Origin of the sequence: Schaalia sp. lx-260, assembly GCF_021083645.1 — a bacterium.
Lineage (GTDB): Bacteria > Actinomycetota > Actinomycetes > Actinomycetales > Actinomycetaceae > Pauljensenia.
The window spans coordinates 173014-403699 of the sequence record NZ_JAJNRQ010000002.1 but is presented as its reverse complement, the minus strand read 5'-3'; the positions used below and the strand labels follow the sequence as shown (position 1 = coordinate 403699).

Here is a 230686-nt window from a genome sequence, read left to right as displayed (position 1 = left end):
CGAGGTGGTATTACTGCTCTCGTTGGTCCAAATGGTGCAGGTAAATCAACGCTACTCACAATGATTGGGCGCCTTTTAGGTGTCGATGAGGGGGTCATTGAAGTTGCTGGCATGGATGTGACAACAACAAAATCAGCGGATCTTGCACGAATACTTTCTATTTTGCGTCAAGAAAATCATTTCGTATCTAGACTTACTGTGCGTCAGTTGGTTGGTTTTGGGCGTTTTCCGTATTCGCATGGTCGTCTCAGTGAGGCAGATGAAGCGATTATTTCACGCAGCATTGATTTCCTTGGTATGAGCGATCTTGAAGGGCGCTATCTTGATGAATTATCAGGTGGACAGCGTCAGCGCGCATATGTTGCAATGGTTTTATGTCAAGAAACTGAATATGTGCTCTTAGATGAGCCACTGAATAATCTTGATATCGCTCGTTGTGTGGATATGATGCGTCATCTGGCACGAGCCTGTGTTGAATTTGGGAGGACAATTGTGCTTGTCCTTCATGACATTAATTTTGCTGCGAGTTTTGCTGACCAGATTTGCGCAATGAAAAATGGGGAAGTGGCCTATATGGGCACTCCTGCACAGATTATGCGCGACGAAGTTTTGAGCGATATTTTTGAAACACCGATTCGTGTCATTGAGGGGCCGAGCGGTCCGGTTGCGTGTTACTGCTAAATTCTATTCCTCGGGAAAAGTGCCCCCGACAGGATTCGAACCTGCAACCTCGGGATTAGAAGGCCCTTGCTCTATCCATTGAGCTACGGAGGCGATATCACAGGCACTCTATCAGAATGATGTCCCGACCCCAAAGAATGATCATTTTCATGATATTTGTGAGTGCTACCTAGGGGTGGGCGATCCTACATCCTGTGTCTTTTATATATGACCTGCTTGCATATCACATAATTTCAATATGTGGACAGTTTCTGCCTTGAGAGCAGGGCACGTCATACTGGGTACATGACCGCTTTCGAGATGCTGATGATGTGCCGCCCCCAGTGCGGTTCCATGTGCTCTCGAATGTGTATGTGATCGACGTCCCAGTTCCCTTGTCGATCCAGCCGCAGATCAAAGCCTCAAAAATTTCTATCGGAATTAGGCATGCGGCTCCGTAAGAAACGGATACACAAAAATGACTTTGAAATTTTCCCCTGAAACTGTCTCTGCCGCTCATCAAACTTCCTTTGAAGAATTTTTGCAGGTATTAAATAACCTTCATTTAAGCCCAGCCCGCGTTGAAATTGATATTGATAACCGCCATGTCATTATTGATGGTATTCACCTGCTTTTATGCCACAAAGAATTTCAATTGCTAGCACACTTAGTTCTCCACAGTGACCGGGCTGTGTCGCGTGAAGAACTTTTTAACACTGTGTGGCAGGGCAGCGACTTGGATGCACAATCGCGCACAGTTGATGCGCATATTCGTCGTTTGCGTGCCAAGTTAAATGTGCCTGACCTCATTTCTACTGTTCGTGGCGAAGGATACCGTTTTAATTCTTCACCGGAAGTACGTGTGCAGATTTCACGCGCTCATGCTTTGGTGGCCTGAGGTTTTATTCGCTTCCTACGTTACTGATTTGTTGTCAAAAGTCGTATAACCCTAAGAAGACCGGTTCCTTATCATCTGATAATTCACTGATGGAAGTGACCTCGTGAAAACGTGCCGCAGACTTTTCCCATAGGTTTAGATCACTAAACGGTAAAAATCAGAATCAGCTTGCAACTCTTCGACATGCAAAGGGGATTCTTCCATACGTGCACGCAAAGCATGAATATCTGATTTATCGGATAAATCAATGCCTACAAGGGCAGGACCAGAATCACGATTATTCTTCTTGGTATATTCGAAATGCACAATATCGTCATGTGGTCCAAGCACACCTTCAAGGAACATGCGGAGCATACCTGGCTGCTGTGGGAATGTCACAAGGAAATAATGACGCAAACCTTCATGCCGCAATGAGCGTTCCATGATCTCCGCATAGCGCGTTAAGTCATTATTACCCCCGGATACGAGGCAGACGATTGCGCCGTCATGACGACCAAGTATCTTTTCACGTGCTTCAGCTGTTTTCAAAGAATGTAAAGTTGCTGTGGAGGTAAGAGCGCCTGCAGGTTCGGCAATCACACCATCAGATTGGTATAGCTCAAGCATTTCAGTACATACAGCACCTTCAGGGACAACAAGTATGTCATCGACTTGTGCCATAACTGTTGTAAAAGGAACTGTTCCTGCACAGCCAACAGCTGTACCATCAACGAAAGGATCAACGTGATCTAAACGTACAGGATGTCCAGCATTTAACGCAGCATACATACTTGCTGCTCCACTTGGTTCCACACCGATAACACGAACATCAGGACGCAAGTCGTGTAACGCGGTCACAATGCCAGCAAGCAGTCCGCCTCCCCCAACAGGGACGAGGACAGCAGCAGTATTTTCAGGCATTTGTTCAGCTAATTCAACACCGATTGTTCCTTGTCCTGCAACGGTCAATGGATCATCATACGGGTGAATGTAAGTGCGATCAGATACGCGAGCAGCTTCTTGTGCTAGAGCATTCGCTTTATCAAAAGTGCCATCGACTATTACTTGTTCTACCCACTTGCCTCCAATATCGGCTATGCGACGGCGTTTTTGTGTAGGTGTGTTTGAGGGCAGATAAATGGTGCCACGAACTTTCAGATGGGCACACGCGTAGGCAACTCCTTGAGCATGGTTACCCGCAGAGGCGCAGACGACTCCACGTTCACGTTCTGTAGGAGTAAGAACAGCCATACGCGCATAGGCCCCTCGTACTTTGAAAGAACGGCATTTTTGGAGGTCTTCACGTTTAAGATAGACATCAGTGCCAAGGGCGGCTGATAAACGTTCAGAACGTTCCACGGGGGTACGGCGCACAATTCCCTGAAGAATATTTGCGGCAGAGTCAATAAGTTCAGGACTCACGGGCAAAGTGTTCTTCGGGGCAGACATGTTTCCTCCTGACAAAATACGTGCTTTGGGATTGTAAACCTCGCAATATGGGCTGTGACGTGATGCCCGCAGCGTGGAAAGAAAAATCTGTTCCGCTGCGCATATGTGAGGCAAAAGAAAGTACTCGTATGAAGATGAAAAAGCGGATGAGTCTTAAAATAGGAGGGTGAATGCGAAACTAAAAGATCCTTTGGTGTGGATTGACTGTGAAATGACAGGGTTAGATGTCGAAAAGGATGCACTGATCGAAGTCGCAGTTGTTATCACGGATTCAGAGCTTAATATCCTTGATCCGGGGATTGATGTTCTTATTGCTCCGCCGTCTGAAGCTTTAGAACATATGAATGATTTTGTGCGTCACATGCACACGTCCTCAGGTTTGTTGAAAGATTTGGAGCGTGGTGTTTCTTTAGAAGAAGCATCTGCTCAAGTGCTTGAGTATGTGAAACGTTTTGTTCCCTTGGCGCGTAAAGCTTTACTTGCAGGTAATTCAGTGGGGACCGATAAGAAATTCCTTGAAGCCTATATGCCTGAACTTGTTGACTACCTGCACTATCGCATTATTGATGTGTCCTCTGTAAAGGAATTAGCGAAACGTTGGGCGCGGGTCGCATTTGATGAAGCGCCAACGAAACATGGAGGCCATCGCGCTCTTGCGGATATTTTAGAATCCATTCAGGAACTGAAATATTATCGTCGAATTTTGTTTCCTTCTCATGGAATATCGCGTGAGGATGCGCGGGAGGCATCTCGTGCAGTCGTTGCGGAAGGAATAGTTAGGTAGCTGGAAATGAACTGAATACGCTTGAACGTATTTACGGATTTTCTTTACTTAAAGACTCATAAGTGTGAGCACTATCAGCGTCTGTACTTCTCTTTATCCACAAGGTGCAGCTTTTTCTTTTCTTTATCCACAGTTTGCATGGAAAAACTAGGCATCAAGAGATTTTTTCGGCACTGTGGAGATATCGCTTCATAGGTGAGATTCATAGGAATCAATGAGGCGTGTATGCCACTGAAAGGAGAAAACAATGGCTGAGCACATGATGACATTACGTGGACGTGTGGGGACAGAACTGATATTGCATAAAGGAACACAAGGGCACAGGTTTATACGTTTCCGTTTAGCAGTCCCGCAATGGCGCATGAAAGATTCAGGTGAGTTTCAAGAAATAGGGACACGTTGGTATTCAGTGAAAGCATGGGACCAATTAGGGGACAATGCTTTACTTTCTTTACATAAAGGGCAAAAAATCATTGTTGTTGGTCGTCCTACGGCACAAGCTTGGCAAGATAAAGAGGGGAATATACATTCAGCTTTATCGGTGACAGCAATAACAATTGGGCATGATTTAACTGTAGGGACTAGTCGCTTTACCTCGCTGCATAGCAATGAAGTAAAGGAAGTAAACGCTCAGACGAAGGATTCTGCTTCACAGAATATTTCTAGAGAAAACAACACAAAAGAATCAGATATGGCATGTGAGTCGATACTTTCACATATGTGGGTTCCAGGCCCACTTGATTCTGAAAGTTCTATGGATCTGTCCTCACACAGTAATGAATATCCACAGCAACACGTGAATGACGATGAATGTTTTGAAGATTCTCAACAAAATATCCTCGTATAAAGGCTCCTAACAGACGCTGAAAGTGATTGATAGAAAGAAATGATGCGGCCTATTCCTTGGAAAATACCTGTGGTTTGTATTTAGGGGGAGGAAAAGTTTTTATGCGGTGGGATAGGCCACTTGATGAGCTTTGCTTGATCGTTCATTTGTCACCATGCTTTAGCATGGAAGTGTATATATAGACAATCTATTTCAACCCTGGATGGAGCACAGTGGCTGAGTATATCTACCAGATGATTAAGGCACGTAAAGCGCACGGCGATAAGGTCATTCTTGACGACGTGAGTATGTCGTTTTTCCCCGGTGCAAAAATCGGTATGGTCGGACCGAATGGTGCTGGTAAATCATCAATTTTGAAAATTATGGCGGGCCTTGATGAGCCTTCCAACGGTGAAGCACGCCTGACCCCTGGTTATACAGTTGGCATACTCATGCAAGAACCAGAACTCGACGACACCAAAACTGTTGTCGAAAATGTGCGCATGGGAGCTGCGGATACTTTCGCAAAACTTGAGCGTTTTAATGAAATATCCGCAGAAATGGCTAATCCAGATGCGGATTTTGATGCACTCATGGAAGAAATGGGCACGCTGCAAACAGAAATTGATGCCCTCAATGCATGGGATATTGATTCACAGCTGGAACAAGCGATGGACGCGCTCCGTTGCCCACCAGCAGATCAGCCGGTAAATGTTCTGTCAGGTGGTGAGCGACGTCGTGTGGCTTTATGTCGCTTGCTTATTGAGGCTCCGGATCTGCTCCTTCTTGACGAACCAACGAACCACCTAGATGCAGAATCTGTCTTATGGTTAGAAAAACACCTTGCAGATTATCCTGGTGCTGTTATAGCAGTCACTCACGACCGCTATTTCTTAGATCACGTGGCAGGATGGATCGCTGAAGTTGATCGAGGTCACCTGTATCCCTATGAAGGAAACTATTCCACCTATTTGGAGACAAAAGAAAAGCGTCTACAAGTTCAAGGACAAAAAGATGCGAAACTGCAAAAACGTCTGAAAGAAGAACTTGAGTGGGTTCGTTCTAACCCGAAGGGTCGCCAAGCCAAATCGAAAGCACGTTTGGAACGCTATGAAGAAATGGCAGCGGAAGCCGAACGTACTCGTAAACTGGACTTCGAAGAAATCCAGATTCCGCCAGGCCCCCGTTTAGGGAGTGTTGTCATTGAAGCAGAAAACCTGATGAAAGGTTTTGGTGAACGTACCCTCATTGACGGTTTATCTTTCTCTTTGCCACGTAACGGAATCGTTGGGGTGATTGGTCCAAATGGTGTCGGTAAAACCACCCTTTTCAAAACAATCGTTGGCTTAGAACCTTTAGATGGTGGCGACCTCACAGTTGGTGAGACAGTCAAAATCTCCTACGTAGACCAGAGCCGTGCAGGTATCGACCCTGAAAAAACCCTGTGGGAAGTTGTATCTGACGGTCTTGACTACATACAGGTTGGCAACGTGGAAATGCCTTCACGCGCATATGTGTCCGCATTTGGTTTCAAAGGTGCCGATCAGCAAAAGCCAGCTGGCGTACTTTCTGGCGGTGAGCGTAACCGTTTGAACCTTGCGCTTACACTCAAACAAGGTGGTAACTTGTTGCTTCTTGACGAACCAACAAACGACCTTGATGTGGAAACTCTTAGCTCCTTGGAAAATGCGCTTCTCCAATTCCCAGGCTGCGCCGTAGTTGTTACCCACGATCGCTGGTTCCTTGATCGCGTAGCGACACATATCCTTGCGTGGGAAGGAACAGAAGAAAATCCAGCTAACTGGTACTGGTTCGAAGGGAACTTTGAAGCATACGAGGCAAATAAGGTGGCGCGTTTAGGTGAAGCTGCTGCTAAACCTCATCGCGTAACACACCGCAAACTCACTCGTGGCTGAAATAAATCAATAGCGGCAGGAAACACAGCCGCACGTGAAACAGAATCCTCCGAGCAGGTAATGTGAATGAGTCATCACAGTTACCCGCTCGGAGGGTTTGTGCGTACAAGGGTGTATGTCCTCAATAGTTTTTCTGATAGCTGCATGTACGCACCGTATAGCTCCCATATAATGCGTACACCTAAGCTGATGTGCGTAAATAGTGGCAGTAATGATACGTGCAGGAATAAAAACTTACCGGCAACAAGCGAAAACTCGATGTCAGCTGCCTACACCTAAGCCATACCTACCGAGACCTGACCACGAGAATCCACACCAAAACCCCAACGATCAGATCCTTGATGTTCTTCTGTTGGAATACGCAACATACCTTGCTGCTCGGCCTCAGCGACTAAAATCCCCTCTCGAGTGAAAATACGTGTACGTGTCAAAGTCCGACCACTGTTCACGTTAAAACACGTTCCCTCATATAAAAGCCACTGATTCATATCCACATCACGATGAAACCACATGGAATGGTCAAGTGAAGCCGCAGACATTCCTGGAGTCATCCACGACAAGCCTAAAACACGCATTGCCGGCTCAAACATGACCTGATCGACAACGTAGGCTAAAAGCGCACGGTGAATATGCTGAGACAATGCAGGAGGCATTGAAGCCCGTGGACGCATCCACAAATGCTGAATATGGGCGCGGGCAGGATCCGACCCCGTGTACAGATTATTCTCCACATGGCGAACATCAAAAGAAGCTGTTTTCCCAAGGAAACGTCCGACAGGATGATCCATTGCGCGGAAAATTTCAATCGCAGAACGTAAACCTTCAGGCTCAGGCACCTTCGGGGCAGGTACAACAAACTCAAGACCATTTTCAGGAGGAGCAAAAGAAGCAGACATCGTCAATATCTCCCGCTCATCTTGGAAAGCACGCACAAAACGTGACGTAAAAGAACGCCCTTCACGTATCCGTTGCACCGCTAAAGTAAAAGCATTTTCAGGATTGCCACCACGCAAAAAAGACGCATGAAGTGAGTGTGCCACACGTGAAGGATGCTCCAAAGTTGCAGCGGCAGCAAGTAAAGCCTGAGCAACAACTTGCCCACCATAAACTCTGCGAACTTGAGGAAGCGAATATGCGGTAAAAGTATCATTTTCTACTTCACGCAAAGACAAAATCCGAAGAACAGAAGCAACAGGTTCTTCACTTGTCAAAGGCACAGGAATAGGTCGAGTCATACATATATTCTTCATGAGGCATCGTGGTTTTTCCTGAGAGCACGCACCAAATCACAAAGAACAACACAATGAATATGCAGATCACACACATAAAATAATGTGAACAGGTACACGTTGCTACATCTGAGATAACAGATCAAAGTTTTCGTTCTCACCTGCAAAAAGTCCTAGGATGAAAGCGGAAAATACCGAATACGCAAACTGCTATACAGCAGATAATTCGCTACGCTTTACCATGTAAACGCCCAGTGATAGTGTCTTGATCTGCGCGATGCAATAAACACAAAAAAGGGGAATCAGTGGACGCTCAGACTCCAGCAGCTCACGACATGGATTTACTGCGCCACCTAGCTGACCTCAATGGTATTGCAACACATTTTTGGGACTGGTACGGACAACGCAAAGACGTATCTGCAGATTCTCTGTTACGTGTCCTTCAATCTTTAGATTTACCTGTCACACCACAAGCTACCCGTGCTGATATCCACAATGCCCTCAAAGAAACAGAGGACCGTCACTGGCGTCGCTTGCTCCCAACAACTGTTGTCGCCCGTCAAGGTGAAAGCCGTGAATTCAATGTTCATGTTCCCGATGGATACTGGGTATATGTGGAATGGGTGAGCGAAGAAGGTGCTCGCGGCCACTGTCAGCAGCAAGACCGTTGGGTTCCTCCCCGTGAAGTAGACGGACAAGTGATAGGTCGAGCCACTTTTACTGTGCCCTCAGATATGCCGTTAGGGTGGCATCGCTTGGTCGCAACTGCTCAAGATAATCAGACCTGTGAAGCTACACTGATTGTGGTTCCTCAACGTCTGAATGTTCCTTTAGCTGATGGGCCACGTCGCTGGGGGGTAGCAGCTCAGTTGTATTCGATCCGTTCCCGTACCTCATGGGGGATGGGCGATACGGCAGATTTGGCTGATATTTTAGCTTTGTGCGGACAGCAGGGTGCAGATTTTTTGCTCATGAACCCTGTCCATGCGTGTGCGCCTATTACACCGATTGAGAATTCCCCCTACTTACCGGTGAGCCGCCGCTGGGTGAATCCTTTATATATTCATCCAGAATCTATTGAAGAATACGCGTTCCTTTCTGAATCGGACCGCGAGTATGTGCAGCAACTGCATGAGGAAACGAATAAGGCAACAGGAACGGCAGCCTATATTGATCGTGATGTAAGTTGGACAGGTAAATGCAAGGCGTTGGAGCGTATTTTTTATCAGCCACGCAGCATACATCGTGAGATTCAATTCCGTACTTTCGTTGAAAAATGCGGTGTGGATTTAGAAAACTTTGCACTGTGGTGCGCTCTGGTTGAAGACAAAGGCAGCCTAGAACTACCAGAAAATATGAGCAACGTTCATGCTCCTGCTGTAAAGGAAGCACGTCATTACTTCGCTGAGCGCGTCTTATTTTGGCAATGGTGTCAGTGGGTAGCTTCTGAGCAATTGTCCCATGCTCAGGCTCTGGCTCGTTCGCTAGGAATGAACGTGGGAGTCATGGCTGATTTAGCTGTGGGTGTACATCCGACAGGTTCAGATGTGTGGTCAATGCCGACGGTATTTGCACGTGGAATGAGTGTGGGTGCTCCGCCGGATATGTACTCCCAGCAAGGTCAAAATTGGTCGCAGCCACCGTGGTCTCCGCGTGGTTTAGCTGAGGCTGGTTATGCGCCGCTACGTGACATGTTACGTGCGGTTTTGGCACATGCTGGCGCGGTTCGTATTGATCATATTTTAGGTATGTTCCGTTTATGGTGGATTCCTGCTGGCCAAGAAGCAAGTGCCGGAACGTATGTTTATTACGATCATGAGGCCATGGTGGGTGTGCTTTTATTGGAAGCTCAGCGTGCAGGGGCACAGGTAATCGGTGAAGATTTAGGCACGGTAGAGCCATGGGTGCGTGATTATCTACGTGAGCGTGGTGTGCAGGGAACTTCCGTATTATGGTTTGAAAAAGACCAAGCGGGAGATCCTTTACATGCGCAGGAATATCGTACGGAATGTCTTGCTGCTGTAACCACTCATGATTTACCGCCCACTGCTGGTTATATTAATGGAATTCAAACGAGCTTACGTCATGAGCTTGGCTTGCTGGTTGATGATATTCAGACAGTGCGTCAAGCTGATAGGGACGAACAAGAACGTATGCGCCTACGCCTATATGAGTATGGCCTTTTAGATTCTGATTCAGCCCCAACTAACAATCACACGGATACCTGTGAGGTGGATACGCAGACTTTCGTTGAAGCTTTACATCGTTATGCGGCGCGTACTCCTGCACGTTTAGTGGTGGCTTCTTTAGTGGATGCGGTAGGGGATATGCGCCCACAGAATTTACCAGGAACATATCGGGAATATCCGAACTGGTGTGTCCCATTGTGTAACGAACAAGGTGAAGAAATAACAGTTGAATTGTTAGCACATAATGATCGTTTTCATTCGCTGTCTCGCGTGATGCGTCATGAACTCAATGATTGTTCTTGTGAAGCATCATCTGTGGGATGAGCTTTCCCTCTGAGGAAATACTCGTTTTCCTACTCGGTGATCCTCCAACAAAATATGCCCTGTAGCTTGTACAGGGCATAAATTTTAGTGCGCAGCGTATTTACTCTGGCACGGTAAAAAGTGGTGCACCAACCTCTATATTTGAATGAAAATTCTGTGCGGGCACAATATGAGGTGGCCCATGCAAAATGATAACGGGAACAGAAAGATCAAAACCCGCCTCATGGGCAACAGAAGTATCCCAGCGAATAAGTGGTTCACCTGCGGCTACACTATCTTTTTCTTCACGTAATGTCGTAAAGCCGTGGCCGTGGAGTTTGATCGTATCAATTCCTAAGTGAATGAGGATATCGGTTCCCTTCAGTGTTCTAAGAACAAAGGCATGCGGGAACACTTTGATAAGTGTGCCAGTTGCTGGCGCGCACAATTCATGTATGTGACCTGCACTCGGGCGGATAGCAACACCGGGACCAATGATTTCTCGCGCAAATACAGGATCAGGAACTTCCGATAAGGGCGCAAGAAGACCTGCGATAGGTGAATGCAAGCTAATGGTCACCTGAGTGCCTCAATTTCTGCTGTGATTTCTTCAGCTTCAGGGCCCATGACTACTTGAAGTGATTGACCAAGGCCAACGACACCGAAGGCTCCAGCTTTTTCGAGGGCGGATTCGTCCACACAATCGGTGTCTTTCACATCAACGCGGATACGCGTAATACATGCTTCAATGGTAGTGATGTTGTCCCATCCTCCAAGTGCTGAGAGGATTGATTCTGCCTGCGTCATAGGTGCCTCCTCGTCGTAGCGTGCTGATATTTCGCGCAACTTATGTGTTAACGATAGTCCTTTGAAGTATTCTATGTGTGGCTTTGGGCCTGTGAATATGCGGTTTTTATTACCGGTGACTATTCGGCAAGTCCAAGTAGAGTTAATGCTTGTGCCAAACCGTCCTCAGTGACCGGTGCGGTGACGTAATCAGCAGCTTCACGGACCTGCGTGGGAGCTTGACCCATTGCAACGCCGCAGCCTGCGACCTGCAAAGCCTCAATGTCATTATGCGAATCACCAATAGCCACACTGTGCTGGCGAGCAATACCTAAGTAATCGCATACCAGTCCCATTGATGCGCCTTTAGAAATATGAGAAGGCATAAATTCGGCAACTGTTGTATTACCTGCAGCTATCGACCCTGGGATATAACGGATTCCGTCAGGTAAATGATGAGTCAGAATATCCAGCAGGTTATCGCACGCTGGAATATAAGCGGTGCATTTCGTTATGGTATCGGGTGTGCCTTGGCGAATAAAAGGTGTAATCACCTCATTGTATTCGCGCCATCCGGCTGCTTCAGGTTTATCCATTGCATGTGTGAAAAAGTCGATGAAACCAGGGCTGGGATGCATAGCGTCAACACCTTGCCATAAGTACACGGCATTCAAGTTACTCAAAAGAGAATCAAGAGCTGTGATTTGTTGTGAGCTGAGGCGTTCATCTTGTAGGACTTGATCTGCGACACGTACATATGCGCCGCCTCCACCGATGAATCCTGAAAAACCTAAATCCCATAGACGAGGGTAAATCTCAGGCAGGGAACGCCCAGAGGACAAAAACAGGTGATGCCCTTTTTCTTGAGCTGAACGACAAGCATGAAGCGCTGAGGTAGGAATGCGCTGCTCATGCGTGATAAGTGTGCCATCAATGTCAACGAAAAGTGCAACGGGCCCTTCGGAAAGAAAAGAACGAAATGAGTGCAGAGCTGAGTTCATAACTTTTATCCTGCCATAGCTTACGGGGGACGTGTACCTATTTTTGAAGTAAGTGAAAGGAAAAGGCGCAGTATGTTGTAGGGGGGTATAGATAAGCAGTGGAAGCAAAATAGGCTTTGGTAACGAAGTGGTTACAGCGTGACAGATTGTGTGCGGCCTTTGACAGATCATGCATAACGAAAGGCGCTCTTTACCTGCCTGTCAATACCATCGTAGGTGGACATCACATGTGGGGGACAGCCCCCGACGGCAATGGAGCCACAACCTATTGGGTGGGTAAGGCTCTGGAGCTTCGGTGTATGCCCAGGCAACACATGACAGCCCGAAAACGGGATACAGTTTGAGGAGACTCACGAATGCGGAAAGTACGAGGCACAGGCGCAGTCGCTGCAGTCGGCGCAGTAGCTTTCGTTTTAGCAGGATGCTCATCTGCTAATAACACGCAGGCTTCCGGTGAGAGTAATGCCGCTAAGACATTTACAACACAGGAACTAACTGACGGAAAAACAGAATTCACTCGCGTAGTGAACCCTAACGGTGGTGCAACTTTAAGTTTCGCAACCGGTGGAAGCATGAAAGTGATTGAAGTTGTTGATGGCGACTACACTTACGCTTTCAAAGATATGAATGCAAATGGCACATTGGACCCCTTTGAGGACTGGCGCCTAGATGACAGCGCGCGCGCAGCTGATTTGGCTCCACAGTTGTCAAAAGAACAGCAAGCTGGTTTGATGCTGTTCTCATCTCATGAACGTGCTCCGGGCGATGGCTTGACCGATAAGCAGAAAGAATACTTATCAGGTTCGCATTTGCGTGCAGTTTTGAATGCAGGCACTTCTGATGCGAAGCAGAATGTTCAGTGGGTCAATGAAATGCAAGCTTATGTGGAAACACTGACCAGCGCACAAACCCCGTATGTTCCTGTGAACTACTCATCCGATCCTCGTTCTGATGCTTCCAAAGACAAGTCTTTCAGTGAGGTTGGTGAAATCTCGAAGTGGCCTTCCTCATTAGGTTTAGCGGCGACATTCTCACCTTCCACTGTGCTGGAATTCGCTAAGGCTGCCTCCGCTGAATACAAAGCATTAGGTATCGGCACTGCGCTTTCGCCTCAGATTGACTTGGCAACGGAACCTCGTTGGCTTCGTGTCTCTGGCACTTTCGGTGAAGACTCAACAATGGCTGGCGACATGGCTAAAGCATATGTTGAAGGCTTCCAGGGCACATTTAGTGCCGATGGTGCCAACCAAGGGTGGGGTAGTGAATCAGTCAATGCCATGATTAAGCACTGGCCAGGTGATGGTGTTGGTGAAAGCGGTCGTGAATCGCATACCAATGCTGGTAAATATGCTGTTTATCCAGGTGATAACGCACAAGAGCACCTCTCCGTCTTTAAGAAGGCTCTGGAATCTGCTGCGGTCATGACTTCCTACTCTGCTGCTGTGGCAGCTGATGGCAGCCCTGAATTTGCTGAGCTGAAAGGGACATCCTATGACTCAGGAAAACTCGATGCTCTCCGTAAAGATGCGAACTACCAAGGTGTTGTTGTCACCGACTGGGGTGTAACTAAGGCTTCCACGGATGCTGACCAGCCGCGTATCGCTACCGGTTGGGGCGTTGCAGATATGACTGTTGACGAACGTCACTTTGAAATCATTAAGAATGGCACCGACATGTTTGGTGGCAATAATGATGTGGCTCCGGTTCTTGCCGCTTACGACATGTGGCAGGAAAAGTTCGAGAAGGGCGAACTTGAGGTTGATGCAGCTACCCGTTGGGCACAGTCTGCGCAGCGCATTTTGACCATGGGATTTGCAAATGACGGATTCGACAATCCTTTCCTTGTCCTTGAGGATTCACAAGCCGTTGTTGGCTCACAGGATAAAGTCGAGGCCGGTCGTGAGGCACAGCTTAACTCCATCGTTATGCTGAAGAATGCTGATAACACCGTGAAATTTGATGCCCAGGCGGATTATTCCGATAAGGTCGTTTACATTCCTCAAACCGCTGACCTTGGCAGCCCAAGCCTCTTTGGTGAAGCTGAATACACTTACGGTCCTAGTGTTGATGTTGATGTGGCAAAGAAGTTCTTCAAAGATGTTGTCACTGATGAGGTGACCTTGGACGCTGATGGCAAGATCAGTGAATACAAGGTTCCGGACCTGTCCAATGTAGATATGGTTCTGGTTGGTATGCACTCTCCAACTTCAGGGAATAACTTCAGCAAGGCTGGCTGGGATCAAGAAAACAACACATGGTACCCATTGTCCTTGCAATACCGTCCCTACACCGCTGATGGGGAGCATGTTCGTACCCAGTCAATTTCTGGTGACACACTTGCTGACGGCTCAAAGGAAAACCGTTCCTACTTTGGTCACACTTCTCGTATTACTAATGCCGCTGATTTGGATGCGCTACTGCGTGCGCGTGAAGCCATCACAGCTTCAGGTAAGAACATTCCTCTGATCGCCGTTATCAAAGCAAATAACCCTGTGATCCCCGCAGAATTTGAAGAACAATCTGATGCGATCTTTGTAGGCTTTGGTACTGCTGATGAAGCACTCTTACGCGTCGCTCTTGGCTTGCACAAGCCTGCTGGCCGTCTGCCTATCCAGTTCCCCAAGGATATGGATACAGTAGAGGCAAATAAGGAAGACGTTCCTAAAGACGTGACTCCTTACACTGACTCTCAGGGCAACACATATGATTACGGTTTCGGTTTAGGCGCTGACAATAAGCCACTGAAGTAAAACCATCACACTGGGTAGGTGGCTGTATGAGTCACCTACCCAGGTTCCCACACAGGAACCCGGAAGGAAAAACATGAAAAACTCACTTCTTCGTATCACGCTGGCAGCCTCACTTGTTGTCACCATGGGCATTGGTCTTGCTGCATGTTCTAGCAGCTCCTCCACACAGTCAGGCGCCTCTGCATCAGCTGCAAGCGGTGAAGATTCAGCAACGAAAGCTGACCTGGAAAAGGCGCTGCAGACTGTGAAAGATACCTTGGCTTCTAAGCCTGAACTCACACAGATTTACTTGGCGAATGACGTGGATAAGCCCACCGAAAAATACGGAATGCTTGTTGTTCCTTACGCCTACTCAGATGCCACAGAAAAACTCACAACCTCTATTGTGGAAATTAATGGTGGCAAGTATGTGATTGGCGCAGTTGCTAAAGAATCACAAAAGACTTGGCAGATTGACCAAGATGGCAAAATCTCGGAGAAAACCAAGTAATAATCACAAAGACGTCTGCTCCTATCCGGGGGCAGATCTGTGGGGGACAGCTCAGAGCCGCCGATCGGTGGCTCTGAGCCACTACCATATTTTAACTTATACGAATTTTTAATCGAGGAGTTGGGCCGGTGGGCGCAGCAAGGATAAAAAAGCCGATGACAAATAAAAAGTTCTTGGCAATCTGGGTGCCGATTCTCGCAGTCTTTACTGTCTTTGTCATCATTGCTAATATAGCTATTGGTATTTTTGATAAGTGGATTGAAGGTGTCCTTGGTGCAGGAACCTATACAGTGAACAATAGTGAGCAAGGGAAAACATGGGATACTTCCTACTACACTGCTGACTATGCGAGCACTGAAGAACACGAAAAAGCTGCCGCTCAACTCATCGAAGATATAGCAGGTGAGGGTATTGTCCTGGCGAAGAACGTATCTTCAGCGTTACCGTTAAAAGCTGGAGCGCACGTAACCATGCTGGGTCGTGCAGCAGTAGACCCCATCTATGGCGGCTCCGGTTCTGGATCAGTGGACACAACCTCAGCTGTTAATGCGCGAGCAGGGCTTGAAAACTCTGGTTTCAGCGTGAATGAAGTGGCTTACCAAACCATTGCCGAATATGCGAAAGCCAACCGTCGCGCGGTAATCGAAATGGATAAACCAGAAATCTCCTCCTACAACATTGGGGAGCTTCCTGTTACGCAGTATGAAGCCATTCAATCCACTTTTGCTGACTATAAAGATGCGGCACTGGTGTACATCGGCCGTGGCGGTGGTGAAGGTGGTGACCTCACACGCGACATGAATGGCTGGGATGACAACTACACTCCAGGTCAGCACCAACTTGAGCTGAATAAAGACGAACTGGACCTACTTAACCTGGCAAAAGAACACTTTGACACGGTTGTTGTTGTCGTGAATGCTTCAACACCTATTGAAATGGCTCCTATACAAAATGACCCTGCAATTGACGCAGTTTTACTGATCGGTTCACCTGGCCTGTCAGGTTTTAACGCAGTGGGCAAAGTTTTGAGTGGTGAAATTAACCCATCTGGTCGTACAACTGATATCTGGGCAGCAGACTTTACGCAAGATCCGACATACGTGAACTTCGGTCACTTTGCTTATGATGATCTGAAAGTTTCCTATCCGTCCAATGTGCTGAGCTCTGTGGCTTCAAATGCGAAAGTATCTGATACTGCGCCTTTTGTGAATTATCAAGAAGGTATCTATGTTGGCTACCGCTACTGGGAAACTGCTGCCGCGGAACAATTCATCAACTACGATCAAGCGGTTGTTTACCCATTTGGTTACGGTCTGAGCTACACCAACTTTGACTGGAAAATTGTTGGCACTCACACAGAAAATACCGATGGCACTCTTTCAGTTGATGTGGAAGTAACGAATACAGGAAATATTCCTGGTAAAGAGGTCGTAGAACTGTACTACACCGCCCCATACACTCGTGGCGGAATTGAAAAACCTGAGGTCGTTCTTGGTGCTTTCGCTAAAACAGATCTGATCGCTGCCGGTTCCTCACAAACCGTTACACTGACTATGCGTGCAGAGGACATGGCCTCCTATGACTACAAGAACGCTCACGCATATGTTCTTGAAGCAGGAGAGTACACCCTGAGTGTACGCACCAATTCACATACTGTTGCTCCCGGTACTGAACCTGTGACCTACACGGTCAAGGACACTATCATTTACGATGACAAGAACCCTCGTTCACATGATAAAACTGCTGCAACAAATCGTTTTGATGATGTTTCTTCACAATTTACTGATGAGGCTTCACACAGCGGAAAGATCGTGAATATGTCACGTGCTGATTTCGCTGGTACTTTCCCTCAAGCACCTGAAGGCGACCTCCTGCACGCAAGCGAAGCTGCACGTCAAGGTTTTGCCGTGTGGGACCATAAAGCTGTTGCTGATTCCTCCAAAGCATCTATGCCGAAAACTGGAGCAAAAACCGATTTGACGTTAGTGGATTTGCGCGGTTTGTCCTATGAGGACCCAAAGTGGGATGAACTCCTTGATTCGCTGCATGTGTCAGATATGACAAGTATGTTGCTTAATGGGGCCTATACTTCAGCGGCTTTACCTTCGATTGCAAAACCAAAGGCGGTGGATCTTGACGGGCCAGCAGGCTTCTCGTCATTCATTAATTCCTCTGTTAATGGCCCTGCGTACCCTTCAGAATTCACGATTGCACAAACATGGAATGTGAAACTTGCACAGGATATGGGTGTGATGATGGGGAATGAATCCTTGTTGAAGAAGGTGTCCGGTTGGTATGCGCCTGCTATGAACCTGCACCGCAGTCCTTTTGCCGGCCGTAACTTTGAGTATTACTCAGAAGACCCATACTTGTCTGGTGCGATGGCTGCTGCAACCTCACAAGGCGCAGCAACGAAAGGTCTGTACACAACACTCAAACACTTTGCGTTAAATGACCAGGAAACTAACCGCAGTAATAACGGTGTCGCAGTTTGGGCGAATGAGCAAGCGATCCGCGAACTCTACCTCAAACCATTTGAAATGGCTATTAAAGAAGTCAAAATGCCCGTCACATACATTTCTGATAAGCAAGGGACACGCTCAGAAATGACCGTCGGTGCTACTGCTGTTATGAGCTCATATAACCGTATTGGTGCGACGTGGGCAGGCGGTAATAAGGCTTTAATGACTGATGTTTTACGTGGAGAATGGGGTTTTGAAGGCTTTGCGATCTCGGACTTTAACTTAAATAGCTATATGAGTCCGGACCAAAGTATTGAAGCTGGTACAGATTTGACTCTGGCTTTTGCTCCCTCCAAGAGTTTTGCAGATACTACCTCAGCTCATGCTGTCTCGAATATCCGTCACGCAACAAAGAACATCCTCTTTGCTGTAGTAAATTCAAATGCTATGGACGGACAAGCGCCGGGAGCAACCGTGTCATACACGCCCCCAACGTGGAAGTACATTCAGTGGGGTGTAACAGGTCTATGCGCAGTCATTATTGTGCTAGGTGCCTATGGCCTGTTGCGTCGCTGTCGTAAGCACAGCGCGGCGACAGTGAGCGTGGAAACAGCAGTACAGAACTAGTCTGACTGGCGCTCGGCATATCGCACTGTGAGGGTGAGGATCTATTAGGTCCTTGCCCTCACAGTTTTTGTTGGATGCACAAGAGGATCTTTGTGCATATACCTCGCATATATACCTTTGTGTCGTGCATATACACGTGATTACATCCGTAACGATGTAAAACATGGATGAAAAGTGACAAATTATGTCGTTGCAATGGCATAAGCGTGAATGTGCGGCTTGGATAGAAGTTGAAAGATCGCTGTTTTTATCAGCAGTGTCGGCAAAGGAGCCCTAGGAGGTAATCGTGAAGGCCACAGCTGAGACGCTCACACTTATTGAAGCTGCCGCTTTACTTTCCGGTACTTCAGAGTGGGATTCCCGAGCGCTTCCCAAACGAGGTATTCCTTCATTCGTTATGTCAGATGGGCCTCACGGGGTCAGGCGACAGCTAGGGTCAGGCGATCACTTAGGGATCGCTGCTGCTGAACCTGCCACATGTTTTCCTACAGCTGCAACAGTGGCCCATTCATGGGACCCGGAGCTTGCTGAGTCTATGGGTGAAGCATTAGGAGCAGAAGCGCGATCATTGGGAGTGGATGTTCTTTTAGGGCCAGGTCTTAATATTGCTCGTTCTCCTTTATGCGGGCGAAATTTTGAGTATTACTCTGAAGATCCCTATTTATCAGGGAAAATGGCTGCTGGTATGGTGAGGGGTATTCAATCGCAAGGAGTTGCCGCCACGCCGAAACATTTTGCGGTGAATTCACAGGAATTACGTCGTCAAGCTTCTGATTCTGTTCTTGATGAACGTACTATGCGTGAAATTTATTTAACCGCTTTTGAAATTATTGTCCGTGAATCGCATCCTCGTGCCCTCATGTCTTCCTACAATAAAATTAATGGGACATATGCGCATGAAAACGCTCATTTACTTACTGATATCCTCAGGAATGAATGGGGTTTTGATGGGATGGTTGTTTCCGACTGGGGTGGTTCTAATTCAGCTTCTGCAGCGGTAAGGGCTGGTGGGTCTTTAGAAATGCCGGCTCCGGGCCTTCATTCTGTGCGTGAAATCCTTGCAGCAGTTGAAGCCGGTGAGATAAGTGAAGCCGATGTGCGTGCTCGTGTTGCTGAAGTAATTGCTATTGCACGTTCGGCTCATTCGCATGAAGAACGTCCCACATATAATCGTGAGGCTCACCATGAGCTTGCCCGTCAAGTGGCACGCGAATCTATTGTTCTGATGCGAAATAACGGTATTTTGCCTCTGGCTTCCGGTACTCGTGTTGCGATTATTGGTGATATGGCACAAAATCCGCGTTATCAGGGTTCGGGTTCCTCGCAGATCAATCCGACTCAGCTGGAAAGCCTGTGTGATACAGCGACAAATGCTGATGTGCATGTTGTGGGTTATGCACAAGGATACGATCGTTTAGGCAAACCGCGGCCAGATCTTATAAGTGAAGCATGCGAATTAGCTGCTCGTGCTGATGTGGTTGTGCTGGCTTTAGGTTTAGATGAGCTTTCTGAGTCTGAAGGGCTTGATCGTCAACATCTGCAGATCCCGCAAGTTCAACGCACTTTGCTTGAATCTTTAGCGAGTATCAATGATCGTATTGTTGTTGTGCTTTCAGCAGGATCAGTTGTTGAAACCTCATGGCTGACATTTACTCAGGCATTGGTTCATACATGTTTATCAGGGCAAGCCGGCGCAAGTGCTGCATGGGATATTCTGATGGGGCATGCTGAGCCGTCAGGACGTCTATCGCAAACATGGCCATTGCGTTTAGAGGATCATCCGACTTGTGGTTTTGTCCCTTCACATGAACCTTTTTCTGTGTACCGTGAAGGTCCGTATGTGGGCTACCGTTATTTTGATACCGCTGAAGTTCCTGTTGCTTTCCCTTTTGGTTATGGCCTGTCGTATGCAACGTGGGAATACTCAGATATTGTTCTGGCATCTGAGGGCGTTCGTTTCACAGTGACGAATACATCTGATCGTGCAGGTGTGTGTGTTCCACAAATGTATGTTGCTCGTCCGGGGAAAGTATGGGGACCAAGGCGTGAACTGAAAGGCTTTGCGAAAGTCAGACTTGAAGCTGGCGAAAGCACAGAGGTTTTTATTCCTTTTGACCAGTACACATTCCGTCATTTTGATCGCGCTCACCACAAATGGCAGGTTGAAAGTGGCCGATGGACTGTGAGCATTGGGAATAATATTGCAGATTTGGTTTTGAACGCTACGTGGGATGTCGCATCACAAGATGACAATAGTGCTGAAGGGTATGAAGCGATTCCTGTGCCGTATCAAACAGGCCATGTACGTGACCTAAGCGATGCAGATGTGGCAAAGCTCCTAGGATATCCTGTGCCTCAGCATCAAAAAGCAACAGTGTTGACTGTAAATGATCCGCTGTCGAATATGGTTTATTCCCGTAGCTGGGTTGCGCGTTGTGCAGGCCGTATGCTTGAAAAGAAAAAAGCACAAGCGGATGCCACAGGAAAACCTGATCTGAATATTTTATTCCTGACAAATATGCCTTTTCGGGCAATGGGGAAAATGAGTAAGGGCCTGATTTCCACGCAAGCAGTTGATGCAATTGTGGAATGTGTTAATGGACGTACTTTCCGAGGACTTGGGCATTTAATTCGTGAAATCGTGAGAACACGCAGGCAAAATCGTCAGACTCAACGGGCCATTGATGAAGCTGTGACACGTAGCGAAGCTGGTCACGCATCTGCAGCCTCATGAATAAAATCCTGTGGCGCATTCGATGAATCAACGAATAATTTCATTGCTGTCAAAATTGTGTCACTTATTCTCTCAATGTCAGAACTTAAAAGTGAAAGAGATAAAAATGTTTCGCGGACTTGCTGAAAAATGGAATTCTTTTGCAGAAAAACACGTGACAAGTTCTCAATTTATCGTGTTTTTTATCCTTTCAAATGGGGTAACGCTTCTTCAGCTTATACTTATGCCCGTTTTTAAGTGGGTTTTCGGTAAAACGGCACTTGTAGATACAGCTTTCCAATTTTTACCTATCGGTATGAGTAATGGGGTTGTCGTTTACATGTTTGATTATGCGGCAGGTCCGGTAACTCCAGAAGGATTTGGCGGTGGCTTAGCCTATTTTCTTGCCGTGCAGATTACTTTACTTATTGCACAGGTTATTAACTTCTTTGCTCAACGAAATATTACTTTTAAGTCAAATTCATCCGTGTGGAAAGCAGCCATGTGGTACGCGATTGCATATGTGGCGATCACAATTTTAGCTGCAGCTTTACAAGTGGTGTATAAAGCCCCTATTTATTCTTTCTTCCAGAGCTCTTTCGGGATGGGAATGGGGCAGGTTATTGCTGACGTTCTCACGATGATTATTAACTCGGCGATTTCTTTCTGGGTATTCTTCCCGATTTTTAAGGTGATTTTTCGTCAGGTGCCAGAAGAATCTGCTGAAAAAATCAAAACACCTGTTGTGACAGCAGATTCTATGAGCTCCTGAATAAATCCTCTAACCTGCCCTCCTTCATATCATTAAATTTTAATGGTAGGGGAGGGCGCGCGTATTTCTTGAGGCCGTATCCTGTGTTTCTTATGAAAAAGAACGAATAGAGGTAAAGATATGCTGCAGAATAATGGAAAAATCCTGTATTTTAATACTTTCATCAGAAAAGTATCAGATGCTTGTGAGATCTTTTGATCGGCTCAATTCATATGAGGGTTATACGTAAACGAATGTTTCTATTGTCATTGTTGTCTAAGTCAGGCAGTATAAAGAGGTGACTATGCAAAAGAACGCTCAAATATCCGAGTACGATGATCGTCCTCTTTTAAGTGTGATTGTTCCTTCTTACAATTCTCAGGACTACTTAGGTCGTGCCATGCAGTCCTTAGTGGGGTATGGGGATGAAGTAGAGGTACTGATAGTCAATGACGGTTCAACTGATGAAACAGCACGTATCGCGGACCAATGGGCAGCGCAACACCCTGGCCGTGTTCGAGCAATTCATCAGAAAAATGCTGGACACGGTGGCGCCTTAAATGCTGGTATCGCTCATGCCCGTGGAACACATCTGAAAGTGGTTGATTCAGATGACTGGGTGGATCGTGCCGCTATGCAGGAAGTTTTACGTACACTTCGTACAGACAGGGAAAATGGTCAAATCCTTGATCTGCTGGTCACCAATTACGTCTATGAGAAGCAAGGACGTGCGCATAAAGCTGTTATTAAATTCCGTAATGTGCTTCCTCAGGGGCGTGTAATCACGTGGGATGATATGCGTCCATGTCGCTATGACCAATATTTGATGATGCATTCGTTGATATTACGAACAGATTTGGTTCGTGAGTCTGGTCTAATTTTGCCAGAACATACTTTCTATGTGGACTACCTGTATAGTCACACTCCTTTACCTCTGGTTCGTACAATTCGATACCTTGATGTGGATTTGTACCGTTATTTCATTGGACGCGATGATCAGTCAGTCAATGAATCTGTCATGATTACACGTATTGACCAGCTACTCCGTGTAAATCTCGCAATGGTTGAGGCAATGCCAAATCCTGCGGATGTACCTGCGAATCTCTACCGGTATATGGTGCATTATCTGAGGATTAACTGTGCGGCATGTACTGTGATGTTGCTGCTTTCTGGAACCCCAGAACATCTAGAAACGAAAGAACGTTTGTGGCGTGAATTAGCTGAGCGTAATCCGCAAGCATCTCGTGCCGTGCGGGCTGATTTACTGGGATGTCTTATTACCTTGCCAGGTCGGGCAGGGCAGCGAGTCATTACAGCTGGTTATAAGGTTGCCCGTTCTTTCATTGGTTTTAACTAGATTTTCGTTGGCTATGCGTCTGCGTGCTTTTATGTCCTTATTCTTGAATTGTTGATGGTAAGAGGACTGTCAAGGTAAACCAGTGGTTCTTGATATGAGTGGTGACTTCACCACCGTATTTATGTGCTGTCCATCGGATAGAACGAATACCGTATCCGTGTAGTGAGTTATCGTTTTTGACGGTGCGGAGGTCACCGGCTTCGTCAACTTCCACATGACCGTCGAACCAGTTATCGACTCGTAAAACAACCATCGTTCCCTGGGAATGTAAAGCGACATTAATCAGTCGTTGTTCGGGTGCTTCAACTCGCATTGATGCTTCAATAGCGTTATCCAGGGCATTACCGAAAAGGGTAGCAATATCCATAGCTGTCATATTTGATACTAAAGTGCCGTCAACAACTGCTGTAAAAGTAATATCGGAAGCAGCGCATGAATCTGCTTTCGATGTGAGGATCACATCAAGTACAGGGTTACCGCAATGGTATTGCTGTCGTAAAGCACCGACTGTACGTTCTAATTCACTGAGGTATACGTGAGTGCGGTCTGAATCTACTTCATCTCGAATTAAAGCAATTTGATGCTTCATATCATGGCGTACACGTGCAGCTGCCTCAATATTTGCTTTTGCCTGTAAGTACTGAGTGTGCTGAGCATGAAGAACAGCATTCATGGTAGCTAATTCGCTGGTAACTGTGATCTGACGTAAGCGTTCTTGTTGTGCGTATAGCAAAATAAAACCACAGAGATCAACAAGGGTGCGAATATAAAAGATTTCACTTCCTGCACGTCCAGAAAAAGGTGTTGTCACAGTTATAAAAGATAGATTTGACATTGCAAATGTTATTGCGGTGATAGCAATTGCTGACCATAGATCGACACCGAGCAATCGAGTGGGTTCTTCGCGGGGGAAATGGCGTTTTTCGCTGAACCATACGATAGTGATAACAACTGCGTGAATGAGAATACTGAGAAAAATAACAGAGGGGTGTGTGGGGGAGTCATCCCTTAGGGACCAGACCACTAGGTGCCAAGAAAAAGAAGCAACAAGTTCTGCGAAAACGAAAGCGCGGGTTGTAAGGTGCCCGATAAAAACCCAGTTTTCTCCAGTAGCCATCCAAATGATACATGCCATTGTGATAATGGCAGCCAACATGCCCGGTATCCATAGTTCAATAGGTGCTTTTCCGGCGATAAATTGTATGAATATTAATAAGGGAAGTCCAAGGAGTAATGCCGTGACAGTGTGGCGCCGAGGAATTCGGGTATCCCAGAAAAGTAATGCATACAATGCGCAGGCACTCCATTCAGCGCACGCTGTATAGAGACGCGGAATATCAGGCAGTTGTTGAAATATCATCGGATTCCTCCCGCGTACTGTGTAAGGGCTGTGAGGAAAGCTTTTTTCCGTGGACGTGAAATACGTAGTTCAATTCCGCCAGTCATAAAACAACTTTGGTCTTTTACTCCTTGAACGCGAGCCAAATTTACTAAATAGCATGAATTTGAGCGGAAAAAATCATGAGGGGTAAGCTGTGTTTCCATATCTTTGAGTGCGCCTACCATTGAAAGTTTTCCGTCAATTGTGTAAATGTCGAGACGATGTTTAATTGATTCAATGTAAATAATGTCTTTAATAGCGATACGTTGAATATTTGTTCCTGATTGGACGAGTAGTGAACTGGAAGCACGTTTACGGACTGTGGCAATACAGCGGGTAAGTTCTTGCTCAAAAGCAAACCAGGGCAGAGGTTTTAATAGGTAGGACAAAGCATTTACTTCATAGCCTCGAATAGCATATTGCGGTGCTGAGGTAATGAATACGAGGACAACTTGTTGATCCAGTGAACGAATGTGACGTGCTGCTGTAAGGCCATCCATATGTTCCATTTGAATGTCAAGGAAAATAATGTCGTATATCGGTTTGTATCCTGCGCTGATAGCGGCACCATCGTGGAAAGTCGAGACTTCACAGGCGATGTCGTACTCTTTTTGATAGCGGGCTACATAGTCACACAACAGGCGGCGTGATACTGCCTCATCTTCGACGATTCCAATACGAATCACGGAATTGCTGTCCTTTTCTTCTGCTATTCGATATGAGGAATTATCCCGCGAAATATATGCGAATGCCCACTGCTAGATGGGGTGAAGCAGGTCGCAGAAGAAGCATATTTTCCTGTGCTAGTAAGGGGAATAATATTTGAATCTTTTCAAGGACTTTCCAGGTTTATACCTTCATCTGTCATGTACTTGTGAGGCTGCTGCATAGTGCCTGTTGACGAGTGTGTGGGAAAGGGATGTGGTGAGTATGAAATGTTACTGAATAGGGGATGTCGCTGTGGGTGAATAATCCTTATTTCTGCTTGATATTTTGCGGTTTTCCTCGATCTTGTTCATTATATGGTCATTTTTTATTCATAATGTGGTATATGGATACTGTTTTCCTCAGCTTAAAAGGAGGTATCTTCATGACAGATTCGGCTATGCCGGTATCACCAGCGAAAAAACGTGAGACCTGGACAGGACAAACAGGTTTTCTTCTTGCTGCTATTGGTTCCGCAATTGGTCTGGGTAATATTTGGCGATTTCCTGGGGTTGCCTACGAAAACGGTGGCGGCGCTTTCCTTGTGCCCTACCTCGTAGCACTTTTACTGGTCGGTATTCCATTTCTTTGTTTGGACTACGCAATAGGCCATAAATTCCGTGGAACACCACCGTGGGCACTGCGCCGCATTGGAGCAGCCGGAGAATTTATCGGTTGGTTCCAAGTAATGATTTGTTTTGTCATTTTCACCTACTATGCTGCCGTTATCGCGTGGGCAGCTCAGTACGCTATTTACTCAGTGAATGAAGCGTGGGGAGATGACGCCAAATCTTTCTTTGTCAGTGACTACCTACAGGTTTCTTCCGCAGATAGCCTTTCTTTTTCTCCGGTGGCAGCGGTTGCTATCCCTCTTGCTCTCGTATGGATACTCGTATTGCTGATTGTGGGAATGGGTATCTCACGAGGTGTTGAGATGGCGAACCGTATTTTCTTGCCTTTGTTGGTCATCCTTTTCCTTGTTTTAGTGATACGCGCATTATTCCTGCCGGGAGCGTTAGAAGGACTCAACGCTTTCTTCACACCAAAATGGAGCGCATTATCTGACCCGCACGTGTGGCTAGCAGCATTCGCTCAGATTTTCTATTCACTGTCGATTGCTTTCGGCATCATGCTTACTTACGCTTCCTACCTGAAGCCGCGTTCTAACCTGACAGGTACGGGTTTGGTTGCAGGTTTCGCTAACTCCTCATTTGAAATCTTGGCAGGTATCGGTGTATTCAGTGCACTGGGTTTCATGGCCTACAAACAAGGTGTTGGAGTTTCTGAACTACAAGGTTTAAGTGGTCCTATTTTGTCTTTCGTGACATTCCCACAAATCATCTCCATGATGCCGGGCGGCCCATTATTTGGTGTTCTTTTCTTCACTTCCTTAGTTTTGGCGGGAGTCACATCTTTACTATCCTTACTGCAAGTGGTCAGTGGTGCTTTACAAGACAAATTTGGTTTTGCGCCAAAGACGGCCGCAATGATTATGGGTATTCCCGCAATGGTTGTTTCACTGGTCCTCTTTGGTACAACATCAGGTCTGAATACCTTGGATGTTGTTGATGCTTTTATTAACAATATCGGTGTAGTAGGTTCAGCAATTGTCATGACTCTTTTTGCAGCGCTCCTTGGAGGCCGTATGCGCGCACTACGCGAGCATTTGAATAAGGTTTCCTCTGTGAAAGTGCCAGCGATCTGGGATTTCCTCGTAGGTGTTCTTTGTCCCGTTGTTTTAGCTGTCATGATGTTTATGGCAATCGTGGATTACATTAGTCGTGGTTACGGTGAATACCCATCGTGGTATGTCCTCACATTTGGTTGGGGATGCGTGGCGCTCTGCGTTATTGCCTCGATCCTTTTCACTTTGGCACCGTGGAAACATCAGAAGCCAAAACATGCAGTAAATGACGGAGAAATGATGACTGAGGGGGTTTCACAATGACTGCTCCTGCTATTGTAATGATGGTAGTGACAATGCTTTTAGTATGGGGAGGTCTTGTTGCTTCTATCGTACTTTTGCGCGTCATTCCTTTACCTGAAGAAGATCATGATCTTTCTTGGGACTTCGAAGAATCTCAGGTTCCACGTGAGGTTACGTGCTAGGTTCTTGCCGCAAGACACCTTCTGCTCACTGATGGTGAAACTGCTGTGATTAACACTGTGCCTGCATCAGAATGACATGTAAATTCTGGTGCAGGCACAGGTCTATATTTATTCCTTATTTTTAGTACGAAAGGGACAATAAGTCAGTAAGGCCTTGAGACCACAGGTTTTATAATCCCCTTCGTTGGGGAAATAAAAAGAGGTTCCACGCCTTCCCTCATTCCCGCGGATGGGAAGAAGGCTAGCGTGGAGCCTCAAAAGGCTAGGCATTGCTAGGGTTAGTATCCGAGTTTGGCGTTGACGCCTGCCTGGACTTGGTCATATAGATTGGCCAGGTGGTGTTGGTGTTCATCCCCGTTGCCGAAACTTATATGTGTCATGGCACTTTCTTTAGACGCTTATTATGGCTTCAAGCGCAGTTTACATGTCTAATAACAGAAGTCTGGTTAGCACAAGTATTTGGGATAGGTGTTTAGATTTTCGTGAGTGTATAGGTCTGATCGCAGGCGGCGGCTAGTGTTAAGTCATGTGTTGCGATAATAACTGTGGCTCCTTTTGCTACCTGTTCTAAAAGTAGGTCTTGCACTAGTTGTCGGTTGGTGTCGTCTAGTGAGGCGGTCGGTTCGTCAGCGAATAGATAGTCTGCTTGTTTATAGATCGCGCGGGCAATAGCTACGCGGCGTTGCTCGCCACCGCTTAGTTCCACGATTTGTGATTCTAAACGGTCTGCAAGCCCCACTTGCTGGGCTGCTGCGTATGCTTCCTGCTGTGTATGACGCCATGGGAGTCCGTGTTTAAGCGTGATGTTGTAGGCAACGGTTTCACTGTCATCTAGTCCAGCGTCTTGCAGAATAAACGAAACTTTTTCCTTCCAGAATTTTCGGATTTTTCGTTCGTTCCATGCTTGCGCTTCAACTCCGTCAAATGAGATGGTTCCCGAATGCGTGGGAAGTATTAGAGCGAGAATATTAAGTAAAGTGGTTTTACCGACTCCTGATTCACCGACTATTGCCAAGCTGTTTCCTTTAGGGCATTGCAGGGAAACACCTTGAAATAGGGTGCGCGCCCCAATTTTCATTGATAGGTCATTAGCTTCTAACCCCATTATTAGTCCACCTTTCTAATGGCTAAGGAAAGCATGGCTTTACGTATAGTACGGCGATAAATGAAAAAAGAAATAAGAGCGAAAACTATCACAGTTGCTATAAGAAACGCAGGTTGGTTAACGCTTAGGGCATATGCAATTACTAGCGATAACGTGAGTGCGAGTACTAAACCAAGGAAGTCAGTTACCAGTGGAACTCGGAAGAGTATCGTCCAGCTGGCTCCGTTGAGATAACGGGGAAACAGAGCACGCCTGCGTCTGTTTGCATATATCAGGGCGGAAATAAAGATTGACGCGAGAAATGAAACAATTAGCGTACCCAACGTAAAGAGTGACACTTGATAGGCTAAGCGTTGATCTGAAGCATAAACGGCATTCTTATCGCGAATATTATCAAAGGTTAGATTCAACCCAATCTGCGAAGTAGACTTCAAAAGATTATCTGAATCAGTAAAAATTACCGCGCCGGTAGTCGCGTGACTCATCAACAAATCTCCGTTATGTACCTTACTTACCTGTGGTAACACGATGATAACGGGGTTTTCAGCGACCTGGAACAGTCCGGTGCCACGCACGCCGATAACCGCTTGGGATTCTTCTGGCAGGAAAACACGCAAATCCCCTGCCGATAATCCGAGGGAAGATAGCGTTTGTGCAGAAAGAGACGACGCGGGTACTTCACGTAAATCAGCGGTTTGATCAGCATAGAAAAGGTTGAAGGCATCTTCGTTATACACCACCACTGAATCAACGCCGATTCCGCTAATTGCGTTAGATTCTTCGGGATAGAGCTTCGCGTAGAAAATTTTATGCTCATTTTCTAACTGGGTAACGAGTTTAGCAAAGTCTTCTACATGAGCATTCCAATCCCGGTTCTCGTCTACAATACCTCCAAAGTTCGCAGTATATAGGTCAGAGTACTCACTAGCTTTTTGTGCAGCAACATAGTTTGACTGAGCAACCTGCGCAGCATAAAAAGTAAGCGGAATAGTTGTAAATACCAGTAGCAACACAGCCATACGTAGCAGGAAACTAACAATACTGAAGGAGAGAGGTAGTGGCTTACGCTGTGCGAACTCACTAATCTTCACTCTAGACAACACAGCAACAATAAGACTGAAAACCGCAATCAGTGCAGCAATAACGATCAGAATTATACCTGCAGTTACAAGCACAGGTAGAATGCGGCCACTAAAGAACGATATGACTATCGCTGTGCATATACTACTTAATGCGCAAGTGCTGAAAAGCGGGAAAATAAGATCCCACAAATCTCGCATAACAATCTGACGGTTGCTATAACCGTTAAGCATCCGCACTACTTGAGAGCGTCGTTTAGAAATAAACCAGCCGATAATAATGATTGAAGTAAGTAGTGCAGTGACCAACACTACTGCTATCACCCCTTGGTAAGCCAAAGGAAGTAGCAGTAATTCTAAACTCGAGTACTGTTCCCAAGTATGCACGGCACCATGAGAAGTTAACCATTGCTTAAAGCCAGCGATATTTTCTTTAGTTCCTTTCAGTGCATATACGCCTGAAGGTGGAATATCCGTAGCATTAGCAGAGGGTAGGAGGACTCCAGTTTTACTGGGATTCACCCAAGTGATAGAGCTTAGCTGAGTGGGCTGCGGAAACCCTCGAGCAATAATTTTTACAGTTTTAATGCCTGTAGTGCCAGATAGCTGAAAGATTTCCACCCACTGCCGTGAAGAAACCTCTTGGAGTTGCTCATCTACGGCAGCAGGTGGAATATCAGAAAGCTGGAAGTTAATGAAACCAACGTCTGAAGTGTTCAAGGGCAATACGCTTTCTTCCTGAATGGCTTGCAAAAAACCAATACAAGTAGCTAAGGCTCCCAGTACTACACCGCAGAAAACCACCAAACGTCGCATCATCGCATCACTTCCTCATCCATACTCACTTAACGAGTAGCCGACTGAGATGAAGTTCCAGCTTTAAAGGTCACGGAAGAACCAGGAGTGCGCCACAGCCAAGTTGAAGCAGTGTTACCTGCAGAGGCGTTGGAACGCTCATATTTCCCAGAACTCGTTCCAATGGATGTCCAGTGCCACCGTGAGCCATGATAGTAAGACGAGCTCGCGTTACCAGTTGCGTAATTTGTGCCGTAGTACCAATCGCCACCGAACAGATCTTCAGCGAATGCAGCCCCAGCGCTCATCCCAAGTAACATTGTTGCAGACGCAACAACTCCGATAGCTTTCTTTGGAAGCTTCATGATATTCTCCTGAGACTCCAATGCGTAAAGCCCCAATGCTTTACATATTTTCAATATATCGAATAGCTAAAGCGCATGCAACAGAAAATGTCAAATCGATGTAAGTTTTACTGAACGACGAATGAGTATCCGAGTTTGGCGTTGACTCGGGTTTGCACCATGTCGTAGTTGTATCCGGTGGCGTTTAGGTGAGCATGGTGTTCTTCACCGTTACTCCACGCACCGTTAATGACTTCACGGGCAAGGTCGTCCAGGTTCTTACCCACAAGCTTTAGAGTAGGAGCGGGCGTGGGGGTGGCTTGGCCGTTCATGTGGTCATACCAGCAGTGGTCTTACCCCATTTTTGTGTTACTGCACCGCAGATCTTGCATCGAGGATTCCCCATCTCTCAATTCAAGCCGACTCCAACACCGACTTAACCGCAAGAACAGCGGTCAAACAGCACAAAAACCAACACGAAATGTCCAAGCAAAAACTCGACACAAACTGAGTCCGACCCCCCCCCCCTTGGCCAATGAGCCAAAATACTCTATACGTGTCGATGAGAAAAGGAAAGCGATCCTAACTCATGTGCCTACATGTCGTGTCGCCCAGAAAGCAACAGCGGAGGCTGAAGCGACATTTAAGGAATCAACTCCGCCAGCCATCGGTATTTTCACGACCTCATCACATGCGGCAATGGTAGATTGTGCTAAACCATCACCTTCAGTTCCCATAACTAGAGCTAATCTCGCATGAGGATCACAGCACGCCGGAGAGGTAATAAAATCATCCAGAGATAAAGATTTTTCCGACAAAGCAAGTGCGGCAACAGTAAACCCAAGGGAATGTAATTCAGTGATAGTGGGATGGGGCCAATGTGTCAGCCGAGTCCATGGGACTTGGAACACCGTTCCCATAGACACGCGAACAGAACGACGGTACAGCGGATCTGCACATGAAGGTGTGACAAGAACAGCATCCATATTTAAGGCTGCAGCACTGCGGAAAATCGCTCCCACATTCGTATGATCGACAAGGTTTTCGAGGATCACAATACGTTGAGCAGGTTTTGTTGCAGTACGAAGGCCAGATGAGAGGAGTTCACTGACTGAGGGCAGTTCAGGTCGATGCATGGCAGCAAGCGCACCGCGATGCAGATGAAAACCTGTGAGCATTTCAAGTACGTTTTCTTCTGCAACAAAAACAGGAATATCGCCACCGTCTTTACTGCCAGTTGCTTTATATATGACTGGGGTGAGCGTCTCAATCCATCTATGTGCCATCAGGAATGAGCGAGGATGATGTCCTGCAGCGATAGCACGAGTAATGACATTTGTTGACTCAGCCATGTAAAGGCCGCGTTCTGGTTCAAGACGTGAACGTAATTTCACATCTGTCAGCGACGTGTAATCTGCCAGAAAATCTTGTATTTCCTGTGCGGAATTATGCAAAGAATCAGCATGAAGCGTAATAAACATGGCTTAGTAATGTGCAAGTGCGCGGTTCATCATGCCAGGCCATGATGGGCCTTGGAAAACAAAAGCAGTAAAGGCCTCCACGAGATCTGCGCCGCAGGCCAGCATGTCGAGAGCATCATCAGGGGTAAAAATGCCACCTGTACCAATGAGGATTTGGTCATCACTTAGATGCAAAGCAAGTAAGCGTACTACTTCAAGTGCTCGTTCTTTCAGTGGTTTTCCAGAAACACCGCCATCGCCTAAATCATGAGCAATTGTTGTATTTGTTGCAACAACACCTGCTAGGTGCATTTGCCGTGTGAGTTGGGCGATTGCGATGATGTCCTCGTCATCTAAGTCAGGCGCAATTTTGACGAATATTGGAATATCTCTTGTCGTTCCTTCAGTGCATCCATGCTGAGTTGCTTCCACAATGGGGCGTAAATGCTCAACAGCTTGGAGGTTACGTAGGCCGGGGGTATTGGGGGAGGAAACATTAACGACAATGAAATCAACCCATGGAGAAAGAATACGAGCACAGGTCTGGTAATCCTGAGCGGCATCTTCTTCAGGTGTTATTTTATTCTTGCCGATGTTCGCGCCAACAATTGCCTGACGTCCTTCGCGTGTGGAACGCAGTTCACGTAATCGTTGAGCAGCGGCATGTGCCCCTTCGTTATTAAAACCCATACGATTACGTAGGCCGTGATGGTCCATGAGGCGCCATAAACGTGGTGCTTCATTACCGGGTTGAGGCTGGGGAGTAATTGTTCCTATTTCAACGAAAGCAAATCCGAGAGCTGTCATACCAAGGACGGCTTGAGCATTCTTATCCATACCTGCTGCCAATCCCAAACGGCCAGAAACAATACGATTACCGATGGTAATAACACGGCCTGCTTGTCGTTTGTGTGTGGGCATATACCCTAATGTGGCACGCATAAGACGGCGGGTTGGTAATAATTTACCAGCATAACCAATTGCTCCAAGCCCATGATGATGAGCGTATTCAGGATCTGTTTTATGAATAAAAGTACGGAACAACCACGAATATGCAGCACTCAACATGTATATAAGAGTACCTGTCAAAAAGACATGTGACTATTTCGCCTCAAAGAACATATAGGTGTTGATATTTTAATCCCACCATATATTCCATATGCGCACCTCCTTGTGGTGAGAATGTGTATGGGTAGTGATTTCATCGGGAATATGCGAATACATGAAAACAGGAAAACCACTGTAAGCGCATATGTGAAACCATACATCGTCATATTTTTCTTGTTGTTTGTGGGTAAGTGAGGATAAAAATGACTGGGGTAAACACAGCGTCATAGAAGTGACATGCACACTTTCATCCGGCATGGGGGAATGAATAACGTAACCTCCAAGGAAAATATTGGTGTATTGCGCCGATACATTCAGTATTTTCCCAAGTGGGGGTGCCCGATGATGTTGCGTCGCCATATACCTTTGAGGGAGGCGCTGTGAAAGCTCTGCCGCTTGCTTCCCTGGCAAAAGACGAAATTGCTGCCACGGTAGTAAAGAATCTGCGCAGATAAGCCAAGGGGCTAACACTGTTAAAATATCGTTTTTTTCTAACCAGTTTTCAGGACCGAAAATTCCCATATTTACCCTCCTGTTATGAAAATACGGTAGGAAAACCAAGAAAGCTCCGAAAAGAAAAAAGATTGTGGATACGACAGCGCGTCACTTATCTGCTTGTGGATAACAAAAGTGAAGGACAGAAAAACAAACAAAATATAGGCGAATACCTAAAAGGGACATGCAGCTGTGTATTACAGATCGTAAACAGGCAGAGATAGGGGGAGGCAAAATGGGAGTAAGGAATCGGCTAAGGAATATAAGAGGATCTAGGATCAAAAGTGTGTCTACACGCTCGTATCGTTCATATAAGGGAAGTACCGCTCACAACTGAACGGTACTTCCTGTGAAAATCTGTGATTACATCACGTTAATATGACGACTCCGCACTATCAGCGACGTGACCCTTTCTTTACTTGAGGGTATTCGCCACGCTTGACCTGCGGGCGAGGAGAACGCCACCTGCGCGCCATAATCATGCGTGAATAAGCATAAAACCAGGTTCCACGAGGAATTTCTTCATCAGGGAAAGCCTGAATAAGTCGCTTCTTCAAGCGCTGCCACACAAATACGCCCTCAATAATAGACACGGCGAAAAGTCCATACGTGACAGCTGTGGCAATCGTAATAGCGAGTTGAGTATTCGTTGTGTACTGCGGGAAAAAAGAAACAGCAAGCATCGTTGCCATAAACAATAAAATCACAGGCAAAATGAACTCAGATAATGACCAACGTGCATCTACCCAATCGCGTACCCAGCGACGTACACGCCCTTTATCCCGCCACGGCAGATAGCGTTCATCACCAGTAATGAGCGCTTCTTGCTCACGTTGATACGCTTCATTACGCTTTTCGCGTGCAATACGCTTAGCCGCCTTACGATCGGCAGGAACAAGCGGACGTAAACGCTTGGACTCGGCCTGTTTACGTGAAGGGGTCGGACGTCCTTTTTTCCCTGAAACAGGGGGGACTAAAGCAGTATTTTCAGTTTCTCTGTGTGAATCTTTACGGCTGAACACTCTTGTATTCTAAGGGATAGAATATGTCCTGAAGACAACAATCAAAGAAACGGGCATATAAGGAACTGTCAAGAACATGACACACACCGACCTGACCACACATACTCTGCGCGCGCGCTTAGAAGAAACTTTCCCGACTTTTGTTCAGACACTGATTGATCTCATCGCCATCCCCTCAGTGTCCTCACTACCTCAACACAGTCAAGACCTTGATCGTTCGGCCCAGTACGTACAGCAGCTTTTCAGTGATATTGGTTTAGAGGCACGTATTGAATCCGTTACCACACCAGAAGGCGTCGTAGGAAAACCTGCCGTCCTTGCCCGTAGCCCACATATTGAGGGTGCCCCCACTGTTTTACTTTATGCCCATCATGACGTTCAACCTACAGGTGATCCGCAGCGATGGAGTCTTGAACCTTTTACTGCTGAGGTGCGTGGGGATCGGCTATACGGTCGCGGAAGTTCTGATGACGGAGCAGGAATCGTTGTTCACCTTGGAGCTTTAAATCTGCTTGCCCGTGACCTTCCCGTGAATGTCATCGTCTTTATTGAAGGGGAAGAAGAACTTGGCTCACCCACATTTGACACATTTTTACATACCTATGCCGACGAACTTCGTGCAGATGTCATCATCGTGACAGACTCAGATAACTGGAAAGTAGGCGAACCAGCTCTGACAACAACCCTGCGCGGAAACTGCTGCTGCACACTTGAAGTGACCGTATCTGAACATGCTGTCCACTCCGGCATGTTTGGTGGACCTATGGTGGATGCAACCACCTGCGCTTCTTTACTGATTTCTTCTTTCTATGATGAAGCAGGAAATGTGCGCATTAAAGGATTAGGTGGATCTGACAAAGCAGATGTTGATTGGCCGGAGGAAGAATTCAGAGCAGCAGCCGGCATACTTGAAGGCGTACAACTTGCAGGCACCGGTGATTTAGCAGCACGCGTATGGACAAAACCATCAATCACAGTCATTGGATGGGATACGACCAGTGTCGCTGAGGCTTCCAATACGATTGCGCCAAAGACACGCCTACGCTTATCAATGCGCACAGTTCCAGGAATTGAACCTGAAAAGGCAATGGAAGCTCTGCGCGCACATATTGAAACGCATATGCCATTTGGTGCGCATGTGACAATCAGTGACGTGGAATGCGGCCCCGGCTATCAAGCTGATCTTGAAGCTCCCGCTGTTGAATTAGCCCATCGCGCCCTAACGGAAGCCTGGTCAGTTCCTTCTGTCAATATTGGTGTGGGAGGTTCCATACCTTTCATTTCCCAATTCCAATCAGAATTTCCAGAAGCTCAAGTACTGGTTATGGGAGTGGAGGACCCCCTCACAAATGCGCATTCTGAGGACGAATCACAGTCCCTATCTGATCTTAAACACGCGATTCTTGCGGAAGCTCTTATTCTGCGCGATTTGGCACACAAGCCGTAAAAACCGCAGAAAAATAAACAGAAAGAGGCCACACGCATGAAAGTGATCGTTGCAGGCCACTGGGAATATCACGATAAGCCTATAACTACGGATGCTTTAGCTGCCGTAGGGCGAGCGCTGCGTGCACGTCACCTCGATGTGCAGGTGGAACTCCTTCCTTTCGGGTCTGGTCCTCATGTGTCACTCTTATGCGCCGATCATTTACCTGAAAATTGGGTACTGATACGTCACAATCACGACACATGTGAAAGCACATATGAGGCCGGAAAAAGCGTCCGAGAGGCTCTGCTTCGTGGAGAAAATGTTCTGATTGAATCAGAACAACAATGGGTACCTCACAGTTTGTCTGCCCTCAACCATGCTGATAAACGTCTGCGACCAGATGGGGGAGCTTCTTTTCTGAGTGGGCTTACCGGCATTACCCTGCCAAGCGATCATATAGATGAGGAGCTTTTCCTCACAGCATTAGAACACGCGCGGCACCTAATCCGGTCACGTCATGTCATCATGGCAGCTTCAACGCAGCGTCCTTTACTTGGCCTATCCTCAGTATGCGCAGTCGGTCCAGAAGGCGAGCCGATCACGGACATGGATCCTTCTTTTCTCCGTGATCTTGGGCGAGTGTATCGACACAGCTTCCAGACACGTAGTGAGGACCTATTAAGGACTAGCCGCAGTACAACATCAATACGTGAATCAGATTCTCAGATTATGCGCTCACCTGCGGAATTACCTGGTTCAGGTGCAGGAGGTGGGATTGGGGCGGTAGTGGCTGCTACCGGCGGGACTTTACGAGGTACAGGGGAAGCGCTCATACGTGTCCTTGGGATTGACACACATGTGAATGGTGCTGATCTTGTTGTCATGATGACTCCACAGCTACATTCACCGATTTTGTCTCACTCGCCGCTTCCTGCTTTTACTGCTGAGTGTGCGCGTGCAGCTTTACCTGTGGTTGCAATTGCTGAGGAATCCTCACTTGCCCCTTACGAGCGTGCCCAGTGGGATATTCATGGTGTGATACTTACCCGTCCACATACGAGCTTTACTTGGGATAGTGATTCTTCGCAGCTTTTACCGGAGCATCAGAGCACTACAAAACTTCCTGATAGTGGTGATTTTGATGAGGACAATGCGCCTTTTCACCTGAAATCCCAGGCCCTTGCTTCTCTTTATGATGCTGGCTTACGTCTTGCCCATACATGGCTGTCAAGATGAGGGAATACTCACTGTTAGACCAGAAAAGCATGGGATCATTGGCGGCCTTTCCATCACAGTCTTAGGCTGGATGTGTTTCATTGTGATGGGATTGTATCCATGTGCGTATAAGGAGCGACATGTCCAATACAGATACACAAGCCCCAAGTCATGAAGTTCTCTTGACTGATGTGGCCGCGGCGAAAGTTAAAAGCCTGCTTGAACAAGAAGGCCGCGATGACCTTCGTTTACGTGTTGCTGTTCAGCCCGGTGGCTGTTCAGGCCTGATTTACCAGCTTTATTTCGATGATCGCGTCCTTGATGGTGATGCAATACGTGATTTTGATGGTGTGGAAGTGATCGTTGATCGTATGAGCGTGCCTTATCTGAGTGGATCTACCATTGACTTCGCCGATACCATCGAACGTCAAGGTTTCACAATTGACAATCCAAATGCTGCGAATACCTGCGCATGCGGCGACTCATTTCACTAATCACTAGGACATATACACATGAAGAAACCAACTCAGCGCTGGTTCGCACTTACACTGACTCTATCTGTAGTACTGACGATGGGACTGGCAGGATGCTCTAGTACGAGCGAAACAGCAGCATCAGGTTCTCAGTCAGTTGCGGCAAATATGCCGGAGGTTGACCGTAGTGGTACAGGTAATTTCCCTGATGTCACAGGCGATTTTGGTCAAAATCCTCAGATTGCTGCAGGAAACGGTGATGCTCCTACAGATAAAATCTGGGTGAAAACCCTGCATCAGGGAAATGGTCCCGAGGTAGGAGCCGATGACACGATACGTGTGAATTACACAGGCACCCTGTGGGATGGTAAGGTCTTTGACTCTTCTTTCATGCGGAATACTCCCATTTCATTCAGTTTGAATGGTGTGATTGCTGGTTGGAAATACGGCCTTGCTTCGCAACATGTGGGGGATCGTGTGGAATTGGTGATTCCAGCTCAATGGGCTTATGGTGACCAAGCACAAAATTCCATTCCTGCAGGTTCCACTTTGGTTTTTGTTGTCGATATCCTTGATACGGTGAATGGCAGTGATTTGTCTGCTCTCAAAGGGGCAAGTCTCACCGGTGAAACCATTGAGGGTATTGAAGTAAGCGGGGAACTTGGTCAAGAACCAAAAATTACCTTTACCGGCGCGCCGGCACCTGCTGAAGCAAAAATTATCACCTTAGCTAAAGGCGCTGGCCATGAAATCGTCGCAGGCGATTCGGTGATTATTCACGGAATGGGTGGAACATATGGTGACGAAAACTCCATTAATGGAACATGGCAACCACCTCATCCTGTCACGGTTGATGCCGCGGCTTATGGTTTAGTGGGCTACACGGTAGGGTCGCGTTTGTTGATGACTCAGCCAATTTCCGCTCAACAAGGCCAATCGGGAGACGATTCTCAATCAGCTTCTCCGTCTACACAAATACTTGTTGTTGATGTGGTGGCTTCTCTTTCTGCCGCGTCCTGATAGCTGCATATGAAGCTGTTAAAAGCTGACATGGGCATATGAGGCTATTTCGACATTGGGAAGTAATTCCTAAATAGTCGGTAAATATGTCCACAGGTGGGTACATTCTTATGGGAATGTGCCCGCCTACGTTTAGAATGGGTATGTATGAGTCGGAGCTTAGCTCCCTGTTTTGCCCCTCTAGGTCAAGGAGTTCCCGTGAGTGAAGCAACAGTTGAGGCACTCGTTTTTAGCGATGATGCTGATGTGCGAGAAGCTGTTATTACAGGTGTTGGTATTCGAGCCTCAAAGGATACTCCTCGTATTACATGGCACCAGGCGGCAACAACTTTCGGAGTGCTTGAGAGTGTGAAAGAACATGATTTCAGTATCATTGTTCTTGATGCGGAGGCTCATAAACATGGTGGTATGGGTATCGCGAAAGAACTTCACAATACGTTGGCAGATGTTCCTCCGGTTCTGTTTATTACGGCACGTCAACAAGATTCATGGTTAGCATCATGGGCTGGGGCTGCAGCTATTGTCTGCGCACCTATTGACCCCCTTGAGTTGCAAGAAAAAGTTGCTGATTTGCTGAGGAAAAATTAATGCTTTCGTGGGATAGCATTGCGACGAATCTTATTTCAGGACACGATTTAACAGAAGAACAGTCCTACTGGTTCATGAATCAGGTGATGACCGGTGAACTGGGAGATATTCGCTTAGCATCTGCCCTGACAGCTTTACGTATAAAGGGATTGAGCGTAGATGAGGTGCGTGGATGTGCTGATGCTATGCGTGACCATGCGCGAACCTATGATTTGCCTTCAGATGTTTTAGATATCGTTGGCACAGGAGGCGACGGGCATCGCAGCGTCAACATTTCTACGATGTCAGCTGTTGTTTTAGCGGCATCAGGTGTTCCTGTGGTAAAACACGGTAATCGTGCTTCCACATCGGCTTCAGGTGCAGCTGATGTTCTTGAAGCATTAGGGGTATGCGTCGATCGTGAAGCGGAAGATATATGCCGTATTTTCCGTGAACACAATATTGCTTTCCTTTTTGCCAATAAAGTGCATCCTTCTATGCGTTTCGCCGCTCCGGTGCGTCGAACATTGGCTTTCCCAACGATTTTCAATCTTTTAGGTCCGTTAACAAATCCTGTACGACCACAAAGCATGGCCATTGGTTGCTCTGATCCGCGTAATGCGCAACTGATGGCAGGCGTGTGCGCAGGACGGGGAATTTCTGCTGTCATTTTCCGAGGGCGTAATACAGGACTTGATGAGCTATCTACTGCAGATATCAATGAAATCTGGATGATATCGGAAGGGCGTATTACTCACCACGAAATTGATGTGTGTGCTACTTATGGTCTTAGCCCCTCAACCATCGACGATTTACGTGGCGGAAGTGCAGAGCATAATGCGGCTGTGGCGCGTGAAGTCTTTGCTGGCTCAGGACATCCCGCGATTGTTGATAGTGTGGCTTTGAATGTTGCTGCAGGTTTGCTTGCTTATGGGCGAACTGAAGCAGTGGGCACTGATAACGGTGACATTATTCAACGATTAGGCGCGGGCCTCGAATATGCGAAAGCTATTTTAGCTTCAGGGAAAGCTGCTGAGCTTATCACCCAGTGGAGTCAAGCAACTCAGAGCTAAGGTGTTTTAGTCCTTATCAGAGCACATTTCAATAAATTTTTCGAGGACATGCCACGTCATATGCGCATCTTGTAATGCGCGATGGTGCTGTCCCTCGCCAATGCGTAGATATGAGGCTACAGTGCCTAAACGATGATGAGCGACACGTGGTTTTGGCAACAAAGCACGCGAGAGTTCCAAAGTGTCAATAGTGCGTAGTTCAGGCCATGTCATTTCGTATTTTTGTGCAGCGCGCTGAATAAAACCCAGATCAAAAGGCACGTTATGCGCAACAAAAACTGGATCAGGGTGATTTGTCGTGCCCTGCTGGGTTAGCCACTGAATAAAATCTCTTATTGCAATTTTTACAGGAGGGGCATCTGCAACCATTGCCTCATGAATACCAGTAATACGAGTGACAACCTCAGGGATTGCCTGTTGAGGATTGATGAGAGTGTGGAAAGTACCCGTAATGTGCCCATGTGATACGCGCAGCGCAGCAATTTCAGTTAATGCATCCTCATGTGTCAGTCCCGTTGTTTCGACATCGACAATGAGCCAGTGAGCGTTTTCCTGAAGAAGCTTGGCCACATGTGCATCACATCTCGCACGAGTGTGCGTAAACAGTGCTGTATGCGTGCGGCTATTAGGTAGGCGAGGACCAGAGGACATACAGTAGATAGTAATGCGTTCCTTGCGCTAAGCCTGATACATCCGAGGAGGAAGCGTGGGTTTCTACCAAGCGCTGAAAGCCACAGGCAGTCCGTTGCTGAAAGCAGCCTATAAACCGTGGATTCGTGGAAAAGAAAATATTCCCCAAGAAGGGCCTGCAATTCTGGCATCAAATCATAATGCCGTGTGGGATTCTATTTTTCTTCCGATGATGCTTGATCGGGAAGTTGTTTTCATGGGTAAGGCCGATTATTTCACCGGAACAGGTGTCAAAGGCTGGGCAACAAAAACATTCATGAAAGCTGTTGGCACAATCCCTGTAGATCGCAGCGGGGGACGCGCTTCGGAAGCCGCATTGAACGCGGGTCTTGCGCGCTTATCTCAAGGTGAACTTTTCGGTATTTATCCTGAAGGAACACGCAGTCCAGATGGGCGTTTGTATCGTGGGAAAACAGGTGTTGCTCGTCTGGCTCTTTTATCAGGTGCCCCCGTTATTCCTGTGGCAATGATCGGTATGCATGATGCTCAACCTATTGGTCAGCGTATCCCCAGCCGAAAAAATATTGGAATACTCGTTGGGGAACCCTTGGATTTCAGCCGATATAAAGGGTTAGATCAAGATCGTTTCGTTTTACGTGCGATTACCGATGAGATCATGTACAACCTCATGCTTTTATCAGGTCAGACATACGTGGATATGTATGCAGCCGATATGAAAGCTCAGATGGCACAGGATGGAACTTTTGAAGGTCCACTTCCTGGGGGCACTACTGTTGTATCGCCTGAAAGCGACAATTAGGAAACGAAAATACTACGAATTTCGTTGAAAATGCGGATCCTGCTGAAGAAGCATAAAAGTATGACAGATACCCGATGAAATTTATGAAATATAGATAAAATCAACGGGTTTTTGCGCTGTATGCGAGTGCGTGTACTCAAAAGAAGATGAATACAATGCGTGGTGAGTAGCATCATATTTATTTGTCTAGGACTTGAGCGCCTCTGTAGCCCCGCACTCCACAGACTACAATCACATATGATAAGCGCGGACAGCCGGTCCGTGCCTTTGGTGAAAGGTGTCCATTCCATGACGGTTCGTCGTGTTGCACTACTTACTGCAGGTGGTTTCGCTCCCTGTCTTTCATCCGCTGTCGGCGGGCTCATTGAACGTTACAATGAGATTGATCCTTCTATTGAAATCATTGCCTACCAGAATGGGTATCACGGTCTACTCACTGGTAATTTCGTCGTCGTTGACGAACAAGCTCGCGCCCATGCCGCGATTTTGCATCGCTTCGGTGGATCACCTATTGGTAATTCCCGAGTTAAACTGACCAATGCGAAGAACCTCGTTGAACGTGGACTTGTTGCCGAGGGCGAAAATCCGCTGGAAAAAGCAGCTGAACAGCTTCGTAAGGACGGGGTGGATGTTCTGCACACAATTGGTGGAGACGATACAAACACCACAGCTGCAGACCTTGCTGCATACTTACATGACAATAACTACGAACTGACCGTTGTCGGTTTGCCTAAGACCATTGATAATGACGTGGTGCCTATTCGCCAGTCTTTAGGAGCCTGGACTGCTGCCGAAGAAGCCTCAGAATTTGCTCAAAATATCATCGGTGAACATCGTTCCAACCCGCGTATGCTCATCATTCATGAGGTCATGGGACGTCACTGTGGTTGGTTAACTGCCGCCGCCGCTCAGCGTTACACACAGTGGACTGACACTCAAGAATGGGTACCTTCTATTGGACTGTCACAAGAACGCTGGTCCGTCCATGCTGTGTTCCTACCGGAAATGTCATTTGACATTGATAAGGAAGCTGAACGTTTGCGCGCCATCATGGATGAGCAGGGCAACGTCAATATCTTCCTATCTGAAGGTGCAGGTGTTCCTGAAATCATTGCTGAAATGGAAGAAGCAGGTATTGAAGTGCAGCGTGACCCCTTCGGTCACGTCAAACTCGACACCATTAACCCAGGTCAATGGTTTGCTAAGCAATTTGCTGACCGTATTGGTGCTGAAAAAGTCATGGTGCAAAAGTCTGGTTACTTCTCACGTTCCTCACGTGCAAATGCAGATGACTTGCGCCTCATCAAATCAATGACTGATCTTGCTGTCGAATGTGCTTTACGTGGCGAAGCTGGTGTTATCGGTCATGATGAAGAAAACGGTGACCGTTTATGCGCTATCCCGTTCCCACGTATTGCTGGTGGTAAACCATTCGATATTACTCAGCAATGGTTTGTGGACTTGATGGCTCGCATCGGTCAAGATCTCGTTCCTGCATCAAAGTGACGGTTCCACCGATTCCACGAAGCGCGCGTAGCAGGGAAAACCTAGCCCTGCTACGCACAGTCGTGCCTGAACAACTTTCTGCTCCAGACGCGGGGAGTACCCCTCCTTGGGATACGTGGCGTGACCGTGAAGCCTTACAACAGCCGACATATCCCGATGCGGATGCTGTCACAGATGTGACAAGCACATTACGCCGTCAACCGCCTCTTGTTTTTGCAGGTGAGGTGGATGATTTGCGTGCATGGATGGGAGCCGCAGGCCGAGGGGAAGCTTTTGTCCTCACAGGCGGTGATTGTGCGGAAACATTTGCGGAGGCAACGGCAGATCATTTGCGCCTTAAAATCCAGACTCTCTTGCAGATGGCGGTCGTATTAACCTACGGAGCCTCTTTACCTGTGGTGAAGATCGGACGAATCGCTGGGCAATATGCGAAGCCGCGTTCGCAGGATATGGAAACTCGTGATGGCGTGACTTTACCTTCCTATAGGGGAGATGCGGTAAATTCTTTTGAATTTACTGCAGACGCGCGCACACCGGACCCGAAACGTCTGTTAGATCTGTACCATCACGCTTCCTCAACCCTAAATTTGATTCGCGCCTTTACAAAAGGTGGCTATGCAGATTTACGTCTCGTTCACCATTGGAATAGGGGATTTACCCAAAATCCTGCATATTCAAAGTACGAGTCTTTAGCAGCAGAAATCCACCGCGCTGTGAAATTTATGGAAGCAGCAGGCGCAGATTTCGAAGCAATGCGTGAGGTGGATTTATTCTCCTCACATGAGGCACTGCTCCTCGAATATGAATCAGCCATGACACGCATTGATTCGCGTACAGGTGAACCTTACGATACATCTGGCCATTTTTTGTGGGTAGGGGAACGTACACGTGACCTCGAAAGCGCTCATATTGAGCTTCTTGCTCGTGTGCGTAATCCTATCGGTGTGAAACTTGGCCCAACGACCAGCGTTTCACAAATGCTGGGCTTGATGGAAAAACTCAATCCTGACGGCGAGGAAGGTCGTTTAACTTTTATCACCCGTATGGGTGCTGATAAGATCCGTGATGCCTTACCACCGCTTTTACAAGCTGCAGCATCAGATGGTCGCCCAGTTACGTGGACAACGGATCCTATGCATGGAAACACAATTACTTCATCTACAGGATACAAGACTCGTCGTTTTGAAACGATTATGAATGAGGTACGTGGATTCTTTGAAGCTCACGAGCAGGTGGGAACAGTCCCGGGTGGTATTCATGTTGAACTGACCGGTGATGATGTTACGGAAGTAATTGGGGGGTCGGAAAAACTTGATGATGAATCATTGGCAGATCGCTATGAAACATTGGTTGATCCACGTCTCAATCACCAACAATCATTAGAGATGGCTTTCCAAGTGGCTGAGCTTTTAAGGTGAGAACTCATTTTTAATACCGGTGTGCTGCATTGAGCAGCGCACCGGTTACTTTTGTAATAGGTGCACATTCGATCTGAAAATAAAGGCTATAGGTCAAAATTAAAGAAATAGTCAGTAACGGGTTTGACCTACGCGCACGACCGGTACGTGACAATGTGAGCAGGCGGTGAGTATGCACCTACGTTCCTAAACAACAGACATGGTGATAACGGAACCTCGGCGTACCATTGTTCCAGCTGCAGGATCGGTTGATCGAACTGTTCCAAAGACCCCACCAAGGAAACGATTGACCTCAACAGTGAAACCTGCAGATTCTAATAATGCTTTTGCGTCTTTTTCCTGTTTACCGAATACATTAGGAACAGCAATAAGTTCAGGGCCTTTTGAAATGGTGTAGGTGACAGTATCACCACGATACTGTGTGGTGCCGCTTTCAGTATCTTGGGAAATGACTTTTCCTTCTTCAACTGTGTCAGAAAAAGCTTCATTTACCTGCGGGAGTAGTCCGAGTGCTGTTAAAGATCCTTTTGCCTCATCCGCACTCAAACCGGTGAGCGTTGGGACAGTGATAGGTTCACGACCTTTGGAAATAACAAAATGAACGGTACTATCATGCGCAAGGGAAGTTCCTGCTGTAGCAGATTGAGAAACAACCAAGTCTTTTTTCACTGTTTCAGACCATTCTTCGCTGACGGTACCAGCTTTGAGTCCTGCATCAATCAAGGCATTGATTGCTTCTTTATGCGACAAACCTTCTAAAGGCGGAACAACTTTCATATCAATGCCTTTAGAAATACGTAAACGTACCTCACCGTTTTTATGGACATGACCGCCAGCCGAGGGGTCCGTATCAATCACGTACCCTGACATCACATCATCAGAGAATTCGTCCTCACGTAGAATACCGATTCCCATGTTTTCTAAAACAGATTGAGCATTGTCAGCGGTGGACCCAGCTAAAGTAGGAACTTCCACATAAGCACCCGGACCGTATTCATTCCACCACCATAAGCCGCCTGCAATACCTACTCCAAGAACAGACAGGATAACAGTGAGGATGAGGGCGATACGACGACCACGATGAGGCGTATGAGCCGCTGAAAGATCAACGGAAACTGATGAGGAAGTGCGAATCGTTGTATGAGTATTCTCCAAAAGACCAGATGGTAAAGCGGCAGTCATTGTCACAGGTTCAACGATGGAAGTATTTGCTTCAAAATCACTGTTTTGTGTACCGGCTTCACGGAAACGTTGACCTGCGATTTCCGGTGGAAGCACAGCAAGAACCTGATTAATTGCTTCAATAGCTTCACGGGCATGAGGTGGCCGATAATCGGGATCACGAGCGGTCAAATATGCGACAAGTTCATCCACATCAGTTGGAAGCCACGGGACTATCTGCGACGGAGCGGGAACATCATCTTGAGCGTGGTGCATAGCCATCTGAATAGGTGTCTTACCACACCACGGGACTGAGCCAGTGAGTAATTCGTATAGCAAAATCCCCACTGCGTAAAAATCAGTACGCGCATCTGTATGGCCCTGGGTCACAACTTCAGGAGCAACATATGCGACAGTTCCAAGCATAGAACCGGTGGTGGAATGTGAAGATTCAAAAACAGCTCGCGCTAAACCAAAATCGGTGAGTCGCACAGGACCTTGTGCGCAGATGAGGACATTTTCAGGTTTGATGTCACGATGGATCACACCGACTGTGTGCGCGGCCTCCAATGCCTCCAATATTTCACGAGCCATTGTCAGCGCACGTTCAACAGTGACAGGCCCATGTGACTGTAAAAGGACACGCAGATTAGGGCCATCAATGAGGTCCATAGCAAGGTAGCCTTGTGAGCCAATGACACCTTGGTCGAAAACAGAGACAACACCCGGGTGAACGATACGTGCTGCGGCGCGCGCTTCTCGCCGGAATCGGGCGACAAAGTCTTCACGATCAGCAAGGTGTGGATGCATGATTTTTAGAGCAACAGGACGATCAAGACGCTCGTCATCAGCTACATAGACTGTTGCCATTCCACCGCGGGCAAGTTGCGCAGTAATACGATACCGATTATCAACAAGTACACCAAGAAGCGGATCAGAGATCTGCCTATCATCGCGTGGTGGTTGAGTGTCGTCGGTAGTGCTCACGGTCGGATTCTACGGGAGTTTTGTGTCAGTGTGCTGAATAAAAGACGGTGTGGTCACAGGCAGGAATATCTTTGAGCTATTAGGCTGTGTCCTATGTGCGAAACTATTGAGTTTTTATCTGTAGATGAGGCTGCTCGTCGTCTGGGCGTAGAAGCGCGAAAAATTAAGCAGTTCGTTCGCGATCACTTGGTGTTGTGTGTGAAGGATACTTCAGGAAAACAAGCGATTCCGGCAGATATGCTTGTACTCGGTGAATACGGGTGGGAGCTTTTATATAATTTGCCGGGTACTTTAACTTTGCTTGCAGATGGCGGTTTTAGTCCTCAAGAGTCTTTGGAATGGTTGTATCGCGTGGATGATGAATTAGGGCAAACACCCATGAGTGCTTTGCGTGAAGGGCGGCATCACCGTGTGAATGCGATTGCGAGTGCCTTGGCTCTGTGAGTAGCCCTGAAGCAAGAGGATGAGCGTGCTGTGTGTATTAGGCACTGCGTGTATTAGGCACTGCGTTCGGTGAGTATCTGTGCGATACCGCTGAGGATATCCTCATTTCTTTCGTGTGGTAGGGAAGCCATATGTGCATGACCTTCATCGACAAGCTGAGTGATGAGTGCTTCATGTGGTTTTCGTCCGTGAATGTCGATGATGTGCGCGGCTTGGGCAAGCGCGTCATCATCTGCATCCGCATTTCCTAGTACGGTGCACAAAAGTTCACGTTCACTATAGCTGGCCTTGTGCCATGTGAGGGCAAGGAGAGCTGTGCGTTTTCCTTCGCGCAGGTCGTCTCCTGAGGGTTTTCCTGTGCGGCAGGGATCACCGAAAACTCCGAGGTCGTCGTCACGTAGTTGGAAAGCTAAACCCCAGGGTAGCAAAATGTGTTCTAGCTGAGTTATCAGTTCTTCTGTGGCCTCGGCGGATATCGCACCCAAGATAAAGGGATGAACAACCGAATAAAGAGCAGATTTGTAACGTGCAACCTGAAGAATATCCGATAAAACAATGGCATCACTCACCTGTGAATCCAAAGGGAGATGTTCTGCGCGTATATCTAAATATTGTCCGATAGCTACTTGTGCGTGCATCATGGCGTAGCGCTGCATGAGACGTTGTGCTGTCTGTTCAGTGAGGAGAGCACATTGATCGGAAAGTGCGATTTCTGCGGCAGAAAAAAGGAAATCGCCAAGGAGGATAGCTGCGGCGGCACCGAAGTCTGCGGCATTTCCTGACCAGGTGTTCTGGATATGTATATCGCGGAATCGTATATGTGGGGTAGGGTTTGCGCGACGAGTTGCTGCATGGTCAATTAAATCGTCATGTGCTAAAGCACTAGCTTGGTAAAGTTCAAGTCCTGCTGCCAGGCTTACCGTAGCTGTGCTGTGAGGACGTATGTATTCTGCGCCTAGCATGGCAAGGATTCCGCGGAATCGTTTACCAGATGTCACTTGAGCGTAAGCGGCATCTTGTAGGTCCTGCGTGTGGTTGCTGACCTGTGATAGTTGGAATGCGCGTGTGAGCGCTTCGTGCGTTGACGTATCGATCAGTGTGCGCAGTCGGGGAATGCGTTCGCCCAGAGGTGTCATAGGTGCAGTTTAGTTGCGTAAAGTCATATACCGCGACTGATCCCACATCGCAAGGAAGGATTATCAAAAGGCAGAATGAGTCAGGTTGATTATAATGGTATGCGTCGCGCCGTCGGAAGTGTTTTTTCGGCTGGCTTTTCCTATCTGCCGTGAAAGGGTTCCGTGTGAGCACAACCAAGGCCGCTGCTGCTGCTTCGAGTACGTCTGATAAGGCTGGATCTGCTCCCGTTCGTAAGGCTTCTGCTGCAAAGTCGACAAAAAAAGCTACGACTCAGGCGACTTCTGCAAAGAAAAAGGCTACGAAGAAAGTAAAGGCTGAAACTGCCAGTACTGATGAGCTTGCTGAACAAGATTCTCAAACCACAGTGACTTCACGAAAAAAGTCGTCTTCGGCGCGTAAGAAGTCTTCTGAAGTAAAGACTTCTGCAGCTCAAGAAGCTACTACTCCTGATGAAACACAAGAAGTTGATGTTCAGGATGATATTACCCTTGATGCTGACGAAATTGATGTGCACGTTGAGGATGTCGATATTGATATCACTGATGAAGATATTGACGTTGATGATTCAGACCTCGACACTGACGACGAAGATGATGAAGACTCTGATTCAGATGCTGATAACGCAACGCGTGAGGGTGCTCAGCTACGTGAACGTACATCCGAAGGTATCCAAGTAAAGGGCGGTTTTGTCGTCTCGGATTCGGATGATACGGATGAACCCGTTCAACAGGTAACGGTTGCTGGGGCCACAGCTGACCCTGTTAAGGACTACCTCAAACAGATTGGTAAAGTTTCGCTGCTCAACGCGGAACAGGAAGTTGATCTTGCTCGTCGCATTGAGGCGGGGCTTTATGCTGAGTACCGTTTGAAGAATTTCTCTGATGAAATGTCCTCGAAAGAACGACGAGAATTGCACTTCCTTGCTCAAGATGGTCAGCAGGCAAAGAATCATTTGCTCGAAGCTAACTTACGTCTGGTGGTTTCGTTAGCTAAACGCTATACCGGTCGCGGTATGCAATTTCTTGATTTGATTCAGGAAGGAAATTTAGGCCTTATTCGTGCGGTTGAAAAATTCGATTACACGAAGGGCTATAAATTCTCCACCTATGCAACATGGTGGATTCGTCAAGCGATTACACGCGCAATGGCGGATCAGGCACGAACCATTCGTATTCCTGTGCATATGGTTGAAGTCATTAACAAACTGGCTCGTGTGCAACGTCAGATGCTACAAGATCTTGGGCGTGAACCTACCCCCGAAGAACTCGCAAAAGAATTAGATATGACAGCAGAAAAGGTTGTCGAAGTCCAAAAATATGGGCGTGAACCTATTTCTTTGCATACTCCACTTGGTGAAGATGGCGATTCAGAATTCGGTGACCTCATTGAAGATTCAGAGGCAATCGTTCCTGCTGATGCTGTTTCTTTCACGTTGCTTCAAGAACAGCTTCATCGTGTTTTGGATACGTTATCTGAACGTGAAGCCGGCGTTGTGTCTATGCGTTTTGGTTTAGGTGATGGCCAACCAAAGACATTAGATGAGATCGGTAAAGTCTATGGCGTTACTCGTGAACGTATTCGTCAAATTGAATCAAAGACAATGTCGAAGCTACGTCACCCGTCACGTTCCCAAGTGTTACGTGATTACCTTGACTGACACGTGATGGCTCTTTTGGGAGCTTTCATGTGATGACTGGCTCGGTGAAATTCTTTTCACCGAGCCACTTTCGTATCGATAAGCCTTTGACGCTGTGATAAATAAATGGATGAGCCTTGAAGGTGTGAATATATGAAAATAGGTAGGCTCCCAAAGAGCCTACCTATTGTGAAAGGACTGTCGTGATTTAGCTACTTGTCGTTTTCCTCTGCATCCAAAGATGGGATGTTAAAGCGTTCCATAGTTGCTGAATACAAGCTCAATGTAGTTCCAAGGGCACAATGAATATGCTGCATGATCTGAGAATCACTTGCACCCTGCTCATAATCGACATTTACTTCAGCGTGGAGATGCAATTGGCCGCCGTCAGTGTAGACGTAATAAGCTTTTGGCCAGATTTTGTCACGATTCCAGTCTTCAATAAAGACCTTGAAATCATCTGCACATTCTTCAGGGATTTCTTCACGCATACGGGAACTGATGTGGAGAATTTCTTTTTCGTTGCCGGCGAAAAGAAAATAGAAAATACCGTTATCCCAACGGCCTCCTAAATCACCATCAGCATCAATCTCATAGTGCCATTCTTCTTTGTCAAAAAGTGTGATAAGGCGTTCTTGAGAGATTGGCTCAAGTGTGGGCGTTGGCAGGAGTTCACTGGTAGGAGCCTGAGTAGCAGGAACAGTAGCATCGTGAGCGCTTGAAAGATCAGGATCATCCTCATGATCGTGACCCAGTAAGCGGGAAAAGAAACCCATCGTCAGTCCTTTCTTCGTGGGCAAAGGCTTAAGGTACTTCAGGAAACCAATTCTTCATCGAGCATTGAGAAAAATTGACCGGAAGTTCCCAGAGCGCAGTCAATATGCTGCTCTAGTTGCTTATCGGTGAGTCCGTGCTCATAATCAACAGAAACTTCAGTGTATAAGCGAATACGGCCTTCGTCATCAATACGGTGATAGCATTTGGGCCACAGTTTCCCGCGATGCCAATTAATAATGAGCTCACGGATTTGTTCCAGTTTTTCAAAAGGGCAGTTGTTATGCCAGCGACCTGAAACCACAAGAATTTCTTTTTTTTCGCCACGTAACATGAAATGGAAAGTATTGTCCTCCCACATGCCGCCGAGGTCGCCTTCATTATCGATGTAGTAACGCCAATTCTTTTGCTTAAAAAGTTGAATAATGCGTTCTTGTGAAAGCGCAGGAAATTGAGTGGATTCCAATGCCGTCGGAGGCATACTCATTGGGGACTCCTTTTATGTACCGTATGCGTATACAACACTACTCTAATAGAGATAATGCGCCGATGGCCACCGAAAACCAAATTTACATAAGCGGAGTGACAGAGCCTTCTTCGCTGAAAAGAATATACCGTTCATCAATGAGTTCTATAGCTTTTTCCCGCAAAGCATCCACATGACCACGTACATGGTGTGCGCAGAATAAAAGAGAACCATTTTTCATAGTGGCACGCACCCACGCCCGCGCACCACACAAGTCACAACGGTCTGCCGCAGTAAGGACAGGTGTTGTGCGTGTGTTGTGGTCAAGAGTAGATGTTGTTTCCATGACTCCATCCCACCATGACTCGACTAAAAATGCGCGTTTGTCCACTGAAGTTCGCCACAAGCGAAGTTAAGTATAGAAATATAGGGAAAAATACCTTCACTTTCGTGAAGACGAGGGCAAGCGGCGGGGCAGACAGCAAATGAAGTGCTTCTTCTTTAAGATGACCTAGTGACTTCTTCAGCTTCATCTGACTATAGTGCGCGGCATCTTTCTGTCCTTGAAGGGTTGGAAGCCGTCCGCAAACGTCCCGGCATGTACATTGGATCAACAGATCATCGTGGCCTTATGCACTGCTTGTGGGAAATTATTGATAATTCTGTTGATGAGGCACTCGAAGGTCATTGCACCGAAATTGATATCCGTTTGCATCCGGATCATTCGGCCTCCGTGTCAGATAATGGCCGTGGTATTCCTGTTGACGATGTGCCAGGAATAGGGCTTTCAGGTGTAGAAGTCGTGTACACAAAACTCCATGCTGGTGGAAAATTTGGTAATGGCTCATATGCTGCATCCGGCGGTTTACATGGTGTAGGCGCATCAGTAGTAAACGCCTTATCAGCGCGCGTTGATGTTGAAGTTGATCGATCAGGCAAAACCCATCGTATGTGCTTTCGTCGAGGCGAACCAGGTGAATTTGATGATTCTCGTAGTCGTACGCCGAATTCTCCTTTTACGCCTTTTACAGACTCATCTGCATTAAAAACTGTAGGAAAAGTAAAGAAAAACGTCACCGGAACGCGTGTCCGCTTTTGGGCAGATTTTCAAATATTTCCTTCGACTGAGGGATTTTCGTGGGAAAACCTACTGTCACGGGCACGTCAAACAGCTTTCCTTGTCCCCGGACTAACCATTAACTGTTGGGATGAGCGAGGATCTGAAATCCTCCATGAAACTTTCCGTTTCGATGGAGGAGTTGTTGATTTCGTGGATTGGTTAGCTTCTGATGGGCCTGTAACTGATACGTGGCACATTACCGGTCAAGGTACTTTTACAGAAACAGTGCAGGTACTTGATTCTGATACTGGACACCTCAAAGCTAAGGAAATTGAGCGTGTATGTGAAGTGGACTGCGCTGTACGTTGGGGAATTGGGTATGACACGCATATTCAATCTTTCGTCAATATCATTGCTACTCCGAAAGGCGGTACACACGTTGCAGGTTTTGAACAAGCAATTTTGAAAGTTTTGCGTTCTTATGTTGATAAATCTGCACGCAAACTCAAAGTGAATGCGAAAGATGGTCGTCCAGAAAAAGAGGATGTTCAAGCCGGTATGACAGCAGTGGTCACTGTGCGTTTCCCTGAACCTCAGTTTGAAGGACAAACAAAGGAAGTTCTCGGGACACCTCAGATACGTACACTTCTTTCACGAATTGTCACCGAATGGCTTGACAAAAAATTTGCTTCCACTAAACGCGACGACAAACAACAAACACAACTGCTTCTTGAAAAAATTGTCGGTGAAATGAAAGCGCGTGTATCTGCACGTATTCATAAAGAAATTTCTCGACGAAAAAATGCATTAGAAACTTCCTCTTTACCGGCAAAACTTGCTGATTGCCGTATGGAAGATGTAGAACACACAGAACTTTTTATTGTAGAAGGTGACTCTGCACTTGGAACAGCAAAAGCAGCTCGAAATAGCCAATTTCAGGCTCTTTTCCCCATACGAGGAAAAATACTGAATGTGCAAAAAGCTTCAACTGCGGACATGCTTGCCAATGCTGAATGCGCCAATATCATTCAAGTGATTGGTGCAGGCTCCGGACGCACATTTGACCTGATGCAAGCACGTTACGGCAAAGTTATTCTTATGACGGATGCAGATGTGGACGGTGCGCATATTCGCACATTGCTTCTCACATTATTTTTCCGCTATATGAGGCCCATGGTGGAAGCTGGTCGTGTATATGCTGCGGTACCTCCTTTGCATCGGATTGAGGTCATGGCTAAAGGGCGTAAAGCTCGTGAACTTATCTACACCTACTCAGAAGATGAATTGCATCGACAGCTCGCTGCATTACGTAAATCTGGGCGCACATGGAAAGAACCTATCCAACGTTACAAAGGCTTAGGCGAAATGGACGCAGATCAGCTTGCTGAAACCACAATGGATCGTACCCATCGTTCGTTGCGTCGCATCACGCTGGCAGATGAAGAAGCCCTCAGACAGGCTGAGGACACATTTGAATTACTTATGGGTTCAGTTGTGGGGCCGCGTAAAGATTTCATCGTAGATGAAGCTGCGCATCTTGATCGTACACGCATTGATGCTTAGGATCTTTCTTTTCGACAATGCGCTGTGAGTGCCATATATTGGGAGCGTTTCCCTGATATTTCATTAAAGTGTCATTTTTCGTAAAGTAGACATAGGACTTGAGTCGTATATACATGCTAGGAAAGAATTTATGAAAGGGCTTGCTGACCGGATTAATGCACCGGTTTCTGTACCTTATCCCGGTGCCCATCTTGGTCTACGCTGGAGGCCCCTGATTGCCTCAGATGCGCCGGGAATTTACGACTTATGCGTGCGTACAGAAGCAATAGATCAAGCTATTTATCGTACCTCTGCAATGGAAATTGCAGATATGCTTGAAGGTCCCCGTGGGCGTGATGTGATCGACACGATTGTTGGACTTGACCCCGATAGAAAAATAGCTGCTTTTGCCAGCGTTCGTGTTATGCGCGATGTTCAAGAAAGCGCCATGGCCAATATCGAAGCAGTAGTTGATCCGCAGTGGCGAGGACGGGGAATAGGCCGTTCCTTACTGTACTGGCAGGACGGTCGTGCCCGCCAAATGCTCGTTGATACCTTTGGGGCAGACTGCACTCGGCCCGCCTCAATTGTGAACTTTGTTGATTCACATATGACCGATCGTCGTCGCCTGTGTATTGCAGCAGGTTTTTCAGCAAAACGTAGTTTCCAAGTCATGTACCGTGAACTTGAAGGATCAGAGGAAGCTCCTCATATCAGTTCTGAATACACGCTACGTAAATGGGATCAGGTTGATCGTCGTATTGTGCGTGGCGCGCATATGGAAGTATTCCTCGATCACTATGGCACACCGCTTCGCGGACGATGGTGGAATGAAGCAATGTCCACAGTAGATGATCGTTGGTCAAGTGTCCTCACAGATAAATCGGGAGAAATCGTTGCCTACTGTTTAGTGGGACGACCTGCCGAAAGCTGGGTAGCTACAGGCCGCCCAGAAGCATATGTTGAATTGCTTGGAGTACGCAGAGAACACAGAGGCCACCATTTAGCAACGCAACTATTGAATGTAGCAATTGCTTCAGCCGCCCGTACAGGGGTATCACGTATTGGTTTAGACGTTGATACAAAATCAGCAAATCACGCGCACGAAATGTATGAACGCTTAGGATTCGTAGATGATCGTGCGGAAGTTCTTTACTCCATTGACTGCTAGTATCAGTGTCATTATTAAAATGATTCACGCTATCTAAGCTATGAGAAAGGAACATATGTCAGAAGCGTCATCGACGGGCCTACCTCCGCTGTCTGTGCGAGCAGGAGCACCGGAAACAGTGCCATTCCCACCTTCACATCACGGGGTTGAATGGCATGAATTGACAGCTTCACATGTGTACTTATTAGCTAACTTATTTGCTCGTATTGAAGCGCGTGACAATCCTCCTTTCCGTACATCCACGGAAGAAGTCGCTGAGATGCTGAATTCAACTGTACTGTGGCGTGGAGTTGCTGGATTTGCGACAAAAGGCATGGCAAAAGGACGTATGGTTGCTTTTGCTCAGGTGACCCTACGTAATCCGGGTCATCTTGAATGTGTATGCCAAGGTGGTGTGGACCCTTCTTTCCGCTCTATCGGTTTAGGAGGATCCCTTGTGGAATGGCAGGAACTGACTGCGCGAACTTTACTTGCTGAAAATGATGGGGTGGGTTCTGCTCAAATTGTGGCTGTGGTGGAAGCCGGACAAGAAGACCACGAACAACACTTACAACAACGAGGATTCCACTGGGCACGCACCTACTATGAACTACGTGCGAACTTGAATAGTATTCCACATACATCTGATCTTGGCCCGTGGCTCAGTATCGAACCGTGGGCTGAACAGTGGGAAGAACCCGCTCGTATAACAGCTAATCGTATTTCTGAACAAGAGTGGGGCCGTCCACCCTTGACCTCAAAACAATGGCTGATGGGGCGTACAGGTTTTGTTCCTGAATGGTCATTTGTTGCTTTAGATCGTCGGGGTGACCGTCCGCGTATGGCAGGTTTCCTCATGGCCTCACGTTATGTGCAGGACTGGATCGCATTGGGATGGCGTGAAGGATATATTGATCAGATGTGCGTAGATCAAGAATATCGTCATTCACATGTGCTGGAGGGATTAGTTGTCGCTTCTATGCGGGCTCAGGCTGCAAATGGTATGGAACGTATAGGCGTGGGTATCGGATCAGCAAATCATTCAGGTGCTCTGGCTGTATATGACTACCTGGGTTTTCGCACAGTCGGGCAATCGCGTCTATACGCCATTGAAATATAAAAACATAAATATCCTGTACGTGGCTTGTATTCTTATACGCACAACAATAAAGAGAAAGCCTGGTCAGTATCCCTCCGAGAAATGAGCTTATACGCTTATCTTTTTTTATGCGTCAATTAACAGGACAGTAGGCGGAGCTATCCGATAGTGGAAATTGCAAAAGTTAAGGGAGTCCCCGAGCCATCACGTCGTTCATCCTGTGCAGGAAGCTCAACAGGGGAGCCATCTGCGCTGGCTGCACGCGCATAATGCGATCCTGCCCAAGCGATATCTAAACGGTCTTCGCCGCGCAAAAAACGATGCGCACGTACGCCTTGGGAACCTCGACCTTTCGCAGGGAAAACAGAAAAAGGTGTAACTTTCACAGTAGTTTGTCCCGTACCAGGTAAAGCACCTTCAGCTGCCGCAACTGTTACAACTACAGCTTCATCAGGAGCAGAAACCACCCAAAAACCAAGAGCAAGCGCTGAGTCTGATATTTTCATGCCAGCCATTCCAGATGCAGTGCGTCCCTGAGGGCGCACTTTCGCAGCGGGAGTGCGTAATAATTGCGCGTCAGAGGTAATAAAAACAAGGTCATCAGTATCAGTACAGATATCAAAACCTACAAGATAGTCACCCTCATCTAAAGAAATAACTTCCCATTCGTCGCGTTGTAAAACATCAGGTTTCAAACGTTTAACTGTGCCGCGGGCTGTTCCCATGGCAATAATTGCGTTACTTTCAGGATCAAATAAACCAACGGCAGGATGGTCACTGTGAACAAGCAGTGAAGCAGGAGTTGCTGCCGCTAAAGACAAACCTGTGTCAAAACGGGGCAGAGCAGGTAAATCAACAACATCAATACGGTGTGCAATACCATCAGCGGTTACAACTGCGACCTGTGATCGAACCGAAGATGGAATCTGAGAGCGCCAACCATCATGACTGGCTCGCGGACCCACTTCAATAGGGTCATTGCCTTCAATGCGGGCAAGGCCCCCCGAAGCCGATAAAACAACAGTGCAGGGCTCATCGGCAATTTCTAAAGCTAAACCGCGTGCACCTCGTCCGGTAGCAGGTAAAGCAGCTGCCAATGTTGCATCTGTTGCCGCAGAAATACCCTCACCGCCTGCACTCGTTAAAAGCAAAGTACGACGTGGAGTACCTAAACGTGCGGCGACCTCGCGTAATTCAGTACTCACACACTCATTGAGTAAGTCTTGCGAGCCTAAGATTTCTTCCAGCTCAGCGATACGAGCATTGAGTTCATCACGTTCACTTTCAAGTTCTAAACGAGAAAACTTTGTGAGGCGGCGTAAACGCAGTTCAAGAATATGATGTGCTTGAGTTTCTGAAAGATCAAATGCCGTCATTAAACGGGTACGAGCAAGTTCTGCGTTATCTGAGGAACGAATAATTGCAATAACGTCATCAATATCAAGGACAGCGACAAGGAGCCCCTCAACAAGGTGCAGACGGTCACGATTCTTTGATAAACGAAATTCACAGCGTCTGCGGGTCACAGTGAGACGGTGATCCAGAAAAACGCTGAGCATTTCTTTCAGACTTAACGTGCGTGGCTGTCCTTGAACTAAGGCAACCGCATTCACTGCGAAAGAATCCTCCAAAGGTGTGCGCTGATAGAGCTGTTGTAGGACAGCTTCAGGATTAAAGCCGTTTTTAATTTCAATGACAAGTCGCAGCCCGTGGATACGATCTGTCAGATTACGGACAGCTGAAATACCTTTTAATCGTCCTGAAGACACATTTTCTTTAATTTTTTCAATGACTTTTTCGGGTCCAACCATGTAGGGTAGTTCTGTTACCACAAGACCAGTGCGTCGTGCGCTGACACGTTCAATGGTGACTTTTGCTCGTGTACGGAAAGTACCGCGCCCTGTTTCATAGGCCTCTTTTATCCCTTCAAGGCCGACGATGACTCCTCCTTCAGGTAAATCAGGGCCCGGAATGAAGCGCATAAGGTCCTCAGTTGTGGCTTCAGGATGCGCGAGCAGATGACATACAGCAGCGATTGTTTCTGCGAGGTTATGGGGGGCAATATTTGTTGCCATGCCGACAGCAATACCGGAAGCACCATTGACTAAAAGCTGAGGAAAAGCAGCGGGAAGAACCTCTGGCTGCATGAATTGATTATCATAATTTGGGACAAAATCAACGGTATCTTCATCTAGATCTGTTACTAAATCCATCGCTGCTCCGGCAAGGCGTGCCTCTGTGTAACGTGCAGCAGCGGGACCATCGTCAAGAGAACCAAAATTCCCATGACCATCGACAAGGGGAACACGCAGGTTGAAAGGCTGTGCTAAACGTACAAGGGCATCGTAAATAGCTGAGTCACCATGCGGATGGAGTTTACCCATGACTTCACCAACGACACGTTGTGATTTCACATGTCCTTTGTCGGGACGCAGACCCATTTGGTCCATTTGGAAAAGGATGCGCCGTTGGACAGGTTTCAGTCCGTCACGGGCATCAGGTAAAGCGCGGGCATGAATAACAGATACGGCGTACTCAAGGAAGCTTGTGCGCATCTCGTCAGAGACATCAATCTCGCGGATATTCGCGTCGTTCTCAAGCGGTAAAGGCTGTTCTTGTGTACGCATAAATTAATTGTCCACATGTTGAGGTATTCTGCTTCGATTCCCACGCCGGTTACGGACACAATGTGAGGGATGAATACACGAAAACATATTGAGAGTTGGGGATTCTTTCCTGAAATTGTGAGCCGTGCTTTAGAGCGGGCATTAGGCGGAGCAAAGGCGCGAGCACTGATCCACCAGCTTGATACTGATTTTCATGAAGGTAAGTTTTTCCGTCACTTGAGCGTCATGGCATTGAGCGACACGGTTTTTGTTCACTTACATGTTCATGAATATGATGAAGGTATAGCACGTGTTTCTACAGTTGTGTATGCGTTGGATTCTTTAACACATATGAAAATAAGTGAAGTCATCGAACGTCCTTACCATGGTGAAGGCGCAACAGAGATCATTCTTTCTTTTGAGGGAGGGCAAAGCCAATACATTGACATAGCGCCTACTCGGTGTGCAGATTCACCCTGCTTAGGTGAACATGGTTTTTCTGGAGCTTTAACAAAAGAAGAACTCAGGATTCGTGTATCTGAGGCCGCTGATGGCCCGCAAGCCCTTGAAAATGCTCAAACTTTTGCTGACCAGATAGCTTTAGTTCTCGCACGGAAGCAAAATAACAGGTAACGTGTCATTTCGCGTTGTGCGGCGACAAAGCAGGAGGAGACGAATACAGTGACTCATATGGCAAATAGGTCATTGGCAAAGGAAAACTCGCAAAAACAAAGTGCTACGTTCGATACGGTTGAATCCGCCAAAATAGGGGAAGTACCTGCCTTGAACTTGCCTTCACAGTATGAGGATGCCTGTATTCCGTGTGAAAAAGACCTGCAACTGACAGAGATTTTTGGAGCTGCAATTGCTGCGCTCGACCCGAACTTACCGGGTGCTTTACCGGATATTACGGCCCGTATTGGATGCGATAAGGCGCAACGTATTTTGCTGATTATGGTGGATGGTTTAGGTTATGAGGCCCTGAGCACTCACTATGGTCATGCGCCGACGTTACGTTCGCTACGTTCATCAACATATAAGGCACACACTGTCATTCCCTCGACCACTGCTGCGGCTATCACAGCTTTCACGACAGGGGAAAAGCCGGGGCGTACTCGCATGACCGGATATTCTGTGGCTGTTGATGATGAAGTAATGAATCTGCTTGCTTTCCGTGAAGGAATCGACCCTTCCATTTGGCAGCCCGTCACACCATATTTTTCTCGTCTCGCTGAGTACGAATGTCACAGCGTCGTTATCACTCCGGCTACTTTTTCCGGTTCAGGTCTTTCACGGGCTGCTTTACGCGGAGCACGTCATGTGCCGGCTTCTACGTGGGCACAGCGTTGTAGTGAAGCAGTCCGAGAACTGCGTGCGGGTACTCCTGTCGTTTATTTGTATTGGTCAGACATCGACCATGTGGGACATAAAAAAGGGATTCACTCATATGAGTGGGCACATGCTTTAGAAGATTTTGATGCGGGTCTGTCGGATCTTTTGCGTCAGATTCCTTCAGATACGTGCGCGTTGCTCACAGCCGATCATGGCATGGTTAATGTCGATCAAAAGAATCTGATTGATTGCTCAATGATTGCGGCTTTGAGTGAATCTGTACGGATTGTTGCTGGGGAAACACGAGCTGTTCATGTGCATTGCCAATCAGGGACGCAGCGGGAAACATACGAGCGTTGGTCTGAATTCTTGGGAGAGCGCGCATGGATTGTTCCTGCCGAAAATATCACTGATCTTATAGGGGAAGGCCCCGGTAAAGACCAGGTAGGTGATTTTGTTGTTTTTTCACGAGGCAGAGGCGGCATCGTGGATTCGCGTACACAAAATGAGCAAGCAAGAAATCTGACGGGAGTGCATGGGTCCTTAACATCTGCGGAGATGCATATTCCAGTCATTCGTTTAGCATGAAAGAGCCTAGAAAAAAGATTTTTAGTATTCACGTTCCTGCTATGCGCACAAATACTTCACACAGAAAAACTGAATGAGCCAATCAAGACACTGAGCGTGAAAAGTGGCTGTGTTTATGAGTTTTTAGACCCGAAAACGATTTCATCCCATGAGGGAACTGAACGGCGTTTTGATTTTTTCTTTGGAGTTTCCGCGGAAGGCATATTTGCGCTTAAAGTTTCCATTCCGGGCAAAAGATCATCTATTGGTGCATCGATAGGAGGCTCAGCTTCAGTATGTGTCAGCGTTACAGGTGAATCCACCTGTTCAGGTTGCGTGGAGGAGTCCTCAGGCTTGTGCTCTGGCGGTGCTGAACGAGCATTTGTTAAAGAGTAAATTTGCGCAGAAATGGATGATTCCTGTGAGTGAGGAACAGGTGTCGGCTCATCAAAAGTATCGGTTTGAATCAACTCGTCGTCATCTGATTCAAATTCGATAGGTTGGCGTTTTCCGCGTACTGCATTTAGTTGATCGATGAGGTTATCACGTGCGCGTAGATCTTCAGTACGCAAGTCCTCAGTGCTACGTGATGTATCCGGTGTCAGCGGTGTAAAAATTGATGATGAAGGTGTTTGGGTGACAGTTTCTGTGAGCCACTGTGCTTCTTGGTCTATTGCTTCAACAGTGCCAGATGAGGTAAGTGTCCAGTGCGCACCATGTTCGCTGGCACCTTGTATGAATGTGAGACAAATCTGCCAGGGAGCTTGATTTTCGCGGCGGGCACTCCATACCAGTGAATGTGCATCCACGCCTCGGGCAGCTAGCCTGTCAACAACAAGTTCTCCCATGATGGGGGAGTCCGCTTCATTACCGATACGGGATTGCCGCGCACGTGTGAGCGCGTACTCTTGCTCGGCTCGCACAGGTCCCTCATAGCGCAGGACTTGCTGAATTTCAAGCCCGTGTTCGTGGGCGATATCTTGAGCTGTCGCCCCTGCTCGTAAAAGGGCCTGAATGTCTTTAGGACGTAACGGGGATGAACTGGGGGAGGGAATTGCTTCCAGATGCGGACGATCTCGACGTACGGATCCACGCAGCTCATCAGTGATCGGAACGCTGTAGCGTTCTCCTTGGGCGTCGGTAAAGACAAGTGTCTGACCATCTGCTCCCACGCCGAGTAGGTCCAGCTCAATCAATTGGATACCTCCCACAGACTATTCCCACAGATTCTTTCAGAAAAAGACAGATAGTAGGGTATTTGAGCTGAGCGTGTCGATGATCGCCTGCGCTGAGACTAAAAAATGGCGTAAATGAGTGTTACTTTTTATCAAAATAAGGTACGGATTTTCTGTTCGCTTAAAAATATGGTATCTTTCCTGCGCTACACGACCCACGAGCATATGCTGTTTCGTGCTGACGGGAAGGACTACAGGTATGGCTACCGATTACGATGCTCCACGAAAAAATGAGGACGAGGTCGCTGAGGATTCCATTGAGGAACTGAAGTCGCGTCGCAATGATGTGGGTTCGGCAAATGTGGATGAAGATGAGAATGAAGCGGCGGAAAATTTTGAATTGCCTGGTGCTGATCTCTCGAAAGAAGAACTGACAGTCCATGTGGTGCCGCGCCAAGAAAATGAATTTACGTGCTCTCAGTGTTTCCTTGTACACCACACTTCTCAGCTTGCATACACCGATGATTCAGGTCAGCCGGTATGCACCGAATGTGCTATCTGAGGCATTGTGATGTTTTTTTCGCGCAAGAAAAAAGCGCAAGAATCAGAATTCCACAATGATGCTGCTGATGAATTTCGTCGGCCCACTGTACTAGACGAGGATCCTATCTGGAACCAACCAGGACCACGCAGTAAGAATGAAGTGGATTTTTCTGTGGGTTATGTTGATATGGGATCTTTACAGCTTCCCGTTGTCCCAGGTATGCAAATTCAGTCTCAAGCTATTGAAGGTACAGACACTATCCTGAGGGTTTTGGTGTTCTTGGGAAATTCAGGGCTTCAGATCAGTGTTGCGGCGGCTCCTCGATCAGGGGGCGTGTGGCAGGAAATACGCCAACAGATCATTGAGGCATTTCAGGCCGAAGGAGCACAAGCTACTGAGTCTGAAGGCCGTTATGGTACGGAGTTACGGACAGTAGTTCCCTCGCAGATGCCCGATGGCGGTAGTGCGCAATCACATATGCGTATCATTGGATGTGAAGGGCCTCGATGGTTTGCGCGTATTGACATACTTGGTCCTGCTGTGAATGTTCCCGCGCAAATGGCAGAGATTGAAAAGTTTATTGACCGCATAGTTGTTGTCCGCGATGACAAACCACGTGCGCGTTTAGAGTCATTGCCTGTACATATGCCGCGCGAAGTAGCAGAGTAAATTCGTGTTCAACGTGTTTAAACGCAGAGTTTTGGCTCGGCGTACTCAGCAGGTTCGTAAAGGAAATCAGCTGCCTCTTGCGTCGCGTAAGCCTCGTTTCGGACATGTGTGTGACTTTCCTGAGGAAGCGCAAAGGATTGCTCATATACGTCCTCGTCAAAAAGTATTACTTTATGGCACAGTAGTTTCAATAACTTATTCCCCTGCAGGCAGCCCCACTGTTTTACGCGCCGCCTTGTGTGACTCAACGGGGACAATTGAATTAGCCTGGACTGGTCGTCAAAATATTCCTGGGATACGTGTAGGCATTCGTCTACGTGTTGAAGGTGTCGTAGGAATAAGTAATAGTCACCATGTGATTATTAATCCTGTATATCGTCTTATTGCTGCGGAGAAACTATGAATACCACCCCACAGAGATTAGCTCAGCGAGGGAAGTCCGGAATTTTTGGGCAACTCGGTTCCGATTCTTTTTCATGGTATGAAGCTGTAGGTGGATGGCGGGCAATGCTGGAATCTTCACTACCAGCAGCAGTTTTTATCGCTATTTTTTCTTTTACCCGTCACGTCAAATACGCATTGATCGCAGCTGCGGCTTTGGCTGTGGTTTTCTGTGTGATCCGTTTGGTGCAAAAACAATCCATGCTGAAATCGTTGCCGGGAACAGTAGGTGGGGTTGCTGTTGGCGTATTTTGGGCTTCTTGGACAGGACGTGGTGAAGATTTTTTCGCGGCAGGTCTGGTAACGGCAGCCTTTTTTGCGGCCATTCTTCTTCTGTCGATGCCTATGAGACGTCCGTTTATTGGTATTTTTATCGGCTACATGTATTCTCTGCCGCGCACATGGTGGTCAGATGAAAATTACGCGTCTTTACGCCGTCGTGTATGGGTAGCCACCTGGATGTGGGCAGCAGTATTCTTAGTGAGGTTCTGGGTCCAATTTCCCTTGTGGTTCTGGGGCAAAGTACCTGAGCTTGGTATAGTAAAAATTATTCTAGGATTTCCTCTTTTTGCTGTTGCCGCTTGGGGAACGTGGCTCCTTTTAGCGCCGGTTATTCCTCATTCGGATTCAGAAGAATCTTCAGAGTCTGAAAGTGAAGGAACAGTCAATAGCGACATGACATGTTCACGTACTTCCTGACCTGTTTCAGGTAAAAGCAAAAGGAGCTCGTCGCCAGCTTCTAATACGTCATCTGAGCCCAGTGACAACGGGTAATCGTTGCGTAGTATTGCAGAGAGAACAACATGCTGTGGGAAGTCAATATCGCCTACACGTTTTCCGATAGTCGGTGAATTTTCTGGTAGCACGAGGGCATACATAGCAACATTGGCCGCTGTGAAAGTGAATAAGCGGACAAGGCTTCCCACGCTGATTGCTTCTTCGACTAGTGCAGTCATGATTTTTGGAGTGGATACTAGGACATCTACACCCCAAGCACCATCAAAAAGCCATTCATTTTTTGGATTATTTAGGCGGGCTACGACACGCGGGACTGCGAATTCTGTTTTTGCAAGTAACGAAATCACAAGATTTGCTTTATCGTCACCTGTCGCAGCAACTAAAACATCGGCTTGTTCTAAACCAGATTCACGCAGAACATCAGGAGAACACGCATCTGCTAAAACCCAGTCTGCGTCAGCAACAGAAGCCACCCGGATCTGATCGGGCGCGTTATCAATGAGTGTGACCTCATGGCCACGATCAATAAGTTCTAAAGCAACGGTACGTCCCACAGAACCAGCACCAGCTATAACGATACGCATGAGTTAAACCTCCAGCTGCGGTGCGCGAGTAAGTATTGAGCGTAAAGGCGAGGCATCTTGGCCTTCAACAGCGAAATATAATTGATCGAATTCTTGAATAACCATGTCAGGACGAGCAGGCATCACAGAGCCTAGACGCGAAACAAAAGCAATACGTTCCCCTGTGAGGTCCTCAACGACAGAAAAAGGCACACCGCACCACAAGGTGATGGGAGTAGCTGTTACCAGTGAAACCATGCCAGTGGGATGAGTCCATGTGACAGCTGCTGAGGGGGGGAGTAAACGCCGCAGAACAGACTCGGTGGTACGTTGCACCGTAGCAACTGTTGGAATACCTAAACGCTCATACACGAGGGCGCGTGTAGGATCGTAGATACGCGCGACCACACGTTCCACATGGAAAGTTTCACGTGCGACACGTGCGGCGATGATATTTGAATTATCACCGTTTGAGACGGCAGCGAAAGCGTACGCGTCTTTAATACCTGCTTGTCGTAGTGCTCCACGGTCCATTCCAAGGCCCGTGACCCTACGGCCAGAGAAATCTTGAGGCAAGCGAGCAAAGGCTTTTGGCTCAGAATCAATAACAGCGACGGAATGTCCTTGAGCGTCAAGAGTGGTCGCAAGTAGGGCGCCAACACGCCCACATCCCATGATTACAAAGTGCACAGATTAAACCTACTCCTTTTTTCGCGTTAGGCTGGACTCCGTGTTGCATTTTGTTGCCAATATGAAACGTGCCGTAGCCTTATGGCCTTTTACTTCTCATAGGCATTTCACAGAGGAGGAAAGTAAGAGGCACATACCTTTTCAGCGTGTTGCTGCTGCGGCATGTGGTGCGGGAATTTTGTCCTCATTGGCCTATGCTCCCGATCAAATTTTAATGACCCTCACAGGTGGTGGCGTATTTTCTCTCTCACATTCTGTGGGAGTAGCGGTATGCGTGGCCCTAGTTTTCACACTTGTAGTGATGTCATATCGCCATAGTATGTACGCCTACCCGCGAGGTGGTGAATATGAGGTCACCTACACGAATATTGGTCCTTCGTGGGGGATATTGGTGGCAGCGGCTGTCATTATTGACTGTGTTTTAACAGTGTCTGTTTCGGTTGCGTCGGCTGCGCAATATTTTGTTTCACTTTTCCCATTTCTTGCGGGTAAACATGTTTATGTTGCGTGTGCGATGCTATGCGTATTGGCCGCGATACACGCACGTCAAAGGCACCGAATGCGTGCTTTATGGGCAATCCCCACATATTTTTTTGTGACGATTATCGTGATTTTGCTGATTACAGGGTGTATTCAACTGTTGACAGCTTCTGGGGAAGGGGTCTTTGTTGCTGTTCCTCCTCAAATTCATGAGGCTCCTGTTAGTGTGGGACTTGCCGGTTATATCCTGCTTTTACGTGCCTTTTCTTTAGGGTGTACGGTGATGACAGGCGCGGAGACTTTCTCCTATGACGTGTATAGGTTCCCTCGTCCTCAATCTGTTCGAGCGGCACGTTCATTAAGTAAGATCGCGGCATGTGCGGGGCTTTTACTTATCGCTCTTGTGTGTGTATCACAATATGGTGATCGCCTTATTTCACCTCTTACTGTCGAATCGTCTGGAACCTATCCGCTGAGTGAAGCAGTGAGCCAAAAGGCACGTATTCCTGTGATTATGCAGGTTGCTCATAGAGTTTTTGGCCCGCAAACACTGGGGACTTTCATTGTGGTGATTGCTACGATATCGATTCTTTTTTTAGCGGCACGTATGGTGTTTCACACGGTGACATCTCAAGTGTCTGTATTAGCACTTCAAGGGTGTATGCCTATTTACTGGCACCATCGCTATAGTCGTTTTTCTGGTGCCTATGCGTGGATGCTTCTGATCTGCGTGGCAGGTGTTGTTGTCGTTATGACACAGGCAAATCTTGCGACGCTTATTCATCTGTACGCGGTTGCGGCTTTTATTATTCTCACGGTCTCACAACTGGCAATGATTCGTTACTGGAATACGCAGCTACGTGAACGTCAAACAGGCGGAGCTCGGAAGCAGACATTGCGTTCACGATCCCTCAATATTGTGGGTTTTATACTGACATCGATTGTTTTTGTTGTCATCCTTGCGACAGAATTTATACAAGGCGCGTGGGTAACTTTAGCAATGGTGGTTTTCCTTTACGCGATATACGCAGCCTATCGTCATTACCACACGAAATTGGAGTATGAAGTGAATGTTAATCAATGGGATGAGGCTTGTCGTGTTCCTAACCGTGTGCGTGCTGTTGTTTTGATTTCGAAGTGGGATAAGCCGCATATGCGTGCTCTTGCGGTGGCCCGAGCTTCTGGAGCGGTCACGGTGGAAGCTGTTGCCCTTGCTGTTTCTGCTACAGCGGAGGATCTTGTGCGTGAACAGTGGCGTGAGCTTGGTTTACCGGTTCCTTTGACGATTTTATACACCTCTAAGCGTGATATGGTTGCACTTCTGAGCGACCACATTCGTTTAGTACGTGAGCAGTATCCGCACGAAGTGCTGTCAGTGTATTTTCCTCAAGTGATTGGAAAATATTGGTGGGAAAGTATTCTTCATCGTCGTATTACTCGTGCGCTTCGCTTAGCAGTGATGGATATACCCGATACTGTATTAACGCTTGTGCCGTGGAAACGCGCAAACTAAAAGATCAAGATGCTGCTGTAGCAGCATATGAGTAAAGGCAAAGTAATGGCACAACATCAAGGGGTACCTCGCCCTCATACACGTAAGAAACCCGTGAGAAATCATGCAAAAGCTGAGCTTTCCGGCCCTCAATATGTGACTTTACGTGTCGCAGAGCCAGCTCATGGTGGAGCCTGTGTTGCACGTGATACGGATGGCAGAGTTATTTTTGTACGTCATGCTTTACCTGGTGAATATGTGCGGGCTGTTATTACACGTACCCGCTCTCGTTTAGCGTGGGCTGATACGGTTGAGGTAATTGAAGCAAGTCCGGATCGTGTTTCTTCGGTGTGGCCTGAAGCTAGCCGTGGAGGTGTTGGCGGCGGTGAACTTGCTCATGTGCGTGTACCTGCTCAACGACAATGGAAAGAACAGGTGATCCGCGGCCAGATTCGACGTATAGCGGGGATTGCTCTTGCTGAAGCTGTAGAAGCGGTTGGTGGTTATACGGTTTACGCGGCTCCCGGTGACTGGGGTGAAGATGATCCGTTACTTGGCCGTCGTACACGCATTGAATTAGTTGCGGATTCTTCGGGTGCGCTTGGTATGACAGAACATCGCGGTCGCGCGGTGTATCCGTTGTCGAATATGCCTTTAGCTGTGGAAGCTATTTCCGATCTTGGGCTTTTTGCATCTCCAGCTAAGCGTTGGGCTGGGGCGTGGCAGCCAGGGGATCGTATTCGTGTTGTGGCCTCAACCGGTGGCGATATTGCTGTGGTTACTCCACGTGGAGTTTATGACTGTGAGGGGAATAAAGCACATTTTTCTTCATTAAGATGGAACGTGCATTTGCGCAGTCCAGAAGTTCTGCGTGGTTCAGGTTTTTCTGCTGGAATGAGCCAGCCGGTGGCTTTTAGCGATGACATTCCTCATGTTTTGAATTATCGAGTGCGACCTGAAGGTTTTTGGCAAACTCACCGTGAAGGGGCTGATGTTTTAGCTTCTGCTGTGTGTCAGGGCGCAGCTTTAAATGGCGGTGAAAGTGTTCTTGAACTTTATTCAGGGGCGGGTTTATTTTCTTACGCTTTGGCGAGTTGTGAGCGTCCTCCTGCTCGAATTTTGAGCGTTGAAGGTGACGAATATGCGGTTGCTGATGCGGAAAGGAATTGTGCGCCTACTGGTCGTGTGCAGACGTGGGTGGGTAGTGTCGATGTTTTTGCAGTTCAGGAGCTTTGTGGGAAGCTCCCGCAGAAACGTCCAGATGTCATTGTTTTAGATCCGCCACGCGCAGGTGCGGGACGCGATATTTGCCATGCGATTGGTGCTTCAGGTGCTCACCGGGTGGTGTTGGTTTCGTGCGATCCGGCTGCGGGGGCACGTGACATGGCTGCTTTAGCTGAATGCGGGTATTCGGTGACTTCTTTTGGCGCATGGGATCTATTCCCTCATACGCATCATGTTGAGACGGTGTGTGTGATGAAAAAGGCCTAAATGATTGCGGTGTATAAAAATTACTGCGTCAAAGTATCTCTTTTCTTGAGTATTACGCCCTCTTTGAATGGCCCTGTAGGGAAGCGGTTGCATATAGAAAGATGGGTGTAGATGCTATGGATTTTTACCATGCTCTTTTCTGTAGTGTGCGGCATTATTTTCTGTGCCGGGTTTGTACGCAGTTTTGTCTATCTGTTATGTCGTGGGGCATGTGCGAAGATAGCTGAGGGATAGGTAATCCGTATCATGAGTATTACGTAATTAATAGTTGCCTGTTATCCTCAAGTGTAGGTGTAGGGATTTCAAATATGCTCTGATCTGTATTTTTGATGATTTTTTATCTGATGTTGCATATTGCTTTCCCTCCGGTTATCTTGATATCAAGATATATGTGGTAGGAAAACCACGATGCCGCATAGAGGAGGCCACCATGCCAGCTACGAACACATTCAATGCACGTTCAACACTAACCGTCAATGAGCGTGACTATGTAATCTACCGCCTCGACGCTGTGCCCGGTGCAGATACGCTCCCATACTGTCTAAAAATCCTCACAGAAAATCTCTTACGCACAGAAGACGGCGCAAATGTGACAGCGGAACACATACGTGCCCTAGCATCATGGTCACCAGAAGCAACGCCCAACACAGAAATCCAATTCACCCCCGCACGTGTCGTCATGCAAGACTTCACAGGAGTACCCTGCGTCGTTGACCTTGCAACTATGCGAGAAGCCGTTGCCGACCTTGGAGGCGATCCCACTCGCATCAACCCACTCGCCCCAGCAGAAATGGTGATCGACCACTCTGTACAAATCGACGTATACGGATGCTCAAACGCATACGAACGCAACGTAGAACGCGAATACGAACGTAACGCGGAACGCTACCAATTCCTCCGTTGGGGACAAGGAGCCTTCGATAACTTCCGAGTCGTACCACCAGGAACAGGCATCGTTCACCAAGTCAATATTGAGCACCTCGCACGCACAGTTTTCACACGCGAAGAATCCGATGGAACAATCGTGGCATATCCGGATACATGCGTTGGCACAGACTCACACACCACAATGGTTAACGGCCTAGGCATCCTTGGGTGGGGAGTCGGCGGCATTGAAGCAGAAGCTGCAATGCTTGGACAACCAGTATCAATGCTCATCCCTCGTGTTGTTGGCTTCAAACTCACTGGAACCATACCCGCAGGTGCCACCGCAACCGATGTTGTCCTCACAATTACACATATGCTGCGTCAACACGGAGTTGTTGGAAAATTCGTTGAATTCTACGGAGAAGGTGTGAGCGCTGTTCCACTAGCCAACCGCGCAACAATCGGAAATATGAGCCCAGAATTTGGCTCAACCGCAGCTATCTTCCCCATTGATGAAAAAACGCTTGAATACCTGCGACTTACAGGACGAAGTGAAGAATCTATTGCCTTAGTGAAAGCCTACACGCAAGCACAAGGCCTATGGCATGACCCTTCCCGTGAAGCAAAATACTCCGAATATCTTGAACTTGACCTCTCGCAAGTTGTTCCCTCAATCGCTGGTCCCAAACGTCCACAAGACCGGATCGAACTTTCTTTGGCAAAAGAATCATTCAATCGTACCCTGCCAACATACGTACCCGGGGGATCGTGTGATGACGTACCTGTGATCCTTGAAGACGGCACACGCACACGAATCAACCACGGAGATGTCGCCATCGCTTCCATTACCTCATGTACAAATACATCAAATCCTTCCGTCATGCTGGCAGCAGGCTTACTTGCCCGTAAAGCCGTCGAACGAGGTTTAACATCGAAACCTTGGGTGAAAACATCCATGGCCCCTGGTTCAAAAGTAGTCACGGATTACTACACGAAAGCAGACCTATGGAAATACCTCAATGCCTTAGGTTTTAACCTCGTCGGATACGGATGCGCCACCTGCATTGGAAACTCGGGACCGTTACCCCCTGCAATATCACAAGCAGTGAACGAAAACGACCTCGCAGTAGTATCTGTTCTCTCAGGTAACCGAAACTTTGAGGGCCGCATTAACCCTGACATTAAAATGAATTACTTGGCTTCGCCTCCTCTGGTTATCGCTTACGCCCTAGCCGGAACGATGAACTTTGACTTTGAAACACAAGCTCTGGGAAAAGACCCCAAAGGCGTTGATGTGTACCTACGAGATATTTGGCCAACCCCTGAAGAAGTACAAGAAACCATTGATTACGCAATCGACAGGGAAATGTTCACCGCATCATATGCTGATGTTTTTCACGGAGACGAACGCTGGACCAGCCTAGAAACACCCGAGGGCAACACTTTTGACTGGCAAGAATCTTCAACATATATTCGTAAACCCCCTTATTTTGCTGGTATGGGATTAACTCCTGAACCAGTCAATGACATACACGGTGCACGCGTACTCCTGAAACTCGGGGACTCCGTGACAACAGATCACATTTCACCAGCGGGATCTTTTGCCCCAGAAACCCCAGCAGGCCAATACTTGCTGGCTCAAGGTGTGCAGCGAAGCGACTTTAACTCATATGGTTCTCGACGTGGTAACCACGAAGTCATGATACGCGGCACCTTTGCGAATATTCGTATCCGAAATGAAGTAGCCCCCGGGACAGAAGGTGGTTTTACACGTGATTTTACTGATCCGAAGGCCCCTGTCGTATCCGTATATGAAGCAGCTCAACGATATAAAAAAGCAGATATTCCACTTGTTGTCCTTGGTGGAAAAGAATATGGTTCAGGCTCATCACGTGACTGGGCAGCTAAAGGCACATCCCTTTTAGGAGTACGAGCAGTCATTACTGAGAGTTTTGAACGTATCCACCGTTCAAACCTTATCGGTATGGGTGTATTGCCCTTACAATTCCCCGAAGGAGAAACACGTGATTCGCTAGGGCTTATCGGTGATGAAGTCTTTGACATCACAGGTATTGAAACACTCAACGAAGGAATAACACCACGAACCGTTCACGTTCTAGCACAAGCCAAGGGGCGTGAACCCATCGAATTTGAAGCGCTTGTCCGTATCGATACACCCGGTGAAGCCGACTACTACCGTAATGGCGGTATCTTGCAGTATGTCTTGCGTCAACTAGTGCAGGACAAGTAGGACACGAAATAAAAGTGGGGGTGGGAATCAATAAGCGAATGAGCTGTCCTACCCCCACTGATACCGGGTGCTGAGGTTGAGTCTCGCCCGTGTCAGTTCCTGTCTAGTTTCTCCCACGGGTATCAGATGCTAGCCGGTATCAGTGCTGACGAATGGTGTAACAACGATGAGGGAAGTAACAACCCTTTCCCTCATCGGTTTTTGCTTACATGCCCCATCTTATGACAGATAAGGAACCTCAACGTCAGCAGTACCCTGCGGTTGCAATCCCCACACTCTACCGTAGAAACCTAATTCGGTTTCCCAAGCGTCTTTAATATTTTCCCCGCGACGGAAACCATGTCCTTCACCTGCGAAAATTTTGAGAACCGAAGGATGATGTGCAGTATTGAGAGCCTCATGCATCTGTGTAGCTTGGCTTGGGGGAACCACTTTGTCATCCTCACCTTGCAAAAGCAAGAGGGGAGCGCTCATACGATCTGTATGGAATAAGGGAGATCGTTCCTCCCATATCGGTGAAGACATATCATCAGTCCCCAGCAAGAGGAAAGCATAACGGGACTCAAATTTATGAGTTTCATCAGCTAAAGCCCGTAAGTCACCCACTCCATAGAATGAACACCCTGCCGAAAAAACATCAGTAGTTGTCAGGGCAGCAAGCGTTGTGAAACCACCGGCAGAACCCCCGCGAATAGCCATACGTTTACGATCAATAAGGCCGCGTTCAGCCAAGTAAAGTGCGCCGTCCACACAGTCATGAACATCCATCACACCCCAGTTCCCGTTCAAGCGTTCACGGTAGTTACGGCCAAAGCCTGTGGAGCCTCGATAATTCACATCCAAAACAGCGAAACCACGACTTGTCCAGAACTGGAAAGGCACTTTCAAGCCAGGACGACATGATGTGGTAGGCCCACCATGAACATTAACGACCAAAGGAGGAAGCTCGCCCTCTGGCGCAGCAAAATTCGGATTTGCAGGCGGGTAAAAGAAACCATGTGCCCGTTCGCCATCACGCGTTGACCAAGAGATTGCTTGGGCTAAAGAAACATACTCTGCTTCCACTTCCGCATCAGATGAGGGGCGAAGAACCTGTGTTTTTCCATCCTTCACTTCGATAATAGCCGGTGCGTGTGTTGCTGAATCAGCAAGGAAAACAACGCGCCCATCAGCGGAAGCCACATTGCCGATAGGCCACCACCCGGTTGACCATTCTTCAAGCAAACCATTATCCAAACGAACAGTTCCAATATGCCATGTGACGTCTTCCGCCCACGAGCAAATGAGCAGGTCATTATCGAAATTATCGAATGTATGAAGCCCTAACTGCCAGTGCGGATGTGAGAATGCTTGAGGGCCTGGGTGCAAAGGGCGCGTACGTAAACGAGTTGTCCATGCATGTACGTCCTCGTCCTCAAACCAAGTGAATCCTTCAGTTCGATACAGATTTGCCCATCCTGTTGAATCATCAACATGGATAAGATCACCATTTAAAGTCCAACGAGGCTCATATACGCACACATCAGGTTGATCAACAAGGATAACTGAGGTAGTAATTCGGCCTTCAAAATCTAAAGATGCTACGTGGAGCACGCTATGTGTCCACGGCATATCTGGGTGATTCCATGTCAGCCAAGCAAGTTTTGAATTATCAGGCGATAAAGTCGGAGCCATCACGAAATCAGCATCACAGTACACAGGAATAATATGCGATCCATCGCGTGCTGCAGAACCATCTAAAGGAATAGCAACCAACGAGTTTGATGGTTCACCTTCTAAGCGGTGATCTTCACGCACGGCATAAAGTAAGCCGCGATCAACAGCTAATTCAATATCGCCATAACGGACATCTTCAAGGGGCGTCAAAGGAATAACACGTGCACGAGCATCAGAACGGTCAAAACGATATAAACGACCATCATATCCATCTGAAAACACAATGAGGCCTTCATGAACTGCATAGGCTCGTCCACCATACTCATGGACACGAGTACGCACATCAGGTAAGCGCACCCCATCAATCAAAGGTAAGACTTCACTGGTATGCCCCAAACGATTACGACGGAGCAAAGTATTGCGACCATCCGCCAGCGGGTGTCCTTCCACCCAGTATGTGTCAGGGCCATCAACACGCACTTGCGACAATGAAACGCTGCGCGCGACAAAAGAATCGCCAGTAATGGGTGAAGACCATTCGCCATAGTGTGCGGTTACCTGGGACATGTAAACCCCTTGTGTGGACAATCGATTATTAGTTACATACGCCACCTCTAGTTTAACTGTTAGCTGAATTGAATGCGTTGCATGGGGATAGCGCTGTGAATTCTGTCGATGAAATACGCAGCGACCCAAGAAAAGTATGTGCAAAGAAGGGGAAAAGCAGAAAAATAACAAGAAGGTATAGGCAATTCATCATATGAAAAATACGGAGGAGGCAGTGGCAGTTATCACCCGCAGGAAAAAGAAGGATACATTCTGCCCTTTGTGGCATTAGAATCCCAGCATGGCCGGAAAAAAAGAGAAAAAAGATGTGCTTGGTGCCATCAAGCATCCAGCAGATTTACGCACCCTTACTCCGGCTGATTTATTTATACTCGCGGCGCAAATCCGCAGCCGAATGATCAAAACAGTTGCCCGTACCGGCGGGCACCTAGGGCCGAACCTTGGCGTTGTTGAACTCACTATCGCATTACACCGCGTATTTCATTCCCCTCATGACACATTAATTTTTGATACAGGGCATCAAGCCTATGTTCATAAAATGCTGACAGGGCGATCGGATTTATCAGATTTACGTCAAAAAGGTGGTATTTCAGGATATCCGAGCCGCGAAGAATCAGTCCACGACGTTGTAGAAAATTCACATGCCTCGGCTTCCCTTTCGTGGGCTGACGGTATATCGCGTGAAAAACAACGCCAAGGTGATCAGTCATGGACCATCGCAGTAATCGGTGATGGTGCTTTAACCGGTGGAATGGCTTGGGAAGCTCTCAATAACATTGCAGCGAATGAACATCGTCGTGTCATGGTGATCGTCAATGACAACGGACGTTCCTATGCGCCCACAATCGGTGGGGTTGCTCATCATCTCGATGTCCTACGAAGTTCAAAAAGCTACGAACGCGCTTTAGCGTGGGGTAAAGAACGCCTCATGAGAATGGGAGATCCTGGGCGTTTCGCCTACGATGCCCTCCATGGAATTAAATCTGGATTAAAAGATGCGTTAATTCCACAAGCTATGTTTGAAGGCTTAGGTTTGAAGTATTTAGGTCCAGTTGATGGCCATGACATTCTTGCTCTTGAGGATTTATTGACACGTGCCCGCGCATTAGAAGGTCCTGTACTTGTTCATGTGATTACTGAAAAAGGCCGAGGCTATATTCCCGCAGAAAAAGACATTGCTGATCGTTTCCATGCGGTTGGTCAGATTCATCCTGAAACCGGTTTACCGGTAGCTCCTGCTCGTTTTGGTTGGACCAGTGTTTTTGCTGAAGAAATTCGTGATATTGCACGTGAAAATTCGCATATTGTTGCAATTACTGCTGCCATGCTTTTACCTGTGGGTTTAGGCCCAATGAATGATGAATTTCCTGATCGTGTTATTGATGTTGGAATAGCGGAACAACACGCGGTGACTTCAGCTGCGGGAATGGCGTATATGGGTGCGCATCCTGTCGTCGCCTTATATGCAACTTTCCTGAATCGTGCTTTCGATCAAGTACTGATGGATGTGGCTTTACATCACGCGGGGGTCACATTTGTTTTGGATCGCGCGGGAGTAACAGGCGATGATGGGGCTTCTCATAATGGAATGTGGGATATCGCTATGCTTCAGGTCGTACCGTCTTTACGCTTAGCAGCACCACGTGATGAGGTCACTTTACGTGAGGAATTACGTGAAGCTGTGGCTGTTACTGACGCGCCAACAGTGCTTCGCTACGGGAAAGGGCCGTTGCCTGCGCCTATTCCTGCTGTACGTCGTCACGCAATGATTGATATATTGCGCGAAAATTCAAATCAGGCGGCTCTGCCTGATAAAGATAAGGCGGGAGATTTTCAAAAGAAACGTATTCTGTGTGTTGCTACAGGCTCAACAGTGCCGAGCGTCCTTGCTGCAGCAGATATTTTAGAAACTCACGGTCATGATGTCACAGTGGTTGATCCACGCTGGTTACTCCCTGTTCCTGAAGAATTACGTGACTGTGCCAAGAATGTAGATCTTGTAGTGACTGTAGAAGATGGCATTGTTGATGGTGGTTTCGGCTGGGCAGTACGCGATCTGTTGTCCGGAGAAAACTGCGATGTCATGGCTTTAGGAATCCCACGTACATTTTTAGCCCATGCGACACGCTCAGATATTCTTCATGAAGTTGGTCTTGACCATGAGGGAATTGTTTCTGCTGTACTCTCACATGTGAAAACCCGGTGATTCACGTCCTGAAACGTGTCAGTTCCATAACGGGCTCGAAGATCAACCCGATAACTTGTTATTAGTTGAGAAGGTTTTACTTGCACACGGTATTTTGTAGCTCCTGTGTACGCATAGGGGAGGCAACGCGACTTTGAGTGTGTTGAAGCCCTGAAAGCACGTGATCTTCGTAAGCACAACAAACCACGAGTAATGGTAATGATGAACGCCTATGCGCAAAGAGCTGTAATGATTGCTGACATGGTGAGTTCTTTTTGCCACGGGCGAGCATCCGACTCATGAAAACGAGCGGTAATCGCTTCAGATAGTGGTCGCTTTCCCTCATAAGGAGCCCATGCAAGCCAGCGTTGCACTTTCGGAGCCAAGACGATTTCTGCGGCAATTCCTTGTGGCTCAGCTACTGACTGAACCGCTGCGCGTACTGCAATAAGGCGAGCATATGCTGCCGGATCAATACGCTTCCAATTGCGGGCTTCTGGTATAGACGCAGGATCTCGTGTTGGGTGCAAAAGAGGAAGTTCGCAATCTTTTAGTGTTTTCACGGAGGTAATCGCTCGCATCCATTCATCGCTGTATTCACGAGCTTTCGGTGAACGAAATTCTGCTATGGCATGCAATGCCCGTTTATTACGTGGTGGGTATTGGGCTGCGCGAATAAGAGCAGAATTTCTGACGAGGAGTGTGGGCGCTATATCGATGCTTTTTGCTAAGCGTTCACGTGTTTCCCATAGGGCACGTAGAAGTGCGAGCCCCCTACGATCACGTATTTTCCCTGCCCCTGGTAGCGTGCGCCAGCGATCTTTTTTGGGTGTGTGGGGTGGCTGATGACGAATGTATGTGAATTCTTGTTGAGCCCATTCCCAACGGTGCATATCGTGGAGCTGATGACTGAGCTGTATGTAAAGTTCTGTTAATAATTCAACGTCGAGAGATGCGTAACGCAGCCAATCCGGCGGCAGAGGCCGTACTGACCAGTTTGCAGCCTGATGGTCTTTGAGCATGGTCAAACCGAGAGTACGTTCACATACCGCAGCAAGTCCAAAACGTTCATATCCTAGGAGGCGGGCGGCTATCTCCGTATCAAAGATATCGGTTGGCTCAAGATTGACGTGCCGTAGGTTAGGTAAGTCTTGATCGGCTGCGTGCAAGATCCATAGGGTATGCAGGGCGGGCGCTAAAGAGGATAAGTCGGGCAGGGCATGAGAATCTATGAGGAAAAGCCCTGCGTCTTCACGGCGTATTTGTATGAGGTACGGGTCGGTACCGTAGCGAAACCCTTGAGCACGTTCAACATCCAAAGCGATGGGTTGCCGGCCTTGAGCAAGTGTCTGCGCAGCTTGTGCGAGAGCCTCTGGAGTGTCGATAACTTGTGGGATACCTCCACGCGGTTCAGTAATGAGTACAGGATCGGCAAAATTACCTGGAGGTAAGGATGAAACTGTAGGGGGAGTCATGACAAAGGAACTCCGATGATATGCTGTGCGGCAGTAATACCTGCGGTTCGACACATGAGTTCACTCCACGCGCTCAGATGTTCACCAAGGTAGGCCGTGTAGGGAGTCCATGATGCGCGTAATTCGACATGCAGGGTTGCTCCACGTAAGTCGAGGCCTCCGAAAGATTCTGAGATTTCACGGGTAACGGTGCCTGTGATGTCATGATATCCAGCACCGGCTTCTTCGAGGCAATCGTGAGCCCAATGCCATATGGCTTCAGAAAGTAAGGGATCATTACACATTTCTGCGTCAATTTGTGAGCGCATATGTGCAACGACGCGGAAGGTTCCATTCCAACCGGGTTGGGTGTGGGGGTCGTGGAGTATAACGAAACGTCCTGTGCTGCGTGGCTGAGCATAGTTTTCCTCACGTGTGCGCAGAGTTAAAGCAGCATTCCAAGGGGCCAGGCGCGTGGGGGCAGGGATTTCTTCGTATTCCATCAGTGGATGTTGAGCGGCGTCACGTACAGATAAAAGAGCGGTGACAAAATCCGCTGGTACTGCCGTTTCACTCACTTGTTTACTGTAAGTCGTTGAAGCGCTCTTGCTGGGTAGGCGCGCCGATTACGTGTGGGCATTAGTCAGTGAAGTGAAAATATTTGTGCTGTTGGGTGCGGAAAATTTTGTGCGGTACTGAAGGGTGCGTGGAGTTGAAATTGAGGTGCTCCTGCGATGGATACTGACGTGATGGACAGATGCCGGATAAAAATGAGAAGCAAATTTTGGCAGAAAATCAACGTTTTACTTTAATATGTGATCCGACTCGCATCTCTCAATTTCTTATCTGGGGTCAAATACTGTTAAGCTTCCATCCGTTCCCACTGAGGAACGCGCATCAAACGGTGTGTGTTATCGTGGGTGACAGCGAGTGCGGATGTGGCTCAGTTGGTAGAGCATCACCTTGCCAAGGTGAGGGTCGCGGGTTCGAGTCCCGTCATCCGCTCGGGCGATTGGCGCAGTGGTAGCGCGCTTCCCTGACACGGAAGAGGTCACTGGTTCGAACCCAGTATCGCCCACGATTATGTTGGACACAGCATGATCGGAGCCTTAGCTCCAAGCAATGTGGTTTTGCGGATGTGGCTCAGTTGGTAGAGCATCACCTTGCCAAGGTGAGGGTCGCGGGTTCGAGTCCCGTCATCCGCTCGGTCTACATGCAGAGTCCTGCCGGGCTTTGATTGGATACCTTGGTGGGTTGGCCGAGAGGCGAGGCAGCGGCCTGCAAAGCCGTATACACGGGTTCAAATCCCGTACCCACCTCGGGCGATTGGCGCAGCGGTAGCGCGCTTCCTTCACACGGAAGAGGTCACTGGTTCGATCCCAGTATCGCCCACCATTTCTTCTTACTTTTCCGGAATTATTTCTGACAGCTTTCATTCGCTACCTTTTGTGCGTGTCTGGTTTAGAAAAGCTGAGAATCCGAAGAGCCGTTATGCTGCTGATGAGGTGCCAGCATGTCACACTAGAGGAGCGTATATAGGCGTTCATGATACTGCGTATAGAAAGACAGCCATGGCTTCAGGGAAAAAACGAGTAGCAGCACCACAGGTAGATATACATAATATTTCCCTTGCCCCTATCGTCCTCATCAAAGGAAGTGAAGGACTACTTGCTGATCGTGCAATGGCACGCCTCAGGGTCCTTGCACGCGAAGCTGATCCGCAGGTTGAACGCACGGACTTATCGGCTGCTTCCTACCAATCGGGCCAGCTGGATATGGTGACTTCACCCTCGCTTTTTGGTGAAGCGCGTATGGTGATTATTTCTGATCTGGAAACATTGGGGGAGTCGCTGAGTACTGATCTTTTGGCTTATATTAAGCATCCTGCGTCGGATGTATGGCTTTTCCTGCGACATCCTGGCGGGAATGCGAAAGGTAAAAAAGTTATTGATGCTATCGGGCAGGCGGGTTTTCCTGTTATATCAGCGGAACCTTTGAAAAAAGATAAAGATAAATACGCTTTACTCATGGCGGATGCGAAAGCTGCGCGACGAGCCCTTGATGCTGAGGCTGCCCATATACTTGTTGATGCACTGGGAGCAGATGTGCGTTCAATGGCTGCTGCTTTAGCTCAGCTTATTGCTGATGTGGAGGGGCGTATTACTGTTGAGGATGTGCGCCGCTATTATTCGGGACGTGTAGAAGCAACAGGCTTTGAAGTAGCGGATGCAACAATTTCGGGGAATACGGCCCAAGCGCTTACTCTGCTCAGACATGCTTTAGCAACAGGAACAGATCCTGTTCCTTTGGTGGCTGCTTTAGCAATGAAAATTCGTCAAATGGCAAAGGTGTCACTTCCTGGTCAGGGACATAACTTGGGTATGGCACCGTGGCAAGTCGATCAAGCACGACGGCAATTACGCGGATGGAGTGAAAACTCTTTAGCAACTGCTTTTAGTGTGCTGGCCTGTGCAGATGAAGAAGTGAAAGGTGCTTCAAAGGACCCTCACCGCGCCATTGAAAAAGCTGTTGTGGCTTTGTGTCGTCTGCGTGGGGAGCACTGAAAAGCTCGTTATACAAAGAAACGGGTGTAGGCCATATCATCGGTACACCTACACCCGCATATACATGTAAAGGATTCGACTTTATGGCTGAGCCAACATATCCTTCATGGCGGAAAATTCCTCGGTAATTTCAGGATGTTCTTTGTACGTCACTTTGCTGACAATCACTGCGATGAGTGTCGCAATAAGAAATGCAGGCAGTAACTCGTAAATATCAGAGTTAATAGCATCCCAAACAAATACGCTGATTGCGCCGCTAAGCATACCGGCTAATGCTCCCCAATTTGTGAGTTTTTTCCAGTACAAACTCAAAAGGGTGATTGGCCCAAAGGATGCGCCAAAACCTGCCCAAGCAAAACTCACAAGCTGAAGAATAGTGCCTGAAGGATTCAATGCAAGGAGTAACGCAACTAAAGCGACAAGAAGCACCGCCAAACGTCCAAGGAGGACCAATTGTTTTTGAGTGGCTTCTTTCTTACGTACTACCCGGTATAGGTCTTCAACAAGGGCTGATGAACATACCACAAGTTGGCTGGCAAATGTGCTCATAATTGCTGCTAAAACAGCGGCGAGAATCAGGCCCGCAATGAAAGGATGCAGCAATAGCTGTGACATACGTAGGATAACGGTTTCTGGATTTGGAAGTTCTTGGTGTACGTGGGAGAAATACGCGATACCAACAAGGCCAGAAAGGATTGCGCAGCCTAAAGAAACTATCATCCAGCTCATACCGATACGGCGCGCGCTCTTGGCTTCAGCTGGGGTACGTAAGGCCATGAAGCGTACGACGATATGTGGTTGTCCGAAATAACCAAGGCCCCACGCTATACCTGAAACGATTGAAAAAGCTACGGCCATGCTAAAACCGTTATATCCGATAAATGAGAGGTTATCGGAAGCAACCGTCCGGATTGTTTCCGTGGCGGCGCCGATTCCGCCGATTGAAATAACTCCCACCACAGGAACAACGCCCAAGGCCACCATCATCATGAGGCCTTGAGCGACATCGGTGAGTGAAGCTCCGAGGAATCCTCCAAAGAATGTGTAGAGCAAGGTAATTGAAACGACAATAAGCATGCCGACGATGTAGTTTCCATTGAAGGAGCTTTCAAAGAAAACACCGGAAGCTACCATGCCAGATGAAATATAGAGCGTGAAGAATACTAAGATAATAATGCTGGAAACAATACGCAGGATATGCGAGGAATCTTTTAGGCGATTTTCAAAGAAGCTAGGAACGGTGATGGAATTTTTGGCTACTTGCGAGTAGGCCCGTAAACGTGGAGCAACAAATTTCCAGTTAAGAAAGGCGCCGATTGTCAGGCCAATGGCGATCCAGGATTCAATAAGTCCCGTGGTATAAATAGCACCTGGCAGTCCCATGATAAGCCACCCTGACATATCTGAGGCACCGGCGGAAAGGGCTGCAACTAGTGGAGGAAGTTGGCGCCCTCCGACCATGTAATCTTCGTGTGTTGATGTTTTCTTGTATGCGACATACCCTAAAAAGAGCATGGCAAGGAGGTAAACTCCTAGGGCTGTATACATCCAGTAGGTATCCATGAGTTCGCCTTTCCTTCCAAACATCGTTGTTTGTTTACATTCATCCTTTTATAGGACTAAAGGCCACTGTAGACGAAAAAACTGTATGTCATACCGAAATGATAGTTTTTCCTGTTCTCATACGTATGTGTGAACATATCTTGACAATATGGGGATTCTTCATGTAAAGAAAGGCGGTGTGATTGTGGATCACACCGCCTTTAATCAGTTGGAATAACTGAAAGTTTTACTCACCAAGGGAAGCAACGCGACGAGCAAGTTTTGACTTGCGGTTCGCTGCTTGGTTCTTATGAATAACACCCTTGGAAACAGCCTTATCGAGCTTACGTGAAGCGACACGAAGCGCTTCAATAGCTGCTTCTTTATCGCCAGCATCGACAGCTTCGCGAGCTTTGCGAACTAAAGTCTTGAGTTCAGACTTTACAGCCTGGTTGCGTTGACGACGCTTTTCATTCGTGCGAATGCGCTTCATCTGAGACTTAATGTTTGCCACAGTTGAATGACTCCTTGTGTTTGTACGTACAGGTCGGTGAGGGCTGTGTCAGAACCGGGACTGGGACGTGGGGACATCCACGAACGGTTCAGACCAGACCCCCTGCCCGACCAGGCCGGGAGTCCAATCGGTAATTCTAACAGTAAGAAGCAATACTTCCAATCTTTACATGAGTAAATAGGGGTGAATGAGGTCACCTCTGAATATCCCTGCTTTTTACGAATGCGATCACATATATGTACAGCTATTCACATGTGATATCGCCCCTATCGGTTTTATCCACAGATTTCCTTTATTGAGAGCGAAAGAATAATGATTTTGAGAAGGTGTAGGCAAGAAACACATAGTGCGTATCACTCATGCATGGAGGAAGAAAAAGATGCCAGTTTTATATCGCACGCTTGACACACATGAATGTGCTTATACCTATGAAAATGAAGGGAAAAATGTCAGACAGGGTATTGACATACACGATCCCGCTTTGGAGCAAGCTTATGCGTATGCTGAGGCGCATCAATATGATGATGCCATAGCAGAAGTTGAAAATTATGTGGCGCGCCATCAAGAAATAGATCCACGAATTCATGTACGCCTGATGAAATTATTAGTTGACTGGTACGCGCAAGATCAACATTTTGCACAGGCTCGTCGCTATGCTGCACAAGCGGCACGTATTGCGCATGAACGTCTGGAACCGCATGATGAACTTGCCTTGATTGCGCGCAATAGTGACCTGTACTGGAAATGTGTATGCGGATATGACGATATTGCGCGTCGTGATTACCCAACCCTGATACGGGACGCAGAAAAATACTTAGGAAACCATCATCCATTGACCTATGCCATACGTAATAACTCGGCTATGCCTTTCAAAATTTGCGGAGACTACGAACAAGCAGCACAAAAATACGCAGAGCTGAAAGAAGAAATGAATGAGGACGCAGAATGTGACGGAAGCCTAAAAACTATGGTCGCCTTTAATGAAGCCGAAGCATATGCATTAAGCGGCCACCCAGAAAAATCCACTGAAATATATCAAGAACTCATCGAAAACATTGATATGAGTAAAGAAAGTAACCGTATATACGCTTTGAGAATCCGTCATGAAATAGCAGCGAATATCTACGACAGTGGGGAAGTTGAAAAAGCAACGCAGATGTGGAACGCGCTACTACATGAGTGTCGTGAAACTTTGGGGGAATATCACCCGTTGACTATGAAACAAAAAATGCTACATATCAGCCTTTTTATAGCGCAAAAAGACTGGGTAGCAGTGAAAAAACTATGTGCAGAAATCTTAGAATCTCCAGAAAATACCTTACCGAGCGGATGGCGTGAAGAAATAGAAATTATTATGAAAACTCCACCTCCAATGGATCTACCACATTAAATGTGCGCGATATGGCATCGTGTCAGTTGGCGCATTACGTATACAAAGTGGGACGATAGAAGTACTGTTCATGTTTTCACGGAGGTCCTCGTTGTCCCCCAAAGCGACATCCACGCAAGCCGCGTCCATTCGTCCTGCGCATACACCGCAGGAGCGTATCCGTAATTTTTGCATCATTGCGCATATCGATCACGGTAAATCAACACTGGCGGATCGAATGCTTCAACTAACGGGTATCGTAGAATCCCGCGATATGCGCGACCAATATCTTGACCGAATGGATATTGAGCGTGAACGAGGAATCACCATTAAATCCCAAGCTGTTCGTATGCCGTGGGCAGTAGGGGAGGACGCATACGCGCTGAACATGATCGATACGCCTGGACATGTGGACTTCACCTATGAAGTTTCGCGTTCACTTGCCGCATGTGAGGGAGCTGTTCTTTTAGTTGACGCAGCACAAGGGATCGAAGCGCAAACACTGGCTAATCTTTACCTCGCAATGGAAAATGACCTTGTTATTATTCCGGTTCTGAACAAAATTGATTTGCCGGGCGCTCAACCTGAAAAATATGCTCACGAAATCGCTCAGCTCATTGGATGCGATGAATCGGAAGTTCTCCAAGTCTCAGGGAAAACAGGACAAGGAGTTGCAGATCTCCTCGATGCGATTGTTGAGTTAGTGCCACCACCATCAGGTGATCCTGAGGCCGCGACACGTGCAATGATCTTCGATTCCGTCTACGACACATATCGTGGAGTCGTTACCTATGTGCGTGTAGTTGATGGGAAACTCACAACTCGTGCTCGTGTACGTATGATGTCAACAGGCGCCACGCACGAACTCCTCGAAATAGGTGTGATTTCGCCGGAACCGCAACCATCAGACGGTATCGGTGCGGGTGAGGTTGGCTATCTCATTACCGGTGTTAAAGATGTGCGCCAATCAAAAGTTGGCGACACTGTCACCAATAATGTGCGTGGTGCTGACACGCCTTTATCAGGATATCAAGATCCTAAACCTATGGTTTTTTCCGGTATTTACCCTGTTGATGGTTCAGATTTCCCAGATCTACGTGACGCACTTGAACGACTCCAACTCAACGATGCTGCGCTCACGTACGAACCTGAATCCTCAGCAGCACTCGGATTCGGCTTCCGATGTGGATTCCTTGGGCTTTTACACCTAGAAATCGTGCGCGAACGACTGGAACGTGAATTCGGCCTTGACCTCATTGCTACGGCCCCGAATGTCGTGTACCACGTCCGAAGCGAAGACGGAACCGAAAGACGTGTTGATAACCCGTCCGAATATCCGGAAGGCAAAATAGCTGAAGTTCGTGAACCCATGGTGAATGCGACTATTTTGACACCAACGGAGTTTACGGGGACCGTAATGGAATTATGTCAAGATCGGCGCGGCATGATGAAAGGGATGGACTACTTAAGTGAAGAACGAGTAGAAATCCACTACGCGCTGCCACTGGCCGAGATAGTTTTTGATTTCTTTGACCAACTCAAATCACGGACACGTGGATACGCTTCCCTGGACTACCAAGAATCAGGAGAACAAGCTGCTGACCTTGTAAAAGTGGATATTTTACTTAATGGTGAAAGAGTCGATGCTTTTAGCGCAATCGTTCACAAAGACGCGGCTTACGCATACGGTCTACGTATGACGAAACGCCTGAAAGAACTCATTCCACGGCAACAATTTGAAATACCTGTTCAAGCTGCAGTGGGTGCTCGCATTATTGCACGTGAAACAATTAAGGCACTGCGTAAAGATATGCTGGCAAAATGCTACGGCGGTGACATCACTCGTAAACGTAAGTTGCTTGAAAAACAAAAAGAAGGCAAGAAACGCATGAAGTCAATTGGGCGTGTAGACGTTCCACAAGAGGCTTTCATTGCTGCCCTCACATCCGATGTACCGACAGGTAAAAAGTGACCGACGAATACCAGCACGCGACACCTCCACAGCTTCCACGCCCGAAAACTCCCCGCACCTCACACGGTGGCGAGGGCGTATTCATGGCACGAACAAAGTCATTCACCAGACGTTCACGAGAGCTACCGGTCACTTTGCAACGCATATGGGAAAGTCATGCTGACCGCTACATTGTGAAAGTTCGTCGCGGCGTAGGTGACACCACTGTTGCTGAAGATTTCCGCATCGACACATCCGATCTTTTTGATCGAAGCGCGCCAATAACATTAGAAATTGGATCCGGTGGTGGCGAACAAGTCATATACGCGGCACAATCCCACCCAGAACGTGATTTCTTATGCTACGAAGTATGGATTCCCGGTATAGCTAAACTAATTGCGGGAGCAGTGCGTGAAGGCCTCACAAATATCCGAATCATTGAAGCTGATGCTCAACAAGCAATACCTGTGATGATAAAAGAAGCCAGCATTGATGAAGTATGGACTTTCTTCCCTGACCCCTGGCGTAAAACTCGTCACCACAAGCGTCGCTTGGTTTCTGCTCAATTCGCTCCGCAGATCGCTCGTATCCTTAAAGATCACGGTGTCTGGAGGCTAGCTACAGACTGGGATGATTACGCGTGGAACATGCGTGATGTCATCGAAAATGACGCGTATTTTCATAATCCTTACGCAGGGTGTCACCCTGATCCTCAAGACCCAGCAGGACCACGCGGTGGCTTTAGCCCACGATGGGAAGGGCGCTTACTTACACATTTTGAACAGAGGGGACAAGTCGCAGGACGTACAGTTCATGACCTCACAGCCGTGCGACTCCCACGTACACAGGAATAGCCAGTGTCTTTGCATCAGCCTGATGGTTCTGTATGGCCAGCAGATGGGCATATACCTCATCATTTAGCTGAAGTACATGCTCAACGACCCCTGAGCATGTACGTACATGTGCCTTTTTGTCAGGTGCGTTGCGGTTACTGTGATTTTAATACGTACACCACGGGTTTTGGGCAAGGCGCAGATATTGCAACATATTCTTCAAGCGTCGTGGCAGAAACTCATTATGCTGCGCAGGTGTTGCAAGAAGCAGGCTTTCCCATCCGCCCAATTCGTACACTTTTTTATGGTGGAGGTACGCCTACCCTCTTATCTTGCGAATCAATAGAGCATATTCTTACAGGAATACGCGATTCTTTCACTTTAGCGATAGATGCAGAAATTACCGTTGAAGCAAATCCAGAAACAGTTGACGAACAATCAATACGCGCTTTAGCCGAAGCGGGAATCACCCGTATTTCTTTCGGTATGCAATCAGCTGTACCGCATGTGTTAAAAACACTGGATCGTACCCACAGGCCTGAACGAGTACCACAGGTTGTGGCATGGGCACGTGACTTTGGCTTAGATGTGTCACTTGACCTGATTTATGGGACTCCCGGTGAAAGCCTTAAAGACTGGGAAGTGAGCCTACAAGCAGTCCTTGAGATGCAGCCCGACCACATAAGCGCCTACGCTCTCGGCATCGAAGAAGGCACAAAAATGGGAGCAGATCTTGCTCGCGGACGTATTTTGCCACCTGATCCCGATAATGAAGCCACAAAGTACGAAATGGCAGATGAAATACTCACCGAGGCTGGATACCGATGGTACGAAATCTCTAATTTTGCTCGAATAAAGTCAGGGGAAGAAAATACAGCTGCTACAGATGCCACACTTTTACGCTATGCCTGTCGCCATAATCTTGCGTACTGGAAAGACTGGGATTGGTGGGGGTTAGGCCCGGGATCTCATTCACATATTGGTCGCTGTCGCTGGTGGAATAGGAAACACCCACGCGCCTACGCACAAATGGTGACGCAGGGAGTCTCACCAGCTGCTGCAGGCGAAATTTTAGATGCTCACACGCGTGAACTTGAGCGTGTCATGCTGGCTGTACGTACAGCACACGGCTTACCAATTCCACCATCAGTATCTGAGCAACGTGTTAAAGAACTTATTGATGAAGGACTAATTGATGAGGACACAGCACATAATGGACGCATACTCCTCACTTTGAGAGGTCGTTTGCTTGCTGACTATGTGACGCATATGCTCGTGTGATTTTCCTTTAGACTTTGCCATATTCATGTGAAAAACCCACTATTTTCCTCATAAATAACGAAAAATCATAAATCCGTGAGCAACACATCGGTACCGTGTAATTTTTCTTTCTCTAAGAGGCTGTAGGCTAAATCCTCGTGATGCCTCCTGCGACATATGATGATCCTTACGGCCCTGACGTATTGGCCTATAACCCGCATCCCCAGCGCCCTCGCTCACGTGAAGTACCTGTAGAACTCGGCATGGTATTAGAAGATGTGTCAACAGGATGGGTGGGTGCAGTTGTTCATGTAGAAAAATCTGGTGGTATGCAGGTTATCGTCTTAGAAGACCGACGAGGTCGCAGGCGGACATTTCCTCTAGGTGGAGGATTTTGGCTGGAAGGTGAACCAATCATTGCCCTCCCGCCCCTCAAAACTTCCAGTATGAAAGCTCCTCAAGCCCGCGCAATGACAACGCCTCTTGGACGTCGACTCACCAATTCAGGTTCCATTGCAGCAGAACGTAACGTGCCGCGTGTAGCACGCGCCTCACGTTTATGGGTCGAAGGTAAACATGACGCGGAGCTTATTCAACATGTGTGGGGTGACGATCTCGCAGATGTTGGGGTGGCCGTGCAGATGTTAGAAGGTGTGGATCATCTTGGAGAAATACTTGATGACTTTGCTCCTGATGAATACCGTCGCGCGGGGGTTTTGGTGGACCATATGGTTCACGGGTCAAAAGAATGGCGCATAGCACAAGAAGCGAACAAACGTTGGGGATCATCAATTCTTATTGTCGGTCATCCTTTTATTGACATTTGGCAGGCAGTAAAACCTGCTCGCCTGGGTTTAACGCATTGGCCTGATATTCCACGCGGTGAAGATATTAAAACGGGCACACTGCGATATCTTGGGTGGCCGCATGACACTCAAGCAGATATTGCTCGCGCTTGGCGAAAAATATTAGGAACTGTGAATTCCTATAAGGATCTTGAACCAGAATTACTGGGACGTGTGGAAGAACTCATTGACTTTGTGACTGCTCCTGGCACGCACTAATCGTCCGGCAAGAGTAGGCTTAGCACTCAGAAGGAATGAGTGCCAAGACCGCTATCGTCGGGGAGGTGACCAATGAATGAAGAACGTCGTCTAGATGTCCTACGAGCAATCGTTTCAGAGTACGTTCATACTCGTGAACCTGTGGGATCTAAAGTTATTGCCGCCGCACACGATTTAGGTGTGTCCTCAGCAACGATACGTAATGATATGGCTGCCCTTGAAGAAGCAGGTTTGATTTACCAGCCTCACACAAGTGCAGGGCGAGTTCCTACAGATAAGGGATACCGTCTTTTTGTTGATCGCTTAACAACAATTAAACCTATGAGCACACCAGAACGTCGTGCTGTTGAAGCTTTCCTTGCTCAAAGTGTTGATTTGGATGATGTGGTGAGCCGGACTGTGCGTTTACTGGCCCAAGTGACGCAGCAAGTTGCTGTTATCCAGTATCCGCGTATGCGTATTCATACGGTGCGACGTATAGAAATTGTTGACTTGACTCCGCACAGGCTTCTTGTTGTAGTCATTACCTCTGAGGGACGCGTAGAAGAACGAATCATTGAAACTTCTCAGCAAGTTAGTGTTGATGAGATTGCTCGCCTACGCATATGGATAAATGAAGTATGCGAAGGATTATCACGAGAAGATGTACGTGAACATATGCATATACTTCCTGAAAGTAATGATTATGCTGACACTTCATTGATATCTGATGTGATGAAAGCTGTTGCTGAAATGCTGCATCCGGGAGCTGATTCACGGATTGTCATGGCAGGAATGGCAAATCTGACACGTTCAGGAGTAGATTTTCGGGATATTTCTCCAGTCCTTGATGCTCTTGAAGAACAGGTTGCTTTATTACGCCTCTTTGATGAACTTACTCCGGAAGACGAGGTACATGTCACGATCGGCTCAGAAAATCAGCATGATGGGCTAACAGAAGCCTCTATCGTGACAGGAACATACGGTGGAGCTGATGGGCCGATGGCGCACCTAGGTGTTGTCGGTCCGACACGCATGGATTACGCCAGAACAATGTCCTCTGTCCGAGCAGTTGCAGCGTATTTATCGCGTTACTTGACCCACTGAACATGACGGGTAAGCGACCTTCAAACGTAATCTTGTGAAGAAACGAAATATAAGGAAATAAGCAAGTGAACGACTACTACCAGATTCTCGGTGTATCGCGTGATGCTACAGAAACAGAAATCAAAAAAGCCTATCGTAAAAAGGCGCGTGAATTACACCCTGACTACGGAGGCGACGAAGAAGCATTCAAGGAATTATCTGTAGCTTATGAAACGCTTTCAGATGCCAATAAGCGCCAAATGTATGACTTAGGTGGGCCTGAAGCTGTGCGTGGTGGCGGAACTGGTCCAATGGGACCGGATATGTTTGGTGGCTTTGGTGACATCCTTGGCGCTATGTTTTCAGGAGGCTTTGGGGCCGGTAGCGCCGCTCCAGCGCCGCGCGCTCGGCGAGGGCAAGATCAGCTTGTTGGCGTAGAAGTTACCCTTGAGGAAGCCACTTTTGGGGTTTCGCAGCAAATTCGTGTGAATACGTACGTATTGTGTGAAACCTGTCAAGGGAGTATGTGTGCGGTAGGTACGCATCCGGTGACGTGTTCTCAATGCCACGGCACAGGCATGCAGGTGCGTATGCAACAAATGTTTGGTGCAACTATGCGCACACAGGTTCCATGCGGTATGTGCCGAGGACATGGCGACATTATTTCTTCCCCTTGTTCGGAATGTTCAGGTACTGGTCGTATGCGTTCGGCTCGAACGCTGTCTGTTGAAATTCCAGCAGGTATCGAAGAAGGGACACGTATTCGCCTATCAGGTGAAGGTGAAGTAGGTGTAGGTGGTGGACCTGCAGGTGATATTTACTTGGAGATTCACGAAAAGAAGCATCCAGTATTTACTCGTCACGGTAATGACTTACATATGTATGTCACTATTCCTATGACAACAGCGGCCTTGGGTTCCACCATCACTGTAGAAACACTTGATGGTCCACGTGAGCTGGAACTTGCGCCAGGAACACAACCTGGGTACGAAGTACGGTTGGATGGTTTAGGTGTTGGCCGTTTGCAACGCCCGGGGCGAGGACATCTGTATGCCCATATTGGTGTGGAAATCCCTCGTGAATTGGATGAGCGTTCACGTGAATTACTTGAACAGCTTGCAGAGCATCGTGGTGAGGAACGTGTGCATACTCAGCGTCAAGAACCGGGGGTTTTTGAGCGTCTACGTGAAAAATTCATGGGGAACAATTAAAGAAAGCAGTGTGATCGCACTATGACACGACAGGTTTTCTTTGCTGATGACCTGCACCCACATGCACAGGAGCCTCGTGCAGGTGATCGCGCTATTTTAACGGGAGATGAAGCTCACCATGCTTCGGTGAAACGTATTGAAAATGGTGAGCTGATTGATCTCGTGGATGGGTATGGTAAACGCCTGATCTGTGAAGTTCACTCGGTGACAAAAAAAGCTCTTGAAGTAACTGTGCGTGACGTGATTGATGAGGAAGCCGCAATGCCACGACTTACTTTAGTGCAGGCTTTAGCTAAAGGTGGGCGTGATGAACAAGCAGTTGAAACAGCGACAGAAGTAGGCGTGGATTGTATCCTACCGTGGCAAGCAAACCGTTCTATTGTTCGTTGGACAGGGCCAAAAAGCACGAAAGGCCAAGCGAAATGGTGCTCGGTAGCACGCACTGCCGCTAAGCAGTCACGTCGAGCATGGGTTCCTTCTGTGACGCATGTGTATGATTCACGTGCCCTTGTCGAATGGGTGCGCTTGCTTGCAGAAGGTGGGGGAGTGGTATTGCTATGTCATGAAGAAGCGAGTGATACCGCGGTGGCTTTGTTGAATGACAAAGGAAAAGAGTGGGCCTCGTGTCCTGAAATTGCTGTGATTGTAGGTCCTGAAGGAGGGATCGATTCTGACGAAGTAGCTTCCCTATGCGCGGCAGGGGCTTTTCCCGTACTGCTTGGCCCTCATGTGTTACGTGCATCCACGGCGGGTCCGGTAGCTCTGGCATTGGTGAGTGCTGCTATTGGGCGGTGGTCATAAAATTGCTTGACGTTAAGAAAGAAAAATAACAATCCTACATATACTCTTTCAATTTGATCTGAGCATATATTCGCTACACCGCTATCTGTATAGGACAATGTAAAAAGGTATTACACACGTGATTCCTTGATACCTCACTTATTAGGAGAATGACATACAGCATATGAGCGACCCACTCATACCCCAGCCTCATACGGACAATACCGTTACTCGTCGTGCCGTCATACCTCCTGATATTGACCCACTCAGCATCCTTGGTACATCTGACCAAGTGCTTCGTGCGTTAGAAAAAGGGTACCCGCGAATCAGATTTCTTGTTATCGGACATGAAATCACCTTGACAGGACCCACCAGTGATGTTGAATCGGCAGCTCAACTGGTTATTGAACTTATCCAAGCAGCCCGCCGCGGCGATCCTTTAGATGCGCATACTGTAGGGCAAGCGCTGCGTATGCTTTCTGCTGCAACACTTGCCGCCACACCTACAGATGAAATTCTGTCAGTTAAAGGACGCTCCATACGCCCCAAATCAGAAGGACAAAAAGCCTACGTTGACGCAATAGAGCGCGCCACCGTCGTATTTGGAATAGGTCCCGCAGGCACCGGTAAAACATACCTTGCTATGGCTCAAGCTGTCCGGCGGCTCTTATCAGGGCAAGTCCGTCGAATCGTCCTTACGCGCCCAGCAGTGGAAGCGGGAGAAAATCTTGGATTTTTACCGGGGACACTGACAGAAAAAATCGACCCCTACCTGCGTCCTTTGTACGATGCGTTAAAAGACATGCTGGACTCGGACACATTGCCTAAACTCATGGCTGCAGGAACCATTGAAGTTGCGCCACTAGCATATATGCGTGGCCGAACCCTCAACGATTCCTTCATTATTTTAGATGAAGCGCAAAATACGACAGCTTCGCAAATGAAAATGTTTCTTACACGTTTAGGTTTCAACTCTCAAGTAGTTGTCACCGGCGACGTATCACAAATCGACCTTCCAGGAAGCAGCCAGTCAGGACTCCTGATGGTCGAGAAAATCCTCGATCATATTGAGGGCGTAGAGTTTTGCCACCTCACCAGCGCGGATGTTGTTCGCCATGAACTTGTCGGACATATTATCGACGCATATGAACGTTGGGACCAGCGTCAAGACCTCCTGCGGCGTACGCGCACACTCGATGCGCCCACTCGTCAACGCTTCAGGTCTTATCAAAAGAAAGGACACTGAAGATGACTGAAGTCATTAACGAAACAACCTACGACATTGATTGTCATGAATTTGTGCTCCTTGCTGACCATGTCTTAACAGCAATGCACGTATCCACTGCGGTTGAACTCAATATTGTTTTCATTGAACCTCAACCAATGGAAGAACTACATGTCCGCTGGCTTGACTTGCCTGGTCCTACAGATGTGATGAGTTTCCCTATGGACGAATTACAGCCGGGTACACCTGAAAAATTAACCCCTGCAGGAACCCTTGGTGATATTTGCATCTGTCCGCATGTGGCCGAAAAGCAAGCAGCAGAAGCAGGGCATAGTATCGCAGAGGAAATGCTCATGCTGGCCACACATGGGATGCTTCACCTGCTGGGATACGATCATGCTGAAGAAGCAGAACGTGAAGAAATGTTTACGCTTCAACGTAAACTTCTGCTGACATTCCTTGCCACACGATAAGAGCGTCCGGTGTCATATTCTTCTTCGCTGCCCGTAGCGGCCCTCCTCTGTGTAGCTTTCGTTGCTTTAGTGATGGCGCTCTTTCTTTCTGCCATGGAAACGGGTCTTGCGCACCTGTCACGAGCAAGCGTTGATGATTTAATCCACGACGAACGTCGACATGCCTCCATATTGAAAAAACTTGTCGAACAACGTAGCCGTACGGACCTTACTTTGCGAGGTTTACGCACGTTCTGGCAGGTTGTCCTCGCTGTTTCGTTGACTGTGGTTTTCGCTCATACGCAACTGCCTTGGTGGGCCAGTGCCTGCATTGCTTTGATCGTGTGTTCAATCCTCCAATTTATGGCTGTAACGTTGATCGCAACCCGTATAGCAGGACGGCAACCCGATAGTATCGCCCTCATCGGAGCGCGCTGGACATACCGTATGCTTCAGATATCGCATATTTTTGACCCCATTATTCACGTAATGCGCGGATACTTCCCGCAATCTAGCCGTACAGAAGCTGAAGTCCGTGCAGAAATGGCTGAAGACTTACGTGAAATGGTCGATCAAGTAGGCGAAACAGAAATGCTTGAAGACAAGGATCGCCAAATGCTGCGGTCCATATTTGAACTGGGACACACTCTTGTGCGTGAAGTTATGGTTCCACGTACAGATATGGTGACAATTGATGCTCAGGAAAGTGCTCGTAAGGCACTTCATCTTTTCGTGCGTTCAGGATTTTCTCGGATCCCCGTTATTGGACATGATGTTGATGATGTGCGTGGAATCCTGTACTTCAAAGACCTTGTGATGCGTATGGAAGCTCACGGTGGTGAAACAAATCTTGTTGCGGAACAGATGATGCGTCCAGCCGAATTCACCATTGAAACTAAACCTGCCGATGATCTCCTGCGTCATATGCAGACAGAACACTGTCACCTCGCTCTTGTCGTCGATGAATACGGAGGAATTTCAGGTCTGGTCACTCTTGAAGACCTCATCGAAGAAGTAGTGGGTGAATTGACTGATGAACACGACCGAAAAGTGCGTGAACCGGAACAACTACCGGATGGCTCATGGCGTGTATCCTCACGATACGGAATCTGGGAAGTTGGAGAACTTCTCGGAATTGAAGTAGAAGATGAAGATGTTGATTCCATCGGGGGGCTTCTTGCAAAAGCAATCGGTAAAGTACCCTTACCAGGAGCAGTGGGAGATCTTGCAGGAGTTCACATGCTTGCAGAAGAAGCACGTGGACGTCGCCGACAAGTAGATACTATTGTGTGTTCCTTATCTGCCCTCAATACCAGTACACATGCCCCTCAGGAGGATTGATTACATGTATTTCCCAAGTGATGATGAACTCATGGCGGGTCCAAATGCTTTCGACGAAATAGAAAGCGAGGGCATAGACAGTAGTGACTACGATGGCGAATCTGAAAATGTATCCAATAACGAAAGAGCCTATGTCACAGGATTTGAGGCGGATACTCATAGTGGCGATGGAAATGAGTGGGTCTTAGACGAAGAACACGAACGTATCCGAGCGGAAGAACACCTTGCTGGTCTGCGTGAACTTAAAAAAGAAACCCAAACATCTGGGCTGCTCAACGGTGATTTTCCTGAGGATTTCCGTGCAGGTTTCGTATCCATCGTTGGACGTCCTAATGTAGGGAAATCAACGTTAACGAATGCTCTTGTGGGGCAAAAAGTCGCTATCACATCGGGGCGACCTGAAACTACTCGACATAACATTCGAGGCATTGTTCACCGGCCGCATGCGCAACTAGTCCTTGTGGATACACCGGGATATCATCGGCCACGTACCCTGTTAGGTAAACGACTCAACGACATGGTACGTGAAGCATTAGCTGAAGTTGATTGCGTTGTATTCTGCATGCCTGCAAATCAAAAAATTGGGCCAGGCGACCAGTTTATTGCTCGTGAGCTTCGTGATATTCACCGTCCTGTGATCGCAGTAGCAACCAAATGTGACACAGTGCCACGTCAGCGTGTGATGAAACATCTGATGAGTATTGAAAGGCTTGGTGATTGGGCAGCCATTGTCCCTGTTTCTTCACATGAAGGCCGAGGCATTGACATCCTCATGGATGTTTTAACGAAGCACGTGCCACAATCTCCTCCGCTGTATCCACTGGACGGTGTAACTGATGAATCTCGTGACACCTTGATAGCGGAATTTATTCGTGAAGCTGCTCTTGAAGGTGTTCACGATGAACTTCCGCATTCCCTTGCTGTTCAAGTGGAAGAAATTATTGAACGCCCTGCACGTCCAGGCGATACGCGTCCACCTCTGCTTGATATACATGTGAATGTGTATGTCGAACGCGACTCGCAAAAAGCCATCATCATTGGTCGTAAAGGGGCCAGGCTGAAACATATAGGTACGCAAGCGCGAACTCATATTGAAGAGCTGCTGGGGCGACGTGTTTATTTAGATTTACACGTGCGCACAGCAAAAGACTGGCAATCTGACCCAAAGATGTTAGGACGTTTAGGTTTCTGAAAGGATTCTCCCCGACATCTGAACGTGTTGAAAAGTACATATCGTCGCAGAAAGCATGCTTATCTTAATGTGACTTGTCCTTTATGGAGTGGCGATCCCGTATTCCCTTGGGAGTAGCGAGTCCGGCCCCCATAACATGGTTCCCGTAGTTAGGCGACCCCGTGTTCCCTTGGGAGTGGTGACTATCACCGTGAATCTCAGTGGCACGGATGGTGTTCTTCCCGTCTCATCCCAGGAACAGCGTCCACAATGTGTGCGAAAAAATACGCAAAATAGACTCCTCAGTTAGGGTGTTTACTATGCGTCAGATGCTGCTGCTTCTATGCCGCGCCGGGGCCTGAAAGGGTCGGAACCCCGTCGCGGCTATATGCCTATCCGGCTCACGCCATAAATCTCACCACATATGACGTATGAGGAAAATTTCTTGGAGAAACCCATGAAAACTACCGCTTCTGTTCCCACACCATCAACATCAGGTATGCCTGTGAGTAAATACAGGGCTTTTTTAGACACAAATCCCATTGATCTGCCAGATCGCATGTGGCCTTCACAACGCATTAATGCCGCACCACGGTGGATGTCAACAGATCTACGTGATGGCAACCAAGCCCTCATTGAGCCAATGGATCCTGCGCGTAAACGACGTATGTTCGAGTTGCTCATACGCCTCGGTTACAAAGAAATCGAAATAGGATTCCCAGCGGCTTCACAAACAGATTTTGATTTTGTGCGTTCTCTTGTTGATGACAATATTGTTCCTGAAGACGTTACCCTTTCTGTTCTGACCCAGTCACGACCTGAAATTATTGAACGTACTATTGACGCGCTTGTGGGTTTGCCGCGCGCAACCGTGCATTTGTATAACGCGACTTCGCCTCTTTTCCGTGAACTTGTATTTAGAAATAACAAAGAACAAACTGTTGAATTAGCAGTGAATGGAACACGTGAAGTTATTGCTCGTGCAGAAAAAGTTCTGGGCGATGAAACGATATGCGGTTTCGAATATTCACCTGAAATTTTTGTTGATACTGAACCGGATTTTGCTTTAGAGATTTGCGAAGCAGTAATGGATGTATGGCAACCGGATTCTGACCGTGAAATCATCCTGAATTTACCTTCCACGGTTGAACGAGCTACACCTAATGTGTATGCAGACCAAATTGAATTTATGAGTCGAAATCTGTCGCGTCGTGAATACATTGCGCTTTCTGTGCACCCACATAATGATCGGGGTACGGGAGTAGCAGCCGCTGAGCTTGCCTTGCTTGCGGGAGCTGACAGGATTGAAGGTTGCCTGTTAGGACAAGGCGAGCGCACAGGAAATGTAGACCTTGTAACGTTGGGATTGAATCTATTTAGTCAAGGAATCGACCCTGGTATTGATTTTTCTGATGTGGATGAAATTCGACGCACAGTTGAATATTGCACTTCGATGACTACGCCGATGCGTGCCCCTTATGTTGGTGATCTGGTGTACACAAGTTTCTCAGGCTCACATCAAGATGCTATTAAGAAAGGCTTCCAAGCGCGTAAAGCTCAAGTCGCTGCGGCCGGAGGTAAAGAAGAAGCGGTTGTGTGGGAGCTCCCGTACTTACCGATTGACCCTCATGACGTGGGTCGCAGTTATGAAGCTGTGGTTCGTGTAAATTCGCAGTCAGGCAAGGGAGGGGTTTCCTACCTGATGTCCACATCACACAATTTAGAGTTGCCTCGCCGCTTGCAAGTTGAATTTTCACGGATCGTACAGCGTCATACTGACACCTATGGCGGAGAAATCGACGCGGCAACCTTGTGGGATATTTTTGCTGATGAGTATTTACCGACCTCCTCAGCCCACGGATTGACACCTTGGGGTCGTTTTGAATTAGGGTCGTCACGGGTTTCTTCTTCTGATGATGACAGGGTAGAGCTTCATACGGTTGTGCGTGATAACGGGAATGAGATTCAACTGGAAGCGGTTGGAAATGGTCCTATTGACGCATTTGTTCAAGCGATGCATAGTTTTGATATTGATGTGCGTATTTTGGATTATGCCGAACACGCAATGAGTCAGGGACGTGACGCGAAAGCAGCTTCTTATGTCGAAGCAGCGATTGATGGGCGAATTGTATGGGGGGTAGGTATTGATCCTTCCATCACGCGAGCCACATATCAGGCTGTGATCTCGGCTGTGAACCGTGCTTTGCGTTAGGCAGTGAACTAGTGAACTGACGGGAGCGATGAACTGTTGCCAAAGTGAGCGGGTGGCGTGGATTCAGCAAGAATTGCGCCACCCGTATCGCATATTCATGGTCTGGGTCTTTTGTGACCTATAGCCTCTGGTTCGACAATATTGGGACCGTTGTCCTGAAAATTGTATTTTCTGCAACAGTTATGAAAAGTAGTGGTAACTACAGTGTGTAAAAGCCCCGTTATTTTTGCGGCATACCAGTAGAATTTTTGGCTAAAACACAGGGCAAATCATGTGGCCGGCATGTTCGTTAGGGAGTAAAAATATGTTTCTGTATGCGCCTATTCCTTGGTATTCGTGGTTGGCTTGGGTGGAGTCATTACAGCGCTCGTTATATTGAATGAAATCAGTAGGCGCTCACGTATTGCAGCGTGGCTTTGTTTTATTGTTTTACCAGTTGCTCTGACAATCTTTGTGTGGCCAACTACTGCGGGCCCTGGATCTTCTACCGGTACGTGGTTTCACTGGGTCAAAGTGTATTCAGCATTAGCAGGTTGTCTTGGCTTTATGGCTTTACGATATTGGCCTCGTTTGTCAAAAAATAAATGGGCACTCCTATTCCCACCGGCAATCTTAGCTATTAATATTTTTGAGGCATGTTTACGTGACTTCCAAGTTGGTGCAATGAATGCCGATGGTATGGTTGATGGTGTGTACATGCTTTCAGGCGCATGGAACTGGATGAATGGTGTGGCTGGTTTACTGAATCTGCTGACAATTTGCGGATGGGCAGGCATCATTATTTCGCGTGATAAATCAAAAGACATGGTCTGGCCAGATATGCTGTGGTTCTGGATTATCGCCTATGATCTATGGAATTTCGCATACGTTTACAACTGTGTGGGGGATCATTCTTTCTACGCTGGCGCGGCATTACTGATTTCTTGCACAATTCCTGCTTTCTTTGTGAAAAAGGGTGTGTGGTTGCAACATCGTGCTCACACTCTTGCCTTCTGGATGATGTTCACTATGGCTGTCCCTACTTTCGTCACCTCCTCACAATTCGCAGTTGATTCTTCTCATAATCCAGCAGCTTTATTCACTGTATCTGCTGTTGCTTTAGCAGCGAATATTGCTGTTGTTATCTACCAGATTTACACGGTAGTGAAACGCCGTAAGAATCCGTTGCACGATGAGTTGTACGCGCATTTAGCCCAGTACCGTGAAGTACGTGAAGCAAATATGCCGTTAGTCTGATTCTGATGGTGATAGCAGAAGGCGTGTGCCACTATCCCCACAGTCGTTTTGAGTGAAAGTATTCCTTATTTCAAGAATAAAAGAGGCGTAAAAACGACTCTGGGGTAAAAAGGGGAGGATACTTATACAGAACCATTGCCAACAAAATGGGACAATAAGAAAGTGATGAGGACTTACCGTGATGAAGCTATTGTGCTACGCACTCATAAATTAGGTGAGGCAGATCGGATCATCACGTTACTTACTCGTGATAACGCCCAGATTCGAGCTGTGGCTAAAGGGATACGGCGAACCTCTAGTCGCTTTGGTGCTCGATTAGAACCCTTCAGCGTTGTTGATGTGCAACTCCACAAAGGCCGTACACTTGATACGGTCATTCAAGTAGAAACAATTGCTTCCTACGGTGAACTTTTAGCAGCTGATTATGAACTGTATGCTTCAGCTCATGTACTTGTTGAAACTGCTGAGCGCCTCACAAGTGACGGTGAAGAACGCACTCATAATCAGTATTTATTACTTTTAGGAGCGCTTCATTCTTTAGCTTACCGCCGTCACCATCCCAGATTAATTGTGACATCCTATATGTTACGTGCTTTAGCGATTGCAGGATGGGCACCATCATGCTTTGACTGCGCAATGTGTGGCGCTGCAGGTCCTCATAAGTCTTTTTCGATTCCTGAGGGCGGAGCTGTATGTGATGATTGTCGTCCCGCAGGGGCTTTAGCACCATCAGTAGATGCCATGCTTCTTTTAGGGGATTTACTGTCAGGTGACTGGGAATCCGTGAAAAAAGCTAAAAAATATGCCTATACGGAAGCTTCTGCTCTGGTGTCTGCTTATATGCAATGGCATGTGGAACGTCGCCTGCAATCATTGAAATTCTTGGAAAGCAGCCGTATGACTCCATGAAATTCTAAAAATATAATGAATAGGTGAAAGAAAAGATTTACTGTTGTAAAGAATACATGTAGGGATCAGCAGTAAAAAGAGAATATGCTCTGTTTTAGTCTCTGCGCGTATGGGAGAAAAGATGAAACTTACACCTTATGAACGTGCTCCGAAAGATCCTTATGCCTCTTTATGCGGGCCTGGGCAATGGTCCAAAAATCCTCCTGTCTTGCCAAGTAGCGAAATCCCACAGCATATTGCCATAGTGATGGATGGTAATGGACGTTGGGCAAATGAGCGAGGTCTTGTGCGCACAGAAGGGCATAAAGCTGGCGAATACGCCTTGATGGATACGATTGCAGGGGCCATTGACATAGGAGTGCGTTATCTGTCGGTTTACACATTTTCCACCGAGAACTGGAAACGATCCCCGGCAGAGATTCGTTTTATCATGAGCTATGCAAGCGATGTATTGGAGCGACGTACTCCGCAATTAAATGAGTGGGGAGTACGGGTTCGCTGGTCGGGTCGCCATCCGCGTTTGTGGAAATCTGTGGTGAAGGCACTACAGAAAGCTGAAAGAGAAACACAGCAGAATACAACCCTTGATCTAGTTATGTGTGTGAATTATGGAGGTCGGGCAGAGATCGCTGATACGGCTCGTCGTATCGCGCAGGGTGTAGCAGAAGGTAGGCTTCGTCCAGAAGGGGTTAATGAGCGTACTTTTGCGCGTCATTTGTACTTGCCAGATATTCCTGATGTGGATTTAATGATTCGTAGTTCCGGCGAGCAGCGAGTATCAAATTATTTGCTCTGGCAGTTAGCTTATGCGGAATTAATGTTCGTACCAACTCCGTGGCCGGCTTTTGATCGTGAAGAATTATGGGATTGCGTCCTTGAATATGCGGGCCGTGATCGACGTTTTGGTGCAGCAGTCGATCAGGTAACACTCAGGTAACTAATTGCTTGGTGGAAATTTTTCATGTGTTCTCCCAGTGTTTCACGTATGCGAAACTAGCCGAAAGAAAGAGTATTAACGAGCTGCGTTAAGGTGTATTTTCTTTTGCGCAAGGTCAGATGTCCTCGTTTTAGTGTGAGCGAGAAAGCTCAGCACTTTCACTGTCGCTAGGTGTGATTGGACAGACTGATTCCTTATTTCTACGCAGGCGCGTGTGCCAAATGAGGCCTCCAAAAACTAGAAGCACTGTGGTGATACCTGCCCATCCCCAAGGTGAACCAGCGATTGCTTGAAGAGTGGAAGTCCACAGGGTCAGCAATCCCAGCGAATAAAGGATTGCCCATGCTATGCAACCGGGAATCATAGCTAATGTGTATGTGCGCCAATGTAAACGAACGAGTCCAGCTCCGGCATTAACAGCCGTTTGTACACCTACCGTAAGAAAACATAAAGGAATAACGACAAGTCCCCATTTGTCGAGTATGTGAGCGCCTTTACGTGGAGTAGGTCCATTGAACCAACGAGCGATTGCACCTAAGAAACCAGTACGTTTTTCGGCGGAGATGAAACCGTGTGCAGCCGCCCGTCCAAGCCAATACGTCAATTGGGCGCGGAAAAAAACAACGAAAAAAAGGAAAATAAAAAGAGGGAATCCGGATGAAATCCATGAAAACATCATGTGCCTCCGTTACCTGTCAATGTTATCGAGGGCTGCAATTTGCGCATATCCCAAAGAGATCCATTGAATGTTCAACTTCACTGAATCCATGCGATGCAGCTATTTTTGCTACCCATGTTTCAATGGTGCTTTGGGATATTTCTTCTGCATATCCGCATTTTCGGCAAACTAAGTGATGATGGTGTTCTGAGGTTGCGCAGCGGCGGTAAAGAGCTTCCCCATCAGATGAACGCAGAACATCAACATAATCATCCTCAGCGAGGGCCTGTAAATTACGGTAAACGGTTGCAAGGCCTACACGATAACCTTGAGAATTCAATTGCTCAAAAATTTGCTGCGCACTACGAAATTCTCGTACGCGTTCGAGTTCATCGAGGACTGCTTGGCGTTGTTTCGTCATGCGTTGCATAAGGTGTCCTCACAGTTGAGAAGGAAAAACATATGTCCCTCTGCTTGATTGTATTTGTATAGGAGTATATTTCGTTTACGTGTATTCTCACGAGCATTTTATCGTAAATAAAAACTTTTTTGGATAATCAATCCTCAAAGAAATAGCATGGTAAGTGTAGTCATTTCTTATCAGATTATTTTTCTTTCACAACAGAAAATAGCGAGTATTCTAAATGAAATCTTATAAGAGGTTACTCATGTGTTGATGCTTCACGGCTTCGTGTCAGTGATGTTAAATGTTGACGACGGAAAGAAGTAACAATCCCATGAATAATAAAGCCCACTGCATAAAGCACAATTGCCGCGACAACAATAGTTGCGCCAGGAGATAAATCGACAAAGTAGGTAAAGGTAAGTCCTCCTACCGTCAGACATGTTCCAATAATCATTGCCCATGTCATTGTTGAACGAAATGAAGCTGCCCACAGTTGAGCAATGGCTACTGGAATGACCATAAGAGCCGAAACAAGTAAAGATCCTACTATGCGCATAGCAATAGCAACTGTAAGAGCAGAAAGTATTGCCAAAATCATTGATAAAAATCGGACAGGTAGGCCCGTTGAACGTGCGAATTCTTCATCATTTGTGACTGAATAAAGTGCGGGGGTAATACCAATTCCAATTAAAAGCACAATTCCTGCAAGGAGCGAAACAGAAAAAATATCGTTCCATGAAACCGTGGAAATTGAGCCGAAAAGATATGAATTTAATTGTGCGCTTGTGCCGCCAGCAATACCGATAAGAAGCACGCCGCCAGCAATGCCTCCATAAAAAATCATGGCAAGGGCAACGTCAGCAGAGGCGTGACCTGAATAACGAATAAGTTCAATGGCTACGGCTCCGATAATGGAAATAATGAGGGCGCCAGGTATTGCCCATCTATCAGGGGAAGCTACATGAGCTGTTGCTGCTGCAAGCCAGCCTAATGCGACACCGGTCAGTGATAAGTGGCTGATACCGTCACCGAGCATTGCAAGTCGGCGATGGACAAGGTAAGTGCCGACTACAGGTGCGCACATGCCGATAAGTAATGCAGCAAGCAGTGAACGTTGCATAAGCGGTGAGGACAACATATCAAGAAGTTCAGTGAGCATGGGGATGCGCGTCTCTTTCAACGTAGTACCCGCAGTCGCGGTGTGCAGGATCTGGAAGTTCACTGAGGTGAGGAGGCCCATCGTAGGAGATGCGTCCTGTGGTTATATGAATTTCACGGTCAAGGTGGGGACCGAGTTCTCCCAGCTCATGTAGTACCACTAAAACACTGTGCCCTTTTTCTTTTTCTGAGGCGACAACGTGGGCAAGTTGATTTCGTGATTCTTGGTCGATACCTGCCATTGGTTCATCCATGATGAGGAGGTCAGGTTTTCGTACTAGCGCGCGTGCGATAAGTACACGCTGTTTTTGCCCGCCGGATAGATGAGCGAAAGGTAGATGAGCATACTCAGTGAGGCCCACATGTGTGAGTGCTTCACGAGCGCGTGTCATGTCTTTATGTGTAAGCCACCATTTTGTTCGTGAAAGTAAACCGGAGGCCACTACTTCCAAGCAGGTTGAGGAAATTGCTCCGTGTGCGGAAGAACGTTGTGGGACATAGCCGATACGTTTCCACGGGAAAGTTTTGCTGTGGGTTGCATGTCCAAAGAATAGGATGTCTCCGGTTACAAGAGGTGTGTTTGCCAGTAAAGATCGTATGAGGGTTGATTTTCCTGATCCGTTAGGACCAGTGATTGCGAGGACTTGGCCTTGTGGTAAGTCAAAACTTATATTGTTGATGATGAGGTGTGAATCCCACGCTGCGTGGAGATTGTGTACGGCAAGGGCGGGTGTTTCGCTTGTGGAAACACCCGCCGGAGTATGTGAAGCTGCTGTTACTTGCAACTTAATGCCGTCCTTAAAGCAGCAATATTGTCTTTCATCACTGCTGCGTAATCTTTGTCTGGACTGCTTTGTGATTCGATAGGGTCAAGTACTGCTGTTGTGATTCCAAGGTCTTGAGCTAGAGTTTCCGCTACTTTCGGGTCGATTAGTGCTTCAGTGAAAATTGTGGTGATGCCTTGTTCTTTCACGAGTTCAGCGATTTCTTTAAGCCGTGCAGGTGAGGGAGAAGCATCGGGATCAAGTCCAGATATTCCAACCTGTGTGAGTTTTGTACGTTCAGCGAGGTAGCCAAATGCTGTGTGAGCAGTGACGAAGGTTGTATGTTCACATTGAGCTGTGCCTTGCACGAGTGAAGTAGAAAGATCCTCAAGGTTCTTTTTTAAGGAAGCGGCATTTGAAGTGTAGGTTTGTGCATGTTCAGGGTCTGCTGATGCGAGTGCTTGTCCGATAGCTGTGGCAGCTTGTGCCATACGTGTGGGGTCAAGCCAGAAATGAGGATCAAAATCCATATCGTGATGATGGTGATGATCTGCGTGTTCAGCTTCGTGATCGTGCCCGGATTCATGATCGGCGTCATGGTCATGGTCGGCATCGTGATCGGCTTCTTCAGTTTGAGATGAGAGAAGCTGAACTGCTGAGGACACATCAATCACTGTTTTTGGCGCCTGCATTTCAATGGCTTCATCTACAGCAGGCTGAAAACCTTTCAGATACACAATGGCTTCCGATGAAGCTAATTCATTGGCTTTTGAGGGTGTGATTTCTAAATCATGAGGTTCTGCACCCTCTGGTGTTAATGAAGAAACGATAATGTGGTCGCCACCGATTTTTTCAGTGAGATATTGCAGAGGATAAAAGGAGGTCATCACATGAAGTTTGTTAAGTGATGAACTGCTTTGCTCGGTGGTGGTAGATGGAGCAGTTGAACATGCGGATAGAAGGAAAGCGGCGCATGTAATACCAGAGAGGATGAGTGAAGTTTGTGAAAATGAACGACGCATATTCTCATTTATAAGTTAAATGAGAATCATTGTCAAAAGAGCGGAAGGCGTTTTTTCCGTGTTTTTCTTCATAATTCGCAAAGAAAACATGGCCTATTGACTCGGATAATAGGGGCTCATCTTCAAATTATTCCATTGCAGTTCCCCAGAATATGAACCCGTGCAGGTATTCGTATGCAATTGCAATGTGTGCGCCAGTAAAAATGTCGATATACGTATGCGCATGGACTTTGCCATAGGCTTCACAGTTTTCAGAAGTGTGAGTACATGCTACGAAAGGTAAACTCATCTTGACGTGTGTCGCACCAGCCAGATGCGACACCCCGCATTATAAGGAGTGCATAGTGGCAAAAGGACCTTCCCGCCTCGAATCAGTCATCAGCTTGGCTAAACGTCGTGGTTTCGTTTTTCCCTGTGGGGAAATTTACGGCGGAACCCGATCTGCATGGGATTACGGGCCGCTCGGCGTAGAGCTGAAAGAAAATATTAAAAAACAATGGTGGCAGTATATGGTCCGTTCACGTGAAGACGTTGTAGGGCTGGATTCATCAGTTATTTTGCCCCGCGAAACATGGGTAGCCTCCGGACATGTGAAAGCCTTCACCGATCCACTTGTTGAATCGCTCCACACACACAAGCGCTACCGCGCTGATGAACTCATCGAAAACTACGCTGCGCGTAAAGGATTAGATCCTGACACTGTTGAGCTTTCAGATGTTCCAGACCCTGTTACTGGACAGCCTGGTGCTTGGACAGAGCCTCGCGCATTCTCAGGTTTACTGAAGACATACCTAGGTCCCGTAGATGACGAAGCTGGTTTGCATTACTTGCGTCCAGAAACTGCTCAAGGCATCTTCATTAACTACGCGAATGTCATGACCGCCGCACGTAAGAAACCACCTTTTGGTATCGGACAAATCGGCAAATCATTCCGTAATGAAATCACCCCTGGCAACTTCATTTTCCGGACACGTGAATTTGAACAAATGGAACTGGAATTTTTCTGTGCCCCGGGAACCGATGAAGAATGGCATCAATATTGGATTGACTATCGAAAAGCATGGTACGTTGGTTTAGGAATCGCTGAAGAAAATCTTCGTTTTTACGAGCATCCACAAGAAAAACTTTCCCACTACTCCAAGCGAACCGTTGATATCGAATACAAATTCGGTTTCCAAGGCAGTGAATGGGGTGAACTTGAAGGAATCGCTAACCGTACAGATTACGATTTAGGCGTTCACTCCGAAGCTTCAGGTGCAAAGCTTGATTACTATGACCAGCCTACCGGCGAACGGTGGACACCTTATGTTATCGAACCTTCTGCTGGCCTTACTCGTTCACTGATGGCATTCCTTATTGAGGCATATCATGAGGATCAAGCTCCGAACACAAAGGGTGGTGTTGATACTCGTACAGTGCTGCGCCTTGATCCGCGTTTGTCACCTGTGAAAGCAGCCGTATTCCCACTCTCACGTAAAGACGAACTCACCGGTCCTGCTCGTGAACTCGCCGCTGAACTACGTACATTGTGGAATATTGAATACGATGACGCGGGAGCGGTTGGACGTCGTTATCGTCGTCAAGATGAAATTGGTACCCCTTACTGCATCACCTACGACTTTGACTCAGTAAATGATGGAGCTGTTACTATTCGTGACCGTGACACAATGACTCAAGAACGCGTAGCACTTGCTGAAGTAAAAACCTGGCTGATCGAACGACTCGGAGCTTGCTGAGTGCCTGAAAATCCAGTACATGTCAGCGGCCCAACCCCAGCATTCGAGGTTGGGCCACTGCGCGTCTGGTCACCTGTCGTTCTTGCGCCAATGGCTGGGGTTACTGACGCGCCTTTTCGTCGCCTTTGCCGCGAATACGGAGAAAGCGGATTACCTGATCGTTGGTTTGAAAATCATGTGCCGACACCTCGTATAGATGCTCCCTCGGGTCTATATGTGATGGAAATGGTCACGTCACGAGCTTTTGTTGAAGGATCTGCGCGTACTTTTGACATGTTGCGCCCTGATCCTGCTGAGCGTGTTCGTTCTGTACAACTTTACGGCGTGAATCCAACAGTAATGGCACAGGCTGCGCGGCTTTTAGTTGACCAAGATCTTGCAGATCATATTGATCTGAATTTTGGTTGCCCTGTCCCTAAAGTTACCCGTAAAGGCGGGGGAGCGGCACTACCCTGGAAAAAAGATTTATTCACTGATCTTGTGACCAGCGTTGTACATGCAACAGAATCAGCGAGTGTGCACCGTGATGTCACTGTGCCGGTCACAATTAAAATGCGTATTGGTATTGATGAGGAACACCATACCTACATGGATGCTGCTCGCATCGCGGAAAAAGCGGGAGTAGCTGCTGTTGCTTTACATGCTCGAACGCAAACGCAACACTATTCAGGTAAAGCACGATGGGAACATATTGCCCGTCTGAAAGACAGACTTAAAATCCCAGTACTTGGCAATGGTGATGTTTTTTCTGGTGCTGATGCTCTTGCCATGATGAATGATACTGGTTGTGACGCTGTTGTTGTTGGGCGTGGCTGCCAAGGGCGCCCTTGGATTTTCCGTGATCTTGTACGGGCACTGCATGGTTTGCCGGAATTACAAGGACCAACGTTACGACAAGTAGCTGCAATCATTGAAAAACATGCACAGTGGGTTGTTGAAAAAGAAAATGATGAGTTCCGTGCTTTGCGTGAAATGCGTAAACATGTGGGATGGTATTTACGAGGCTTTGCAATAGGTGGGCCAATCCGTGGAGCCTTAAATAAAGTGTCCTCATTGGGGGAACTTCATGAACGTTTACATGCTTTAGACTTAGATCAGCCTTTTCCTAAAGCCGCGCAAGGGCCACGAGGACGCGCGGGGGGAGAAAAAACCCCGCATTTGCCGGATGGGTGGCTAGACTCACCATACTTAACTCCTGCGCAAAAAGAGCAACTACATTTAGCTGAGGACGGTGCTGATGGTGGATAACATCATCACAGTGGGACGTGACGGACAATCTGCACGAGGGACTATCACTTTTGGTTCACGTACACGCATTATCATTCCCTTGACCGCGCAGACATGTGATGAACTGGCCTGCCAGATACGCCGCGCCTCAAAATATCCTCATGACATGTATGAATGGCGCTTTGATTTTTTCAAGGAAAATACGCAAACAGCATATGATACTTTGATAAGTGAGGTGGACAGTCCAATTCTAGCAACTTATCGCACCCAATATGAGGGAGGCGAAGGTCAAGCTTCGCATGCGCAATATCATGAGATTATACGAAACCTTGCTTCCCGATATGACGCCGTTGATATCGAGATACAACGTGAGGGTTCAGCAGAACTTATTCACGAAGCTCACCAATTAGGGGCTACTGTCATTGCTTCTTTTCATAATTTCACGGCTACACCATCTTCCTCGTATTTACGTGACATTGTGACTCGTCAGGTGCAATCTGGTGCGGATATTGTGAAATTTGCTTGCTATGCGCGAGATTCACATGATCTTCTCACGATTTTAGAAACACAAATATGGGCCCATGACACTTTTTCGCGCCCCATTATCGGCATAGGTATGGGACCTGCGGGGGCACTGACACGTATATGCGGTATCACGGCTGGTAGCTCAGCAACTTTTGCAACGGCGGAACATGCTTCAGCACCTGGGCAGATGAATGCCACGCAGGTACGACATGCTTTGGATTTACTTGAAAAATCTGTGTAATAGATGCCGTCCCCTCGCACACCCTGACAACCCCAGGAAAGAAACCTCAGAAAGGTGAGGGGATAGGTTTTACTCGCGCTACTTTGAACCAAGCGCATGCATTTGGGGCAACAGCAACAGAATTTTCAGATAAGGAAGCTGTGCCTACTGAAGAAATTAAAAACTCATGGCAATCAGGCACATGTACAGTTTCATTTGAAGTATTTAACACCACCATGACATCAGAGACCACATGGACTGAGACTCCAGAATGTGCCCACGGCAATCCCGATACCAAAGCGAAAGATGCTGTGCCTAAGGAATAACGGGAACGGATTTTAAGTGCCTCACGTATACGAGAAAGGAAAGAAGGATCATCAGAGGCAGTGTGTGGAACTGTTTTTGCTGCATGTGTCGCATATGAAAAAATACTTTCCACATCGTTCCAGGGAATATACACTGCACCCGGTAAAGATAAGCTGAAAAAAATCATGGCTGAACGCCTCTCAGATGAGGCATCGTATTCCCATGCTTTGGGTGTCTCAGCGGGATAGTGGGGCCTATGCGATAAAGCCGAATATGACCATGCATTGACTTGACCGACAGAATCATGCACATCGAAAGATTTTGACAGAACCTCATGTAAAACTGAGCTGTCCCAAGGAATGTTCTCTAATGCGGTATCACGTAAATGGTGGAACCAGTCATCTTCTAATTGACGTCGCAGAATATCAGGATTATTTATAGGTGAAGCCGCTGTTAAAACCGGTGAATTATCATCACCGCCTATTTCAGCTAAAAGTATTTGCACAAGATCAGAAAAACGAGAACGTAAAATATCAGCATCAGCATCAGGAATATCGCCGCGTACATCAGCAGGCATATCTAACATTCCTAAATCAATACCATCGATTCCAAGTGTCAAAGCAGCACGCACACGCGTTAATAAAGTGGTAATTCCTTCGGTGATATTAAAAGTGCGATCAATCGTAGGCAAAGAAGCTCCAGGAAGTACCAACAAGGCTTTGAGGTTATGCTGATGAAAGGCACTCACACACCCAGCAAGGCTGGAATCTATATCCCACACGATGTCGGGTTTCGCTGGCGTAAATGAGATCGCATGAAAACCTAACTCACTGAGTGGCTGCGCATATGCGCTTACAGCATTGAGGCAATCCTCATTCATACGAGCGGGAAAAGCGCAAATAACCGCGTCATGCCACCAAGGGGTAGGGCCAGTATGTTTGCGATGTATCCGCATTGTCCGAACAGAGGAAGCAGGAACTTCAGGAGTCACAATATACATCGTGGCATGTTCCTCTTTCACATAGGGGTTGATGAGCCGTTAGGCTGGTCACGTGAATCTTTTTTCCTACAGTGACCGTGACAAAGAACGTTGCGTACCAGAAGCAGGTAAAACGAGTTTTCGGACAGATTTTGAGCGTGACCGCGCAAGGATTTTGCACTCTGCGGCACTGCGTCGTTTAGGTGAAAAAACGCAGGTTCTTGGCCCGATGAGCAATGATTTTATTCGTACTCGTCTGACTCATTCATTAGAAGTCGCGCAGGTTGGGCGCGAGCTTGCCAAAATGTTGGGGGCTGATCCTGATGTGGTGGATGCAGCGTGTCTATCACATGATCTAGGACATCCGCCTTTTGGACATAATGGTGAAAAAATACTGGATGAATTAAGCCAACATGTCGGTGGGTACGAAGGTAATGCACAGACTCTGCGGATACTGACACGTTTAGAACCAAAAGTACGTGATCGTAGTGGAGGTGTCGCAGGCCTGAATCTGACACGTTCAACATTGGATGCTGTCTGCAAATATCCGTGGAGGCGCGCACAAGGTCCTGATCGTTCCTATTCAATGAAGAAATACTCGGTATATTCTGATGAGCAGGTGGTATTTGACTGGTTGCGTCAAGAAGCTCCTGTGGGACGTCGCTGTATTGAAGCGCAAATAATGGATTTATCCGATGACATTGCTTACTCAGTTCACGATGTAGAAGATGGTATTGCCACGGGAAAAATTAATCTGGGGCTTCTTGCAGATGAGCGTCATATTTGTGACGTGCTGGAGACAACGATGAAATGGTACAAGCCACGTTGCGGGGAAAATGATCTGGCACAGGCTTTGGAGCGTATCATTTCTTTGCGGTGCTGGCTGACCTCTTTTAACGGAGGCTGGTCAGGTCTTGCTGCTTTGAAGGATCTGACATCTGAATTGATTGGACGTTTTTGTGTGGCAACGGTGAAGGCGACACGTGAGCGTTTTGGATCGGGTTCTTTTGGACGTTACAGTGCAGATCTTATTGTTCCTGAGGGTACACGGGCAGAAATCCTTGTGTTGAAAGGATTGGCTGCACATTATGTGATGGAGCCTCGTGAAACTGAACCTGTGTACTATCAGCAGCGTACGTTACTTGCTGACCTTGTTGATGCTGTGTGGCAATCAGGTCCTGAGCATTTAGAACCGGTATTTGTTGACGCATGGCGTGAAGCTGAGGATGAGAACGCGCGATTTAGGGTAGTTATCGATCAGGTGGCTTCTTTAACAGATGTGTCAGCTTATGCGTGGCATGCTCGTCTGTGTGGTTTACTTTCCTCACAGTTGTAGAGCTTGTCGGAATCTTTGGTGCATTCCGCTGGCAGGGGAGCCAGAGACGGGCGTGTTTATGAAGGGACTTTATTTCTCAAGGTCCACTCGACTGTATGTGTGTCTTGCTCGTGCTTGCGTGTATGAATTTGCTTTTATATACGTGTACCACTATTGGCAAATAAATGTTTCACGAATCACAATGACTTTAAATCACTTTAATTGCTCATCTCATCTTAAGGAAAGACAGTTGAATGCTGTCCGTGAGGGGGCATCTATAGGTAAAGATCGCTAAAATCATTCCTATGGCAGGCTTGATCCGTAGGGAGGATATTGACGCAGTGCGTGAAGCCTCACGGATCGAAGATATCGTGAGTGAACATGTGACTTTGCGTCCAGCCGGTGTTGATTCTTTGAAAGGGCTTTGCCCGTTCCATGATGAGCGAACACCGAGTTTTCATGTGCGACCACAACTGGGACGTTGGCATTGTTTTGGTTGTGGCGAAGGCGGCGATGTTTTCTATTTCATTGAAAAGATTTCACATATCACTTTTGTTGAAGCCGTTGAATTTCTTGCATCAAAAACATCAATTACATTGCATTATGAAGAAGGCGGTCGAGCGACTCGGCAAGAAGAACCCGGACGCAGACAGCGACTTCTTGACGCACATCAAATAGCACAAGAATTTTATCAACAACAACTCGCTACTGCTCAAGCCCACGTTGGCCGTGAATTTTTAACTCAACGTGGTTTTACAGAGGCAATGTGTCGACATTTTGGTGTGGGATATGCTCCTGCTGGTTGGGATCATCTCACACGCTATTTGCGCTCTCGTGGTTTTACTGACCACGAACTACAGATCGCAGGTTTGGCTACTTCAGGTAAACGCGGGTTATATGATCGTTTTCGGGATCGTTTGGTGTGGCCGATTCGTGACATTACAGGTGCCACTGTAGGTTTTGGTGCTCGTCGTTTGGATGATTCTGACAAAGAATCACCAAAGTATCTCAACACCCCTGAGACACCTATTTATAAGAAATCGCAAGTGTTGTACGGCCTTGATTTAGCGAAAAAATCTATTATTCACAAACGCCGCATAGTCATCGTTGAAGGGTACACGGATGTGATGGCTGCTCACGTTGCAGGTGAACAGTGTGCGGTTGCTACGTGTGGTACAGCTTTTGGTTCTGAGCACGTCAAAATAGTGAGGCGGCTTTTAGGGGATGTTGCTGATCCTGCAGCAGGGGTTGTCTTATCTGATGGGCGCGCTCACGGTGGGAAAGTTATTTTTACTTTTGATGGTGATGCTGCAGGTCAAAAAGCCGCGATGCGTGCTTTCCATGAGGACCAAAACTTTGCTGCTCAGACTTTTGTTGCTGTTGAACATTCTGGAATGGATCCATGCGATTTACGTATGGCACGCGGAAATGAAGCGCTGATAGCACTGATCGAATCTCATACGCCCCTTTTTGAATTCGTGATTCGTTCAGCTTTGTCGCAAATGGACTTGAGTACTGCAGAAGGCAGAGTACAGGCCTTGCGTTTATCAGCCCCTATCCTTGCAGATATTAAAGATTATGCTTTACGTGGCGAATATATTCGTACTGTTGCTGGTTGGCTGGGAATAGGAATAAATGAAGTTGGACGTGAAGTTCAACGTGCGGGACGCGGAAATGCACGTGAAAAACGGGTACGTCCTCAGGCCTATCAAAATACTCGTAATTCTCAATCCTTGGTAGCAGCAGAACCTGTTGCACATTCGTATATGATGGGGACTTTTGATCGTGCTGTTCAGGTAGAGCGTTTAGCCTTAGCTTCCTTATTACAACATCCGATGGATGTGGTTGGCTCAGGTTTTGAGTATCTTGAGGGAGATTCTTTTCAGGTTCCGCAATTTCGCGCAGTTCATGATGCTATTCGTGCAATCGGTGGCTTAGATGCGTTTTTACAGATTTTGCGTGAACAAGAAGCTCTACACGGCAAAGGGCACGACAGCGTAATGAATGCAACGAAAGGTTTTATCGATGCGATCTGTCGTGAAATGGGGCCAGGAATAGCGGAAGTTGTTTCTGAGCTTGTTGTTACTCCTCTTCCTATTGATCGTGAAGACTACGTGCGATCTTATTGTCGTGGTGCGGTGGTGGCAATGGTTCGTATGGATTTCACACGTCGCACGGCTGACGCGCGCACTTTGGTACAGCGCTTGTCACCTCAAGATCCTCAATATAATGAAGCTTTTACTGTGCTTATGCGTTTAGAGGAGAAAAAACGTTCTTTCACTGAGCGCGATCAGTGAGTGTTTCCTTATTCGAGGCCAACACTTTCTCGGACTTCATATTCAAGACGATGAGCGAGCTTTTGACCTTCATCATTTAGAGTGCCAAAGGCTGAGAGTACTGAGAAAAGTTCACCAGTAGGCGCGCGACGTACTTGAGCCACAATACGTGTGCCATTTTCAGATATGACGTGACGCATCATGATGATGGTGTATTCGACACGTTCACGCATCATTGTCATAAATTCAGTGACATTATCATTGCGGGTGATTGCGTGAAAAGGTTCGCGTTGAGGATCAGTCCACAGAATTGATAAAGAGCGTGAAGATGCAGTCCACTGTGCGGATTGGATTTCATGCCATGCGCATCGGTCAATTATTGCGTCTGTGGCTAGATATAAAAGTTCATGTGTGCCAGCAATGAGCCAGTGACCATCTGATAGTTCAATCGACGGATATTTGCGCTCTGCGGAGGATAAGGCAGCATGAAAAGATGAGGGTATAGGCACAATTTTCCCTTTCGCTGACATGTGTGGATCTTATTAACATACAACAGGTTGCTTTACCATGATGAAAGGTGATGTATGTGTGTTGATGTATTTGAGAGTCTTTCCCATGCTATGAATCTGTGACAAGAGTAGGACTTTTACAGGTGAAGCAATACAATCTTCAAAATCACGTGTGAGCGCGAAAGAAAAAGTAAAGCAAAGAAGGAAAAGCGCTTGCACTTGTTATCAAATGTCACAACAAGCCACCCACTCGGGTGAAAAATCAGTCAAATGATGGTGCTTGCTGAAGGATCTCACGTGCAGTGGACGTATCACTGTATGCGTGTTTAATTCCTTCGATTTCTTGATACCACTCAGGTCCTTTGCCTGTAATCATAACAATGTCATCTACATGCGACTGTAAAATCGCGCGTCGCACAGCATCACGACGACAAGTACTCACTTCCGTAACATTCACACGATCAGGCCGTACGCGATCAATTCCACGTAACAAAAAATTACGAATAGACTGAGGATCCTCATAACGAGGATTTTCGTCAGTTACCCACAAAACATCAGCTTCACGTGCGGCAACAGCGCCTAAATCCTCTCGCTTTGATGGGTCACGCTCACCATCAGTTCCAAAAACAACGCTCACACGACCTGTAGTAAGATCACGTGCTGTTCGTAGTGTCCACTCAAGCCCTTCAGGTGTATGAGCAAAATCAACAATAACAAGCGGCTGATCGGTGCGAGCAGGATTAACTATTTCCATACGACCAGGAATCTGATCTGCATGTGCAAGGGATGCAATAACCTCATCAATATCTAACCCTAAAGTGAGCGCCGATATGAAGGCTGCAACAGCATTTTGCACATTCACGCTACCTAATATTGGAAGCGAAAGACGATAGGAATCACCCTGCGGGGACTGAAGGGTAAAAATAGTGCTGTGGGTATCTCTGTCACAATGTATCTCGCGCGCGCACCAATCAGCAGGCGTATCAGTCATAGCGGCATAGGTGACGTGGGGAATTGAGGTTTCACGAGCCAAACGTTGACCCCATACATCATCGACACATATCACTCCAAAACGGGCATGTTGTGGGGTGAAAAGTTCTTTTTTCGCCTCGAAATAATTCTCCATATCACCGTAATAATCAAGGTGATCGTGCTGAAGATTCGTAAATACAGCGACGTCGAAAATAATGTCATGCACACGTCCCAGGCTGAGTGCATGTGAAGATGTTTCCACAATTGCAGCACCGAGATTCTTTTGCGCAGCAAGATCTAAAAATCTGTAGACGACAGGTGATTCTGCAGTGGTTTTTTGAGAAAGAAACTCAACGTCCCCTACATGGGTTTGCACAGTTCCACACAACGCTGCATCTGGATAAGTGCCACGTAAAGCTGAACGCATTAAATACGTGGTCGTTGTTTTACCATTTGTTCCGGTGACAGCGAGTGTGCGAATACGTGTTGCTGGATCATGATGTATTACTGAGGCGATAGTGGCAGCAGCAAAACGTGGATCTTGAACGACTACTACAGGAATATTTGTTGATATTTCTTTGATAATTTGTGCTCCCGCAGAATCAGTGACAACAGCAACTGCTCCGCCAGCAACAGCCTGGGGAAAAAAACATGCTCCATGTTGAACAAGACCTGCAACAGCAACGAAAATCCACCCCTGTTCAATATCGGATGAATTAACGGTGACTCCACTGACAGGCGTATCCCACCCTTGATGACCATGTATGACCAAAGTGGCATCTTCTATACGAGATACTGCCTCGGAAAAAGAAAGAGGACGAACATCTGGACGAATATCACGAACGGTCATAGTCATACGCCCTATCTTAGGCTCGGATTGTGGCTTAACGGAGGGTCATCCGACGACGTGCCGCATAAGGACGATAGCATTCGGAAATATGAGACCTTTGACGTACCGTGAGGCACAGCATCGTAGTCAGATACTTGATCTGAAATACATGGATGTTTTTGTTGATTTAAGCTCAGCGGGCCTTATGCAGGAAAATACGTATCCTGTATCGTCAACTTTAACCGTGCAAGCCACAGAACCAACGGTAGTCATAGATTTCACAGGCATAGTTGACATTGTTTGCCTTAATGGGCAACCGCATCCTTTTACATATGCAGATGACCGGATCACTGTATGCGGTATTCCTCCACATGAAAATTGTGACATCACAGTGAGAGGACATGCTTTTTTCTCTCGTACAGGGGAAGGCCTTCACCGCTATAAAGACCCTGAAGATGAACGTATCTACTTATACACTCAGTTCGAACCGCAAGACGCGCATAGGGCGTGGCCGTGTTTTGACCAGCCGGATATGAAAGCTCCGTGGCATTTTACGGTCAAAGCACCTGCCCACTGGGTGGTGACTTCAAATGGCGTGGATAAAGCAGTTCTGAACGCGACTTTCTTAGGAAAGTTCCAAGAATCAGCAACTATCGAACATGATTTCACCGTAACAGAACCGCTTCCGGCCTACATCACAGCTCTTGTCGCGGGAGAGTACGCAGTAATTGATGGAGGCACGTGGTCAGGAGGAGCGAGTGGCCAGGGCGCGGATGGAAAATATGTGACTATTCCTTTACGTCTTATGTGTCGTACAGCTTTAGCGCCCTATGTGGATAGTGATGATATTTTCGAGGTTACTCGTTCTGGCCTTGATTTTTTCCATGAGCGTTACGGATTAACATATCCGTGGGGGTCATACGATCAGGTTTTTGTTCCAGAGTACAACTTGGGCGCTATGGAAAACCCTGGGTGCGTTACTTTCACGGAAAGCTTTCTTTCACGCGATACGCTCACATGGGCGCAACGTCAAAGACGTGCAAATACTATCCTTCACGAAATGAGCCACATGTGGTTCGGGGATCTTGTCACCCCACGCTGGTGGAATGATTTATGGCTGAAAGAATCATTTGCTGACCACCAAGGAACCCTCGCTGCTGCAACGGCGACACAGTACACAGGGGAGTGGGCTTCTTTTGCGATTGCCCGTAAAGCATGGGCTTATCAGCAGGATCAGTTACCGACAACTCATCCTATTCTTGCTGATATTCCTGACGTGACAGCAGCAAAAAATAACTTCGACGGCATCACATACGCCAAAGGTGCCTCTGTTCTTAAACAATTGGTGGCATGGGTCGGCGATGAGGCTTTCTATGCTGCGGCACGGGCGTATTTTACGAAATTCGCTTTTGCTTCAGCCCAGATGTCGGATCTTCTGGAGTGTCTTTCTAAAGCATGTGGACAAGATTTATCACAATGGGCTCACACGTGGCTTGATACGACGGGCCCCACATTTTTGCGTACAGATATGGAAACTGATGAGGATGGGCGTATCCTTACATTTGACCTTATCCATATGAATAATGCCGATGATCTGGCTGAAGAATATGCTGACGCTTATCCGCTGCCGCCCACTGTTATACGTCCTCATCGTCTTATCATTTCAACCTGGGCTATACGAGATGACATTTTGGTTCGCACACACCGTTTTGATGTGCGTACAGATACGCAGCGCACAGCTATTGACACAGATGGCGTCCTTGCATACTCGGGGGCGATTGAGGACGTGCAGCTTATTGTCATCAATGATGAGGACCTGACATACGCAGTTTCGTTTTTTGATGAAAATTCTGCGGCAATTGCTTTGAAATATGTCAGTAGCTGTCCTACGCCTATTACCCGTGCAGTGATGTGGTCTACCGTGTGGAATATGGTCAGGGAAGCTCTTATATCACCTGCGGAATATATGAAATCAGTATTGCAACATGCTCCTGATGAAAGTGAAGAACCTGTTGTTCGTCGACTCATTGATACCTGCGTGACAGTATTTGACTCCTATCTGCCATACGAGGAACGTCGGAGCCAAGCCCTCACCTGTATGCAACGTATTGAGGATTTATACGACTCTGGTCGCATACGTGCAGGAAGTGGGGCAGAGCGCGAATGGCTCCGTTTATACTGCGCCGCAGCGCGATATGTACTCACCTGTGACCTGGAATCTTTACCTCATTCCACTGAAGGTGGTAATGGCCTACGTGAATTGTCACAAGGCTTCTGGCGAGGCAGACAAGTCACACGCGCAACCATATGGCAGGCGCGTACAGTACTGGCTGCACACGGTGCAGTTACCTGCGATCAGCTTAATGCGTGGCTGGCAGAAGACATGTCTGGCGAAACAGTGACTCGTCATCGTCAAGCACTCAGTGCTTTACCTGATGCCCAACTGCGAAGCGCACGATGGCAAGAAGTATTGTCAGGAACTTTGTCGAATGATGATTTATCTGCCACATTAGCGGGATTACGCATGTCAACACAGAATGAAGGAATTGATCCTCACGCCTTTTTTGATGAAGTAGTTTCTTTATGGAATCGCTCAAGTATCGGCATAGGAATTCGTTTTGTGGCAGGAGCTTTTCCACATGACCGTCGTATATGTTCATCAGAGGATGTACACGCATGGTTAGAGGAAAACCCTCACATTCCTCAAGCCTTACAACGGTTACTTGTGGAAGAAAACGATCATTTGCGTCGCGCTGAACGTATACAAGATGCAGATTTTACGTCTTTTGCCTGTAGGCACTCAGTGTGAATATGAATATGGGAAAAAGAATGATTGAAAATCCAAGTCTCCCACCGGATGGGCAGGATAGACCTCCTTATTCATATGATCCTGCGGCCTCTATGTCACTGCTTACTCAGCTATTGAATAATCCCTTAGATTCGGGGTATGAATCATGGCCGCTGGTAAACCCTTCACGTCGTATGCGCTGGATATATCGTTTTCTTGTTGCCGTATGTGCCGTAGGAATAGGGATTTCTTCTGTCGCAATTGTTCGTGCTTTGCATGCGGCAAATTCTCACAATATCCGTGACGAACTTATTCAGCGTGCTCATGATAAACAACAGACAGTCATTCAGCTTGAAGGAGAAGTTACAGATACTCACACTTCTTTGCGTAGCTTAAGTGAGAGTACATGGCAGACAACTTCTATTGATTCCTCGCTACGTGTGACCACTGCCAGCGCGCCGGTAGCTGGTCCGGGCCTCACTGTCACTCTTACCGATGCTTCGCAAGGACTGGCAACTGATAAATCTTCGCAGGGGCGTGTTCGGGATCAAGATCTTCGTATGGTCGTGAATGCTTTATGGGCTGCGGGAGCTGACAGTATCAGTATTAATGGGAATCGTGTAGCCCCCGGAACCTTTATACGGACAGCAGGCAGCACAATACTTGTGAATGTGACAGCGATTCAGTCACCGTATGAAGTGAGTGCAATTGGTGATGCGAATACCTTATCGACGGCTTTGGTGCGCGGCTATACAGGTGATTACCTTTCAAGTGCAGAGTCACTGCTCGGGATCTCTGTGCGAGCGGCGGCAGCTCCTCATATCACAATGAGTGCTTTGGATCTGCGCAATATTCGTTATGCTGAACCTGTAGTAACAAAAGAAGGGCAATAACACTATGATTGCGGTTCTTGGTCTTGTTCTTGGAATCATCGTCGGCTATTTTCTTGATCCGACTGTTCCTGTATGGCTTCAACCTTTCCTTCCGGTCGCGGTAGTTGCAGGTCTTGATGCGCTTTTTGGAGCAGCACGCGCATGGCTTGAAGGAAAATTTCAAGATCGTGTTTTTGTTACCTCCTTTTTCTGGAATGTTGTTGTTGCTTGTTTGCTTGTTTCCCTTGGGACCCAACTGGGTGTGGGGTCTGCAATGACAACAGCTGTTGTGGTGGTTTTAGGGATTCGTATTTTCTCTAATACCGCTTCGATTCGTCGGCTGCTATTAAAGGCATAACTTATGGCGGATGAGGCACGTTTTCCGATATTAGGCGTAAAAAAACCTGTAGATGATGGCTCTGAAGCAGCTTCGCGTCTGGAGTATAAGTTTTCATATGCGCATCGAATAAAAGAGGCTTTTCTTGGTGTTCCGCGTGCTATGCACCTGTTACTTTTGCTGATTTGCTTGCTTCTCGGCTTTGCTTTAGTTACGCAGGTGCGGGCGCAGCAACATGATCCTTTGGAATCTTTAGATCAAGAAGATCTTGTGGTTTTGTTGAGTGAACTTGATGCGCGCGAGCGGGATCTCCGTCAGGAAAGTTACGAGCTTCAGAAGCAATTGGATGAAATTAAAAGTGCGGAATCTGAACATGAGGCTGCACAAGAGGCTGCTCGTCAGACAAAACAGTTGGCGGATATTATTGCAGGGCTTTTGCCGGTTCACGGTGAGGGAGTGCAAATGACGGTTGCGGATCCAATAGGGTCATTAACACCTGCTCAATTTGTCATGCTTTTAGGTGAGCTACGTAATGCTGGGGCAGAGGCGATAGATCTGAATGGTATTCGTTTGAATGTGCGCTCATCTTTTACCTCAGATGAGTCAGGTATTTTACTTGACGGCAAGCGTATATCTTCGCCGTATCAATGGAAAGTGGTAGGTCCTGCGCGAACGATTGCTACGGCCTTGGAAATCCAAGCGGGTGCTGCGGCACAAATGCGTGCAAAAAACGCGTCAGTCGATGTTATAACAACAACTGATATTGTGATCGATAGCATAGCTCAGGTTTTTACTCCGCAATGGGCGCGTATCTCATAAGAAATGGCAGCAGTGGACGTAACTTGCCTGTAGGCGCAACAATGGAATTAGTTTTAGAATAGCTGAGCAGATAGACAGTTATACGCAGGAGGTATGCCATGGAGCAACAGGAATTCGATCCTACGGCTACGTCTGTTTTTAAGATCCCACTCGTGGATGATTCACAGGTGGATATTCCTGCGTTATCGGCTGTTGATCGTGAGGCTGTTGCTGCTTTACCTGCAGGTTCTGCTTTATTAATAGTCCAGCGTGGCCCAAATACGGGCGCGCGTTTTTTGCTCACTCCTGAAGTAACTCAGGCTGGTCGCTCACCTAAATCAGATATATTTTTAGATGATGTGACAGTATCGCGTCATCATTGTCAATTTATTGCTCATGAAGGTGTGCATATTGTGCGTGATTCGGGTTCTTTGAATGGCACTTACGTGAATCGTGAGCGCGTGGAGCAGGTGGTTCTTTCTGCAGGTGATGAGGTGCAGATTGGTAAGTATCGTTTAACCTACCATCCTTCGCATGTCTTATGAGTAACGCAGTTTCACAACCTCTGTATGAGGAAGGCGATTCTCTTTCTGTCTCACCGTGGCCACGTGGAGTTTCGCATGAGGCAGTATTAACTATCGGTCAGGTTGTAGAGATTTTGACCGGCGAGTTTCCTGCGGTTACTTTGTCGAAGATTCGTTATTTAGAGGATCAAGGCCTTGTGGCTCCTCAGCGTACAGGGTCAGGTTATCGGAAGTATTCGCGGGCAGATGTAGAGCGTTTGCGTTTCATTTTGATGCGTCAGCGTGATTCTTTTGCTCCGTTGCGTGTTATTGGTGATGAATTACGTGCTCTGGATGCTGGGCAGGAAGTGGAACCGGTTCCAACTGCACGTGTTGTTGCTTCAGAAGGTCGAGTTGTTTTGCCGGGTAATCGTCCTTTGATACCGGCTCGTGACGTAGCTGATCTTGCAGGAACGGATGTGGAAACTCTTGAGCGTTACTCGCGTTTGGGGCTAATTACACCGGATTTGAGTGGCTATTTCCCGTCACGCTGTGTTCAAGTAGTGCGTTTAGTTGTTCTTTTAGAGTCGCATGGTGTGGATGCGCGTACTTTACGTACTGTGCGTAATAGTGCGGAGCGTTGTGCGGATCTTATTGACCAGACAGTATCATCGCAACGTTCGCGTCGCCGTGCTTCTGATATGGAAAAGGCTGCTGCGCGTTCAATGGAGTTCGGTGAACTATTCGGTGATTTGTACCAAGAAATGCTGCGTGTGTCACTTTCTCAGCTAAATGAGCACGGGACTAAACCTTCACGTTAAACTTGAGATTTAGGCGCGCCGTGTAAATTATTGACCACAGGCACAATAATGCATAGCGTAGTACCAGTGACTTACCCGTTATTTTCACATAAGGACCACCAGTGAACACAAGTTCTGTGCCGAATGTGCCAGCCGCACGTCAAGGCTTACTTTTTGGCGATACGCTGGTTGACCAAGATGACGATTTAGGATACCGCGGCCCTGTTGCTTGTGCTGCTGCGGGAATTACTTACCGTCAGCTTGATTATTGGGCACGTACAGGATTATTACAGCCATCGGTGCGTGCAGCTCGTGGCTCTGGTTCTCAAAGACTATATTCTTTTAAGGACATCCTTGTTCTGAAGATTGTGAAGAAACTGCTAGATGCAGGTGTTTCACTTCAGCAGGTTCGTACAGCCGTCACTCAAATGCATAACAGGGGAGTGGAAGATCTTTCCTCTATCACGCTGATGAGCGATGGAGCTTCTGTTTACGAATGTACATCAACTGAAGAAGTCATCGATCTTTTACAAGGTGGCCAAGGAGTTTTTGGTATCGCTGTCGGGCGCGTATGCAGGGAAGTTGAAGGCTCGCTTGCAGATTTGCCTGTTGAGCAAGCTGAGCTTTCCGTGGTAGATGACTTAGCTGAGCGTCGCAGAATGAAACGTTCCGTATCCTGATCGTAAGGATATCTAGTAAATCTGCCCTTTCCCTGAATCATGCAGGGGAGGGCAGTACTGCTTAAGCATGCGTGTTACTTTTATCGCGCAGCAGACTCGTGCGCACCGTATATCCAGTGTCAAGATCAATGATTTCAACACTGACAATGCCATGAACATCAACGTGGTATTTTTCTTGTACAAGTGGACCATCGGATGTGCGCTCAATGGGTACGCATGACAGGTCGATTGTTCCCACTTGTAAATTACGATGGAAAGGCATAAAAACCTCAGCTAGCGGAGCTATTTCTCCGCGAGGCACACCAGTTTCATCGACACGTGTGTACTCAATAAAACGGAAATATCCAATATTATGAGCCGCTCTGTATGTTCGAGTGACGGTAATTTCTTTATGTGAATTCAAGCGTAATTCAGGTTCAAGAAGGCAATCAAAAGCCACTTCATCACCATAATCAGCTTCACGGAAAACACCCATACCACGAGCTAAAGTATCACGTACCGTGTAGCCTGCTTCAACATCAGCAGCAATTGCAAGACCAATCGCTGTGGAAGCTGAAGCATGGGGTGAACGATGAACGCGGCGACCATATTCTGTGCGTAATATGCGCGAGACGAGGGGGAGTTCAGCACCGCCACCGACAACATATACGCCTGCTACATTTTCTGGAAGGATGAAACGAGCCTCATCTGATTTATGGAGCAGAGGAGTCAGTGTCGCTAAAGTTTCATCAACAAGATCTGTTGCTGCTTCATAAAAATCTGTAACAGGAATCGTCACAATTTTTCCGCAAACCTCAAGTGTCATGAAACGTGTATTTGCATGAAGTGATTCTTTGACTTCGCAGCAGTGAGTGACCAGTTGTGCCCATTCCATATCAGTTAAATCGGCACTAGACAGGGAAGCGGCGCGTAAAGCCATTTGTGCAAGGAGAATATCGAAGTCATCACCGCCGAGCATATTATGACCACGAGAAGCAATGACCTCATGCTGTGTTCCCTGAGCACTCACAATTGAAGCATCAAATGTGCCACCGCCTAAGTCGTAGACCATAATTGTTGTGCGTTTGGAATTCAGGGTTCCGGCATGGCGATGTGTATATTCAAAGCCTGCAGCAGAAGGCTCATTTACCATTGAAAGAACTGACCATCCCGCATTACGGAATGCCTCAATGGTCATGAAACGTTGTCCTGAATGAGCGTGTGCAGGAATACCAACCGCAGCTTCTAAAAGTGTGTCGTCATTGCATAATGAGGTGATGGATGAGGATTCACGTAGTTGTGTGGCAACATGGTGCAGAAAACGGGTCACAATATCGACAATGAAGAAGTCACGATGAGCAATACGCACAGTGGTGGAAGCTGTTATCTGAGGGTCAGCAAGTAAGCGTTTGAAAGAGCGGAGGCTGGGATAGCCTTGTGCGGCGAGGTCTTGTGCTTCATGCCCAAAAACAAGAGTGTTATCTTTGAGGGTGACAACTGAAGGTATGTGTTCGTGTAGGTCACCGTTGGAATCTTCAAAAGAAACAACAGGGTAATTTCCTCGATCAACATAGGCTACAGTGGTACGCGAGGTTCCAAAATCTACACCTAATCTCATGTGTGTAAGCCTAGCCTGTATAGCGCATATTTGATGAAAGGCGTGGCTGGAAAGATGAATTTTATAAAGGGACAGTGCAGGTAGAAACCTGTGTGTTTTATCTGCGCGGTGACTGGAGGTTATTTCTATTTATTCAGGAGAGTGGAATCCATTCGATTAAAACTGACATAATATTCATTATCGGCTTATTACGTATTTGCGTGAAAAAATGAATGACTTTCTCGCTCAAATCCAAAAAACCTTCTCAGTGCGCTATAATACTTTGGCTTATTACCTGTTCGATATCAGGAGGAACTGTGGCAGATCGCGCGCTTCGTGGCATGCAAATTGGCGCTAAGTCAATGGAATCCGAAGAAGGTGTCGTCTTTGCAGACCGATACATTGTTCGCTACATGTGTGCTAATGGTCATGAATTTGACGTGACCTTATCAACAGAAGCCACTGCGCCCGCGACATGGGAATGTCGATGTGGTTTAGTTGCCGACCTTCTTGGCGATGCTACAGAAGATGAAGATCAAAAAGTAAATAAACCTGTGCGAACGCACTGGGACATGTTATGCGAACGGCGCACTATGGAAGAACTTGAAGAAGTGCTCAATGAGCAGCTCACTCTTTTACGTGAAGGCCGTTTACGTCCTGAAGGCTCTTACCAAAAAACTTCATAAAATATGATTCTCTTTTCATGCGCCTTGTGGGAATTTCCTTACAAGGCGCGTCGTTTTTTTCCGCGAGAAATAAGCGAAGTAATACATGCCGATCCGCATAAAACAGCAGCAGAAATAAGTGCTCCCATCATAACTTCATCACAATAACGTGCGGCAAAAGTAATTGACGAACGCAAAGGTAATTCACCTGCAATATGGGCAGAAACCATACGAGATGAAACAGCTTGCACAGTCCCATTTGGACGAATCAACATGGATTCCCCCGTTGTTGAAGCCTGAATAGCGGAACGTGAAAATTCCATAGCGCGGAATCGTAAAATTTGCCCCTGCTGAGCAGATTCAGGTGAAGTTAAAAAATGATAATTATTTGTTGGAATAACAATAATTTGGCCTCCCTGCCGTACCCCCTGCGCAAGTAAAGACTCATAAGCAACCTCAAAACAAATACCCACAGTCATTGGTAGCAAACGACCATCAGAAAGCTGCGCCTCAAGATATGCAGCATTTTGCACAGGAAGAAGATCCACCTCCACCTGCGCAGCTTCAGTAGCTAAACGCGAAACAAAACTACGAAAAGGAATAAATTCACCAAAGGGAACAGGAATCTGCTTTCCATACAACGAGGATGACAAACCCGAATGGGGATACCACATCCCCACCCAGTTCCACCGATGATCCTCACGATACTCAGGTAAACCAACAAGAGTCGGAACCCCTACTGTATCCACCGCATGTGCAGTAAGAGAATGAACCACAGAACTTACACGCGGATCACGATCTAAAGAATTTTCACCCCACACAATAAAATCAAGATCAGAAACTTCCCTACCTAAAAGACGATGCTCATCTGCATGATCGCCACTGACTTTTCCCTCAATAGCATATGTATAGGCCCCAGGTAAACGCACATTCCCTTGAACAACTCCCACATTCACAGCACCATTTTCTTGAGACAACGGCAAAGGGAATACATACGGCCCGCCCAATAAAATACAAGCACATAGCAGAGTAACAGGTCTGCCCCACCAAGCTCGTTTATCATCATCAGCACGAAAAGCTACACTCCGCCGCAACAACACAGCGGAAAACACAACGATAAATGACACACCTACTTCACCAACAAAAGGTGCGATATGACCGAGCGGCCCATCCACCTGAGGATAAGCTAAATTTCCCCACGGGAAGCCAGACCAAGGCCAATGCGATCGAAATTGCTCGATCCCCACCCACATAACTGCCACAGTAACAGCTTGACCATATACACTCCGCGCCCATTTCCACACACGCAATAAAGAAACAGAGCATCCCCATAAAGCAAAGAAAAAAACCTGAGCCAGCGCTAAAGCACACCATGGTAAATAGCTACCAGTTGCAGGAATAGCCCAAGTAATATGCGGAAACCAGAAAGCAGAACCAAATATTGCTCCAATAATGAATGCTCTGCCAGCACCTGCATGATCGAGACGTGCAATCACTAAAGCAAGAGCAAAAGGAATACTCCACCACGCGCCCACATCAGGAAAAGCTGCCCATAAAGCAGCCCCAGCCCCACAAGCACATATGAGATCGAAAAGAAAATACAGAAGATGATGCCTTTCTTTTACAGTGCTGACCATGCGACCACTCCATGCGCTAAGGCTTGACGTGCCTGAAGCATAACCTCCGCCACATCTTCATCAGCCACGCGGCGCAGCTGATCTAACACATCCATCACTTGCCTCATCCAGCGAACAAAATCGCCCCCCTGCACTTCACATTCTGACAAAGCGACAGTCAATGATGCCCCACGCGCCCATGCAGCAGTCGCCGCCATAAGCCCCGGGTGAAGTGGAGGTGATACATGCGCTCCAACCTCAGTTTCTATTTCGTTCACACGAGCAAGAACACGACATGCACTATCCCAAGCCTCAGCCAAAAGCGGCTCAATCCCCTGCGGTAAAGCTGGCGCAGAATCTTCATCACCACGTGACTCATAAACAAAACATGAAGCCACTGCAGCTAATTGCGCATAATCAAGGCCACGGAAAACCCCTGTGCGTAAGGCCTCCACAATGACAAGATCATGCTCACCAAAAATATGCGTGAGCTGTTGCCCAAACTCACTCACATGATCCTCACGTAAGAAACCCATACGCTCTAAAACATCACATACCCTATCGAAATCACGCGCCACCGAATGAGTATGCCCATCAATGTGCGCCACCAAACGCTCTACTTCCCGTGCCGCACGCGCCCACGCATGTCCTGCACGCGCATGAGATTCGCGTTCAGGACACCGATGAACCGGATGCGAACGTAAACGACGCTCCAAATCCTCAGTTGAAGATATTTTCTCAGGAGAATCAGATGCATACGGACGAGATAACGTACCAGAACGAATAAGAGCTGATAAATCCTGAGCAAGCTTTGTGCGAACCTGCGCACGACGAAGAAGATGCGAGGCAGGAATCTTCATGCGACCAACAATACCTAGCCAATTCACTCGTTCATCAGAGGAAAGATAATACTTTTTCCCATCCGTACCAATACTCACTAAAGCAACAGAATGGCTGGCAGTCGAAGCCACATCACAGATGACATAGTACGTCAGTCGTCGCCCCTTACGGCAACACACAATATCGCCTGTACGCGCCCGAGCAAAAAGACGACGCTTATTTTCTAAAGCCTCATATGCCCGTGCTCGTGCTCCCTCCTTTTGCTGACGAGCTATGCGCTCACGTAAAGCAAAATATTCTTGAGCATCCCCCGAATCACAATGCATATCTGCAGCAAAGACATCCATGCGAGATTGTAAGTCACGGACTTGCTGAGCTAAATGCACCACAGCCGTATTTGCCTGATACTGAGCAAAAGAAGTTTCTAAAACTTCACGAGTTGCAGCACGTGTGGAATGAATCAGTAAATTAGCCACCATATTGTACGTCGGTCTAAAAGCACTGATAAGTGGATACGTTCGTTTAGAAGCAAGAGCAGCTACTTCCTCTGGAGCAACTTGACGGCGATGAAGAACAACAGCATGACCCTCATTATCAATACCACGCCTACCAGCACGTCCCGATAATTGCGTGTACTCCCCTGCCGACAACGACACATGCTGTGCACCATTCCATTTATGGAGCGACTCAATGACCACAGTTCGCGCCGGCATATTAATACCTAGAGCTAAAGTTTCTGTCGCATACACGACCTTCACCAGTCCTTGAGCAAACAGGCGCTCCACGGCCTCTTTCATCACCGGTAAAAGGCCAGCATGATGAGCAGCAACACCAGCTTCCAAGGCCTGCGCCCATTTGCGCACGCCTAAAGCAGCATGATCGCGTACATCAATGCGATTTAAAACTTCATCAACGCTCCGGCGAATACGCGCAGCTTCATCATGTGAAGTCAGGAGCATACCTGATGACAGAATATGAGCAACAGCGTCCTCACAACCTTGACGCGAAAAAATAAAAACAATAGCGGGAAGCATGTGAGCGCGATCCAGTGCAATCACTGTTCCAACCCGTGTTTCGCGTTTACCAGAGGAAGAACGACCTCGCGCACGCCCAAGCGGTGAAACTTCAGATAAAAGCCGAGGATTCAGACGCGAACTCAAACCTTTCCCATGACGACTCGGGGCATACAGATCAAAAAGATGATCTCCAACCAACATATGTTGATACAAAGGAACAGGCCGTTTCTCCCAAACAACAACCTGACATGAACCACGTACTTCCTGCATCCATGAACCGAATTCTTCAACATTAGACACTGTGGCAGATAAAGCAACAATACGAATATGTGCAGGCAGATGAATAATGACTTCTTCCCACACAGGGCCACGCATACGATCAGCTAAATAATGCACCTCATCGAGAATCACATGTGAAAGATTTTTCAGATCAACTTCCGCATAAATCATGTTCCGTAGAACTTCAGTTGTCATCACAACAATCGGAGCTGAAGGACGAACAGACGTATCTCCCGTTAAAAGACCAACATTTTCTGCACCAAAAATCCGCTGTAAATCTAAGAATTTCTGATTCGATAAAGCCTTAATAGGAGTCGTATAAAAAGCACGCTGACCACTGCTCATCGCAAGAAAAACAGCAAACTCCCCTACCACTGTTTTTCCGGCACCAGTGGGAGCCGCAACTAAAACAGAGGAGCCACTTTCTAAATGATCCATTGCTTCGCATTGGAAAGGATCAGGCACATATGGCAAATTTGCTGTCCACTCATGTCGAGCCGAGGAACGAAAATGACGGTCCTCATGAAAAGCTCGCATACGTTCTGCCGGGCTTAAAAGGGTGCTATTATCTGGTTCCGCACTTTCACGTACTACGCGACGACGGCGACGTGCAGGGCTCATATTTTTTCCTTTACACCGATAGTTTCCCAGATATGGAGTGCACGTGTGGCGCGCCTGTGAAGCCGCTGACGTATACGAGAAGGACAATCGAGTATATGCGGTGCTACATCCATAAGGACGCTATCAACCCACTGGTCATTCCACAGGGGAAAATCAACCGTGAAAGCACCTTCATCTTCATCAATGATCCGAAGTGAATAATCATCAACGATCCAACGTGCAGGGGTACGTAATTTTATAGGCACGCACTGGGGTTGTGGCTGCTCAGCATTCAACAGTAAAGAAGGGGTCTGTGTGAGGTTCTGTGTTTCCTTAGGTGTACCCGTCGATTTATGAGGAAACTGGGTAGCTGAAGTTTTGAGGATGCAAATATGGGTCATACGTGAAAGAAGGAATGTGCGTTCTTCTTCATTTTCATGACACCATCCCAGTAAAGACCACTCATGTGGTCCACGTGAAAGTTCCCGTGGATCAACATATCGATGAGAGCATTTACCGGAGTTATTCACGTAATCAAAAGTAATAGCGTATTTGTTCTGAATTGCATCACGTATGACAGCAACTTTTGGATTATGTTTTCGATACTGTGTGTCTTTCAGGAAAATGGAGGAGTGAGGCACCCCTGTAAGAGCGCCAATTTTCATAATAGTGCGAGGAAGGTGGGCGCATAATTCATCATCTAAGGTTTCAGTGATAGCTTCGAGGCTTACAAGTAAAGCCATTGCTTCATCTTCGCTCAGCCGTGGAGGTAAATGAGCGCCCATTGTTGTACGAAGGAAAAGTTGCCCGGTTTCTGTGTAAGCAGCCCAGTCAATTTCAAAAGAAGCACCCGGCAAAGAATCTCCCACATTCCCTAAATACTCAATATCACGTTTCACTTGTCGACGAGTACGGTCAAAGTGGGACGCAATTTCTTGGATTGTGGCCCCCTGGTGTTGTCCAAGCCAAGAAACTAACGAAATTAAACGCACAAGAGCATGGGAAACAGGTTCAGGCATACTTATTTTCCCTTCTGTGTGTAACGCTGCACCAAAGAAATCTGATAAGGAAATAGGACGTAGGAGTACACATCTTATTCAGATGTCTGCGCTGCCGCGTGTAAACGTTTAAGGATTTCATCACGCAAGTCCACGGGATCTAGAACAACTACGTCATCTATTGCAGATAAAATCCTGTGTATCCACTCCCCTTTTTCTGCTTCCTCGGTGTGAACACATTGCCATTCTTGTGTGTTATCCGTTTCAATGTACTGAGTAATATGCGGGTAAAAACGATCTAAGGCTGACAGACGGATCATCAGTCGTGGAGCCACAAGAAAATCTGTAAAAGGATCACGAACTCCCTCTGGCATTGGCTGGGCATCACCGGCTTGCCCATAAAATTCAATAGCTGATCTTATGCGGGACAAACGAAAAACTCGTTGATCCAACCGATCCAAATCATATCCCCATAAATACAATGAAGGGCCTCGTAAAATAATGCGCCATGGTTCAACAGAACGCTGATCGCTCCCTTTAAGTGAGGAATAATCAAACACAACGACATACCGATCATGAATAGCGCGTGTAAGGTCAGCAACGCTTTCTGCTCCACTGAAATCAATACGCACAGGCGTTATATCTTGTGTACGAGAAGTGGCAGTATCGTGGGCAGCGGCAGCAAGTTTAGGACGTATGAGCTGAGGATTAATTTTTTGCCATGCTGATGCAGCCAGTTGAATAAGGGCCATATCGGTGATGTCAAGTGTTATATCTTTCTTAGCAAAAAAATCGGAAGCGATACGGTACTTTTCATCTTCAGAACTGCTCATGTATTTCTTATCCAGAATTACACCTATTGAGCGTAGGGCAGCTTTATCCCGTTCAAACTGAACATCAAATGCCTGTGTCGTCAGGTTGGAATATCCTGGTAGAGAGCGAATATGTGCACGTGAAATCCCTGAGGTCGAATAAAGAATTGTAAAGAATAAGTTGAGCACACGCGTATTTGTTAAGACCTCAGAAGCCACAAAAATATTCTACGTGACAAGGTTTTAAGACAAGGCATAGGAAACGCCTCATGTGGATTATCAAGCAAGGGATATGCGCCCGGTTATTTTCCCTACAAAGCCAAAGCTCATCTTAAAGACGTGAAGCTGCAATTTGGGTGACGATAATGCCTCGGGCACCACATTCATGCAGATGATCCATCACAAGATTCACTCCTTGTGCAGGAACCATCACACGTACAGCAATCCATTGAGTATTAACAAGAGGGCTGATTGTAGGCGAACCAAAACCAGGGGTGATCGCAATTGTTGCCTCTAAATCCACCTCACGCACATTGTAGTCAACGAGTACGTAAGAGCGTGCAACTTGTACACCTTCAAGCCTGCGGTCAAGAGTGATGACGCGAGGATCCTCACGTAGTTCCTTGCGGGTGATGAGCACCGCTTCTGAAGTAAGAATCGGCTCAGCGAATACTTCTAATCCGGCTGTTTTGAGGGTGCTCCCAGTTTCTACGACATCAGCAATAACATCAGCAACACCGAGTCTGATGGAAGACTCGACCGCTCCATCTAAGTGAACAACTTCGGCTTCAATATTGTGTTCTTCCAGGTAAGTACGAACTAAATGATCGTACGAAGCCGCCACTCGTTTCCCAGTGATATCACTGAGATTTTGCATTGTCCCTACGGGAGCAGCAAAACGAAAAGTAGAACGAGCAAAACCTAAAGGACGGTGTTCAACGGCGGCGGTTCCTGAATCAAGTAACAAATCACGACCGGTAATGCCAGCATGAATGGAGCCACGGCCAACATACACAGCAATATCGCGTGGACGCAGGAAGAAAAGTTCCACACTGTTATCTGAATCGCTTAACACTAACTCACGGCCACGGCGCCGTGTCTTGTAGCCTGCTTCTGATAGGAGTGAAATCGATTGCTCTGAAAGAGATCCTTTATTTGGCACGGCTACGCGTAATACATTCGTTGTATTCATGATAATCCGATCAGAGCTTTTGATATACGTCTTCTAGAGTGAGGCCACGAGCAATCATCATAACCTGCGCATGGTACAAAAGTTGCGATATTTCAAGTGCCAGGTCGTCATCGCTTTCATAACGTGCAGCAATCCACACTTCACCGGCTTCTTCTGCAATTTTTTTACCGATGAAATGAACACCTTGCTCTAGTTCTTCAACTGTGCGGGACCCGGCTTCATGGGTCTGCGCTTTACGTGAGAGTTCAGCAAAAAGTTCATCAAAAGTAGTCACCTATCTTAGGCTAGTGTCCTTTTGGCGTTTTTTCAGTCAGGCCCAAACATCGGACTTTCGTTGAGATAAGGCGAAAATGATAAAGAAAAGGCCCGACAAAATACTTGCCGGGCCGAATGTCAGCAGAACAGAGGCTCAGGCCTCCACGTCCAGCAGACCGTTCTTGTACGCCTTCGCCAGACGACGCGGCACGCGGACCTCACGACCTGCAACCTTGATGGTGTTCAGCTCGGTCAGATCAGCTTTCCATGCAGACCGGCGAGTGCGGGTGTTGGCGCGGGACATCTTACGCTTTGGTACTGCCATTGCCTTACCCCTTTCATCTTCTCGTGGACGTATATCGTGCCGGATGACGATCCGTGGAATCCTCATCCTCGGCTCGGCTTCGCGCCCACTCAGGAGAATGCGCGCAAATGGCAACTCGGAAAGTTTAACATGTCTATTTGCAATACTTGATGCCGCGCCGAAGTAGCATAATGCGATTCTCGTTACATCTACGCTCAATATTGCATATACAAAGATTATTCGCATCAGTTGATCGATGCTTTCAATACTATTTGCTGCTGCGTAACTTAGATGAGGAAAGTCCGTAATGGATTATTCCTTTCCTCTCCACAGTTGTTTTCACGCATATTAATGGCTCAATACACTCACATTCGCTACTCCAAAGGACTATGGAAGTAAAGATTGAGAGGGGAAAAAGATGAATTGAACAGGGAAAATTGGGGTATTTCATAAGGATGATGACGATGCATAAAGGAAAAGACAATGCTGAAAAGAAGCATGATAACTCAAAAGAAATGACGGCGATGAGGAATATTAAGCGGACTCAAAAGGATAAAAGTACTGACTCAAAGGGGTGAATACAGCAAGTAAGGGGGCGCGTCACAGGATAGATGGATTGACTAGAATCAGATACAAGGTAGTGAAGCAGTAGCGACAACATATCAAAATACGAAGATAACTCTTTTCATTTAGTCCCACAAAGTATTCCTCAACGCATTGAGAAAGGACCTGCTTATGGATACTCGCGGTCTGCTCACATTACGTGAGGGCACAATCATTGAACACGAGATAGAAATTAAACGATCACGTTTCATTGCCACTCTCGCTCGTACAGATACTCCCCAAGAAGCACGTACCATTATTAACGACGTGCGCTCCACACACCCCGCCGCACGCCACGTATGCTCGGCATACCTCATCCACGAGCAGGGACAATCGCCTCATCAACACTCCAGTGATGATGGTGAACCCGCAGGAACCGCTGGAAATCCCATGCTAGAAGTCCTCCGAAATAATGATGTATGGAATGTATGTGCTGTTGTGACTCGCTACTTCGGTGGGATCCTTTTAGGGACAGGTGGGCTCGTTCGTGCTTACTCTAGCGCAGTAAGTGAAGCGCTTATCCGCGCCCCACGTGCTCGATTAAAAGACATGCAGGTGTATGAAACCCATCTCCCGCTTGGAGAAGCCGGACGTATTGAAGCCGAAATACGTAGCTTGGGTGCGCATGTTATGAATGTTACATGGGGCAATGACGTTACCCTGCAGGCCGCTATCTGCGAACCGCAAAAACAAGCACTTTTTGAGTGCGTAGCCCGAGTGACGCAAGGGCAAAGTGCGTTTCAATTAGTGACCACAACTCTTGTTGAAGTGGACGAGATTTCCGCTTCATCGTAGGGTGGGTACATGACTTGCGAACGACACACACATAGCCATATTGAAGCTGCTGTGCTTCTTTGTGCTTGTTGTTTCGCTGTGTGTTGTCTGTAGGGCGCACGTCTATATTGGTACGTCGCTTACATATTCACACTGATGGTATGCACGTACTGGCGTTCGCCCTCATCCTTTACTTTTCTTACCTGTTATTTCACACTCAGCGGCCGTTTTCTATCGCATATGTATGCTCGGCCTTTCATATGAAGGAGTTCTCATGTCCCGTATTGCTCATAATGTTTCTGAACTTATTGGAAATACTCCCCTTGTTCGTCTGAACCGCCTTGTTTCCAATCAGGCAAGCGTTTTAGCGAAAGTCGAATCTTTTAATCCTGCTTCCTCAGTTAAAGACCGTATCGCTGCAGCAATTATTGACGCAGCTGAAGCATCTGGCGAACTTAAACCTGGAGGTACAATTATTGAGGCAACTTCCGGTAATACTGGTGTTGCCCTCGCCATGGTAGGGGCTTCGCGTGGCTACAAAGTAGTGATTACGATGCCTTCATCGATGAGCATTGAACGGCGTTTACTTATTCGTGCTTTTGGCGCTGAAATCGTTCTTACTGACCCAAGTACAGGTATCAAAGGTGCCGTTGCTGAAGCTGAACGCATACGCGATGAACGCCCCGGTTCAATTATTGCTTCCCAATTCACTAATCCCGCAAACCCTGCTGTTCATCGTCGCACCACTGCTGAGGAAATTTGGGGCGATACAGATGGAAATATTGATATTTTGGTTGCTGGTGTTGGTACCGGCGGCACAGTCTCAGGCGTGGGGGCTGTTCTTAAAGAACGTAAGTCATCCGTTCAGGTGATTGCGGTTCAGCCTGAAGAATCACCTTTGCTTACCGGGGGTGATCCTGCACCTCATGGCATCCAAGGTATTGGCCCGAACTTCGTCGCACAAACTTACGATTCATCTGTGGTTGATGAAGTCCTATCCGTTAACACGGCTGAAGCGATGGCAATGTCACGTCGTGCTGCTGCTGAAGAAGGACTCCTGGTAGGCATTTCCTCTGGAGCTGCTCTTGCTGCTGCTGTTCGTGTTGCTGAACGACCTGAAAATGCTGGAAAAACTATTGTAGTGGTATTGCCAGATACAGGTGAACGTTACCTGTCTACAAAGCTTTTTGAGGATCTACGCGACTAAAAATCAGCTCTGTGTGAAACACTATCTGTAAAATCAACCTCATAAATATGACAGTTGATTTCTCATATTTTTCACGCTTACCGCTGAATCTAGGGTACTCGTACCACGAAAACAGGTGCGAGTACCCTAGTATGTCGGTGATATATATTCCACTACATAAAAACATCCTCAAGACTGTGTGGCTGGGGTGCGTCACTGGACCATATTGTGTGTGAACGAGTACACACGAGATTGATGCACGTGAAATGAAAGAGGTTACTATGGCATCGACTTCCGCCTTGAAACTGCTAGCTGAAGATCTGCGTACCGCTCGTCGTCGTGACCCGGCTGCACGTTCCAATGTAGAAGTAGCTTTAGCCTATCCAGGTGTTCATGCTTTATGGGCACATAGAATTTCTCATGCTCTGTGGCAACGCGGCTTTGGTACGCCTGCACGTGTTATTTCTTCACTCTCCCGTGCAGTAACAGGAGTTGACATTCATCCTGCCGCCCAAATTGGTCGACGAGTTTTTATCGATCACGCAACTGGTGTTGTCATTGGTCAAACTGCTGAAGTTGGCAATGATGTTGTGATTTTTCATGGAGTAACTTTAGGTGGAGTCGCCATGACTCCAGGTAAGCGGCATCCCACAGTGGGCAATCATGTGATGTTAGGGGCAGGGTCAAAAATTCTGGGTCCTATTGTCATTGGTAATGGAGCAAAAGTAGGGGCAAATGCTGTGGTCACACGCGATGTTCCTGATGATTCCGTAGCTATTGGTATTCCAGCGCGGATTCGTGAAACTCCACAAAGTAATGAATGTGATGCTGATTTGATTATTGACCCAAACTGCTATGAGGATCCGACCCTTTTGATTTAAGTGCTGTTTCTTCTGGCGCTTCCTGCTGTATTTCAAATACAGGGAGAAGCGTTTGTAGGGCTACTTTCTTTCGTGCAGGTATGCGTCGGTTTGAAAGATAGATCCGAAGTTTTTACCAAAACAGCATATATGTGCTACGTATCACTTACACTGGGTCTATGACACAGCGAACAATGAAAGCACAACTACAAGCGTTAGCTGATGTCGAGCGTCCAGAAAACTACGAAATTGCGACGCTCACTCGCCAAGATATTCCCGCATTGGCGGTGCTGAACATCGTCGCATACGAAGCACCTTACACAGCACAAGCACTTTTTGAAGCAACAGACGAACTCCGTTTAATCTTCGACGGTGTTTTTGGTATTCCACGCGATGACTCATTTGTTGGAGCATGGCATGAAGGGACGCTCATCGCTGCCATTTTGGTTGTTGTAGGCCCTCCGTGGGATGAAGCAGACACAAACACCCCTGTTGTTCTGGACCTCATGGTAGATCCTGAATTTCGTCGACGCGGCATAGCCACAGCACTTATTGCTGAGATTGCGCGACGATGCATGAAATGGGGAAAAGAGTCCCTGTCCTTACGTCTGGACGCTCATCATAGTGCGGCCGCAAGTCTTTACGATTTACTTGGTTTTGAAGAATCAACGAAATAGACTCCTGCTTTTACGGGGTGGCAGCATAAAAACGCTGAGGTTATCTGAGGAAGCTTCCAGACCCTGCAGGTGTGAAACCACGGTTATATGTCAGACTATCGTTGGCAATTCGGACACCAAAATAGACGTCGATTATTCATCAATTTTTCTGCAATATGCGTACCACAACGGATACACGGACGCCCTGTACGATGATATACATACCAGCGCGAGGCTTCCTCATCCCCCTCAATTACTGACTCGGGTGCTTCATCGGGAGACATAGTAATAAGATAGCCCGCTGCTAAACCACGATTCATCACCTCACATACAACATGCCATAGATGCTGTAATCGAGAAACAGAGATACGGTCACCACGCCTCATCGGGGAAATTCCCGCTAAAAATAAAGCATCCGCACGATAAATATTGCCGACTCCCGCAATGATGGACTGATCCATCAGCATTTCCCCAATGGTTCTTTTACGGCGACGAACTGCCTCCACAAAACGCGTACACATCTCATCATTATTGTGAGCAGCAACAGCCAAAGGATCAGGGCCTAGCTGTGATTCAATCAGACAGCGTTCTTCATCAGTAACTAATTCACAGCGATGAGGACCTGCCAAATCTGCAACAGCATGTGTGGTGACAATACGTAGGCGCACTTGCCCTATAGGTTCAGGAACCTCCCATGACTCATTTTCTACCGGGTCAGGGATCTGGGGTGCAGGAGCATTGAGCGGACCACTCCCCCAGCGCATAGGAACATGACGGTCGCGTGGCCCTACACGGTGTACCACCCCATGACCATAATCTTTCACAGTGGTATCACCGTTAAAACGCCACCAGCCGTAAAGACCTAAATGGATATGAACCCACTTGTCTACACGTTCAGGTATTTCTTGCCCTTGCAGGGATAAAGAATCATACGTGCGAAATTCTGCTGCATGTTCCTCGGTGGAAAAACCTAAGAACATATGTTTACCAACTGCTCTGCAAACAACAAGCAGGTGCCCATTAAGTATGGCGGCAGAAGCTGCAAAACGACCTTGCGGGGATGACACGATGCAACGTTGACCCGCGAAAACTTCGGCAAAAGTCTCAGCCAGACGCCGAACGGCATCCCCTTCAGGCATGGTAATCCTTTACTTTTGTGGGACGACAAGATTGATAAGTGTTGGAGGACGCACAATCACTTTCACAGGTATTTGCCCATTCAAGAGACGTTGAATAGCTGGTTCGTTCATAGCAGCTTCACGCAAATCATCTTCACTTATTGATGGAGTTACCTCCAAACGAGCACGAACCTTGCCATTAACTTGAATGATCGCAGTTACCGTTTCTTCAACAAGTAAAGATTCATCTTCCACCACGGGGAAAGGAATCCGCGCTAATGATGTGTCATGTCCAAGACGTTCCCACAGTTCCTCAGCAATATGCGGCGCTACAGGGGAAACCATGAGGACCAATGCTTCTACAGCTTCACGAGGTACAGCAGAAAGAGAAGTCAGATGATTATTGAGGACGATAAGTTTTGCGACCGCTGTATTTACACGCATATTTTCGTATTCCACAGTAACGTCGGCAATTGTCCGAGCCAAAACACGCTGCGTTTCTAAATCGGCAGGATCCTCAGTAATACGCAATTCGCCAGTGGATTCATCAACGACGTTACGCCATAAACGTTGCAGGAAACGCTGTGAACCAATAACTGCACGAGTCTCCCATGGGCGAGACACATCCAGCGGCCCCATACTCATTTCGTACACACGGAATACGTCAGCACCATAAGCCTCATACATGTCATCGGGAGTCACAATATTTTTCAGCGACTTACCCATCTTGCCGTATTCACGGTTGACAGACTGGCCTTTCCATGTGAAACCAGTGTTTTCGTCGCCTTCTACTTCATCGGCAGGAACGTACTGCCCACGAGCATCGGTATAGGCATAAGCCTGTACATACCCTTGATTAAAGAGGGTGTGATACGGCTCAGAATCAGGAACGTATCCCAGATCAAAAAGAACTTTCTGCCAGAAACGTGAATACAGTAGGTGCAAAACCGCATGTTCCACACCTCCCACGTACAAGTCAGTGCCGCCACTGATTTTGCCTTCACGTGGACCCATCCAATAATTCAGATTTTCTGCAGATGCTAAGGCGTCATTGTTATTCGGGTCGGTGTAACGCATTTCGTACCAGCAAGAACCTGCCCACTGTGGCATTGTGTTGGTTTCGCGTCGGTAGCGTTTCAAACCGTCACCAAGATCAAGCTCAACATTTACCCATTCGTCAGCACGACCTAAAGGTGCGTCAGGTGAAGTCTGCGCATCATCAGGATCAAAAGTACGTGGAGCGTAGTCAGAAATCTCCGGTAGTTCCACAGGTAACATATTTTCAGGTAATGCATGAGGCAAACCATCCTCATCCCACACGATAGGGAAAGGCTCACCCCAGTAGCGTTGACGACTGAATAACCAGTCACGCAGACGATATGTTACTGTTTTCTTTCCATAGCCACTGCTTTGAAGCCAATCGGTCATCGCAGCTTTTGCTTCGTCTTTTGTTTTACCATTCAGATCAATGTCACCATTGGCTGAATCAACAGCAACACCATCACCTACATAAGCCGACTCAGAAAGATCATGAGCATAAGGATCCGCAGGATCCCCAATGGTGCGAATAACATCCAAGTCAAAAGCGCGTGCAAAATCCCAGTCGCGTTGATCGTGCGCGGGAACAGCCATAATCGCCCCTGTCCCATATCCCCACAGGACATAGTCGGCAACGAAGATAGGGATACGGCGACCATTTGTTGGATTCACACCGTAGTACCCAGTGAATACACCAGTTTTTTCACGGTCCTCAGCTGTGCGTTCCATTTCGGTTTTCCGTGCAGCTTGACCTCGATATGCTGCCACAGCTTCACGAGGTGAAGGATAGCCACCTGTCCATGCTTCTTTTGTTCCTGCTGGCCACTGCTGAGGCACGCTCAGATGTGCTTCATCATCAGCTTCACCGCCGTGAGTTCCTCCTAAGAGCGGATGCTCGGGGGCAACAACCATGAAAGTTGCACCAAATAGCGTATCTGGACGAGTGGTGTACACCTCAAGTTGCGAAATCGATGAGTGAACCTCTTGCGCGTTCAGTACATTGAAAGTAACTGTGGCACCTTCTGAGCGTCCAATCCAATTTCGTTGCATTGTGCGTACTTTATCGGGCCAGTTAATCGTGTCCAGATCACGGGCTAAACGCTCACCATAAGCGGTGATACGCATCATCCATTGACGCAGGTTACGTTTGAAAACAGGGTAATTTCCGCGTTCAGAACGACCATCAGCTGTTACTTCCTCATTTGCCAAAACTGTTCCCAACCCTGGGCACCAGTTCACAGGCGCATGGGACACATATGCTAAACGGAAACTATCAACAACCTGTGATTTTTCGACCTCAGTCAGTTCATCCCATGGACGACCATCGGGCACTGCTACCTGGCCGGCTGCAAGTTTTTCACGTAGTTCAGATACTGGGCGCGCTGCACCTTGTGAGCCGTCGGGAGCAGTTGCTTCAGGATCAAACCATGAGTTAAAGACTTGTGTGAAAATCCACTGTGTCCAGCGCACATATTCAACATCAGTTGTCGCTAAAGAACGGCGACGATCATGTGACAGCCCTAAACGACGAAGCTGCCTGCGCATATTAGCAATATTTTCTTCGGTGGTGATACGTGGATGCTGGCCTGTCTGAACGGCATATTGTTCGGCAGGAAGACCGAAAGCGTCATACCCCATCGTGTATAGGACGTTATCGCCTTTCATGCGGCGGAAACGCGCCACTGTATCTGTAGCAATGTATCCTAAAGGATGCCCCACATGAAGACCTTTACCTGAAGGATAAGGAAACATATCAAGGAGGAAGAAGGGTGTGTGCGCGGCCAGAGGACCGGCAAGATCACCAGTGGGATTATCAGCATGGAAAGTACCCCACTCATCCCAGCGTTCCTGCCATTTTGTTTCGATTTGTCCGGCCAGCTCTGCCGTATAACGGTGGGCGGGAATGATAGCTGTAGGTTGAGTTGATGACATGTGCGGGCTTCCTTGTGGTTCCTGCGGTTCTTTTGGCCTTAAAAGGCCCCGTATAAGGGTAGACCATTTAGGCTTTTTCCTCTCGTTCCCATCAAAATATGAGGCAAGAGGAGGAAAAATTCACGATCTTTCATGTAGTAATGTCAGCGTATCAAGTAAATGCTGCCCTTTATGGGACGCGCATTCATTGTTGTCACACGCATAAGGCCAAGCGGCGTTGCACAATAGATGTATGAGTACTGTATTTGAAAAAATTATCAGTGGAGACTGGCCTGGTCGTTTTGTGTGGACTGACGAGGTATGCGTCGCTTTGATGACCATTGAACCGGTTTCCCCTGGGCATGTTCTAGTTATTCCGCGTCATCCCTGGGAAAAATGGAGTGATTGTCCACAGGAAATCCTCACACATCTCACCCATGTTGCCCAGAAGATAGGTTCTGCTCAGGAACGTGCTTTTGAGGTATCACGATCAGCTGTGGTGATTGCTGGCTTTGAGGTTCCTCATACTCATATTCATGTGATTCCGGCTCGTTCAGAAGCTGATTGTTTACTAAATAACGCTCAGAGTGCGCCTGCGGAAGAAATCGAAGCTGCTGCTATCCACCTGCGCGATCAGCTCATCCATGATGGTTATGAAGCGTATGTTCCGCCTCGTCTTGAAAGTGCTGCCAGCTAACTAGTTTCCCTGTCGGTACTTTACGTATTCTTCATATGCGCACATGTGCTGTGTATGACGTGTGCGTGAGAGGTCAAACAGATCATTGACTTATGAGCAATAGACTCACGCTAGTGAAACAGGTATTACGCATCTGCGCTCACATGAAGAATTTGTGCTTGCCGGTAGGTAAGAACGCTTTCGCGGTCCCCTATCTTCACAATAAATCCTGAGTCCTCGGATAAAACCCGCATCATACGCACACGTGTTCCTAAAGTGATTCCAAGAGCGTCATTTGCACGCATTGCTTCAGAATCACGATCACTGACACGGATAAGGATGGCTTCTTGTCCTTCGGTAAGTTCTGAGAGCAAAATTGTTTCTGGTAGGACTTCACATGTACCGTCAGCTGCTGGAATCGGGTCACCGTGCGGGTCTCGTGAAGGATACTTGAGTGCAGCTTCAAGACGACCTAAAAGCCGATCAGATATTGCGTGCTCAAGGATTTCTGCTTCTTCGTGTACTTCATCCCAGTCAAAATTCAAAACTTCATGCAGGTAGGTTTCTAAAATCCTGTGACGGCGTATCATCCCTACGGCCACGCTGCGCCCTTTGGAGGTTAAACGGGCTTTTTGGTAGGGAGTGTGATCGATAAGTCCTTGAGCGACTAGACGGCGTACATTCTCAGATGCTGTGGAAGCCACTACTCCTGTGCGACGGGCAAGCTCATTAATACTCAAGCCGTCCTTTCCGCGAGTTTGCGCAGTCCATATCAATTTGAGGTAATCCTGCGCAACGGGTGAGGCTGCGAATATTTCTGTACTTTTTTCGCCGGTCATCGCACTCCTTGACATATGTAAATAACTGGCTTCTAGCGTACCTTTTGCAGGTTACTTCGCCATCTGAAGTCAAAATGTGTCCTGATCCTCGTGAATAGATTTTGTGTCTGGCCCTCTAAAGGAGTAGTCTATTCTTTCGGTCCTAGGATTGCCGCGCCGTTAGCTCAATTGGCAGAGCAGCTGACTCTTAATCAGCGGGTTGGGGGTTCGATTCCCTCACGGCGCACGAATATTTTGTGCGTGGCAATAATACCGCTCATAAAGTATCCAACGCGCCGTTAGCTCAATTGGCAGAGCAGCTGACTCTTAATCAGCGGGTTGGGGGTTCGATTCCCTCACGGCGCACTTTTTATTCCCGTCTTCTTGCTAATCGTCGGTAAATCATATTTCTATTTTCTATGGGGTACGTAGCTCCATTAAAGGATCACGATGAGCAGCCCATGTAGCCGGTACAAAAGCCCCTAGAGTACTCATAAAAGTTAAAGCTGTAATTGTTGCGCCCAGAAAACTCAGTGGCGGCAGCGAATTATGTGTGAACCACAACCATAGTTGTGTCAGCAATACGCCACTACTTGCACTCAGCATTGCAATAAAGCAGGCATGCATAACAGTGAGTGTCACAATGAGGGAGCGTGAAGCACCTAGTGCGCGGCGACGACCGTAATCTTTACGGCGTAGGAGGACAACGGTCCATACAATGATATGGGTAGCTGTTACGCACGCAATGAAAGTAGCTAGCAAAATCCCTCGGTTTGAGGCTATGAGTTCTCCGGTAATAGCTTTTTTCAGGGGAGAAATATTGTCTGGGAGCTGTATTTTTACCTGCGAACGTGGAATTCCAGCTAAATGCTGTTGGAGAATTTTTTCGACACTGCCTATATCTTCCAATGTTCGGGCAGTTACAGAGATCATGCTGAGAGGTTGTTTTTCCTCAATATTGCGTGGAATCAGGATGATAGGCTCATATATTTTTAGAACTTCAGGTAGTTCTTTCGTATCGATAACATTGATTTCTTCCCCTGTTTTTTCTTCGCGCACAGTTGCACTACGTGTAGATACCCCTATGGTCGCAAGCGCTTTCGGGGAACTAATTGCACTGGTAGGAAAGTTTTTAGGGGCCGCAGGCACATGTAATGCGTAAGCGGAGGTTGTGTACAGTGTGCGCCCAGGTACTTTCGGGCTGGCTGGATTGACCGCTGAAACATAATCATGAATCGGTCCCATGCCGATAACTGATTCAATAACAGAATATTGGTCAAGTGCGCCAATAAGTCCTGTGTCAAAGCCAATGGCTTTTTCTCCGAGGACAGTGAGGGTACGCATGGTAGGTGAATTGAGTTGCGATAAAATTTTTTCTTGACTTGTCGCAGTTTTCCCTGCTGTAAGTATTAAAAAAGAAGAAGCTCCACAGATGATGAGTCCCATGATGATGCTGGTAAGAGCTGCAGAGCGAATAACAGCGCACAATTCACGCAGAAAAACAGCAATGGACTCTGCTGCGCGTTTCACGGTTTTACCGCCGTAATTTCACAGTGATAGTCAGCAAAGTCGCTCACTTCAGGATCGTGGGTGACCATGATAACTGTTCCTCCGTTTTGTGCGTGTTCTTTGAGGGTACGTAGAACCAGTGCGGAAGTGATGCTATCAAGGTTTCCAGTGGGTTCATCAGCGAAAATAATCTGCGGATTGGTTACTAATGCGCGGCATACGGCAATTCTTTGTGCTTGGCCTCCAGAAATTTGACCGGGCTTACGCAGAGCCGGTACATCAACATTCATTTCTTCCATGAGGCGCAGAGCACGTTCACGTAAATCTCGCGGAGATCTTCCTTGGTACAGGCTTGTTTCAACGATATTGTCAAGGACTGAGCGTGTGGCATCCAGAGCAGCGTCTTGGAAGATGAAACCAAAATGATGTGCGCGGATAGCGGCTCGTTCCCTGTCGGTGAGGTTATCTACTCGTCTATCATCAAGCCAGATTTCGCCGCGTTTGATTTTCACCATGAGGGCCAGCATGTATAGGCGTGTGGATTTTCCTGAACCGGACATCCCTGTTATCGCAGTTATTGTTCCTGATGTGAAGCTATGCGACCAATCAGTGACTACTTCCTGAGTAGAGCGCGGATAAGTGTAGTGAATACCGTATGCATGTAGATCCATGGTTACTTCTCATCTTTTTGCGTGGAAGTGTCAGACTTTTCTTTTCCTATGGAAGCTAACGGAATACTCAGTCTGGTTCCGTCGTTTATTCCTGTCACAATGGATTGGCCGCCTATGGATACAACGACCTCAACAGTAATTTTCTGCCCACTGCTGTCTGTAACGTACACTGTGGCATCTGAAGCCACGTAAATGGCTGTATTAGGGACGATTATTCCTTCAGTTTGTGGTACTACGGTGATTGTGGTGGACATTCCTTCTGTTCCCGTAGCTGGGATAAGCGCACATTCCTCACCGCAGATTGTTTCAGTATCTGCGGGTGGTTCCAGGAATGCTATGGTTTGCCCTTCGGCATTTGTGGTGATGGTTCCAATGATTGCTGGCCATGTTTTGTCTTGATAGGTAATACTGGCTTCCATCCCTTCTTTGACGAGTTCAGCTTGCCCTTCGGGTAGGAGCATGTGAAAACGAGGGTGGGATCCGGATAAGGTTCCGATTGTGTCCCCTGTGGAAATATGGGAGCCGATAGCGATATTGTCGGCCCAAGAAAGCGATACGGGGAGTTTGCTGACAAAAATCATTGATCCCAGCGAAACATCTCCAGTGGGGGTTATGCCGTTTTCTTTTTGCCAGCGTGTAACTGCGGTTTGAGTTGAAGGGCCGTATATTCCTTCTTTATCGTAGATGGGATACTCGTGGCGTTTAAGAAAAGCTTGTAGTTGTTTGACGTCTTCCCCTTCGGTTCCTGATGTAAGGTCACGATAAGCAGGGATAGTTCCTTCTACGATGACAATAGGTTCCATGTCGATACTCGCGATTTTTTGTCCGTCTTCAAGTGGAACGTTATTTACTGCCAGTATTTGGGTAAGTACTCCGCCACGGTTTGCGATGAGGTGAGTGCTGTCAGTCCAGGTGATTTGTGAGACGAGGGTGATTTTTCTTTCTAGCGTGCCGTTGTGTGCAGTAGCTTCGTCATATGTCGTGGGATGCGGTAGCAGTTGAGGTGCAAAAAATAATGTTTTTACTGTCCATACACCAAGAGCAGACAGCGCAAGAAATAGCAGCAGAATCAGTGTAGCGAATCGTTTTTTCTTCCCCGTCATCGTTGACCTCAATACCGTAGTGTTTTGAAATATTTAGTAGCTTCGCAGGAGAAACCATTTCGTTTTGTAAGACTTCACCATTGAGGGCATTTTTCAGTAATCTCACGAAATCTGTCTGCCGTCAGATTGGTGGCGTTCATGAAGTCTGTGTAAGGACTCCACGTAACACGATCATTCCGGAAATCATCAACATATTTTTGTTTCGTTGGAGGGTCCGTAACTGTGATCCCCTCTTTTTCTAAACAATCCCTTACATTCAAGTTATAGTTATAGATATCCTCAATATCAGCAACAGACATCACAATATCCGCATCAGGTGAAGGGTTTAGCGCATTACATTCCTTGATATCTGCAGCAACTTGTGTACGCATTGCCGGATCTTCTTGAGCCTCTACCGTGTACCCAAGATCTTTCAGGTCAACTTTTTCTATTTTCCACCCTTTATCTTCCAGACACGAGATTTCATGCTTCATTGCTTCGCGCATTTTTTCGCGTCGTTCTTCACGGCTGAGCGCGAACCATTGACGTGAGGCTTCAGGCTGCTCATCACGAGTCTCTACCACGACTGTGGCATTCGAACCAGACTCACTAGATTTACCTGTCTCGACATTCACAGATTCAGCACTTCCCAACAATCCCTGTGTAGGCGCATTTGCACACCCTGTGACAGACAAAGCAAGAAACGCGCACAGCAATGCGGAAACAACTCTGCGTTTCAGAAGCATTTTCCTCACCTCACTTCCTAAAAAACTATGCGCTAGGTACAGACCATACGGTATTAATCTGCACCTAGCAGCAATATTCACTCAGGAATATTCAGCGGACAGTTCCAGTGAAAATGCATTGGGCTTTACCGTCTGCCAAATTATCACTTACAACTTGCCATCTACCACCACGGTTTACATTCGCCAGTGCATAGGTCCATGTAAATGCTTTTTGAGATTCATTCATACGTTGCACCTGAGGGTCACCGGGTGGGTAATGCAAGACAAGCCCTTTACTCAGCGCTCCTGATCGTCCTGCTTGATTTGCCGTGCAACCGATGACGCCACTTTTAGTAGCGCTCCAACCCACATTCGTCACACCGAGTACAAGTAGTGCCGTAAGTAGAACAGTTGATATCCGAGGGATTCTTTTTGTCATGATTTCTCCTCATCTTTGGGGTGGATTTTCAGCGTAACGAAAATAAGGAACATTTGCTCTAATTTTGAACAAAATTATCCTAATATTTCGTATAATGAGATACTTAAGTAAGTAAAAAATCTTCAAAGTCAGACCGTCTGCGCCCAACACTACCATTGAGGGCATTTTTCAGTAATCTCACGAAATCTGTCTGCCGTCAGATTGGTGGCGTTTATGAGGTCTGTGTAAGGACTCCACGTATCACGATTATTCCGGAAATCATCAACATATTTTTGTTTCGTTGGAGGGGCAGTGACTGTGATCCCCTCTTTTTCTAAACACTCTTTCACCGTCAGGCCATACTCGTAGTCATCTTCAATATCGGGAACCGAGATCACTGTGTCAGAGTCAGGTGCAGGGTAAAGTTTGTCACATTCCTCAGAATCTGTCATAAACTGGGCACTTATAGTTGGATCACCTTGAGTATCCGCAGAAAAACTTATTTCTGCCGGCCCTCCACTCACTTCTTTAACTTTCCAGCCTTTTCCCTCTAAACACGCCATGCTCTGTCGCATATATTCGCGGATTTTTTCACGTCGTTCCTCACGACTGAGCGCAAACCATTGACGTGAGGCTTCAGGCTGCTCGTCACGAGTCTCTACCACGACTGTAGCAGGAGAGTCAGATTCACCAGATTCATTCACACTTTCAGAGCTTCCCAATATTCCTTGTGTAGATGTAATTGCGCATCCAGTGACAGACAAAGCAAGAAACGCACACAGTAACACGGGAATAAAATTATGCTTCACACGCATTTCTCGTCACCTCACTTCCCAGAAAAATGCTACGTGCTGATGTCAGTTAATACTGAGGGCATTTTTCAGTAATCTCACGAAATCTACTGGCCGTCAGGTTCGACACATCCATAAGGTCCGTATACGGGTTCCAATATGATCGATCATTTCTAAAATCATCGATGAATTTTTGTTTTGTCGGAGGGTCAGTGATCTTGATCCCTTCGTTTTCTAAACAGGCTTTCACCGTTAACCTGTATTCGTAGATGTCTTCAATATCAGGAACAGAAATCACGAGATCACGATAGGGCGAAGGTGAAAGTTTTTCACATTCTTCAGAATCTCTGATCATCTGCGCGAATAAAGCATCATCACCTTGAGTATCTATCGAATAGCTTAATTGCCCATAATTGTTAGTTTGCTCTACTTTCCATCCCTTTTCTTCCAGACAGCTCATGTTCTGCCGCATCTCTTCATCATCAATTTTCCTCTGTTCTTCGCGACTGAGGGCAAACCAACGGCGTGAGGATTCAGGCTGCTCGTCTCGACTCTCCACTACAACCATGTGGGGTGAGTCCGATTCACTAGATTCATTCGTAGATTCAGAGCTTCCCGACAATCCCTGTGTAGATATATCTGCGCATCCAGCAATAGACAAGGCAAGAAAACCACACAGTAACACGGAAATGAACGTGCGTTTCAGAAGCATTTTCCTCACCTTGCTTCCCAAAAATGCTATTGCTGGGTACAAACTCATAAACATTTGAGCTGCACCCAGCAGTCGTAAGAAAACACCTAACGGAGAGTCCCCGTGACAACACACCGAGCATAGCCATTCGTTAAATCTGGGTTTGACACTTGCCATCTACCACCACGGTTCACATTTGCCATTTCGTAAGTCCATCTGAATTTATCTCGAGGCCCATATACCCTGTATGTTTGGGGATCACCAGGGGGTGTATGGTAAACAAGCCACTTACCATAGGCATATGACTCTCCTGCTTGATTTGCTGTACAACCAATGACGCCACCTCTGACAGCACTCCAGCCCACATTCGTCACACCGAGTACAAGTAGGGCTGTAAGCAGAACGGTTGAACTCCGACGAATACTTTTCTTCATGATTCCCCCTTGAATCTCAAATGGAATTTCAGAATAACAGACAGAACAGGCATCCATCCTAATTTTGAACAAAATTATCTTAATATTTCATATACTGAGATATTTGAGTAGGTAAAAAATGTTCAAAGTGAAACCGTCTGCACCCAACACTACCATTGAGGGCATTTTTCAGTAATCTCACGAAATCTACTGGCCGTCAGGTTCGACACATTCATAAGGTCCGTATACGGGTTCCAATATGATCGATCATTTCTAAAATCATCAATAAATTTTTGTTTTGTCGGAGGGTCCGTTACCTTGATACCTTCGTTTTCTAAACAGGCTTTCACCGTTAACCTGTATTCGTAGATGTCTTCAATATCAGGAATGGACATCACAAGGTTCTCATCAGGCCGTGGAAATCTTTTGTTACATTCATTTGTATCAGCAGAAATTCTCGCCTCTAATGCCGCGTCATTTTGAGTATTTACGCTGTAGCCCAGATTTTTCAGATCGACTTTTTCTATTTTCCACCCTTTATCTTCCAGACATGAAATTTGATGTTTTAAGGCTTCGCTTAGTTTTTCATGCTTTTCTTCACGGGTTAGTGCGAACCATTGACGTGAGGTTTCAGGCTGCTCATCACGAGTCTTTACCACGACTGTGGCAGGTGAGTCAGATTCACCAGATTCATTCACACTTTCAGAGCTTCCCAATATTCCTTGTGTAGACGTATTTGCGCATCCAGCAATAGGCAAGACAAGAAACGCACACAGTAACACGGGAATAAAATTATGCTCCACACGCATTTCTCCTCACCTCACTCCCCTCATAATTATTGTGTGATGAAATGGCATCAGAGTATTTGCTCCCCTATTACTATTGAGGGCATTTTTCAGTAATCTCACGAAATCTGTCTGCCGTCAGATCACTGGCGTTTATGAGGTCTGTGTAAGGACTCCACGTAACACGATCATTCCGGAAATCATCAATGTACTTTTGTTTCGTTGGAGGGGTAGTGACTGTGATCCCCTCTTTTTCTAAACACTCTTTCACCGTTAGATCATGTTCATAGTAATTTTCAATATCGGGAACAGAAATCACGAGATCACGATAGGGTGAAGGTGAAAGTTTTTCACATTCTTCAGAATCTTTTAGCATCTGCGTAAATAAAGCATCATTACCTTGAGTGTCTATAGAGTAATTTAACTGCCCAAAATAATCGGTATTTTTCTCTACTTTCCACCCTTTTTCTTTTAGGCACTCCATGATTTCTTGTTTCTCTTCATCATTGATTTTCTCCTGTTCTTCACGGGTCATCGCAAACCATTGGCGCGAGATTTCAGGTTGCTCGTCGCGGCTTTCCACCACGACCATATGAGGGGAACCTGATTCGCCAGATTCATTCGTAGATTCAGAGCTTCCCGATAATCCCTGTGTAGGCGCATTTGCACACCCTGTGACAGACAGGATAAGAAACCCGCACACTAATGCGGGAACAACTCTGTGTTTCAGAAGCATTTTCCTCACCTTGCTTCCCCAAAATGCTATTGCTGGGTACAAACTCATAAACATTGAGCTGCACCCAGCAAAGGAGTACTTAGCGAACAGTTCCAGTGAAAATACATTGAGCAGTGCCATCTGTCAGGTTAGGGCTTGATACTTGCCATCTGCCCCCGCGATTCACATTTGCCAATAAATAAGTCCATGTATTCTTGTTTTTGTCTCCATGAACAGGTGTCGGTTTAGAATCACCAGGAGGCGTGTGATAAACAAGTCCTTTGCTAAAAGCAGCCGAGCGTCCTGCTTGATTTGCCGTACAACCAATGACGCCACCTCTGACAGCGCTCCAACCTACTTGAGTAATTCCAAGTACAAGTAGGGCTGTGAGCAGAACGGTTAAACTCCGACGAATACTTTTCTTCATGATTCCTCCTTGAATCTCAAATGGAATTTCAGAATAACGGACAGAACAGGAATCCATCCTAATTTTGAACAAAATTATCTTAATATTCCATATAGTGAGATATTTGAGTAGGTAAAAAATGTTCAAAGTGAAACCTCTGAAGAAAAGAAAAACAAAATCCCCATGAGCATAATCACGCTCATGGGGATAATGAAAAGATCTCTACTGCGAATCAATACCTAAATCACGACGTAAACGAGCGACATGCCCCGTTGCTTTCACACCGCGCTGCACCAACACAACCACACCCGCAGGATCAACAACAAAAGTAGAACGAATAGTACCCGTCACTACACGGCCATAATTCTTCTTTTCACCCCACGCACCCCAACGTTCCATCACAGCCTTATCTGGATCAGAAGCCAAAGGGAAATTCAGACCCTCATTCTGTGCGAAACGTTCCAAAGCAGGAATACCATCAGGACTCACACCAACAACCAGATACCCTGCTGAGGCAAAAGTATTCAAACTATCCCTGAAATCACACGCCTCTTTTGTGCAACCAGGAGTCGCAGCCTTCGGATAAAAATAAACAACAACCCCTTTAGGAGCACGCGACACCAAATCAGACAGAGTAACCGGTCCTTGCGTGGAATCAAGAGTAAAATCAGGGGCCTGTTCCCCCAAGGCAACAGGATTATTTACAACCATGTCATGTGTACTCATATTTCAATCATCCCACGGACAAGGCCCCAGCACAGTGCGAAGTATGCCTTGTTAAATCAATCGGCTAACTCCATCTGAGTGGCAAACCACTGGGCACAGCCCACAAAAATACCGCCACCAACCATATTTCCCAGCAAAACCATACCCAAATTACGGCCAGCCTCAGCCCAGGTAGCACCATCCACACCGTGAACAATACCCAAAGAAAAAGTCGTCATATTCGCCACCACGTGCTCCATACCTGAACCCACAAAAGCAGCCATACACCACGCCATAACCACCATTTTTGCCACATCACTACGTGTGCGCGTCACACACCACATAGCTAAACACACAAAAATATTGCACAAAATACCACGGAAAAACAGGCCCCATGTGGTTTTATGTGCCTTCGCAGTAATCAAAGCAGCTAAGGCTTCACCAGGAACTGCTTGAGAATCCATAATCCCCGAGCCAAAAACCATGACAGATAAAATAATGGCGCCCAGCAGATTACCAATCAACATCAACGACATCGTGCGACCAACAGCACCCCAGCGAGTTTTCTTCTCTAACAAAGCTACAGGCAAAATCATCATTGCGGAAGTCGCCAATTCGCCGCCAGCAAAGACCGTTAAAATCAAACCAATACCGAAAACTCCACCCTCAACTAATGAAGCCGCCGGAGAACCTGCCAAACGAAATGGTCCTCCCGCGCAGATCATAAAAATATCTGCAAGACCGATATACATACCTGCGAGCATTGCAGCCACCAGATAATTCACAGGCCGACGCGTTCCATGAATCTTATGGTGAGCAGCAGCAACTTGAGCATCAATATTTTCAGAAAGTGTCAACACAAAGCGACATCATGCCCGATAAAAACCCACCGCAAATGGGACCTCCGGCCACCAAAAGCATCGCCCATACTTCAAAATCACTTGTGCGCGAGATGGGACTCGAACCCACACGTCAAAGACACTGGAACCTAAATCCAGCGCGTCTGCCAATTCCGCCACTCGCGCGCCCCACCATCTTACCTAGTTTAGAGAGGCATACATACACAACTACACCAAAGGTGCCCTATCAAAGCGTCCAGTTGAACGAATAGTCGCAGAAGCTAAAACACGAGTCCCTCGATACAAAACCAATGTTTGCCCTGCAGCAACACCGCGCAAAGAAGCTGCTAAATCCACATTTAACGAAGAAAAAGAACCAGCATCTGTTGGAGTAGTCAAAAGGCCCTCTTGCTCCGCAACGTAAGAAATACCACTGTCCACCACGCGGGCAACTCCACGCACAACTGCAGGAACCCCATGAGCGCGCACCTGCACAGTAAGTACACGCTCATCCACCTCACATAGAGCTCGATCCCCTAAAGAATCACCAAAAGCACGTGTAGCCTCAACGTCAACATGCCCATCATCGTCAGAAGCCAACCACACAACCTCATCACACTCAATGTGATTAATACTCAACAACTCTGCTGCGCCCACAACTACCTGATTAGAAGCCGGACGAGTCTCTAAAACGTAACGAGGGCGACCATCCGAAGCAGGATTTTCTAAACGCAATCCACGCCTTTGACCTACCGTGAAATTCCAATACCCCTCATGCGAACCCACAACCTCACCTTCAGGGGTCACAATCTCACCTTTTTCAACCCCTAAACGTGCTTTCAAAAAGCCCTGAGTATCACCATCAGGAATAAAACAAATATCGTATGAATCAGGTTTTGAGGACACACCCAAACCCAAACGCTCAGCCTCACCTCGCACCCATTCTTTCGAAGAAGCCTCACCTAATGGCAAAAAAACACGCGAAAGTTCATCGCGCCCCATAACAGCTAACACATAGGACTGATCTTTCGCTTCATCAACTGCGCGATGAAGCTCAGGACCTAAAGCCCCCTCACGTACCTGCGCATAATGCCCTGTACACACCGCATCAAAACCAAGAGCCCGTGCCCGCGCACTTAACTCACGAAATTTCACAAACTCATTACACCGCACACAAGGATTTGGAGTAGCCCCAGCCCTGTACTGCTCAACAAAATCATCAATCACAGTATTTTCAAACTGCTCTGCTAAATCCCAAACATAGAAAGGAATCCCCAAATGTTCAGCAGCACGGGCAGCATCCCCCGCATCTTCAATGGAACAACACCCCCGCGAACCAATACGGCATTCCTGCGGTGAAGTTGACAAAGCCATATGCACACCCACAACCTCATGACCAGCTTCAACCGCACGAGCCGCAGCCACCGCCGAATCAACACCACCTGAAAGCGCTGCTAGAACCTTCACTTTTGCCCTTCCAATTGATCCAATGCTATTCCAGCCTCAAGAGCAGCCGGTAAAGCCGCAAGAAATGCGTCAATATCGGAAATGCTTGTCTCTTTCCCCGTTGAAATACGTAATACGCCTAATGCCTGATTGACACTCCTACCCATACGGATAAGCACCTCTGAAGGGCGAGTCACACCTGCATGGCAAGCAGAACCAGCAGAAACATGAACCCCTGCAGAATCCATCGCTAACAGCAAAGCTTCTGGATGACGAGTCGGCAAAGACAGATGAATAATCGTTGGTAACGAGAAGTCCATGGGCACAGTTAAAGACACCCTCCCCGCACAGGTATGCGAAAGACCATGTACAAGGTGATCGCGGAGTTTTTCTGCATGTACACGTGCCCGTTCACGTTCAGATACCGCATATTCAAGAGCGCATGCAAAAGCTACAGCGCCAGCAACATCAGGGGTTCCTGAACGAATCCCACGCTCGTGACCACCGCCTGGCCGATCACTCACCACAGAAATCCCTCGTCGAATCAGTAAAGCACCAATCCCCACAGGAGCGCCGATTTTATGCCCCCCAATACTGAGGAGGTCACAGCCAAGTTCACGGAAATTCAGATCACATGTGGTCACTGCTTGTGCTGCATCTGTATGAATAAGAGGAAGGCCAGGCTGGGGCGTATGATCTTCCCCCAAAGCACAGGCACGATCACGTATGTCAATCAGTTCATCCACAGGTTGTAACGTGCCTACTTCTGAAGCAGCATAGGTCATAGATACAAGAGCAATATCATCCCACATATGAGGAGCAGAAAGAACAGATACATCAGTGCGGCCCTCATAGGTAACAGGAAGCAGCTCACACGATAATCCCATATGTGGCAAGGATTTTTTCTGCTCTAAAACAGCGTCATGCTCAAGTGAAGATATAAGTACACGATGACGGTGAGGATTCGCAATATAAACTGATCGTGCAGCTCCAGATACGCCAATGGCATCAGATTCTGTTGCGCCTGAAGTAAAAACTACTTCCGCGCGATCAGCACCTAAAGCGCAGGCTATTCTTTCACGAGCATCTTCAAGCAGACGGCGCGCAGCCCTACCGCCACTGTGTAAAGAAGCCGGATTACCTGGCCGTTCCGCTAAAAGACGGGCCGCATCTGTCCACGCTTCTATAACATGAGGAGGCATAGGCGTGGTAGCAGCGTGGTCCAAATAATGTTCCTGCCGCATAGCACTGCTCATAGATGATGAGTGTGTAGTCACTGTGCGTTTCGTACCTTTTTAATGGTGTCAATCGCCTGCGGAATAACCTCATTCAAATCGCCGACTACACCAAAATCTGCGATCTCAAAAATAGGTGCATCTGGGTCATCGCAGATAGCGACAATATTTTCGCTGCTTTGCATACCAACAGTGTGGTGAATAGCTCCTGATACCCCAAGACCTATGTACAGATTCGGTGAAATAGATACACCAGTTTGGCCAATCTGAAGTGAACGAGGGGCCCAGCCCTCATCGGTTACCACGCGAGTAGCCCCCACTGCGCCGTCAAGAATATCGGCAAGTGAATCGACAAGAGTAAAATCACCTTCTATTCCTCGACCCGCAACAACGACAGTTCGTGCCTGTGTTAAAGAAGCACGACCTGTTGCTGGTTGATGCTGTGAAGATTGCAGGCATACAGCAGTAGCTTCAGGTGAATATTGCACCGACACATGTTCAATTTGTGGTGCGGTAGGGACGGGAATAGGTTCTTCATCAACTGACATGGGGCGCACCGCAAATAAAGGTGTGCTTTCTGTGATGCTCATATTCGTTACCCAGGAACCGGCAAGGGCCGTGCGAGAGGCACAAAAATTCCCCTCATCAGTAACTGTCACGGTAGAAATATCAACCGCGGCAGCATTACCTGTACGAGCAGCTAGCCTTGCACAGACTTCTTTTCCTCGATAATTGGCTACCATAAGCACAGCAGCCGGCGAAATATGAGACATACATGCAAGAACAGCATCAGCAACAATTGCGCTGACACGCGGTGAATAAATTCCCAAATCAGGTATCAGCACTTTTTGAGCACCATAGGCGGCAAGAGCTGTCATATCAGGTGCGTTGTTCAGTGCAACAGCTATTACTGGTCCATGTGTGAGCGTGCGCGCCAAGGTAAGTAATTGCTGTGAGGGAAGTGTCAAAGCGTATCCCTCAGCGTCATTACCTGTATGGTCGGTTAGTACAACAACGGGACGATCCAGAAATACCATGAGTTCACTTCACCTTTTCGAGTAAATACTCGGCCAAACGTTCACCTGCGTCACCAGAATCAGTAATGACAGTACCGTTACCTTGACGTTCACGTTTATATGCTTCATCAACAAGAATTGACGTAAGTGAGGACGCAGGATGTAAGCGCTGAAATTCCTCAGAAAGATCAGCAAAAGACCACTCATCCATCGGCTTATTACGCGCTGCTTTCATTGCTGCAAATGCAGGATAACGCGGAGTATTCGCCTGGTCAGTTACAGAAAGAACAAGCGGTGTATGAGCGCTCAGAACATCGTCATATTCATCCGTGCTCCGCTCAATAGTGATATTCCATGGAGCTTCCCCTTGCACAGTCACAGTATGCGCAAGACCAAGGAAAGGCATACGCATATGCGCCGCCAAAGCTGCAGGTAGCATAGAAGTCATTGCATCTAAAGAAGCCATACCTGTTACTACCATATCGACAGGAGAATCCTGAGCAATCTTTGTGATAGCTGCTGCTAAAAGAGCTGCAGTGGTATTAACATCACTTCCTTCAAGACTGTTATCAGTGACTAAAATACCTCGATCTGCCCCCATTTGAAGTGCGCGCATCAGAGCATCCTCGGCGTCTGCAGGTCCCATCGTCAGAGCAATAACTTCTCCGCCATGCTCCTCTACCATACTGACTGCCGCTTCAATTGCATTCTCATCTAATTCATTGAGAACATCATCTTCCCCACGAACAAGACGAGCATCTTCAAAACGACGATCAGATTGAACATCTGGGACATGCTTCACGCAGACAACTATTCGCATAAAACAAGAGTGCCATATTCGACGCAAAGCTCCTATTGCTAGCGCAGTGTTCTACGCCTCTTATTGCGATAAAACTACGACAAAATCGGAGGAAATAAATAAAAATACTTCACACATACAGGTATGAATCTGTGAGGCAAGCTCGCACGCAGTGATGGACAAAACTCACATATCCTGCCTTTTGTTCTAAAAGAAGAACATTTACCTGTATATTTCGTTCTGGATCACAAAATATGCCGCATAGCTGCCAATTGATAAATTCTGTTGGCTCTGCTTGGATTCGTCCTACCAATAATTGAGGACGAAATACTTCACACTACTGGCATACGTGGAAAGGAAACTTGATGTCCTCGCAGCATCAGAGCGCACCCCAGCGTGCTCATGCTGAACATCCTGAACCCCGGCGTATCGGTGTTTTTATTGAAAATAATTCACTGGTAGTTTCAGTTATTGCTCGCCACGCCACACACATGCTCTTTTGTGTCATTAATGAAGATGGCACTGAAACTCAATGGGCACTATATGGTCCTGACTGTGGTATCTGGCATGGTCGTATCGACGGTTATGGCGCGGGAACACGCTACGGATTCCGCGCTCAAGGACCATGGGATCCTGATGCGGGCTTATACTACAACCCACATAAACTCCTATTAGACCCCCGAGCACGTGGACTCGAAGGATCTGTGAATTTAAGTCCATATATCTATCCTCACCGCGTCGACGAGGACCTATATCCGGTTGCTTTACCTATGGAAATGTCCACACTCGATTCTGCTGGACACGTTCCACTTTCCGTAGTCGTTGATACACATTTCGATATCGCGCCCAAACCACGTGTTCCTTGGGGAAAAACAGTTATTTACGAAATGCATGTCAAAGGATTCACAAAAGACATGCCTTCCGTTCCTGAACAGCTCCGCGGAACCTACGCAGGCTTAGCCCACCCCTCATGCGTCGATTACCTGAAAAAACTTGGTATCACCACCATTGAATTACTGCCCATACACGCTAAATGTGATGAACCATTCCTCGCAGAGCGAGGACTGACAAACTATTGGGGATATTCCACCCTCAGTTTCTTTGCGCCAGAACCCACCTACGCCACCGTAGAAGCACAAAAACGTGGCGCGCAGGGAGTCATCGATGAATTCCGTGGAATGGTGTCGATTCTGCACCAAGCCGGGATTGAAGTCATCCTTGATGTGGTGTACAACCACACATGCGAAGGCGGAAAAACAGGACCCTCCTTATCATGGCGCGGACTCGACCAAGGCCTGTACTATCGGCAAACCCCACACAGGCCTCGGGAGCAGGTTGATACCACAGGCTGTGGAAACACGGTGAACGTCGATCACCCGCAAACAATGGCGATGATACTCGACTCCTTACGCCACTGGTCTTTGAATATGGGGATCGATGGATTCCGATTCGATCTGGCAACAGTACTGGGACGCTTCAATTGGGGATACACTCCCCTCCATCCTTTACTTATGGCTATTGCCACAGATGAACGTCTTTCATTGGACAAAATGATTGCCGAACCATGGGATGTAGGTCCCGGAGGGTGGCAAACAGGGAATTTCCCGGATCCTTTCTCTGAATGGAATGACCAATTCCGCGGAGTTGTACGCTCATTTTGGCTTTCTGATGTCGCCAATCTTTCAAAAGGTCTTCCGGTTTCTGGCCCCAATGACTTAGCCACACGCCTATCTGGATCGCAAGACGTATTCAGCCATGGCACAGGCTATCTACGCGGCCCCCGCGCCTCCATTAATTTCGTAACAGCGCATGATGGCTTTACTCTGGCGGATTTAACTGCTTTTGATCATAAACACAACCAAGCAAACCTTGAAGAAAATCGTGATGGTTCTGACGATAATCGCTCATGGAATCATGGACTTGAAGGCGGCCTTGCTTCTGATGAGGAAAGCCTACTTTCTGATGTAGGTGACGGTACAGGGCTCACAGATGACCTGCGTCCTATGCGTCATCGTTCCCAGAGAAATCTTTTAACAACAATGCTCATATCCGCAGGAACACCTATGATTACTGCCGGTGATGAGTTCCAACGTACACAGTACGGAAATAACAATGCTTACTGTCAGGACAGCCCGATTTCATGGGTAAATTGGAATCATCGTCCTGCACAAAAAAATCAGATCCTCACAACGCGCTGGCTGTTAAATCTGCGTAAAAATCACCCTGTGCTACGCCCATGGACTTTTGCTACAGGAACTGTGACATCCGGTGACAGCATCGAAGACCTATCGTGGTACAACGCTCACGGGCAACCTATTTTGCAAGACGCGTGGTATCAGATCGAGAATCGCACATTCCAAATGCTCCGTTCAGGCTTCCCCTTCGATGACAGAGATGCGCTTGTCATCATTAATGGGACACTCAATGACCGTGACATTACTTTACCCATCGGACATGATGTGGACTGGCGAATCGTTATGGATACCTCCTGGGAATCCCCCATAGACGGTGGTATTGACGCAGAAGCAGATTGGGATGGCCTTCCACTGGATCTTGAACTCGTGTCCAGTCGCACGACGTTAAATATTGAACCGCTTTCAATGATGGTTTTACTCTCTGACGTCGTATGCTCACTTGATAGCACACAAGAATTTTAAGGGGAAACCCATACTGATCGGATCTAAGATGCCTTGCTGCTGAGTCCATCAGAAAGCCCATATACGTCTGTTCCTTAAAGTCACGCTAAAATTCACCTGTGACCACAAGTGAAGAAACCCTAGAAAATTCGACAAATGAGGCTTCGCTCGCGCGTGTACGTGCCCGAAGCGCAGAAATTGAACGCGCAATTGATGAAGATCCCTCACGTTTCAGGATCTTGTCAGGTGATCGTCCCACAGGAAAACTCCATTTAGGGCATTACTTTGGGACTTTACGTAATCGTGTCCTCCTTCAAGAACGCGGCATCGAAACCTGGGTTCTTGTCGCTGACTATCAGGTCATCACTGACCGCGACGGTGTTGGTCCCATTCGTGAGCGTGTTCTTGGACTTGTCGCTGACTATTTAGCTGCAGGCTTAGACCCTGAACGCACAACTATTTTTAATCACTCAGCAATCCCCGCGCTCAATCAACTCATGTTACCTTTCCTCTCATTGGTAACAGAATCTGAACTTCACCGAAATCCGACTGTGAAATCAGAGCTTGAAGCAACCGATGGTCGCGCTATGAGCGGTCTGATGTTGACCTATCCTGTTCATCAAGCTGCCGACATCCTTTTTTGTAAAGCAAATCTTGTACCAGTCGGACAAGACCAATTACCTCACCTCGAACAGACACGTTTAATAGCTCAGCGTTTCGATAAACGTTACGGTCGCGTTAATCCTGAACGGCCTGTTTTCCCCCGTCCTGAAGCCCTGTTATCGCAGGCCCCATTGCTGCTGGGAACTGACGGCAATAAAATGTCTAAGTCCCGTGGGAATACTGTGGAATTAGGGATGACAGCAGACGAAACTGCAAAGATATTAAAGAAAGCAAAAACTGATTCTGAACGAGTGATCACATGGGATCCGCAGAATCGTCCTGAGGTATCTAACCTGCTACTACTCGCCTCTTTAGCCACAGGTGAATCCCCAGAATTGATTGCGCAATCCATTGGGGACAAAGGTGCAGGTGCCTTAAAAATGACGGTCATTGATTCTTTGAATGATCTTTTAGCGCCTTTACGTGCACGTCGTATAGAACTCATCAGCGATGAGGCATATCTGCTTTCCGTTCTTGCACGCGGTAATGAGCGCGCAAACGAGCAAGCGGAAGCAACTCTACGTGAAGTACGTGAAGCAATGTCGATGATCTACTAGCACTCAGCTATTAAGCCACACGATTTTGACGCATATGCCTTGCCCTCTACCAGATGGTGAGGCATATGCGCATAATACGGAGAACACATATCATCTACCGCCATTTTTTGACTTTATGGTCACAACGCCCACAACTGGGCGTAAGACAAGTAGGCTAAGACATGTGAGTGAGAATCTTCTTCCCCGAATTCCCGCAATAGAGTTATTTCCCGTCATTGAAGACGGTCATTTACCCGCCAAAGCCACACAAGGCGAGCCTTTCCCTATTCGCGCCACCATTTTCCGTGAAGGACACGACGCACTGTGTGCTGAGGCCGTCCTCATTGCGCCGGACGGAAGCGAATACTCGCGAACAGTAATGGTTGATATTGCTCCAGGTCTTGACCGTTATGAAGCATGGGTCATGGCAAATGAAACAGGTTCATGGTTTTTCCGTGTAGATACATGGTCTGATCCTTATGCCACATGGCGACACCATGCGACAGTTAAAATTGACGCAAATGTTGATGTAGAACTCATGCTCGAAGAAGGCGCATGTTTAATGGAACGTGCAGCGCAAGGGCAAAGCTTGGGCGTCTCCTCCCCTCACATTCCTCCAGCGGATACTCGTGCGATCTTCCTTGACGCAGCAGAACGCTTACGTGACCAAGCTCTATCCCCACAGCAAAGACTTTCTGCTGGTTTGTCTTCACGTGTTCGTGCCGCTTTCCGTACTTTCCCGTTGCGTGATCTTTGGGATCATACGCGCTTATACCCATTGCGTGTAGCTCGTACAAAAGCACTTGTTGGCTCGTGGTATGAAATATTCCCACGCTCAATAGGTGCCTATCAAGAAGCTGACGGAACATGGATATCTGGAACCTTACGTACCGCAGCATCAGATTTACCGCGTATTGCCTCTATGGGTTTTGACGTGGTGTACCTTACGCCTATTCATCCGATTGGGATGACTCATCGTAAAGGAAAAAATAATACGCTCAAAGCTTCCCCAACGGATCCAGGTTCCCCCTACGGAATCGGATCTTCTGCTGGCGGTCACGACGCTATTCACCCAGACCTAGGGACTTTCACAGATTTTGATGCATTCGTTCAAGCAGCTCATGAGCTCAACCTCGAAGTGGCATTAGATCTTGCTCTCCAATGTTCACCGGATCATCCGTGGGTACACGAACACCCTGACTGGTTCACCACGCGCACAGACGGGTCAATAGCTTACGCTGAAAACCCCCCAAAAAAATATCAAGATATTTACCCCCTGAACTTTGATAACGACCCTGAAGGTATTTATCAGGCCATTCGTGACGTTATTCTGCTATGGATTCAGCATGGTGTTACCATTTTCCGAGTTGATAACCCTCATACAAAGCCCATTAACTTCTGGCAAAAACTCATTGCTGACATACATGACACACATCCTGACATTATTTTCCTTGCAGAGGCATTTACACGTCCCGCAATGATGCGTACCCTCGGCGCAGTCGGATTCGACCAGTCCTACACGTACTTCACATGGCGTCGAACAAAAGAAGAAATTGAAAACTATCTACGTGAAGTTTCCCAGGAAACAGCTCACCTCATGCGCCCCGCATTTTGGCCGACAACGCACGATATCCTCACACCACAAATGTGGGATGGAGGGACAGCCATATTTGCTTTACGCGCCATCCTTGCTGCTACTGGAGCGCCTACATGGGGAATTTACTCCGGTTACGAATGTGTTGAAAACGATAATCGTCCGGGTTTTGAAGAACAAAATAACAACGAAAAGTATGAGTATCGACCACGTGACTGGGCACAAGCAGAAAACACAGGTATCCCCCGTCTATTGGGCCTCCTCAATGCTGCACGAGCAAAACATCCTGCCTTACAGCAGCTCCATGACCTGCGTATTCACGCAACAACGCATCCGGAAATCGTGTGTTTTTCTAAACGAGTTCCCGCTCGCTTTTCTTCAACAGGACAAGCAGATACTGTGATCTGCGTAGTTTCTTTGAACCCATATGACATTGTTGAAGGTGAAATCAGCCTTGACTTAGCTGACCTTGGAATTGAAACTTCTGCAGGAACTTTCCGCGTAATCGACGAACTTGATGGCCATGAATATACGTGGTCTGCGTCAAACTGGGTATCGTTATCACCGTGGACGCGTTTAGGGCACATTATGTCCGTCGAAGCTCCTCCGCATTCTTTTCCGCGTCTGTGAATGAAATTGATAAAAGTGCTTTCAAACATTCGTGTAGATGCACTGATACATCAAGATACTTCCCATCAAAGTAACGGAAAATACCTATTTGCTGGCATACGAACAATTCTGAGGGTCACCACTGGAGAATCCGTATGAGTCAGCCACGTGCACGCTGGCCTTCCCATGATGCACTTGTCACCATAGTGAGGCCGTGGCTCAACACACGTCGCTGGTTTCCTGCGGGGAATGATTCTGCGATAGCAGTCGTATCTTATTGGGAACATATAATTCCTTATGTTTCCAACGATGCTGCCCGAACCTATGTTCTTTCGACAGATCAAGGGTATGTTCAGCTTCCACTCGTGTGTACCCTAAATTGTCCAACTCCGGAGCAGGGTTTTATCACGAAATACGGTGAAATGTATTTAGCTGATGGTCCTGCGCATCCTGCATGGATTACCTCATGGTTTCACGAAGCGACACTGGACTCCTTTGCACCTGCTTTTCTTAAAGCACAGCGAGTACACGCAACTAAATTCCCCTTATCTCCACATGTTCTCAGTGGAGAGCAATCTAATACCTCCGTCTTATTTTCCATTGCTTCTCAACGGATGATTCTCAAGGTTTATCGTGTTCTTTGCGCGGGTTTGCACCCTGACTTGGAGATTGGTGCTGCATTAGCCGCAGCAAAATGGCCACATATTTCCCCGCCGGTGGCACATTCTCTTATCTGCTTCCCTCAGCACAATGGAACAGAAAACACAGCATTGGGAGCACTTATGTGTCCTTTTATTCCTGATGCCACCGATGGTTTCACCTACTTTGTCGATTTAGCGCGCCGTAGAATAGATCCCTTTCCCGCTGCAGAGCGTTTAGGGAAGGTCACAGCGGATATGCACCGTGAATTATGTTCAGCATTAGGACACAGTGAAGCTGCAGATCCCTTAACCCTCAGCAGGCGAATCACATCAGAGCTTGCACTGACCGTTCAAGAAGTTCCGCAATTGGACACGGATCTTTATGAAAAACTTCAAGGCCTCATTGACCCGTTATGTGATATGACGGATATTCCTGTGCTCATGCGAATCCATGGGGATTACCATTTAGGACAAACACTACTGGCAGATCGGTGGTATATCGTCGATTTTGAAGGGGAACCTCTACGTCCCATTGACCAGCGGCGTCGTCCCGATTTAGCTCTGCGTGATGTGGCGGGAATGCTCAGAAGTTTCAGCTATGCGCAAGCACAAGCCCTACGCCAGGAAGATGCTTACTCCGTATCTGCAACACATTCGCATTGGATTACTCAAGCAACACGTGGATTCCTTCAGGGGTACATGCAGGGGAAAAGTTTACGTAGCAGTGAGGAAACCCTGTTAAAAGTACTCATATTAGAAAAAGCTGCATATGAGCTACGATATGAATACCGTATGCGACCGGAGTGGCTTTCTATTCCTTTAGATGCTTTGCGGAACCTCACAGAAAATAAACCGTCTCAAAACAGTGACAGGAATTACACTTTTTAAGCTAAAACGTGGGATGATATGAATATGGACGAGTACACACCGATCAGCGTCGATAATGACTTACTTGACTCTGTAGCTTTTGGCACACATTATCTGCCACACTCAGTACTTGGAGCACATTTAGGTGAATCTTCTGTCACAGTGCGCACAGTACATCACCTGGCTGATGCCGTGGATATCGTGACAAGTACCGCTTCTTATGCGGCAACCCATGAACGTAACGGCGTGTGGGTAGCAGTCCTCCCCATCACGCAAATACCTGACTACCGTGTACGAGTCACATATGGTGACCAAATCGTTATTAAAGATGACCCGTACCGTTTTTTGCCAACCCTCGGTGAAATGGACACATACCTCATTTCAGAGGGACGCCACGAAGAACTCTGGAAAGTCCTGGGCGCACACGTAAAGCACTACAGCGGTGAAATGGGTGAAGTAGACGGTGTAGCTTTCGCAGTATGGGCACCAAATGCCCGTGCTGTGCGTGTCGTCGGTGATTTTAACTACTGGGATGGAACCGCCACAGCTATGCGTTCCTTGGGATCTTCCGGAGTCTGGGAAATTTTCATTCCCGGCATCGGAGTTGGTGCGCGATATAAGTTTGAAATTCAAGGTCCTGCCGGAAACTGGTTCCAAAAAGCCGATCCACTGGCACGCGCCACGGAAATCCCCCCAGCCACCGCCTCGGTAGTCACTGATCTGCACCATCATTGGGAAGATGACCAATGGATGCGTACACGCACAGAGACAAACCCTCATAAGAAACCCATGTCGATCTATGAAGTACATGTAGGGTCATGGCGGCAAGGCTTAGGGTACCGAGGCTTAGCTGATGAGCTTGTCCCCTACCTCAAAGATATGGGATTCACGCATGTTGAATTTATGCCCGTAGCTGAGCACCCATTCGGTGGTTCTTGGGGATACCAAGTCACTTCTTACTATGCGCCTACCGCGCGATACGGTACCCCTGATGATTTCCGCTACCTCATTGATCGCTTACATCAAGCAGGTATCGGTGTGATCTTAGATTGGGTTCCAGCGCATTTCCCGAAAGACGAGTGGGCTTTAGCGCGCTTTGATGGAACACCGTTATATGAAGACCCAGATCCCATGCGAGGTGAACATCCTGATTGGGGCACATATGTCTTTAATTTTGGGCGACGCGAGGTACGAAATTTCCTCGTAGCGAATGCCTTGTACTGGCTGGAAGAATTCCATATTGATGGTCTACGTGTAGATGCCGTCGCGTCAATGTTGTACTTGGATTATTCGCGTAAAGACGGCCAGTGGCGTCCCAATCAGTATGGGGGGCGCGAACATCTAGAAGCAATCGAATTCTTGCAAGAAGCAAATGCGACAGCATACCGCTCTCACCCAGGTATCGTTATGATTGCTGAAGAATCGACGGCGTGGCCCGGCGTGACTGCACCTACTTCTTCAGGTGGTCTTGGTTTTGGTATTAAATGGAATATGGGGTGGATGAATGACACCTTACGTTATATGCGTGAGGATCCTGTCAATCGTCGCTGGCATCACGGTGAGCTGACATTCTCTTTGGTTTATGCTTTCTCGGAGAATTATGTTCTCCCTCTTTCGCATGATGAAGTTGTCCATGGGAAAGGTTCTCTTTTCAACAAGATGCCTGGTGATACGTGGCAAAAACATGCGGGTATGCGTTCTCTTTTTGCCTATCAGTGGGCGCATCCGGGCAAGCAACTATTGTTCATGGGGCAAGAATTCGCTCAGGAACAAGAATGGATGGAAGCCTATTCCTTGGATTGGTGGCTATCTGATCGCCCCGAGAATTCTGGAGTTCAACGCCTTGTTGCTCATCTCAATAATGTGTATGCCTCACGTCCAGCATTATGGGATGACGATTACACAGGTTTTGAGTGGCTTGATGCCTCTGATGGTGACCATAATGTTATTTCTTTCCTGCGTAAAGGCGAAGATACGGATGGTAAGACACGTGTTATGGTCTGCGTATCGAATTTTGCAGGTACACCGCACGAATCCTACCGAGTCGCTTTACCTTTCAGTGGTGAGTGGACAGAGGTTGTCAATACCGACGATGTTGCTTTCGGCGGTTCAGGTGTAACAAATATCGGGCCAATCGTAGCGGAGAATATTCCGTGGAATGGACGTCCAGCTTCCGTAGAGTTGCGCATACCACCTCTGGGTGCGATTTGGCTTGAGCCTAAGGAAAACAAGTAGTTTCCATTTGAGTTAAGACGCGGGTTTGATTGGATTCTCTGTATCAGCCCGCGTCTTTGCTTTATGCTGTTTCCCTTCTTCGATCCTTTGTTCCTCTGCTTTTCCTCCCGCACCCCTTTGCTGCTCTAAAGCTCCCTCCATCCTTTCTGTTTTTCCTTTTCTGCTACCCGAAAGTAGTTTTCATGCACATTGAGCAGCCATCCACACTCTTATGGTGCAGCAAAACAACTGTGGGGAATAGGAAAGAGAATAGTAAAAGAGCACAGAAGAAAAGACTAAAAGGACACATTCACATTCACTACGTGTTAAGTGCCCACCATAAATGCTCAACAAACTGCTGATCGCCAGAATCATTCACCGAAAAAGCTCTGCGTATGCCTGCCGGCCCAAAACCAGCACTGCGTAAGAAACGAATATAAGACTCATCATCAGCATTTACCCAGACTCGTAAAGCCTTCGCTTGAGTAACATCAACAAGTGCCGCTAAAAGTCTTGATCCATGTCCGCTCCGCTGAAATGCGCGCTCAACCCATAGATTCACTATTTCTGTACCTTGTGGAATAGAAAGGTGTTTTCCAGTTCCGACAGTATTTTCATGTATTTCTTGTGCTGGGACGCATGAAGCAAAACCTACAATCCGGAACCCATGTATAGCAACAAGCGTATAACACCCATCAGGAGCTTCCTGCGTAAGAGTTTGTTCCCATTGAGCATGTAATTGTTCGTAAGAAGGTACTAAAGGATGAGAGGCTCCAAAGAGCGCATGAAAAACAGTTTCATGAATGTACGCAATATCTGCTGCATCTTTAAGCGTTGCTGGACGCACACTTTTACGTAAATCGTCCCCAGTGGCCTGTTCAATACTCATATTCATATATTCATCAGCGTATCAAGGCCCACAGTCAGTCCAGGAAAGTCAGCAACCCGTCGAATTCCTAATAAAACGCCCGGCATGAAACTTGTTCGATCAAAGCAATCCGTACGGATAGTCATTTGTTCTCCGAGATTTCCTAAAAGGATTTCCTCATGAGCAGTCAAACCACGTAAACGTACAGCATGAACGGGAATTCCCTCAACTACAGCACCCCGACTACCTAAAGGATCTTTTTCTGTGGCATCAGGAATAGGAGGACACTCTGCGTTCTTCCGAGCTTGAGCAATCACGTGTGCAGTATGTACAGCAGTTCCAGAGGGAGCATCAACTTTTGCAGGATGATGCTTCTCAATAATTTCAACAGACTCAAAATAGGGAGCTGCCATCGCCGCAAACTTCATTGCAAGAACAGCTGACAAAGCAAAGTTGGGGGCGATAAGAACACTACAATCCACAGCTTCAGCATGATTGCGAACCCTATCTAAAGATTCTGCAGTCCAACCCGTTGTACCGACAACTGCGTGTATTCCAGCTTCGAGAACAGCATGCACATTCTGTTCGGTTACCGACGGAACAGTGAAATCCACAGCGACATCTGCTCCGTTAAGTGTTTCAGCATTGACCGGTTGCTGAGCATCAATGCTGGCAACAAGTGTCATATCCGGTGCGGCTGTTACTGCACTCACAACAGTGCTTCCCATACGTCCTTGAGCGCCGATGACAGCAACTTTCTTCATTCATTCAGCCTTTCCTTGCATAAAACACCCAGTCACCGCAGAAAATTTCCTTCACTATTTTCGCGTAAAATTTTCTCTCATGCTTATCTGCCCGTAAGCCAAGTGTAGGAGTATCTCTTTCGCCTCAATGAGAATCATGGTTTCGGCAAAACTAAAGCACGCGATCGAGGTAAGCTCGCTAACTCAGCGGCTAGCTCACGTACCTGATCGGCTGTTACCTCATGAATTGCTTCTAAAGCATGCGCGACTGTACGATAACGCCCATTCACCTCGGCTCGCCCTAAACGTGACATCCGCGCCCACGGAGATTCCATGCCAAGCGCTAAAGAACCGCGCACCTGGCCTCGCACACGAATAAGTTCATCCTGAGTTGGCCCCGTAGCTGCAAGTTCCTCTAATTGCCCGATCATAACGCTTTCCACTTCATCAACCCGTGACGGCGAAGTACCTGCATACATTCCAAAAGCTCCCGCATCCGAGTAGGCTGCATCAAAAGCATAGGTCGTATACGCTAAGCCACGTTTTTCACGTACTTCTTGGAATAAACGCGAGGACATTGAGCCTCCCAAAATAGTGAGAAGCACATTCATCACAGGCCGCCGTTCATCGTCACCACGCATTGAGGGACATCCAATAATCACATGTGCTTGTTCCACCTCACGGTAACGTATCTCCTCTCCTGTCCCCTGTAAGTTTTGTAGAGGATTCGTTGAGCGACGCGGACGAGGCAATGAGGGTGTGGTCATACGATCAGCCCACGTCGAATGCGCGAGACTATCCTCAATGAGCCGAACAATCGCCTGATGGTCAACATTCCCTGATGCAGCAACTACCAAATTATCCGGACCGTAGGTTGTCTGATAGTGCTCCCACACGTCTTCACGTCCCACCGCTCGAATAGCATCCGCTGTACCTCCCACTGGACGTCCAAGAGGGGTGTCACCGTGAATAGCGTGCTGAAAAGCCTCATGAACAATATCCGTTGGGCTGTCCTCATTCATCGCCAGTTCATCAAGGATAACGCCTCGTTCTACCTCAAATTCTGTTGGGTCAATCAAAGAATCAGAAAGCATATCCATAAGGACACTCGTAGCCATCGGAGCATCTTCATCTACCACTCGCGCCCAGTACGAAGTAGTTTCTTTCCCTGTTTCCGCATTTGATTCCCCACCAACAGAATCGAATGCCACCGCTATATCTAAAGCCGTGCGAGTATGTGTCCCCTTAAACAGCAGATGTTCCAGAAAGTGCGTTGATCCCCCATGCTCTGGTTTTTCATCACGCGAACCTACAGGAACCCATAAGCCAATACTTGCGCTACGTGTCGCCGGAACATGCTGAGTAACAATACGGGTACCGCACTCTAAAATTGTGCGTTCAACACGCGTATCCCCATCATTAAATTCACTTGTGTAACGCTGAGGCAGGGTGGGAAACGGCAAAGAAATTTCAGTCATACTCACCGGATTAGTTTAACTGTTATACCTCAGCGCAGGCATGCCGGCACAGATAGGGTGTGAATATATGTGTAGAAGCGCATAAGAAAATAATTTCACTCATAAAATATCTATGATAAATAGACCTACATATACTCTAACAAGGTGTAATATTTACACGGTTCCTTAAAATTTTCCTATCAACCTGTAAGGAGAACCTATGAGCAGTTCAGACGGATTTCTTCCTCCACCATCTGATAATGCATCTGCCCCTCTAACTACCCCCCCCCACTACCTGAGCAAGGAGCGAACAATGTGTCGCCCGCGCCTAGCGCGCCGGTAGGTCAAGAACTTCAGCAGCCCATTGCCTCGCCTGTAGGACTTCAGCTTCGCGCCATTGGAACTTCTGAAGCTTTCGTAACACTTGGCTTCCTTTTAGGCGCTGTCATGCTTACCGCTTTCCTGAGTGCGCTTTTCGTTACCCTCGGTTTTAGCCTACCTTTCAGCACCATTTTCCCAATGATCGGTTATATTCTGGGAAGTGGAGCTAGCTTATCTGTTGGTTCTGGCTTTTTATCGGCCTCAGTGGGTGTGTCATTCTTCATTATGCCTCTAACGACTTTCGTCGTTATTGTATTTTTGACATACCTTATTGCTCGTTTCCGTTTCACACACGATGGACTTATCGCACAAACAACCCCTATAGCTGTGCGCTCACTGGCAGAAAGTGCCATCATTGCACTGATTACGGTTTTACTTTCTTTTGTATTGAATAAACTTGGCGGCACCACAGCTCAAATTCTGGGTAATCTGGCCTCTGCGTCGCTGGATCCGCGTTATTTCCTCGAATTTTTCTCTCTCGTCTGTGTCCTAAGCGCTACGCTTTTCTTGACACGTAGTCATTTCTTAGGATTACAGTGGCGTCCAGCATGGTTCATTCGCATGTGCACAGAAACCGTTCACAGCACCCTTGTTTTTGGAATTGTTTACGTTGCTATTTCTGTCCTGACAACCTTGTACTTAAGCTTTGAGAGCGGATCATTCCTCATCGCCTTGGCCTTCATCGTATTTTTGCCAAATCAGGTGTGCAGCTTACTGGGCCTGAGCTTCCTTGGCGGGATTGAAATTAATCTCCCCATGTCAGAGCTTAAAAACATACCTATGCTTGATGGAGTATTAAAAATTCCACGCGAATTCCGATCACTCCCCGAAGCTATCCACGCATGGGATTTTCCCTATGGACTGGGCTACGTGTTGATTCTTGTGGCGCTTATATGTCTGCTTGCAGCAGCACTTCGAGTAGGTCTGCGACGTGAGCGAAGTTCAGGTATCCATTGGAATCGCGTGTGGCAATTACCAGTAGCTGCTACCACCCTCTGGTTTATTTTTGCCGTAGTACTCTCTAGTATCCGTTTATCGTTCATAGGTATTTCGGCCTCTGTAGGTGTGAGTTTTGCCTCCGTCATCGTAGTTGCTTTTGCTTTCCTTGGTCTCTCAATTCTTGCAGAAGTTCTCCCCATGTTCTGTGCACAAAATGCGCTCGGCCTACTGACCTTCGTAGGCGGACGTGGACAGTATGCTGTCTGGGCACAAAGCTATATTCCCGCACCAGTAGCTCCCACAACTACTACCGCAGCTATGGGGACAACAATTCCTCAAGCGACAACTGTAATGACACCTCCTCCACCGATATCGAACATTTCAGAGTCAGCCCCTCCCGCCACACCTATGACAGAAACAGCTCAGGTGGAAACAATTCCTGTTGTTTCCGCTCCTTCAGTACCAGCACAACCACCAGCACCAGCAGTAGCGCCTTTGCCTGTAGTATCACTACCTCGCACGCCAATGTCTGCACAAAAGAAACGCAAGATTGTACTTGCCGCCTCAGTGATTGGTGTTCTCACTGTGCTCTGTGTTGGTGCTGTTATTGCTCTGAATATCGTGAATAGTATGCGAACAGCAGAACAACCTGTACGTCAATATCTTGAAGCAATTGCGAAAGGTGATGCTGAGACAGCTTTAAGTATCGCTGATCCAGGAATCCGAAATGACGAACGTGTACTGCTAACAAACGATGTACTGGCGCATAGTTCAGCTCATATCGAAATTGTTAATATCCACGTAGAAAATGCTGCTGCTTCAAACGAAACATCACAACATGTGACTGCAACACTCGCTCTTGATGGCGAACAATTCACGCAGTTCTTTGAAGCTCAACCCGGTCCAAAAGAATTCGGACTCCTGCGCACTTGGAAGCTCAAAGCACCTGAACTTAAGCGGATAGACATCAGAGCGGAAGGGTTCTCAGAAGTACTTATTGGTGGTACCACTGTTAAAGCACGCAAGAATCTGTCATTGCCGTTGTTCCCGGGCATTTACACAGTATCGGGAGTAGCTAATGACTATATTCAGTCTGATGAAAAAACTCTCCGCGTACTTGATGCCTTCTCAAAGGATGATTATGTCTCGATTGAACCAAAAGCCACTGAATCTTTTGAAAAACTCCTTCTAGAGAAAGCGAATGAGTTAGTTAAATCATGTTCGACAGTTGGGGGTAACCTTGATGAACGTTGTCCTTACCGTGTACAAAGCAAGAACTTAAGCACGCTTGAGCTTGGGAGCCTCGCAAAGAAAATTGCTGACATTGATTTTTCAATGGGAAGGTTTGAGTCCAGCGAAGCTGACATCATCACTCGTTACTCATCTTCATCGTCGGATCAACATAATCGATTCCGCGTAGTAGGCACTTTTGATCTCAGTAATCCAACAAAACCTGAGATCACTATTACGGATGCCTTCTGACCAATCTGAAGTGGCAGAGTAACACCGTGGTGGTGCTCCCTGAAAGCATGAGGAGTAAAGAAAAAGTTCTTGTTTCTCCCCTGTTTTCAGGGAGCACCTGTTTACCCATCACGTAAAGATCCTCATATAAAATACAGCTCGTGAGCTTTTTTGGGCTTACTCGGCTTATAAATACCCGATTGTATTTTGCGTTATGTGCAATAGTTTTCTTCATCCCCACCATTGTTTATAGAGTGAATAATAAGTATTATTCACTTGTTACTGAAAGTAATTAAAAGGAATAGTATATGAGTACCTACAGAACACAAAGCGAAACCGAAGCAGACGGGGATATTCTCAACGCGGATTGCCCTTCACGTACTGTCCTTCGTCATGTCACCGACCGATGGGCACCAATGATTATCACTGTGCTGAGTCAAGAAAACACGGTTCGTTTCACGCAGCTCAAAGATTTCATCGGCGGAATCTCTGGAAAAGTACTGACAGAAACACTGCGCTCCATGGAACGCGATGGCCTCATACACCGCGAAGTTATTCCAACTATTCCACCCCGAGTTAATTATTCCCTCACCAATTTAGGACACTCAGTCGTAGAACCTATCCAAGCACTTCGCCACTGGGCAGAAAAACATGTCACAATCATCGAACAGCATAGAGAAAAATACGACGCTCAAACAGTCAAGTAAACAGCACGCGCTTGAGAAAAGTATCTAACGAAAACCCTACACATACATGATATAACTGTAACAATATTGTGTATCTGTACCTGATGCAGAATATAAAGGAAACCGAGATGAACAATACGTTCATCTCGGTTTCACCACTTATGAGACTATTTTGCTCTGCTACCGTCACACTAGTGCGTAATGGCAGCTTTAAGCAGCAGTATCATTCCTGCACTGACTCATCAGCAGAATTTCCGCCATCTTCATCTTCACGACGACGGCGAGTACGTGTGCGAGGACGACGCTCACGACGATCTGTGCGGTCACGACGTTCACGGCGTGCCGGGCGCGCAGAAGTTTCAGATTCTGTATCAGCAGAAACTTCTTCAGCCGCTACCTCACCTTCAACAACAGCATGCAAAGACAATTTGCCGCGATCACCAATTTCAGCGATCTCTACCTCAACCTGTTGTCCTACCTGAAGAACATCATCCACAGATTCAATGCGTTTACCACCCACAAGCCTACGGACCTGTGAAATATGGAGTAAACCATCCTTACCTGGGGTCAAGGAAATGAAAGCACCGAAAGACGTTGTTTTCACAACAGTCCCCACAAAGCGCTCCCCTACCTCAGGCATTTGCGGATTAGCGATCTGATTGACCACGGCGCGAGCAGCTTCAGCAGCCTCACCCGTAGAAGCACCAATGTACACTGTTCCATCATCTTCAATGGTCAGATCAGCACCGGTATCTTCCTGAATCTGGTTAATCATCTTCCCCTTAGGGCCGATCACTTCGCCAATCTTATCGACAGGAATCTGAACCGTGATAATACGAGGAGCATGAGGGCTCATCTCATCTGGAGAATCAATGGCTTGCTCCATGAAATCAAGAATCGCGATACGTGCATCACGAGCTTGAGCTAAAGCCGCACGCAGAACCTGAGAGTCAATACCATCAAGCTTTGTATCCAACTGTAAAGCAGTGATGAACTGACGAGTACCAGCTACCTTGAAGTCCATATCTCCGAAGCCGTCTTCTGCTCCCAAGATATCAGTCAAAGTAACAGCTTTTTGTACGCCATCAACTTCACCTGTCATTAAGCCCATAGCAATACCAGCCACGGGCGCGCGCAAAGGAACGCCAGCTTGCAACATGGATAATGTTGATGCACACACAGAACCCATAGAGGTAGAGCCATTCGAACCCAAGGCCTCAGATACCTGACGAATAGCGTAAGGGAAATCTTCACGCGAAGGAATCACTGGACGAAGCGCACGCTCTGCCAAATCACCATGTCCGATTTCACGACGCTTTGGTGAACCGACACGCCCAGTTTCCCCTGTCGAGAAGGGGGGGAAGTTATACTGGTGCATATAACGCTTTGCAGTAATTGGCGACAAGTTATCCAACTGCTGTTCCATACGGAGCATTGCCAAAGTGGTAACGCCAAGGATCTGAGTTTCACCACGCTGGAATAAAGCCGAACCATGTACACGCGGAAGAACTTCAACTTCAGCAGCTAACGAACGAATCTGACGAGGAGTACGACCGTCCATACGTATTTCTTCACGCAAAGTACGATTACGAATCGTTGATTTCTCCAAAGAACGGAAAGCCGCTTTCAGATCTTTTTCAGCCTCAGGGAAACGCTCCTCCAAAGCAGCCAACATATCACTTTTTACTGCTTCAACAGCTTCATCACGAGCCAATTTTCCTTCAGTAAGCAAAGCAGCAGCAAGCTTATCGCCCACCCATTCTTCAACAGCAGCGTATTCCTCATCAGTGTAGTCAAAAAACAATGGGAATTCCGCGGTTTCTTTCGAGGCGCGCTGAGCAACCTCAATTTGTGCCTCACACAGTACACGAATAAATGGTTTCGCAGCTTCTAAACCATCAGCTACTACATCTTCGGTAGGAGCCATTGCACCGGCTTGAATGAGATCCCATTCATTGTCACCGCCACCGGCTTCCACCATCATGATCGCCACGTCGTCACTGCCATCCTCAGCAGTCACAATACGGCCAGCAACAACAATGTTAAAGACTGAACGCTCCATTTCTGACCAGCGTGGGAAAGCAACCCACTGGTCATCAATCAGAGCAAGACGTGTGCCACCAATTGGGCCAGTAAAAGGAAGGCCCGCAATTTGTGTTGACATAGACGCCGCATTGATTGCGAGAACATCGTAAGCATCATCTGGATGCACAGCGAGCACGGTTTCGTGCACCTGAACTTCATTACGCAAACCTTTGACGAAACCTGGGCGTAACGGACGATCAATCAGACGTGCAGCCAGAATAGCTTCAGTTCCGGGACGTCCTTCACGACGGAAAAAAGACCCAGGAATACGACCAGCAGCATAGGAACGTTCTTCCACATCAACAGTAAGCGGGAAGAAATCAAACTGATCTTTCGGCTGTTTTCCAACAGTTGTGGCAGACAAAATCGCAGTTTCGTCATCCAAATAGGCCATAGCCGACCCTGCAGCTTGTTTCGCCAGTCGGCCAGTTTCAAAACGCACAACACGTTTTCCGAAACGACCATTATCAATAATCGCTTCTGCAGCAACAATTTCGTTGCTTTCCATCATCAAGATTCTCCTTTTCGTGATGGTGACGTTTGCAGCGTCGGCCTTCGATCGAAGCCCACGGACATCACTTTCTTACTACCCCATATAAATGAGGCGGTAAAGTCCGTAAGCCACTGTCGAAAACCGTCAGCTCAAGGCAAACGCAATTTTCATACGTAATGCATATCTGTTTGTCAGCACGTGCTTAAACTAAAACATGCACAGATAGGCAGAGGGAACAAACCGGCCCGCTCCCCTTGGGATCGGGCCGGTTGTATGTCAGCGACGCAGGCCGAGACGTTCAATGAGCGAACGGTAACGCTCAATATCAATTTCAGCCAGATAGCCAAGCAAACGACGGCGACGACCAACCAGAAGCAGCAAACCGCGACGGGAATGATGGTCATGCGTGTGATGCTTGAAGTGTTCGGTCAGATCCTTAATACGCTGAGTCAGCAGCGCGACCTGTACCTCAGGAGAGCCAGTGTCACCCTCATGAGTACCGTATTCGGCAATAATCTTGTCTTTTACTTCCTTTGCTAAGGGCATAGGACTCTCCTCTGTTCGTTGCACGGAGCAACAGGGCGATTCCCTGCAGCATACAATCCGTGGCCGTCATGACGGCCTTTCTATGGTACATGAGCAAGTTTTGCGAATAAAAGTACACATCCCATGAAAGCGACTTTTTTCCTGTGGGATCGGGCACTTTTCAGCTTCAGCACCTAAAAGCGGCCAGCAGTTACCTGAGATGGATCCACGCGACCCGTCACCCCAATACCAAGAACAGCAGCCGTTGAACGCAAATCCTCATCCATCTGTGCCAATAGAGTAGGCACCGAATCAAAAGTACACATCGACCGGATACGTGAAACAAAAGTGACAGCCACGTCCTCACCATACAAATCCAAGTCAGAACGCCCCAACACATGTGCTTCAACCGTGCGTTCACGCCCTAAAAACTGTGGATTTGTCCCCACCGAAATCGCAGATGGCAAAAATTCTGCAGCGTAGGTATCAGGCACACGCCGCACAAGCCACCCCGCATACACGCCATCACCAGGAACCACGCCCTCAATATTCGAACACAAATTTGCCGTAGGAAAACCGAGCTCACGACCTCTTTTATGCCCATGCTCAACAGTGCCACGAATACGATGCAAATGTCCCAAAACTCGCGCAGCACCAGATACATCACCAATAGCCAGTAATTCCCGAACCCACGACGATGACCAACGCCGCCCCTCAGGAGCCTCAATATCAGTCACCATGACAACATCAAAATCATCATTGCGCCCAAGAGCACGCAATGTATCAACCGTTCCTGAATTTCCTTGGCCAAAACGGAAATCCTCACCCACAACAACTTCTGCCACACCTAAAGCATCCACAAGATAATGTTTCACAAAATCTTGCGGACTTAGCACGTACACACTGGCGTCATAGTGAACCACAAGGGTCCCATCAAGACCGGTTGCTGCCATCGCGTCAAGCCTGTCGCGGAGAGGCTCAATTAACTGCATACTGCTGTCTGGCTGATGAACTTTCCGTGGATGCGGATCAAAAGTTAAAGCAACAGAATGCACACCACGTTTGCGCGCACGTTCAACACATGTCGCAATAACTTTCTTATGTCCCAAATGCATGCCATCAAAATTACCGATCGTGACGACAGCACTTATCCCTGCGGGCACCTGCGATAAATCCGTCCAGACTTCCATAAGTTCTCATTCCATCCACTATTGCATGAGGCCATCCGTCACCCACTATTGCATGACGGACTTAAAACACCAATAAAGTAACCAGCTTTCCTGATCGTACCGCGAGTAAACCCATCACGTGCCCATCAGGATGTAAAGCCGCAATTGGATGAACCTTATCTTTCACGTGCCCAGAATTATCACTGTGTTGCCCTGCGAGCGCAGGCACGTGACGTTGAGGTGGATTGCCATGAGCAAAACGTAGCGCTTCTTCCTCGGTCAGCACAAGAGTTGGAAAAAGTGAATGCACTACCTCATCAAGCGGCAACAAAAAAGGCGCAGGAGCACAAACAGGAGCAGAACCTATTGTTTCTTCACCAACACGATAAAGAGTACTTGCTTCAGTTTTTTCAGTATTTTCCGTAAAATTTTGCGACAGATCATCGACAGATAATGCTTCACAAGATTCCAGCGTATGCGCATGATCTAATGTGAAAACACCAACCTGTGTGCGACGCAGATACGTCAAATGAGCACCACAACCTAATGCTGCACCAATATCACGGGCCAAGGCACGCACATACGTCCCGGAAGAACATTCCACGACCACATCAACATCCACAACAGGCACATGAGGTGTCTTTAGCTTGGTGTTTCTGGGAATATCAAAAGTAGCCTGAGCCTGCAAAAAATCTGAGGCAACAAAATAGGCTTTCTCCTCAGCATCTACCGGAAAGAAAACATCCTCCGCAAGATCACAGACACTTGAACGGAAAGGCGCGCAAACTTCTAAACGTGAAATATGCACAGGACGCGCTTCTAGTTCCACTTCTTTACCAGCACGAACCAATGCATGAGCTCTTTGACCTGCAATTTTTAAGGCACTTACTTTTGAAGGAACCTGCAAAATATCTCCCCGCAAACCTGAAAGCACTCTTTCCAGAGCACTCTCATCTAGGGAAGGACAACCACGTGCAGAAATAAGCTGGCCTTCAGCGTCCTCCGTTGTCGTTTCAATTCCCAAACGTATCGTCGCATTGTAGGTTTTTGAGCTGCCTGAAATATAAGTGAGTAAGCGAGTTGCCTTACCAATTCCTACGACAAGAACACCCGTTGCCATTGGATCCAAAGTACCTGCATGGCCAACTTTTCGGGTATGAGCCAGGCGACGCACACGCGAAACCACATCGTGACTTGTCATTCCAGAACTCTTATCAACAATCAGCAAACCTGGTACTGATCGATCGGGACGTTTTGCCATAACTTGGGTTTTATCCTTATGAATCACTCGTAGAAGTAGGCAATTAATGCAAGTACCTGCACTATTCTCACACGCATACTGTCACGGCACAGTGCCTTTTCGCTGTTCTGTGTCGCTCAGAGCGCAGCACATTTTATGCACTGCATTTTACTCAGATTAAAAAATCCCGATTTTACGGAGATCAAATAATCTTGCCTGTGAGTTAATTATTTTCTTCGTGATCTTCGATAGGCCATTCAGGTTCTTCGTCATACTCGTCATACTCACCAGGTTTACGGTAAGGATCTTCATCTCCTGCGTAGGTTGCTTGCGCTGCGATTTGAGCAATCTGCGCGTCCTTTTCTCGTGCTGCTGTGAGCACTTCCTCTAAAGCTGCGGCGCTTTCTGGTAAACCATCCAAAATGAATTCCACGGTTGGAGTTAAACGGATTCCTAAGGCTTTTCCAACTTCCGAACGAATAATTCCTTTAGCTGACTCAAAGGCGGCGGCACTTGCTTGACGATCACGTTCCTCACCCAAAACCGTGTAGAAAATGGAAGCATGTTGCAGGTCACCGGTGACACGCACATCGGTAATGGTGACGAATCCTAAACGAGGGTCCTTGATACGACGGCCAAGCATACGTGCAACAGTTTGTTGTATGCGGTCTTGAACTTTACGCACTCGTGCTTCGTCTGCCATTGCGGTTCCTCACATTCTGACTTTCTTTCCCTTTAATATACCCCGTTAATAGTAGCGGTTCTTCTGAGATACAGGTGTCGCAGGCCCTGTGAGGTAAAGCTGAGCTTCGTGTTCCCAACCCGCAGACTTGTCAAAGCCCACATAAATACAGTGCTCGCACATTCTGTTCAGGTGCGGCCGGTGAACAAAAAGGGTGAGCACAAAAGCAACGGGCCGACCTGCCATAAGACAAGCCGACCCGCACATGATGAGAGCATGTAATCACTCGCGATTAATCACGTGCCTTTTCACGCAGCTCCCACGTTTCAATAACATCGCCCTCTGCAATGTCTTTGTATCCAAGGGTGATACCGCATTCGTAGCCCTCACGGACTTCAGTGACATCATCCTTTTCACGACGCAAAGAAACAATTTCAAGGTTGTCTGAAACAACAACACCGTCACGAACCAAACGAGCTTTCGTTCCACGTTTGATCGTACCCGTGCGCACAATCGAACCAGCGATATTACCGAACTTACCTGAACGGAACACTTGCCGAATTTCAGCGGAACCCAACTGGACTTCCTCATAAATCGGCTTCAGCATACCCTTCAAAGCGGCTTCTACATCATCAATTGCTGAATAAATGACGTTGTAGTACTTAATCTCTACGCCTTCAGAATCAGCCAACTCTTGAACTCGTTCAGCAGGACGCACGTTAAATGCAATGATGACTGCATTATCAACGGTCGCCAGGTTCACGTCATTCTGAGTGATAGCACCCACGCCACGGTGAATAATACGTAGCGCAACTTCGTCACCCACTTCAATACGTAACAGCGAATCTTCCAGAGCCTCCACAGCACCGGACACGTCACCCTTAATGACCAAGTTCAGAGTATTAACTTCGCCTTCCTTCAAGACCTTATCGAAGTCTTCAAGGGACACGCGTTTACGACGTTTCGCAAGCATTGCTTGACGTTCAACAGATTCACGTTTATCAGCGATCTGACGAGCAGTGCGATCATCTTGGGCAACCAAGAATGAATCACCTGCGCGTGGAACAGAAGTCAAACCCAAAACCTGTACAGGACGTGACGGCCCTGCCTCGGTTACTTCTTCACCCGCATCACCGAACATAGCGCGCACACGACCATGAGCAGAACCCACAACCAAAGCGTCGCCTACACGCAAAGTTCCGCGCTGAACCAACATAGTGGCCACAGCACCACGACCGCGGTCAAGATTGGCTTCAATAGCTACACCACGAGCGTCTGTATGAGGGTTCGCAGTTAAGTCCAAAGCCGCATCCGCAGTCAAAAGTACCGCTTCAAGCAGGTCATGGATACCTTGACGCTGCTTCGCTGATACATCAACGAACATTACGTCGCCACCGTATTCCTCAGCCACTAACCCGTATTCGGTGAGCTGAGCACGAATCTTGCCGGGGTTGGCATCTTCCTTATCGACTTTGTTCACAGCAACGACAATAGGAACCTGGGCGGCCTGAGCATGGTTGATAGCTTCAACTGTCTGCGGCATCACACCATCATCAGCAGCAACCACGAGGATAGCAATATCGGTTACTTGCGCACCACGAGCACGCATAGCAGTAAATGCTTCGTGACCTGGTGTATCAATGAATGTAATCGGACGAGGCTGACCTTCATGTTCAACCGTGACCTGATAAGCACCAATATGCTGGGTAATACCACCGTGTTCAGTATCAACAACGTCAGTATGACGGATAGCATCAAGGAGTTTCGTCTTACCGTGGTCAACGTGACCCATAACGGTTACAACCGGAGGACGAGCCTGCAAATGATCTGCATCATCAAGTTCTTCAGCTTCAAGATCAATGTCGAAGGACTCAAGGAGTTCACGATCTTCATCTTCTGGGGACACAACTTTCACGTCATATCCCAATTCTGCGCCTAATGCCTCGAAAGTATCTTGGTCAAGCGACTGTGTAGCCGTAGCCATCTCACCGAGGTGGAAAAGCACTGTGACCAGAGCAGCAGGGTTGACGTTAATCTTTTCCGCAAGATCAGCCAGAGTTGCTCCTTGGCGAATACGAATTTCTTCGCCGTTCCCACGTGGAACCTGAACACCGCCAATAACCGGAGCATTCTGCTGTTCAAACTCTTGACGTTTTGCTCGCTTTGACTTACGACCACGCTGGCTGCGACCAGCAGAGCGGCCGAAAGCACCCGGAGTTGCACCACGGCCACCAGCTCCACCACGACCACCACGAGGAGGAGCAAATCCTGCACCTGCACCTGCAGCGGCACCCACACCTGCGTTTGAACGTGACCCGTTGCTGCGGCCACGACCGCCGCCACCGGAACGAGGAGCACGCTCAGGTGGAGCTCCTGCTCCACGCACAAAATTCGCTTGCCCTGGCATCATTCCTGGATTTGGGCGAGAAGCGCCGCCACCACCGGAACGAGGAGCCGAAGAAGTATTTTGACGAGGCGTGTTACCTCCGCCGCGTGAACCACCTGATGAGCGTGGCCCGTTTGAACGTGCTGGACGTTCACCTTGAGCAGCAGTATTTCCTGTCGAACGTGAACCACCTGGACGCGGGCCCGGACGCGGGCCTCCTGTCCCACCTGGACGCGGACCTGCGCCAGAACGAGTAGCACCGCTGCCTCCTGGACGTGGCATCCCTTGGCTTGAGGCATAGGGATTATTTCCCGGACGTGGGCCTGCCGGTCGCGGAGCATTTGGTTTTGCGCTAGGCCGTGGAGCAGCCGGACGTGGCGCTGCAGGTCGAGGGCCCGGGGTGGATGCAGATGTTTGCGGAGCACGAGGCTGTGCAGGGCGGGCAGGCTCTGCTTCCTGTGGTTTTTGCGTATCTGCAACGGGCACAGGCTTTTCAGCCGGTGTTTCCTGCACCGATGCAGCAGCGGATGGGCTAGGTTCTGCTTTTTGGTTTTCAGCAGGCGCTTCCGTTTGTGTGCTCTGGGCAGAGGATACTTTTTGAGGAGCAGCAGGCTTAGGCGCTGCGGCTCGGGTCGGTGAAGTCTTTTTGGTCGTCTTCTTTTCAGCAGCATTTTTTTCAGGTGCCGCTGTTTCTGACTGACTTTGATAATGTTCACGCACTGAACGCACGACTGGTGGTTCCAGCGCTGATGACGATGCCTTAACAAACTCTCCGTGGTCATTAAGGTATGTCAGTAGTTCCTTGCTGGTGATTCCGAGCTCTTTAGCAAGCTCGTGGACACGCAACTTTGCCACTTTTCTCCTGTCTGGACGTGACCCCAGGCAGGAGACACGTCATTGATATTGCTGGCAGCTCATCGCTGGGTACTCATCGGGTGCCCATCAGCTTCCAACCCGCTTCCGTTACTCAAGAAGACAACGCACCGTGCGCCATCTTATGTGCAGCCTCATCCAGTTCTTGCCATACGGACTCATGTATGTCACGTTGGAGCCGCAAACGTTGCATGAACGTTTTACGCTGGCGCGCCCGTTTTATACACGATAGATTCGGATGAATCCACGCGCCTCGGCCTGGGAGACTGCGACTCAGGTCCACATGTGCAGACCCTTGTGTGGCAACCATGCGGATCAGTTCCGCACGGTTTGCTTGCAAACCACAACCTACGCAGGTACGGACAGGTCCGGTATATACACCATCCCTATCTCCTGCTTGCAGGTCATAGTTCGACACAGTCCCCCAGCTTAGCGGAGCTTAAGCCAATTGCCACGTTTGAGTGGTGAGCGAATGGTCACGTCGTCTTTATTCGTTCTTATCAGGAAGTTTTTCCAAGCGGGATAAAAAAGAGCGAATAGATTGTCTCCCCTATTCAATCCCTATTCGTTAGCGGATAGTAGAAGAAAATTTTCAATTGAGACAGAGAAGGAAATGAGTATCTCTCCCCAAGTAAATTCATGTGAGGCTTGCCATAATTTTACCGTCAAATAGAAAAGTACTACTCAATGAGACAAAAGCAGTGCCTGTGTTTTCCCCTACCACACAAAGATTTCAACACGATGGCGCACGCCCTTAGTTTGAGGACATGCGCCGCCATCTGTTTGTGCATGAGTAGTACGAGAACTCAGTAGCTCACAGCACTCAGCTACTCACATTTCTATATCATCAGGATGAGACATAAATCCACGAGCCTCATCCGACATAGAAGAACGCGAGACTTCACTCTGGGCACCATTTTCCGTATCAGAATGAATATCAATGTGGTAACCGGTCAAACGGGCAGCCAAACGCGCGTTCTGCCCTTCTTTACCAATGGCCAGCGACAATTGAAAATCAGGAACAACTGCTGTGGCCGTCCGATTCTCCACAGAATGAACAACAATGCGAGCAACACGTGCAGGCGATAAAGCATTCGCTACAAAACTTGCAGGATCTTCTGAATAATCAACAATGTCGATCTTTTCGCCGCCAAGTTCTGTCATAACAGAACGCACACGAGCACCCATTGGCCCAATGCATGCGCCTTTCGCATTCACACCCTCACGTAAAGCAGCAACCGCAATCTTCGTGCGATGCCCCGCTTCACGTGCTACCGCTTTAATCTCTACAAGTCCTTGTTGAATTTCTGGAACTTCACGGTGGAAAAGACCTGTAATAAGCCCCGGATGTGTACGAGACAAAGTGATACGAGGCCCTTTTTCTGTTCGCTCAACAGATACAACGTACGCACGAATACGATCACCATGTCGGTAAAATTCCCCCGGCGCTTTTTCAGCGTCAGGAAGCACAGCCTCAAACTCATCCCCCAAAAGGACACGAGTCATTCGACCATCACGTGACTGCTGGACAACACCGGTCACGATCTGTCCTTGGCGCGAAGCAAAATCACCCAAAACACGCTGATCGTCAGCGTCACGTAAACGTTGCATAATCACAGAACGAGCTGTTGCCTGAGCGATACGACCAAAGTTTTTCGGAGTATCATCAAATTCTCCGATAGGATTCCCGTCCTCATCTTCATCCATTGCAAGGACACTCACCCGCCCTGTGCGCTTATCGATCTCAATGCGAGCCTGAGAGATCGCACCGGGGATGTTGTGATAGGCCTTCAGAAGCGCTTCTTCGATGGCATCAACTAGGGTGTCGAGGGCAATGCCTTTTTCTTGCTCCACTACACGGAGCGTAGTCATGTCGATTTCCATATTCAGTTCACTCCTCATTGCCTTGATCGGTGGCGGTGAGTTCCACTTGCGCACGCGCTTTCTTTATCTGCGCGTAGTCGAAAGTTGTCTTTTCACCTTCCACTTCTAGTGTCACATAAACATCATCTACTGCGCACACGCGACCGGCGAAACGTTGTCCATCGTACAGACGACCAGCCACTGTTCGCCCCATTTGTCGACGCCAGTGTGCAGGCTGAAGTAGCAGGCGATCAATACCAGGGGTAGACACCTCTAATAGATACTCTTGCTCAATGGGGTCTGCTTTATCTAAAGCTGCAGAAACTATACGCGAAACATCAGCCAAAGTATCTGCGTCAAGAGATTGTTCACCTTCGGGCTCTTCAACGGTCACACGAAGCAATGTCATCCCGTATTGTGAGGTAAGAACAACGGCATCAAGTTCTACGCCTTGTTCTGCAACAATTGGCCTGAGTAGGTTGTACAGATTTTCATCTGGCTGAGGTTTGCCCACTTTCGTCCCTTACTTTGTTCTGTTGTCTTTGGCTATGCGTGTTGTTTCTTTATTCACTGTGCGTGCAACACGTTATCTGTGTGTAATCGTACCCGTCTATCCATGAGATGATAGCTTCGTGCGTGTTGCGAGTAGGTATTTTGCTTGTATGAGGATGTTTTTTCAGCGTGTTGCGAAGAAAAAACCTGTACTTCTCGTCGCTGTTTCATTATGTGCTGCTCTGTCGTTGAGCGCCTGTGGAGTTCATCTCTCTGGGTCACCTGGCGCGCTACCTCCTTTGGATGACCTACAAAAAGCACGTGATATGTCTGCACGAACTGAGGTAGCAGCATTTACCCGTGCGCAAGCTTTTGCCCGCAAATCTTCTGAATGTGAACCGTGCCGTGTTGCTTTGGACGCTTTCGCTCAATCAGCTCAGGCTCGTTTAGATGCTGCCGGCGGCATGTGGGATCCCTGGCAAGGTCATATATTCCCTGACGCTTATCAGATCCTCCCTGTAGCTTCTGCTCCTGTCGATGTTCCTACTTTTATTACGTGGCTTGTCAGGTCGTCTGAACGCGATTTACGAATGATTGCTACAGGGAATGTATCGGACTCAGAAGACGCATATGCGTTGGCTTTGATTGCGGTAGGACGCCATGCTGCTGCTCAAAAGCTTGCCGATACCTATGGAGTTGAACTTGATGAGGCAGATTCTCATATTGTCTCTTACCTTGAACGTGCCTCTCATTTGACAAGTGACGCTGTTATTCCTCCTATAGCGAGTTGGGAATTTGTCTTTTCTGAGGGCGCAGATTCTAAATATTCTTCGGAACCACCTTCTGACAATTCCCCTATATCTGGTCTTTTATCCCAAACTGAAAATCTTCAACGCCTAGGACAATCTGACGATACTGCGCAAGATCCTTTACGTACTGCCATCCGGAGTTGGGATTGTGTTGCTCAAGCTAGCGCATATGCAAAAGCCGTTGAGAAAGTTTCATTTGATTCTCATGCTGTCAGTGAAAAACTTTTTACACGCATAGATTCTCTCTTTGACAAAGGAGCATCTGATGCTCGGGTGTATCGTTGTGCTTTTACTGATGGAGATTTTACTTCTGCAATTGCGGCTCTCATTGATGCGGATATACGGCTTTTCATTTCCGCTTCACCTGACTTTCGCACATATGCTCTTTCTTTCTTGCGTGAAGATATACAAACATTTTTACCTGTTATTCCTTCAGCTTTTTCGCCGCTCATAGAGCCTCGGCTTATCCCTCAATCTGATTGATTCTGTTTGTCAGGAAATCAGGAATAACGGTTTTCTTTTAGCAGGTCCATCTCAATTCCCCGCGCTTGTTTTCACGCGCACTTTAAGGCAAAACAGGGCAGATTCTTATGAATTTTTATGTGCGAGAAGAAAAATATGAGTTAAAAATCATGATTTCTGCCATCACATACGCATATAGAAGTTGATATTTCATGGCACTTCACGGTAGTTATTGCAGTGTTCCCGTAGAATATTCAGGTGAGTGACTTCAACGAAAAAGAACCGATAATCCCTGCAGACAATCCTACAGATGATTTCACTGAGGCACAGATCGATGCACATATGCGTACTATGCGTGCATCATTGGAGCAATTCGAGCTTGATGAAGAAGATTTAGCTTTACTTGATGGTGAATTTTTTGAGGACTTGCACCAAGATACCTCTGTTGGTTTACCGGTTGTTGCAATCGTAGGACGACCAAATGTTGGCAAATCAACGCTGGTAAACCGAATTCTTGGACGACGCGAAGCAGTTGTACAAGATACTCCCGGTGTCACTCGTGATCGCGTGTCCTACCCTGCCAACTGGTCGGGTCGTCATTTTACCCTCGTTGATACGGGTGGTTGGGAAGTCGATGTCAAAGGTCTTGATCGTTCTGTTGCTGAACAAGCAGAAATCGCTGTTGACATGGCAGATGCAGTACTGCTGGTTCTTGATGCAACAATAGGAGCCACGGACACAGATGAACGCATCGTACAGATGCTCCGCCGTAAAGGAAAACCTGTTATTTTGGCGGCAAATAAAGTGGATTCTGCTCTGCAAGAATCTGAGGCTGCTTACCTGTGGTCTTTAGGTATGGGCCAACCCTACCCTGTCTCTGCATTACATGGCCGGGGAACAGGTGATCTCCTTGATGCTCTATTGGAAATCTTGCCAGAACATTCAGCTGTTGCCACAGCTTTGCCTAGTCATGGTCCACGTCGTGTTGCATTACTTGGTCGCCCCAATGTCGGTAAGTCTTCTTTACTGAATGCTTTAGCAGGTAGTGATCGTGTAGTCGTCAATGAGCTTGCAGGAACGACACGTGATCCTGTTGACGAGTTAATTACTCTAGATGATCGCCAATGGTGGTTTGTTGATACTGCGGGTATTCGTCGTAAAATGCACCGCACCACAGGGGCTGACTACTATGCGTCTATTCGCACGAACATAGCTTTAGACAAAGCAGAAATAGCGTTGGTACTTTTTGATGGGTCCGAGCCGCTGACTGAGCAAGATATTCGAGTCGTCCAACAGGTCGTTGACGCTGGTCGTGCTTTAGTGATCGTGAATAATAAATGGGATCTCGTTGATATTGAACGGCAAGCCATGTTGAAAGCTGAGTTGGAACGTGAACTCGTCCAAATGTCTTGGGCTCCACGTATTAACGTCTCCGCGAAAACTTCATGGCATACGAACCGTATTACGCGTGCACTCGATGCTGCACTTGAAGGCTGGGCGACACGTATTCCTACAGGACGGCTTAACGCTTTCCTTGGTCAACTTGTTGCAGCTCACCCTCATCCACTGCGAGGAGGAAAACAGCCTCGTATCCTTTTTGGAACTCAAGCATCCACACGTCCTCCACGTTTCGTACTTTTCACTACAGGTTTCCTTGATCCTGGCTATCGTCGCTTTATTGAACGTCGTTTACGAGAAGAATTTGGTTTCGTTGGATCGCCTATCCAGATTTCCGTGAGAGTACGTGAACGTCGTCGTCGCTAAGGGATGAGACTTTCACTTATTGCATTCGTGGCCTCTGATTGTACGATCAGAGGCCACCAATACGCGCTTATATAAAGAGATAGAAATACTCATTCATGTATGGCAGAAAGCTGATGGGCAAGCGATAACAATGGTGCTTCTTGCATGCCGATAGCTTGTACTGCCAAAGGCAAACCATGTGAATCATTCCCCCACGGTATTGACACTGCAGGTTGCCCCGTCACATTCCACAGTAAGGTGTACACCACTGAAGGAATAGAAGCTATCTGAGAGCGCACAGGCCCTAAAAAGGCTATCCGATCCGCACGATCTGGACGTGAAGCAGTCGTTGGTGTAATGACGACATCGTATTTTTGCCATAGAGGAGCAACCTGCTCCGCAAGCACATCAGAACGTTTCAGCGCCCACGAAACCATACTTTTCGGTAACCGCGCACCTACAGCAGCAAGCTGCCGAGTACGTTTCTCAAGGTGATGAGGATACTCGCAGGTGGAAACTTCCTCATAGATACTTCGCAAGAAAAGGATGAGGAAGGCAATAGTCGGATCAGGAAAACGCGGATGTATATGTTCCACCTGATGACCAGATTCAGCAAGGAAGTGTGCCACCTGTTGAACAGTAGATACATGATCTTGATGCGGACGCGCTAAAGGAGAAACAGTATCTACCGTCCATCCAATTCGTAACGAGGTATGAGGCTCAAGCTTCGAACTAAAATCAGTAGCACAGATAACGTCATATACCAACGCACTATCACGTGCGGTACGCGCAAGAACTCCCGCCACCCCTAAATTAAGCCATAGATGAGGATAGGGAGCCGTACTGACCAATCCACGACTTGGTTTTAATCCGACAAGTCCACAGTGCGCAGAAGGAATACGGATTGAACCACCACCATCGCCTCCTAACCCTATAGGAACCATACCGCTAGCTACAGCCGCCGCACTCCCACCAGAAGAACCGCCAGGGGTGCGTGTCATGTCATAAGGATTCCGGGTGACACCACCTGATTTGCTGATCGTAAAAGGCCAAGCACCACATTCAGGCATCCGTGTTTTCCCTATAACGATTGCCCCTGCCTTTTCTAATCTCGACACAATTTCAGAGTGTGACGTACGTGGGGTCGTGTATGCATTCGTTCCAAATGTTGTGACACAACCTGCCACATCAATTTCTTCTTTCACCGCGAAAGGGAGTCCATGAAGCGGCCCACGTTCATGTGGAGCAAGACGATCCAATTCACGTGCGCGTTGCACAGCAGAATCGGCAAGGACCACAGAAAAAGCATTTAACTGAGGGTTATACGCACGAATCCGTTCAAGGCAGGCACAAATACCATCGTAAGCTGAGGTTACCTGTACACGTTCAATCCACTCGCATGCGGTAAGTTCATGCCATGGTTGTGTCATTTCCATAGGTCATAGGGTACGTTCTCTCATAGTTATATGAGTGATACGACACGGAGCCATCAGCTTTATTCAAGTATTTTCAGCTTTCGTGAAGCAGACTCCGGTGTTCAGTATTTTCTTTAACAAGAAGGCAGATTTCATTCACAACAGCATCAATTGATAGGCCTGTTGAATCAAGTGTGTGGACTCCGGGAGCAGCTTCCATGAACTCTGACACTGTTGAATCTGCTTTATCACGGTTTTCAATCTGCGCGCGAACCACATCCATATGTTCAGGAGCATCGTCACCGTACAATTCCAAGGTCCGACGACGCAGACGAGCCTGCGAATCAGCTAATAAAAGTACTCGCACATCCGCATCGGGACATACAACCGTTGTTATATCACGACCTTCAGCAACCATTCCTGAGCCGAGTGAACGTGCCTGCATCATACGTTCCCGTTGTTCACGAGCCATCCATGCACGTACTTCCTTATTTGTTGATACATGAGGGATCCCCAAAGCAATACGAGGCTCACGGATAGCCTGCGTCACTTCTACTTCACCAACAAAAAAATGAGGATCCAGCGGGTGAGAATCCATATGTAGCGGCATGTCATCAGCAAGGGCACGCAATGCTGCCTGATTTGTTAGTTCTACTCCTGTTTCCAGCGCGTACCACGTTAACGCACGGTACATGGCACCAGTATCTAGATAACCGATTCCTAAAATATCAGCAATCCGGCGTGACACTGTAGATTTGCCTGACCCTGCTGGCCCATCAATAGCAATAGTGACCCCAACTTTTTTTACTAAACGACGGCATTCTTCATAGAGTTCGTTGCCTTCAGCGACTTTTTCCATGTTTTTTTCACTGAGTGACATGTGCGTTCTTTCTGCTGAGTGTACGGAACTATAGTACGGGTTCAGCGTGGCATTTACGCTGTTTCAATGGCGTGGGTGATAAGTCTCCAGCCACGCGATTCCAGCTCTTTTTGTGCCTGACGTAGACGGGATGGATCAATCATGACACGTGCTAAACCTACATGTTGACCTGCTGAATGTTCTAAAGCAAGGTCTTCAATATTAACCCCGATTTCACCTAGCTCAGTGAAAAGTTGACCCAAAGCACCAGGGGTATCAGGAATTAAAACTTCCAGTTCAGCGTAGCGACGCGGAGCGCCACCGTGTTTACCGGGGATACGTGCTACTCCCCTATTGCCTGATTCCATTACGCGATTAACTGCTCCGACAGAGCCGCCACGTAAAGGTCCGAGTTCTGCTGCTTTATCCAAATGCGTAATCAAATCTGCAAGGTCAGATTGCAACTCACGTAGAATTGAAACAACAGGTCCCGCATTCCCCGCCAAAATGACAGTCCACAAGCGCGGATCGGAGGCAGCTATTCGTGTCGTGTCTCGTAAACCTTGTCCAGCAAGTCCTAATGCTTCACTGGAAGCATCCACTAGACGCGAAGCAAGGAGGCTGGATACTAGCTGTGGGACATGCGAAACTAAAGCTACTGAACGATCATGCGTATGAGCATCCATTTCCACAGGGAAAGCACCCACATCCGTCGCTAAAGCACGAATACGCACCACAGCCTCGTGAGAAGAATACGGATGAGCAACTAGCACCCATGGTCGACCATAAAATAAGTCCGCATCAGCAGCTCCCGCACCGGAACGTTCCCGTCCTGCCATGGGATGCGAACCTACATACCGTCCAAGAATGGAGTAGTCATCTGTATGCGCGCAATAGGACAACAGATCATCAAGAACAGCTTCTTTGACGCTTGCTACGTCAGTGACTACCGCTTGCGGCCACGTCTGTAAAGCAGAAAGCACACACTCATGCGCCACATCCGGTGGAGTTGCCACAATCACGAGTTGCGGTGGTAAACCCGACCATTCTTTGAGGGGAATACCTGCACCAATATCTTGTGCTAAGCGAAGCGATGTCGGTGAAGTATCCTGCAAAAGAACATCAATGTGCGAAGCACGTAAACACAAACCTAAAGATGCGCCTAGCAGACCCGTCCCGATAATGAGGACAGGCCCTTCGGTAACAACAGGACGGTGCGTAGTCACATATGTCATTTCAGTTTTCCTTATACGCGTGGCTTGTGACAACATCGGGTGCATCAGCATTGACTTGTATAAACAAGGCGGATACGCAGTGATACTGAATACTCAACGCGAAGCCTCAGAAAAAGAGAGACTGTACCGCAGCACCCATTGTGATGCTTCGACGAAGGGGCTTATAAATCAACCGTTGAATACAGACGAACGAGCTGATTACCTTTCACTCGTCGCAGTGTTCCCGGTTGTAAGCGTTCTAGGGAAATCGGACCAAAATGCGTACGCACAAGTTCACGTACTGGATAGCCAACAGCTTCCATTAAACGCCGCACAAGTCGGTTCCGTCCCTCGTGCACAGTAATTTCAACAGTGGTGATGTCACCGTACGTTTCCAATGTGCGGAAAGCATCCACTTGGATTGGGCCGTCTTCTAGCTCGATTCCTTCAAGGAGGCGACGGCGCACACCGGATTTCACTTCACCATGAACACGCGCCACATAGGTTTTTGACACTCCCCATGAGGGATGTGTCAGACGATTTGCCAATTCCCCATCGTTTGTTAAAAGCAACAAACCTGAGGTATCAATATCTAAACGTCCGACGTGATATAAGCGTTCGGGATAGTCCATAAGCATGTCAGCAAGTGTTGGTCGTCCTTCAGGATCCGACATGGTGGATACAACTCCCACCGGCTTGTTGAGTGCAAGGACAATATGTTTTGTTTCATCCAAAATCAGACGTTGACCGTCCACGTGAATAACCTGTCGATCAGGGTCTACACGTAAACCTTGGGTGCGGACTACTTTGCCATCCACCATCACGCGTCCTTGATCGATCAGATCTTCAGCAGCGCGACGTGAAGCCACTCCTGCGCGAGATAAAACTTTTTGCAGACGTAGGCCACCCTCAACGTAGGGATCATTTCTCACAGTAACTCCTCTAGTTCGTCCAGTTCTTCTTGAGCTGGAAGGTACGGCGCGAGTGGCACCAAGTCATCCAACGAATTGAATCCCATGCGTTCCAAAAACGCTGGGGTTGTTCCGTACAAGCGTGCTCCGGTAAGGCTCTCATCGACTTCTTCGATTAAACCTCGTGCTACTAGAGTACGCACCACGGCGTCAACATTCACGCCACGAATATGCGAGATACGCGACCGTGAGATTGGTTGACGATACGCGATAACCGCTAAAGTTTCTAAAGCGGCTTGGCTGAGCCGTGTTTGTGCTGAGCCTACAACGAAACGGGCAACTACATCACTGTACTGAGGTGCTGAGTAGATGCGCCAGCCTCCTGCTACTTTTTTCACATAAAATCCATGAGGACGCCCCCGATTTTCGTTGTTTTTTGCTGCGGTGTACGTATCTGAGGCAAAGGAGGTCACGCTGTTTGTACGGTCGTCAGTTCCTTGCATTTCGTGGTTTTCCTCATCCATATGAGGAGCTGCATCGTAGGAATGAGGTAACGGGTACTGTGCAGCCAAATGCTGTAAGGCACATTCGGCTGCTGTCGTGCTCACTCCGAGGGCAGGTGCGATTTGAGCAGCAGTTACTGGAGCCTCAGCTACCATCAAAATTGCTTCAATGGGGGCAAGGAGTGCATCAATATCCCCTGTTTCCTCTAGTAGGTGAGAACAATCTTCCTGTGAAATATCCTCATATTCTTGAGGCTTATTCATTGATCCTCCTCATCAATGTGCACATATGTTTCCTGTTCTCCACCGGTCCACATCACCAGTAAACGTCCTAAAGCTTCATTTTGAGTAAAATCAACTACGCCAGCACGATAAAGCTGTAATACCGCTAAAAAGCGTGACACTATCACTGCTTGCGTTGCAGCATCCGAAATTAAATCTGTGAAGGTAAGCGGACCTCGCCCTCGTAACTTGTTTACCAAAATATCAACCTGAGTGGCAACCGGAACAAGCGGATCATGTAAATGCGTAATTTCAACAGTGGGTGGCTTATGTGAGAGTGCGTCTGCGGCTGCCCTCGCTAAATCATGCGCACTGCAAGCCCACACGAGGTCTGGCAGTAATTTTGCGTAAGCATCTTCCATAGGCACAAGACGTGGGAATGAAGTGGCCTGCGCTTCTAAACGCTGGCCGATCGCCTCGGCCGCTACGCGAAATGCGCGGTACTGCAAAAGACGTGAGAAAAGGACATCCCGTGCCTCTAAATCCTGCGCGGACACATCTGAAACTGACTCATCGCGCGGCAATAAATGTGCAGCCTTCATATCAAGCAGCGTGGCAGCAACAACTAAAAATTCTGTCGTAACTGATAGATCTGGGAAAAGTTGCATATGAGCAATGAACTCATCTGTTACTTCAGCTAATGCTACTTGAGTGATATCCAGTCGTTTACGAGCAATCAGTTGCAGCAGTAAATCAAAAGGTCCCTCAAAAACTTCAAGGGTGACCTGAAACTGATCGATACGCCCCTGAACGAGTACGTCCTGCGAGGCGTGACTTTCAGGCTGCATCTCCACGAGCAATCAACTCACGAGCTAAACGCCGATAGGCCTGAGCACCCGCATGTTTAGAAGCATAGGTTGTAATAGGCTCAGTTGCTACAGTAGCATCAGGGAATTTTACACTCCGCGCAATACGAGTTGTAAAGACCAGATCACCAAAGGCTTCCTCTAAGCGGTCAAGTACTTCCCGCGAATGTAAAGTACGAGTATCAACCATAGTGGCCACAATTCCGTCCATTTTGAGGCGCGGATTAATACGGTCACGTACTGTTTCAATGGTTTCGACCAGCAAAGCCACACCGCGTAATGCAAAGAATTCAGCAGCAACAGGAACTATTACACCATGCGAGGCAGTTAAAGCATTAACGGTGAGCAAACCTAAAGAAGGCTGACAATCCACCAAAATCACGTCATATTCATTTTCCAGATGACGTAAAACCCTTTGTAAAGCAGATTCACGTGCTACTTCATTTACCAATTGGACTTCAGCAGCAGACAAATCAATATTTGCCGGCAACACGTCCAAACCCGGTAGATCAGTAGGACATACTGCGTCGTGAGGATCAAGTCGTGAGGACATGAGGAGGTTATAAATAGTGACATCCATATCCAAAGTGTTAATCCCTAGACCCACCGAGGCTGCCCCTTGTGGATCAAAATCCACAACAAGGACGCGGCGACCATATTCCGCTAGCGCAGCACCTAAATTGATGGTTGTCGTCGTTTTTCCCACCCCACCTTTTTGATTACACATAGCAATCACACGCGCAGGACCATGATGATCCAAAAGCGCAGGAACAGGGAAATCGTTATCTTCTGGAAGAACGTTCTCTGTTAACGTCGGCTGGTTAAAATGACTCACACACCTATTCTAGGACATCATTGCCTTTGCTGAAGCAGCACGAGATGCTCGTGGATGTGAGGCTCGGTGTACTTCCCGTAAAGTCAGCGCAGTGACACGAGTGTAGATCTGCGTTGTTTGCACATGAGCATGTCCAAGGAGTTCTTGAACGTCACGTATTGATGCCCCGCCTTCTAAAAGGTGAGTCGCAAAAGAATGCCGTAAGGTATGCGGGCTTACACGTCCGTTTAGTCCTGCCATTTCAGCAATACGAGCAACGGCCGCCCATGCAAGTTGGCGTGACATCGGCGTCCCACGTAGGCCAAGGAAAACATGATGTGTTCCTTTTCCTGAGGCCGCTAAAACTGGCCGAGCACGCACAAGATACGCCGCTAAAGCCTCACGCGCATATGACCCCATAGGAACTACTCGTTCTTTACGTCCTTTACCAAAAAAACGCACAACTGGTAGTTCTGCATCCAGATCAAGGTCATCGATGGAAAGTGATACTGCTTCAGATACTCGCGCCCCGGTTGCATAGAGGAGTTCCAGTAGGGCCGTATCACGTATGTCACTGGGGCGTTCCCCTTTATGGGCACAGGCAAGTAAGGAAGCGACTTCATCAATTGTCAGCGCCTTTGGTAAGTGTTCTGGCGCGCGAGGGGGATGCACACCCGCTGTCGGATCAAGTGAGCAGTACCCTTCACGCACAGCAAAACGATGGAAACTGCGTACCACTGATAGTGCGCGTGCTAGTGATGCAGCCGCACTAGGTTTCCCTGTGATTGAACCATTCGATAATGCTTCAATATAGGCTGTCACGTGATGCGAAGTTACAGTATCAAATGTGTCGATGCCTTGGGAGTCCAGAAAAAGAATCCAGCGTTTCCCCTCACGCATGTAGTTAGAAATCGTGTGCTGCGAAGCGCCTTTTTCAATGCGCATCTGCATGAACCATTCTTCTAGCACCATTTCCAGACGAACCATGTCCTTATGGTGTCACGTATCGTAGTATGAGCGCATGTGGACTACCCGATAGCGCAGATTTTCACCTGCACACACGGTGAGCACCTATGTTTTCTTCATTTCATGTAGACGTGTTTTACTTGTTCACACCGCATACATGTCTCTTTTCCATGTCGCAGGTCCCGCATATTCTTACCTGCGCACGATAGAATGACCGATGGTAAATATTAAATGTCCCCGTATGTAGGGGCTGATCCGGCATGGAGGCCGACGTGACGTTTAAGTGGAATGAATACGATGATCGTGCTGTCAAGACAGCAAAGGTTCTGGCAGCTGACGCCGTAGAAAAGGTAGGAAGCGGCCATCCTGGTACAGCTATTTCTTTGGCCCCTGCTGCTTATGTGTTGTATCAGCGTCATTTAACCATTGATCCAAAAGATCCTCGCTGGTTAGGGCGTGACCGTTTCATTCTTTCCGCAGGTCATTCATCTTTAACACAGTATTGCCAGATGTACCTTGCAGGACAGGGCATTGAAAAATCTGACCTTGAAGCTCTACGAACCCAAGGCTCTCTTACCCCCGCTCACCCTGAATATGGGCATACAGCCGGCGTAGAAATTACTACTGGCCCTCTGGGGACAGGTATTGCCTCTGCCGTTGGTTTTGCTATGGCGGCACGTCGCGCTCACGGTGTTTTCGATCCTGAGACACCGATGGGTGAGTCAATTTTCGATCACCACGTATATGTTGTCGCAGGTGATGGCTGCTTGCAGGAAGGCGTTTCTGCTGAGGCTTCTTCTTTAGCTGGAACTCAGAAACTGGGGAACTTGATTCTGCTGTGGGATGACAACCACATTTCTATTGAGGATGACACTCAGATTGCTTTCACTGAGGATGTCCTTGGACGTTATGAAGCCTATGGATGGCATGTGCAGCGCGTTGATTGGTTGGCTGCAGATGGTTCGTACAGTGAGAACGTGGAAGCCCTCCACAATGCTATTGAGGCTGCAAAAGCTGTTACCGATCAGCCGTCAATTATTGCGTTGCGTACTATCATCGGTTGGCCGACTCCTGGTAAGCAAAATACCGGTGGTATTCATGGCTCTAAGTTAGGCACTGAAGCGCTGCGTGGTTTGAAAGAAGCTTTAGGTTTTAATCCGGATCGCATGTTCGAGGTGGATGAGGAAGCTGTTGCTTATGCTCGTGCGAATGTGGCGACACGCGCAGAAGCGGCCCGCGCTGACTGGGATGCACGTTTTGAAGCGTGGAAGGCAGCGCACCCTGATCGCGCTGAATTACTTGATCGTGTACTCAGTGGGAGCCTTCCTGAAGGCTGGGAAGCTGCATTGCCTACTTTCGAGGCTGGAAGCAGTGTGGCTACGCGTTCTGCATCAGGTAAAGTAATCGCTGCTTTGGCGCAGACATTACCTGAGTTGTGGGGCGGTTCTGCTGATCTTGCAGGTTCCAATAACACTCTCATGCCATCAGAGCCTTCTTTCTTGCCAGAAGGTCTGAATACGAAGGCTTTCCAAGGCAATCCTTTTGGTCGTAATCTGCATTTTGGTGTCCGTGAATTTGCTATGGGCACGATCATGAATGGTATTGCTGCAGATGGTTTGGCTCGTCCTTATGGCGGCACGTTCTTCGTTTTTGCTGATTTCATGCGTGGTGCTGTTCGTTTGGCTGCTTTGATGGATCTGCCTGTGACTTATGTGTGGACGCATGATTCGATTGGTGTTGGTGAGGATGGGCCTACACATCAGCCTGTAGAACATTTGGCGGCCTACCGTGCTATCCCGAATTTAGCTGTTGTGCGCCCATGTGACGCGAATGAAACAGTGGCAGCGTGGAAAGCTATCTTGGAGCAGCGTCATCCTGCAGCTTTGGTTTTGTCTCGTCAGAATCTTCCCGTATATGAACGAGGCGAAGGTGCTTATGCAGATGCTGATTTTGTGTCGCGTGGCGCCTATGTTTTGGTGGATTGTGAAGGAACACCGGATGTCATTGTGATGGCTTCTGGTTCTGAAGTTCAGGTTGCTGTTCAGGCTTATGAGGAGTTAGCTTCTCAAGGTATTGCTGCCCGTGTGGTTTCTGTTCCATGTATGGAATGGTTTGAGGCTCAGTCTGAGAATTATAAGGAAAGCGTTTTGCCGGCAGCTGTGCGTGCGCGTGTTTCCGTTGAAGCTGGTCTTGCCTTGTCATGGCGTGGTTTGGTCGGTGATGCTGGCCGAAGCGTGTCTTTGGAGCACTATGGTGAGTCTGCTTCGGGTGACAAGCTTTTTGCTGATTATGGCTTCGATGCTGCTCATGTGGTTGCTGCTGCTAAAGAAAGCATTGCAGCAGCCCGGTAATCACTGGACTTATGCAGCGGGGTGTATTTCTTTGACGTAAGACAAGGAATACTGTTACTGCGTTGCGTATGTGAGTACACGTAAATAGTAGCCAAGGGCAGGATAGGAAGAAATCGTATCCTGCCCTTGGTTTTTGTGCGTGTAGCCCTAGGCTTATCCGTTATTACAGAGTCTCTTTGACCTTTTGTTTGTGATTGCTTTTAGTCGCATATCGCCTAGATGCTATAAGTGATAGAAGCCTGAAAGTTAAGGGTCTATATGTCCTACAAAATAAAAAAGTCCGCCATGGTCTACTGCTACGGCGGACTGGTACGTCTCTTTTTCAGACGGTATGTAAGCTCAGAATACCCACTTCATCAGCAGAGCATAACCAATGATGCTGGAAATCCACACAAGGAGTACACCCAGCGTAATACGATTCAAGTTACGCTCAGCAACGCCTGATGAAACAGCAGAGGAAGTAATACCGCCGCCGAACATGTCGGAGAGGCCACCGCCTCGTCCCTTGTGCATAAGAACGGTTAACGTGAGCAGCACGCTGGTTAAGACAATCAGAACGAGCAGCGTGATCTTAAGGACGGTCACAGTGGCTTCCATTCAACTAAAGGACAGATGTACTCAACAAAGTATAAGGATACAACAGATCAGGGACCATGTGGCGCACATATGGTCATTGTGTCCACATGGCCCCTGCTCTTTTGTGAGGAAAAACTCAGGCGTAGAAGCCACACATTGCTGCGAAAGACTCTGCTTTCAGTGAGGCTCCACCGATAAGCGCACCGTCAATATCGGGTTGGGCCATCAGTTCTTTCACGTTACCCGGATTTGCTGAACCACCGTAAAGCACACGTGTGCTTTCAGCGGTCTGCGCACCAAAATCTTCCGCTAATGCCTGACGAATAGCGCCGCATACTTCCTGTGCGTCAGCAGCAGTTGCTGTTTCGCCTGTACCAATTGCCCAAATAGGTTCATAGGCAATAACGATTTTGGCTACATCTTCAGCAGACCAGTTTTCTAAGGCCGCACGAATCTGTGAAAGAACAAATTCGACATGCGTCCCAGCTTTACGTACTTCCAGAGCTTCGCCGCAGCACAAGATAGGGGTCATTCCCGCATCTAGAACTTTACGTGCTTTAGCGCCGACCAGTTGATCTGATTCCGAGTGGTATTCACGACGCTCTGAGTGTCCCATCACCACATATGTGCAGCCCAGTTTGGTGAGCATCGCAGTGGAGATTTCACCGGTGTAGGCACCGTTATCATGGATTGATACATCTTGAGCACCGTATTTGATGCTTAATTCTTCAGAGTCAACAATCGTTTGAACAGTACGAATATCTGTGAAAGGTGGAATAACCAGAACTTCACATTTATCGTAGTCATGATTATTGTCACGCAGATGCATTGCAAGGCCCTGAACCAGGTGATTTGCCTCTAAATGATCGAGGTTCATCTTCCAGTTACCGGCCATTAAAGGTGTACGAGTCATTTTCAGTCCTCCAAAACTGCGATACCTGGCAGAACTTTACCCTCAAGTAGTTCGAGGGAAGCGCCACCACCGGTGGAAATATGAGAGAAAGTTGCTTCATCGAAGCCAAGCAAGCGAACTGCTGCAGCAGAGTCGCCGCCTCCAATGACAGAGAACATATCGCCGTGTGACAGAGCCTCTGCAACTGCGCGAGTGCCACCAGAGAATGCATCAAATTCAAACACACCCATCGGGCCATTCCAGGCGACGGTACGAGCCGTGGCAAGTTTACGAGCGAATAATTCACGTGAAGCCGGACCAATATCCAAGCCCATCTGATCCTCAGGAATTGAATCTGCGCTGACGATGGTGGCAGGAGCATCTGCAGCAAACTCAGGAGCGATAACCACATCAATTGGCAGTACCAGGTCAACTCCGCGTTCAGCTGCCTCTGAAATGTAGCTTTTTACCGTGTCGATCTGATCTTCTTCTAGTAGTGATTTGCCGACAGAGTATCCTTGAGCTGCAAGGAATGTGTAGGCCATACCGCCACCAATGAACAGCATGTCAGCTTTGGTCAGTAAGTTGGCGATAACACCCAGCTTATCTGACACCTTTGAGCCACCTAAGACGACACCGTAAGGACGTTCAGGGTTTTCAGTGGCTCGACGCAGGGATTCGATTTCTTTAAGTACCAGTGAACCCGCAGCGCAAGGAACCAGCTGTGCAATATCGTAGACAGATGCTTGTTTACGGTGAACTACACCGAAACCATCCGATACGAATGCTTCGCCTAGTTCAGCAAATTCTGCTGCTAAGGCTTGACGTTCTTCGTCAACTTTCGAGGTTTCACGTGCATCAAAGCGCACATTTTCAAGCAAAGCAATTTCGCCGTCTTTCAAGGAAGAAACAACAGCATGTGCTGATTCGCCTGTAACATCTTGAGCTAAAGTAACTGGCACGTCAATAAGCTCAGCAAGACGCTTAGCAACAGGAGCCAATGAGAAAGCAGGGTTCACCTGTCCTTTAGGACGGCCAAGGTGAGCCATAACAACGACACGCGCACCGGCTTGGACAAGACGTGTCAAAGTAGGTAAAGCCGCACGAATACGACCGTCATCGGTGATCACACCGTCTTTAAGGGGAACATTGAAATCGGAACGGACGAGGACGCGTTTACCGCGAACGTCACCTAAAGAATCAATAGTCTTCATAGAGGCCTCTTGTGAAAAGCTAGGGATACATACGCGACACTCACTATTGTGGGGAATGTGCGTATAACGAATTCAAAGAAAGAGCTTTTACAGGAAATACGCCCGCGCACGCAAGAGGCGTACGCGGGCGCAAACCTATGAAAAGCTCATACGCGGTCAGTCTCAGAGACGGTCGCCTACGTAAACGGTCAGCTCAACGAGACGGTTCGAGTAGCCCCATTCGTTGTCGTACCAAGAAACAATCTTCACCTGATCGCCAATGACCTTGGTCAGTTGTGCGTCGAAGATTGAGGAGTGAGGATCGCCCACGATGTCGGTGGAAACAAGCGGTTCCTCAGAGTACAGCAGAACACCCTTGAGTGGGCCTTCAGCAGCAGCCTTAACAGCAGCATTGATTTCTTCAGCGGTTACAGGCTTGGAAGGCTTGAAGGTGAGGTCGGTAACGGAGCCAGTAGGAACTGGAACACGCATGGCGTAGCCATCAAGCTTGCCCTTGAGCTGAGGCAGAACCAACGCCACAGCCTTAGCGGCACCTGTGGAGGTAGGAACAATGTTCAAAGCTGCAGCGCGGGCGCGACGCAAATCGCCGTGGGGCGCATCATGCAGACGCTGATCGCCAGTGTAAGCATGAATTGTCACCATCAGGCCGTTTTCAATGCCGAAGTTCTCATCCAGCACCTTGGCAACAGGAGCCAAGCAGTTTGTGGTGCAAGAAGCATTCGAGATGATGGTGTGCTTTTCAGCATCGTAATCGGTGTGGTTCACGCCGATAACGAAAGTGCCATCTTCGTTCTTTGCTGGAGCAGAGATAATGACCTTCTTGGCACCGCCTTCAATGTGCGCCTTGGCCTTGTTTGCATCGGTGAAGAAACCGGTAGATTCAACAACAACATCGACACCCAGATCGCCCCATGGGAGGTTGGCCGGATCACGCTCAGCCAGAGCAACAATGCGGTGTCCGTTAACAGTGATGGACTCGTCATCGTATGTCACTTCAGCATCGAGACGACCCATGATGGAGTCGTGCTTGAGCAGGTGAGCGAGAGTCTTGTTATCGGTGAGGTCGTTGACAGCAACGATCTCAATGTCGGCGCCCTGCTCCAAAGCAGCGCGGAAGAAGTTACGGCCAATTCGTCCAAAGCCGTTAATGCCAACGCGGGTGGTCACTATTGTCCTCCTGCTTGTGTCATAAAGACACTTCATGTTCGTGCAACCAAAATCCACGGGTTGTGAATTTGGCCCGCAGATCTACTGCGGCTCAGCACTACAAATCTACACCGAAAACTCGAATCAAGCAGTGTCGAACGTCCCTCAAATAAAGTGGCGCTGATCTCCAGTATGCGCTAAAGAATTAATCTTCTTCTAACATTTCCAAGGTTAAAGCCGCTTCAGTGTCAGGAATTCCACGCTCATGAGCTGCTTTATCTGCCATAGCTAGCAGACGCCGAATACGTCCCGCCACCGCATCTTTTGTCAAAGGTGGGTCTGTTCGTTTGCCTAATTCTTCCAATGAGGCTTGTTTGAATTCGATACGTAAACGTCCGGCTTCTAAAAGATGCTCAGGAATATCTGAACCTAAAATCTCAAAAGCGCGTTCTACACGAGCGCCCGCCGCAACAGCAGCACGTGCTGAACGTCGTAAATTTGCATCATCAAAATTCGCAAGGCGATTCGCACTCCCCCGCGCCTCACGCCGTTCTCGACGAGCCTGCCATGCTTCATAAGTTGCTTGAGCTCCCATCGCCGCAATTAAAACCCCAATGGCTTCGCTATCACGCACAGAAACACGATCTGTCCCACGTACTTCCTTTGTTCGAGCCACAGCTCCCAGTTTTCGCGCACACCCCAGCATTGCCAAAGCAACTTCAGGTCCCGGACAGGTAATTTCTAAAGATGATGAACGCCCTGGCTCCATCAATGAACCACGCGCAAGAAATGCACCCCGCCACGTTGCAGCAGCAATCTCTTTATTCCCCGCCACCAAAGTAACTGGCAACCCTCGAACCGGGCGACCCACTGAATCAATAAGTCCTGTTCTGCGAGCTAATTCATCAGCATTCTTCACAACACGCACGACGTAGCGTTTCCCGCGACGCAAAGAACTGCCTGAGACAACAATCACTGAGGATTCTGCGTCATATAAATTCGCAAGTAACCCACGTAAACGACGCGCAGCTATCGGAGAATCCAATTCAGCTTCGATGAGGATACGACCTGCCACTAAATGCAGTCCACCTGCAAAACGTAGAGTGGCTGATACTTCCGCTGCCATTACCGCATGTTGTGTCAGAGCTGTACGAGCAAGCTCATCCTTCATGTCACTGGTTAAAGACATAAGAATCCTCCCTCTTTTACACATGCTGCACATACATGCGCTTGCAGTGAATAGCTAAGCTGACACATATGTGTATACGTGCTGCAGAAACACGTCTTCATATAGGTGTTCTACTCCCTCAGCTCATATCATCACTGCTCATCCAAAAACAATCATCACATTCTTGAGCCACATATGCACGCCGATAGATTTCTCGTGTACTTCACCTGCGAACATGGATCCATTATTTCCTCGTACAAATCAGACAAGCCATGGTTCCGCGCGGCCTACCTCACCAAGAAAACCGTCAAATGCGTCACGTAAAGCTGCAGCTAACCGTAAAGGATCATGATGCGGTTGCCCGTCGCCTGTACGTACTTGCCGTAAAAGCAAACGCGCCCCTAAAGATTCACTGGCAGCAACAAGGTCATCAACATCATCAATAGTTGTTGGGTCAGCAATAACAACATCCAATTTCAGATCCGGAGCATATTGACCCAGAACACGCACATGATCTGATGTTGTCATCCGATCTGTTTCACCACGTTGGCGTGCCAAATTCAAGACAAGAGCGCGATGAGCATTTGTTGTCACTAAAGCACGATGCAATTGTGGAACCAAAAGGTGCGGAATAACGGAGGTGTACCACGACCCGGGACCTAAAATCACCCAGTCAGCCTGTTCAATTGATTCAATCACAACGGACGGAACCGGAGGCTCCTTCGGCGTTAAACGAACGTGACAGACAGACCCTGACGCCACCGCAACTTGCGATTGTCCTTCAACGGTGTATTTTCGTCCTGCATCATCCATGTCAGCTTCAATATGTAAAGGAACTGAAGACATGGGAAGAACACGTCCAGCGGCTCCTAATAGCCGTCCAACAAGATCTAAACTTTCCACAGGGTCATCAAGAAGCTGCCACATTCCTGCAATCAGGAGATTCCCTAACGCGTGACCGTGTAAAGGCCCTGTGGTATTCAAGCGAGTTTGCATGATGTCACGCCATGTCAAACCCCATTCGCTTTCTTCACATAAGCTCGCCAGTGCCATACGTAAATCACCTGGTGGCAGCACATCCATTTCTTGACGTAGACGTCCTGAGGAGCCACCATCATCTGCCACAGTAACCACAGCGGTTAAACGTCTGGTGATATGACGAAGGGCACGCAATGTCGCAGAAAGACCGTGTCCTCCACCCAAAGCGACGACACCGTACCCGTTATCGCCACGCTGAACCCATCCAGCAGCGTCAAGGTACACCATCATTCCCTCCCTAGATCACGATGAACCACCCGTACAGAAAAACCTTTGTCCCTCAAGACGGCGGCAATACACTCACTCACAGCTACCGAACGATGCTTTCCGCCTGTGCAGCCCACTGCAATAGTGGTGAACGGCTTTAACTCGACCAGATAGCCATTCAACATAGGTGCTAAAAGATTCGCATATCCTTTGGCAAATGCGAGGGCACCGGGTTGATTTAATACATAATTCGCCACTGCTTCATCGCGTCCAGTTAAATGGCGTAATTCATCAACCCAGTACGGATTTTTTAAGAAACGAACGTCAAGCACATGGTCTGCATCCAATGGAATACCGCGTTTGAATCCAAATGATTCAACGGTGACTTTCAGAGGACGATTTCCCTCTGCCGCGATAACGTCTCGCACATGACGCGAAAGGTCATGCACATTCATATGCGTTGTGTCGATAACTTCATCAGCGCGGCTACGCAATGGTGCAAGTAAACGAGCTTCTGCGTGTATGCCGTCCAGGAGCATTCCATTACCTTGCATAGGATGGGGACGACGATTGGATTCATAACGACGTACCAGCGTAGCTGTATCGGCTTCAAGAAAGAGGATTCTGTGAGGAACACCCGTTTCTGTCAGTTGTTCCACAGTATTGATGAGTTCTGTAAAGAATGCTCGTGAACGCACGTCAATAACGACCGCTAAACGATGTACCCCTGCGCCTGCCGGAGCCATCATTCCCACCAAAGCAGGAAGCATCTGCGGCGGTAAATTATCGACAACATACCAGTCGAGATCTTCTAAAGCACGCGCTGCGCCTGTGCGACCTGCTCCCGAATATCCGGTAATAATGAGAACTTCATTATTTTGCGGTTCCTGTGCGCGCGTGTACGCATCTCGCAACGGTATCCCATCAGGAACTGTCCGAGGCGCTGGCTGATTACGTTCATTGACTTGCCCATAGTCGCGCCAAGGTTCATCCGATTGTGAAAAAGCGCTGTCTGTGCGGCTGGGATCATTTATTTGGAAAGAATCTTTCATAGCAGCATCATTTTATTCGATGAGTCACAGTAACGAGAGTGGCAGCATGGCAAGCAGTGCGTCGAGCCTGTTCAGTTGTATCTGCGTGAGTAAGTACAACACCTAGACGTCGCCCAGCTCGATTAACAGGTTTCCCAAAAATTCGCACCTGAGCACCCAATGCAAGCGCCTCTGCAATACCCGTGTACTCGGGTTTTTCTACAGATTCAGTCGATTTAATAACTGCGGAGGCACCATGGCGATTTATGCTGGTTTCTACGGGGAGCCCCATGATGGCACGTGCATGAAGATCAAATTCATTCAAATCTTGAGTAATCATGGTGACCATGCCTGTGTCATGTGGTCGTGGGGATAATTCCGAGAAATACGCCTCATCACCCTTAATAAAGAATTCCACTCCAAAAAGACCTAACGCAGGCCCGCATCCTGCATCAGCCAACGCGTCGGTGACAGCGCAAGCCATGAGCTGACATTCTTCAAGAGCAGCAGGTGATACATACGCGGGTTGCCATGACTCTACATAATCGCCCTCATGTTGACGATGTCCGATAGGTGCACAAAAAGAAGTCCGTATTTCTTTACTTTCCTGATCCCACCATCGGATTGTGAGCAGTGTAATTTCGCTGTCAAATTCAACGTTTTCTTCAACAATTACCCTACCGGTATGCGCACGCGCTCCATGTGAGGCATTTTCCCAAGCAACCTCCACCTCTTGTTCGCATGTAATACGGGTTTGCCCATGCCCTGATGAGGACATTGTTGGTTTCACAAAAGCAGGCAATCCCGTATATGCAATCGCTTCACGTACCTCATCGAGACTAGAAGCAAAACGGAAACGCGAGGTACGCACCTGCGGTAATTCTGCTACCAATGAGCGAATACGCTGACGATCCATTGTGGTGATAACTGCTTGGGCATGTGGAATCACACGCATATGACCTTCACGTTCCACTTCGGTTAAAACGTGAGTAGCAATCGCCTCAACTTCAGGAACAATGAGATCAACATTGACTTGCGCTAGAAGTTCCTTCAAAGCTTTTTCATCTGTCATATCACAGACGAAAGACTCGTGCGCTACCTGCATTGCAGGAGCATTCGGGTATGAATCAACGGCAAGAACGTAGCAACCGAGGCGTTGGAAAGAAATCGTGAGTTCTTTTCCTAATTCCCCTGAGCCTAAAAGTAAAATACGCGCAGGTAGGGATAGCGGCAATTGCTGGAGAAGGTTCATCTCATGCCTCTCTTTGTGAGGTGGGTACTTCTATTGTGCCTTGATTCAGTGCATCATGAATGGTTCTTGCAAGATTCGGTCCGATTCCTTTGATTGCAGCAATATCTTCTACCCGAGCTTGACGCAATCGTTTCAACGAACCAAATGCACGTAAAAGAGCGCTTTGCCGTTGCGGGCCAAGTCCTGGGACAGTGTCGAGAAACGAACGAGTTTGAGCATGCGTTCGTTTTTTCCTGTGGGCACGTATAGCGCTTCGATGCGATTCATCGCGCAGATGCTGCAGCATGTATAAAGACACGCTTGTGCGCGGCAGAATAATTGGAAATTCTTCGCCAGGTATCCAGATTTCTTCAAGTCGTTTTGCCAGTCCAATGACTGGAAGATCAACCCCTAGTTCCTGAAGGGTTCGCTGCGCTTCATTAACTTGAGGCAATCCCCCATCCACCACAATAAGGTCAGGCGCATAGGAAAATCTGCGTTTTTTCCCTGTATCAGGATCAATTGCTCCACTGCGTATGACAGATGCAGAACTTTCTGTATCGTGAGGGTTTTCTTCTTCGTATAGTCGATGAAAACGACGTGTCAACACCTCACGCATGGCAGCAGTGTCGTCATGCGTCATAGTGTCGTTTCCGCGAATAGCGAATGTCCGGTAGGCGTCTTTGCGCGGAATACCATCTTCAAAAACAACCATCGAACCCATTTGATGTTGCCCTTGCGTATGCGAAATATCATAACATTCAATACGTAGTGGAGGCGTAGGCAAATGAAGATTTTCCGCTAATTCTTCTAATGCCTGCGATCGTTGTGTTAAATCACCGGAACGTTTCATTTTGTGATGGGTAAGTGTTTCCTGAGCATTTGTTCGCACAGTATCAAGGAGAGCCGCTTTAGTACCCCGTTCAGGAACTTTTAATACAACTTTTGCTCCTCGTCTCATGGTGAGCCATTGAGTCAGTGTCGTAAGATCCTCAGGTTCAACTGATACTAGAATTTCTTTAGGTATGGCATGAATAGGCGTATGAACAGTATCGTCAATTGAAGAAGGGCTCACTGTGTTACGCAGCATTTGATGCCTCTGATGAGGTTCCATTACTGGGAAATCACCATAGACTTGTTCAAGTAAGCGGGCCATCAGTGCAGGTTCTTCCGCCGCATCTAATCGTGAGAGCACCCATCCTCGCGTACCTCTGATACGACCACCACGCACATGAAAGACGTAGACTGCCGCATCCAGGTCATCCGTAGCAAGTGCGAATACGTCAACGTCGGCTCCATCATCAAGGACCATTGCATTACGTTCAAGAACTGTCCGTAAAGCTGTGATGTCATCACGTAATCGAGCAGCTCGTTCAAATTCAAGGTGCTCTGATGCGTGACGCATTTCGTTTTCAAGGTGACGTATAACAGGCCCTGTCCGCCCGTCAAGGAATTGACATAGCTCACGTGCAAGTTGCATATGTTTTTCTTCAGTAATGCGACCTACACATGGGGCGGAACACTTTCCAATATCAGCAAGTAAACAGGCACGTCGTTGTGCTTGTGCTCGTCGAAATACGCCTGCTGAGCAGGTACGCACAGGGTATACGCGTAGCAGATGATCGATACTTTCACGGATAGCCCATACGTGGGTGTAAGGGCCGAAGTATCGTTCGCCTTTTTTCTTTGCGTCACGTGTGACACGTACTCGGGGGAAGCGTTCACTCAGCGACACGCTCAGATAGGGGTAGGATTTGTCATCTTTGAATACAACATTGAAGCGTGGATTAAATTCTTTAATCCAGGTGAATTCAAGGGTAAGGGCCTCTATTTCATTTGCTACTACTGTCCATTGAACACCGGCCGCCGTGGTCACCATTTGCTGGGTTCGTGGATGCAGGGCAGAAAGATCCTGAAAGTAATTCACGAGGCGCGCGCGCAAGTTTTTTGCTTTTCCAACGTAAATTACTCGATCATGCGCGTCTACGAAACGATAAACACCAGGATTTGTTGGTATTTCTGAGGTTCGGGGACGGTATGTTACTGGGTCGGCCACTCCCTAAGGGTAATAGTTTTTAAGCGAGGCCTCTCGTCCAGTTTCGTTGCTTTAACTACTGATGTCACTCTGCGAAAATCAATGTGGATAAGCAACGCATAAAACGGGGTTTTGCTCACATTATGGGCATAGATTTTCTTCAGCATAGACTCCGTAACTAGAATAATTTTGGTTAAGATTTGGTTATTTCTTGACGCTCTACCACCGAGCACAGGCTGCAATGCCAGGAAGGACACCCCGTGTTCACTACCCCCTCAGAAGTTCTTGAATACATCGAACGAGAGGGCGTCGAGTATATCGATGTCCGTTTTTGTGATTTACCTGGGGTGCAGCAACATTTCACAATTCCCGCGACAGAATTTACAGGTAACGTTTTAGAAGACGGAGTCATGTTTGATGGCTCCTCAATTCGCGGGTTCGCGCAAATCCATGAGTCTGATATGAAGCTCATCCCCGATGTCACTTCCTGCTACATTGACCCTTTCCGTGTAGCAAAAACATTGGTGGTCTTGTTCTCTGTCGTCGATCCTTTTACCGATGAGCCTTTCTCGCGCGATCCACGTCAAGTTGCCCTCAAAGCTGAAGCCTATCTTCGATCAACAGGCATTGCCGACACCTGCTACATTGGCGCAGAAGCTGAATTTTATTTATTTGATGATGTACGTTTCCGCATAGCGCCCCACGACACTTTCTTTGCCGTTGATTCTATCGAAGGACACTGGAACACCGGACGTCATGAAGAAGGCGGAAACCTCGGCTATAAAACACGACACAACAGCGGATACTTCCCCGTTCCCCCAGTTGACCACTTTGCCGATATACGAGATGTCATGTGTCGTAGGCTCAGCGATGTCGGTTTAAGTGTGGAGCGTGCGCATCACGAAGTCGGATCGGGTGGGCAACACGAAATTGGTTATCGTTTCGCACCGCTGAAAAAAGCAGCAGATGACATGATGGTTTTTAAGTACATTGTCAAAAATACGGCAATGGAATTTGGTCACACTGCAACTTTCATGCCGAAACCACTCTTTGGTGACGCAGGTTCAGGGATGCACACGCATCTATCGTTGTGGAAAGATGGCGAACCTCTGTTTTATGACGAACGTGGATACGGTTCTCTTTCAGATACAGCACGTTGGTTTGTGGGAGGTCTTTTAGAACATGCTCCTGCCTTACTTGCTTTCACTAATCCATCACTTAATTCCTATCGTCGTTTAGTTCCTGGTTTCGAGGCTCCCGTTAACCTTGTTTATTCGGCACGTAACCGTTCAGCATGTATCCGCATCCCTGTTACCGGTACTTCACCGAAAGCAAAGCGTGTGGAATATCGTGTACCAGATCCTTCAGCGAATCCATACTTGTCGTTTTCTGCTTGCCTCATGGCTGGTATTGACGGTATCCGTCGGCGTATCGAACCTGCCGCTCCTATAGACAAAGACCTGTATGAGCTGCCCCCGACGGAGTATCAAGATATCGCTAAGCTCCCCTCGTCCTTAGAAGGCGCACTTGAGGCATTACGTGAGGATCACGATTTCCTTACTGAAAGCGATGTATTTACACAGGATCTTATTGATACGTGGATTGATTACAAGGAGAAATACGAAATCACACCTATGCGATCGTATCCGCATCCTTTTGAGTATCAGCTGTACTACGACTTGTAAAAATTCATCTGGGTCAGTACTCATACACACCAGCAGATCACAGGTTTATCGCTTGTATAGCCCCTTATACGCCTACTCCTAGTGGGAAATATAAGGGGCTATCGCTCTTTTTAGCTGAGGCCTATGACAAGGCTTATGGGACAAACAGCCTGATCGTGTTGATTTTTGGGGAGGGTTTGTGGTTGAACTGACAGATCGCCCTTCCTTTCTCATGCCTTAATTTCTGTGAAAATCAGGCATTTTACGCACATTTACCCAATATGTAGCAAGTGTTTCATCCCATATGTAAGGTATCGTTCTTCACGCGCGCCTTATCGGCAAACAGCTCAACAGACACCTAAACTATCTAGTGTTCAGATTTTTAATTGTTGATTATGTGGGGGTCATATGAAACGGCATAGGGATGGCACCTGGTCTGAAAAAGCTCGCTTTACCCTTGACTCAAAAGACACAATCCCTTCGCTTTTTTTACGTCGCGCGCACATGCGGCCCAATGAAGTTGCCGTCGAAGAACGCTCAGAAGTAGGCGCCTCACAACACCTGACAACAGCACAAATCCAGCAAGATGTTGATGACATAGCCAAAGGACTGATTGCTCGCGGCATACAACCGGGACAGACAGTTGGAGTCCTTTCTGCTACTTCCTATTCGTGGATGCTCCTGGACCTAGCAATCCTCAGTATCGGCGCTATTACCGTCCCGATCTACGAATCAGACTCCGCTGCGCAGATACGTCATATCCTTGAAGATGCAGGTATCGTCTACGTCGTTACCGCTACACTTCAACAAGCTGACCTTGTCAGTTCAGTAGCAACTCCACATGTTCTCGCAATCGAAGCCGTTGATTCTGGAGCTATACGCAACCTCATTACTGCAGGGCAAAACACAGCATCACAACTGCTCTACCAACGTCGTGCACTTATCGACATTGATGACATGGCAACCATTATCTATACCTCGGGTACTACAGGGAAACCTAAAGGTGTCATCCTGACACATCGCAACTTTGTTGCCCTGATACGTTCCATTCAACAAGCGCTTCCTGAAGTTGTTCAAACAAAAGAAACACGTTTACTTCTTTTCCTGCCGCTTGCGCATGTCTTTGGACGTTTTGCAATGCATCTCGTTCTCGCTGGATCAGGTGTTATCGCCTTTTCTCCTGACGTGAAAAGGCTACTCCCCGATATTGAGGCATTCCAACCCTCTGTGCTGTTAGCTGTTCCTCGTGTCCTTGAAAAGGTCTACAATGCCGCCGCAGCAAAAGCGGGAGGTGGCCTTAAAGGGAAAATTTTCTCGTGGGCAGCTCATCAAGCTCGCCGTTACACCACCAAATCACATACACGACTAGGTCCTTCACCTTTACTCAGACTACGTCACCTTGTGGCAGATAAACTCGTCCTCCACAAGATCCGTGACCTCTTGGGTCCACGACTCAAATACGTAATTTCTGGAGGCGCGCCACTGACCACTGACCTCATCCGCTTCTATGAAGGTATTGGCCTCACAGTTATCCAAGGCTACGGTTTATCAGAAACCACCGGCCCAATTACCGGTCAGTGGTTGGGGAATAATTCTATTGGCACAGTCGGCTCAGTTCTTCCTGGGAACAGCATTAAGATCGCACCCGACGGGGAAATACTCATGAAAGGTCTTTTTGTTACTCCTGGGTATTTCAATCTCCCTCAAGAAACCGCAGCCGCAATACGGGACGGCTGGTTCCATTCCGGCGACCTTGGAAGTATTGATAAACGCGGGCAACTCACCATTACGGGACGCAAAAAAGAACTGATTGTCACCGCTGGTGGGAAAAATGTCTCCCCCGAAGTCTTAGAGGATCAGCTGGCTACCCATCCCCTCATCGGCACGATAATTGTCGTGGGGGAAGCACGCCCGTATATCAGCGCCCTCATTACCCTTGACCACGATATGCTTCCCATTTGGTTGAAAAATCATGGTTTACCACCGACAGGTATTGCTGAAGCAGCTCATTTACCAGAGGTACGAGCCTCGTTAGACCGTGCCATTGCGAAAGCAAATAAATCTGTTTCCCGTGCTGAATCAATACGCCGTTACCGCATTATTGATGCCATGTTTACCGTTGATAACGGCTACCTTACTCCTTCATTGAAACTGCGACGTTCTCGGGTACTCGCAGACTTTGCTCACGAAATTGATGCGCTTTATCGTGAAGGCGAAGCGGAAAAACGCAACGGTAAAAATCGTTAATACGTACCACTCATAACAACACACAGGGACCATTTGCACCACACCCGTGCTGGAAAGGAAAAACTCATGGCTCTGCGTCGACTCGACGATACTACATGGGAAAATACTGCAACACGTACAGTGGATCCACGCTGGAATCTACCAAAAATGCTCCTTCAACGTGCTGAGGAGCATCCAGGGCAAATAGCTATTGAACGGCGTACCGATGTCGGTGGCTGGCGCAGAGTCTCCATTAATGAATTCACACGTCACGTTGAAGATGTGGCACGTGGGCTCATCGGCCTTGGCCTTAGCGAAGGCGAACATTTCGCTATCTTGGCACCGACTTCCTACGAATGGGCGCTTTTTGACCTTGCAGCATTATCATGTGGTGCGATCACTGTTCCAATCTATGAAACAGACTCCGCTGCACAAATAGCACATATCCTACAAGATGCTGATGTCACTATGGTTGTGACAGCCACATCACAGCAAGCTGATCTTGTGGAATCTGTACGCACACCGAAACTACGGCAAATACTGTCACTCGATCGCGGTGCTGAGCGGGAGATCGCAACTGCTGCAAAAAGTATCGCCCCATTGGAAGTGGAAGAACGTTCTCACCGTGTAGGCCTTCACGATGTTGCAACTATTATTTACACTTCAGGTACAACAAACCGTCCAAAAGGTGTTGTTCTCACGCATGGGAATTTCATTGAAAGCTTTGTGCAGGCTCATGATTTCCTGCCTATGCTCATCAATGAGCCAAAGTCACGTACCTTGCTGTTTTTACCGGTTGCTCATGTACTTGCACGCTTCGTTATGTACGCAGTTCTTACTGGGCAGGGCCGTATTGCTTTCTCGCCGGATACCCGAAATCTCCTATCAGATATTTCCACATTCAAACCCACTATGCTCCTTGTTGTTCCCCGTGTTCTTGAGAAGGTCTATAACGCGGCTTCAACTAAAGCCGGCGGTGGTCTCAAAGGCACTATTTTCTCGTGGGCAGCACAGCAAGCACGCGAAACCTCTCAAGCGAATGCCTATGTCACACCGCAACAGGTTGAACATACGAATCGTGTCAGCGGAATTAGCGCCGATACTTCAGTGGTTAATGATGGGACAACTCATGCGTCCCCTGGTTCTTCTGTGAGCTTACGTCTGCGGAAAAAACTTGCAGACGCTATCGCTTTACGTAAAGTCAAAGCTGTTCTTGGACCGAATTTACACACCATTATTTCGGGAGGTGCTCCCCTAGCCCTTGATTTAGCGCATTTTTACAGGGGACTTGGGATTACCCTCTTACAAGGGTATGGGTTATCGGAAACAACTGGACCTATTACAGTTGAAATACCAGAAGATTTCCCACCGGACTGTGTGGGATTCCCGTGGCCTGGAAATAAGATCCGTATTGCTCCTGATGGGGAAATCCTCCTTCAAGGCGTATCTGTTACTTCTGGGTATCACAATCTTCCTGAAGAAACAGAAAAAGCTTTCGTAGATGGTTGGTTCTGTAGTGGTGACTTGGGTGCGTTTGATGATTCTGGGCACCTTCGTATCACGGGTCGTAAAAAGGAACTCATTGTGACAGCGGGAGGAAAGAACGTATCTCCTGAGGTCCTTGAAGACTCTTTACAAACCCACCCTTTAATCTCGCATGTCATTGTTGTGGGCGATCAGAAGCCTTATATCGGCGCATTGATTTCTTTAGATAGTGAAATGTTGGGGCCTTGGTTAGCGAGTAAAGGTTTGCCTGACGTTGATCCTGCGAAAGCCGCTGATTTGCCGCAAGTACGTGAATCTTTGGAACGGGCTATTGCGCGAGCAAATCGTAAAGTATCCCGCGCTGAATCAATTCGCCGTTACCGTATTGTTAATGTGCTCTTTACTGTGGAAAATGGCTATTTAACACCCTCGCTCAAACTGAAACGTCGAGCTGTTTTACGCGATTTTGCTGCTGAAGTAGATGCTTTGTACGCGGCAGGGGAAAATAACCGATGAGCACAAAAGACCGCCCTGTTGCCCTCATCACGGGTGCTACACGAGGACTGGGTTTAGCTATTGCGCAAGAGCTCAGTACTGACCATCACATCGTTATTGGTGGTCGTAACGAAGCTCAAGTACGTGCTTGCGTGGATTCTTTCCCCAGTGCTTCACCTTTCATTGCGGATCTCACTATTCCTGAAGAACTTAAACGTGCGTATGCTCAGTTTGAGAATTTAGGACTGCCTTTGGATGTACTCATTCATAATGCAGGTGTGGCTGCACGCAGAACCGTTGCCCATGCGAGCCATGAAGATTGGTCGCAGATACTTGCAACAAATGTGATAGCAGTTGCAGACCTCACGCGTCTAGCTTTGCCTCTATTACGCGCTTCACAGGGTTTGGTTATCACTATTAATTCTGGTGCTGGGGTTCGAGCCTATGCAGGTGATACTCCTTACTGCGCTTCAAAATGGGCTTTACGTGCTTTCACTGAGTGTTTACGTGAAGAAGAACGCGGGCGGGTCCGAGTATGCTCGATACATCCTGGTCGTATTGACACTGACATGCAAAAGCATCTGTGTTTAGCAGCGGGTGACACGTACAATTCGGCTGACCATATGCCTCCTGCTGAGGTGGCCCGCACGGTAAGGCTTGCTGTCTCTTTCCCTCACACAATGAATGTGGATGAGCTGCGTATTCGTACGACAGAACCAAAGTAGCTCCCCTTTTATTGGAGAAATTCTGAGCCGTCCCCGCGTTACCTGTAGGTGTGCGGGGACGGCTAAAAATTGGGAAACTACTCTTGATTTTGGGTGCGTTCTTGTTCTTTTCGCAGAATCTCGCCTAAATACTGTCCAGTGAAAGATTCTGGTACCAAGGCAACATCTTCAGGCGTACCTTCAGCAACAACATGCCCACCACCTGAACCACCTTCAGGTCCCATATCAATAATCCAGTCAGCACATTTAATCACATCAAGATTATGTTCAATGACGATCACTGTATTGCCTTTATCCACCAGAGATTGCAAGACAAGAAGTAATTTGCGTATATCTTCCGAATGTAAACCTGTTGTGGGTTCATCCAAAACATACACGGTACGACCATTTGATCGGCGCTGTAGCTCTGAGGCTAACTTCACGCGCTGTGCTTCACCACCTGAAAGTGTTGTAGCTGATTGTCCTAAACGTACATATCCCAGCCCTACTTCAACAAGAGTATTCAGGTGGCGGGCAATACGACTCACCGGCGCAAAAAACTCAGCAGCTTCAAGAATAGGCATATTCAATATGTCTGCCACATTCTTACCTTTGTACAGCACTTCCAATGTTTCACGGTTATAGCGCGCGCCATGACACACTTCACAAGGAACATAAACATCCGGAAGGAAGTTCATTTCAATGCGTAGTGTTCCATCACCTTTACATGATTCACAGCGCCCACCTTTGACATTGAAAGAGAAACGACCAGGACCGTAGCCACGCATTTTTGCTTCTTGAGTTTGAGCAAATAGTTGTCGAATATGATCCCACACGCCTGTATAGGTAGCTGGGTTCGAGCGCGGAGTACGGCCAATAGGTGACTGATCGACGTGTACTACTTTATCTAAGGCTTCTGTCCCCACAACAGAGCGATGTCGCCCAGGAACTAAACGCGCACCATTCAGGCGTGTAGCCAAAGAACGATACAAAATATGGTTGACTAATGTGGATTTTCCTGAACCAGAAACACCAGTGACCGCAGTAAAACATGACAGGGGAAATGAAACCGTCACATTATCCAAGTTATGTTCACGTGCGCCTTTTACTGTCACCATACGCTGAGGATCAACAGGACGACGCTCACGAGGAAGCTCAATGCGGCGATGACCAGATAAATACTCCCCTGTTATTGATCGTCTATTACGACGCAGATCGTCGAGGGTCCCTGAATGCACTACCCATCCTCCGTGCTCACCGGCACCAGGCCCAATATCAACAATCCAGTCAGCGGCCTCCATCGTTTCTTCATCATGTTCGACAACAATTAATGTATTACCTAAATCACGTAGTTTTTCCAGTGTGTGTATAAGTCGACGATTATCACGCTGATGTAAACCGATAGAAGGCTCATCTAAAACATAAAGAACACCAACAAGTCCTGATCCTATTTGTGTTGCCAAACGAATGCGCTGCGCTTCGCCTCCGGAAAGTGTTCCTGCAGAACGTGACAACGTCAGATAGGACAATCCCACATCAAGTAGGAAATCAAGACGGGCGTATATTTCCGTCAGAATTGGAGCAGCAATCGTTGAAGATCGCCCATCTAATGCGAGATCTGTCAAATGCTTACGGGCTTCAGCAATTGATAAATCTGATAACTCCGCAATGGATAAACCACCGACGGTGACAGCAAGAACTTCTGGTCGTAAACGTGCGCCACGACAGGTTGGACACGGGACTTCACGCATATACGCATCCAGCTTGTCTGTGACAATCTGCGATTCTGTTTCACTGAGTTTACGTTCAATATAAGCAACAGCCCCCTCGAAACCTGTTGTATAGCTGCGCTCACGTCCCCAGCGGTTACGAAATTTGACTTTTACTTCATAGTTTCGGCCAAAAAGTATGGCTTCTTTAACTTCCGTACTTAAATCTTTCCACGGAGTCGTTACATCAAAATCTAATTCTTTTCCTAAAGAGGCCAATAATTGTGCATGATATTTATTATGAGCTGGCCAGACGCTCACTGCCCCCTGCGCTAAGCTCAATTCTTCGTCAGGAACAACAAGTTCCGGATCTACCTCTGAACGCATACCAAGACCAGTACAATCCGGACACGCACCATAGGGTGCATTAAAAGAAAAGGTACGCGGTTCCATTTCGTCTAACGACAAGACGTGATCGTTAGGGCAAGATCGTTTTTCTGAATAGCGACGACGGCGCTGCGGATCATCCTCATCTTTATCAACACAGTCAATGATGACTAACCCATCAGCTAAACGTAAAGCTGTTTCAACTGAATCGGTGAGACGCCGACGTATCCCTTCGCGGACTACTAAGCGGTCAATCACCACTTCAATGGTGTGTTTCAGTTTCTTTTCTAGTGTCGGAGGATTTTCTAAACGAATCATTTCCCCGTCAATGATGGCACGCGAAAAACCTTGTTGCTGTAATTCCTGTATGAGATCATGGTATTCACCTTTACGTCCACGTATTACAGGTGCAAGAACTTGGAAACGTGTGCCTTCTTCGAGAGCACGTACACGATCCACAATTTGCTGAGGCGTTTGTGCTTGTATACGTGAACCGCATTGCGGACAGTGAGCTATACCTGCACGCGCATACAAAAGACGCAAGTAGTCATGTATTTCAGTAATTGTGCCAACAGTTGATCGAGGATTACGTGATGTGGACTTCTGATCAATAGAAACAGCCGGCGATAAGCCTTCAATAAAATCAACATCTGGTTTATCCATTTGCCCCAGAAACTGACGCGCATAAGAAGATAAGGACTCAACGTAACGTCGTTGTCCCTCAGCGAAAATAGTGTCGAAAGCAAGCGATGATTTTCCCGAACCTGACAACCCTGTAAAAACAATCAGTGAATCACGAGGTAAATCAACATTGATATCTTTCAGGTTATGTTCCCGCGCACCGCGGACGATCAGCTCATTATGCACTCTTTTATTTTAGCGACTCATATTCCCACACGTCGTACATGTGTTCTATTCCACGGTGCTATTACTTAGGCCGTGAGCACATGATTTATAAGCGCACCGGCAACAAGATGCGGATATTCTATGGCGAGCATATGTCGCGCACCGCCGATAACAAGGGAGTGAATATCTTGCGCAGGATTCACGTCGCGCATATGTTGAACAAGTTCATGACATGCTTCTGCATTAAAACCAGCATCTTCAGAACCAGCCATCACAAGGACAGGGCTTGTGAGCTCTGATAACCATGGTCTTGCATCCGTTGAGCCTAAAATATCGCAACATTGGATATAGCCCTGCGGATCGCACTCGGCATATATTCGCTCAATATCCTGAACACGAGCCGCGCCTCTTCCCTGACGAAATACGTCAGAAAACCAGCGAATCATCGTGTCATTAATCAGAGGTTCTACTCCGTTTTCTTCAACACTTTTCACCCGATCATGCCACAGGGTCGGTGAGCCCGCAGAGGGTCCCGAAGCCATTGTTGTGACTGAGCGGATTCGTTCACCCAAAAAATGCGGTGCTGATAAAGCAACAAGGCCCCCAAAAGATAAGCCGGCAATGTGAATATCATCGATTTCCTGTTCATCAAGAGCAGCCGCAAGCCCATACACAATATCTTTCATTTGTAGCTTGTCAGTGGCCGATGGAGAATCGCCATGTCCTGGCAGATCATAGGTATAAACCTGAAGCCACGGTGTCAGCAGCGGAAGCAGCTCATCCCACATCCGGTGGCTTGATCCTAAAGAATGTCCTAGTACAAGCGTTGGCCGACTAGAATCTTCGTGTTCACAGCTCATACCGTTAGCGCAAGTTGCATATGTCAGAGCAGGTTTCCAGAGAGTATCCACATGTTCTATTGTGCCTGAGGGTACAGAAAAACAATAGGGTAATCGCAGTGGGTTCAGAAAAAGCCCTCTGCACATTTATACACTCTGCGCAGGAAAGGACCTTCACATGCGTTGTGTGAGGGAATCCTTACGATGTGCGATATACATATTCAGCCGGTAGGCCACTTCAATAAGCGCACATTCACACAGTGAAACCAACAGAATCACCATCCATGTATCCGGCGTTGGCCACATAAGCGCAAAGAAAGCACGCGTAGGTGGTAAAAGGATTCCACCAATTGCGCTCCCCGCTACAGTAACTAAAAGAATGACACGCCAGAGAACCAACGGACGCGCAGTGATTGAAAGCAGCCACAGCCCACCCGCCATCATTGTCACAGTCGCTGCAGTTGCTGCCTGAGGGCTTCCTCCACCTATCCACCAGTTCACACCCAAAGCAGCGCACGCCATAATAAAACCAGCCGGTAAAGCCATACTCAGAGTACGGCTCAAGAAACCTGATATATAACGCCGAGTATTAGGCCCTAAAGCAATAAAGAAAGCCGGAATACCGATAGTCAAGGATCCAATATACGTGTAGTGACGCGGTAAGAAAGGGAATCGCCACGATAATAATGCTGTTAAAAGCACCAAAACCGTTGCGTATGTTGTTTTGGCAAAAAACAGGGCAGATACTCGCTCCATATTGGCGATGATTCGCCGTCCCCGAGCAACAACTTCCGGTAACTGTGAGAAACGACCATCCAGTAGGACTATCTGTGCAACTGCTTTTGAGGCACGTGCGGCGTTACCCATTGCGATACCAAGGTCTGCTTCTTTCAGAGCTAAGGCATCATTAACACCGTCACCAGTCATTGCCACACAATGATTTTCTGATTGTAGGGCAGAAACCATCGCACGTTTTTGTTCAGGTGTCACGCGCCCGAATACATCATGGTCACGAATTGCTTCAATAAATTCTTGGCTATGCAGATCAGCCGGCAGATCACGTGCATCACAAGCTCGTGCTGCTTGACCATCAGGTCCCATCAGGCCAAGTTGATGCGCGAGGGCCGCAACTGTACGTGGATTATCACCTGATATGACGCGGACACGCACTTCCTGATCGGCAAACCACTGCAAAGTTTCACGCGCATCATCACGAAGTTCTTCTTCAAGGATGACAAGAGCAACAGCTTGCCGTGTGGCAGGAAGTTCTTCCCCCAATATTTGTTCATCAGCATGGACGAGCGCAACTACTCGACGTCCGGTATCAGCAATAGCAGATACCTGTTCTAATACTTGTGTTTGTGTGACCACAAGTTCAGGAGCACCAAATATCCACGTACCATGCGTAGGTGCTGACCACGCTGACCATTTACGTGCAGAAGAAAAAGCCACCACCGTATGTTGAGGATCTGTTAGTGGTTTTTCATCTGCGTAATACTGCGCTATAGCCTCGGCAGTAGGATTCGTAGAATCGACATTGAGCGCCGTAAGTACTGCTCGCACATCCTTTTCCGCATACTGTGAATTCACTGTCAGAACAGAAGAAACACGGATACCACCTGTCGTTAATGTGCCTGTTTTATCCAAACATAAGGCATCAACACGGGCAAGAATCTCTACGGCAGGAAGTTCTTGCACAAGAACATTTTTTCGAGCCAATGCTGCCGCGCCTATTGCGAAATTCATTGATGTCAGCAGAACTAGACCCTGCGGAATCATTCCCACAACAGCTGCCACAGCAAGAACAAGTGCTGTTGCCCATGTGCCATGGAATCCTTCACCTACTATCCGTGTTTGTGTCCACACTGTGACAACGACAATCGGCAGGATCGCTAATGAAATAGCCCGAAGAACATGATTCACACCAGTCTGTATTTCTGACACAGCGACCGAAAATTCACGTGCTTGGCGAGCTATTCCTTGAGCATAAAGGTCCTCACCAACAGCGGTCGCACGTATCAGACCTTTACCAGCAACAACGGAAGTTCCTGCCAAAACCTGATCTGTCACTTTTTTACGTACAGGCCGCGATTCACCTGTGAGCATGGATTCGTCTACTTCAAGCCCCTGGCTTTCCAGCAGGATTCCATCTGCGCAAATTTGATCGCCTAAAGCCACTTCAATGAGGTCGTCGAGAACAACTTCTTCGATACCTAGCTCATGGATCCCATTCGACCGGCGTACATGTGCTCGCGGCGCGTCCACAATTGCTAAAGCATCTAATGTTCGTTTTGATCGCCACTCAGAAAAAATACCGATTGCGGCGTTTACGATCATGACAACACTGAAAACCACGTCCTGCACGTGCCCGAATATGAGGATGATGAGTGCTGCAACGGTCAATATGCCGTTAAAAAGAGTAAAAACATTTGCTCGGATAATTGATACGAGTGAGCGCGATGTAGTGAGTGAAACCGTATTTATTTGCCCCATCTGCACGCGTTGTGCAACGTCTTGTTCAGATAAACCCGCATAAACATGTTCTTGATCGCTCATATGGTCATCCTTTGGTTTCATTCGGTAGCACTCCGGGGTCTCATGGCACAGGAATGTCCAATACGGTTTCGCTGTTTTTATTTATTCTTTTTCCTCTGAGGAGTCTATATGCTCGGCACTTCGACGCACTTTCCACATGGAAGCAGCAATTGTGATAGCTATGGCGGTAAGGATAAAGGTCAAAGAAAAAGCGATTCCAAATTCGGGAACGAAATGGATTCCCTGACCGTTATTAATGAAAGGCAGGGTGTTTTCATGCAAAGCATGGAAGATGAGCTTAATACCGATAAATCCAAGGATCGCAGCAAGCCCATAATTCAGGTACACCAGACGTTCCAATAAACCGCCAATGAGGAAGTAGAGTTGCCGCAGTCCTAATAAAGCAAAAGCGTTTGCCGCAAAGACAAGATAAGGTTCCTTCGTTAAACCAAAGATCGCAGGAATTGAATCAAATGCGAACATGATGTCAGCCGACCCCAAAGCGAAAACAACAAGCAGCATGGGAGTAAGGTATGTTTTTCCGCCATGACGGTAGAGGAATCGTTGCCCCATAAAGCCATCTGTTACAGGGAATACGCGGCGGACTGTCCGGACAAAACGATTTTCATGGTATTCCTCGTCATCTGTTGAGGATGGGGTTTCACCGAGTTGGCTCCATGCAGTCCATAAAAGCCACGCGCCAAAAATAAAGAAAACCCAAGAGAAACGTTCAACCAGTGCTGCGCCTAACAAAATGAAAAGAAGGCGGAAAACAAGGGCTAAAACAATTCCCGATAGTAATGCTTTTTGCTGGTATTCCCGTGGCACATGGAAAGAAGCCATGATGATGATAAAAACAAAAAGATTATCTAGCGACAGTGATTTTTCAGTTAAAAATCCGGCAATATATTCACCGGCATACTGTGGCCCGTACACAAAGAAAATAACGAAAGTGAATGATAAGCCTAAAAGGGTGTACCCCAGTGACCACCATGCAGCTTCACGCAAAGTTGGAGCATGCGGAGTGCGTATATGACCGAAAATATCAACTGCTACAAGGACAACGATAACGGCAGCAAGAGCGCACCATCCAAGAAAATGAACATCCATTGAAAAATGGGACCTCTCATGTACGGGGAGTTAAACGAGGTCTGTTCCCACCTTTTATTTAAAGGCGATGACACCGGGTAAAACCCTAGGCAAGGGCTTACTACCGTACTGACGGCACCATACTTGTTGGGATTACTCCCCTCGGTGATAGATACTAGCGATAAAATGAACAGAGTGCCTTATCAAAAAAGGTGGTTATAACCACGTATACCCTTTGTGATTGAAAATGCAGGTGTATGAGGGACAACTCGGGGCATTCCCTGAGCAGCTTATGTGGATTCAGCCGATAGACTAGCGTTTATGGCTTCATTAATAACTTCGCCCTCTGCCATATGGATGGCAGTAAAGGATGCTTTCTTTGGCTCCCCTACTGCTCCCCTACGTTTGCAGGCGATGACGAGGCCGTTAATTCCCTCAGCGGTATGTCGTGCAGCAGGAGTCAATCGTTTAGCTGAACTTGGTAGACGTGAGGTTAAAGAAATTAACGTGAGCGACCTTTATGATGAGGATGCTTTTGTTCATCGCTTGCGTGAAGCCATTGAAGGTCATGAATTATTATGGGTTTTCTCTGAAGCCTCCTGTGAACGTATAAGTGACTTGCTTGAACGTTATCCAGCACTTATTACGCCGCTGAATGAGGAAAAAACTTCTTGGGGAATCAACGTATATAAGATGATTTCCTTCTATCTTTCAAAGAATTCTCACGCAATTCGTAGGCTTAGCGGTGTAGATGTGAGTTCTACTCCCGTAAGATTACGGTTGTTGCTGCACGAACATCACGTGCCTGTACGTCGTTCTTCTTTGCCTATGCGCATTGTGCGTGATCCTCGTACCTGGGTATATGCGGCAATCTTTATTTATTCGTGTTTACGCGCACTTCCAGTGATTTTTGTTCCACAATTTCATGGCAGCATACTTGTTTTATGGCTGATTGACGTAGTAACAGCTATCCCGTACACATGGGGTGTTCTGGCAATGGTGACAAGTAAACGCATCCGCCAGCGTCTGGCGGGAACCCTTATTGCGATTATTACGTTCCTTGCGCCCTACTTCTATTTTTGGACACATGGCAGTGATTATCCCCTGACAGTCACCATTACAGTGACCGTCATGATTGTGGGGAGTTTTTCTGTTGAAGCCTTACGTTTTAGGCAGGAACGTCGTCTCGAACGTCTTTACGGTAGTGAATAAATTCGCGAGTACTACGCCATGCGCTAATAAGCATCAGCCAGATACCACCAACCCACCACAGAATATGCACAAGTGTCGGCCGTTGCGGGTAGGTACTTATCAAATAAATCGTTCCTCCTACCCATAAAACCGCGGCTACGATATTAACCGGCATAAGAGTTCCCACACGGAATGGGTGAACGAAAGTAATTGGCATAAGCGTCAGTATTGCCAAAACCACGCAGAAAATAATGTTGATAACCGGGCCGGTGTGCATAATCCACATGATGATTGCTACAACATTCCATGCTGCGGGGAATCCCATGAAATAGAAGTCATGCGTCTTCATTGCTGTGTTGCAGTAACAGAACATGGATGATGTGCAAATCAAGACGAAAATAAGCATTGCTGCCCACGGTGGCCCCAGGGGGATATGCAGGTACATGAAGGCAGCGGGAATAAATGTCCATGTCAGGTAATCAACGATCAGGTCGAGTGCTTTACCATCAAAATGAGGTGCCCAACGAGTAACATCGGCTCGCCGCGCGAGTGTCCCATCAATACCATCGACTATCAGTGCCACTGCCAGCCACATCCACATTAAAGATGGGCTTTCATGAACCAGTGCAAGCATAGCGAGCCCCGCCCACATGACACCGGTCATCGTAAAAGCATGAACACCCCAGGCTGCGCATTTACGAGCAAAACACTGACCTTTTGATAATTCAGTGTAGTCCTTATGCTTTTTACCCTCAGTCACGCGTGTTCTCCTCTATCGCAGTTGAGGTAGTCAAAACATATCAATCATAGGGTACAGATTACGTATTGGATAGAGGCACGCATATAGGAGGCTACGGTCAGACATAATCTTCACCGGGAATGCGATTAATCGAATTCTTTCATCTGACGTAGTTCTTTCTTAAGTTCAGCAACTTCATCGCGTAAACGAGCTGCCAACTCAAATTCCAAATGTGTTGCTGCTGTGCGCATCTGTTCAGAAAGTTCTTCAATGAGGTCTATGAGATCACCTTGAGCACGTTGCGAAAGCTGTGATCGACGATCTGTTGCATCAGTATGCTTATTGGCGGCTTGAGAACGCGTTTTCTTTTCCTGACGATACCCAGCTTTTATCAGTGTTTCTGTATCTATTTGCTCACGTGCCAGCATATCTGTGACATCAGCGATTTTCTTACGGAGTGGCTGTGGATCGATCCCGTGTTCCGCATTAAAAGCGATTTGGAGTTCACGGCGACGTTGCGTTTCGTTAATTGCTGCCCGCATAGAATCGGTCACTGTATCAGCGTACATATGCACTTCCCCTGATACATTTCGCGCGGCACGACCAATTGTTTGAATCAAGGAACGCGTTGAACGAAGGAAGCCTTCTTTGTCCGCATCCAAAATAGATACTAGGGAAACCTCAGGAAGATCTAATCCTTCACGCAGCAGGTTAATGCCAACTAAAACATCGAAACTGCCTTGACGAAGTTCACGGAGTAGTTCTACTCGACGCAAAGTATCAATATCTGAATGTAAGTATTCAACACGGACACCACGCTCAGCCAGATATGTTGTCAGGTCCTCGGCCATACGTTTCGTGAGTGTTGTGACGAGGACTCGTTCGCTTGCTTCGGTTCGCAAACGGATTTGTTCAAGTAAATCATCCACTTGCCCTTGCGTTGGTTTGACGACAATCAAGGGATCCACTAGGCCTGTGGGGCGAATAATTTGTTCAACAACACCATCAGAACGATCCAGTTCATAGGATCCTGGGGTTGCTGACAGGTACACGGTTTGTCCGATTCTTTCAACGAATTCATCCCAACGTAAAGGACGATTATCCATCGCAGAAGGTAAACGGAATCCGTGTTCTACGAGAACACGTTTACGTGAAGCATCTCCTTCAAACATTGCACCAATTTGAGGGACGGTGACATGCGATTCATCAATAATGAGGAGGAAATCTTCAGGAAAATAATCCAATAATGTGTGAGGGGCACTCCCCGCATCACGACCGTCAATGTGGCGTGAATAGTTTTCCACTCCAGCACAACTACCTATTTCACGTAGCATTTCGAGATCGAATGTTGTACGCATACGCAATCGCTGCGCTTCAAGGAGTTTTCCTTGCGACTCAAACCACGTCAGGCGTTCATCCAATTCTTCTTCGATAGAAGCGATTGCCCTTTTCATTCGTTCTTCACCGGCCACGTAGTGTGAGGCAGGAAAAAGATACACGTGATCGACATTTTGTATGACATCGCCAGTCAGTGGATGCAGTAAAGCTAAGGATTCGATTTCGTCACCAAAGAATTCAATACGAACAGCAAGTTCTTCATATACAGGAATGATTTCCACCGTGTCACCACGTACACGGAACGTACCGCGTGTAAAAGACATATCATTTCGGACGTACTGCATGGCCACAAATTCACGTAAAAGCGCGTCCCGATCAATGAGAGTTCCGCGTTCAATTTCCACCATGCGTGCTACGTATTCTTCAGGTGTACCTAAACCGTAAATGCACGAAACAGAAGATACAACCACCGTATCATGTCGAGTCAATAATGAGTTTGTAGCACTGTGACGCAAGCGTTCGACTTCGTCGTTGATCGAGGAATCTTTTTCGATGTACGTATCAGTTTGCGGCACGTAGGCTTCTGGCTGGTAATAGTCGTAATACGACACAAAATATTCCACTGCATTTTTCGGCAGTAATTCACGAAATTCTGCTGCCATTTGTGCTGCAAGTGTTTTATTTGGTTCCATGATGAGGGCGGGCCGTTGGAGTTCTTCAATCAGCCAAGCAGTTGTCGCTGATTTTCCTGTGCCGGTTGCTCCCAGGAGTACCACATCAGTTTCCCCGTCACGTATCCGTGCAGCAAGCTCGCGGATAGCTCGGGGCTGATCTCCTGAAGGTGAATATTCTGAAACCACGCGAAAAGGGTGTTCGCTGCGAAGAATACGTTTGTTCGTCACCTCTCCAACGGTAGTATCTGATCACAGTGTCAGCATGAAGAAATCACCTACATACGCCTTGTCAAACAAAAATGAGAGCTATCCCCTACTTCCACTCATTTATCCCCTATCAATATATCCACTGTGCCCTTTCCCGTATCTTGTGTTGTTTTTGTTTGTCTATCCATTCTTTTAGCAGGAAAGACCAATATGCATCATGAGTATTCCGCCCAAGAGCGTACATAGGAAGTAGAAGATTACTGACCTATACTTCCCTAGGCGAATAAGCTCTCCTATTTCTTTTGCCAGAGTGGACCATGTTGATAGTGCTCCTGCAATACCAGTAAGCGCAAAAGCCAGGATTTCCTGTGATAATTCAGGGGCGTGGGCGCTCATAACACCGCAAAAGAAACATGCTGTCAGGTTTGCGATAAGTGTTCCCACATATGGTCCGCAATGTGCCGCAAGTGCTCGGAGTATACCGCCAATAAATCCTCCTGCACATACACAGAGTATGAGTATCATTGCTGTTTTTTCTGTAGGAGCCGATGGATTTTATCTCCTGCCCACCATGCGGCAAAGCAACTGCACATTGTGATACAGATATACAGGAATCCACTGTAATAGTTCATGTGAGCATAGGTGAGAAATATAAAAGTCGAGAAACTGGTGAATCCTCCCAAGAATCCCGTGGTGAATATCGGGTGAACACTTTGAAGAATCCCCATAAGGAAACATCCCATTACATTGATACACAACAATGAGAACGGGGCATCCACATACCAGTAGGTTGCAATAGCGTAGCGACAACACGCGCCAAGAGCAGCTCCGTAACCGATAAGTAAAGTATGACGCACACGCACAGTGTAGCGCGGGAACATTTACAGTAGATGGGATGAGGTGGTCTATACGCCGGGTTCTGTTCCGCGTTACCGTTACCGGTAACACGGTGGCGACCATCTATCTAGGACTGGTGTTACCACCAGCCTCAAGCAACCTACCCGCAGATATTGGACGAGCCGCCCGTATCATCTGCTGCTTGGTCTTGCTCCAAGTGGGGTTTACCTAGCCGACACGGTCACCCGTTTCGCTGGTGGGCTCTTACCCCACCGTTTCACCCTTACCACAAGAACTGCGGCGGTTTATTTTCTGTGGCACTATCCCGCGAGTTACCTCGGGTGGCTGTTAGCCACCACTGTGCTCTGTGGAGCCCGGACGTTCCTCGGCACTTACGTGACGCGGCCGCCCAACCACCTCATCCATACGTAATACTAACGTGCAGACAAGCACATCGGAAATGGGCTTTCTTTTCTTTCCGTTAAGAGCACATGTTTTTCACCTATACGGGGACCACAAAGTGACGCCTTTTTTCATCCGTCACATGAATCTATTACGCTGGCGAGCGTGTTTATATGGCTTCCCCCATCAGAAGGCAAGTATGTTCCCGAAAACGGGCCAGCACTTGATATGCAGCTTTTACACGCACCTGTTTTAACATCGGCACGACACCATATCCTTCACCTGTACCAGCAGAATATGCAAGACTCTGCCAGATCTGTCGCCTTTCCTTCTGCGGACATCATGAATATCCCCTGCGCCCGCGCATGTGAGGTGTACAACGGCGTGCTGTATCAGGCTGCCAGTTTCGCTTCCTTTGACACCGATACGCAAGCTCGTGTAGATCGCGTTATACGTATTGTGAGCGGCTTATATGGGGTTGTGACTCCGAACAATATGATCGCCCCCTACAAACTACCTATTCAGTCACGTATCGGTTCTTCACCTGTTCTCTCAACATATTGGAAACCTTTTTTAGATGAGGCATTATCGCAAGAAGCCGCTGAGTCCATTATTGTGGATTGCCGATCAGGACCGTATCGGAAAGCTTGCCCTGCACCGTGGGCACATACTGTAGAAGTCACTGTTGTCCGTGAATCAGGTACACAGCGTTCAATAGTTTCACATGAGGCAAAACGGTGGCGAGGCCTACTAACTGGCGCTTTAATAAAGCATCCACATTGCGACGAAGTATGCGACGTTATTGACCTCGTTGATTGGATACGTGATCTCCTGCCCTCTATTCACGCCAGTGATGCGCGCGGCCGCGAGTATTACGCACAAAGCCTTGAAGTAGGGCCGACTCGCACATATTCTGCGGGTGGTTCACATCGCATCGCTACCCTTGTCATATGTGAACGCATGAATTAAGAACGCATGAATTAAGACTGCAGTTCGCGCCTATTCTTGTGTCCGAATAACAATTTGTCCGGTGTCTTCCGTCCAATACATGTGGTCGGCTGGGGTACGTCGGATAGTGTCTAATTCTGCAGGTGATATATCAGCGCCTGCTCCTTGCACGACTCCGTCACGGACTTCAATCACCGCAAAAGCCCCGTGACGTGTACGGGCACGCTCATATTCAGCCAGCACAGTTTCGCCCAGCTTTTCTGCCACTTCACGCCTACGTGCAATCACCGCACGCAATTCAGTATCACTGGTAGCTACATCTTCAAGGAAACGTGCTTTGACGTCTTCAATATCAGCGGTGATAGCAGCGATACGTTCTTTTATTTGTTCAATGGTGTTACGGGTTTCTTCTAAACGTTCTTCTGCGTTGAGCTGCTGGTTTTCTAAATCTGACAGGCGTTGGACCATCTGGGCAATTTCATGCTGCATCGGGTTAATATCCCGTAAAGGCACGTGGCCTTGTTCGATGCGTTCTTCTTGACGGTCACGGCGTTCACGTACCTTGCGGATTTCGTTTTCGCATCGTTCGACTTCACGAGTAATGTCTGCAATCACCGCATTTTGACCGATAAGGGCACGCTGAAGATCTTCAACTCGACCTGCAAATTCACGGACCGTAGCATGTGCGGGATGCGCATTACGAGCATGTCGCAAAGCGGACTCTTTTTGATCTAATGCTTGTAAATCAAGAAGTACAAGCTGATCAGCATGCGCAACAATCACTGCAGTCCCCCTAGGGTAGGTTGATGACGAATCCATGGTTCAGTACACATCGTAGAGACTTCTACGCTCAAAGACACATTCTCAGCAGCTGCTTCAGCTTGTATGCGGTTGGCAAGTACAGGTAACCACGGCCATTCTGTTGCCCAGTGGCTTGCGCAAAACAAAGCCGGCGTTCCTTTTTCACAATGCTCAGAAGCAGGATGATGTCGCAGGTCAGCGGTTAAATACACATCTGCCTTCGCTTGGCGAGCCGCATCAAGAAATTGGTCCCCGGCTCCACCGCTTACAGCAACGGTCCGCACCGGAGCAT

At 47.6% G+C, this 230686-nt stretch carries 194 protein-coding genes, 9 tRNA genes and 1 other RNA gene (2 of these 204 running past the window's edge); 96 read left to right on the top strand and 108 right to left on the bottom strand.

Translation table 11 applies throughout. From position 1 onward, the window contains the following. Positions 1 to 681: the 3' portion of an iron ABC transporter ATP-binding protein gene (locus LRP57_RS03760; protein ID WP_231205184.1), read on the top strand. It extends 75 nt beyond the left edge of the window; only the last 681 of its 756 coding nucleotides appear in the window; its start codon lies off the left edge, out of view; its stop codon occupies positions 679 to 681. Positions 682 to 701: 20 nt separating this feature from the next. Here LRP57_RS03760 and LRP57_RS03755 read toward each other — a convergent pair. Next, positions 702 to 774, bottom strand: a tRNA-Arg gene (locus tag LRP57_RS03755). A gap of 364 nt (positions 775 to 1138) precedes the next feature. Between LRP57_RS03755 and LRP57_RS03750 the strand changes: the two genes are divergently transcribed. Further along, positions 1139 to 1558 (top strand): winged helix-turn-helix domain-containing protein, encoded by a 420-nt coding sequence (locus LRP57_RS03750; protein WP_231205183.1) that lies wholly within the window; start codon positions 1139 to 1141, stop codon positions 1556 to 1558. A gap of 135 nt (positions 1559 to 1693) precedes the next feature. On the opposite strand, the gene ilvA is transcribed toward LRP57_RS03750, so the two are convergent. Then, positions 1694 to 2986, bottom strand: coding sequence for a threonine ammonia-lyase IlvA (gene ilvA / locus LRP57_RS03745; RefSeq protein ID WP_231205182.1), 1293 nt, complete (start codon positions 2984 to 2986; stop codon positions 1694 to 1696). 166 nt (positions 2987 to 3152) lie between these two features. Between ilvA and orn the strand changes: the two genes are divergently transcribed. From orn to ettA, 3 genes are all read left to right on the top strand, one after another. Then, on the top strand, positions 3153 to 3770 hold the full coding sequence (gene orn / locus LRP57_RS03740; protein ID WP_442984675.1) for an oligoribonuclease: 618 nt from the start codon (positions 3153 to 3155) through the stop codon (positions 3768 to 3770). A gap of 247 nt (positions 3771 to 4017) precedes the next feature. After that, positions 4018 to 4617, top strand: coding sequence for a single-stranded DNA-binding protein (locus LRP57_RS03735; protein ID WP_231205181.1), 600 nt, complete (start codon positions 4018 to 4020; stop codon positions 4615 to 4617). 212 nt (positions 4618 to 4829) lie between these two features. Then, positions 4830 to 6512, top strand: coding sequence for an energy-dependent translational throttle protein EttA (gene ettA / locus LRP57_RS03730; RefSeq protein WP_231205180.1), 1683 nt, complete (start codon positions 4830 to 4832; stop codon positions 6510 to 6512). Positions 6513 to 6787: 275 nt separating this feature from the next. On the opposite strand, the gene LRP57_RS03725 is transcribed toward ettA, so the two are convergent. Continuing rightward, a complete protein-coding gene (locus LRP57_RS03725; RefSeq protein ID WP_231205179.1) occupies positions 6788 to 7747 on the bottom strand; it encodes an acyl-CoA thioesterase in 960 nt (319 codons plus the stop codon). 299 nt (positions 7748 to 8046) lie between these two features. On the opposite strand from LRP57_RS03725, the gene malQ reads away from it, so the two are divergent. Continuing rightward, entirely contained in the window at positions 8047 to 10254 is a 2208-nt protein-coding gene (gene malQ, locus LRP57_RS03720; RefSeq protein ID WP_231205178.1) for a 4-alpha-glucanotransferase, read from the top strand. Positions 10255 to 10354: 100 nt separating this feature from the next. Here malQ and LRP57_RS03715 read toward each other — a convergent pair whose 3' ends face one another. The 3 genes from LRP57_RS03715 to LRP57_RS03705 all read right to left on the bottom strand — a co-directional run bounded on the left by LRP57_RS03715 (position 10355) and on the right by LRP57_RS03705 (position 12020). Next, the gene (locus tag LRP57_RS03715) at positions 10355 to 10813 is read right to left on the bottom strand and encodes a PTS sugar transporter subunit IIA (RefSeq protein WP_231205177.1); all 459 of its coding nucleotides are present in this window, start codon (positions 10811 to 10813) and stop codon (positions 10355 to 10357) included. After that, entirely contained in the window at positions 10810 to 11040 is a 231-nt protein-coding gene (locus tag LRP57_RS03710) for a glucose PTS transporter subunit EIIB (RefSeq protein WP_231205176.1), read from the bottom strand. Before LRP57_RS03710 ends, LRP57_RS03715 begins: the two co-directional genes overlap by 4 nt. 119 nt (positions 11041 to 11159) lie before the next feature. Further along, on the bottom strand, positions 11160 to 12020 hold the full coding sequence (locus LRP57_RS03705; protein WP_231205175.1) for a Cof-type HAD-IIB family hydrolase: 861 nt from the start codon (positions 12018 to 12020) through the stop codon (positions 11160 to 11162). Between the two features lie 356 nt (positions 12021 to 12376). On the opposite strand from LRP57_RS03705, the gene LRP57_RS03700 reads away from it, so the two are divergent. The 6 genes from LRP57_RS03700 (at position 12377) to LRP57_RS03675 (ending at position 23170) form a co-directional block, all read left to right on the top strand. Further along, positions 12377 to 14770 (top strand): glycoside hydrolase family 3 N-terminal domain-containing protein, encoded by a 2394-nt coding sequence (locus LRP57_RS03700; RefSeq protein ID WP_231205174.1) that lies wholly within the window; start codon positions 12377 to 12379, stop codon positions 14768 to 14770. 73 nt (positions 14771 to 14843) lie between these two features. Continuing rightward, positions 14844 to 15260, top strand: a complete 417-nt coding sequence (locus LRP57_RS03695) for a hypothetical protein (protein ID WP_231205173.1) — start codon at positions 14844 to 14846, stop codon at positions 15258 to 15260. A gap of 155 nt (positions 15261 to 15415) precedes the next feature. Beyond that, positions 15416 to 18349: a glycoside hydrolase family 3 N-terminal domain-containing protein gene (locus LRP57_RS03690; RefSeq protein ID WP_231205172.1), complete on the top strand. Its 2934-nt coding sequence runs from the start codon at positions 15416 to 15418 to the stop codon at positions 18347 to 18349. A 286-nt stretch (positions 18350 to 18635) separates the two neighbouring features. After that, on the top strand, positions 18636 to 21083 hold the full coding sequence (locus tag LRP57_RS03685) for a glycoside hydrolase family 3 C-terminal domain-containing protein (RefSeq protein WP_231205171.1): 2448 nt from the start codon (positions 18636 to 18638) through the stop codon (positions 21081 to 21083). 106 nt (positions 21084 to 21189) lie between these two features. Beyond that, entirely contained in the window at positions 21190 to 21834 is a 645-nt protein-coding gene (locus tag LRP57_RS03680; RefSeq protein ID WP_231205170.1) for a hypothetical protein, read from the top strand. A 283-nt stretch (positions 21835 to 22117) separates the two neighbouring features. Further along, complete coding sequence (locus LRP57_RS03675) at positions 22118 to 23170, top strand: glycosyltransferase family 2 protein (RefSeq protein ID WP_231205169.1); 1053 nt, start codon at positions 22118 to 22120, stop codon at positions 23168 to 23170. A gap of 37 nt (positions 23171 to 23207) precedes the next feature. Here LRP57_RS03675 and LRP57_RS03670 read toward each other — a convergent pair whose 3' ends face one another. Then, complete coding sequence (locus LRP57_RS03670) at positions 23208 to 24530, bottom strand: ATP-binding protein (RefSeq protein ID WP_231205168.1); 1323 nt, start codon at positions 24528 to 24530, stop codon at positions 23208 to 23210. Then, on the bottom strand, positions 24527 to 25237 hold the full coding sequence (locus LRP57_RS08320) for a LytR/AlgR family response regulator transcription factor (RefSeq protein WP_231205167.1): 711 nt from the start codon (positions 25235 to 25237) through the stop codon (positions 24527 to 24529). The genes LRP57_RS03670 and LRP57_RS08320 overlap by 4 nt, the downstream gene beginning before the upstream one ends. Positions 25238 to 25641: 404 nt before the next feature. Between LRP57_RS08320 and LRP57_RS03660 the strand changes: the two genes are divergently transcribed. Together LRP57_RS03660 and LRP57_RS03655 are read left to right on the top strand one after the other, a co-directional pair. Then, a complete protein-coding gene (locus LRP57_RS03660; RefSeq protein ID WP_231205166.1) occupies positions 25642 to 27204 on the top strand; it encodes a sodium-dependent transporter in 1563 nt (520 codons plus the stop codon). After that, positions 27201 to 27365 carry a methionine/alanine import family NSS transporter small subunit gene (locus tag LRP57_RS03655; protein ID WP_231205165.1) on the top strand — a complete coding sequence of 55 codons (165 nt, stop codon included), beginning with the start codon at positions 27201 to 27203 and terminating at the stop codon, positions 27363 to 27365. The genes LRP57_RS03660 and LRP57_RS03655 overlap by 4 nt, the downstream gene beginning before the upstream one ends. A gap of 472 nt (positions 27366 to 27837) precedes the next feature. Here the strand turns inward: LRP57_RS03655 and LRP57_RS03650 are convergent, their stop codons facing one another. From LRP57_RS03650 to LRP57_RS03615, 8 genes are all read right to left on the bottom strand, one after another. Further along, positions 27838 to 28470 carry an ATP-binding cassette domain-containing protein gene (locus LRP57_RS03650; RefSeq protein ID WP_231205164.1) on the bottom strand — a complete coding sequence of 211 codons (633 nt, stop codon included), beginning with the start codon at positions 28468 to 28470 and terminating at the stop codon, positions 27838 to 27840. 2 nt (positions 28471 to 28472) lie between these two features. Further along, positions 28473 to 30368, bottom strand: coding sequence for a hypothetical protein (locus LRP57_RS03645; protein ID WP_231205163.1), 1896 nt, complete (start codon positions 30366 to 30368; stop codon positions 28473 to 28475). Positions 30369 to 30394: 26 nt separating this feature from the next. Next, the gene (locus tag LRP57_RS03640) at positions 30395 to 30709 is read right to left on the bottom strand and encodes a lactococcin 972 family bacteriocin (protein WP_231205162.1); all 315 of its coding nucleotides are present in this window, start codon (positions 30707 to 30709) and stop codon (positions 30395 to 30397) included. A 107-nt stretch (positions 30710 to 30816) separates the two neighbouring features. Next, complete coding sequence (locus LRP57_RS03635) at positions 30817 to 30975, bottom strand: hypothetical protein (RefSeq protein ID WP_231205161.1); 159 nt, start codon at positions 30973 to 30975, stop codon at positions 30817 to 30819. Between the two features lie 300 nt (positions 30976 to 31275). After that, entirely contained in the window at positions 31276 to 32169 is an 894-nt protein-coding gene (locus LRP57_RS03630; RefSeq protein ID WP_231205160.1) for a TrmH family RNA methyltransferase, read from the bottom strand. 3 nt (positions 32170 to 32172) lie between these two features. Beyond that, a complete protein-coding gene (locus LRP57_RS03625) occupies positions 32173 to 33216 on the bottom strand; it encodes a quinone-dependent dihydroorotate dehydrogenase (RefSeq protein ID WP_231205159.1) in 1044 nt (347 codons plus the stop codon). A 69-nt stretch (positions 33217 to 33285) separates the two neighbouring features. Next, positions 33286 to 33777, bottom strand: a complete 492-nt coding sequence (locus LRP57_RS03620) for a hypothetical protein (protein ID WP_231205158.1) — start codon at positions 33775 to 33777, stop codon at positions 33286 to 33288. Between the two features lie 368 nt (positions 33778 to 34145). Then, entirely contained in the window at positions 34146 to 34772 is a 627-nt protein-coding gene (locus LRP57_RS03615; protein ID WP_231205157.1) for a DUF3043 domain-containing protein, read from the bottom strand. A gap of 76 nt (positions 34773 to 34848) precedes the next feature. On the opposite strand from LRP57_RS03615, the gene LRP57_RS03610 reads away from it, so the two are divergent. From LRP57_RS03610 to trpD, 6 genes are all read left to right on the top strand, one after another. After that, positions 34849 to 36219 carry a dipeptidase gene (locus LRP57_RS03610; RefSeq protein ID WP_231205156.1) on the top strand — a complete coding sequence of 457 codons (1371 nt, stop codon included), beginning with the start codon at positions 34849 to 34851 and terminating at the stop codon, positions 36217 to 36219. 36 nt (positions 36220 to 36255) lie between these two features. Beyond that, positions 36256 to 37437 carry a glycerate kinase gene (locus LRP57_RS03605; RefSeq protein ID WP_231205155.1) on the top strand — a complete coding sequence of 394 codons (1182 nt, stop codon included), beginning with the start codon at positions 36256 to 36258 and terminating at the stop codon, positions 37435 to 37437. 119 nt (positions 37438 to 37556) lie between these two features. Next, complete coding sequence (gene erpA / locus LRP57_RS03600; RefSeq protein ID WP_231205154.1) at positions 37557 to 37910, top strand: iron-sulfur cluster insertion protein ErpA; 354 nt, start codon at positions 37557 to 37559, stop codon at positions 37908 to 37910. An 18-nt stretch (positions 37911 to 37928) separates the two neighbouring features. Then, on the top strand, positions 37929 to 38909 hold the full coding sequence (locus LRP57_RS03595) for an FKBP-type peptidyl-prolyl cis-trans isomerase (protein WP_231205153.1): 981 nt from the start codon (positions 37929 to 37931) through the stop codon (positions 38907 to 38909). A 198-nt stretch (positions 38910 to 39107) separates the two neighbouring features. Beyond that, positions 39108 to 39497 carry a hypothetical protein gene (locus LRP57_RS03590; RefSeq protein ID WP_231205243.1) on the top strand — a complete coding sequence of 130 codons (390 nt, stop codon included), beginning with the start codon at positions 39108 to 39110 and terminating at the stop codon, positions 39495 to 39497. Continuing rightward, on the top strand, positions 39497 to 40549 hold the full coding sequence (trpD, locus tag LRP57_RS03585) for an anthranilate phosphoribosyltransferase (RefSeq protein ID WP_231205152.1): 1053 nt from the start codon (positions 39497 to 39499) through the stop codon (positions 40547 to 40549). Before LRP57_RS03590 ends, trpD begins: the two co-directional genes overlap by 1 nt. 6 nt (positions 40550 to 40555) lie before the next feature. Here the strand turns inward: trpD and LRP57_RS03580 are convergent, their stop codons facing one another. Beyond that, positions 40556 to 41119 carry a 3'-5' exonuclease gene (locus LRP57_RS03580; protein ID WP_231205151.1) on the bottom strand — a complete coding sequence of 188 codons (564 nt, stop codon included), beginning with the start codon at positions 41117 to 41119 and terminating at the stop codon, positions 40556 to 40558. A 136-nt stretch (positions 41120 to 41255) separates the two neighbouring features. Here LRP57_RS03580 and LRP57_RS03575 point away from each other — a divergent pair, with 136 nt between their 5' ends. The 3 genes from LRP57_RS03575 to LRP57_RS03565 all read left to right on the top strand — a co-directional run bounded on the left by LRP57_RS03575 (position 41256) and on the right by LRP57_RS03565 (position 44923). Next, a complete protein-coding gene (locus LRP57_RS03575) occupies positions 41256 to 41999 on the top strand; it encodes a lysophospholipid acyltransferase family protein (protein ID WP_231205150.1) in 744 nt (247 codons plus the stop codon). 288 nt (positions 42000 to 42287) lie between these two features. Next, on the top strand, positions 42288 to 43505 hold the full coding sequence (locus LRP57_RS03570; RefSeq protein WP_231205149.1) for a pyrophosphate--fructose-6-phosphate 1-phosphotransferase: 1218 nt from the start codon (positions 42288 to 42290) through the stop codon (positions 43503 to 43505). Between the two features lie 62 nt (positions 43506 to 43567). Further along, a complete protein-coding gene (locus LRP57_RS03565) occupies positions 43568 to 44923 on the top strand; it encodes a class II 3-deoxy-7-phosphoheptulonate synthase (protein ID WP_231205148.1) in 1356 nt (451 codons plus the stop codon). A gap of 186 nt (positions 44924 to 45109) precedes the next feature. On the opposite strand, the gene pknB is transcribed toward LRP57_RS03565, so the two are convergent. After that, positions 45110 to 47071 carry a Stk1 family PASTA domain-containing Ser/Thr kinase gene (pknB, locus tag LRP57_RS03560; RefSeq protein WP_231205147.1) on the bottom strand — a complete coding sequence of 654 codons (1962 nt, stop codon included), beginning with the start codon at positions 47069 to 47071 and terminating at the stop codon, positions 45110 to 45112. A gap of 93 nt (positions 47072 to 47164) precedes the next feature. On the opposite strand from pknB, the gene LRP57_RS03555 reads away from it, so the two are divergent. Next, positions 47165 to 47515 (top strand): Rv2175c family DNA-binding protein, encoded by a 351-nt coding sequence (locus LRP57_RS03555; protein WP_231205146.1) that lies wholly within the window; start codon positions 47165 to 47167, stop codon positions 47513 to 47515. Positions 47516 to 47568: 53 nt separating this feature from the next. Here the strand turns inward: LRP57_RS03555 and LRP57_RS03550 are convergent, their stop codons facing one another. Continuing rightward, a complete protein-coding gene (locus LRP57_RS03550; RefSeq protein ID WP_231205145.1) occupies positions 47569 to 48651 on the bottom strand; it encodes a polyprenyl synthetase family protein in 1083 nt (360 codons plus the stop codon). Positions 48652 to 48815: 164 nt separating this feature from the next. Here LRP57_RS03550 and LRP57_RS03545 point away from each other — a divergent pair, with 164 nt between their 5' ends. Further along, a complete protein-coding gene (locus tag LRP57_RS03545) occupies positions 48816 to 50309 on the top strand; it encodes an RNA polymerase sigma factor (protein ID WP_231205144.1) in 1494 nt (497 codons plus the stop codon). 191 nt (positions 50310 to 50500) lie between these two features. Here the strand turns inward: LRP57_RS03545 and LRP57_RS03540 are convergent, their stop codons facing one another. From LRP57_RS03540 to LRP57_RS03530, 3 genes are all read right to left on the bottom strand, one after another. After that, positions 50501 to 51064, bottom strand: coding sequence for a YbjN domain-containing protein (locus LRP57_RS03540; RefSeq protein WP_231205143.1), 564 nt, complete (start codon positions 51062 to 51064; stop codon positions 50501 to 50503). A gap of 38 nt (positions 51065 to 51102) precedes the next feature. Continuing rightward, positions 51103 to 51549, bottom strand: a complete 447-nt coding sequence (locus LRP57_RS03535; protein ID WP_231205142.1) for a YbjN domain-containing protein — start codon at positions 51547 to 51549, stop codon at positions 51103 to 51105. Between the two features lie 82 nt (positions 51550 to 51631). Beyond that, a complete protein-coding gene (locus tag LRP57_RS03530; protein ID WP_231205141.1) occupies positions 51632 to 51874 on the bottom strand; it encodes a DUF7455 domain-containing protein in 243 nt (80 codons plus the stop codon). A 252-nt stretch (positions 51875 to 52126) separates the two neighbouring features. On the opposite strand from LRP57_RS03530, the gene LRP57_RS03525 reads away from it, so the two are divergent. The 3 genes from LRP57_RS03525 (at position 52127) to LRP57_RS03515 (ending at position 56400) form a co-directional block, all read left to right on the top strand. Then, complete coding sequence (locus LRP57_RS03525) at positions 52127 to 54151, top strand: DNA topoisomerase IV subunit B (RefSeq protein ID WP_269213838.1); 2025 nt, start codon at positions 52127 to 52129, stop codon at positions 54149 to 54151. A gap of 130 nt (positions 54152 to 54281) precedes the next feature. Next, positions 54282 to 55301 (top strand): GNAT family N-acetyltransferase, encoded by a 1020-nt coding sequence (locus LRP57_RS03520; protein ID WP_231205139.1) that lies wholly within the window; start codon positions 54282 to 54284, stop codon positions 55299 to 55301. Positions 55302 to 55356: 55 nt separating this feature from the next. Next, a complete protein-coding gene (locus tag LRP57_RS03515; protein WP_231205138.1) occupies positions 55357 to 56400 on the top strand; it encodes a GNAT family N-acetyltransferase in 1044 nt (347 codons plus the stop codon). Positions 56401 to 56537: 137 nt separating this feature from the next. Here LRP57_RS03515 and LRP57_RS03510 read toward each other — a convergent pair whose 3' ends face one another. Next, the gene (locus tag LRP57_RS03510; RefSeq protein ID WP_231205137.1) at positions 56538 to 59006 is read right to left on the bottom strand and encodes a DNA gyrase/topoisomerase IV subunit A; all 2469 of its coding nucleotides are present in this window, start codon (positions 59004 to 59006) and stop codon (positions 56538 to 56540) included. Positions 59007 to 59075: 69 nt separating this feature from the next. Between LRP57_RS03510 and LRP57_RS03505 the strand changes: the two genes are divergently transcribed. Together LRP57_RS03505 and LRP57_RS03500 are read left to right on the top strand one after the other, a co-directional pair. After that, positions 59076 to 59618, top strand: coding sequence for a DUF5998 family protein (locus tag LRP57_RS03505; protein WP_231205136.1), 543 nt, complete (start codon positions 59076 to 59078; stop codon positions 59616 to 59618). Positions 59619 to 59675: 57 nt separating this feature from the next. Then, positions 59676 to 60905 (top strand): alkaline phosphatase family protein, encoded by a 1230-nt coding sequence (locus tag LRP57_RS03500; protein WP_231205135.1) that lies wholly within the window; start codon positions 59676 to 59678, stop codon positions 60903 to 60905. A 113-nt stretch (positions 60906 to 61018) separates the two neighbouring features. On the opposite strand, the gene sepH is transcribed toward LRP57_RS03500, so the two are convergent. Next, entirely contained in the window at positions 61019 to 62080 is a 1062-nt protein-coding gene (sepH, locus tag LRP57_RS03495) for a septation protein SepH (protein WP_231205134.1), read from the bottom strand. A gap of 238 nt (positions 62081 to 62318) precedes the next feature. On the opposite strand from sepH, the gene LRP57_RS03490 reads away from it, so the two are divergent. Genes LRP57_RS03490 through LRP57_RS03475 form a run of 4 tightly spaced genes read left to right on the top strand, consistent with a single transcriptional unit; the run spans position 62319 to position 64412 of the window. Next, entirely contained in the window at positions 62319 to 62621 is a 303-nt protein-coding gene (locus LRP57_RS03490) for a DUF4193 domain-containing protein (protein WP_231205133.1), read from the top strand. Between the two features lie 9 nt (positions 62622 to 62630). Beyond that, positions 62631 to 63272 (top strand): DUF3710 domain-containing protein, encoded by a 642-nt coding sequence (locus tag LRP57_RS03485; RefSeq protein ID WP_231205132.1) that lies wholly within the window; start codon positions 62631 to 62633, stop codon positions 63270 to 63272. 4 nt (positions 63273 to 63276) lie between these two features. Continuing rightward, complete coding sequence (locus tag LRP57_RS03480) at positions 63277 to 63675, top strand: hypothetical protein (RefSeq protein WP_231205131.1); 399 nt, start codon at positions 63277 to 63279, stop codon at positions 63673 to 63675. After that, positions 63672 to 64412: a DUF3159 domain-containing protein gene (locus LRP57_RS03475; RefSeq protein ID WP_231205130.1), complete on the top strand. Its 741-nt coding sequence runs from the start codon at positions 63672 to 63674 to the stop codon at positions 64410 to 64412. The genes LRP57_RS03480 and LRP57_RS03475 overlap by 4 nt, the downstream gene beginning before the upstream one ends. Here the strand turns inward: LRP57_RS03475 and LRP57_RS03470 are convergent. Both LRP57_RS03470 and LRP57_RS03465 read right to left on the bottom strand, forming a co-directional pair. Then, complete coding sequence (locus LRP57_RS03470; protein ID WP_231205129.1) at positions 64331 to 65035, bottom strand: potassium channel family protein; 705 nt, start codon at positions 65033 to 65035, stop codon at positions 64331 to 64333. The genes LRP57_RS03475 and LRP57_RS03470 overlap by 82 nt on opposite strands. A 3-nt stretch (positions 65036 to 65038) precedes the next feature. Then, positions 65039 to 65689, bottom strand: a complete 651-nt coding sequence (locus tag LRP57_RS03465) for a potassium channel family protein (RefSeq protein ID WP_231205128.1) — start codon at positions 65687 to 65689, stop codon at positions 65039 to 65041. A gap of 55 nt (positions 65690 to 65744) precedes the next feature. On the opposite strand from LRP57_RS03465, the gene LRP57_RS03460 reads away from it, so the two are divergent. From LRP57_RS03460 to acnA, 3 genes are all read left to right on the top strand, one after another. Next, positions 65745 to 67697, top strand: coding sequence for an APC family permease (locus LRP57_RS03460; RefSeq protein ID WP_231205127.1), 1953 nt, complete (start codon positions 65745 to 65747; stop codon positions 67695 to 67697). Between the two features lie 45 nt (positions 67698 to 67742). Further along, entirely contained in the window at positions 67743 to 69167 is a 1425-nt protein-coding gene (locus LRP57_RS03455) for a class I SAM-dependent RNA methyltransferase (protein ID WP_231205126.1), read from the top strand. A 430-nt stretch (positions 69168 to 69597) separates the two neighbouring features. Further along, positions 69598 to 72285: an aconitate hydratase AcnA gene (gene acnA, locus LRP57_RS03450; RefSeq protein WP_231205125.1), complete on the top strand. Its 2688-nt coding sequence runs from the start codon at positions 69598 to 69600 to the stop codon at positions 72283 to 72285. Positions 72286 to 72504: 219 nt separating this feature from the next. Here acnA and LRP57_RS03445 read toward each other — a convergent pair whose 3' ends face one another. Next, the gene (locus LRP57_RS03445; protein ID WP_231205124.1) at positions 72505 to 74508 is read right to left on the bottom strand and encodes an alpha/beta hydrolase family protein; all 2004 of its coding nucleotides are present in this window, start codon (positions 74506 to 74508) and stop codon (positions 72505 to 72507) included. A gap of 280 nt (positions 74509 to 74788) precedes the next feature. Here LRP57_RS03445 and dxs point away from each other — a divergent pair, with 280 nt between their 5' ends. Next, a complete protein-coding gene (gene dxs, locus LRP57_RS03440) occupies positions 74789 to 76714 on the top strand; it encodes a 1-deoxy-D-xylulose-5-phosphate synthase (protein ID WP_231205123.1) in 1926 nt (641 codons plus the stop codon). 209 nt (positions 76715 to 76923) lie between these two features. Here dxs and LRP57_RS03435 read toward each other — a convergent pair whose 3' ends face one another. Both LRP57_RS03435 and LRP57_RS03430 read right to left on the bottom strand, forming a co-directional pair. After that, a complete protein-coding gene (locus LRP57_RS03435; RefSeq protein WP_231205122.1) occupies positions 76924 to 78168 on the bottom strand; it encodes an HRDC domain-containing protein in 1245 nt (414 codons plus the stop codon). Beyond that, complete coding sequence (locus LRP57_RS03430) at positions 78165 to 78725, bottom strand: DUF3000 domain-containing protein (RefSeq protein WP_231205121.1); 561 nt, start codon at positions 78723 to 78725, stop codon at positions 78165 to 78167. The genes LRP57_RS03435 and LRP57_RS03430 overlap by 4 nt, the downstream gene beginning before the upstream one ends. A gap of 354 nt (positions 78726 to 79079) precedes the next feature. On the opposite strand from LRP57_RS03430, the gene LRP57_RS03425 reads away from it, so the two are divergent. The 6 genes from LRP57_RS03425 to holA all read left to right on the top strand — a co-directional run bounded on the left by LRP57_RS03425 (position 79080) and on the right by holA (position 80711). Next, positions 79080 to 79152: transfer RNA gene (locus LRP57_RS03425), tRNA-Gly, on the top strand. Between the two features lies 1 nt (position 79153). After that, a tRNA-Val gene (locus LRP57_RS03420) sits at positions 79154 to 79225 on the top strand. A gap of 54 nt (positions 79226 to 79279) precedes the next feature. After that, positions 79280 to 79352, top strand: a tRNA-Gly gene (locus LRP57_RS03415). 43 nt (positions 79353 to 79395) lie between these two features. Next, positions 79396 to 79466, top strand: a tRNA-Cys gene (locus LRP57_RS03410). A gap of 1 nt (position 79467) precedes the next feature. After that, positions 79468 to 79542 (top strand) — tRNA-Val (locus tag LRP57_RS03405). A gap of 176 nt (positions 79543 to 79718) precedes the next feature. Then, a complete protein-coding gene (gene holA, locus LRP57_RS03400; protein ID WP_231205120.1) occupies positions 79719 to 80711 on the top strand; it encodes a DNA polymerase III subunit delta in 993 nt (330 codons plus the stop codon). A gap of 81 nt (positions 80712 to 80792) precedes the next feature. Here the strand turns inward: holA and putP are convergent, their stop codons facing one another. Beyond that, the gene (gene putP, locus LRP57_RS03395) at positions 80793 to 82274 is read right to left on the bottom strand and encodes a sodium/proline symporter PutP (protein ID WP_231205119.1); all 1482 of its coding nucleotides are present in this window, start codon (positions 82272 to 82274) and stop codon (positions 80793 to 80795) included. Positions 82275 to 82500: 226 nt separating this feature from the next. Continuing rightward, complete coding sequence (rpsT, locus tag LRP57_RS03390) at positions 82501 to 82767, bottom strand: 30S ribosomal protein S20 (protein ID WP_231205118.1); 267 nt, start codon at positions 82765 to 82767, stop codon at positions 82501 to 82503. 379 nt (positions 82768 to 83146) lie between these two features. Between rpsT and LRP57_RS03385 the strand changes: the two genes are divergently transcribed. The 16 genes from LRP57_RS03385 to LRP57_RS03310 all read left to right on the top strand — a co-directional run bounded on the left by LRP57_RS03385 (position 83147) and on the right by LRP57_RS03310 (position 101783). Further along, on the top strand, positions 83147 to 84157 hold the full coding sequence (locus LRP57_RS03385) for a hypothetical protein (protein WP_231205117.1): 1011 nt from the start codon (positions 83147 to 83149) through the stop codon (positions 84155 to 84157). Positions 84158 to 84227: 70 nt separating this feature from the next. After that, positions 84228 to 86108, top strand: a complete 1881-nt coding sequence (gene lepA / locus LRP57_RS03380) for a translation elongation factor 4 (protein ID WP_231205116.1) — start codon at positions 84228 to 84230, stop codon at positions 86106 to 86108. Positions 86109 to 86191: 83 nt separating this feature from the next. After that, positions 86192 to 86941 carry a tRNA (guanosine(46)-N7)-methyltransferase TrmB gene (gene trmB / locus LRP57_RS03375; RefSeq protein ID WP_231205115.1) on the top strand — a complete coding sequence of 250 codons (750 nt, stop codon included), beginning with the start codon at positions 86192 to 86194 and terminating at the stop codon, positions 86939 to 86941. 3 nt (positions 86942 to 86944) lie between these two features. Further along, positions 86945 to 88201 carry a radical SAM family heme chaperone HemW gene (hemW, locus tag LRP57_RS03370; protein ID WP_231205114.1) on the top strand — a complete coding sequence of 419 codons (1257 nt, stop codon included), beginning with the start codon at positions 86945 to 86947 and terminating at the stop codon, positions 88199 to 88201. Positions 88202 to 88341: 140 nt separating this feature from the next. After that, on the top strand, positions 88342 to 89244 hold the full coding sequence (locus LRP57_RS03365) for a DUF3097 family protein (RefSeq protein WP_231205242.1): 903 nt from the start codon (positions 88342 to 88344) through the stop codon (positions 89242 to 89244). Positions 89245 to 89316: 72 nt separating this feature from the next. Continuing rightward, positions 89317 to 90330, top strand: a complete 1014-nt coding sequence (hrcA, locus tag LRP57_RS03360) for a heat-inducible transcriptional repressor HrcA (RefSeq protein ID WP_231205113.1) — start codon at positions 89317 to 89319, stop codon at positions 90328 to 90330. Positions 90331 to 90395: 65 nt separating this feature from the next. After that, positions 90396 to 91520: a molecular chaperone DnaJ gene (dnaJ, locus tag LRP57_RS03355; protein WP_231205112.1), complete on the top strand. Its 1125-nt coding sequence runs from the start codon at positions 90396 to 90398 to the stop codon at positions 91518 to 91520. 21 nt (positions 91521 to 91541) lie between these two features. Continuing rightward, a complete protein-coding gene (locus tag LRP57_RS03350) occupies positions 91542 to 92321 on the top strand; it encodes a 16S rRNA (uracil(1498)-N(3))-methyltransferase (RefSeq protein ID WP_231205111.1) in 780 nt (259 codons plus the stop codon). Between the two features lie 163 nt (positions 92322 to 92484). Further along, on the top strand, positions 92485 to 93546 hold the full coding sequence (locus LRP57_RS03345) for a PhoH family protein (RefSeq protein WP_231205110.1): 1062 nt from the start codon (positions 92485 to 92487) through the stop codon (positions 93544 to 93546). A 2-nt stretch (positions 93547 to 93548) separates the two neighbouring features. Then, positions 93549 to 93998, top strand: coding sequence for an rRNA maturation RNase YbeY (ybeY, locus tag LRP57_RS03340; protein WP_231205109.1), 450 nt, complete (start codon positions 93549 to 93551; stop codon positions 93996 to 93998). A 9-nt stretch (positions 93999 to 94007) separates the two neighbouring features. Continuing rightward, positions 94008 to 95318, top strand: a complete 1311-nt coding sequence (locus LRP57_RS03335) for a hemolysin family protein (RefSeq protein WP_331274737.1) — start codon at positions 94008 to 94010, stop codon at positions 95316 to 95318. A gap of 4 nt (positions 95319 to 95322) precedes the next feature. Next, a complete protein-coding gene (gene era / locus LRP57_RS03330; protein WP_231205108.1) occupies positions 95323 to 96510 on the top strand; it encodes a GTPase Era in 1188 nt (395 codons plus the stop codon). A gap of 436 nt (positions 96511 to 96946) precedes the next feature. Then, positions 96947 to 98701 (top strand): 2-isopropylmalate synthase, encoded by a 1755-nt coding sequence (gene leuA / locus LRP57_RS03325; protein ID WP_231205107.1) that lies wholly within the window; start codon positions 96947 to 96949, stop codon positions 98699 to 98701. Positions 98702 to 99037: 336 nt separating this feature from the next. Next, positions 99038 to 99937, top strand: coding sequence for a DUF5692 family protein (locus LRP57_RS03320; RefSeq protein WP_231205240.1), 900 nt, complete (start codon positions 99038 to 99040; stop codon positions 99935 to 99937). 165 nt (positions 99938 to 100102) lie between these two features. Next, the gene (recO, locus tag LRP57_RS03315; RefSeq protein WP_231205239.1) at positions 100103 to 100846 is read left to right on the top strand and encodes a DNA repair protein RecO; all 744 of its coding nucleotides are present in this window, start codon (positions 100103 to 100105) and stop codon (positions 100844 to 100846) included. A 121-nt stretch (positions 100847 to 100967) separates the two neighbouring features. Next, entirely contained in the window at positions 100968 to 101783 is an 816-nt protein-coding gene (locus LRP57_RS03310) for an isoprenyl transferase (RefSeq protein ID WP_231205106.1), read from the top strand. Positions 101784 to 101913: 130 nt separating this feature from the next. On the opposite strand, the gene LRP57_RS03305 is transcribed toward LRP57_RS03310, so the two are convergent. From LRP57_RS03305 to LRP57_RS03280, 6 genes are all read right to left on the bottom strand, one after another. After that, complete coding sequence (locus LRP57_RS03305; protein ID WP_231205105.1) at positions 101914 to 102462, bottom strand: DedA family protein; 549 nt, start codon at positions 102460 to 102462, stop codon at positions 101914 to 101916. 22 nt (positions 102463 to 102484) lie between these two features. Further along, entirely contained in the window at positions 102485 to 102871 is a 387-nt protein-coding gene (locus LRP57_RS03300) for a Fur family transcriptional regulator (protein WP_231205103.1), read from the bottom strand. A gap of 232 nt (positions 102872 to 103103) precedes the next feature. Beyond that, positions 103104 to 104006 carry a metal ABC transporter permease gene (locus LRP57_RS03295; protein ID WP_231205101.1) on the bottom strand — a complete coding sequence of 301 codons (903 nt, stop codon included), beginning with the start codon at positions 104004 to 104006 and terminating at the stop codon, positions 103104 to 103106. Further along, positions 103996 to 104790: a metal ABC transporter ATP-binding protein gene (locus tag LRP57_RS03290; protein WP_231205099.1), complete on the bottom strand. Its 795-nt coding sequence runs from the start codon at positions 104788 to 104790 to the stop codon at positions 103996 to 103998. The genes LRP57_RS03295 and LRP57_RS03290 overlap by 11 nt, the downstream gene beginning before the upstream one ends. Further along, positions 104781 to 105791, bottom strand: a complete 1011-nt coding sequence (locus LRP57_RS03285; RefSeq protein WP_231205096.1) for a metal ABC transporter substrate-binding protein — start codon at positions 105789 to 105791, stop codon at positions 104781 to 104783. The genes LRP57_RS03290 and LRP57_RS03285 overlap by 10 nt, the downstream gene beginning before the upstream one ends. A 127-nt stretch (positions 105792 to 105918) precedes the next feature. Continuing rightward, complete coding sequence (locus LRP57_RS03280) at positions 105919 to 106080, bottom strand: hypothetical protein (RefSeq protein ID WP_231205094.1); 162 nt, start codon at positions 106078 to 106080, stop codon at positions 105919 to 105921. 55 nt (positions 106081 to 106135) lie between these two features. Between LRP57_RS03280 and LRP57_RS03275 the strand changes: the two genes are divergently transcribed. Genes LRP57_RS03275 through aroD form a run of 3 tightly spaced genes read left to right on the top strand, consistent with a single transcriptional unit; the run spans position 106136 to position 109520 of the window. Beyond that, complete coding sequence (locus LRP57_RS03275; RefSeq protein WP_231205092.1) at positions 106136 to 107527, top strand: glycine--tRNA ligase; 1392 nt, start codon at positions 106136 to 106138, stop codon at positions 107525 to 107527. Then, on the top strand, positions 107528 to 108775 hold the full coding sequence (gene dusB, locus LRP57_RS03270; RefSeq protein WP_331274736.1) for a tRNA dihydrouridine synthase DusB: 1248 nt from the start codon (positions 107528 to 107530) through the stop codon (positions 108773 to 108775). Continuing rightward, positions 108765 to 109520 (top strand): type I 3-dehydroquinate dehydratase, encoded by a 756-nt coding sequence (gene aroD, locus LRP57_RS03265; RefSeq protein ID WP_231205090.1) that lies wholly within the window; start codon positions 108765 to 108767, stop codon positions 109518 to 109520. Before dusB ends, aroD begins: the two co-directional genes overlap by 11 nt. Positions 109521 to 109566: 46 nt before the next feature. Here the strand turns inward: aroD and LRP57_RS03260 are convergent, their stop codons facing one another. Then, positions 109567 to 110805, bottom strand: coding sequence for a hypothetical protein (locus LRP57_RS03260; RefSeq protein WP_231205088.1), 1239 nt, complete (start codon positions 110803 to 110805; stop codon positions 109567 to 109569). Positions 110806 to 110857: 52 nt separating this feature from the next. On the opposite strand from LRP57_RS03260, the gene LRP57_RS03255 reads away from it, so the two are divergent. Together LRP57_RS03255 and dnaG are read left to right on the top strand one after the other, a co-directional pair. Beyond that, positions 110858 to 112120, top strand: coding sequence for a deoxyguanosinetriphosphate triphosphohydrolase (locus tag LRP57_RS03255; RefSeq protein WP_231205086.1), 1263 nt, complete (start codon positions 110858 to 110860; stop codon positions 112118 to 112120). A 284-nt stretch (positions 112121 to 112404) separates the two neighbouring features. After that, positions 112405 to 114396: a DNA primase gene (gene dnaG / locus LRP57_RS03250; protein WP_231205084.1), complete on the top strand. Its 1992-nt coding sequence runs from the start codon at positions 112405 to 112407 to the stop codon at positions 114394 to 114396. 8 nt (positions 114397 to 114404) lie between these two features. On the opposite strand, the gene LRP57_RS03245 is transcribed toward dnaG, so the two are convergent. Then, positions 114405 to 114905, bottom strand: coding sequence for a hypothetical protein (locus LRP57_RS03245; protein WP_231205082.1), 501 nt, complete (start codon positions 114903 to 114905; stop codon positions 114405 to 114407). A 241-nt stretch (positions 114906 to 115146) separates the two neighbouring features. Further along, a complete protein-coding gene (locus LRP57_RS03240; protein ID WP_231205080.1) occupies positions 115147 to 116712 on the bottom strand; it encodes a UDP-N-acetylmuramoyl-L-alanyl-D-glutamate--2,6-diaminopimelate ligase in 1566 nt (521 codons plus the stop codon). An 82-nt stretch (positions 116713 to 116794) separates the two neighbouring features. On the opposite strand from LRP57_RS03240, the gene pepN reads away from it, so the two are divergent. The 7 genes from pepN to LRP57_RS03205 all read left to right on the top strand — a co-directional run bounded on the left by pepN (position 116795) and on the right by LRP57_RS03205 (position 123463). Beyond that, positions 116795 to 119494 (top strand): aminopeptidase N, encoded by a 2700-nt coding sequence (pepN, locus tag LRP57_RS03235; RefSeq protein ID WP_231205078.1) that lies wholly within the window; start codon positions 116795 to 116797, stop codon positions 119492 to 119494. A 92-nt stretch (positions 119495 to 119586) separates the two neighbouring features. After that, entirely contained in the window at positions 119587 to 120366 is a 780-nt protein-coding gene (locus LRP57_RS03230; RefSeq protein ID WP_231205076.1) for a DUF881 domain-containing protein, read from the top strand. Positions 120367 to 120370: 4 nt separating this feature from the next. Next, entirely contained in the window at positions 120371 to 120703 is a 333-nt protein-coding gene (locus LRP57_RS03225; RefSeq protein WP_231205074.1) for a small basic family protein, read from the top strand. Between the two features lie 3 nt (positions 120704 to 120706). Next, positions 120707 to 121501 carry a DUF881 domain-containing protein gene (locus tag LRP57_RS03220; RefSeq protein WP_231205072.1) on the top strand — a complete coding sequence of 265 codons (795 nt, stop codon included), beginning with the start codon at positions 120707 to 120709 and terminating at the stop codon, positions 121499 to 121501. A gap of 98 nt (positions 121502 to 121599) precedes the next feature. Then, a complete protein-coding gene (locus tag LRP57_RS03215; RefSeq protein WP_231205070.1) occupies positions 121600 to 122025 on the top strand; it encodes an FHA domain-containing protein in 426 nt (141 codons plus the stop codon). After that, the gene (ftsR, locus tag LRP57_RS03210) at positions 122022 to 122804 is read left to right on the top strand and encodes a transcriptional regulator FtsR (protein ID WP_231205068.1); all 783 of its coding nucleotides are present in this window, start codon (positions 122022 to 122024) and stop codon (positions 122802 to 122804) included. Before LRP57_RS03215 ends, ftsR begins: the two co-directional genes overlap by 4 nt. Before the next feature lie 101 nt (positions 122805 to 122905). Next, the gene (locus LRP57_RS03205; protein WP_331274735.1) at positions 122906 to 123463 is read left to right on the top strand and encodes a MerR family transcriptional regulator; all 558 of its coding nucleotides are present in this window, start codon (positions 122906 to 122908) and stop codon (positions 123461 to 123463) included. Positions 123464 to 123524: 61 nt separating this feature from the next. Here LRP57_RS03205 and LRP57_RS03200 read toward each other — a convergent pair whose 3' ends face one another. Continuing rightward, positions 123525 to 125060, bottom strand: a complete 1536-nt coding sequence (locus LRP57_RS03200; protein WP_231205066.1) for an Hsp70 family protein — start codon at positions 125058 to 125060, stop codon at positions 123525 to 123527. A 296-nt stretch (positions 125061 to 125356) separates the two neighbouring features. On the opposite strand from LRP57_RS03200, the gene LRP57_RS03195 reads away from it, so the two are divergent. Continuing rightward, positions 125357 to 125725 (top strand): RNA polymerase-binding protein RbpA, encoded by a 369-nt coding sequence (locus LRP57_RS03195; RefSeq protein ID WP_231205064.1) that lies wholly within the window; start codon positions 125357 to 125359, stop codon positions 125723 to 125725. Between the two features lie 38 nt (positions 125726 to 125763). Here the strand turns inward: LRP57_RS03195 and lnt are convergent, their stop codons facing one another. The 7 genes from lnt to rpmF all read right to left on the bottom strand — a co-directional run bounded on the left by lnt (position 125764) and on the right by rpmF (position 133637). Beyond that, positions 125764 to 127341: an apolipoprotein N-acyltransferase gene (gene lnt, locus LRP57_RS03190; RefSeq protein ID WP_231205062.1), complete on the bottom strand. Its 1578-nt coding sequence runs from the start codon at positions 127339 to 127341 to the stop codon at positions 125764 to 125766. Continuing rightward, positions 127326 to 130076 carry a DEAD/DEAH box helicase gene (locus LRP57_RS03185; protein WP_231205060.1) on the bottom strand — a complete coding sequence of 917 codons (2751 nt, stop codon included), beginning with the start codon at positions 130074 to 130076 and terminating at the stop codon, positions 127326 to 127328. Before LRP57_RS03185 ends, lnt begins: the two co-directional genes overlap by 16 nt. Continuing rightward, positions 130073 to 131074, bottom strand: coding sequence for a helix-turn-helix transcriptional regulator (locus tag LRP57_RS03180; protein ID WP_231205058.1), 1002 nt, complete (start codon positions 131072 to 131074; stop codon positions 130073 to 130075). The genes LRP57_RS03185 and LRP57_RS03180 overlap by 4 nt, the downstream gene beginning before the upstream one ends. Positions 131075 to 131148: 74 nt before the next feature. After that, positions 131149 to 131886 (bottom strand): transcriptional regulator, encoded by a 738-nt coding sequence (locus tag LRP57_RS03175; protein ID WP_231205056.1) that lies wholly within the window; start codon positions 131884 to 131886, stop codon positions 131149 to 131151. A gap of 310 nt (positions 131887 to 132196) precedes the next feature. After that, positions 132197 to 133057, bottom strand: coding sequence for an ATP phosphoribosyltransferase (gene hisG / locus LRP57_RS03170; protein ID WP_231205054.1), 861 nt, complete (start codon positions 133055 to 133057; stop codon positions 132197 to 132199). 10 nt (positions 133058 to 133067) lie between these two features. Continuing rightward, positions 133068 to 133331: a phosphoribosyl-ATP diphosphatase gene (locus LRP57_RS03165; RefSeq protein ID WP_231205052.1), complete on the bottom strand. Its 264-nt coding sequence runs from the start codon at positions 133329 to 133331 to the stop codon at positions 133068 to 133070. A 135-nt stretch (positions 133332 to 133466) separates the two neighbouring features. Further along, positions 133467 to 133637 (bottom strand): 50S ribosomal protein L32, encoded by a 171-nt coding sequence (rpmF, locus tag LRP57_RS03160; protein ID WP_231205050.1) that lies wholly within the window; start codon positions 133635 to 133637, stop codon positions 133467 to 133469. Positions 133638 to 134351: 714 nt separating this feature from the next. Here rpmF and LRP57_RS03155 point away from each other — a divergent pair. The 4 genes from LRP57_RS03155 to LRP57_RS03140 all read left to right on the top strand — a co-directional run bounded on the left by LRP57_RS03155 (position 134352) and on the right by LRP57_RS03140 (position 137716). Next, a complete protein-coding gene (locus LRP57_RS03155) occupies positions 134352 to 135014 on the top strand; it encodes a YigZ family protein (protein WP_231205048.1) in 663 nt (220 codons plus the stop codon). A 253-nt stretch (positions 135015 to 135267) separates the two neighbouring features. After that, positions 135268 to 136200, top strand: a complete 933-nt coding sequence (gene cysK / locus LRP57_RS03150; protein WP_231205046.1) for a cysteine synthase A — start codon at positions 135268 to 135270, stop codon at positions 136198 to 136200. 260 nt (positions 136201 to 136460) lie between these two features. After that, entirely contained in the window at positions 136461 to 137060 is a 600-nt protein-coding gene (gene cysE, locus LRP57_RS03145; RefSeq protein WP_231205044.1) for a serine O-acetyltransferase, read from the top strand. Positions 137061 to 137218: 158 nt separating this feature from the next. Beyond that, positions 137219 to 137716 carry a GNAT family N-acetyltransferase gene (locus LRP57_RS03140; protein ID WP_231205042.1) on the top strand — a complete coding sequence of 166 codons (498 nt, stop codon included), beginning with the start codon at positions 137219 to 137221 and terminating at the stop codon, positions 137714 to 137716. A 95-nt stretch (positions 137717 to 137811) separates the two neighbouring features. Here LRP57_RS03140 and LRP57_RS03135 read toward each other — a convergent pair whose 3' ends face one another. Then, positions 137812 to 138834 carry an Fpg/Nei family DNA glycosylase gene (locus tag LRP57_RS03135; protein WP_231205040.1) on the bottom strand — a complete coding sequence of 341 codons (1023 nt, stop codon included), beginning with the start codon at positions 138832 to 138834 and terminating at the stop codon, positions 137812 to 137814. A 9-nt stretch (positions 138835 to 138843) separates the two neighbouring features. Beyond that, positions 138844 to 141783, bottom strand: coding sequence for a leucine--tRNA ligase (locus LRP57_RS03130; protein WP_231205038.1), 2940 nt, complete (start codon positions 141781 to 141783; stop codon positions 138844 to 138846). Between the two features lie 232 nt (positions 141784 to 142015). Here LRP57_RS03130 and LRP57_RS03125 point away from each other — a divergent pair, with 232 nt between their 5' ends. After that, a complete protein-coding gene (locus LRP57_RS03125; RefSeq protein ID WP_231205037.1) occupies positions 142016 to 142459 on the top strand; it encodes an HIT family protein in 444 nt (147 codons plus the stop codon). Between the two features lie 125 nt (positions 142460 to 142584). Here the strand turns inward: LRP57_RS03125 and LRP57_RS03120 are convergent, their stop codons facing one another. Continuing rightward, positions 142585 to 143277 carry a metal-dependent transcriptional regulator gene (locus LRP57_RS03120; RefSeq protein WP_231205035.1) on the bottom strand — a complete coding sequence of 231 codons (693 nt, stop codon included), beginning with the start codon at positions 143275 to 143277 and terminating at the stop codon, positions 142585 to 142587. Between the two features lie 153 nt (positions 143278 to 143430). Between LRP57_RS03120 and LRP57_RS03115 the strand changes: the two genes are divergently transcribed. Further along, a tRNA-Lys gene (locus LRP57_RS03115) sits at positions 143431 to 143503 on the top strand. A 46-nt stretch (positions 143504 to 143549) separates the two neighbouring features. Continuing rightward, positions 143550 to 143622: transfer RNA gene (locus tag LRP57_RS03110), tRNA-Lys, on the top strand. A gap of 51 nt (positions 143623 to 143673) precedes the next feature. Here the strand turns inward: LRP57_RS03110 and LRP57_RS03105 are convergent. The 17 genes from LRP57_RS03105 to LRP57_RS03025 form a co-directional block, all read right to left on the bottom strand. Then, complete coding sequence (locus LRP57_RS03105) at positions 143674 to 144786, bottom strand: ABC transporter permease (protein ID WP_231205033.1); 1113 nt, start codon at positions 144784 to 144786, stop codon at positions 143674 to 143676. Next, the gene (locus LRP57_RS03100) at positions 144783 to 145436 is read right to left on the bottom strand and encodes an ABC transporter ATP-binding protein (protein ID WP_231205031.1); all 654 of its coding nucleotides are present in this window, start codon (positions 145434 to 145436) and stop codon (positions 144783 to 144785) included. Before LRP57_RS03100 ends, LRP57_RS03105 begins: the two co-directional genes overlap by 4 nt. Positions 145437 to 145438: 2 nt before the next feature. After that, positions 145439 to 146539 (bottom strand): peptidoglycan-binding domain-containing protein, encoded by a 1101-nt coding sequence (locus tag LRP57_RS03095; RefSeq protein ID WP_231205028.1) that lies wholly within the window; start codon positions 146537 to 146539, stop codon positions 145439 to 145441. 74 nt (positions 146540 to 146613) lie between these two features. Then, the gene (locus LRP57_RS03090) at positions 146614 to 147264 is read right to left on the bottom strand and encodes a hypothetical protein (protein ID WP_231205026.1); all 651 of its coding nucleotides are present in this window, start codon (positions 147262 to 147264) and stop codon (positions 146614 to 146616) included. A gap of 91 nt (positions 147265 to 147355) precedes the next feature. Beyond that, a complete protein-coding gene (locus LRP57_RS03085; RefSeq protein WP_231205024.1) occupies positions 147356 to 147682 on the bottom strand; it encodes a hypothetical protein in 327 nt (108 codons plus the stop codon). A 149-nt stretch (positions 147683 to 147831) separates the two neighbouring features. After that, positions 147832 to 148476 carry a hypothetical protein gene (locus LRP57_RS03080; protein WP_231205022.1) on the bottom strand — a complete coding sequence of 215 codons (645 nt, stop codon included), beginning with the start codon at positions 148474 to 148476 and terminating at the stop codon, positions 147832 to 147834. A 46-nt stretch (positions 148477 to 148522) separates the two neighbouring features. Further along, positions 148523 to 149164, bottom strand: a complete 642-nt coding sequence (locus tag LRP57_RS03075; RefSeq protein ID WP_231205021.1) for a hypothetical protein — start codon at positions 149162 to 149164, stop codon at positions 148523 to 148525. A gap of 562 nt (positions 149165 to 149726) precedes the next feature. After that, complete coding sequence (locus LRP57_RS03070) at positions 149727 to 150359, bottom strand: hypothetical protein (RefSeq protein ID WP_231205019.1); 633 nt, start codon at positions 150357 to 150359, stop codon at positions 149727 to 149729. A gap of 76 nt (positions 150360 to 150435) precedes the next feature. Further along, positions 150436 to 151077: a hypothetical protein gene (locus LRP57_RS03065; protein ID WP_231205017.1), complete on the bottom strand. Its 642-nt coding sequence runs from the start codon at positions 151075 to 151077 to the stop codon at positions 150436 to 150438. 79 nt (positions 151078 to 151156) lie between these two features. Continuing rightward, complete coding sequence (locus tag LRP57_RS03060; RefSeq protein ID WP_231205015.1) at positions 151157 to 151483, bottom strand: hypothetical protein; 327 nt, start codon at positions 151481 to 151483, stop codon at positions 151157 to 151159. Between the two features lie 201 nt (positions 151484 to 151684). Beyond that, positions 151685 to 152188 (bottom strand): peroxiredoxin, encoded by a 504-nt coding sequence (locus tag LRP57_RS03055; protein ID WP_231205013.1) that lies wholly within the window; start codon positions 152186 to 152188, stop codon positions 151685 to 151687. Between the two features lie 56 nt (positions 152189 to 152244). Beyond that, positions 152245 to 153027 (bottom strand): formate/nitrite transporter family protein, encoded by a 783-nt coding sequence (locus LRP57_RS03050; RefSeq protein ID WP_231205011.1) that lies wholly within the window; start codon positions 153025 to 153027, stop codon positions 152245 to 152247. Positions 153028 to 153111: 84 nt separating this feature from the next. Further along, positions 153112 to 153192: transfer RNA gene (locus LRP57_RS03045), tRNA-Leu, on the bottom strand. Between the two features lie 42 nt (positions 153193 to 153234). Then, on the bottom strand, positions 153235 to 154473 hold the full coding sequence (gene mnmA / locus LRP57_RS03040; RefSeq protein ID WP_231205009.1) for a tRNA 2-thiouridine(34) synthase MnmA: 1239 nt from the start codon (positions 154471 to 154473) through the stop codon (positions 153235 to 153237). After that, entirely contained in the window at positions 154470 to 155708 is a 1239-nt protein-coding gene (locus tag LRP57_RS03035) for a cysteine desulfurase family protein (protein ID WP_231205007.1), read from the bottom strand. The genes mnmA and LRP57_RS03035 overlap by 4 nt, the downstream gene beginning before the upstream one ends. A gap of 17 nt (positions 155709 to 155725) precedes the next feature. After that, positions 155726 to 156724 (bottom strand): electron transfer flavoprotein subunit alpha/FixB family protein, encoded by a 999-nt coding sequence (locus LRP57_RS03030; protein WP_231205005.1) that lies wholly within the window; start codon positions 156722 to 156724, stop codon positions 155726 to 155728. A gap of 4 nt (positions 156725 to 156728) precedes the next feature. Continuing rightward, entirely contained in the window at positions 156729 to 157523 is a 795-nt protein-coding gene (locus LRP57_RS03025) for an electron transfer flavoprotein subunit beta/FixA family protein (protein WP_231205003.1), read from the bottom strand. A gap of 344 nt (positions 157524 to 157867) precedes the next feature. Here LRP57_RS03025 and glgX point away from each other — a divergent pair, with 344 nt between their 5' ends. The 5 genes from glgX (at position 157868) to glgB (ending at position 167283) form a co-directional block, all read left to right on the top strand. Next, positions 157868 to 160159 (top strand): glycogen debranching protein GlgX, encoded by a 2292-nt coding sequence (gene glgX, locus LRP57_RS03020; RefSeq protein WP_231205001.1) that lies wholly within the window; start codon positions 157868 to 157870, stop codon positions 160157 to 160159. A gap of 98 nt (positions 160160 to 160257) precedes the next feature. After that, positions 160258 to 161358, top strand: coding sequence for a tryptophan--tRNA ligase (gene trpS / locus LRP57_RS03015; RefSeq protein ID WP_231204998.1), 1101 nt, complete (start codon positions 160258 to 160260; stop codon positions 161356 to 161358). A gap of 163 nt (positions 161359 to 161521) precedes the next feature. Beyond that, a complete protein-coding gene (locus LRP57_RS03010; protein ID WP_231204996.1) occupies positions 161522 to 163561 on the top strand; it encodes an alpha-1,4-glucan--maltose-1-phosphate maltosyltransferase in 2040 nt (679 codons plus the stop codon). Positions 163562 to 163695: 134 nt separating this feature from the next. After that, positions 163696 to 165069 (top strand): hypothetical protein, encoded by a 1374-nt coding sequence (locus tag LRP57_RS03005; protein WP_231204994.1) that lies wholly within the window; start codon positions 163696 to 163698, stop codon positions 165067 to 165069. Between the two features lie 24 nt (positions 165070 to 165093). Further along, complete coding sequence (gene glgB, locus LRP57_RS03000; protein WP_442984703.1) at positions 165094 to 167283, top strand: 1,4-alpha-glucan branching protein GlgB; 2190 nt, start codon at positions 165094 to 165096, stop codon at positions 167281 to 167283. Between the two features lie 298 nt (positions 167284 to 167581). On the opposite strand, the gene LRP57_RS02995 is transcribed toward glgB, so the two are convergent. The 3 genes from LRP57_RS02995 to LRP57_RS02985 form a co-directional block, all read right to left on the bottom strand. Continuing rightward, positions 167582 to 168151, bottom strand: coding sequence for a GNAT family N-acetyltransferase (locus tag LRP57_RS02995; protein ID WP_231204990.1), 570 nt, complete (start codon positions 168149 to 168151; stop codon positions 167582 to 167584). A gap of 2 nt (positions 168152 to 168153) precedes the next feature. Next, a complete protein-coding gene (gene dapB, locus LRP57_RS02990; RefSeq protein ID WP_231204987.1) occupies positions 168154 to 168894 on the bottom strand; it encodes a 4-hydroxy-tetrahydrodipicolinate reductase in 741 nt (246 codons plus the stop codon). Positions 168895 to 169028: 134 nt separating this feature from the next. After that, on the bottom strand, positions 169029 to 170351 hold the full coding sequence (locus tag LRP57_RS02985) for a M16 family metallopeptidase (RefSeq protein ID WP_231205236.1): 1323 nt from the start codon (positions 170349 to 170351) through the stop codon (positions 169029 to 169031). A 294-nt stretch (positions 170352 to 170645) separates the two neighbouring features. Between LRP57_RS02985 and LRP57_RS02980 the strand changes: the two genes are divergently transcribed. Next, positions 170646 to 173132, top strand: a complete 2487-nt coding sequence (locus LRP57_RS02980; RefSeq protein ID WP_231204985.1) for a hypothetical protein — start codon at positions 170646 to 170648, stop codon at positions 173130 to 173132. 287 nt (positions 173133 to 173419) lie between these two features. Further along, on the top strand, positions 173420 to 173818 hold the full coding sequence (locus LRP57_RS02975) for a winged helix-turn-helix transcriptional regulator (RefSeq protein WP_231204983.1): 399 nt from the start codon (positions 173420 to 173422) through the stop codon (positions 173816 to 173818). A 202-nt stretch (positions 173819 to 174020) separates the two neighbouring features. Here LRP57_RS02975 and LRP57_RS02970 read toward each other — a convergent pair whose 3' ends face one another. The 9 genes from LRP57_RS02970 to rimP all read right to left on the bottom strand — a co-directional run bounded on the left by LRP57_RS02970 (position 174021) and on the right by rimP (position 185627). After that, positions 174021 to 176393 (bottom strand): polyribonucleotide nucleotidyltransferase, encoded by a 2373-nt coding sequence (locus tag LRP57_RS02970; protein WP_231204981.1) that lies wholly within the window; start codon positions 176391 to 176393, stop codon positions 174021 to 174023. Between the two features lie 258 nt (positions 176394 to 176651). After that, the gene (gene rpsO / locus LRP57_RS02965; protein WP_231204979.1) at positions 176652 to 176921 is read right to left on the bottom strand and encodes a 30S ribosomal protein S15; all 270 of its coding nucleotides are present in this window, start codon (positions 176919 to 176921) and stop codon (positions 176652 to 176654) included. A 173-nt stretch (positions 176922 to 177094) separates the two neighbouring features. Beyond that, a complete protein-coding gene (locus LRP57_RS02960) occupies positions 177095 to 178090 on the bottom strand; it encodes a bifunctional riboflavin kinase/FAD synthetase (RefSeq protein WP_231204976.1) in 996 nt (331 codons plus the stop codon). Positions 178091 to 178151: 61 nt separating this feature from the next. Beyond that, a complete protein-coding gene (gene truB, locus LRP57_RS02955; RefSeq protein WP_231204974.1) occupies positions 178152 to 179330 on the bottom strand; it encodes a tRNA pseudouridine(55) synthase TruB in 1179 nt (392 codons plus the stop codon). Positions 179331 to 179532: 202 nt separating this feature from the next. Further along, positions 179533 to 180012 (bottom strand): 30S ribosome-binding factor RbfA, encoded by a 480-nt coding sequence (gene rbfA, locus LRP57_RS02950; RefSeq protein WP_231204972.1) that lies wholly within the window; start codon positions 180010 to 180012, stop codon positions 179533 to 179535. A gap of 271 nt (positions 180013 to 180283) precedes the next feature. Further along, positions 180284 to 183232 carry a translation initiation factor IF-2 gene (gene infB / locus LRP57_RS02945; protein WP_231204970.1) on the bottom strand — a complete coding sequence of 983 codons (2949 nt, stop codon included), beginning with the start codon at positions 183230 to 183232 and terminating at the stop codon, positions 180284 to 180286. Positions 183233 to 183344: 112 nt separating this feature from the next. Beyond that, entirely contained in the window at positions 183345 to 183668 is a 324-nt protein-coding gene (locus LRP57_RS02940; protein ID WP_231204968.1) for a YlxR family protein, read from the bottom strand. Between the two features lie 413 nt (positions 183669 to 184081). Continuing rightward, entirely contained in the window at positions 184082 to 185134 is a 1053-nt protein-coding gene (nusA, locus tag LRP57_RS02935; protein WP_231204966.1) for a transcription termination factor NusA, read from the bottom strand. Between the two features lie 7 nt (positions 185135 to 185141). Next, positions 185142 to 185627: a ribosome maturation factor RimP gene (gene rimP / locus LRP57_RS02930; RefSeq protein WP_231204964.1), complete on the bottom strand. Its 486-nt coding sequence runs from the start codon at positions 185625 to 185627 to the stop codon at positions 185142 to 185144. 148 nt (positions 185628 to 185775) lie between these two features. Here rimP and LRP57_RS02925 point away from each other — a divergent pair, with 148 nt between their 5' ends. Next, positions 185776 to 186897, top strand: a complete 1122-nt coding sequence (locus LRP57_RS02925) for a hypothetical protein (RefSeq protein ID WP_231204962.1) — start codon at positions 185776 to 185778, stop codon at positions 186895 to 186897. Between the two features lie 321 nt (positions 186898 to 187218). After that, entirely contained in the window at positions 187219 to 188640 is a 1422-nt protein-coding gene (der, locus tag LRP57_RS02920; protein WP_231205235.1) for a ribosome biogenesis GTPase Der, read from the top strand. Positions 188641 to 188729: 89 nt separating this feature from the next. On the opposite strand, the gene LRP57_RS02915 is transcribed toward der, so the two are convergent. The 8 genes from LRP57_RS02915 to LRP57_RS02880 all read right to left on the bottom strand — a co-directional run bounded on the left by LRP57_RS02915 (position 188730) and on the right by LRP57_RS02880 (position 196410). Continuing rightward, complete coding sequence (locus LRP57_RS02915) at positions 188730 to 190055, bottom strand: amidase family protein (protein WP_231204960.1); 1326 nt, start codon at positions 190053 to 190055, stop codon at positions 188730 to 188732. A 73-nt stretch (positions 190056 to 190128) separates the two neighbouring features. Next, a complete protein-coding gene (gene cmk, locus LRP57_RS02910) occupies positions 190129 to 190893 on the bottom strand; it encodes a (d)CMP kinase (RefSeq protein WP_231205234.1) in 765 nt (254 codons plus the stop codon). Between the two features lie 74 nt (positions 190894 to 190967). Then, positions 190968 to 192128: a prephenate dehydrogenase gene (locus LRP57_RS02905; protein WP_231204958.1), complete on the bottom strand. Its 1161-nt coding sequence runs from the start codon at positions 192126 to 192128 to the stop codon at positions 190968 to 190970. Between the two features lie 161 nt (positions 192129 to 192289). Next, positions 192290 to 193039, bottom strand: coding sequence for a pseudouridine synthase (locus tag LRP57_RS02900; protein WP_231204956.1), 750 nt, complete (start codon positions 193037 to 193039; stop codon positions 192290 to 192292). After that, positions 193036 to 193785, bottom strand: coding sequence for an SMC-Scp complex subunit ScpB (gene scpB / locus LRP57_RS02895; RefSeq protein WP_231204954.1), 750 nt, complete (start codon positions 193783 to 193785; stop codon positions 193036 to 193038). The genes LRP57_RS02900 and scpB overlap by 4 nt, the downstream gene beginning before the upstream one ends. Next, on the bottom strand, positions 193782 to 194591 hold the full coding sequence (locus LRP57_RS02890) for a segregation and condensation protein A (RefSeq protein ID WP_231205233.1): 810 nt from the start codon (positions 194589 to 194591) through the stop codon (positions 193782 to 193784). Before LRP57_RS02890 ends, scpB begins: the two co-directional genes overlap by 4 nt. Further along, a complete protein-coding gene (locus LRP57_RS02885) occupies positions 194581 to 195444 on the bottom strand; it encodes a ParA family protein (RefSeq protein ID WP_231204953.1) in 864 nt (287 codons plus the stop codon). Before LRP57_RS02885 ends, LRP57_RS02890 begins: the two co-directional genes overlap by 11 nt. 9 nt (positions 195445 to 195453) lie before the next feature. Next, positions 195454 to 196410, bottom strand: coding sequence for a site-specific tyrosine recombinase XerD (locus LRP57_RS02880; RefSeq protein ID WP_231204950.1), 957 nt, complete (start codon positions 196408 to 196410; stop codon positions 195454 to 195456). Positions 196411 to 196649: 239 nt separating this feature from the next. Here LRP57_RS02880 and tkt point away from each other — a divergent pair, with 239 nt between their 5' ends. Next, positions 196650 to 198740, top strand: a complete 2091-nt coding sequence (tkt, locus tag LRP57_RS02875; protein WP_269213817.1) for a transketolase — start codon at positions 196650 to 196652, stop codon at positions 198738 to 198740. 339 nt (positions 198741 to 199079) lie between these two features. On the opposite strand, the gene secG is transcribed toward tkt, so the two are convergent. The 9 genes from secG to uvrC form a co-directional block, all read right to left on the bottom strand. After that, positions 199080 to 199337, bottom strand: a complete 258-nt coding sequence (secG, locus tag LRP57_RS02870) for a preprotein translocase subunit SecG (protein WP_269212694.1) — start codon at positions 199335 to 199337, stop codon at positions 199080 to 199082. Between the two features lie 115 nt (positions 199338 to 199452). Further along, a complete protein-coding gene (gene tpiA / locus LRP57_RS02865) occupies positions 199453 to 200229 on the bottom strand; it encodes a triose-phosphate isomerase (protein WP_231204944.1) in 777 nt (258 codons plus the stop codon). Positions 200230 to 200231: 2 nt separating this feature from the next. Further along, entirely contained in the window at positions 200232 to 201422 is a 1191-nt protein-coding gene (locus tag LRP57_RS02860) for a phosphoglycerate kinase (protein ID WP_231204942.1), read from the bottom strand. Between the two features lie 162 nt (positions 201423 to 201584). After that, positions 201585 to 202589: a type I glyceraldehyde-3-phosphate dehydrogenase gene (gene gap / locus LRP57_RS02855; protein ID WP_231204940.1), complete on the bottom strand. Its 1005-nt coding sequence runs from the start codon at positions 202587 to 202589 to the stop codon at positions 201585 to 201587. A 184-nt stretch (positions 202590 to 202773) separates the two neighbouring features. Further along, positions 202774 to 203757, bottom strand: a complete 984-nt coding sequence (whiA, locus tag LRP57_RS02850; protein WP_231204937.1) for a DNA-binding protein WhiA — start codon at positions 203755 to 203757, stop codon at positions 202774 to 202776. 240 nt (positions 203758 to 203997) lie between these two features. Continuing rightward, complete coding sequence (locus LRP57_RS02845) at positions 203998 to 205002, bottom strand: gluconeogenesis factor YvcK family protein (protein ID WP_231205232.1); 1005 nt, start codon at positions 205000 to 205002, stop codon at positions 203998 to 204000. After that, entirely contained in the window at positions 205002 to 206033 is a 1032-nt protein-coding gene (rapZ, locus tag LRP57_RS02840; RefSeq protein WP_231204935.1) for an RNase adapter RapZ, read from the bottom strand. The genes LRP57_RS02845 and rapZ overlap by 1 nt, the downstream gene beginning before the upstream one ends. 7 nt (positions 206034 to 206040) lie before the next feature. After that, positions 206041 to 207264, bottom strand: coding sequence for a formate-dependent phosphoribosylglycinamide formyltransferase (purT, locus tag LRP57_RS02835; protein WP_231204933.1), 1224 nt, complete (start codon positions 207262 to 207264; stop codon positions 206041 to 206043). A 1-nt stretch (position 207265) separates the two neighbouring features. Then, positions 207266 to 209299, bottom strand: a complete 2034-nt coding sequence (gene uvrC, locus LRP57_RS02830; protein ID WP_231204931.1) for an excinuclease ABC subunit UvrC — start codon at positions 209297 to 209299, stop codon at positions 207266 to 207268. Positions 209300 to 209538: 239 nt separating this feature from the next. Here uvrC and glnA point away from each other — a divergent pair, with 239 nt between their 5' ends. The 4 genes from glnA (at position 209539) to LRP57_RS02810 (ending at position 215873) form a co-directional block, all read left to right on the top strand. Continuing rightward, complete coding sequence (gene glnA, locus LRP57_RS02825; RefSeq protein ID WP_231204929.1) at positions 209539 to 210963, top strand: type I glutamate--ammonia ligase; 1425 nt, start codon at positions 209539 to 209541, stop codon at positions 210961 to 210963. Positions 210964 to 211350: 387 nt separating this feature from the next. Next, positions 211351 to 213189, top strand: coding sequence for an AMP-dependent synthetase/ligase (locus LRP57_RS02820; protein ID WP_231204927.1), 1839 nt, complete (start codon positions 211351 to 211353; stop codon positions 213187 to 213189). Positions 213190 to 213255: 66 nt separating this feature from the next. Beyond that, on the top strand, positions 213256 to 215169 hold the full coding sequence (locus LRP57_RS02815; protein WP_231204924.1) for an AMP-dependent synthetase/ligase: 1914 nt from the start codon (positions 213256 to 213258) through the stop codon (positions 215167 to 215169). Then, the gene (locus LRP57_RS02810; RefSeq protein ID WP_231204922.1) at positions 215166 to 215873 is read left to right on the top strand and encodes an SDR family oxidoreductase; all 708 of its coding nucleotides are present in this window, start codon (positions 215166 to 215168) and stop codon (positions 215871 to 215873) included. Before LRP57_RS02815 ends, LRP57_RS02810 begins: the two co-directional genes overlap by 4 nt. Before the next feature lie 77 nt (positions 215874 to 215950). Here the strand turns inward: LRP57_RS02810 and uvrA are convergent, their stop codons facing one another. From uvrA to LRP57_RS02790, 4 genes are all read right to left on the bottom strand, one after another. Next, a complete protein-coding gene (gene uvrA / locus LRP57_RS02805; protein ID WP_231204920.1) occupies positions 215951 to 218815 on the bottom strand; it encodes an excinuclease ABC subunit UvrA in 2865 nt (954 codons plus the stop codon). Positions 218816 to 218880: 65 nt separating this feature from the next. Then, positions 218881 to 219705, bottom strand: a complete 825-nt coding sequence (locus tag LRP57_RS02800; RefSeq protein ID WP_231204917.1) for an alpha/beta fold hydrolase — start codon at positions 219703 to 219705, stop codon at positions 218881 to 218883. A 102-nt stretch (positions 219706 to 219807) separates the two neighbouring features. After that, positions 219808 to 222189 carry an HAD-IC family P-type ATPase gene (locus tag LRP57_RS02795; RefSeq protein ID WP_231204915.1) on the bottom strand — a complete coding sequence of 794 codons (2382 nt, stop codon included), beginning with the start codon at positions 222187 to 222189 and terminating at the stop codon, positions 219808 to 219810. Positions 222190 to 222270: 81 nt separating this feature from the next. Then, positions 222271 to 223278 carry a TerC family protein gene (locus LRP57_RS02790; RefSeq protein WP_231204914.1) on the bottom strand — a complete coding sequence of 336 codons (1008 nt, stop codon included), beginning with the start codon at positions 223276 to 223278 and terminating at the stop codon, positions 222271 to 222273. Between the two features lie 300 nt (positions 223279 to 223578). On the opposite strand from LRP57_RS02790, the gene LRP57_RS02785 reads away from it, so the two are divergent. Then, positions 223579 to 224469 carry a hypothetical protein gene (locus tag LRP57_RS02785; protein ID WP_231204912.1) on the top strand — a complete coding sequence of 297 codons (891 nt, stop codon included), beginning with the start codon at positions 223579 to 223581 and terminating at the stop codon, positions 224467 to 224469. On the opposite strand, the gene LRP57_RS02780 is transcribed toward LRP57_RS02785, so the two are convergent. From LRP57_RS02780 to rnpB, 5 genes are all read right to left on the bottom strand, one after another. Next, a complete protein-coding gene (locus tag LRP57_RS02780) occupies positions 224426 to 225208 on the bottom strand; it encodes a CDP-alcohol phosphatidyltransferase family protein (RefSeq protein ID WP_231204910.1) in 783 nt (260 codons plus the stop codon). The two genes, LRP57_RS02785 and LRP57_RS02780, sit on opposite strands and share 44 nt — an antisense overlap. A 125-nt stretch (positions 225209 to 225333) precedes the next feature. Beyond that, positions 225334 to 227427 (bottom strand): excinuclease ABC subunit UvrB, encoded by a 2094-nt coding sequence (uvrB, locus tag LRP57_RS02775; RefSeq protein WP_231204908.1) that lies wholly within the window; start codon positions 227425 to 227427, stop codon positions 225334 to 225336. A 171-nt stretch (positions 227428 to 227598) separates the two neighbouring features. Then, positions 227599 to 227931, bottom strand: a complete 333-nt coding sequence (locus LRP57_RS02770; RefSeq protein WP_231204906.1) for a FluC/FEX family fluoride channel — start codon at positions 227929 to 227931, stop codon at positions 227599 to 227601. Continuing rightward, entirely contained in the window at positions 227928 to 228287 is a 360-nt protein-coding gene (locus LRP57_RS02765) for a CrcB family protein (RefSeq protein ID WP_231204904.1), read from the bottom strand. The genes LRP57_RS02770 and LRP57_RS02765 overlap by 4 nt, the downstream gene beginning before the upstream one ends. 11 nt (positions 228288 to 228298) lie before the next feature. Next, positions 228299 to 228664, bottom strand: an RNA gene (gene rnpB / locus LRP57_RS02760) — RNase P RNA component class A. Positions 228665 to 228810: 146 nt separating this feature from the next. Here rnpB and LRP57_RS02755 point away from each other — a divergent pair. After that, a complete protein-coding gene (locus LRP57_RS02755; RefSeq protein WP_231204902.1) occupies positions 228811 to 229614 on the top strand; it encodes a YaaA family protein in 804 nt (267 codons plus the stop codon). Positions 229615 to 229644: 30 nt separating this feature from the next. On the opposite strand, the gene LRP57_RS02750 is transcribed toward LRP57_RS02755, so the two are convergent. Then, entirely contained in the window at positions 229645 to 230376 is a 732-nt protein-coding gene (locus LRP57_RS02750; RefSeq protein WP_231204900.1) for a zinc ribbon domain-containing protein, read from the bottom strand. After that, a protein-coding gene (locus LRP57_RS02745; protein ID WP_231204898.1) for a Nif3-like dinuclear metal center hexameric protein crosses the window boundary here: on the bottom strand, positions 230373 to 230686 show its end. The gene runs 535 nt beyond the window's last position; only the last 314 of its 849 coding nucleotides appear in the window; its start codon lies beyond the right edge, outside the window; its stop codon occupies positions 230373 to 230375. The genes LRP57_RS02750 and LRP57_RS02745 overlap by 4 nt, the downstream gene beginning before the upstream one ends.

Excerpts from the sequence above, each read along its gene's own strand:
- LRP57_RS02795 (WP_231204915.1), bottom strand. The coding sequence starts at position 222,189 with ATGAGCGATCAAGAACATGTTTATGCGGGTTTATCTGAACAAGACGTT.
- LRP57_RS02995 (WP_231204990.1), bottom strand. The coding sequence starts at position 168,151 with ATGAGTATTGAACAGGCCACTGGGGACGATTTACGTAAAAGTGTGCGT.
- LRP57_RS03690 (WP_231205172.1), top strand. The coding sequence starts at position 15,416 with ATGACAAATAAAAAGTTCTTGGCAATCTGGGTGCCGATTCTCGCAGTC.
- LRP57_RS03120 (WP_231205035.1), bottom strand. The coding sequence starts at position 143,277 with ATGACCGGCGAAAAAAGTACAGAAATATTCGCAGCCTCACCCGTTGCG.
- LRP57_RS03180 (WP_231205058.1), bottom strand. The coding sequence starts at position 131,074 with ATGCCTGAACCTGTTTCCCATGCTCTTGTGCGTTTAATTTCGTTAGTT.
- putP (WP_231205119.1), bottom strand. The coding sequence starts at position 82,274 with ATGGATACCTACTGGATGTATACAGCCCTAGGAGTTTACCTCCTTGCC.
- dapB (WP_231204987.1), bottom strand. The coding sequence starts at position 168,894 with ATGAAGAAAGTTGCTGTCATCGGCGCTCAAGGACGTATGGGAAGCACT.
- LRP57_RS03700 (WP_231205174.1), top strand. The coding sequence starts at position 12,377 with ATGCGGAAAGTACGAGGCACAGGCGCAGTCGCTGCAGTCGGCGCAGTA.
- LRP57_RS02890 (WP_231205233.1), bottom strand. The coding sequence starts at position 194,591 with ATGCAGCCTGAAAGTCACGCCTCGCAGGACGTACTCGTTCAGGGGCGT.
- LRP57_RS03550 (WP_231205145.1), bottom strand. The coding sequence starts at position 48,651 with ATGACACCTCTGGGCGAACGCATTCCCCGACTGCGCACACTGATCGAT.
- LRP57_RS03520 (WP_231205139.1), top strand. The coding sequence starts at position 54,282 with ATGAAAGGGCTTGCTGACCGGATTAATGCACCGGTTTCTGTACCTTAT.
- tpiA (WP_231204944.1), bottom strand. The coding sequence starts at position 200,229 with ATGACTCGTACACCTTTAATGGCCGGTAACTGGAAGATGAACCTCGAT.
- LRP57_RS03470 (WP_231205129.1), bottom strand. The coding sequence starts at position 65,035 with ATGCGTATCGTTATAGCTGGTGCTGGTTCTGTGGGACGTACCGTTGCT.
- LRP57_RS03675 (WP_231205169.1), top strand. The coding sequence starts at position 22,118 with ATGCAAAAGAACGCTCAAATATCCGAGTACGATGATCGTCCTCTTTTA.
- LRP57_RS03660 (WP_231205166.1), top strand. The coding sequence starts at position 25,642 with ATGACAGATTCGGCTATGCCGGTATCACCAGCGAAAAAACGTGAGACC.
- cysK (WP_231205046.1), top strand. The coding sequence starts at position 135,268 with ATGTCCCGTATTGCTCATAATGTTTCTGAACTTATTGGAAATACTCCC.
- LRP57_RS03100 (WP_231205031.1), bottom strand. The coding sequence starts at position 145,436 with ATGGATCTACATGCATACGGTATTCACTACACTTATCCGCGCTCTACT.
- LRP57_RS03200 (WP_231205066.1), bottom strand. The coding sequence starts at position 125,060 with ATGAGATTAGGTGTAGATTTTGGAACCTCGCGTACCACTGTAGCCTAT.
- LRP57_RS03280 (WP_231205094.1), bottom strand. The coding sequence starts at position 106,080 with ATGAGTTTACCTTTCGTAGCATGTACTCACACTTCTGAAAACTGTGAA.
- LRP57_RS03260 (WP_231205088.1), bottom strand. The coding sequence starts at position 110,805 with ATGTATATTGTGACTCCTGAAGTTCCTGCTTCCTCTGTTCGGACAATG.
- hrcA (WP_231205113.1), top strand. The coding sequence starts at position 89,317 with ATGAATGAAGAACGTCGTCTAGATGTCCTACGAGCAATCGTTTCAGAG.
- LRP57_RS03175 (WP_231205056.1), bottom strand. The coding sequence starts at position 131,886 with ATGAGCAGTTCTGAAGATGAAAAGTACCGTATCGCTTCCGATTTTTTT.
- LRP57_RS02860 (WP_231204942.1), bottom strand. The coding sequence starts at position 201,422 with ATGAAGACTATTGATTCTTTAGGTGACGTTCGCGGTAAACGCGTCCTC.
- recO (WP_231205239.1), top strand. The coding sequence starts at position 100,103 with ATGAGGACTTACCGTGATGAAGCTATTGTGCTACGCACTCATAAATTA.
- LRP57_RS03125 (WP_231205037.1), top strand. The coding sequence starts at position 142,016 with ATGAGTACTGTATTTGAAAAAATTATCAGTGGAGACTGGCCTGGTCGT.
- LRP57_RS03535 (WP_231205142.1), bottom strand. The coding sequence starts at position 51,549 with ATGAGTATGCCTCCGACGGCATTGGAATCCACTCAATTTCCTGCGCTT.
- trpD (WP_231205152.1), top strand. The coding sequence starts at position 39,497 with ATGCTTTCGTGGGATAGCATTGCGACGAATCTTATTTCAGGACACGAT.
- LRP57_RS03130 (WP_231205038.1), bottom strand. The coding sequence starts at position 141,783 with ATGTCATCAACTCAACCTACAGCTATCATTCCCGCCCACCGTTATACG.
- leuA (WP_231205107.1), top strand. The coding sequence starts at position 96,947 with ATGAAAACTACCGCTTCTGTTCCCACACCATCAACATCAGGTATGCCT.
- LRP57_RS03350 (WP_231205111.1), top strand. The coding sequence starts at position 91,542 with ATGACACGACAGGTTTTCTTTGCTGATGACCTGCACCCACATGCACAG.
- dxs (WP_231205123.1), top strand. The coding sequence starts at position 74,789 with ATGGCCGGAAAAAAAGAGAAAAAAGATGTGCTTGGTGCCATCAAGCAT.
- aroD (WP_231205090.1), top strand. The coding sequence starts at position 108,765 with ATGGTGGATAACATCATCACAGTGGGACGTGACGGACAATCTGCACGA.
- LRP57_RS03500 (WP_231205135.1), top strand. The coding sequence starts at position 59,676 with ATGGCAAATAGGTCATTGGCAAAGGAAAACTCGCAAAAACAAAGTGCT.
- LRP57_RS02770 (WP_231204906.1), bottom strand. The coding sequence starts at position 227,931 with ATGATACTCATACTCTGTGTATGTGCAGGAGGATTTATTGGCGGTATA.
- LRP57_RS03185 (WP_231205060.1), bottom strand. The coding sequence starts at position 130,076 with ATGAGCCCTGCACGTCGCCGTCGTCGCGTAGTACGTGAAAGTGCGGAA.
- LRP57_RS03140 (WP_231205042.1), top strand. The coding sequence starts at position 137,219 with ATGACACAGCGAACAATGAAAGCACAACTACAAGCGTTAGCTGATGTC.
- LRP57_RS03445 (WP_231205124.1), bottom strand. The coding sequence starts at position 74,508 with ATGTCCCAGGTAACCGCACACTATGGCGAATGGTCTTCACCCATTACT.
- LRP57_RS03155 (WP_231205048.1), top strand. The coding sequence starts at position 134,352 with ATGGATACTCGCGGTCTGCTCACATTACGTGAGGGCACAATCATTGAA.
- LRP57_RS03225 (WP_231205074.1), top strand. The coding sequence starts at position 120,371 with ATGATTGCGGTTCTTGGTCTTGTTCTTGGAATCATCGTCGGCTATTTT.
- LRP57_RS03345 (WP_231205110.1), top strand. The coding sequence starts at position 92,485 with ATGAGCGACCCACTCATACCCCAGCCTCATACGGACAATACCGTTACT.
- LRP57_RS03710 (WP_231205176.1), bottom strand. The coding sequence starts at position 11,040 with ATGACGCAGGCAGAATCAATCCTCTCAGCACTTGGAGGATGGGACAAC.
- ftsR (WP_231205068.1), top strand. The coding sequence starts at position 122,022 with ATGAGTAACGCAGTTTCACAACCTCTGTATGAGGAAGGCGATTCTCTT.
- era (WP_231205108.1), top strand. The coding sequence starts at position 95,323 with ATGTATTTCCCAAGTGATGATGAACTCATGGCGGGTCCAAATGCTTTC.
- LRP57_RS02905 (WP_231204958.1), bottom strand. The coding sequence starts at position 192,128 with ATGACATATGTGACTACGCACCGTCCTGTTGTTACCGAAGGGCCTGTC.
- LRP57_RS03030 (WP_231205005.1), bottom strand. The coding sequence starts at position 156,724 with ATGGTATTTCTGGATCGTCCCGTTGTTGTACTAACCGACCATACAGGT.
- LRP57_RS03305 (WP_231205105.1), bottom strand. The coding sequence starts at position 102,462 with ATGATGTTTTCATGGATTTCATCCGGATTCCCTCTTTTTATTTTCCTT.
- LRP57_RS02785 (WP_231204912.1), top strand. The coding sequence starts at position 223,579 with ATGGCTTCATTAATAACTTCGCCCTCTGCCATATGGATGGCAGTAAAG.
- LRP57_RS03490 (WP_231205133.1), top strand. The coding sequence starts at position 62,319 with ATGGCTACCGATTACGATGCTCCACGAAAAAATGAGGACGAGGTCGCT.
- LRP57_RS03705 (WP_231205175.1), bottom strand. The coding sequence starts at position 12,020 with ATGAACTCAGCTCTGCACTCATTTCGTTCTTTTCTTTCCGAAGGGCCC.
- rpsO (WP_231204979.1), bottom strand. The coding sequence starts at position 176,921 with ATGCCCTTAGCAAAGGAAGTAAAAGACAAGATTATTGCCGAATACGGT.
- LRP57_RS03725 (WP_231205179.1), bottom strand. The coding sequence starts at position 7,747 with ATGACTCGACCTATTCCTGTGCCTTTGACAAGTGAAGAACCTGTTGCT.
- LRP57_RS03645 (WP_231205163.1), bottom strand. The coding sequence starts at position 30,368 with ATGATGCGACGTTTGGTGGTTTTCTGCGGTGTAGTACTGGGAGCCTTA.
- glgX (WP_231205001.1), top strand. The coding sequence starts at position 157,868 with ATGTCCTCGCAGCATCAGAGCGCACCCCAGCGTGCTCATGCTGAACAT.
- LRP57_RS03475 (WP_231205130.1), top strand. The coding sequence starts at position 63,672 with ATGAATACCACCCCACAGAGATTAGCTCAGCGAGGGAAGTCCGGAATT.
- LRP57_RS03080 (WP_231205022.1), bottom strand. The coding sequence starts at position 148,476 with ATGCGTGTGAAGCATAATTTTATTCCCGTGTTACTGTGTGCGTTTCTT.
- LRP57_RS03085 (WP_231205024.1), bottom strand. The coding sequence starts at position 147,682 with ATGACAAAAAGAATCCCTCGGATATCAACTGTTCTACTTACGGCACTA.
- LRP57_RS03075 (WP_231205021.1), bottom strand. The coding sequence starts at position 149,164 with ATGCTTCTGAAACGCACGTTCATTTCCGTGTTACTGTGTGGTTTTCTT.
- LRP57_RS02915 (WP_231204960.1), bottom strand. The coding sequence starts at position 190,055 with ATGGAAATGACACAACCATGGCATGAACTTACCGCATGCGAGTGGATT.
- ilvA (WP_231205182.1), bottom strand. The coding sequence starts at position 2,986 with ATGTCTGCCCCGAAGAACACTTTGCCCGTGAGTCCTGAACTTATTGAC.
- LRP57_RS03365 (WP_231205242.1), top strand. The coding sequence starts at position 88,342 with ATGCCTCCTGCGACATATGATGATCCTTACGGCCCTGACGTATTGGCC.
- LRP57_RS03525 (WP_269213838.1), top strand. The coding sequence starts at position 52,127 with ATGTACATTGGATCAACAGATCATCGTGGCCTTATGCACTGCTTGTGG.
- LRP57_RS03485 (WP_231205132.1), top strand. The coding sequence starts at position 62,631 with ATGTTTTTTTCGCGCAAGAAAAAAGCGCAAGAATCAGAATTCCACAAT.
- LRP57_RS03385 (WP_231205117.1), top strand. The coding sequence starts at position 83,147 with ATGCCAGTTTTATATCGCACGCTTGACACACATGAATGTGCTTATACC.
- LRP57_RS03530 (WP_231205141.1), bottom strand. The coding sequence starts at position 51,874 with ATGGAAACAACATCTACTCTTGACCACAACACACGCACAACACCTGTC.
- LRP57_RS03510 (WP_231205137.1), bottom strand. The coding sequence starts at position 59,006 with ATGCGTACACAAGAACAGCCTTTACCGCTTGAGAACGACGCGAATATC.
- LRP57_RS02790 (WP_231204914.1), bottom strand. The coding sequence starts at position 223,278 with ATGGATGTTCATTTTCTTGGATGGTGCGCTCTTGCTGCCGTTATCGTT.
- scpB (WP_231204954.1), bottom strand. The coding sequence starts at position 193,785 with ATGAATAAGCCTCAAGAATATGAGGATATTTCACAGGAAGATTGTTCT.
- LRP57_RS03610 (WP_231205156.1), top strand. The coding sequence starts at position 34,849 with ATGACACACACCGACCTGACCACACATACTCTGCGCGCGCGCTTAGAA.
- LRP57_RS02810 (WP_231204922.1), top strand. The coding sequence starts at position 215,166 with ATGAGCACAAAAGACCGCCCTGTTGCCCTCATCACGGGTGCTACACGA.
- LRP57_RS03465 (WP_231205128.1), bottom strand. The coding sequence starts at position 65,689 with ATGGGATGTGGGCGTGTTGGCGCCCTACTTGCGACCACTCTTGACGCT.
- LRP57_RS03215 (WP_231205070.1), top strand. The coding sequence starts at position 121,600 with ATGGAGCAACAGGAATTCGATCCTACGGCTACGTCTGTTTTTAAGATC.
- LRP57_RS02960 (WP_231204976.1), bottom strand. The coding sequence starts at position 178,090 with ATGGAAGTCTGGACGGATTTATCGCAGGTGCCCGCAGGGATAAGTGCT.
- ybeY (WP_231205109.1), top strand. The coding sequence starts at position 93,549 with ATGACTGAAGTCATTAACGAAACAACCTACGACATTGATTGTCATGAA.
- LRP57_RS02925 (WP_231204962.1), top strand. The coding sequence starts at position 185,776 with ATGAGGATGTTTTTTCAGCGTGTTGCGAAGAAAAAACCTGTACTTCTC.
- lepA (WP_231205116.1), top strand. The coding sequence starts at position 84,228 with ATGTTTTCACGGAGGTCCTCGTTGTCCCCCAAAGCGACATCCACGCAA.
- cysE (WP_231205044.1), top strand. The coding sequence starts at position 136,461 with ATGGCATCGACTTCCGCCTTGAAACTGCTAGCTGAAGATCTGCGTACC.
- LRP57_RS03230 (WP_231205076.1), top strand. The coding sequence starts at position 119,587 with ATGTCACTGCTTACTCAGCTATTGAATAATCCCTTAGATTCGGGGTAT.
- LRP57_RS02815 (WP_231204924.1), top strand. The coding sequence starts at position 213,256 with ATGGCTCTGCGTCGACTCGACGATACTACATGGGAAAATACTGCAACA.
- LRP57_RS03505 (WP_231205136.1), top strand. The coding sequence starts at position 59,076 with ATGAATACACGAAAACATATTGAGAGTTGGGGATTCTTTCCTGAAATT.
- LRP57_RS03570 (WP_231205149.1), top strand. The coding sequence starts at position 42,288 with ATGACGGTTCGTCGTGTTGCACTACTTACTGCAGGTGGTTTCGCTCCC.
- LRP57_RS03680 (WP_231205170.1), top strand. The coding sequence starts at position 21,190 with ATGTTTCGCGGACTTGCTGAAAAATGGAATTCTTTTGCAGAAAAACAC.
- whiA (WP_231204937.1), bottom strand. The coding sequence starts at position 203,757 with ATGTCTTTAACCAGTGACATGAAGGATGAGCTTGCTCGTACAGCTCTG.
- LRP57_RS03595 (WP_231205153.1), top strand. The coding sequence starts at position 37,929 with ATGAAGAAACCAACTCAGCGCTGGTTCGCACTTACACTGACTCTATCT.
- LRP57_RS03005 (WP_231204994.1), top strand. The coding sequence starts at position 163,696 with ATGAGTCAGCCACGTGCACGCTGGCCTTCCCATGATGCACTTGTCACC.
- LRP57_RS03640 (WP_231205162.1), bottom strand. The coding sequence starts at position 30,709 with ATGAAGCTTCCAAAGAAAGCTATCGGAGTTGTTGCGTCTGCAACAATG.
- LRP57_RS03620 (WP_231205158.1), bottom strand. The coding sequence starts at position 33,777 with ATGGGAATTTTCGGTCCTGAAAACTGGTTAGAAAAAAACGATATTTTA.
- LRP57_RS03135 (WP_231205040.1), bottom strand. The coding sequence starts at position 138,834 with ATGCCTGAAGGGGATGCCGTTCGGCGTCTGGCTGAGACTTTTGCCGAA.
- nusA (WP_231204966.1), bottom strand. The coding sequence starts at position 185,134 with ATGGAAATCGACATGACTACGCTCCGTGTAGTGGAGCAAGAAAAAGGC.
- der (WP_231205235.1), top strand. The coding sequence starts at position 187,219 with ATGCGTACTATGCGTGCATCATTGGAGCAATTCGAGCTTGATGAAGAA.
- LRP57_RS02975 (WP_231204983.1), top strand. The coding sequence starts at position 173,420 with ATGAGTACCTACAGAACACAAAGCGAAACCGAAGCAGACGGGGATATT.
- LRP57_RS03300 (WP_231205103.1), bottom strand. The coding sequence starts at position 102,871 with ATGCAACGCATGACGAAACAACGCCAAGCAGTCCTCGATGAACTCGAA.
- trmB (WP_231205115.1), top strand. The coding sequence starts at position 86,192 with ATGGCACGAACAAAGTCATTCACCAGACGTTCACGAGAGCTACCGGTC.
- hisG (WP_231205054.1), bottom strand. The coding sequence starts at position 133,057 with ATGAATACAACGAATGTATTACGCGTAGCCGTGCCAAATAAAGGATCT.
- LRP57_RS02845 (WP_231205232.1), bottom strand. The coding sequence starts at position 205,002 with ATGGTGTACCTTGACGCTGCTGGATGGGTTCAGCGTGGCGATAACGGG.
- cmk (WP_231205234.1), bottom strand. The coding sequence starts at position 190,893 with ATGGAAAAAGTCGCTGAAGGCAACGAACTCTATGAAGAATGCCGTCGT.
- acnA (WP_231205125.1), top strand. The coding sequence starts at position 69,598 with ATGCCAGCTACGAACACATTCAATGCACGTTCAACACTAACCGTCAAT.
- LRP57_RS03655 (WP_231205165.1), top strand. The coding sequence starts at position 27,201 with ATGACTGCTCCTGCTATTGTAATGATGGTAGTGACAATGCTTTTAGTA.
- truB (WP_231204974.1), bottom strand. The coding sequence starts at position 179,330 with ATGGCAAAACGTCCCGATCGATCAGTACCAGGTTTGCTGATTGTTGAT.
- erpA (WP_231205154.1), top strand. The coding sequence starts at position 37,557 with ATGTCCAATACAGATACACAAGCCCCAAGTCATGAAGTTCTCTTGACT.
- LRP57_RS03310 (WP_231205106.1), top strand. The coding sequence starts at position 100,968 with ATGAAACTTACACCTTATGAACGTGCTCCGAAAGATCCTTATGCCTCT.
- holA (WP_231205120.1), top strand. The coding sequence starts at position 79,719 with ATGGCTTCAGGGAAAAAACGAGTAGCAGCACCACAGGTAGATATACAT.
- LRP57_RS03695 (WP_231205173.1), top strand. The coding sequence starts at position 14,844 with ATGAAAAACTCACTTCTTCGTATCACGCTGGCAGCCTCACTTGTTGTC.
- LRP57_RS03035 (WP_231205007.1), bottom strand. The coding sequence starts at position 155,708 with ATGAGCAGTGCTATGCGGCAGGAACATTATTTGGACCACGCTGCTACC.
- LRP57_RS02765 (WP_231204904.1), bottom strand. The coding sequence starts at position 228,287 with ATGTTCCCGCGCTACACTGTGCGTGTGCGTCATACTTTACTTATCGGT.
- LRP57_RS03220 (WP_231205072.1), top strand. The coding sequence starts at position 120,707 with ATGGCGGATGAGGCACGTTTTCCGATATTAGGCGTAAAAAAACCTGTA.
- LRP57_RS03285 (WP_231205096.1), bottom strand. The coding sequence starts at position 105,791 with ATGCGTCGTTCATTTTCACAAACTTCACTCATCCTCTCTGGTATTACA.
- pepN (WP_231205078.1), top strand. The coding sequence starts at position 116,795 with ATGAGACCTTTGACGTACCGTGAGGCACAGCATCGTAGTCAGATACTT.
- LRP57_RS03295 (WP_231205101.1), bottom strand. The coding sequence starts at position 104,006 with ATGCTCACTGAACTTCTTGATATGTTGTCCTCACCGCTTATGCAACGT.
- rpmF (WP_231205050.1), bottom strand. The coding sequence starts at position 133,637 with ATGGCAGTACCAAAGCGTAAGATGTCCCGCGCCAACACCCGCACTCGC.
- purT (WP_231204933.1), bottom strand. The coding sequence starts at position 207,264 with ATGAACCTTCTCCAGCAATTGCCGCTATCCCTACCTGCGCGTATTTTA.
- lnt (WP_231205062.1), bottom strand. The coding sequence starts at position 127,341 with ATGGTCAGCACTGTAAAAGAAAGGCATCATCTTCTGTATTTTCTTTTC.
- LRP57_RS02880 (WP_231204950.1), bottom strand. The coding sequence starts at position 196,410 with ATGGTTCGTCTGGAAATGGTGCTAGAAGAATGGTTCATGCAGATGCGC.
- LRP57_RS03670 (WP_231205168.1), bottom strand. The coding sequence starts at position 24,530 with ATGATATTTCAACAACTGCCTGATATTCCGCGTCTCTATACAGCGTGC.
- LRP57_RS03625 (WP_231205159.1), bottom strand. The coding sequence starts at position 33,216 with ATGTTGAGTGCTGCATATTCGTGGTTGTTCCGTACTTTTATTCATAAA.
- LRP57_RS03240 (WP_231205080.1), bottom strand. The coding sequence starts at position 116,712 with ATGACTATGACCGTTCGTGATATTCGTCCAGATGTTCGTCCTCTTTCT.
- LRP57_RS02820 (WP_231204927.1), top strand. The coding sequence starts at position 211,351 with ATGAAACGGCATAGGGATGGCACCTGGTCTGAAAAAGCTCGCTTTACC.
- LRP57_RS03650 (WP_231205164.1), bottom strand. The coding sequence starts at position 28,470 with ATGGGGTTAGAAGCTAATGACCTATCAATGAAAATTGGGGCGCGCACC.
- LRP57_RS03090 (WP_231205026.1), bottom strand. The coding sequence starts at position 147,264 with ATGCTTCTGAAACGCAGAGTTGTTTCCGCATTGCTGTGCGCGTTTCTT.
- rapZ (WP_231204935.1), bottom strand. The coding sequence starts at position 206,033 with ATGAAAGATTCTTTCCAAATAAATGATCCCAGCCGCACAGACAGCGCT.
- tkt (WP_269213817.1), top strand. The coding sequence starts at position 196,650 with ATGGAGGCCGACGTGACGTTTAAGTGGAATGAATACGATGATCGTGCT.
- LRP57_RS03735 (WP_231205181.1), top strand. The coding sequence starts at position 4,018 with ATGGCTGAGCACATGATGACATTACGTGGACGTGTGGGGACAGAACTG.
- LRP57_RS03515 (WP_231205138.1), top strand. The coding sequence starts at position 55,357 with ATGTCAGAAGCGTCATCGACGGGCCTACCTCCGCTGTCTGTGCGAGCA.
- LRP57_RS03435 (WP_231205122.1), bottom strand. The coding sequence starts at position 78,168 with ATGACTCCCCCTACAGTTTCATCCTTACCTCCAGGTAATTTTGCCGAT.
- LRP57_RS03065 (WP_231205017.1), bottom strand. The coding sequence starts at position 151,077 with ATGCTTCTGAAACACAGAGTTGTTCCCGCATTAGTGTGCGGGTTTCTT.
- LRP57_RS03025 (WP_231205003.1), bottom strand. The coding sequence starts at position 157,523 with ATGCGAATAGTTGTCTGCGTGAAGCATGTCCCAGATGTTCAATCTGAT.
- dnaG (WP_231205084.1), top strand. The coding sequence starts at position 112,405 with ATGGCAGGCTTGATCCGTAGGGAGGATATTGACGCAGTGCGTGAAGCC.
- LRP57_RS03540 (WP_231205143.1), bottom strand. The coding sequence starts at position 51,064 with ATGGGTTTCTTTTCCCGCTTACTGGGTCACGATCATGAGGATGATCCT.
- LRP57_RS03455 (WP_231205126.1), top strand. The coding sequence starts at position 67,743 with ATGGCACAACATCAAGGGGTACCTCGCCCTCATACACGTAAGAAACCC.
- LRP57_RS02970 (WP_231204981.1), bottom strand. The coding sequence starts at position 176,393 with ATGATGGAAAGCAACGAAATTGTTGCTGCAGAAGCGATTATTGATAAT.
- LRP57_RS03750 (WP_231205183.1), top strand. The coding sequence starts at position 1,139 with ATGACTTTGAAATTTTCCCCTGAAACTGTCTCTGCCGCTCATCAAACT.
- secG (WP_269212694.1), bottom strand. The coding sequence starts at position 199,337 with ATGGAAGCCACTGTGACCGTCCTTAAGATCACGCTGCTCGTTCTGATT.
- glgB (WP_442984703.1), top strand. The coding sequence starts at position 165,094 with ATGGACGAGTACACACCGATCAGCGTCGATAATGACTTACTTGACTCT.
- LRP57_RS03630 (WP_231205160.1), bottom strand. The coding sequence starts at position 32,169 with ATGTTTATTACGCTTCATGCTGATTCTTTGCATAATTCCGCACAGGAA.
- LRP57_RS03095 (WP_231205028.1), bottom strand. The coding sequence starts at position 146,539 with ATGACGGGGAAGAAAAAACGATTCGCTACACTGATTCTGCTGCTATTT.
- rbfA (WP_231204972.1), bottom strand. The coding sequence starts at position 180,012 with ATGGCAGACGAAGCACGAGTGCGTAAAGTTCAAGACCGCATACAACAA.
- LRP57_RS03055 (WP_231205013.1), bottom strand. The coding sequence starts at position 152,188 with ATGAGTACACATGACATGGTTGTAAATAATCCTGTTGCCTTGGGGGAA.
- LRP57_RS03245 (WP_231205082.1), bottom strand. The coding sequence starts at position 114,905 with ATGTCAGCGAAAGGGAAAATTGTGCCTATACCCTCATCTTTTCATGCT.
- LRP57_RS03605 (WP_231205155.1), top strand. The coding sequence starts at position 36,256 with ATGAAAGTGATCGTTGCAGGCCACTGGGAATATCACGATAAGCCTATA.
- LRP57_RS03060 (WP_231205015.1), bottom strand. The coding sequence starts at position 151,483 with ATGAAGAAAAGTATTCGTCGGAGTTTAACCGTTCTGCTCACAGCCCTA.
- LRP57_RS02985 (WP_231205236.1), bottom strand. The coding sequence starts at position 170,351 with ATGACTGAAATTTCTTTGCCGTTTCCCACCCTGCCTCAGCGTTACACA.
- LRP57_RS03555 (WP_231205146.1), top strand. The coding sequence starts at position 47,165 with ATGTGCGAAACTATTGAGTTTTTATCTGTAGATGAGGCTGCTCGTCGT.